Origin of the sequence: Sutcliffiella horikoshii, from assembly GCF_044809035.1 — a bacterium.
In the GTDB taxonomy this organism is placed as follows: domain Bacteria; phylum Bacillota; class Bacilli; order Bacillales; family Bacillaceae_I; genus Sutcliffiella_A; species Sutcliffiella_A horikoshii_G.
The window spans coordinates 1712294-1942979 of record NZ_CP085237.1; the positions used below are offsets into that span (position 1 = coordinate 1712294).

The 230686-nt window shown below is 40.8% G+C and carries 226 protein-coding genes and 1 other annotated feature (2 of these 227 cut by a window edge); of the genes, 213 read left to right on the top strand and 13 right to left on the bottom strand.

What is annotated here, in order from left to right:
• The 4 genes from glsA to LG307_RS08980 all read left to right on the top strand — a co-directional run.
• Positions 1-474: the 3' portion of a glutaminase A gene (gene glsA, locus LG307_RS08965; RefSeq protein WP_404449898.1), read on the top strand. Its footprint begins 456 nt before the window's first position; only the last 474 of its 930 coding nucleotides appear in the window; the start codon falls outside the window, past its left edge; it ends in the stop codon at positions 472-474.
• 104 nt (positions 475-578) lie between these two features.
• Complete coding sequence (locus tag LG307_RS08970) at positions 579-860, top strand: YlaN family protein (RefSeq protein WP_010192813.1); 282 nt, start codon at positions 579-581, stop codon at positions 858-860.
• 233 nt (positions 861-1093) lie between these two features.
• Entirely contained in the window at positions 1094-4537 is a 3444-nt protein-coding gene (pyc, locus tag LG307_RS08975) for a pyruvate carboxylase (RefSeq protein WP_404449900.1), read from the top strand.
• Between the two features lie 147 nt (positions 4538-4684).
• Positions 4685-6109 (top strand): cryptochrome/photolyase family protein, encoded by a 1425-nt coding sequence (locus tag LG307_RS08980; protein WP_404449902.1) that lies wholly within the window; start codon positions 4685-4687, stop codon positions 6107-6109.
• Between the two features lie 49 nt (positions 6110-6158).
• Here the strand turns inward: LG307_RS08980 and LG307_RS08985 are convergent, their stop codons facing one another.
• Positions 6159-7097, bottom strand: coding sequence for a heme A synthase (locus LG307_RS08985; RefSeq protein WP_404449904.1), 939 nt, complete (start codon positions 7095-7097; stop codon positions 6159-6161).
• 490 nt (positions 7098-7587) lie between these two features.
• On the opposite strand from LG307_RS08985, the gene cyoE reads away from it, so the two are divergent.
• From cyoE to LG307_RS09020, 7 genes are all read left to right on the top strand, one after another.
• The gene (gene cyoE, locus LG307_RS08990) at positions 7588-8529 is read left to right on the top strand and encodes a heme o synthase (protein WP_404449907.1); all 942 of its coding nucleotides are present in this window, start codon (positions 7588-7590) and stop codon (positions 8527-8529) included.
• A 295-nt stretch (positions 8530-8824) separates the two neighbouring features.
• Positions 8825-9886 (top strand): cytochrome c oxidase subunit II, encoded by a 1062-nt coding sequence (coxB, locus tag LG307_RS08995; RefSeq protein WP_404449909.1) that lies wholly within the window; start codon positions 8825-8827, stop codon positions 9884-9886.
• A gap of 25 nt (positions 9887-9911) precedes the next feature.
• A complete protein-coding gene (gene ctaD, locus LG307_RS09000; protein ID WP_404449910.1) occupies positions 9912-11786 on the top strand; it encodes a cytochrome c oxidase subunit I in 1875 nt (624 codons plus the stop codon).
• The gene (locus tag LG307_RS09005; RefSeq protein ID WP_404432780.1) at positions 11786-12409 is read left to right on the top strand and encodes a cytochrome (ubi)quinol oxidase subunit III; all 624 of its coding nucleotides are present in this window, start codon (positions 11786-11788) and stop codon (positions 12407-12409) included. Before ctaD ends, LG307_RS09005 begins: the two co-directional genes overlap by 1 nt.
• 6 nt (positions 12410-12415) lie before the next feature.
• Positions 12416-12748, top strand: coding sequence for a cytochrome c oxidase subunit IVB (gene ctaF / locus LG307_RS09010; protein ID WP_404449912.1), 333 nt, complete (start codon positions 12416-12418; stop codon positions 12746-12748).
• A gap of 635 nt (positions 12749-13383) precedes the next feature.
• Positions 13384-14292, top strand: a complete 909-nt coding sequence (ctaG, locus tag LG307_RS09015; protein ID WP_404449914.1) for a cytochrome c oxidase assembly factor CtaG — start codon at positions 13384-13386, stop codon at positions 14290-14292.
• Positions 14293-14373: 81 nt separating this feature from the next.
• Positions 14374-14841 (top strand): DUF420 domain-containing protein, encoded by a 468-nt coding sequence (locus tag LG307_RS09020; protein ID WP_404449916.1) that lies wholly within the window; start codon positions 14374-14376, stop codon positions 14839-14841.
• 45 nt (positions 14842-14886) lie between these two features.
• On the opposite strand, the gene ytvI is transcribed toward LG307_RS09020, so the two are convergent.
• Positions 14887-15945 carry a sporulation integral membrane protein YtvI gene (gene ytvI, locus LG307_RS09025; RefSeq protein ID WP_404449917.1) on the bottom strand — a complete coding sequence of 353 codons (1059 nt, stop codon included), beginning with the start codon at positions 15943-15945 and terminating at the stop codon, positions 14887-14889.
• Positions 15946-16155: 210 nt separating this feature from the next.
• Here ytvI and LG307_RS09030 point away from each other — a divergent pair, with 210 nt between their 5' ends.
• A complete protein-coding gene (locus LG307_RS09030; RefSeq protein ID WP_404449919.1) occupies positions 16156-16497 on the top strand; it encodes an Asp23/Gls24 family envelope stress response protein in 342 nt (113 codons plus the stop codon).
• Positions 16498-16562: 65 nt separating this feature from the next.
• On the opposite strand, the gene LG307_RS09035 is transcribed toward LG307_RS09030, so the two are convergent.
• Positions 16563-16919: a YugN family protein gene (locus tag LG307_RS09035; RefSeq protein ID WP_404449921.1), complete on the bottom strand. Its 357-nt coding sequence runs from the start codon at positions 16917-16919 to the stop codon at positions 16563-16565.
• A 239-nt stretch (positions 16920-17158) separates the two neighbouring features.
• Here LG307_RS09035 and LG307_RS09040 point away from each other — a divergent pair, with 239 nt between their 5' ends.
• On the top strand, positions 17159-17572 hold the full coding sequence (locus LG307_RS09040; RefSeq protein ID WP_404449923.1) for a CBS domain-containing protein: 414 nt from the start codon (positions 17159-17161) through the stop codon (positions 17570-17572).
• Between the two features lie 383 nt (positions 17573-17955).
• Positions 17956-19017 carry a CAP domain-containing protein gene (locus LG307_RS09045; protein ID WP_404449925.1) on the top strand — a complete coding sequence of 354 codons (1062 nt, stop codon included), beginning with the start codon at positions 17956-17958 and terminating at the stop codon, positions 19015-19017.
• A gap of 25 nt (positions 19018-19042) precedes the next feature.
• Here LG307_RS09045 and LG307_RS09050 read toward each other — a convergent pair whose 3' ends face one another.
• Together LG307_RS09050 and LG307_RS09055 are read right to left on the bottom strand one after the other, a co-directional pair.
• Complete coding sequence (locus LG307_RS09050) at positions 19043-19414, bottom strand: hypothetical protein (RefSeq protein ID WP_404449927.1); 372 nt, start codon at positions 19412-19414, stop codon at positions 19043-19045.
• A gap of 14 nt (positions 19415-19428) precedes the next feature.
• Complete coding sequence (locus LG307_RS09055) at positions 19429-19914, bottom strand: PaaI family thioesterase (protein WP_404449929.1); 486 nt, start codon at positions 19912-19914, stop codon at positions 19429-19431.
• A gap of 138 nt (positions 19915-20052) precedes the next feature.
• Here LG307_RS09055 and LG307_RS09060 point away from each other — a divergent pair, with 138 nt between their 5' ends.
• The 4 genes from LG307_RS09060 to LG307_RS09075 all read left to right on the top strand — a co-directional run bounded on the left by LG307_RS09060 (position 20053) and on the right by LG307_RS09075 (position 21749).
• Complete coding sequence (locus tag LG307_RS09060; protein ID WP_404449931.1) at positions 20053-20445, top strand: YlbD family protein; 393 nt, start codon at positions 20053-20055, stop codon at positions 20443-20445.
• A gap of 15 nt (positions 20446-20460) precedes the next feature.
• Positions 20461-20700, top strand: coding sequence for a YlbE-like family protein (locus tag LG307_RS09065; RefSeq protein WP_088018023.1), 240 nt, complete (start codon positions 20461-20463; stop codon positions 20698-20700).
• A gap of 110 nt (positions 20701-20810) precedes the next feature.
• Entirely contained in the window at positions 20811-21236 is a 426-nt protein-coding gene (locus LG307_RS09070; protein WP_404449933.1) for a hypothetical protein, read from the top strand.
• A 60-nt stretch (positions 21237-21296) separates the two neighbouring features.
• Positions 21297-21749: a YlbF family regulator gene (locus LG307_RS09075; protein ID WP_404449935.1), complete on the top strand. Its 453-nt coding sequence runs from the start codon at positions 21297-21299 to the stop codon at positions 21747-21749.
• A gap of 492 nt (positions 21750-22241) precedes the next feature.
• Here the strand turns inward: LG307_RS09075 and LG307_RS09080 are convergent, their stop codons facing one another.
• Entirely contained in the window at positions 22242-22574 is a 333-nt protein-coding gene (locus LG307_RS09080; RefSeq protein ID WP_404449937.1) for a hypothetical protein, read from the bottom strand.
• Between the two features lie 132 nt (positions 22575-22706).
• Between LG307_RS09080 and LG307_RS09085 the strand changes: the two genes are divergently transcribed.
• Positions 22707-22982, top strand: coding sequence for a YlbG family protein (locus LG307_RS09085; protein ID WP_404449939.1), 276 nt, complete (start codon positions 22707-22709; stop codon positions 22980-22982).
• An 85-nt stretch (positions 22983-23067) separates the two neighbouring features.
• On the opposite strand, the gene LG307_RS09090 is transcribed toward LG307_RS09085, so the two are convergent.
• Complete coding sequence (locus tag LG307_RS09090) at positions 23068-23457, bottom strand: methylthioribose kinase (RefSeq protein ID WP_404449940.1); 390 nt, start codon at positions 23455-23457, stop codon at positions 23068-23070.
• 96 nt (positions 23458-23553) lie between these two features.
• On the opposite strand from LG307_RS09090, the gene LG307_RS09095 reads away from it, so the two are divergent.
• The 3 genes from LG307_RS09095 to coaD all read left to right on the top strand — a co-directional run bounded on the left by LG307_RS09095 (position 23554) and on the right by coaD (position 25243).
• The gene (locus tag LG307_RS09095; protein WP_404449942.1) at positions 23554-23871 is read left to right on the top strand and encodes a hypothetical protein; all 318 of its coding nucleotides are present in this window, start codon (positions 23554-23556) and stop codon (positions 23869-23871) included.
• 309 nt (positions 23872-24180) lie between these two features.
• Positions 24181-24753, top strand: a complete 573-nt coding sequence (rsmD, locus tag LG307_RS09100) for a 16S rRNA (guanine(966)-N(2))-methyltransferase RsmD (protein WP_404450422.1) — start codon at positions 24181-24183, stop codon at positions 24751-24753.
• Between the two features lies 1 nt (position 24754).
• Positions 24755-25243: a pantetheine-phosphate adenylyltransferase gene (coaD, locus tag LG307_RS09105; RefSeq protein ID WP_404449944.1), complete on the top strand. Its 489-nt coding sequence runs from the start codon at positions 24755-24757 to the stop codon at positions 25241-25243.
• A gap of 54 nt (positions 25244-25297) precedes the next feature.
• Here the strand turns inward: coaD and ylbJ are convergent, their stop codons facing one another.
• Positions 25298-26554, bottom strand: coding sequence for a sporulation integral membrane protein YlbJ (gene ylbJ / locus LG307_RS09110; protein ID WP_404449945.1), 1257 nt, complete (start codon positions 26552-26554; stop codon positions 25298-25300).
• A 325-nt stretch (positions 26555-26879) separates the two neighbouring features.
• On the opposite strand from ylbJ, the gene LG307_RS09115 reads away from it, so the two are divergent.
• Positions 26880-27677, top strand: coding sequence for a patatin-like phospholipase family protein (locus tag LG307_RS09115; protein ID WP_404449947.1), 798 nt, complete (start codon positions 26880-26882; stop codon positions 27675-27677).
• Positions 27667-28689: a SepM family pheromone-processing serine protease gene (locus tag LG307_RS09120; RefSeq protein WP_404449949.1), complete on the top strand. Its 1023-nt coding sequence runs from the start codon at positions 27667-27669 to the stop codon at positions 28687-28689. Before LG307_RS09115 ends, LG307_RS09120 begins: the two co-directional genes overlap by 11 nt.
• A 40-nt stretch (positions 28690-28729) precedes the next feature.
• Here the strand turns inward: LG307_RS09120 and LG307_RS09125 are convergent, their stop codons facing one another.
• A complete protein-coding gene (locus LG307_RS09125) occupies positions 28730-29974 on the bottom strand; it encodes a nucleotidyltransferase (RefSeq protein WP_404449951.1) in 1245 nt (414 codons plus the stop codon).
• 159 nt (positions 29975-30133) lie between these two features.
• Between LG307_RS09125 and LG307_RS09130 the strand changes: the two genes are divergently transcribed.
• The 6 genes from LG307_RS09130 to LG307_RS09155 all read left to right on the top strand — a co-directional run bounded on the left by LG307_RS09130 (position 30134) and on the right by LG307_RS09155 (position 33975).
• On the top strand, positions 30134-30649 hold the full coding sequence (locus LG307_RS09130) for a YceD family protein (protein WP_404449952.1): 516 nt from the start codon (positions 30134-30136) through the stop codon (positions 30647-30649).
• 47 nt (positions 30650-30696) lie between these two features.
• The gene (rpmF, locus tag LG307_RS09135; RefSeq protein ID WP_047970756.1) at positions 30697-30870 is read left to right on the top strand and encodes a 50S ribosomal protein L32; all 174 of its coding nucleotides are present in this window, start codon (positions 30697-30699) and stop codon (positions 30868-30870) included.
• Between the two features lie 110 nt (positions 30871-30980).
• Positions 30981-31742: an enoyl-CoA hydratase/isomerase family protein gene (locus LG307_RS09140; RefSeq protein ID WP_404449955.1), complete on the top strand. Its 762-nt coding sequence runs from the start codon at positions 30981-30983 to the stop codon at positions 31740-31742.
• Between the two features lie 92 nt (positions 31743-31834).
• A complete protein-coding gene (locus LG307_RS09145) occupies positions 31835-32452 on the top strand; it encodes an RsfA family transcriptional regulator (RefSeq protein ID WP_404449957.1) in 618 nt (205 codons plus the stop codon).
• Positions 32453-32910: 458 nt separating this feature from the next.
• Positions 32911-33321, top strand: coding sequence for a thiol-disulfide oxidoreductase DCC family protein (locus LG307_RS09150; RefSeq protein WP_404449959.1), 411 nt, complete (start codon positions 32911-32913; stop codon positions 33319-33321).
• A 15-nt stretch (positions 33322-33336) separates the two neighbouring features.
• Entirely contained in the window at positions 33337-33975 is a 639-nt protein-coding gene (locus tag LG307_RS09155; protein WP_404449961.1) for a methanogen output domain 1-containing protein, read from the top strand.
• A 50-nt stretch (positions 33976-34025) separates the two neighbouring features.
• On the opposite strand, the gene LG307_RS09160 is transcribed toward LG307_RS09155, so the two are convergent.
• On the bottom strand, positions 34026-34520 hold the full coding sequence (locus LG307_RS09160) for an N-acetyltransferase (protein WP_404449963.1): 495 nt from the start codon (positions 34518-34520) through the stop codon (positions 34026-34028).
• Positions 34521-34738: 218 nt separating this feature from the next.
• Here LG307_RS09160 and LG307_RS09165 point away from each other — a divergent pair, with 218 nt between their 5' ends.
• The 46 genes from LG307_RS09165 to LG307_RS09390 all read left to right on the top strand — a co-directional run bounded on the left by LG307_RS09165 (position 34739) and on the right by LG307_RS09390 (position 86503).
• On the top strand, positions 34739-36082 hold the full coding sequence (locus tag LG307_RS09165; RefSeq protein WP_404449965.1) for an acetyl/propionyl/methylcrotonyl-CoA carboxylase subunit alpha: 1344 nt from the start codon (positions 34739-34741) through the stop codon (positions 36080-36082).
• 36 nt (positions 36083-36118) lie between these two features.
• A complete protein-coding gene (locus LG307_RS09170; RefSeq protein WP_010193042.1) occupies positions 36119-36331 on the top strand; it encodes an acetyl-CoA carboxylase biotin carboxyl carrier protein subunit in 213 nt (70 codons plus the stop codon).
• A gap of 36 nt (positions 36332-36367) precedes the next feature.
• On the top strand, positions 36368-37912 hold the full coding sequence (locus tag LG307_RS09175) for an acyl-CoA carboxylase subunit beta (protein WP_404449966.1): 1545 nt from the start codon (positions 36368-36370) through the stop codon (positions 37910-37912).
• Positions 37913-38055: 143 nt separating this feature from the next.
• The gene (locus LG307_RS09180) at positions 38056-38973 is read left to right on the top strand and encodes a 2-dehydropantoate 2-reductase (RefSeq protein WP_404449968.1); all 918 of its coding nucleotides are present in this window, start codon (positions 38056-38058) and stop codon (positions 38971-38973) included.
• Positions 38974-39046: 73 nt separating this feature from the next.
• Positions 39047-39436 (top strand): DUF3397 domain-containing protein, encoded by a 390-nt coding sequence (locus LG307_RS09185; protein WP_404449970.1) that lies wholly within the window; start codon positions 39047-39049, stop codon positions 39434-39436.
• Between the two features lie 57 nt (positions 39437-39493).
• Entirely contained in the window at positions 39494-41149 is a 1656-nt protein-coding gene (gene bshC / locus LG307_RS09190) for a bacillithiol biosynthesis cysteine-adding enzyme BshC (RefSeq protein WP_404449972.1), read from the top strand.
• A gap of 299 nt (positions 41150-41448) precedes the next feature.
• Positions 41449-41880 (top strand): division/cell wall cluster transcriptional repressor MraZ, encoded by a 432-nt coding sequence (gene mraZ, locus LG307_RS09195; RefSeq protein ID WP_223493248.1) that lies wholly within the window; start codon positions 41449-41451, stop codon positions 41878-41880.
• 131 nt (positions 41881-42011) lie between these two features.
• Positions 42012-42950, top strand: a complete 939-nt coding sequence (rsmH, locus tag LG307_RS09200; RefSeq protein ID WP_404449976.1) for a 16S rRNA (cytosine(1402)-N(4))-methyltransferase RsmH — start codon at positions 42012-42014, stop codon at positions 42948-42950.
• A 33-nt stretch (positions 42951-42983) separates the two neighbouring features.
• Positions 42984-43343, top strand: coding sequence for a cell division protein FtsL (ftsL, locus tag LG307_RS09205; protein ID WP_404449978.1), 360 nt, complete (start codon positions 42984-42986; stop codon positions 43341-43343).
• Complete coding sequence (locus LG307_RS09210; protein WP_404449980.1) at positions 43344-45581, top strand: penicillin-binding protein; 2238 nt, start codon at positions 43344-43346, stop codon at positions 45579-45581.
• 160 nt (positions 45582-45741) lie between these two features.
• A complete protein-coding gene (locus tag LG307_RS09215) occupies positions 45742-47679 on the top strand; it encodes a stage V sporulation protein D (RefSeq protein WP_404449982.1) in 1938 nt (645 codons plus the stop codon).
• A gap of 148 nt (positions 47680-47827) precedes the next feature.
• On the top strand, positions 47828-49297 hold the full coding sequence (locus tag LG307_RS09220; RefSeq protein ID WP_404449984.1) for a UDP-N-acetylmuramoyl-L-alanyl-D-glutamate--2,6-diaminopimelate ligase: 1470 nt from the start codon (positions 47828-47830) through the stop codon (positions 49295-49297).
• Positions 49298-49801: 504 nt separating this feature from the next.
• On the top strand, positions 49802-50776 hold the full coding sequence (mraY, locus tag LG307_RS09225) for a phospho-N-acetylmuramoyl-pentapeptide-transferase (protein ID WP_404449986.1): 975 nt from the start codon (positions 49802-49804) through the stop codon (positions 50774-50776).
• 1 nt (position 50777) lies between these two features.
• Positions 50778-52127 (top strand): UDP-N-acetylmuramoyl-L-alanine--D-glutamate ligase, encoded by a 1350-nt coding sequence (gene murD / locus LG307_RS09230; protein WP_404449987.1) that lies wholly within the window; start codon positions 50778-50780, stop codon positions 52125-52127.
• Positions 52128-52286: 159 nt separating this feature from the next.
• Positions 52287-53387: a stage V sporulation protein E gene (gene spoVE / locus LG307_RS09235; protein WP_404449988.1), complete on the top strand. Its 1101-nt coding sequence runs from the start codon at positions 52287-52289 to the stop codon at positions 53385-53387.
• Between the two features lie 455 nt (positions 53388-53842).
• Positions 53843-54751 carry a UDP-N-acetylmuramate dehydrogenase gene (murB, locus tag LG307_RS09240; protein ID WP_404449989.1) on the top strand — a complete coding sequence of 303 codons (909 nt, stop codon included), beginning with the start codon at positions 53843-53845 and terminating at the stop codon, positions 54749-54751.
• A 108-nt stretch (positions 54752-54859) separates the two neighbouring features.
• Positions 54860-55651 (top strand): cell division protein FtsQ/DivIB, encoded by a 792-nt coding sequence (locus tag LG307_RS09245; RefSeq protein WP_404449990.1) that lies wholly within the window; start codon positions 54860-54862, stop codon positions 55649-55651.
• On the top strand, positions 55635-56321 hold the full coding sequence (locus LG307_RS09250) for a DUF881 domain-containing protein (protein WP_404449991.1): 687 nt from the start codon (positions 55635-55637) through the stop codon (positions 56319-56321). The genes LG307_RS09245 and LG307_RS09250 overlap by 17 nt, the downstream gene beginning before the upstream one ends.
• Positions 56322-56360: 39 nt before the next feature.
• The gene (locus tag LG307_RS09255; RefSeq protein ID WP_404449992.1) at positions 56361-57077 is read left to right on the top strand and encodes a DUF881 domain-containing protein; all 717 of its coding nucleotides are present in this window, start codon (positions 56361-56363) and stop codon (positions 57075-57077) included.
• A 2-nt stretch (positions 57078-57079) separates the two neighbouring features.
• Positions 57080-57442, top strand: a complete 363-nt coding sequence (locus LG307_RS09260) for a small basic family protein (RefSeq protein WP_010193065.1) — start codon at positions 57080-57082, stop codon at positions 57440-57442.
• Between the two features lie 112 nt (positions 57443-57554).
• On the top strand, positions 57555-58847 hold the full coding sequence (ftsA, locus tag LG307_RS09265) for a cell division protein FtsA (RefSeq protein ID WP_404449993.1): 1293 nt from the start codon (positions 57555-57557) through the stop codon (positions 58845-58847).
• Positions 58848-58958: 111 nt separating this feature from the next.
• The gene (gene ftsZ, locus LG307_RS09270; protein ID WP_010193067.1) at positions 58959-60128 is read left to right on the top strand and encodes a cell division protein FtsZ; all 1170 of its coding nucleotides are present in this window, start codon (positions 58959-58961) and stop codon (positions 60126-60128) included.
• 614 nt (positions 60129-60742) lie between these two features.
• On the top strand, positions 60743-61672 hold the full coding sequence (gene spoIIGA, locus LG307_RS09275; RefSeq protein ID WP_404449994.1) for a sigma-E processing peptidase SpoIIGA: 930 nt from the start codon (positions 60743-60745) through the stop codon (positions 61670-61672).
• Positions 61673-61720: 48 nt separating this feature from the next.
• Positions 61721-62440: an RNA polymerase sporulation sigma factor SigE gene (gene sigE / locus LG307_RS09280; RefSeq protein ID WP_010193070.1), complete on the top strand. Its 720-nt coding sequence runs from the start codon at positions 61721-61723 to the stop codon at positions 62438-62440.
• Between the two features lie 140 nt (positions 62441-62580).
• Entirely contained in the window at positions 62581-63360 is a 780-nt protein-coding gene (sigG, locus tag LG307_RS09285) for an RNA polymerase sporulation sigma factor SigG (RefSeq protein WP_047970787.1), read from the top strand.
• 170 nt (positions 63361-63530) lie between these two features.
• Positions 63531-63791: a YlmC/YmxH family sporulation protein gene (locus tag LG307_RS09290; RefSeq protein ID WP_404449995.1), complete on the top strand. Its 261-nt coding sequence runs from the start codon at positions 63531-63533 to the stop codon at positions 63789-63791.
• Between the two features lie 104 nt (positions 63792-63895).
• Positions 63896-64729 (top strand): peptidoglycan editing factor PgeF, encoded by an 834-nt coding sequence (gene pgeF / locus LG307_RS09295; RefSeq protein ID WP_404449996.1) that lies wholly within the window; start codon positions 63896-63898, stop codon positions 64727-64729.
• Entirely contained in the window at positions 64726-65412 is a 687-nt protein-coding gene (locus LG307_RS09300) for a YggS family pyridoxal phosphate-dependent enzyme (RefSeq protein WP_404449997.1), read from the top strand. The genes pgeF and LG307_RS09300 overlap by 4 nt, the downstream gene beginning before the upstream one ends.
• Positions 65413-65428: 16 nt before the next feature.
• Entirely contained in the window at positions 65429-65893 is a 465-nt protein-coding gene (locus tag LG307_RS09305) for a cell division protein SepF (RefSeq protein ID WP_404449998.1), read from the top strand.
• A gap of 6 nt (positions 65894-65899) precedes the next feature.
• Positions 65900-66169 carry a YggT family protein gene (locus LG307_RS09310; protein ID WP_404449999.1) on the top strand — a complete coding sequence of 90 codons (270 nt, stop codon included), beginning with the start codon at positions 65900-65902 and terminating at the stop codon, positions 66167-66169.
• A gap of 68 nt (positions 66170-66237) precedes the next feature.
• Complete coding sequence (locus LG307_RS09315) at positions 66238-67011, top strand: RNA-binding protein (RefSeq protein ID WP_404450000.1); 774 nt, start codon at positions 66238-66240, stop codon at positions 67009-67011.
• Positions 67012-67090: 79 nt separating this feature from the next.
• Positions 67091-67591, top strand: coding sequence for a DivIVA domain-containing protein (locus LG307_RS09320; RefSeq protein ID WP_404450001.1), 501 nt, complete (start codon positions 67091-67093; stop codon positions 67589-67591).
• 93 nt (positions 67592-67684) lie between these two features.
• Positions 67685-67924: a binding site (T-box leader), on the top strand.
• Positions 67925-68212: 288 nt separating this feature from the next.
• Positions 68213-70981, top strand: coding sequence for an isoleucine--tRNA ligase (gene ileS / locus LG307_RS09325; protein ID WP_404450002.1), 2769 nt, complete (start codon positions 68213-68215; stop codon positions 70979-70981).
• A gap of 581 nt (positions 70982-71562) precedes the next feature.
• On the top strand, positions 71563-72030 hold the full coding sequence (lspA, locus tag LG307_RS09330; protein WP_404450003.1) for a signal peptidase II: 468 nt from the start codon (positions 71563-71565) through the stop codon (positions 72028-72030).
• On the top strand, positions 72027-72941 hold the full coding sequence (locus LG307_RS09335; RefSeq protein WP_404450004.1) for an RluA family pseudouridine synthase: 915 nt from the start codon (positions 72027-72029) through the stop codon (positions 72939-72941). The genes lspA and LG307_RS09335 overlap by 4 nt, the downstream gene beginning before the upstream one ends.
• Before the next feature lie 208 nt (positions 72942-73149).
• The gene (gene pyrR / locus LG307_RS09340) at positions 73150-73692 is read left to right on the top strand and encodes a bifunctional pyr operon transcriptional regulator/uracil phosphoribosyltransferase PyrR (protein ID WP_404450005.1); all 543 of its coding nucleotides are present in this window, start codon (positions 73150-73152) and stop codon (positions 73690-73692) included.
• A gap of 156 nt (positions 73693-73848) precedes the next feature.
• On the top strand, positions 73849-75168 hold the full coding sequence (locus tag LG307_RS09345; RefSeq protein WP_404450006.1) for a solute carrier family 23 protein: 1320 nt from the start codon (positions 73849-73851) through the stop codon (positions 75166-75168).
• Positions 75169-75330: 162 nt separating this feature from the next.
• The gene (locus LG307_RS09350; RefSeq protein WP_404450007.1) at positions 75331-76257 is read left to right on the top strand and encodes an aspartate carbamoyltransferase catalytic subunit; all 927 of its coding nucleotides are present in this window, start codon (positions 75331-75333) and stop codon (positions 76255-76257) included.
• On the top strand, positions 76223-77512 hold the full coding sequence (locus LG307_RS09355; protein WP_404450008.1) for a dihydroorotase: 1290 nt from the start codon (positions 76223-76225) through the stop codon (positions 77510-77512). Before LG307_RS09350 ends, LG307_RS09355 begins: the two co-directional genes overlap by 35 nt.
• On the top strand, positions 77509-78606 hold the full coding sequence (locus tag LG307_RS09360) for a carbamoyl phosphate synthase small subunit (protein WP_404450009.1): 1098 nt from the start codon (positions 77509-77511) through the stop codon (positions 78604-78606). The genes LG307_RS09355 and LG307_RS09360 overlap by 4 nt, the downstream gene beginning before the upstream one ends.
• On the top strand, positions 78591-81806 hold the full coding sequence (carB, locus tag LG307_RS09365; protein ID WP_404450010.1) for a carbamoyl-phosphate synthase large subunit: 3216 nt from the start codon (positions 78591-78593) through the stop codon (positions 81804-81806). Before LG307_RS09360 ends, carB begins: the two co-directional genes overlap by 16 nt.
• A complete protein-coding gene (locus LG307_RS09370; RefSeq protein WP_404450011.1) occupies positions 81806-82582 on the top strand; it encodes a dihydroorotate dehydrogenase electron transfer subunit in 777 nt (258 codons plus the stop codon). The genes carB and LG307_RS09370 overlap by 1 nt, the downstream gene beginning before the upstream one ends.
• The gene (locus LG307_RS09375; protein WP_404450012.1) at positions 82579-83520 is read left to right on the top strand and encodes a dihydroorotate dehydrogenase; all 942 of its coding nucleotides are present in this window, start codon (positions 82579-82581) and stop codon (positions 83518-83520) included. The genes LG307_RS09370 and LG307_RS09375 overlap by 4 nt, the downstream gene beginning before the upstream one ends.
• A complete protein-coding gene (gene pyrF, locus LG307_RS09380; protein ID WP_404450013.1) occupies positions 83492-84205 on the top strand; it encodes an orotidine-5'-phosphate decarboxylase in 714 nt (237 codons plus the stop codon). Before LG307_RS09375 ends, pyrF begins: the two co-directional genes overlap by 29 nt.
• A gap of 8 nt (positions 84206-84213) precedes the next feature.
• A complete protein-coding gene (gene pyrE / locus LG307_RS09385) occupies positions 84214-84846 on the top strand; it encodes an orotate phosphoribosyltransferase (protein ID WP_404450014.1) in 633 nt (210 codons plus the stop codon).
• A gap of 619 nt (positions 84847-85465) precedes the next feature.
• Positions 85466-86503, top strand: a complete 1038-nt coding sequence (locus LG307_RS09390; RefSeq protein WP_404450015.1) for an NERD domain-containing protein — start codon at positions 85466-85468, stop codon at positions 86501-86503.
• Here LG307_RS09390 and LG307_RS09395 read toward each other — a convergent pair.
• Both LG307_RS09395 and LG307_RS09400 read right to left on the bottom strand, forming a co-directional pair.
• Positions 86495-87253, bottom strand: coding sequence for a SurA N-terminal domain-containing protein (locus tag LG307_RS09395; RefSeq protein ID WP_404450016.1), 759 nt, complete (start codon positions 87251-87253; stop codon positions 86495-86497). The two genes, LG307_RS09390 and LG307_RS09395, sit on opposite strands and share 9 nt — an antisense overlap.
• A gap of 168 nt (positions 87254-87421) precedes the next feature.
• Positions 87422-89125, bottom strand: coding sequence for an NFACT family protein (locus LG307_RS09400; protein ID WP_404450017.1), 1704 nt, complete (start codon positions 89123-89125; stop codon positions 87422-87424).
• 158 nt (positions 89126-89283) lie between these two features.
• Between LG307_RS09400 and LG307_RS09405 the strand changes: the two genes are divergently transcribed.
• The 18 genes from LG307_RS09405 (at position 89284) to spoVM (ending at position 107676) form a co-directional block, all read left to right on the top strand.
• Complete coding sequence (locus LG307_RS09405; protein ID WP_404450018.1) at positions 89284-91971, top strand: calcium-translocating P-type ATPase, SERCA-type; 2688 nt, start codon at positions 89284-89286, stop codon at positions 91969-91971.
• Between the two features lie 193 nt (positions 91972-92164).
• On the top strand, positions 92165-93040 hold the full coding sequence (locus tag LG307_RS09410; RefSeq protein ID WP_404450019.1) for a YicC/YloC family endoribonuclease: 876 nt from the start codon (positions 92165-92167) through the stop codon (positions 93038-93040).
• Positions 93041-93100: 60 nt separating this feature from the next.
• Complete coding sequence (gene remA / locus LG307_RS09415; protein WP_010193107.1) at positions 93101-93364, top strand: extracellular matrix/biofilm regulator RemA; 264 nt, start codon at positions 93101-93103, stop codon at positions 93362-93364.
• A 15-nt stretch (positions 93365-93379) separates the two neighbouring features.
• On the top strand, positions 93380-93994 hold the full coding sequence (gene gmk, locus LG307_RS09420) for a guanylate kinase (RefSeq protein ID WP_404450020.1): 615 nt from the start codon (positions 93380-93382) through the stop codon (positions 93992-93994).
• A 1-nt stretch (position 93995) separates the two neighbouring features.
• Entirely contained in the window at positions 93996-94229 is a 234-nt protein-coding gene (rpoZ, locus tag LG307_RS09425; protein ID WP_010193109.1) for a DNA-directed RNA polymerase subunit omega, read from the top strand.
• A 543-nt stretch (positions 94230-94772) separates the two neighbouring features.
• Positions 94773-95978 carry a bifunctional phosphopantothenoylcysteine decarboxylase/phosphopantothenate--cysteine ligase CoaBC gene (coaBC, locus tag LG307_RS09430; protein WP_404450021.1) on the top strand — a complete coding sequence of 402 codons (1206 nt, stop codon included), beginning with the start codon at positions 94773-94775 and terminating at the stop codon, positions 95976-95978.
• Positions 95975-98386, top strand: a complete 2412-nt coding sequence (gene priA / locus LG307_RS09435) for a primosomal protein N' (protein ID WP_404450022.1) — start codon at positions 95975-95977, stop codon at positions 98384-98386. Before coaBC ends, priA begins: the two co-directional genes overlap by 4 nt.
• 18 nt (positions 98387-98404) lie before the next feature.
• Positions 98405-98884, top strand: coding sequence for a peptide deformylase (gene def, locus LG307_RS09440; RefSeq protein ID WP_404450023.1), 480 nt, complete (start codon positions 98405-98407; stop codon positions 98882-98884).
• Positions 98885-98889: 5 nt separating this feature from the next.
• Entirely contained in the window at positions 98890-99837 is a 948-nt protein-coding gene (gene fmt, locus LG307_RS09445) for a methionyl-tRNA formyltransferase (protein WP_404450024.1), read from the top strand.
• Between the two features lies 1 nt (position 99838).
• Complete coding sequence (rsmB, locus tag LG307_RS09450; protein WP_404450025.1) at positions 99839-101176, top strand: 16S rRNA (cytosine(967)-C(5))-methyltransferase RsmB; 1338 nt, start codon at positions 99839-99841, stop codon at positions 101174-101176.
• Between the two features lie 3 nt (positions 101177-101179).
• Positions 101180-102271, top strand: coding sequence for a 23S rRNA (adenine(2503)-C(2))-methyltransferase RlmN (rlmN, locus tag LG307_RS09455; RefSeq protein WP_404450027.1), 1092 nt, complete (start codon positions 101180-101182; stop codon positions 102269-102271).
• A 9-nt stretch (positions 102272-102280) separates the two neighbouring features.
• Positions 102281-103030 carry a Stp1/IreP family PP2C-type Ser/Thr phosphatase gene (locus LG307_RS09460; protein ID WP_404450028.1) on the top strand — a complete coding sequence of 250 codons (750 nt, stop codon included), beginning with the start codon at positions 102281-102283 and terminating at the stop codon, positions 103028-103030.
• Positions 103031-103035: 5 nt separating this feature from the next.
• Positions 103036-105009 (top strand): Stk1 family PASTA domain-containing Ser/Thr kinase, encoded by a 1974-nt coding sequence (gene pknB, locus LG307_RS09465; protein WP_404450029.1) that lies wholly within the window; start codon positions 103036-103038, stop codon positions 105007-105009.
• Positions 105010-105027: 18 nt separating this feature from the next.
• The gene (rsgA, locus tag LG307_RS09470) at positions 105028-105906 is read left to right on the top strand and encodes a ribosome small subunit-dependent GTPase A (RefSeq protein ID WP_404450030.1); all 879 of its coding nucleotides are present in this window, start codon (positions 105028-105030) and stop codon (positions 105904-105906) included.
• Between the two features lie 3 nt (positions 105907-105909).
• Positions 105910-106563 carry a ribulose-phosphate 3-epimerase gene (gene rpe, locus LG307_RS09475; protein ID WP_404450031.1) on the top strand — a complete coding sequence of 218 codons (654 nt, stop codon included), beginning with the start codon at positions 105910-105912 and terminating at the stop codon, positions 106561-106563.
• 53 nt (positions 106564-106616) lie between these two features.
• Positions 106617-106802 carry a hypothetical protein gene (locus LG307_RS09480; protein WP_404450032.1) on the top strand — a complete coding sequence of 62 codons (186 nt, stop codon included), beginning with the start codon at positions 106617-106619 and terminating at the stop codon, positions 106800-106802.
• A 32-nt stretch (positions 106803-106834) separates the two neighbouring features.
• A complete protein-coding gene (locus LG307_RS09485; RefSeq protein WP_404450033.1) occupies positions 106835-107524 on the top strand; it encodes a thiamine diphosphokinase in 690 nt (229 codons plus the stop codon).
• 71 nt (positions 107525-107595) lie between these two features.
• Positions 107596-107676 carry a stage V sporulation protein SpoVM gene (gene spoVM / locus LG307_RS09490; protein WP_060665857.1) on the top strand — a complete coding sequence of 27 codons (81 nt, stop codon included), beginning with the start codon at positions 107596-107598 and terminating at the stop codon, positions 107674-107676.
• 492 nt (positions 107677-108168) lie between these two features.
• On the opposite strand, the gene rpmB is transcribed toward spoVM, so the two are convergent.
• Positions 108169-108357 (bottom strand): 50S ribosomal protein L28, encoded by a 189-nt coding sequence (rpmB, locus tag LG307_RS09495; RefSeq protein ID WP_010193132.1) that lies wholly within the window; start codon positions 108355-108357, stop codon positions 108169-108171.
• 364 nt (positions 108358-108721) lie between these two features.
• Between rpmB and LG307_RS09500 the strand changes: the two genes are divergently transcribed.
• The 119 genes from LG307_RS09500 to LG307_RS10090 form a co-directional block, all read left to right on the top strand.
• Positions 108722-109084: an Asp23/Gls24 family envelope stress response protein gene (locus LG307_RS09500; protein ID WP_010193134.1), complete on the top strand. Its 363-nt coding sequence runs from the start codon at positions 108722-108724 to the stop codon at positions 109082-109084.
• 16 nt (positions 109085-109100) lie between these two features.
• Complete coding sequence (locus LG307_RS09505) at positions 109101-110777, top strand: DAK2 domain-containing protein (protein WP_404450034.1); 1677 nt, start codon at positions 109101-109103, stop codon at positions 110775-110777.
• A 116-nt stretch (positions 110778-110893) separates the two neighbouring features.
• Positions 110894-111556, top strand: a complete 663-nt coding sequence (sdaAB, locus tag LG307_RS09510) for an L-serine ammonia-lyase, iron-sulfur-dependent subunit beta (protein WP_404450035.1) — start codon at positions 110894-110896, stop codon at positions 111554-111556.
• A gap of 60 nt (positions 111557-111616) precedes the next feature.
• Positions 111617-112504: an L-serine ammonia-lyase, iron-sulfur-dependent, subunit alpha gene (sdaAA, locus tag LG307_RS09515; protein WP_404450036.1), complete on the top strand. Its 888-nt coding sequence runs from the start codon at positions 111617-111619 to the stop codon at positions 112502-112504.
• Positions 112497-114545 (top strand): ATP-dependent DNA helicase RecG, encoded by a 2049-nt coding sequence (recG, locus tag LG307_RS09520; RefSeq protein WP_404450037.1) that lies wholly within the window; start codon positions 112497-112499, stop codon positions 114543-114545. Before sdaAA ends, recG begins: the two co-directional genes overlap by 8 nt.
• A 140-nt stretch (positions 114546-114685) precedes the next feature.
• Positions 114686-115252, top strand: a complete 567-nt coding sequence (gene fapR / locus LG307_RS09525; RefSeq protein ID WP_404450038.1) for a transcription factor FapR — start codon at positions 114686-114688, stop codon at positions 115250-115252.
• Positions 115253-115271: 19 nt separating this feature from the next.
• Entirely contained in the window at positions 115272-116291 is a 1020-nt protein-coding gene (gene plsX, locus LG307_RS09530; RefSeq protein ID WP_404450423.1) for a phosphate acyltransferase PlsX, read from the top strand.
• Positions 116291-117247 carry an ACP S-malonyltransferase gene (fabD, locus tag LG307_RS09535; protein WP_404450039.1) on the top strand — a complete coding sequence of 319 codons (957 nt, stop codon included), beginning with the start codon at positions 116291-116293 and terminating at the stop codon, positions 117245-117247. Before plsX ends, fabD begins: the two co-directional genes overlap by 1 nt.
• The gene (gene fabG / locus LG307_RS09540; RefSeq protein ID WP_404450040.1) at positions 117240-117980 is read left to right on the top strand and encodes a 3-oxoacyl-[acyl-carrier-protein] reductase; all 741 of its coding nucleotides are present in this window, start codon (positions 117240-117242) and stop codon (positions 117978-117980) included. Before fabD ends, fabG begins: the two co-directional genes overlap by 8 nt.
• A gap of 102 nt (positions 117981-118082) precedes the next feature.
• A complete protein-coding gene (acpP, locus tag LG307_RS09545; RefSeq protein ID WP_064101140.1) occupies positions 118083-118316 on the top strand; it encodes an acyl carrier protein in 234 nt (77 codons plus the stop codon).
• A gap of 244 nt (positions 118317-118560) precedes the next feature.
• Complete coding sequence (gene rnc, locus LG307_RS09550) at positions 118561-119304, top strand: ribonuclease III (RefSeq protein ID WP_404450041.1); 744 nt, start codon at positions 118561-118563, stop codon at positions 119302-119304.
• A 114-nt stretch (positions 119305-119418) separates the two neighbouring features.
• Positions 119419-122985, top strand: coding sequence for a chromosome segregation protein SMC (gene smc, locus LG307_RS09555; protein WP_404450042.1), 3567 nt, complete (start codon positions 119419-119421; stop codon positions 122983-122985).
• Positions 122986-123004: 19 nt separating this feature from the next.
• The gene (gene ftsY, locus LG307_RS09560) at positions 123005-124003 is read left to right on the top strand and encodes a signal recognition particle-docking protein FtsY (RefSeq protein ID WP_404450043.1); all 999 of its coding nucleotides are present in this window, start codon (positions 123005-123007) and stop codon (positions 124001-124003) included.
• Positions 124004-124593: 590 nt separating this feature from the next.
• Entirely contained in the window at positions 124594-124932 is a 339-nt protein-coding gene (locus tag LG307_RS09565; RefSeq protein ID WP_404450044.1) for a putative DNA-binding protein, read from the top strand.
• A gap of 12 nt (positions 124933-124944) precedes the next feature.
• Positions 124945-126291, top strand: a complete 1347-nt coding sequence (gene ffh, locus LG307_RS09570) for a signal recognition particle protein (RefSeq protein WP_404450045.1) — start codon at positions 124945-124947, stop codon at positions 126289-126291.
• A gap of 118 nt (positions 126292-126409) precedes the next feature.
• Entirely contained in the window at positions 126410-126682 is a 273-nt protein-coding gene (gene rpsP / locus LG307_RS09575; RefSeq protein WP_010193419.1) for a 30S ribosomal protein S16, read from the top strand.
• An 8-nt stretch (positions 126683-126690) separates the two neighbouring features.
• Positions 126691-126921, top strand: coding sequence for a KH domain-containing protein (locus LG307_RS09580; protein WP_060665873.1), 231 nt, complete (start codon positions 126691-126693; stop codon positions 126919-126921).
• Between the two features lie 147 nt (positions 126922-127068).
• Positions 127069-127587 carry a ribosome maturation factor RimM gene (gene rimM, locus LG307_RS09585; protein WP_404450046.1) on the top strand — a complete coding sequence of 173 codons (519 nt, stop codon included), beginning with the start codon at positions 127069-127071 and terminating at the stop codon, positions 127585-127587.
• Position 127588: 1 nt separating this feature from the next.
• Complete coding sequence (gene trmD / locus LG307_RS09590) at positions 127589-128329, top strand: tRNA (guanosine(37)-N1)-methyltransferase TrmD (RefSeq protein WP_404450047.1); 741 nt, start codon at positions 127589-127591, stop codon at positions 128327-128329.
• 130 nt (positions 128330-128459) lie between these two features.
• Positions 128460-128804, top strand: coding sequence for a 50S ribosomal protein L19 (gene rplS / locus LG307_RS09595; protein ID WP_404450048.1), 345 nt, complete (start codon positions 128460-128462; stop codon positions 128802-128804).
• 164 nt (positions 128805-128968) lie between these two features.
• The gene (lepB, locus tag LG307_RS09600; RefSeq protein ID WP_404450049.1) at positions 128969-129520 is read left to right on the top strand and encodes a signal peptidase I; all 552 of its coding nucleotides are present in this window, start codon (positions 128969-128971) and stop codon (positions 129518-129520) included.
• 43 nt (positions 129521-129563) lie between these two features.
• The gene (ylqF, locus tag LG307_RS09605) at positions 129564-130421 is read left to right on the top strand and encodes a ribosome biogenesis GTPase YlqF (protein WP_404450050.1); all 858 of its coding nucleotides are present in this window, start codon (positions 129564-129566) and stop codon (positions 130419-130421) included.
• A gap of 54 nt (positions 130422-130475) precedes the next feature.
• Positions 130476-131246 (top strand): ribonuclease HII, encoded by a 771-nt coding sequence (locus LG307_RS09610; RefSeq protein WP_404450051.1) that lies wholly within the window; start codon positions 130476-130478, stop codon positions 131244-131246.
• 15 nt (positions 131247-131261) lie between these two features.
• Entirely contained in the window at positions 131262-132236 is a 975-nt protein-coding gene (locus LG307_RS09615; protein WP_404450052.1) for a hypothetical protein, read from the top strand.
• Positions 132233-132514 (top strand): EscU/YscU/HrcU family type III secretion system export apparatus switch protein, encoded by a 282-nt coding sequence (locus tag LG307_RS09620; protein ID WP_404450053.1) that lies wholly within the window; start codon positions 132233-132235, stop codon positions 132512-132514. The genes LG307_RS09615 and LG307_RS09620 overlap by 4 nt, the downstream gene beginning before the upstream one ends.
• A 241-nt stretch (positions 132515-132755) precedes the next feature.
• A complete protein-coding gene (gene sucC / locus LG307_RS09625; protein WP_404450054.1) occupies positions 132756-133916 on the top strand; it encodes an ADP-forming succinate--CoA ligase subunit beta in 1161 nt (386 codons plus the stop codon).
• An 18-nt stretch (positions 133917-133934) separates the two neighbouring features.
• Positions 133935-134837 (top strand): succinate--CoA ligase subunit alpha, encoded by a 903-nt coding sequence (gene sucD, locus LG307_RS09630; RefSeq protein WP_404450055.1) that lies wholly within the window; start codon positions 133935-133937, stop codon positions 134835-134837.
• A gap of 75 nt (positions 134838-134912) precedes the next feature.
• The gene (gene dprA, locus LG307_RS09635) at positions 134913-135803 is read left to right on the top strand and encodes a DNA-processing protein DprA (protein WP_404450056.1); all 891 of its coding nucleotides are present in this window, start codon (positions 134913-134915) and stop codon (positions 135801-135803) included.
• A gap of 431 nt (positions 135804-136234) precedes the next feature.
• Positions 136235-138313 (top strand): type I DNA topoisomerase, encoded by a 2079-nt coding sequence (gene topA / locus LG307_RS09640; RefSeq protein WP_404450057.1) that lies wholly within the window; start codon positions 136235-136237, stop codon positions 138311-138313.
• A gap of 118 nt (positions 138314-138431) precedes the next feature.
• Entirely contained in the window at positions 138432-139736 is a 1305-nt protein-coding gene (trmFO, locus tag LG307_RS09645; RefSeq protein WP_404450058.1) for an FADH(2)-oxidizing methylenetetrahydrofolate--tRNA-(uracil(54)-C(5))-methyltransferase TrmFO, read from the top strand.
• 64 nt (positions 139737-139800) lie between these two features.
• The gene (xerC, locus tag LG307_RS09650; RefSeq protein WP_404450059.1) at positions 139801-140709 is read left to right on the top strand and encodes a tyrosine recombinase XerC; all 909 of its coding nucleotides are present in this window, start codon (positions 139801-139803) and stop codon (positions 140707-140709) included.
• Between the two features lie 22 nt (positions 140710-140731).
• Positions 140732-141274, top strand: a complete 543-nt coding sequence (gene hslV, locus LG307_RS09655) for an ATP-dependent protease subunit HslV (protein WP_404450060.1) — start codon at positions 140732-140734, stop codon at positions 141272-141274.
• A 17-nt stretch (positions 141275-141291) separates the two neighbouring features.
• Positions 141292-142692 carry an HslU--HslV peptidase ATPase subunit gene (gene hslU, locus LG307_RS09660; RefSeq protein WP_404450061.1) on the top strand — a complete coding sequence of 467 codons (1401 nt, stop codon included), beginning with the start codon at positions 141292-141294 and terminating at the stop codon, positions 142690-142692.
• Between the two features lie 26 nt (positions 142693-142718).
• Complete coding sequence (gene codY, locus LG307_RS09665) at positions 142719-143498, top strand: GTP-sensing pleiotropic transcriptional regulator CodY (RefSeq protein ID WP_404450062.1); 780 nt, start codon at positions 142719-142721, stop codon at positions 143496-143498.
• Positions 143499-143759: 261 nt separating this feature from the next.
• The gene (flgB, locus tag LG307_RS09670) at positions 143760-144149 is read left to right on the top strand and encodes a flagellar basal body rod protein FlgB (protein WP_404450063.1); all 390 of its coding nucleotides are present in this window, start codon (positions 143760-143762) and stop codon (positions 144147-144149) included.
• On the top strand, positions 144149-144601 hold the full coding sequence (gene flgC / locus LG307_RS09675; protein ID WP_404450064.1) for a flagellar basal body rod protein FlgC: 453 nt from the start codon (positions 144149-144151) through the stop codon (positions 144599-144601). Before flgB ends, flgC begins: the two co-directional genes overlap by 1 nt.
• Before the next feature lie 15 nt (positions 144602-144616).
• The gene (gene fliE / locus LG307_RS09680) at positions 144617-144913 is read left to right on the top strand and encodes a flagellar hook-basal body complex protein FliE (RefSeq protein WP_404450065.1); all 297 of its coding nucleotides are present in this window, start codon (positions 144617-144619) and stop codon (positions 144911-144913) included.
• A gap of 160 nt (positions 144914-145073) precedes the next feature.
• Positions 145074-146663 carry a flagellar basal-body MS-ring/collar protein FliF gene (gene fliF, locus LG307_RS09685; protein WP_404450066.1) on the top strand — a complete coding sequence of 530 codons (1590 nt, stop codon included), beginning with the start codon at positions 145074-145076 and terminating at the stop codon, positions 146661-146663.
• A 19-nt stretch (positions 146664-146682) separates the two neighbouring features.
• Positions 146683-147702, top strand: coding sequence for a flagellar motor switch protein FliG (fliG, locus tag LG307_RS09690; RefSeq protein WP_404450067.1), 1020 nt, complete (start codon positions 146683-146685; stop codon positions 147700-147702).
• Complete coding sequence (gene fliH / locus LG307_RS09695; RefSeq protein WP_404450069.1) at positions 147695-148465, top strand: flagellar assembly protein FliH; 771 nt, start codon at positions 147695-147697, stop codon at positions 148463-148465. The genes fliG and fliH overlap by 8 nt, the downstream gene beginning before the upstream one ends.
• A 2-nt stretch (positions 148466-148467) precedes the next feature.
• Positions 148468-149781: a flagellar protein export ATPase FliI gene (fliI, locus tag LG307_RS09700; RefSeq protein WP_404450070.1), complete on the top strand. Its 1314-nt coding sequence runs from the start codon at positions 148468-148470 to the stop codon at positions 149779-149781.
• Between the two features lie 9 nt (positions 149782-149790).
• Positions 149791-150240 carry a flagellar export protein FliJ gene (gene fliJ, locus LG307_RS09705; RefSeq protein ID WP_404450071.1) on the top strand — a complete coding sequence of 150 codons (450 nt, stop codon included), beginning with the start codon at positions 149791-149793 and terminating at the stop codon, positions 150238-150240.
• A 6-nt stretch (positions 150241-150246) separates the two neighbouring features.
• The gene (locus LG307_RS09710; RefSeq protein WP_404450072.1) at positions 150247-150810 is read left to right on the top strand and encodes a MotE family protein; all 564 of its coding nucleotides are present in this window, start codon (positions 150247-150249) and stop codon (positions 150808-150810) included.
• 14 nt (positions 150811-150824) lie between these two features.
• The gene (locus LG307_RS09715; RefSeq protein ID WP_404450073.1) at positions 150825-152039 is read left to right on the top strand and encodes a flagellar hook-length control protein FliK; all 1215 of its coding nucleotides are present in this window, start codon (positions 150825-150827) and stop codon (positions 152037-152039) included.
• Positions 152036-152689, top strand: a complete 654-nt coding sequence (flgD, locus tag LG307_RS09720) for a flagellar hook assembly protein FlgD (RefSeq protein WP_404450074.1) — start codon at positions 152036-152038, stop codon at positions 152687-152689. The genes LG307_RS09715 and flgD overlap by 4 nt, the downstream gene beginning before the upstream one ends.
• A gap of 42 nt (positions 152690-152731) precedes the next feature.
• Positions 152732-154213: a flagellar hook-basal body complex protein gene (locus tag LG307_RS09725; RefSeq protein ID WP_404450075.1), complete on the top strand. Its 1482-nt coding sequence runs from the start codon at positions 152732-152734 to the stop codon at positions 154211-154213.
• A 36-nt stretch (positions 154214-154249) separates the two neighbouring features.
• A complete protein-coding gene (locus LG307_RS09730; RefSeq protein ID WP_404450076.1) occupies positions 154250-154468 on the top strand; it encodes a flagellar FlbD family protein in 219 nt (72 codons plus the stop codon).
• The gene (gene fliL, locus LG307_RS09735; RefSeq protein ID WP_404450077.1) at positions 154455-154886 is read left to right on the top strand and encodes a flagellar basal body-associated protein FliL; all 432 of its coding nucleotides are present in this window, start codon (positions 154455-154457) and stop codon (positions 154884-154886) included. Before LG307_RS09730 ends, fliL begins: the two co-directional genes overlap by 14 nt.
• Positions 154887-154923: 37 nt before the next feature.
• Complete coding sequence (fliM, locus tag LG307_RS09740) at positions 154924-155922, top strand: flagellar motor switch protein FliM (protein WP_404450078.1); 999 nt, start codon at positions 154924-154926, stop codon at positions 155920-155922.
• Positions 155912-157144, top strand: coding sequence for a flagellar motor switch phosphatase FliY (fliY, locus tag LG307_RS09745; RefSeq protein WP_404450079.1), 1233 nt, complete (start codon positions 155912-155914; stop codon positions 157142-157144). Before fliM ends, fliY begins: the two co-directional genes overlap by 11 nt.
• Positions 157145-157161: 17 nt before the next feature.
• Positions 157162-157524 carry a response regulator gene (locus LG307_RS09750; protein WP_010193369.1) on the top strand — a complete coding sequence of 121 codons (363 nt, stop codon included), beginning with the start codon at positions 157162-157164 and terminating at the stop codon, positions 157522-157524.
• Positions 157525-157535: 11 nt separating this feature from the next.
• Complete coding sequence (locus LG307_RS09755) at positions 157536-158207, top strand: flagellar biosynthetic protein FliO (protein ID WP_404450080.1); 672 nt, start codon at positions 157536-157538, stop codon at positions 158205-158207.
• Entirely contained in the window at positions 158204-158869 is a 666-nt protein-coding gene (gene fliP, locus LG307_RS09760) for a flagellar type III secretion system pore protein FliP (protein WP_404450081.1), read from the top strand. The genes LG307_RS09755 and fliP overlap by 4 nt, the downstream gene beginning before the upstream one ends.
• A gap of 13 nt (positions 158870-158882) precedes the next feature.
• Positions 158883-159152 (top strand): flagellar biosynthesis protein FliQ, encoded by a 270-nt coding sequence (gene fliQ, locus LG307_RS09765; protein ID WP_060665909.1) that lies wholly within the window; start codon positions 158883-158885, stop codon positions 159150-159152.
• Positions 159153-159156: 4 nt separating this feature from the next.
• Complete coding sequence (gene fliR / locus LG307_RS09770) at positions 159157-159933, top strand: flagellar biosynthetic protein FliR (protein WP_404450083.1); 777 nt, start codon at positions 159157-159159, stop codon at positions 159931-159933.
• Positions 159934-161022 carry a flagellar biosynthesis protein FlhB gene (flhB, locus tag LG307_RS09775; RefSeq protein WP_404450084.1) on the top strand — a complete coding sequence of 363 codons (1089 nt, stop codon included), beginning with the start codon at positions 159934-159936 and terminating at the stop codon, positions 161020-161022.
• Positions 161023-161052: 30 nt separating this feature from the next.
• Positions 161053-163092, top strand: a complete 2040-nt coding sequence (gene flhA, locus LG307_RS09780) for a flagellar biosynthesis protein FlhA (RefSeq protein WP_404450085.1) — start codon at positions 161053-161055, stop codon at positions 163090-163092.
• Complete coding sequence (gene flhF, locus LG307_RS09785) at positions 163089-164234, top strand: flagellar biosynthesis protein FlhF (RefSeq protein WP_404450086.1); 1146 nt, start codon at positions 163089-163091, stop codon at positions 164232-164234. Before flhA ends, flhF begins: the two co-directional genes overlap by 4 nt.
• Positions 164231-165118, top strand: coding sequence for a MinD/ParA family protein (locus LG307_RS09790; RefSeq protein WP_404450087.1), 888 nt, complete (start codon positions 164231-164233; stop codon positions 165116-165118). The genes flhF and LG307_RS09790 overlap by 4 nt, the downstream gene beginning before the upstream one ends.
• Positions 165119-165144: 26 nt before the next feature.
• Positions 165145-166227 (top strand): chemotaxis response regulator protein-glutamate methylesterase, encoded by a 1083-nt coding sequence (locus LG307_RS09795; RefSeq protein WP_404450088.1) that lies wholly within the window; start codon positions 165145-165147, stop codon positions 166225-166227.
• 11 nt (positions 166228-166238) lie between these two features.
• Positions 166239-168272 carry a chemotaxis protein CheW gene (locus LG307_RS09800; protein ID WP_404450089.1) on the top strand — a complete coding sequence of 678 codons (2034 nt, stop codon included), beginning with the start codon at positions 166239-166241 and terminating at the stop codon, positions 168270-168272.
• A 23-nt stretch (positions 168273-168295) separates the two neighbouring features.
• Positions 168296-168745 (top strand): chemotaxis protein CheW, encoded by a 450-nt coding sequence (locus tag LG307_RS09805; RefSeq protein ID WP_404450090.1) that lies wholly within the window; start codon positions 168296-168298, stop codon positions 168743-168745.
• Positions 168746-168758: 13 nt separating this feature from the next.
• The gene (locus tag LG307_RS09810) at positions 168759-169388 is read left to right on the top strand and encodes a chemotaxis protein CheC (RefSeq protein WP_404450091.1); all 630 of its coding nucleotides are present in this window, start codon (positions 168759-168761) and stop codon (positions 169386-169388) included.
• The gene (locus tag LG307_RS09815) at positions 169388-169888 is read left to right on the top strand and encodes a chemotaxis protein CheD (protein ID WP_404450092.1); all 501 of its coding nucleotides are present in this window, start codon (positions 169388-169390) and stop codon (positions 169886-169888) included. Before LG307_RS09810 ends, LG307_RS09815 begins: the two co-directional genes overlap by 1 nt.
• A 37-nt stretch (positions 169889-169925) precedes the next feature.
• Complete coding sequence (locus tag LG307_RS09820) at positions 169926-170696, top strand: FliA/WhiG family RNA polymerase sigma factor (protein ID WP_404450093.1); 771 nt, start codon at positions 169926-169928, stop codon at positions 170694-170696.
• 64 nt (positions 170697-170760) lie between these two features.
• A complete protein-coding gene (locus LG307_RS09825; protein WP_404450094.1) occupies positions 170761-171231 on the top strand; it encodes a hypothetical protein in 471 nt (156 codons plus the stop codon).
• Positions 171232-171389: 158 nt separating this feature from the next.
• Positions 171390-172097: a 30S ribosomal protein S2 gene (rpsB, locus tag LG307_RS09830; protein ID WP_060665922.1), complete on the top strand. Its 708-nt coding sequence runs from the start codon at positions 171390-171392 to the stop codon at positions 172095-172097.
• Positions 172098-172207: 110 nt separating this feature from the next.
• Positions 172208-173089 carry a translation elongation factor Ts gene (gene tsf / locus LG307_RS09835; protein ID WP_404450095.1) on the top strand — a complete coding sequence of 294 codons (882 nt, stop codon included), beginning with the start codon at positions 172208-172210 and terminating at the stop codon, positions 173087-173089.
• 75 nt (positions 173090-173164) lie between these two features.
• Entirely contained in the window at positions 173165-173887 is a 723-nt protein-coding gene (gene pyrH / locus LG307_RS09840) for a UMP kinase (RefSeq protein ID WP_063562439.1), read from the top strand.
• A gap of 2 nt (positions 173888-173889) precedes the next feature.
• On the top strand, positions 173890-174447 hold the full coding sequence (frr, locus tag LG307_RS09845) for a ribosome recycling factor (protein ID WP_404450096.1): 558 nt from the start codon (positions 173890-173892) through the stop codon (positions 174445-174447).
• A gap of 130 nt (positions 174448-174577) precedes the next feature.
• Entirely contained in the window at positions 174578-175351 is a 774-nt protein-coding gene (locus tag LG307_RS09850) for an isoprenyl transferase (RefSeq protein ID WP_404450097.1), read from the top strand.
• An 18-nt stretch (positions 175352-175369) separates the two neighbouring features.
• Positions 175370-176161 carry a phosphatidate cytidylyltransferase gene (locus LG307_RS09855; protein WP_404450098.1) on the top strand — a complete coding sequence of 264 codons (792 nt, stop codon included), beginning with the start codon at positions 175370-175372 and terminating at the stop codon, positions 176159-176161.
• A 41-nt stretch (positions 176162-176202) separates the two neighbouring features.
• The gene (gene dxr, locus LG307_RS09860; protein ID WP_404450099.1) at positions 176203-177354 is read left to right on the top strand and encodes a 1-deoxy-D-xylulose-5-phosphate reductoisomerase; all 1152 of its coding nucleotides are present in this window, start codon (positions 176203-176205) and stop codon (positions 177352-177354) included.
• A 13-nt stretch (positions 177355-177367) separates the two neighbouring features.
• Entirely contained in the window at positions 177368-178627 is a 1260-nt protein-coding gene (gene rseP, locus LG307_RS09865) for an RIP metalloprotease RseP (protein WP_404450100.1), read from the top strand.
• Between the two features lie 243 nt (positions 178628-178870).
• Positions 178871-180556: a proline--tRNA ligase gene (locus LG307_RS09870; protein WP_404450101.1), complete on the top strand. Its 1686-nt coding sequence runs from the start codon at positions 178871-178873 to the stop codon at positions 180554-180556.
• A gap of 128 nt (positions 180557-180684) precedes the next feature.
• Positions 180685-184986: a PolC-type DNA polymerase III gene (locus tag LG307_RS09875; protein WP_404450424.1), complete on the top strand. Its 4302-nt coding sequence runs from the start codon at positions 180685-180687 to the stop codon at positions 184984-184986.
• Between the two features lie 378 nt (positions 184987-185364).
• Positions 185365-185835, top strand: a complete 471-nt coding sequence (rimP, locus tag LG307_RS09880) for a ribosome maturation factor RimP (RefSeq protein ID WP_404450425.1) — start codon at positions 185365-185367, stop codon at positions 185833-185835.
• 94 nt (positions 185836-185929) lie between these two features.
• Positions 185930-187054, top strand: coding sequence for a transcription termination factor NusA (gene nusA, locus LG307_RS09885; RefSeq protein WP_404450102.1), 1125 nt, complete (start codon positions 185930-185932; stop codon positions 187052-187054).
• Positions 187055-187076: 22 nt separating this feature from the next.
• Positions 187077-187364 (top strand): RNase P modulator RnpM, encoded by a 288-nt coding sequence (gene rnpM, locus LG307_RS09890; protein ID WP_010193317.1) that lies wholly within the window; start codon positions 187077-187079, stop codon positions 187362-187364.
• Entirely contained in the window at positions 187357-187656 is a 300-nt protein-coding gene (locus LG307_RS09895) for a YlxQ family RNA-binding protein (RefSeq protein ID WP_404450103.1), read from the top strand. Before rnpM ends, LG307_RS09895 begins: the two co-directional genes overlap by 8 nt.
• A gap of 17 nt (positions 187657-187673) precedes the next feature.
• A complete protein-coding gene (gene infB, locus LG307_RS09900; protein ID WP_404450104.1) occupies positions 187674-189827 on the top strand; it encodes a translation initiation factor IF-2 in 2154 nt (717 codons plus the stop codon).
• Complete coding sequence (locus tag LG307_RS09905) at positions 189824-190102, top strand: DUF503 domain-containing protein (protein ID WP_404450105.1); 279 nt, start codon at positions 189824-189826, stop codon at positions 190100-190102. Before infB ends, LG307_RS09905 begins: the two co-directional genes overlap by 4 nt.
• 13 nt (positions 190103-190115) lie before the next feature.
• Positions 190116-190481: a 30S ribosome-binding factor RbfA gene (gene rbfA, locus LG307_RS09910; protein WP_063561081.1), complete on the top strand. Its 366-nt coding sequence runs from the start codon at positions 190116-190118 to the stop codon at positions 190479-190481.
• Positions 190482-190731: 250 nt separating this feature from the next.
• Positions 190732-191643, top strand: coding sequence for a tRNA pseudouridine(55) synthase TruB (gene truB, locus LG307_RS09915; protein ID WP_404450106.1), 912 nt, complete (start codon positions 190732-190734; stop codon positions 191641-191643).
• A 48-nt stretch (positions 191644-191691) separates the two neighbouring features.
• Positions 191692-192663, top strand: a complete 972-nt coding sequence (ribF, locus tag LG307_RS09920) for a bifunctional riboflavin kinase/FAD synthetase (protein ID WP_404450426.1) — start codon at positions 191692-191694, stop codon at positions 192661-192663.
• A gap of 102 nt (positions 192664-192765) precedes the next feature.
• Positions 192766-193035 (top strand): 30S ribosomal protein S15, encoded by a 270-nt coding sequence (rpsO, locus tag LG307_RS09925; protein WP_010193305.1) that lies wholly within the window; start codon positions 192766-192768, stop codon positions 193033-193035.
• Between the two features lie 277 nt (positions 193036-193312).
• Positions 193313-195430 carry a polyribonucleotide nucleotidyltransferase gene (gene pnp / locus LG307_RS09930; RefSeq protein WP_404450427.1) on the top strand — a complete coding sequence of 706 codons (2118 nt, stop codon included), beginning with the start codon at positions 193313-193315 and terminating at the stop codon, positions 195428-195430.
• A gap of 143 nt (positions 195431-195573) precedes the next feature.
• Complete coding sequence (locus LG307_RS09935; RefSeq protein WP_404450107.1) at positions 195574-196539, top strand: polysaccharide deacetylase family protein; 966 nt, start codon at positions 195574-195576, stop codon at positions 196537-196539.
• A gap of 30 nt (positions 196540-196569) precedes the next feature.
• Positions 196570-197814 (top strand): M16 family metallopeptidase, encoded by a 1245-nt coding sequence (locus tag LG307_RS09940; protein ID WP_404450108.1) that lies wholly within the window; start codon positions 196570-196572, stop codon positions 197812-197814.
• A gap of 80 nt (positions 197815-197894) precedes the next feature.
• Entirely contained in the window at positions 197895-198140 is a 246-nt protein-coding gene (locus LG307_RS09945) for a YlmC/YmxH family sporulation protein (protein ID WP_404450109.1), read from the top strand.
• Positions 198141-198328: 188 nt separating this feature from the next.
• Positions 198329-199225, top strand: a complete 897-nt coding sequence (gene dpaA / locus LG307_RS09950; RefSeq protein ID WP_404450110.1) for a dipicolinic acid synthetase subunit A — start codon at positions 198329-198331, stop codon at positions 199223-199225.
• Between the two features lie 2 nt (positions 199226-199227).
• A complete protein-coding gene (locus LG307_RS09955; RefSeq protein ID WP_404450111.1) occupies positions 199228-199827 on the top strand; it encodes a dipicolinate synthase subunit B in 600 nt (199 codons plus the stop codon).
• 161 nt (positions 199828-199988) lie between these two features.
• The gene (gene asd, locus LG307_RS09960; RefSeq protein WP_404450112.1) at positions 199989-201032 is read left to right on the top strand and encodes an aspartate-semialdehyde dehydrogenase; all 1044 of its coding nucleotides are present in this window, start codon (positions 199989-199991) and stop codon (positions 201030-201032) included.
• Between the two features lie 165 nt (positions 201033-201197).
• A complete protein-coding gene (gene dapG / locus LG307_RS09965; RefSeq protein ID WP_404450113.1) occupies positions 201198-202469 on the top strand; it encodes an aspartate kinase in 1272 nt (423 codons plus the stop codon).
• Positions 202462-203334 (top strand): 4-hydroxy-tetrahydrodipicolinate synthase, encoded by an 873-nt coding sequence (gene dapA, locus LG307_RS09970; RefSeq protein WP_404450114.1) that lies wholly within the window; start codon positions 202462-202464, stop codon positions 203332-203334. Before dapG ends, dapA begins: the two co-directional genes overlap by 8 nt.
• Before the next feature lie 243 nt (positions 203335-203577).
• Positions 203578-205242 carry a ribonuclease J gene (locus LG307_RS09975; protein ID WP_404450115.1) on the top strand — a complete coding sequence of 555 codons (1665 nt, stop codon included), beginning with the start codon at positions 203578-203580 and terminating at the stop codon, positions 205240-205242.
• A gap of 145 nt (positions 205243-205387) precedes the next feature.
• Positions 205388-206146 carry a ClpP family protease gene (locus LG307_RS09980; RefSeq protein WP_404450116.1) on the top strand — a complete coding sequence of 253 codons (759 nt, stop codon included), beginning with the start codon at positions 205388-205390 and terminating at the stop codon, positions 206144-206146.
• On the top strand, positions 206143-206355 hold the full coding sequence (locus tag LG307_RS09985; protein ID WP_404450117.1) for a YlzJ-like family protein: 213 nt from the start codon (positions 206143-206145) through the stop codon (positions 206353-206355). The genes LG307_RS09980 and LG307_RS09985 overlap by 4 nt, the downstream gene beginning before the upstream one ends.
• A gap of 110 nt (positions 206356-206465) precedes the next feature.
• Positions 206466-208814 (top strand): DNA translocase FtsK, encoded by a 2349-nt coding sequence (locus LG307_RS09990; protein ID WP_404450118.1) that lies wholly within the window; start codon positions 206466-206468, stop codon positions 208812-208814.
• Positions 208815-209368: 554 nt separating this feature from the next.
• Positions 209369-210094, top strand: coding sequence for a GntR family transcriptional regulator (locus LG307_RS09995; protein ID WP_404450119.1), 726 nt, complete (start codon positions 209369-209371; stop codon positions 210092-210094).
• Between the two features lie 207 nt (positions 210095-210301).
• A complete protein-coding gene (gene yfmF / locus LG307_RS10000) occupies positions 210302-211582 on the top strand; it encodes an EF-P 5-aminopentanol modification-associated protein YfmF (RefSeq protein WP_404450120.1) in 1281 nt (426 codons plus the stop codon).
• 3 nt (positions 211583-211585) lie between these two features.
• Positions 211586-212869 (top strand): EF-P 5-aminopentanol modification-associated protein YfmH, encoded by a 1284-nt coding sequence (yfmH, locus tag LG307_RS10005; RefSeq protein ID WP_404450121.1) that lies wholly within the window; start codon positions 211586-211588, stop codon positions 212867-212869.
• A gap of 63 nt (positions 212870-212932) precedes the next feature.
• On the top strand, positions 212933-213649 hold the full coding sequence (gene ymfI / locus LG307_RS10010; RefSeq protein ID WP_404450122.1) for an elongation factor P 5-aminopentanone reductase: 717 nt from the start codon (positions 212933-212935) through the stop codon (positions 213647-213649).
• A 70-nt stretch (positions 213650-213719) separates the two neighbouring features.
• Complete coding sequence (locus LG307_RS10015; protein WP_404450123.1) at positions 213720-213977, top strand: DUF3243 domain-containing protein; 258 nt, start codon at positions 213720-213722, stop codon at positions 213975-213977.
• A gap of 138 nt (positions 213978-214115) precedes the next feature.
• Positions 214116-214907 carry a DUF3388 domain-containing protein gene (locus LG307_RS10020; protein WP_010193276.1) on the top strand — a complete coding sequence of 264 codons (792 nt, stop codon included), beginning with the start codon at positions 214116-214118 and terminating at the stop codon, positions 214905-214907.
• Positions 214908-214928: 21 nt separating this feature from the next.
• A complete protein-coding gene (locus LG307_RS10025; RefSeq protein ID WP_404450124.1) occupies positions 214929-215822 on the top strand; it encodes a RodZ domain-containing protein in 894 nt (297 codons plus the stop codon).
• A 144-nt stretch (positions 215823-215966) separates the two neighbouring features.
• Positions 215967-216551: a CDP-diacylglycerol--glycerol-3-phosphate 3-phosphatidyltransferase gene (gene pgsA, locus LG307_RS10030; protein WP_223493376.1), complete on the top strand. Its 585-nt coding sequence runs from the start codon at positions 215967-215969 to the stop codon at positions 216549-216551.
• Positions 216552-216575: 24 nt separating this feature from the next.
• Complete coding sequence (locus LG307_RS10035) at positions 216576-217820, top strand: competence/damage-inducible protein A (protein WP_404450125.1); 1245 nt, start codon at positions 216576-216578, stop codon at positions 217818-217820.
• Between the two features lie 265 nt (positions 217821-218085).
• A complete protein-coding gene (gene recA / locus LG307_RS10040) occupies positions 218086-219123 on the top strand; it encodes a recombinase RecA (RefSeq protein WP_404450126.1) in 1038 nt (345 codons plus the stop codon).
• Between the two features lie 336 nt (positions 219124-219459).
• Positions 219460-221022 (top strand): ribonuclease Y, encoded by a 1563-nt coding sequence (rny, locus tag LG307_RS10045; RefSeq protein ID WP_404450428.1) that lies wholly within the window; start codon positions 219460-219462, stop codon positions 221020-221022.
• 102 nt (positions 221023-221124) lie between these two features.
• Positions 221125-221919 (top strand): TIGR00282 family metallophosphoesterase, encoded by a 795-nt coding sequence (locus tag LG307_RS10050; protein ID WP_404450429.1) that lies wholly within the window; start codon positions 221125-221127, stop codon positions 221917-221919.
• Between the two features lie 153 nt (positions 221920-222072).
• Positions 222073-222333, top strand: coding sequence for a stage V sporulation protein SpoVS (gene spoVS / locus LG307_RS10055; protein WP_010193268.1), 261 nt, complete (start codon positions 222073-222075; stop codon positions 222331-222333).
• A gap of 90 nt (positions 222334-222423) precedes the next feature.
• A complete protein-coding gene (locus LG307_RS10060) occupies positions 222424-223362 on the top strand; it encodes a dipeptidase (protein WP_404450430.1) in 939 nt (312 codons plus the stop codon).
• A gap of 252 nt (positions 223363-223614) precedes the next feature.
• The gene (locus LG307_RS10065; RefSeq protein ID WP_404450127.1) at positions 223615-225351 is read left to right on the top strand and encodes a 2-oxoacid:acceptor oxidoreductase subunit alpha; all 1737 of its coding nucleotides are present in this window, start codon (positions 223615-223617) and stop codon (positions 225349-225351) included.
• On the top strand, positions 225352-226218 hold the full coding sequence (locus tag LG307_RS10070) for a 2-oxoacid:ferredoxin oxidoreductase subunit beta (RefSeq protein WP_404450128.1): 867 nt from the start codon (positions 225352-225354) through the stop codon (positions 226216-226218).
• A gap of 211 nt (positions 226219-226429) precedes the next feature.
• Entirely contained in the window at positions 226430-227470 is a 1041-nt protein-coding gene (gene tdh / locus LG307_RS10075; protein WP_404450129.1) for an L-threonine 3-dehydrogenase, read from the top strand.
• A gap of 21 nt (positions 227471-227491) precedes the next feature.
• The gene (locus LG307_RS10080) at positions 227492-228670 is read left to right on the top strand and encodes a glycine C-acetyltransferase (RefSeq protein ID WP_404450130.1); all 1179 of its coding nucleotides are present in this window, start codon (positions 227492-227494) and stop codon (positions 228668-228670) included.
• Between the two features lie 191 nt (positions 228671-228861).
• On the top strand, positions 228862-230406 hold the full coding sequence (miaB, locus tag LG307_RS10085; RefSeq protein ID WP_404450131.1) for a tRNA (N6-isopentenyl adenosine(37)-C2)-methylthiotransferase MiaB: 1545 nt from the start codon (positions 228862-228864) through the stop codon (positions 230404-230406).
• A 3-nt stretch (positions 230407-230409) separates the two neighbouring features.
• Positions 230410-230686 carry the 5' portion of a RicAFT regulatory complex protein RicA family protein gene (locus tag LG307_RS10090; RefSeq protein WP_404450132.1) on the top strand. The gene runs 161 nt beyond the window's last position, so the window shows 277 of its 438 coding nt (coding positions 1-277); it begins with the start codon at positions 230410-230412; the stop codon falls past the right edge of the window.

Consider the following 230686-nt stretch of genomic DNA (forward strand, 5'->3'; position numbering starts at 1 on the left):
GATTTTTGCGAAGAAGTAGCCATCTCAGAATTCACTACTTCTTTTTTAAACAGGTCTCTTTGTTTTTATATGAAGGGTGACGGCGTAATTCATGGCAATGTAGAAGAAATCATGGAAGTATATACGAAACACTGTGCCATTAGACTGAATTGCCTCCAGCTGGCAAGGATGGGTGCTGTATTTGCAATGGATGGGCTTAATCCGTTAACGAATGAACGTGTGATGCCAAAGGAGGTAGCACGGATCTGTAAAACCTTTATGGTTACTTGTGGGATGTATAATGCTTCTGGAGAATTTGCCATTAAAATTGGTATTCCGGCTAAAAGTGGTGTATCAGGTGGAATTATGGGGTCTGTCCCCGGACGGATGGGGATTGGAATTTTTGGACCTCCCTTAAATGAAGTGGGGAACAGCCACACAGGGCTAAAATTATTACAATTACTACAGGATAAATATGATTTAAGCATGTTTTAATATTCAGTTATAGTAAATGCGCGAATCCTCCTTGCAATTTTTTAAAAATAACGATAAAATTTATAGATAAGATAGGTAATTGTACGTGAACGGAGGGATCGATATTGGCATCAGATATCGTGGTCGATCATCGTGATAAAGCTATTACGCTTTTAAAAGCTGATTCAGATAAAATTTTAAAGCTGATTCAAGTCCAAATGGACAATTTAACCATGCCCCAATGTCCATTGTATGAAGAAGTGTTGGACACGCAGATGTTCGGACTTTCTCGTGAAATGGATTTTGCGGTTCGATTAGGCTTGATATCCGAAAAAGAGGGGAAAGACATCCTTTCTAAATTGGAAAAAGAACTATCCGCACTTTATGAAGCATGGGAAAGAAATTAATACTAAATAACGCTCAATCAGATGATAGTTGCTGATTGAGCGTTTTTATTAAAGTTCTTTTAGTTTTGGGCTCAAAATCAACATTAATCTCATTTTTTCTACATAATTAGTAAGGATTGTATCGAAAAAGAGGAAAGTTATCGAAAAATAATGTATAATTGCTTTTATAATTGATAAAATATTCTAAACTTTTCCATGTGATATGTGAGAAGTAGCTACTAGGGGGAGACAATATGACGAGAAAAATAAATAAGGTTCTAGTTGCGAACCGCGGCGAGATTGCAATTCGTGTTTTTCGAGCTTGTACAGAACTAAATATTCGCACAGTTGCTATTTACTCAAATGAGGATATAGGCTCATTCCATCGCTATAAAGCGGATGAAGCATATCTAGTAGGGGAAGGTAAGAAGCCAATCGATGCATACCTTGATATCGATGGCATCATCGAAATAGCAAAGGCAAATGACGTTGATGCGATTCATCCTGGTTATGGTTTTCTATCGGAGAACATACACTTTGCCCGAAAATGTGAAGAAGAAGGCATTATTTTTATTGGGCCTACTTCCAAGCATTTGGATATGTTCGGGGACAAGGTAAAAGCAAGAATGCAAGCCCAGATTGCCAATATACCTGTCATTCCGGGTACAGACGGTCCTGTTCACTCATTAGATGAAGTAATGGACTTTGCTGCAACATACGGCTACCCATTGATGATTAAGGCTGCACTAGGGGGCGGCGGTCGTGGAATGCGAATAGTCCGCAGTAAATCTGAACTGCGTGAGTCATTTGACCGCGCAAAGTCAGAGGCAAAGGCAGCATTCGGCAATGATGATGTGTATGTGGAAAAGTTGATAGAAAATCCAAAACATATCGAAGTGCAGATACTTGGTGACCAACACGGAGAAATCATCCACTTGTTTGAGCGGGATTGTTCGATTCAGAGACGTCATCAGAAAGTCGTTGAAATTGCACCAAGTGTTTCCCTTTCAGATGACCTGCGTCAACGAATTTGCGACGCTGCAGTAGAGCTAATGGTAAATGTGGATTACATTAACGCAGGTACTGTGGAGTTCTTGGTTGCAGGAGACGAATTCTATTTTATAGAAGTTAACCCTCGTGTACAGGTAGAGCATACCATTACAGAGATGGTAACAGGTGTGGACATCGTTCAGTCACAAATCATGATTGCGGAAGGACATGCCTTACATAGTAGCAAGCTTGGTATTCCGAAACAAGAAGACATCCGTGTTCATGGATTTGCGATTCAGTCGCGAGTCACAACCGAAGATCCATTAAACGGATTCATGCCGGATACAGGCAAGATCATGGCGTACCGTTCAGGTGGAGGATTCGGTGTGCGTCTAGATGCTGGGAATGGGTATCAAGGAGCAGTTATCACCCCGTATTATGATTCGTTGCTTGTCAAACTCTCTACATGGGCGTTAACATTCGAACAGGCAGCTTCCAAAATGGAGCGGAATCTGAAAGAATTCCGTATTCGAGGAATTAAAACGAATATCCCGTTTCTAGAAAATGTAGTGAAGCATCCGAATTTCATGAATGGGGAATATGATACTTCCTTTATTGATACAACACCTGAATTATTCGTCTTTCCAAAACGAAAAGACCGTGGTACAAAAATGCTTACCTATATTGGTAATGTAACGGTAAATGGATTCCCAGGTGTAGAAAAAAGGAAGAAACCTATCTTTACGAATCCTAGAATGCCGGAAGTCAGTCATATTGAGAAAGTGCCAAGCGGAACCAAGCAAATTTTGGATGAGCGAGGAGCGGACGGATTGGTAAAATGGGTAACAGATCAAAAGGATGTCTTGTTGACAGATACAACCTTTCGAGATGCCCATCAGTCCTTATTGGCAACACGACTTCGTACAAATGATTTGAAACAGATTGCAGAACCTACAGCGAAATTATTGCCAAATCTATTTTCCATGGAGATGTGGGGAGGAGCAACATTCGATGTTGCATATAGATTCTTAAGTGAAAACCCTTGGGACCGTCTGCTCACACTGCGAGAAAAGGCACCGAATGTTCTTTTCCAAATGTTGCTTAGAGCTTCCAATGCAGTAGGTTATAAGAACTATCCTGACAATCTGATCAAGGAATTTGTCGAGAAATCTGCTTATGCAGGCATTGATGTTTTCCGGATTTTTGACAGCTTGAACTGGGTTAAAGGAATGACCTTGGCGATTGATGCAGTTCGCGACACTGGAAAATTGGCAGAGGCGGCAATCTGTTATACAGGAGATATCAATGATCCAAGCCGAACAAAATACGATCTTCAATACTATTGTGATATGGCTAAAGAATTGGAAAGAAGCGGTGCTCACATCCTTGCAATCAAGGACATGGCAGGACTGTTAAAGCCGCAATCAGCTTATCGCTTAATTTCCACTTTAAAAGAAACGGTGGATATTCCAATTCACCTTCATACACATGATACTAGTGGAAACGGCATCTACATGTATGCAAAAGCAATTGAGGCAGGCGTTGATATTGTGGACGTTGCCATCAGCTCCATGGCGGGACTGACTTCTCAACCTAGTGCGAATTCTTTATACTATGCCCTAGAGGAAACGGACCGCAAACCAGATGTATCTGTTCAAGCGCTCGAACAGCTTTCTCATTACTGGGAAGATGTCCGAAAATACTACAGTGATTTTGAAAGTGGAATGAACAGTCCTCACTCCGAGGTATACATGCACGAAATGCCTGGAGGTCAATATAGTAACCTTCAGCAGCAAGCAAAAGCTGTAGGGCTTGGAGCTCGCTGGGAAGAAGTGAAACAAATGTATCGTCGTGTGAACGACATGTTTGGAGACATTGTCAAAGTGACACCTTCATCTAAGGTAGTCGGCGATATGGCCTTGTTTATGGTTCAAAACAACCTATCGGAGCAAGATGTATTGGAAAAAGGAGAAGCAATCGACTTTCCGGATTCTGTTATTGAATTGTTTGAAGGGTATTTGGGACAACCGCATGGTGGATTCCCTGAAGAACTTCAACGAGTCATCTTGAAAGGGAAATCACCTATTACGGTTCGTCCAGGCGAGTTATTAGATGATGTTGACTTCGAGGAAATTCGTAAAAACCTGTTTGAAACATTGAACCGCCAAGTGACAAGCCACGAGATGATTGCTTACGCTTTGTATCCAAAAGTGTTCTTAGATTATCAAAAGAAATATGAACAGTATGGGAATGTATCTGTTCTAGATACACCGACATTCTTCTTCGGTATGAGACTTGGGGAAGAGATCCAAGTGGAAATCGAGCAAGGAAAAACATTGATGGTGAAACTCGTTTCCATCGGGGAACCGCAAAAGGATGGTACGAGAGTGGTATACTTTGAATTGAACGGGCAACCACGTGAAGTGAACATCAAAGATGAAAATGTTAAATCTGATGTGGTAACAAAACCTAAGATGGATGGAACGAATCCTACGCATATCGGCGCTACCATGCCTGGGACGGTTATTAAGGTATTGGTGGAAAAAGGGGAGAAAGTCTCCAAAGGGGATCATCTGATGATCACAGAAGCAATGAAAATGGAAACAACCGTACAAGCTCCATTCGGCGGTACAGTTAAAGAAATACACGTATTAGCTGGAGAAGGGATTGCAACCGGGGACTTGTTGATTGAAGTGGATAAAGTTTAATTGAAATTACTTACAATAGAACCTGAGAATGGTGTGCCATCATTCTTGGGTTCTATTTATTTTATCTATATTAATAAGGACCACAACCCATCCAAATTTCCCTTCTCAAATATCTGTTACTATAATGGTGGGTGAGGTGACTAACATATGACTTTAACAATAGTGTGGTTTCGCAGAGATTTCCGTTTGCAAGATAACACTGCCTTATACCACGCGGTAAAGGAAGCACAACATAGAAAAGAGCCTTTACTGTTCATGTACCATTTAGATTCGGCATTTACGAACAAGGATACACCTAATCATCGTTTCTTCTTTGCTGCGTTGGATCAGTTTATCAAACGGTGTGAAAAGATAGGGATATTTATTCATGTAGTGGAGGGGACCTGGCAAGAAGCGTTTTCTCAAATTTTAGACCGCTTTCCTGAAGTGTCGGCGATATACTATAACAAGGATGAAGTGGGAACAGGTCAGAAACGAGATGAGGAAGTGGACAAGCATTTCTACAAGAATGGAATCCGGGTTTCTTCCTATATGGATTACACCATCCATGGTGCCAATGATGTGAAAAAAGAGGACGGTTCGATTTACAAAGTATTCACACCCTATTATAAAAAATGGATGACTCAGCCTAAAGTAGATCCATTTATTTTAAAAGATGAAGACCTGTCTCTTGAAAGTATTAAAGATGACACATTGTATTCTAAAGGTCAATCCATTTTATCAAACGTAAATAAGTTTTCAGATGAAAAATCCATTCCACATGAAGAATCTGCAATGAACGTGCTAGATTCATTCTTGAAGAAGCGTATTGATCAATACGATCGTTTCAGGGACATCCCCTCAGCAGAAGCGACATCCAAATTATCCGTCCATCTAAGAACAGGGACTATCTCTGCCAGGACAGTTTTATACCACATACAAGAAAAGCAACAGTCCTCTTACAGTACGGGGATGGATACGTTCATAAAGGAACTGGCATGGAGGGACTTTTACAATATGATTTATCATCACTATGCAGATAGTAAAACAAGAGAAGTAGATGATAAATATCAGCAACTTGAATGGAATAACAATCCCGGTCTTTTAGAGATGTGGATAAAAGGGACAACAGGATTCCCGATTGTGGATGCAGGGATGAGGCAATTGGCTAAAGAAGGCTGGATGCACAACCGAGTCAGAATGATAACCGCTTCTTTTCTGACAAAAGATCTGCTGATGGACTGGAGGTTGGGAGAAAGATATTTTGAGAAGATGCTGCATGATTATGATGAGGCATCCAATATCGGAGGCTGGCAATGGGCGGCATCTGTAGGTACAGATGCCGTACCGTATTTTCGTGTTTTTAACCCAATAACGCAATCTAACAGGTATGATTCAAAAGGGGAGTACATTAAAAAATATATCCCGGAGCTTGCTGGAGTTCCTGAAAAATATATTCACGAGCCTTGGAAAATGGAGGAGCATGAACAAGAGGAAGCGGGATGTATCGTTGGGAAAGATTATCCTGAACCTGTGGTAGACCATGCAATCCAGAGAAAAAGAGCGATACAAATGTTCCAGGAATTAAAGTGAAATTCAATCAATAAAAAAACGAGTGGACTATAAGAGCCCACTCGTTTTTTTACATTGATTTAGTTGATTGATTGTTTAATTTAATTTGATTCGTTTTATTACGCGTCACAAGCATTAAGAAGTAGCTTAATACACCGAATAAACAAGAGATAATTAAAGCGTGTAAAAGGGCAACGAAGATATTTAAGTTGGTTACAACAATTAACGCTCCGGTGGTAGCTTGAGAAAGTACAAGGATGGAACATATAATCCATCCGGCTTTAATGACAGGTTGGTGTTTATACTTCTTGATGGCAAGGATGGTAACATACACAATCCACACAACAATTAGTCCGGCAGCAGCCCTGTGACCCATTTGAATCCATTCATGCATCTGGGTGGGAATGCCCAGTCCGTTCCGTGTACAGCTTGGCCAACTTGGGCATGCTAAGCTTGCGCCAACATGTCTTACTAAAGCGCCGCTATATACTACTAAATAGCAATAAACAATAATCCCAATGATATGAAATGACATCCGTCGGTCTACTATCAACGTTTCCGCATCAAACTTCTTATCTACTTCAAAAATAAGTAAAGTAAGAAGGAAGACGGAGGCAAACGAAATGAGGGATATTCCAAAGTGAAGTGCCAGCACTGCGGATGATTGCCCCCACATTACAGCAGCAGCTCCAATAAGAGCTTGTAAAATCAATACCAGAAAGGATAAGAGTGCCAAGAATTTTGTCTCTCGTTTATGTCCAATGGCTCTCCAAGCCCAAATTGCGAGAGTCAGAACCATAAGAGCGGCTAAACCTGAAACAATACGATGACTTAGCTCCACGATAAGAGCAAAGTCAATATTACTTGGAATAAGCTCGCCGTGGCAAAGAGGCCAAGATCTTCCGCATCCCATACCAGAACCGGTTTTTGTAACAAGTGCTCCCCCGATCAGAACAAAAAGCATGACAATAGACGCGCTAACGGCGAACCATTTTAACAGTTTATACACTCGATTCACCTTCTCAGAAAGAATTTGTATCTCCCTTATATAAAAAAAGAAACAGAAATGGTAAAATAATAAACGTCCTACCAATACTACACAATCTTACGGTAATTGACAATATCCTCAAGCAGTTCCGATCAAGGAAATTATTATCGTGAAAAAGGTTGAATAATGGTGTGGAGTTTGCTAGTAATATATAAGGGAAGTTTGAATGAAGCTTCTTCACACATGTGAAAAGCCTCGACAAAACCTATTATATACCGTTTTAAAACGCACGGGTGATATTCTCTCTAGGTGACACAAATTAGTCATATTTTCTTCAAATATAATTCACAAAGTATTTGGCAAATATGATTTAATATACAGAGAGAATGTTGCGAAGCATTTGATACTCATTATGTGCAAAAACACTGCATGATAGTGCAGTAGTGAAAACGCATTCACATGCACATTTGTTTTTCAAATGATTGCATGAAGGTTCAAAGGAGGAATTTAAATGGCAAATTTGAGGACTTTGGACCAAGCGCCTGCTTCATTATCAGATGAACGTCCTCAAGGTATGGAAGTTGCTCCTTCAAAATGGAAAGACTTCTTAGCGCTAATTAAAATTGGGATAGTGAATTCCAATTTCATCACTACGTTTACCGGCCTCTGGTTAGCTATATATTTTACCCAGACTGATGGTTTCATCGCTAATTTGGATATCGTCCTATTAACTATGGTAGGATCTTCATTGGTTGTTGCGGGTTCTTGTAGTTTAAATAACTATATTGACAGAGATATTGATCATCTTATGTCTAGGACCAAGAACCGTCCTACCGTAACCGGTAGAATGAATCCAATAGGAGCACTTTATCTCGGGTTGTTTCTAACAGTTGTTGGTACCGTCATCCTGGCTTTCACAACGATTACTGCTGCAGTAATCGGTCTGATCGGGGCTTTCACCTATGTGGTTTTATATACGATGTGGTCAAAAAGGAAAAATACGCTTAATACAGTAATCGGAAGTGTTTCTGGTGCAGTGCCGCCACTTATCGGTTGGGCTGCAGTTGACCCGAGTCTGTCATTGATTGCCTGGATCCTATTTTTCATCATGTTTGTATGGCAGATACCACATTTCCTTGCCATTGCCATCCGGAGATGCGAGGAATACAGAAATGCCGGCATTCCAATGCTTCCTGTTGTTCATGGCTTTGACATAACAAGAAGACAAATGCTTGTATGGGTTGCCTGTCTATTGCCGCTTCCATTCTGGTTGTTTGACCTTGGAGCGGGATTAATTGTACTAGCAACCGTGTTGAATTTAGGTTGGCTTGCACTTAGTATTGCCGGTTTTAGGATGAAGGATGGAATGAAATGGGCAACATTAATGTTCATTTACTCATTGAATTACCTGACTATCTTATTTGTTTCCATGATCATTGTTACCATCTTTTAAGTTCAGGAAATATACTTGTTCAACTAGAAGAGGGCACGACAGCTATTGCTTATAAAGGGTAGCTGTCTGTTTTCACGCGAAACACCTCAAATTTTAAGGGTGAAATTACATAACCTGTGGTATAGTAAACAATGGGTGCAAAATTTGTCCTTTTGAGGTAAATCGTGTATAGCTGATATGGTGAAAACCAGTTGGCTCCATAATTTGTGATTAGATTCTTTCTCTAAGCTTTGAAGGAATTTATCAATACATTCTACTTCACTCACTAAATATGAAAGAGGGGTTTGATTAGGCTATGAAGAAATGGCTACCTAATTGGCGTATAGTATCACTTTTCAGTGTAATGGCGCTATTCTTAGCAGGCTGTGGTAAACCGTTCTTATCTACACTTCAGCCGGTAGGTGAAGTGGCAGATATGCAAAAATCACTGATTTTGTTAAGCTCAGCAATTATGATTCTTGTAGTAGTTGTGGTTTCTATTATCTTCGTTTACGTTGTGGTAAAATTCCGCCAGCGTAAAGGCGATAAAGAAATTATTCCAAAGCAAGTGGAAGGAAGCCACAAGCTTGAAATCACCTGGACTGTTATTCCGATTTTATTACTTTTAATCTTAGCAGTTCCAACTGTATCTTACACTTTCGACCTTGCTGATGTCAGCGAAATGGATAAGGAAGAGTCAGATGCACTTGTAGTAAATGTTACTGCACACTTGTACTGGTGGGAGTTTGAATACCCAGAGTATGGAGTTGTAACAAGTCAAGACCTTTACGTCCCTACAGATGAGAATGTTTACTTTAACTTGGAAGCAAGTCAAGTGAAACACTCCTTCTGGATTCCTTCTGCTGGAGGAAAAATGGATACAAACACTGATAACATTAACCGTTTCTGGTTGAATTTCGACTCAGAACGTGTTGGTCAGGCAGAAAACCTATTCCATGGTAAATGTGCCGAGTTATGCGGACCTTCCCATGCATTGATGGATTTTAAAGTAAAAACAATGCCACGTGAGGAGTTTGACCAGTGGATTGAAAACATGCAAGGTAAAGAGCATGCTGCAGAAACTGATTTAGCTCAAGCTGGTGAAGAAATCTTCAATCAAAGCTGTATTACATGTCACGCTGTTGGAGCGGATGCACAAAGCGATGCTGGAGTTGCACCTAACCTAACTAACTTCGGGGACCGCACTAAAATTGCCGGTGTACTAGATCATACTCCAGAAGATCTGGAAAAATGGTTAAAAGACCCTGAAGAGTATAAACCAGCTAACTTGATGACAGGTACTTACGGTAACTTAGAACAAGAACAGGTTGACGCTCTTGTTGAATACTTAATGTCATTAAAAGTGGACGAAGAATAGATTTTACAGAAAGGGAGGTTACATTGTGAGTACGTTAGCACAGAAAAAAGGCTTTGGCGCAACGGTATGGGACTATCTGACAACAGTAGACCATAAAAAAATCGCCATCCTTTACCTTATTGCCGGCGGTTTCTTCTTTATCGTCGGTGGCTTGGAAGCGATGTTTATTCGTATCCAGCTTGCTGTACCAAATAATGATTTTTTAGCTGCAGGCCTTTATAACGAAATACTTACTATGCACGGAACAACAATGATTTTCCTGGCAGCTATGCCATTATTGTTTGCGTTTATGAACGCAGCTGTTCCTTTACAAATCGGGGCACGTGATGTTGCGTTCCCATTTATTAACGCACTAGGTTTTTGGTTGTTCTTCTTTGGTGGAGTCTTCCTTAACATGAGCTGGTTTTTAGGTGGAGCACCTGATGCCGGTTGGACGTCTTATGCTTCCTTGTCTTTAGCATCTGAAGGTCATGGAATTGACTTTTATGCATTAGGACTTCAAATTTCGGGTATTGGTACGTTAATTGGTGGTATTAACTTCCTTGTTACGATCATCAACATGCGTGCACCTGGTATGACTTACATGCGTATGCCATTATTTACTTGGTCTACGTTTGTAGCATCTGCCTTAATTCTTTTTGCTTTCCCTCCACTAACTGTAGGGTTAGCGTTGATGATGTTCGACCGTCTTTTCGGAACAGCTTTCTTTGATCCGAACCTCGGTGGTAACACGGTAATCTGGGAGCACTTGTTCTGGATTTTCGGACACCCTGAAGTTTACATCTTGATTTTGCCGGCATTCGGTGTCTTCTCTGATGTATTCTCTACTTTCTCTAAGAAACGCCTATTCGGATACTCTTCCATGGTATTCGCAACAGTATTAATCGGTTTCTTAGGATTCATGGTATGGGCTCACCATATGTTCACAACTGGTCTTGGGCCGATTGCGAACGCTATCTTTGCTGTAGCGACAATGGCAATTGCCGTACCAACGGGTATTAAAATCTTTAACTGGATGTTCACTATGTGGGGCGGACAGTTACAAATCAATACTGCAATGTTATGGTCAGTAGCATTCATTCCTACTTTCGTACTTGGTGGGGTAACAGGGGTAATGCTGGCTTCAGCTGCAGCTGACTACCAATATCATGACTCTTATTTCGTAGTAGCCCACTTCCACTATGTAATCGTTGGTGGAGTAGTGTTCGGTCTTTTCGCAGGACTTCACTACTGGTGGCCGAAGATGTTCGGTAAAATTTTAGATGAGACTTTAGGAAAAATAACTTTCTGGTTATTCTTCATTGGTTTCCATTTAACGTTCTTTATTCAACATTTCCTTGGACTTATGGGGATGCCACGTCGTGTATTCACATTCGGCGACGGTCTAGGTTGGAACCTTGGAAACTTAGTAAGTTCCATTGGTGCTATTTTCATGGCAATTGCAACTGTTGTATTATTCATCAACATCGTAAAGACTGCTTTAAGCAAGCAGACGGTAGCTGGCGATGCATGGGGTTATGGCCGTACATTAGAATGGTCCATTCCTTCACCACCACCAGAACACAATTTTACACAAACACCACTTGTTCGTGGACTTGATCCATTATGGGTTGAAAAGATGGAAGGTAAGAAAGGCATGACGCCTGCAGAACCTATCGGAGACATTCATATGCCTAACGGTTCGATTCTTCCATTTATCATTTCAGTTGGATTGTTCATTGCAGCATTTGGGGTTATGTACAGAAGTGATTTCGCATGGGGTCTTCCAGTAATGATCCTTGGATTATTAATTACATTTGGTGCCATGTTCTTCCGTTCTATAATTGACGATCATGGATATCATATTCATAAAGAAGATCTTCTTGCGGCAGAAGATGATGACAAGGGGGCGAAGCTATAATGCATACAGAAGAAAAATTCACAGCAGAAACGTTCCCAGCTTCGCCTGAAAAGGCTACCCTTGAAGGTAAAAATAAGTTCTTAGGTTTTTGGCTTTTCCTTGGTGGAGAGACGGTACTTTTTGCTTCACTATTTGCAACATATTTAGCTCTTAGCGGACCTGATTCCATTGTTTCCGGTCCTGACCAAAAAGAATTATTCGATCTTGGCCTGGTTTTTGCTGCAACGATGATTCTTTTAACAAGTTCACTAACAAGTGTGTACGCAATGTACCACATGAAAAACTTTAACTTTAAAAAAATGCAATTGTGGATGGGTATCACATGGCTTCTAGGATTATCATTCTTAATCTTGGAGATCTATGAGTTCAATCATTATATCCATTTGGGCCATACCATTACTAGTAGTGCATTTGGTTCTGCCTTCTATGTATTAGTTGGTACTCACGGTGCCCACGTATTCTTCGGTTTATTATGGATCGGAACTCTATTGATCCGTAACATGAGACGTGGTTTGGATCTATACAATGCTCCTAAGTTCTATGTAGCTTCACTATACTGGCACTTTATCGACGTTGTATGGTTATTCATCTTTACTGTTGTATATTTAATGGGATTGGTGTGATGACTGATGGCAAATACTCAATCAAATACAGGTAACCCAAAAGTAGACTTAGCATATCGCCGTAAAAAGAATAAGGAAGAAATGAAGTACCAAGTTGTATCCTTCGTACTAATGATCTTCCTTACACTACTGGCATTCCTTGCAGTAGGAGCAGAGATGTCCAAGTACTTTATCGTACCGTTCATCATCTTAATGGCAATCGTACAGTGTATTTTCCAACTATACTATTTCATGCATATGAACCATAAAGGGCATGAGACTCCAGCATTATTCTTATATTCTGGATTAGCAGTTGGATTAATTACAATCTTGGCATTTACGACTATTATCTGGTGGTAAAACCAAACAAAAAGGCAGCCCATAGAGGCTGTCTTTTTTGTTGGAAGTGTAATCCTGTTGATTTCCGTTCCAGGCGCTTCGCTTGCCTGCGGGCGGTCCGTGAGCCTCCTCAGGCTTCTCGCCTTCCGGGGTCTCACCTATCCCTTCCTCCTGCGGGCGTCTGCGCGCCTTCCACCTACAATCAACAAAGTGACTTCATTCAACTTAAGGTAAATAAAAGACTATCTAATCGATTTTTATGAAAAGCAACCATTACTTACCTTGATTTCTAGCTGTGGATTGGAGCAAATGGCGTAGACTCCAGCGGGGAAGTAACGGTAGGTTGAGACCCCTGAAGCGTTGTGAGGAGGCTCAAGCACCGTCCCGCGGAAAGCGAAGCCATTTGCGGAAAGGAACAGCGTCGATTAACCAAACAATTAGAGTTTCTAGCCTTTAATAGGACCAGGCGAATTCGCTCGGTTTTTCTTAATCCCATAGGAAGAGAAAAGGAACATTGTCTAATTCATGACACTTTCTGCTATTAGGGACTATCCTATTTGTATCACATTGAATGAGCTTGCTCATCTATAGTATAATGTTGTTATGCAAAGTGGAGGCACAAAAGAAAGCCTCTATAAAATTGAGGTGACAGCATAATGATCGGCAACTTGGATATGTTCGGATTTCAGGCTTTATGGAGTCCGGTTTTATTAATTTTCACTATTCTCACCATCGTAATGTATTTGTACATTACCGGAAAAGGAAGACACCGTTTCCAAGACTCAGAGGAGATATCGAATAAGCAACGAAGCCTATTTCTTATCAGTATGATACTGTTTTACCTTGTAAAAGGCTCACCAGTGGATTTATTATCTCATTTAATGTTGAGTGCGCATATGACGCAAATGGCCATATTATATTTGGTCATCCCGCCTATTTTACTGATGGGTATGCCTGCTTGGGTTCTCAGAAAAATAATTAATTTCCCAGTGGTAAAACCGGTATTCCGGTTCTTCTCCAAACCATTGATTGCATTATTCGTTTTTAACGTTTTGTTCTCTCTTTACCATATTCCAGTCGTATTTGATACGATAAAGGTTGATATGGTATACCATACAGCATATACATCCGCTATGTTTTTAGGAGCGTTTATCATGTGGTGGCCGCTTGTTAATCCACTACCTGAAGAGCAGCGGCTGTCAGGTATCAAGAAAATTGGGTATATCATGGCAGATGGTATGTTGTTGACACCAGCATGTGCACTGATAATTTTCGCAGATCAACCACTATATTCTACCTATTCAGAGATGACAGCATGGCTGGCTGCACTTGCTCTATGTGTACCGGCCGGAACCTTAAGCGGTCTTGACCTTGGAGGGCCAGAGCTGTTCAATGCTTTGCCATTGGTAGAAGATCAACAACTCGGCGGTGTTATCATGAAAATCATCCAAGAAATCATGTACGGCAGCATTTTAGCCTATGTATTCTTCGGCTGGGCGAAACGTGAACGAGAAAAAGACGAAATTGATCTTAACAAAGCGATGCACCCAAAAGTAGTGGAGTAAAGGGAAAACAGCAACACACTATGTTGCTGTTTTTCTATGCAGCATCATTTCAATATCATGAACATACGAGAGGAGAACAAGATGGATTACTCAATTCCAATGATGCCTACAATCAGTACTTTTTTTATCGTACTAAGCGCCATATTTGTCGCAATAGGCTGGTACTTAATAAGTAAACGCAAAATTGAAGCCCATAAAAAAGCCATGTTTTTTGCAGCAATCTTCGCCATTATTTTCTTTATCATTTATGCCTCTAGAACTATTTTTGTTGGCAATACCAGCTTCGGCGGACCTGATGATATAAAAGTGTATTATACAGTCTTCTTGCTGTTCCATATCACCCTTGCTACAGTCGGGGCTGTTATGGGTATCATCACATTATGGACCGGTTATAAGAATAAGCTGGATAAGCATAGAAAACTTGGCCCTATAACAAGTATCATTTGGTTTTCTACAGCGATTACAGGTGTTGCTGTCTATTTACTTTTATATGTGATTTACCAAGGCGGAGAAACGACTTCGGTTTTTAAGGCAATATTAGGATTATAATGAAGAAAGGTGGTTGGACTTTTGTCCAACCACCTTTTTTTCGTGTTATATTTTAAAGTTCATTTTAATAATACCTGCTTCACGTGCAGAGTTAAATGCAATCAAAAGTAATGGACCTACGATAAATCCAAGGATGCCAAGGAGCTTTAATCCAAGATACATGGCAATCAATGTCGCAAGTGGAGAAAGTCCGATATGACTTCCCATAACTTTCGGTTCAACGGTTCTTCTAATGATTAAAAGAACAACGGCTAAAATGGATAACTGCGTTCCAAGTCCAATATCACCTGTGATAAAGTGGAAAATAGCCCAAGGACCTAAGATGACAATGGAGCCGATTATAGGGATGAAGTCAATGACCCAAATGATGAAAGCCATGAGTAAAGCTACATCAGGTGCAATAAATAACAATCCAATTAAGCTTGCGAAAAATATAATCAGGCTGACCAGGAATTGTGCTTTAAAGAAACCAAAAATAACATAAGATAATCTTGAGCTCATGAATTTGACCTTGGCTGCCGTTTCTTCTTTTAGGTGGGAATACAGACCTGCTTTTAAGCGAGGCATATCAAGTAAAAACAAGAATAAGGCAATCAGATAGACAAGGAAACTGACCAAATAGTTTGGGATGTTGGTGAAAATATTCTTTACGTTTTGTATATTAAACAAATCTGTCAAATATATTCTCAAATCATACAGAAATTTGTCTACTTGCAGGCTGATTTCTGTTACAAACTCAGGTGGAAGATCTTCAGATGCATTATTCATATCAGATTGAAAGTCACGCCATACCCTGTTTACTTCATTTATGTAGGATGGTGCATTCTCCACCAAATTGATTCCTTCGGTAATCACCTTCGTCGTAAGAAAGTATCCAATAATTCCGATACAAGTCAAAAACAAAAGGAAAACGATGAAAACGGAAGGGTTTCTTTTTAATTTCCCTCTTGCTTGTAAAAGCCTCACAATCGGTTCAAGAAACAATGCAGTAATCAATGCAATGATGATCGGAATGGATACCGGCAATATAAAAAATGCAATTACTGCTATTACAGCAATAACGATTAGTATAAAAAGTGTGCGAATACTAAACAGCGTTGACAATGGATGTCTCCTTTCTAAAACCATACTCCTTCATTAATTATAGTATGGATTTTATTGAAATAACAGTATGTAAGAAAATAAATATGTGTCGTGTTCCTTTTTATACATGCTTTTAATTGAATAAGGGAAAAAGTAAACAACAATCATTTAAACACAACTTAAGCCATAACGCATACAATAATAAAATCCCAAGTGAAGGAGGTATACATTATGTTGGTGCTCAAGAAAGGACAGGAACAGATGAGTAATATGTTGCTGCAAACAGTTATATCCATTTGCGTTTCCGATATTGGTGATATTAAACTTCTTGCTCCAAGGTCTGTGGGAAAGTTATATTCCATTATAAATAGAGATCAAGACAACCGCGCGGTTATTAATTTTGATGCTGAAAATAAGCTGAATATCGATCTTTTCATTGCGATTGCGTACAACAAGTGTATTCCGGAAAAGTGTCAGGAACTCCAACAGTTAATAAAGAAGGAAATTGAAGTGATTACCGGACAGACCGTATCCTCTATTCATATTTATGTTGACGCGATATGGATAAAATAAACGCCTAAAGAAAAAGGTGAAGCAAGGCCCTTATGCCTGCGATTCACCTTCTGAAATCATTGAATTTATTTGAATGCATCCATACGCTCTTTGGCTTGTTTTAAAAGAGAGGTGGAAGTGGAAACAATATTGGATGGGAAAGTTTCTCCTTCACCATATTCCACACCATGTGGATAGTAATGCTTACCTAAAAGCGGTGTGAGCAGGTGAATAACAGCATGTGAACCACCAATGTCGCCTTCTGCAGCATAACCTTGTACACGAAGGTAGAAAGTGCCTTCTTTTGTTTCGAATTTACGGTCATAAGTTACTCGCTCATAATCCCACTGACCAGCAAGGTCAAAACCTAAATCCTCCATTATGTCCGTTAAACGGGATAATTCTACTCTTTCATTTTCAAAGCCTGTATTCTCAATTTTCATGTATGTACACTCCTTTTTCTATCACTGTGAAACCAAATAAAGTATGCTCCCTGTTTATAATAGTACGAAAGCGGACAACTTTCAATAAAAGGTTCGCATTCTCGGCATTGTCCAGATAAGTTTTTTGGAAAAATTCATGATTTTGTAGAAAATGGTGAACCTAAAGCTGTAGAAGAGGATACTTTTATCCTTTTCAAAATACTGGACTGCTATGTATGAAATATAACGGAGGTAGAAAAATGCAAACAGTACGAGATGTTATGACAACGAATGTAGATTTTTGCACGCCATTGGATAATGTTTTTGAAGTGGCAACTAAAATGAAGGATCTGGATGTAGGAGCCATTCCTATAGTGGAGAATGGAGAACTTTTGGGAATGATTACAGATCGTGACTTGGTCGTTAGAGGGATAGCAGAAAAACACCCGGGTTCTAATCCAGTTACAAATGTCATGAGTGACCACTTAATTACTATCGGTCCAGATACTTCGATAGCAGAGGCTTCCCATCTTATGGCAGAACATCAAATTCGCAGATTGCCCGTCGTAGAAAACGGGCAGCTTATTGGGATCGTATCCCTGGGTGACTTAGCGGTGAGAGATTATTCTGATGATCAAGCTGGCGATGCGCTAAGTGATATCTCAGAAAAATAATCTAATATTCTAAGTATTAGAAAGTATTTGACACGGTTGATTAAGCGTTAACGTATCGTTTACGTAGTATTTAGCTGTGGAATGGAGCAAATGGCGAAGACTCCAGCGGGGGAATAACGGTAGAGTGAGACCCCTGAAGCGTTGTGAGGAGGCTCAAGCACCGTCCCGCGGAAAGCAACAGCGGATACAAACCAATAACTGAAGTTTTTTTAACGATAGGACCGGGTGGTATACAACCGGTCTTTTTTTATGTGGAAGAAAAGTATTCATTATTGTTTAATAGGGTATAGATAGAATAACTATACCAAGGTCTATATACTCATAAATATATGAATGAAAGTGAATCTAGTAAATATAATGATAGAAAAGGGAGGGAAAAGGAATTGAGGGGTTTATTCTTTTTGCTATTCATTGCATTTTGCTTGTATTTATTTGTAAATGTTGAACCACATGAATTAGAACAGCTCATTAAAGAACAACCACTAACAGGGCAGATTGCACCAGAGAAAAAGCAGTCCGAAGAACAAGCATTTGTACAATCTGAGATACAAATGAATGATGACATAGATGGTCTAGGATCTTTTATGGGAGCGGACTCGCAAACTTTATTGGACAAGTTAGGAGAACCAGCCAGAAGGGATTTGTCATCCTATGATTACGAATGGTGGATTTATAATAAGAACCTGGAGAATTACATGCAATTTGGAGTGAGTGAAGGAAAGGTTGTCACTATTTTTAGTACGGGTAGTAAAAGTAAAAACGAGCTTTTTCAAATAGGGCAGACTTACCAACAATTGAATGATGTATATGATTTTTCTAATGAAATGACCGTTTCCCATGGAGATGGTTCCTATCGTTTTCAGTTAAAGCAGGAAGAATTGAAAACAAGACCTTTACTGAAAGTGGAAGACTTCTATGTGCAGTTATATTTCGATGATTTTGAAGAAACGCTTTCAAGTATCCGTTATATGGATAGCTCCACCCTTATTAAGCAGCGCCCCTATGAGCTTGTTTACAGAGGACCTTTAGTGGAACCGCAAGAACTAAGTGAGGAAGAATGGGCAAGGGTCGAAGAAGGGGATGCGAAGCAGATTATCGATTTTACAAATATCATCAGACATCGTTTTGATCTCTCACCAGTAGAATGGGATGAAGACACAGCAGGCGTAGCATACTTACATAGTAAAGACATGAGGGAGGGGGACTACTTTTCCCATACATCACCTACCAAGGGTACTTTGACAGATAGATTAACAGAAGGAGATGTCCCGTTTCGCTTAGCGGGTGAAAATATCGCAGCGAAATATGTGGACGGAGTTGCTGCGGTTGAAGGCTGGTTAAATAGCGAAGGCCACAGAAATACGTTATTAAATCCAAGGTTCACTCACCTTGGAGTAGGTGTGAAGGAGAAATATTATACCCAGAATTTTATCGAAACATGGTAAGAAACAACAAGAGACAGACATGTATTCATGGCTGTCTCTTGTTGTTCCATGAAATCATTTCCCCGGCCAGAAAGACTTCACCTTCCCAACTTCCAACTGCCTGTAACATATCCCCATTACTTAAATCAGGGGAGGCACTTGAAGGTGTGTATGGTTGTTTATACACTACTGTCACTATCCCATTGTGATTTTGTATACGACATGTAGTTTCGAGTGCATACAGTTGATGATAAAAACGTCTTTTCTCCGTATGTATGAACAAAATCTTTCCTTCCAACCTAGCTTCGGAAGGCACCTTGGTAAGGTTCTTCCAACGTTCTTTCTGTTTTTTTGCCTCTTTTTTGGTCACCCAATAAAAATAAACAATCAGAATAGGAACAACGATGGCAGTAACCATTTTTACCTTCCTTTCTAGCTCCTTTTAGGAATAACAAAAAAGCTGCCTGTTGCATGGGCAATCAAGGTGCCGTCACTTCGATAAACTTTACCTTCCATTACAAGTAACTTTGACCCTTTATGAATGACAGAAGCCACACAGGTGAAATGATCTCCTACCCCTTTAGCAACATAGTTTACTTTCATTTCCGTCGTAACTGCAGCCTTGTCCTCAGGAATTAATTTAAATGCAAGCGTCCCCATTGCAGAGTCAAGCAATGTCGCTGTTAGTCCACCGTGCAAAATATCTAAGGAGTTTTGTAGCAGTTCTGTATTTGGGATTGTCATCGTCAAGGTATCCGGCTCATGAAATTCACTGTTGATTTCCATAAGAGCACCTATATGCGTCCCATTTGCCCCATTTCTTTTACGTTCAAGGCTTTTTAAATATAAGGATGCTGCCTGTTTTTCCTCTTCGGAAGCATCTGATAAAAAGTCGTTCCATTGTTGCATGATATCCATTACTCTGTCCTTCTTTCTCAAAAAAGTCTACCTACATCTTAACAAGCGCTGGCAAGGAAGAAAAGAAAAATAGGCGAACGCTTTTACTTTTTCCAAATAAAATAAACTAGGCATATTAACGAGGAGAGGGGTGAGAGAATGGCAACTAATCAAAAACATCCTAGCATTGAAAAATTCAAAGACTTTGTAAAAAGACATCCAAAACTTTCTCAAGAAGTGAAAGCTAAGAAAAAGACCTGGCAAGAATTTTTTGAAGAATGGTATTTGCTAGGGGAAGAGGACGAGAGCTGGAAAAGCTTCCGTGATGATCAAACACAGGAGGACAAAACAGAAAAGAAAACCGATGTTATTCCTCAACTGCTGCAATCTTTGAAAAAAATGGACGTGAACCAGATGCAATATCATCTGACAAATGTCAATTCTGCTATTGGGAATATACAGCAGCTCATACAGCAGTTCATTCCAAGCTCAACTAAAGGCAGTTCCCCGACTCAGGGTGTAAAAAATCCTTTTTCGTTTCGAAAAGACTAGGAATGGATGAGACAAATGAGAAAAGACGTCTATGAATATATCCAAAAAAAGAAAACGTTAAAAAGTTATCTAAGAGAACAGCCAATATGGTATCGTACGCTGACTAGAAACCCTGAAAAGCTAAATGACTTTGAATTATCATCCATGCATTATTATAAACAGACCATTCCACACAAAGTAGAGAAGTTCCAAAACTCTGTTCAAATGGCTTCCATGATGGTTCATATGTTCCAAACGATGAAGAATATGGACTAAACTTAAATCCAAGCGCACCGCTTTTCTGCGGGCGTTTTTTTTTGTTTCGAATAGAATATAAACTCCTTTCTCAAACTATAGAAAAAGCAATGTTAGAAAGGGGCAAAATTATGAAGAAATCACTGTTGGTAATGACTTGTCTTTTAATGCTTACCCTTGGAGGCTGTAAAGAAGATCAACAAAAGCCAAAAAGTGAATCAGTATCAGGTGTGGAGGTTTTAGAGGTCCTGGCCACCAATTCAACGACAAATGAAAAAGACATTTCGATGACCTTACATCATGCAGTAAAAGGGCAGGATGTGTATCTTGAATGTATTATTACACCAAATTTTGAATTTAAAGAGAACAGAGGGGCGAAAAAACAAGGAGAAGGGCAAGTTGTTGTTTACCTGGATAATAAGAAGTGGGGAAGCTTCGCAAAAGGAGCCTTTATATTGAAAAACGTACCTAAAGGGAAACATGATCTGACGGTTAAATTGCTTCATAACGATTGGACTGAATACGGAATCGAGCGTTCCATTCAAATTGAAATCTAAACTACAGGCTATTATACATCTCTAGCAAAACATGGTATGATTGGCTTGGAGGTGTATTCGATGATAATTGCAACTTTTGAGCATGTTCAATTGGTCGAAAAAGCAGAAGAACTAGCGAAAATGGTTTGGCAGTCCGAACTTGCTGAAGACTATCATCGCTGTTTATATAATGTACAACATGACGAAGAAGCACAGAAACTTATCCGTGCATTCGATTCTATAAAAGAAAGATATGAGGAAGTACAACGATTCGGGAAATATCACCCTGACTATCGTAAAGTTACCCTTGAAACACGGGAGCTGAAACGTAAAGTGGATCTCCATGAAACCATCCACGCTTTTAAACAGGCGGAAGATGCCATTCAAAAAACACTTGATGAAATAAGTGTGATGATTGGGCATGCGGTATCACAAAACGTAAAGGTCCCAACCGGAAATCCTTTCTTCGACTCCCTATCGAGCTGCGGCGGCGGTTGTGGTTCAGGCGGCGGATGCGGATGTAAAGCAAGCTAAATACACGAAGAAGCTGCAGCCATTGCAGCTTCTTTTTTGAAAGATAAGAATGTATATAATGCAGTTGATTTCCGTTGCAGGCGCTTCGCTTGCCTGCGGGCGGTCCGTGAGCCTCCTCGGCTTGCAGCCTGTGGGGTCTCACCTGCCCTTCCTCCCGGGGGCGTCTACGCGCCTTCCACTCCAATCAAAAAGTTTGCTTCATTCATCGAGGGGATTATGAAGCAATCTAATTGAGTTAACTGAATAAGCATTAACGTATCGTTTACATAATTTTCAGCTGTGTATTGGAGCAAATGGCGTAGACTCCAGCGGGGGAGTAACGGTAGATTGAGACCCCTGAAGCGTTGTGAGGAGGCTCAAGCACCGTCCCGCGGAGAGCGCAGCCATTTGCGGAAAGGAACAGCGGTTATTATTCACTAACTACTGTTTACTAGAAAGGACTGGGCAGGTTTTGCTCGGTTTTTCTTATAGCTTGCTAAGGTTATTAGCAGTTTATTTACCTCTTAATCGAATACAATCATCGCAAAGGTTTCCACAACAGAACATTTTTTCCTGCGGAACATAGAAGCGGTGTCTGTATACAAACAAACAACCTTGCCTGCGTACATAATGCGTTTCCGCTGTCACTTTCTTCTTGTGCATCGCTTTTTTAGAGCAGACCCCTATAAATGATAACCCTTTTTCCTCCCATCCAGAGATATGCTTATGATCAATCTCCACATATAAAAAAGGAATACCCGTTACATGTTTCCTGAAGCAGCTTACAACTAAATCATTTTTATCCAGCTCTTCTAAAAATACATTCCAGATCTGCTCCAGTTCCATGAAAAACGCCCTTTCTTTCTATTTTATGAAGGAATATTCGCCAATTGGTTTGCTTTAAGTATGTCATAATATTTCCATTCATGCTAAACTATAATAAAAAAGCGGAACAATCTTCTTAAAGGGGTAAATTATATGCTATCACAAAGACAAGGCATCGTAGTATGGCTTCATTCATTAAAGCAAGCCAAGTTGCTCAGACGCTATGGCAATGTCATCTATATATCTAAAAAGTTGAAATATGTCCTGTTTTACTGCAACAGTGAAGATACCGATGTTCTGGTGGAAAAGCTTAACAGACAATCTTACGTTAAAAAGGTAGAGGTTTCGCATAAACCTTCAATAAAAACTCATTACGAGAATTCCAGGCCGGACAAAGCAAAAGAATATGACTATAAAATGGGCTTATAAAAAAAAGCAGTACAAACTTAAGGAATTAGGTTTGGTACTGCTTTTTTCATTATCCAAATTTGTCTTGCATTGATATGTTTCATGATTACCTTAAAGCGGGAATATAATGATTTAACCGCAATATTCCAATTAGATATTGGAAATAAAGTTGTTTCTCAGCAAACACTTCCGTAGGTTTTACTTCGAATTGAATGATCTCCTTATCCAATTCCATTGCAAGTTCTTGAAAAAGTTCAGCGCGTTTGTTCGGTTGAAACTGGTGGTTAGGAATTCCTTCCAAACTGATGTAAAGTGCTTGAAAATCCCCAGGGTCTGTAGGTTTCATGACAACAACATATGAAGATAATTTTCGTCCGTTCTTCACTGTATGGAGCATTATGAGATGTTGCAGTCTATTTTTATTACTTCTTGCCAGCTCCATAAGTTCATATATATCAGAATAGCCTTCTCCAAGTTCTATAAAGCGTTGTATCATTTATTTTTTCTCCTCTCAACGAGCTTTATTCACACATACTTTACCATGTTCCATTTGAAAATTGAAGAGAATATACTGCGTAAAGGAGGTATGCCGATGCTTTGGTTCACCTTAATTCTAATAACCTGTTTGATCTTTTTGTATATTCATGATCATTTTTTTCGAAAGAATGTTTCCCCGTCCAATAAGGGTCTTCCGATAAAAGGAATGCTAGTGACAGGTATTCTATACTATCTTGTTCAAAAAGGACTCCTGACTGAGGAGGAAGAAAAGCAATTAGAAGAAAGCAGTTTGGAAGAAATAGAAGGGTATGTTTCAGAGAAGGGCATTATGAACCAGGACGAATGGGGAGAACTATGTATATCCCAATGTGAGACAAATGAAAATGTGGTTGATTTCGACATGCCAACATAATACTTAACAAAAAAACCCTGCTCGGATGTCCGGGCAGGGTCCTTCCATCCCTTGAAACGAATCAAGGTTAAGAAGGCAAAGGGAGAGGAGAAACCGGAGGAAGAACTTATGGGGAAACGTAAGTCTTCTCCGCGGTTGGCAACAACATCACACGAAAGGATGTTGTTACCACTAAGTATGAACCAAAAGATGTAAAGCTATACACAATCCATAAAACTTATATGGCGGCTGAGAAATGCTTTTGAAATTCATGTCGAATATGATAGGATATTGTTGATTGGTAATTTAGATACAAAGTATGGTGAGAAGATGAGAGTAGTGTCAGGTAAATGGAAAGGTAGACAATTGAAAGCGGTTCCGGGAATGAATACGAGACCGACCACAGATAAAGTGAAAGAGTCCGTGTTTAATATTATCGGCCCTTATTTTGAAGGCGGTTTGGCACTTGATTTATTCGGAGGGAGCGGATCTCTCGGCATAGAGGCTTTAAGTCGCGGAGTGGACAAGGTAATTTTTGTTGACAAGGACGGAAAGGCCATCCAGACTATCAAACAGAACATTGAAGCCTTCGATTTGGGAGAACAGGTGGAAGTCTACCGCAATGACGCAGTCAGAGCATTGAATGCTTTAAACAAACGCGAAATCCAATTTGACTTAATCCTTTTAGATCCCCCGTATAAAAAACATCATTTAGAAGAATTGATACATAAAATAAGTGATTTTGAGTTGTTGGCGCCTAGCGGCCTCATCATGGCAGAACACAGCAACGAAGTGGACTTGCCCGAAATGTTAGGTGTATTTCAACGAACAAGGAAGGAAGTCTATGGGTTGACGGTCATCTCCGTTTACCACCATAGCAGTGGAGAAAAAGGGGGAGAATGACGTGGCAAGTGTAGCAGTTTGTCCGGGAAGCTTTGATCCGGTCACATTTGGGCATCTTGATATCATAAAGAGAGCTTCAAAAGTATTTGATAAGGTATATGTCTGTGTATTAAATAACTCCTCTAAGAAACCATTATTTACGGTCGATGAGCGGGTAGATATGATAAAGCAGGTAACAAAGGAATTCGGTAATGTGGAAGTGGAAGAATTCCATGGCCTGCTTATTGATTATGCACACAGCAAGAATGCTAGATCTATTGTAAGGGGATTGCGCGCAGTATCAGACTTTGAGTACGAAATGCAAATTACATCCATGAACAGAGTACTAGACGAAAGTATTGAGACATTGTTCATGATGACAAACAACCAGTATTCTTTCTTGAGCTCAAGCATTGTAAAAGAAGTGGCGAAATACAATGGATCCGTATCGGAGTTGGTTCCTCCAACAGTGGAACAAGCCCTGAAAAAGAAGTTTCATACTAATAACTAGCAGAAACGCCTTGGAAATCATCTTTGATTTTCAAGGCGTTTTTTAAAAAATCCTTCAAACCTGTTCATTTCTAACAACTCTTGTTAATAGAAGCAATAAGTAAATCCACAGCATTGCAATGGTAAATATCGGGCCATATGTCTGAAAAAGACCGAAAACCGATTCCCAATATCCTTGAGGTAGATATGGTAGAAATACAGGAAGGTCTCCATTATCTGTTTCAAATCCTTCAAGTTTCTGATCCAACGGCTTCCATAAAATAAAAGTAATAACTGCCGCAAAAACACCATGGAGAATTCGCGCTAGGAAAAAGGGTTTAAAGCGAATATCAGACTCTGCTAATATGCTTGCAACTTGTGCTTGCACGGAAAATCCGCTAAAAGCAAGGAAAAAGCTGGTCACGATGATTTGTTCCATCAGATTGACACCTTTTACTTCACTTGTCAGTTTTCCTCCTAGCGTAATTTCAAACAGCCCTGATATGAGGGGATAACTAAGATCCTTGGAAATATCGAATACGGCAAGGAACACACTGATGAGTGCAGCAAATATAGCGGTGACAGAAAATAAGGAGAGCATGCTGTTCAACACCGAAAAGAGTATCAAAAATCCTCCGACCATTAACAAAGTCTGTACGGAAGACAATACTGCGTCTCCAAGCAATTTCCCTATAGGCTTGTTGTTTTTAATGCGTGTTCTGTGCAACTCGGAAAAAGCCTTTCTTATCGAAATTTTTTGGAGAGTTCTGGATAGGTCATCTTGACGTTTGGACGCATAGTAAGGACCGTAAAACCGCATAATTAGTCCCACACAAATATTCCCTAAATAATGGGCTGCCGCAAGTATAATCCCGACTTTAGGGTTGTGAAAAAAACCAACTGCTATAGCGCCAAAAATGAAAAGTGGATTAGAAGAATTGGTGAAGGAGACAAGACGTTCTCCCTCAATTTGCGTAATCTGATTTTCTTGACGCAGTCTGACAGTCAATTTCGCTCCGGAAGGATAACCCGACGCCATCCCCATTGCCCATACAAAACCCCCGACTCCAGGCACTCTGAAAAGCGGCCGCATAAATGGTTCTAGGAGAACACCGATAAAAGCAACAACGCCAAAACCAATCAAAAGTTCGCTTATGATCAAAAATGGCAACAGAGAAGGGAATACTATATCCCACCACATATTAAGTCCCCTTACACTTGCTTGAAAAGATGCCTGAGGGTTAAGAATAAGTGATAGTGTCAGCAGGGAAATAATAATGGCAAAAAATATTGTCTTTACTTTCGAATAATCCAACCAATTAACCCCCTTCATAAGTGTAAGAACAAAAAAAACACCATATATGCAAACAATGAATTTGTTCCTCATTTCTTTTTTGTACAAGAATGATTGGGTTTTTGTTAGAATAATATTAATTACCCCTAAATGGGTAACCAGGTTGTCCTAATACCTTACCTTTCAATATACGTGTAAGGGATAGTGAATTAGAACCTAAAATGACCCAAGTCTTCACAGTTTGTTCACCAAGAAAAAGGAATAGCGTATGATAAATTAGAGGAGTCAAAGGATAATGGTATAGGACTTGATAATTTGGTTGCTGTAAAGCTTTAGGTGGCTGTACACAGCTTGAGGTGATAACTTGAAAGAACCTGTAATAGGAATCGCATTGGGATCAGGTGGCGCTCGCGGGTTTGCCCACCTTGGCGCATTAAAAGTATTACAAGAAGAGAATATACACGTTGATTTGATTGCCGGAAGCAGCATGGGTGCACTAGTAGGAAGCTTCTATGCAATGGGACATGATATGGACCGACTTTATAAAATTGCCACTGCATTCAAACGAAAGTATTACCTGGATTTTACGGTTCCAAAAATGGGGTTTGTAAGTGGTAACAGGGTGAAGGAACTTATCCGCATGTTCACCCAAAACAAGAATATCGAAGAACTGGATATCCCACTATCCATCGTTACGACAGATCTGGAAAGGGCGGAAAAAGTAGTATTGACTAGTGGACCTATCTCTGATGCTGTCAGAGCAAGTATTTCCATTCCTGGAATTTTTGTTCCCGAAAAGGTTAACGGCCGGTTGCTTGTTGACGGCGGCGTCGTAGACCGGGTACCTGCGAGCGTGGCTAAGGAGATGGGAGCGGATATTGTGATCGCAATAGACGTTTCACAAGTTAAAACGAACGAACCGGTGGATTCTATTTTTGATGTTATTTTACAAACCATTGATATTATGCAAAATGAGTTGGTTAAGCGCAGTGAAACGGAAGCAGATATAATGATAAGGCCTGCTGTGGCTCATTATAGTTCACGCGCATTTACCAACATTGAGGAAATTATCCGGATAGGTGAAGAAGCGACAAAGATACAGATCCCTTATATTAAGAAGACGATAGAGGAGTGGAAGGAGAAACAGCAACATGAAAAATAAATATTTTATGAGGTCCCTTCTAATCGGGGTAGTGCTAGCGGTGGTACTTAATTTTGTTACACTGCCCTATTATGTAACACGACCAGGTGATGCACAGGAATTAAGACCGCTTGTATCTGTTGAAGGTGGGGATGAAGATAAAGGCAGCTTTATGCTGACCACCGTTAAAATGGGGAAGGCCAACATATTCACCTATGCTTATGCAAAAGTAAGTGATTACCAAAACATTTTTCCCATTAATCAAATCCGTGCAGAAGATGAGACAGATGAGGAGTATAACTACAGACAGTTACATATGATGGAAAGTTCTAAAGAAACTGCTATTAAAATAGCCTATGAAAAAGCTGGCAAAGAGGTAGAACTAGTATCTAAGGGAGTATATGTGTTTAGCGTGAAAAAAGGGTTAGCTGCTGAAGGAAAGCTGGATATTGGTGACCGTATTACACATATCGATGGAAAAGCAACTGCGACCGCGGAAGAATTGATGGAAGTGGTTGGGGAAAAATCCATCGGAGACACGATAGAGCTAACCTTTGATCGTGAAAATGTAGAAAAAACAACTTCCATTACTTTAGGAGAGCATCCTGAAGACCCAAACCGTGCCGGTCTTGGCATAAGTTTATTAACTGATTACGAAATAACGATGAACCCTCCAATCACCATTAATACAGAACAAATAGGAGGACCTTCAGCAGGTTTGATGTTCTCCTTGGAAATTTATAACCAGCTTGTAGAGGATGATATTTCCAAAGGCTATGAAATTGCAGGAACGGGAGCCATCAATGAAAAAGGCGAGGTACAGCGAATTGGCGGTATCTCCCAAAAAATCGTTGCCGCCGATAACTCCGGCGTTGATATCTTCTTTGCACCTAATGAAAAAGGGGTGGAGGGCTCTAACTATCAAGAAGCACTTGTAGCCGCGAAAGATATCAACACATCCATGAAAATTGTGCCTGTAGATACATTTGAAGATGCCATTGAGTATCTGGAGAAATTGGAATCTAAAGAATAATAAAGAAAAACTCCTCAACCACCATGGCTGAGGAGTTTTTTTATATAAATCTCTGTTCTATTTCATCATAGCGTATCGGTGGTTTGGAGAACTCCTGCAACATCCAATCACTTCGGGCAGGCTCTTGAAACTTCATGGCATACGTGTTGGTAGCCCGTATATCCATATCAAGCATCGGACTGTCCACACCGGATATTTTTGAGAGAATAGGCATTTCCACCTCTTTTTTTATCTGTTTCAAATATGCCTGTCCACGCTTTGTCATCCCTAACAAACGAACATATTCACTTTGCTTGGATGAGGAAACATCCAGCATCATATTTTTTTTCGTATTGGTAAGTATGTGAGTACACATCCGTTGAAGTCTTGTCCACGTGTATCTTTTTGTTTTTAATTTGGTCATGAATTCATGAAAAGAAGAACTCTCTTTCATCGTGTGAATTAACCTGTGTTCAAGTCCTTCCTCCACTTCATAGATCTCTGAAAGCTCAGAGGGCGTGCTGCAAAGGATTCGATATTTAAGGAGAGAGAAATAATCCTCCCATTGATGAAAACTGCCTACATGCTCTTTATAGCGGCCTAACAGTTCATAGGTAGGCTTAGGTACAAAACGTTGGACTTTCTCGATATTGCCGCTATGATCGAACAGATGCTTTCTAATGCTTGTTGCGCTGGCAATTGGTGTATCGTTAAAATCAGGGTCATGATAGCCGGCCCCTGTCCGTTCAATGGTGCAAGGTTGTATAGAACTCTTTTGTTCTTGGATTGCTTTTACATAATGAAAGCCCAGAATGTTGTTCGGCTGTGTTAAATCCAAAACCTTTTCCTTGTTTTCAGTCAACTTTAAAAAGGCCAAGGAAGAAGCCTTCGGAAAGCTATAACCCTTTGATATGAATTCTTGAACAAACAAGTCATACTCATCACTATGCTCATTCATTAATTCAATCGTACGTTCAAAGTCTTGAATATTCCCCTGTTCGCTTCCAAAACACACACTATCACACTTTAACCCAGACAAAATAGAGATAGAACCACTAGCAAAAATTTCTGCTTTTTGAGTAGCAAATGCATACGGCAACTCCACTACAAGATCAATACCGTTAGCAAGCGCCATTTTTGTACGTGTCCATTTAGATACAAGTGCAGGTTCCCCGCGTTGAAGAAATTGTCCGCTCATGACAGCGATGACAACTTCCGCACCTGTTACTCTCTTTGATTCTGCGAAATGAAACAAATGCCCGTTATGAAAAGGGTTGTACTCCACAATTACACCTAAAGATTTCACCTTATATCCACTCCATTTATTTTTCATCCGTCATTTATTTGCGCTGATACTTGTTCAATTTGCGTTATTATGTCTATAATTATAGTGTAAAGAAAAAATATTGACAAATAAACTTGCGAAAGCTATAATTACTTTTGTTGCCTTGAGGTGAATATCTTGTTGAAATGGACATTATTCCAGTTAAATCAGTTACAACATAAAGGTTTAGAAATCGATGAAACAGTTGATGTAAGTGAAATTACGGCACATAGTGAAATTCGATCTGTCAAACCAGTTCACGTAACTGGAAGAGCTGATTTAAGTTCAAAAAAAGCTACGTTTCATCTAACTGTGGAAGGTAGTATGGTTTTACCATGTTCACGTACGTTGGTTGATGTGGACTATCCTTTTACGATAAAAACAACTGAAACATTCTTATTTCAGCCTGGCGAGTATGAAACGGATGAAGAAGAGTTGCATACGGTCGAAGGAGACGTTGTCGATTTAATACCAATTATTAAAGAAGCGATTATCCTGGAAGTGCCGATGCAGGTGTTCAGTGACTCTCCTGACAAGGAAGAGGCAGCTCCCCAATCCGGTAAAGACTGGGGCGTCATTTCAAATAAGGATACACAGGAAAAAGTGGATCCAAGACTTGCAGGACTGGCTAAGTTTTTTGAGAAAGACCAAGAGTAGACATTACATGATGTAGTAGATGCTCATTTTTTAAGGAGGTGGGAAGAATGGCTGTACCTTTCAGAAGAACGTCTAAAACTGTAAAAAGAAAGCGTCGTACACACTTTAAACTACAAGTTCCTGGTATGGTAGAATGCCCAAGCTGCGGTGAACAGAAATTATCACACCGTGTATGCCCGGCATGCGGTACTTACAAAGGGAAAGAAGTAGTAAGCAAATAAATGGTAAGAAAAGCATGAGGTTAATTGCCTTGTGCTTTTTTTATTTGTTCGGACCAACAAAAATAAGTTAAAATAAACACAATAATCAAGAAAAGGTGGTCCTCATAATAATGACAGAATCTAAAGTCCACACACACATAGACGATGAACAATTCTTCTGGTTTACTATCAACCGTCCTGACAAGCACAATGCCATCGATTATGATGTGATGAACGAATTAAGGTCTTCACTAAGCCAAGTAAGAGAGAATCATGCCATCCGAGCATTCATCATTACGGGCAGCGGTAATCAATCTTTCTGTTCGGGCGGAGACCTTTCCGTGTTTCACGCCTTACATACAAAAGAGGAAGCCTATAGCATGCTCTCCAAAATGGGGGAAATATTATATAACCTAATGACACTACCCGTGCCTACCGTTGCTTTAATAAACGGCACCGCCATAGGGGGAGGCTGTGAAATTGCCGCCGCCTGCGATCAGCGTTGGGCAGTAACTCATGCAAAGCTTGGATTTGTACAAGGGAAATTGGGTATTACTACTGGTTGGGGCGGAGCGAGTATGCTAATGGAAAAGGTAGTACATGCGAGTGCAATCAACATGCTATCATCAGCAAAAACATATACAGCCAGTGAAGCGGCGGAGATGGGTTTTATCCAAAAAGTGGTTCCATTCTTTGATTCTCAGTCATTACAAGAGGAAATCGCAGCATCTTCCGCAGTATTAAGGAGCTATAAAAAGAGTTTCATTTCTAAGTGGGAACAGACGGCTTTAAAAGAAAGAATGCTAGCTGAAATAGAGCAATGTTCCATACTATGGGAACAAGACGAACATCATGATGCTGTTAAAGCCTTTCTCGATAGTAAGAAAAAATAAGAGAATACAGGGCATTTTATGCTACACGTAGTCTATCTATTCTATTACACGCATATGTATAGGGTAAAAAAGTGTGTAAGGGGGATAGCAATATGTCTACTGTTCGTCAAGATGCTTGGACTCAAGATGAAGATCTATTGTTGGCGGAAGTGGTTTTACGATATATAAGAGAAGGTGGCACCCAATTGACAGCGTTTGAGGAAGTGGGAAAGAAGCTTTCTCGAACATCCGCTGCATGTGGATTTAGGTGGAATTCATATGTTAGAAAGCAGTATGCTACTGGAATAGAACTTGCGAAAAAACAGAGAAAAGAGCTCAAAAAAGAGCAAAGCATTCCACAACCACATGTTGTTGAAAGTAATTTCAGTTCCCTCAACAACAAACTGTATCAGGGAGATAGTCTTACCATTTCAGCTGTTATCAGTTATTTAAATCATTTGGAACAGCTGGAAAATGAATATACAATAATCAAAGAAGAGAACCATGGTTTGAAAAAGCAAGTAGAAAGGTTAGAAAGTGAACTGAAGCTTATGGCAGAGGCGAAACTTGAACTAGAATCTTCTATGAATCTTGTAGAAGAGGACTATCGAGCACTGATTGAAATTATGGAACGCGCAAGGAAAATGGTCGTGCTCCAAGATGATGAAAAAAACAAAAAAGTGAAATTCCAAATGGATCGTAACGGAAATTTGGAACGAGTGGAAAAATAGCTCATTAAAACGCGGCCATCCTTTTGAAGGGTGGTTTTTTCAGTTGAAAACTTAAAATTGGTTCTCTAAACGCCCGAATCCTAAAGAAATCCCCATGAAATGTCTAATAGAACGGTTCTAAACGGCCGAACCCCAAAGAAATCCCCGTGAAATGTCTAATAGAACGGTTCTAAACGCCCGAACCCCAAAGAAATCCCCGTGAAATGTCTAATAGAACGGTTCTAAACGCCCGAACCCCAAAGAAATCCCCGTGAAATGTCCAATAGAACGGTTCTAAACGCCCGAACCCCAAAGAAATCCCCATGAAATGTCTAATAGAACGGTTCTAAACGCCCTGAACCACAAACAAATCCAATAAAAGTCCAAAGAGCTAAGTTAAAAGAATACATTACAGGGAATTAGTTGTATAATGAAGAAGTAATGGAATGATCTGGATGGTACCTGAAAGGAGAGATTTAATGCCTGAAATTCATAATGAGCACCCTATTCTACTTTTTGATGGTGTATGTAATTTGTGTAATTCTATGGTGACCTTTGTGATAAATCGGGACCAACAAGCGACTTTTAAATTTGCTTCTCTTCAGTCTGAAGTGGGACAAAACATATTAAAGGAGCATTCTCTCCCATTGGACCAGTTTGATAGCTTTTATTATGTAGAAGGCAAGAAAATATTTACAAAGTCGACAGCGGCTTTAAAGGTGTCAAAAGGATTGGATGGTCCATGGAAGCTTTTCTATCCATTCATTTTTATTCCTAAGCCTGTAAGAGATGTCGTTTATACCTTCATTGCGAAAAATCGATATAGATGGTTCGGTAGAAAAGACCAATGTATGTTGCCAAATCCAGAAATGAAAAAAAGATTTCTATAGGAGTGGAAGAGAAAAATGAGCACTAAAACAGGATTGACCGGCTCGGTATTTCTTTCGAAACTAATAACGCAATATGCATTTATCCATGAAAAGACGGTGGGGAAAACAGCCGATGAATATATTCGCCAAATTGGATTGCGAACTGGGGAATGGATTGAAGATTTTTACGGCAACAGAGAAGATGACTGGTCTGTAAACAAATATGCAGACGTGATTGTAGATTTGAAAAATTCCATTGGTGGCGAATTCTTTATTTCATCAATTACTCCAGAATACGTGATAGTAAAAGCCGATCGTTGCCCTTTCGGTGAAATGGTAAAGGATGCCCCACATCTTTGTAATATGACATCAAGTGTTTTTGGGGGAATGGCATCAAGAAAATTTGGATACGGTAAAGTTGATTTGAAAAAACGTATCGCCTTAGGGGATTTGGGCTGTGAAGTAGTGATCTATTTTAAACCCAATGAAGGTGTAAATGGGGATGTGTATGAAAATCTATTGCGAACTCCTGAGAATGTAGACCCTTTTCAGTGGGAAAATGAAACGATTGTGCTTCTTAATGAGGAGCTGCGTAAAAGTGATGAACTTGTGATAAAGCTGCTGGACGAATTGGAAAGCTTAAAAAAACATGTGGACATGGAAGAAATGAAATGAAACAGAGAAAAAGGTAATTGCTTGTGGTTGAGCAATTACCTTTTTTATTACTAGTCTGTCGTTTCCTCTTTATTCGTAAGTCTTTCTTGAGCTTTGACTCCTGCTGGGTACCACACAAGCGGATTCTCGCCTAGGTCACGTTCCACATCATAATTTACGGAGGTGAACCCCATGCGATTCCAGAAGTCGGCTGATTTGACTCGAGGGTTCGTTTTGATTGGAAGCCCAAAGCTTTTCGCGAAATCAACAAGTTCTTTTCCAAAACCTTTTCGCTGATAGTTAGATAATACCTCCAATTTCCATAGCTCCAAATAATCCTGACGGGGTTCAAAATATTTATCAAGGTCTTTGGAAACACGGTAAAGGCTCATCCTTGCGACAAGTTTTTCCCCATAATAAATACCATAGAATGGTGATTCGCTGTCATTTTCGATAATATTATCTTGGAGATCTTCTAACATGGATAGTTCCTGTATGCCATATTCCCTGAACTGTTTGAACTCTTCCAGTGTTTTATAGTTAATTGATAGTTTTTTAACGGTCATACACTTTTCCCCCTTGAAAATCTCTAATAGAAGCGCTTACCACTATACATATTAAGCAGAATGGTTTATTTTAATATTAATTATATAACAAAAAAACAAAAAATTCTGCAATAATTTTAGAAAGCGCTTGCAATAAAAGGAGGAAATCAAGGAATTATGTAGAAATAGTAGTTTGTTAAGGATTTATATTGCAAGTTCTTTAGAAAGGGGATAACTCCATGCAAAAAATTCTGATTGCTAACCGAGGAGAAATTGCAGAACGTATCATACGGACATGTCAACGACTAGGGGTAGAAACAGTTGCTATATATTCTGACGCCGATAAAGATTTACCTTATGTTCAGCAAGCGACAGTGGCTCGACATGTAGGTGAGGCCCCTCCTCAAAAATCTTATTTAAACGTTGAAAGAATCTTGGAAATAGCCAAGCAAGAAAATGTGGATGGTGTCCACCCAGGATATGGATTTTTGTCGGAGAATGGAGAATTTGCCCAATCCCTCCAAGATGCAGGACTGACATTTATTGGTCCAACTGTAGACGTCATTAAACTGATGGGAGATAAATTATCTTCCCGCAGAGCGATGATTAAAGCAGGTGTCCCTGTTGTTCCTGGTTCCGAACAGCCAGTTGAAACATTAGAAGAAGCGTTGGTGCTTGCTGAGGAAATTGGCTTCCCTGTCATGTTAAAGGCTAGTGGAGGGGGCGGTGGAATTGGAATGCACCGATGTGAAAACAGTCAAGATATTGAGAATACCTATGAACAGACGAAAAAACGGGCAAAAGCCTATTTTAAAAATGAAGATATGTTTATCGAGAAATATGTAGGCAATGCCAAACATATTGAGGTGCAGATCTTCGGAGATGCTCATGGAAATGTAGTACATATGTTTGAAAGGAACTGTTCTGTCCAAAGGCGGAATCAGAAAGTAATTGAGGAAGCGCAAAGTCCTTCTATGAGTGAAGAGACTAGACAAAGAATCTGTAAGGCCGCGGTATTGGCTGCTAAAGAGGTTGGTTACAAGAATGCCGGTACAGTAGAGTTCATCATGGATGAAAAGGAAAATTTCTATTTCCTTGAAATGAATACTAGACTGCAAGTGGAACATCCGATAACGGAGAGTATCACTGGTCTGGATTTAGTTGAATGGCAAATAAAGGTGGCAGCTGGAGAAGTGCTTCCATTGCAACAAGAAGAGATTACAAGTACTGGACACGCGATAGAGTTTCGCCTGTATGCAGAAGATCCAGTAAAGTTCTTCCCATCACCGGGACTTATAACCAAGTGGTATCTTCCTAGTGAAGAAGGAGTAAGAGTAGACAGCGGCTATGGTCCCGATTTAAAAGTAACACCATTCTATGACCCTATGATTGCGAAAATCATTGTTTCAGGGGAAACGAGAGAAGCGGCAATAGAGAGGGCAAATAAGTATTTAACTGCGGCTTCAATAGAAGGAATAAAAACGAATCTTCCTTTTTTAATTCATGCAATTGAAACCGACGAGTTTATCTCAGGTCATTATCATACAGGTTTCATCCAATCGATGAACCCCATTACAACCTAAACAACTATTACAACTAGAGATCAGGAGGAAATTATGATGAAAAAAGTAGAAGCGGCAATGGCAGGGACAGTTTGGAAAGTGTTAGTGGAAGTGGGCGATGAAGTGACAGCCGGGCAGACTGTCATTATTTTAGAATCTATGAAAATGGAGATTCCAGTGGAAGTGATGATGGACGGTAAAGTAGCATCCATCTCTACTGCCGAAGGGGAATTTGTCAATGATGGAGATGTGTTGCTGGAATTAGAATAGTCTTTTACAACGTTGATGAGAAAGCGGGGGAATAAGATGATTAAAACAACAAATGAATTAGAACAAGAATTTCAACAAACGGTTGAGACGATAAAGAGCGGCGGAAGCGAAAAATATCATGAGAAATTGAAAGAACAAAATAAACTGTTTGTTCGTGATCGCCTTGCTTTATTATTTGACAATGGACAATATGAGGAGGATGGACTTTTTGCCAATAATAAAGCGAAAGGTCTGCCAGCCGATGGTGTTGTAACCGCAATTGGGAAAATAAATGGCCAAACAGTGTGTGTGATGGCCAATGATTCTACGGTGAAAGCAGGGTCATGGGGAGCAAGAACGGTAGAAAAGATTATTAGAATCCAAGAAACTGCGGAGAAATTAATGGTTCCTATCCTATATTTAGTTGATTCTGCCGGTGCTAGAATTACAGATCAACTAGATATGTTCCCTAACCGCCGCGGTGCTGGGAAAATCTTTTATAACCAAGTAAAGCTTTCTGGTATGGTTCCGCAAATATGTTTATTATTTGGTCCCTCTGCTGCGGGAGGCGCTTATATCCCGGCTTTCTGTGATATTGTAGTCATGGTAGACGGCAATGCATCGATGTACTTAGGTTCTCCGCGTATGGCCGAGAAGGTTATTGGGGAGAAGGTAACGCTTGAGGAAATGGGTGGAGCAAGAATGCATTGCTCGGTGAGTGGTTGTGGAGACGTTCTCGCCGCTACGGAAGAAGAAGCAATTCATCAAGCTCGCAAGTATTTAAGCTATTTTCCAGGAAGTTATCAAGAGAAGTCGAAAGAGGTGGATTCAGTCAGTCCTAAAGAAGGAAGAGAACTGACAGATATCATCCCTGTAAACCAAAATGCGCCATTTGATATGTATGAAGCGATAGATCAGTTAATTGATGCCAACAGTTTCTTTGAAGTGAAAAAATTGTTCGCTCCTGAGTTGATCACCGGTTTTGCACGTATGGATGGCAAGGTAGTCGGAATCATCGCAAATCAGCCAAAAGTAAAAGGTGGCGTCCTATTCGTAGACTCAGCGGATAAAGGAGCCAAATTCATTCAGCTTTGTGATGCCTACCACATTCCATTACTATTTCTTGCAGATGTTCCAGGATTCATGATTGGAACAAAAGTGGAACGTGCCGGTATTATTCGCCATGGAGCCAAACTCATTGCTGCGATGAGTTCAGCAACTGTACCGAAAATTTCCGTTGTAGTAAGGAAAGCGTACGGTGCAGGGCTATACGCAATGGCAGGACCTGCATTTGAACCGGATTGCTGCATCGCACTCCCGACTGCTCAAATAGCAGTAATGGGACCTGAAGCCGCTGTAAATGCAGTATATTCCAACAAAATCAATGAAATTGAAGATCCAAAAGAAAGACTTGCTTTTGTACAAGAAAAACACCAAGAATATAAAGAACATATTGATATATATAAATTAGCTTCTGAGATGATTGTAGATGATATTGTACCCGCAAAAGATTTACGAAGTGTATTGATCAGCCGTTTCCATTACTATTCAAGTAAACAAATGACATTTAGTCATCGTAAACACCCGGTGTATCCAGTGTAATTAATAAACATGTCCAGTGTCCATTTGGCGCTGGATATTTTTTTTGCATGGAAAAACAGGGATGTTATTGGAGTAAATGATAGTACAACGAAAACGGATAAATTGGTACAATAAGAAAAAATAGGAACAAAGAAGGAGAAAAGATGAAAATAGGGATTATTGGCGGAGGGGCAGTCGGGCTTCTATTTGCCTCTCAGCTATCTAAGCAATTCGCTGTCACTCTGTATGTTAAACGGGAAGAACAACTTCACCTACTAAAAAAACAAGGTATAACTGTCCAGCTTACTGATAATAGCAAAGAAATAAGAAGGGTTGATGTGTTGAAGTGGAGGGAGCATGTACCTCTAGAGGATGACTTGATCATTGTTGCAACAAAGCAATATGGTCTGCCGGCTATTTTACCTGTACTAACCATGTGCTCCGAAAACCAAGCCATCCTTTTTCTCCAAAATGGCATGTCACATATAGATATGCTTGAAAAAATCTCAAATTCATCGATTCTATTGGGGATAGTAGAGCATGGTGTGAAGAAGAATAATGATGCCACCGTAATATGGACAGGAAAAGGAAAAACGAAAATAGCAGGTTTCCCTTCCAACAAGAAAGAACGACTCACATCCTCCTTCATGAATAAGTGGACCGATTTCATCGGCATGGATTTCCCGCTTGAAGTTTGTCCGGACTATTACGCTATGATGATAGAAAAGTTACTGGTAAATGCCATCATCAACCCATTGACGGCTATTTTTAACGTGCGTAATGGGGAGCTGTTGACAAACCCATATTATCTTAACTGCATGAAGCGGCTGTATAAAGAAATGAGTTTTTTAGTATCAAATGAAAAAAGGGAACAGATGTGGAGCCATATCTTCTTAATTTGTAAAAAAACCGCGGATAACTCCTCTTCCATGAAGCGTGATATAAATGAAGGGAGAGAAACCGAAATAGATGCAATATTGGGATATGTGATGAACTTGGCTGAAAAACAAGGAATATCAGTCCCTTTAACAGAATTTATTTATGAGGCTGTAAAAGGGCTTCAAAGCGATGCAAGCTGCTAATACCTCTTATGCTAGTACTTCATGCTTGTAACATTCAAAAATAATCAAGTATGTGAAAAGAGGTATGAAGAAGATGTCCGAATTTTTAGCAGGAACCCTCGCTACCATCGTTACGCTTCCCATCTTTGCATTAATTGTGTTTTATTATATTGCTAAGCTGGCAACAAGAAACAATAAAAAGTCCTTTCATTTAGCCATTGATGCTTCCACCCTGCTCTTTATTTTAGCCGTGCACTTTATCATTATCATTATTTGGGAAACGTCGCTTCTTTCGGTTATTTTAACTGTTTTATTGCTTATAGCGACAGTCATGGTTTTGATTCACTATAAAATGAAAGAAGAAATCCACTTTAGAAGAGTGTTTAAAGGGTTCTGGCGCATGAATTTTCTTTTGTTTTTTGTGGCATATTTTTGTCTTTTGACCTTTGGGATTATTAAACGGGTAGTTGATACATTCGCTTAAGCAATATTTTTTGAAACAATGGAAATCAATGCTATACTCATGGAGACATCAACACATATGAACGATTCAGAAAGGACGTACTTTATGAATGTAGTAGAATTAATGCTCCCTACTATTAATAAGTTTTCCTCTGCTTATTTATCTCAAAAGGAGAGCATTCTTCCCTTTTTTACATACAATCCGTTTTCTGTAGACACATATACAAAGAGAACTGATTATCTGAAAAATAGAAGCTTCAGAAGAAGAGAGCTTGTAGCCCATCTTCTAGAATTCAATCAAAGGTATCATGCAGACGCACAAACCTTACATAGCATTGAAAAGTTAAATGACAGCCAGTCAGTAGTTGTTATTAGTGGACAACAAGCAGGTTTGTTGACAGGCCCCATCTATACTATCTCCAAAATAATTAGTACAATCAAACTGGCCCAAGAACAGGAACAGAAGCTTGGTTTACCCGTTGTTCCGGTTTTTTGGATAGCAGGAGAGGATCATGACTTTCAGGAAATAAATCATGTGAACCTGCCCAAAAACAACCATATAGAAAAACATGCGTTTCATATGAAAGAGGCAGGCAAAAAAATGGTTTCCGAGCTTCAATATGACAAGGAAAAGTTGCAGGCTTGGGTGCTTGAAATTGTTAACTCATTAGGAGAAAGTCCGTTTACAAAGAACTTAAAAAAAGATTTAGAACACGCAATTGAAGTTTCCTCTACTTTTGTGGATATTTTTGCGCACTTAATTTCAAAACTGTTTAAAGAGACTGGGCTTGTATTGGTTAATGCGTCCGATCCTTCTTTGCGTAAGCTTGAAACTCCTTATTTACAGCAGATATTAATGAAGCACAGTGAAATCCGTAACGGAATGCTGAAGTCACAAAGCGAACTCGAAGAGCAAGGATTCGAGCCGATGTTGGAGATTGACTCAGAATCGATCAATATTTTTTTCCACCAAGACGGTCAGCGGGAGCTCTTATGTTGGGATGAATCAAAGCAGATTGCTTATTTTAAGGATTCAAACCTTCAATTTTCCGTTGAACAGTTGACTAAACTGATAGAGGAACAACCTGAAAACTTTTCCAATAATGTTGTGACCAGACCGCTTATGCAGGAGTTTCTGTTTCCGACCCTTGCTTTTATCGGAGGACCGGGAGAAATTAGTTATTGGGCTGAGCTGGGACGATGTTTTCGTTCGGTGGAACTGGAAATGCCCCCAGTCGTGCCAAGAATTTCACTGACTTTTTTGGAAAGGCACATTGATCGCACTATTCTTGAATTGGATGAAAACATTGCAGATGTGGTGGAAAACGGTCTGGAAGAAAAGCGGAAAGCTTGGTTGTATAAAGAAGAATTAGAAACAATAGAAGCGACCTTGGCCACTTACCGTGAACAATATGCAACCGTTCATGAACAATTCCGACAACTGGGTAATGCTACATTGCCTCATCATGAGAAAACATTTGAAAAGAATTGGAACCTCATTGATTTACAGTTTTCCTATATTCATCGTTTGATTGAACGTTCTGCATATGAAAAGCATGAAAATATCATGAACAAATATGAACGAGTAGAACTTGCAGTGTTGCCAAAAGGCATGCCGCAAGAAAGAGTGTGGAATATATACTATTTCCTTAATAAGTATGGTCTTGATTTCGTCCAAAGACTTTGTGAGTTGCCGTTAGAACATAATGGGAAGCACAAAATAATAAAGCTTTAAAAAAACAGTGGGAAAATCCCGCTGTTTTTTTATATTCTTTTTCTGACAATCATTATGAAAGAAGGACGTCGTAAACAAACATATACTGAGGAATGGTAGCTATTTGTGTTTGAATGAAGTCAAAAAAAGCCAAGTTTGACCTAAATTCGTCCTTTTGTCAAAAAATGTTGTAAAAAGATGAAAAACGAAAAAAAAGTAGGCTTAAAGGATTTTCTTTTAGGGAAGAGAATAGTACAATAAAGTAAGTGGAGAGAAGTGGGGGATTGTGGGGAAAAGTAGAAGAAAGGTGGTAGAGCCAAATGTTCATGGGGGAATATAATCATACAATTGATGCAAAAGGGCGTATGATTGTGCCTGCGAAATTCCGTGATCATTTAGGTGAAACCTTTGTTCTGACCAGAGGCCTCGATAAATGCCTATTCGGCTATCCTCTCTCTGAATGGAAAACAGTCGAAGATAAACTGAAACAACTGCCACTTACTAAAAAGGATGCCCGTGCATTTACACGTTTCTTTTTCTCAGGTGCTTCTGAGTGTGAATTGGACAAGCAAGGCCGAGTGAATATTGCCACCCCGCTTGTTCAGTATGCGCAGCTTGAAAAAGAATGTGTGGTCATTGGAGTGTCTAATCGAATAGAAATCTGGAGCAAGGACAACTGGAACTCGTTTGTGGAAGATTCGGAAGATTCCTTCGCAGAGATTGCAGAAAACCTCGTAGATTTTGACTTATAAAAGGGTTCTATTACAACGAATACTAGCAACAGCCTGGATAAAACATATTAGACGGTGAGAAAATACCGAAAGAAAAGAATTACTCAAGCATCCGAGATGATAACAGCTCAGAGCTAGAAAGGCGGTGGAAAATGTTTCACCACGTAACTGTACTACTCAATGAAGCAGTAGAAGGTCTTAACATTAAAGAGGATGGAACGTATGTTGATTGCACACTTGGAGGTGCAGGACATAGTTCCGAAATTGTAAAACAGTTATCAGAAAAAGGAAGATTGATCGCATTTGACCAAGATGACCATGCTCTAGAACATGCAAAAAGCGTGTTACATAATTATCTGGATCGGGTCATTTTCATCAAAAGTAATTTCAAACACTTGAAAGAAAAATTGTACGAACTAGGAATTACCAAAGTGGATGGAGTATTGTTTGACCTTGGGGTTTCATCACCTCAGTTGGACACACCTGAAAGAGGTTTCAGCTACCATCACGAGGCACCGCTGGATATGCGAATGGACACAGACAGTCCCCTTAGTGCTTTTGAGGTTGTCAATGAGTGGCCTTATGAGAAATTGGTAAGAATATTCTTTCAATATGGAGAAGAGAAATTTTCCAAACAAATAGCTAGAAAAATTGAAGAATACCGAAAATCAAAGTCGATTGAAACGACGCTCGAATTGGTAGAAATCATTAAAGATGCCATACCAGCCCCGGCAAGAAGAACGGGCGGGCATCCTGCGAAAAGGGTTTTCCAAGCAATTAGGATTGCCGTAAATGATGAGTTGGGAGTTTTTGAAGATGCTATCCATCAGGCCATTGATGTTCTCAGACCAGGTGGAAGAGTTAGTGTCATTACCTTCCATTCACTAGAAGACAGAATGTGCAAGGTAGCCTTTAAAGAAAAAAGTCAGCTTCCTCAACTGCCTCCTGGACTACCGATAATTCCAGAGGAGTATCAACCGACACTTAAACTTATTACAAGAAAGCCGATAGTACCTAGTGAAGAAGAATTAGAAGCAAATAACCGTGCAAGATCGGCAAAGCTAAGAATTGCAGAAAAAGCGAAAGATTAAATATAAATTAAATGTAGACTAGGGGGAAAGGGAATGAGTAACTTAGCTCACAAAATACAGCGGCAACATGAGGAACGTACACAGCAGGCACCAAAAAGACAATTAGTGGTAAAGAAACGTTCAAAAATTACGCTGGGGGAAAAGATACTTGGCGGCATGTTTATCGGTTTGCTTGCATTCAGTTCCATCCATGTTGTTGCTAACCATGTGAATATTTACCATGTGAACAGCGAAATTCAATCGCTTGAAGGATCCATTGAATCACAATTGAAGGAAAATCGTGAACTTGAACTTCGGGTAGCGGAAGAAAGCAGCTATGAAGTCATTCTTGAAAAAGCGAAAAACCTTGGTCTGACATTAAACGAAAATAATGTGAAGAACGTAGGGAACTAAATGAGTACCCACAACATCGTTCATAAAAAAAGAATTCACTTAGGAGCAGCAATTCTACTCGGATTTTTTGCGTTGCTCTTTTTTCTATTGATTGGACGATTTTTCTACCTTCAAGCAACAGGAGAGGCACATGGACATAATTTAACTGCAGAGGCAAGTCAGAGATATAATGAAAACAAAACAATCGATGCGACAAGAGGTGCTATTTTTGACAGAAGCGGAGACCCTATTGCAGAGGACACGCCTTCTTTCAACCTAGTAGCAGTGTTGGACGAGTCATTGTCAACCGATGAAAAGAAACCCCGTCATGTAGTGGATCCAGAAGAAACGGCATCAAAATTGGCAGATGTCTTGGAAGTGGATCAAAATGAGATTTTGGAAAAATTACTGATGGATCGAAAACAAGTAGAATTTGGGGCACTGGGAAGAGATCTCCCATTATCGGTAAAAAAAGAAATTGAAGACATGAAATTGCCTGGAATAGGGTTTGTTGAAGGGTCTAAACGTTATTATTTCAACGGAAAGTTTTCCAGTCACGTGGTCGGGTTTGCAAGACCAAATGATGATGGAGTCGTAACTGGCGTTTCAGGTATCGAAAAGATGCTAGAAAATGAACTGAAAGAACAAAACGGTTCATTGTCGGTCAAAACAGACAATAAAGGCATCAAACTCTCCAAGGGATCAGATGTATCCTATGTTCCTGCAATCAACGGGAAAAATGTACATCTGACATTAGACAAGACTATTCAGACATTCTTAGAAGAAGCAATGAACAATGTCGTAGAAGAGTATGAACCAGAACGCATCATTGCTATCGTGGCAGACCCGAAAACGGGGCAGATACTTGCAATGGGATCGCGTCCAACCTTTGATCTTAATACCCGAGAAGGTCTGACGGACAATTGGAATAACGATGCCATTTCTTACCGATACGAGCCGGGTTCCACGATGAAGATCTTCTCTTTGGCAGCTGCCATTGAAGAAGGAGTCTATAATGGATCTGAACTTTATCAGTCAGGCTCTTATAGTCTCCCAAAGGATCCTGTTCCTGTTTACGATCATAATAGGTCAGGGTGGGGAACGATATCCTTTGATGAGGGAGTTCAACGTTCATCCAACGTAGCTTTTGCCTTGCTTGCGGATAAGATGGGCACCGATACGTTATTGGAATATATTAATGCTTTTGGTATGAATGAATCGACAGGTATTGACCTACCGGACGAAACGACAAGTAATATTAACTACAATTATTACAGGGACCGAATTTCAACAGCTTTCGGTCAAGGCTCGGCATTTACACCGATTCAGCAGATACAGGCTGCAACTGCCATTGCTAATAATGGGAAAATGATGCAACCATATGTGATTGATAAGATCGTCGATCCCAATACTGATGAAGTTGTATTAGAAAACAAGCCCAAGCAAAAAGGCACCCCTATATCTGAGAAAACAGCTGATAAAGTACTAGAAGTATTAGAAACAGTGGTAAGTTCTGAAAATGGTACAGGTCGCCCATATAGCATTGAAGGCTATAATGTGGCAGCGAAAACTGGAACGGCACAAATACCTGGGCCAGGGGGGTATTTATCTGGGCATGGGGAATACATTTATTCCATTACAGGAATGGCTCCTGCTGATGATCCGGAATTGTTGATGTATGTGGCCGTTGAAAAACCAAAAATTGCTCAACATGAAAACGGAGCAGGTCCTGTATCGGGAGTATTCAATTCAGTGATGCGTCGCAGCTTGCAATATTTAAGCATCCAGCCAGATGAAACACAACAAAACACTCCCAAAAAGAAAAGTGTTGGAGTTAAGGTACCAGATCTTGTAGGGAAGAACATTCAGGAAATCGCAAACGAAACACAAGATCCGGAATATGTGGTTGTGGGGGAAGGTTCCAAAATCTTAAAACAAACTCCACAAGCAGGAAGAGAAGTAATAAAAGGGGAGAAGATAATTCTGTTAACAGAAGATTCCCCGGCCATACCAGATATGAGCGGATGGAGCCTGCGTGATGTCCGGAAAATTTCGAACTTGCTTAAGCTTGAAACGGAAATAAACGGCAATGGTTATGTGCAAGAACAAAATATTATTCCTGGAACCCCGGTAGAAAAGGGGAACAACTTGGTGGTTGAACTAGGATCAAACAGGTCGTTACCGCAAACGGACGAACAGGAAGAAGAAGTAGAAGAGACAGATGAAACGGAATCTGAGGAAGATTCAGAGAATAACTGATAGTAACTTCCACTGTTAAAGGGACCTCCCTTTAACAGTTTTTTTTTTCGCTTAATAGTTTCTAATATAGTGTTTCTCCGTGTTCCTTACCTAATACCATGTTCTATCCTGATTCGTACAAGCATATATTACTACGAATATTAAAGGGGGTTCATAGGATATGCGGGTATCTCATGTGACGGTTCGGAGAAGGTTGACCATTGTGCTTCTTGTAGGGATTCTACTTTTCAGTATTATTGATTTACGCCTAGGATATGTTCAATTCGCATTGGGGAATATGCTAACAGACCGTGCCAAAGATTCTTGGAGTCGGAATATCCCCTTTGAACCTGAGCGGGGAGAGATCCTTGATCGAAACGGGGTTCCATTGGCAACGAATATGAGTGCACCGACTGTTTTGGTTGTACCAAGGCAAATTAAAGATCCTAATGACACGGCTGAAAAACTTGCAGCTGTCTTAAATATGTCCAAAGAAAAGGTGTACAAGCTGGTGACCAAAAGCTCCTCCATGGAAAGGATCAACCCTGAAGGCAGAAAAATCTCCCATGAAAAAGCAAAAGAAATACGGGCCCTTGGGTTAAAGGGTGTTTACATTGCAGAAGATTCAAAACGTCATTATCCCTTCGGCAGTTATCTTTCACATGTACTGGGATTTGCGGGAATTGATAACCAGGGATTAATGGGACTTGAATTATATTACGATGAGCAATTAAAAGGGGAAAAAGGTTACGTTCAATTTTATTCTGATGCAAAGGGGAGAAGGATGCCAGATATACCAGATGATTATGAAGCTCCTCAGGACGGGCTGGATTTAAAACTCACCATTGATTCCAAGGTACAGACGATCATGGAAAGAGAATTGGATCTTGCACAGGAATTGTATAACCCAGATGGAATCATTGCCATAGCGATGGATCCTAATACGGGTGAAATCTTAGCGATGTCAAGCAGACCGGATTTTGATCCAGCTGAGTTTCAAAATGTTGCACCTGAAATATATAACAGGAACCTTCCTGTATGGAGTACGTATGAGCCCGGATCGACGTTTAAAATCATCACCCTGGCAGCGGCCCTGGAAGAAAATAAAGTCAACTTGAAAAATGATACGTTTAATGACGGCGGGGCAGCAATGGTGGATGGTGCACGTCTCCGTTGTTGGAAAAAAGGGGGGCATGGTCACCAGACGTTCCTCGAAGTGGTTCAAAATTCATGTAACCCTGGTTTTGTTGAGCTTGGCCAACGTTTAGGAACGGAAACTTTATTTAATTATATCAAGTCATTCGGCTTTGGGGAAAAGACAGGAATTGATTTAGCCGGAGAAGGAAAAGGTATCCTTTTCAAACCTGAAAGGGTAGGTCCTGTTGAGCTTGCCACCACTGCCTTTGGGCAAGGTGTATCTGTTACGCCAATTCAACAGGTTGCGGCCGTTTCGGCGGCAGTCAATGGAGGGATCCTTTACACTCCTTTTATTGCCAAAGAATTTGTAGACCCCATTTCCGGAGAGATAGTATCAAGAAAGACACCAGTTGAGAAGAGAAGGGTCATTTCAGAGGAAACCTCTTCTCAGGTGCGGTACGCGCTCGAAAGTGTAGTAGCCCAAGGGACTGGACGGAATGCCTTTGTCGAGGGTTACCGAGTGGGAGGGAAAACGGGTACTGCCCAAAAAGTAAAAGACGGAAGATATATGGAAAACAACCATATCGTTTCTTTTATTGGTGTTGCTCCCGCAGATGATCCTCAACTAGTGGTGTACCTCGCCGTGGATAATCCAAAAGGGACCGTACAGTTTGGTGGGGTAGTAGCAGCTCCGATAGTCAGGAATATAATGGAGGATAGCCTAAATGCTTTGGGAGTGGAAAAAAGAAAAGGGCAAATTGAAAAAGAATTGCAATGGCCGGACGTGCCTCTAGTGGAGGTTCCAGATCTAAAAGGGATGACAAGAAAAGAACTCCTCCAACAACTGGTTACGCTTAAACTTGATATTAGCGGGGATGGGGATACAGTCGTTCAGCAGGCTCCTGCTCCTGGTACAAAAGTGGAAGAAGGGTCGACCGTTAGGGTGTACATGTCCGGTAAAAGTAAATCAGATGAAGAATAAATCTAGAGGATTGGTTTAATTTCCCTAAATAGGATAGAATGGTGATAAAGGTAATTTAGTAGGAAACTGATGTATCTTTCACCATCTATCCTGTAATCTTCATTCCGCACATTTAGGTCTTCAAGTAAGCCAAAGGGGTTTGATTCATATGAAACTTCAGCAATTAATTCAATATCTTCACAGATATGAAGTATCCTCTAAATATAATCCTGAGATATCTTCCATTGTCATGGATTCCCGTAAAGTCAATGAAGGGAGTTTATTTTTTTGTATCAAAGGGTACACGGTAGATGGACATCAATTTGCAGCGGATGCCGTTAATAAAGGCGCTGTCGCCATCATATCAGAAAGACCGTTGGATGTTCCTGTCCCGGTCATCGTCGTTCCCGACACGATGAGGGCAATGGCTATCTTAGCGGATGTATTCTTCCAACAGCCTACACATAATCTTCATTTGATAGGTGTCACCGGTACCAATGGAAAAACAACGACAACACATATTATTGAATCCATTTTCCAACATCATCATCGAAAAACAGGAATGATTGGCACCATATATATGAAAATTGGAAATAAGACATACCCTGTGAAAAACACCACTCCAGATGCCTTAACGCTCCAGGAATCCTTTCACCAAATGGTTGAAAGTAAAGTAGACACAGTTGTGATGGAGGTCTCTTCCCATGCTCTCCATATGGGAAGGGTATATGGATGTGACTTTGATGTGGCGGTGTTTACCAATCTTACTCAAGATCATCTTGATTACCATAAAACGATGGAAGAGTATCAATACGCCAAGTCTTTATTATTCTCTTCATTAGGAAACTCCTATAATCTTGGAAAGCCCAAATATGCGGTGTTAAATGCCGATGATCCTGCAAGTGAGGTTTATAAACGAGCAACTGCCGCACAAGTCATCACCTATGGAATAAATGAGATCAGCGATATCAGAGCAAAAAATGTAAAAATATCTGCAAAAGGAACTTCTTTTGATCTGGTGTATGATAATAAAACCGTTCCTATCAATTTAAAATTGGTCGGAAAATTCAGTGTGTACAATGTTCTAGCTGCCATTTGTGCCAGTTATGTGTCCAATATCCCAATGGAAACCATCATTCCGGTTGTCGAAAAGATGAAAGGGGTACCTGGACGTTTTGAAGCAATCGAAGCCGGACAGGATTTTACGGTCATTGTAGATTATGCTCATACTCCGGACAGTTTAGAAAATGTGCTCAAAACGACCAAACAGCTTTCTCAAAACAATATATACTGCATTGTTGGTTGTGGAGGAGACAGAGATCGCTCTAAGCGCCCTTTGATGGCGGCGGTTGCCGTTAATTATGCGAGCAGGGCCATTTTTACGTCTGATAATCCTCGCTCAGAAAGTCCACTGCAAATCTTTAAAGATATGGAAGCTGGGGTCCAAAATCGTCAGTATGAAATAGTGGAAGACAGAAGGGCAGCCATATTTAAAGCAATAGAACAGGCGAAATCTGGAGATGTGGTACTGATTGCGGGCAAAGGTCACGAAACCTATCAGGTCATCGGGGAAAAAGTGCTTGAATTTGACGATAGAAAAATAGCATTGGAAGCCATACAGGCAAAACAAAGCTCATAGACTGTTAAGGTGTGCATGAATTATCATCACAACACATGTATCAAATAGACCATTGCCTAAGACTTACAATCTCCCAGAATTTGAACAGAGCATAATGAAAAAGTGTTGTTTTAATAAGAAATATTAAAAAGATGAAAAAAAGTATTTTCATCTGAACCAAAAACCGATAAAATTTACTTTTGGTATATCATTCAACTTTTTGGAATTCCCTAGCTGTTGATTGGAGCACGGGGCGAAGACTCCTCGAAAATGCTACGCATTTTCTTCGTGCGATGTATCGCTGCCGAAGCCTTCCTTGTCCTGAGGGAGATAGCGCTAGGTGGAGACCCCGCAGGCTTGCCGAGGAGGCTCTCGTCAGCCCCTAGGAAAGCGAAGCCCAGTGCGGAAATCAACAGCGGTGGTTAACCAGAAAAAATTCTAAACGAAAAAAACGGGTATTATCTGCCGGTTGTCTTAGGTGGATGATACCTCTAATCATGAGGTTCAAGAGAGGAGGGAATAACGATGGAACAACAGGTTATCTTATTTGCTATCGTTATGTCTTTTTTAATTACTGTATTAGTATCACCAATATTTATTCCCTTCTTGCGCAGACTGAAATTCGGTCAAAGTATAAGAGAAGAAGGGCCGCAATCCCACCTAAAGAAAACAGGCACCCCGACAATGGGCGGAATAATGATCCTCTTTTCCGTTGCTGTAACAACACTAGTTATCACAGGTCAATATGCAGAAGCTTCGGTTGAAACTTACTTGTTGCTATTTGTTATGGTAGGCTATGGACTTTTAGGTTTTCTTGATGATTTCATCAAGGTTGTCCTTAAAAGAAACTTAGGTTTGACTTCCTTACAGAAATTGATCGGACAGATTTTAATTGCAGTAGTCTTCTATTTTGTCTTCGTGCAATTTGAATTTTCCACTGCGGTCAGTGTGCCGGGAACAAGCATTTCTATTGAGTTAGGATTCTTTTATGTACTCTTTTTAATATTTTGGCTCGTAGGTTTCTCTAACGCAGTCAATTTGACGGATGGATTGGATGGTCTTGTGTCCGGAACTGCTGCAGTAGCTTTCGGTGCGTTTGCTATTCTTGCTTGGTATCAGTCACAATTTGAAGTATCCATATTCGCTGTTGCGGTTGTTGGTGCGTTACTTGGATTCCTAGTATTCAATGCACATCCTGCAAAAGTTTTTATGGGAGATACAGGTTCGTTGGCGCTTGGAGGTGCCATTGCAACGGTAGCGGTACTATTAAAATTAGAAATTCTTCTAATTATTATCGGTGGAGTTTTCGTCATGGAAACACTCTCCGTTATCATTCAAGTCATTTCTTTTAAAGCGACAGGGAGAAGGGTGTTTAAAATGAGTCCCCTTCATCATCACTACGAACTTGTCGGTTGGTCAGAATGGCGAGTGGTTGTGACTTTCTGGACAGTCGGATTATTGTGTGCCTTGCTTGGAATCTATTTAGAGGTGTGGATCTAATATGAAGAAAATCAACCTATACGAAGGAAAAAGAGTTCTTGTACTAGGCTTGGCAAAGAGCGGAACTGCAACAGCAGAATTGTTACATAAGTTAGGTGCAAAGGTAATTGTCAATGACAGAAGTCCGTTAGAGGGGAACGAACAAGCGGAGTACCTACTATCTAAAGGAATTGAAGTTGTTTGTGGAGGACATCCAACAAGTATCTTTGACCAGAATGTTGATGTTGTATTCAAAAATCCCGGCATTCCATATCACAACCCTTTGGTGCAACTTGCTACTGAAAAAGGCGTTCCTGTTCTAACGGAAGTGGAACTGGCCTATCAGATTAGTGATGCACCTATTATCGGAATTACGGGTTCTAATGGAAAAACCACCACGACTACGCTGATTGATAAAATGCTTGCGGCGGATAGTAAATCTCCCCTGATTGCAGGTAATATCGGAAATGTATCGGTGGAAGTGGCGCAAGAAGCAGGTGAGGACAATGTCATGGTTACAGAATTGTCATCTTTTCAACTAATGGGTACGGAATCCTTCAGGCCGAAGATTTCCGTTTTTCTAAATCTGTTTGAAGCTCATTTAGATTATCATGGAACCGTTGAAGATTATGGAATAGCTAAAGCACAAATCTTTAAGAACCAAACAAGCGATGATTATGCAGTAATTAATGCTGATGATGCCCAAGTTGTAAAACTTGCTGAAGGAATAAATTCAACCATCATTCCGTTCTCTGTTAGTAAAATAGTGGATGGTGCGTATTTGGATAATGGTTTTGTATACTTTAAAGAAGAAAAGGTATTATCCATAGAACAAATTGTGTTGCCAGGAAAACATAATCTAGAGAACATTTTGGCAGCTGTGGCAGCGGTGAAGCTTCTTGAGGTAAGCAACGAAGCAATCACAGAAGTACTAACAAGCTTTTCAGGTGTAAAACATCGCTTGCAATTCATTGGAGAGCATAATGGTAGAAGATTTTATAATGACTCTAAAGCCACCAATATATTGGCTACTCAAAAGGCTCTTTCTGCATTCGAAAACAATATAGTCCTGCTCGCAGGAGGGCTTGACCGAGGAAATGAGTTTGATGATCTCCTCCCTTACTTGAAAAATGTTAAATTGCTAGTAACTTTTGGTGAAACAGCCGAAAAATTGATTCGTACAGCTAATGAAGCTGGAATAAAACAAATAAAACATGTCGATAATGTGGAAAAAGCCGTACCGGTGGCATACGAAATGTCTGATAGCGGAGATGTCATTCTATTGTCCCCTGCTTGTGCAAGTTGGGATCAATATAAAACATTTGAGCAACGAGGAGACATTTTTATAGACGCCGTGCATAAGCTTAAATAAGGGCTTGGCCACATGTTCAAGAGGCTTTGTTCTGATAGCTTCTCAAGCTTTGCTGAGTGGGAAGCATACGGACAGAGCCTTTTTCTGGCTATTGGCATAAACGTTTAGTTGACGTTAAGCTTCTATCTGCCCTAATTTTTGTAGTAGAGGTGTTTCACGTTGGCAAACAAGCGATCAACTCCGGACATTATATTAATTCTAACCACCCTTACACTTCTTGCAGTGGGCCTTATCATGGTTTACAGTGCAAGTGCAGTATGGGCTGATTACAAATTTCAGGATACATTCTTCTTCGCCAAAAGGCAGTTGCTATTTGCTGGCTTGGGTGTAGTAGCGATGTTCTTTATCATGAATATCGACTATTGGACTTGGAGGACATGGGGAAAATTAATTATTCTGGTGTGTTTCTTCCTGCTTGTCATCGTATTGATTCCTGGTGTTGGGATGGAGCGGAATGGATCAAGAAGCTGGATCGGCGTTGGAGCGTTTTCGGTTCAACCTTCAGAGTTTATGAAAATAGCCATGATAACATTTTTAGCAAAATACTTAAGTGAAAATCAAAAGAAGATTACTTCTTTTAAGAAGGGACTTATTCCAAGTCTCTCTCTCGTATTTTTGGCGTTCGGAATGATAATGCTGCAGCCCGATCTTGGTACAGGGACTGTAATGGTTGGTACTTGTATTGTCATGATCTATGTTGCCGGCGCTAGGATCAGTCACTTTGTGGGATTAGGGCTGGTAGGTGTAGCAGGTTTTGTTGTTTTAATCTTATCTGCACCTTACCGGATAAAACGGATCACATCCTTTTTAAATCCATGGGAAGATCCGCTGGGAAGCGGCTTCCAAATCATTCAGTCTTTATATGCAATAGGACCTGGAGGGTTGCTGGGACTTGGGCTCGGACAAAGCAGGCAAAAATTCTTTTACTTGCCAGAACCGCAGACCGATTTCATTTTTGCCATTTTAGCAGAAGAACTCGGGTTTATTGGAGGCTCGTTTGTTGTTCTCTTGTTCGCCTTGCTTTTATGGAGGGGAATAAGAATAGCACTTGGTGCGCCGGATTTGTACGGCAGCTTCTTAGCAGTAGGTATCATTGCCATGATTGCTATTCAGGTTATAATAAATGTAGGAGTGGTAACAGGGCTGATGCCAGTAACCGGAATCACCCTCCCGTTTCTAAGTTATGGAGGCTCCTCCTTGACCCTGATGTTACTAGCTGTTGGGATTCTACTGAACATAAGCAGATACGCGAAATATTAAACAAAGCCGAAACCAGCAACCAATGGTTTCGGCTTTTGTGTTACATATCCGGACATAATATGACAAAAAATAAAAATTTGATTACAATAACTAATATTCGTTGCACATCTTTAACAAGGGATATACTATTAAAGTATTGTGCAAACAATGATTGCACAACGAAATTTCATAACAAAAGCTTTTACAAAAGAAAATATGTTAATGACAAAAAACAGGTTTAATATCCAAACCATTTAGGGTATGTAAACATAGTCCATTTTTAAATGAATTACATAATTGTCATGAGCCGAACTTCGAACCTTCGATGTGATGGGCCGGTGTACCGTTAATATACTACATGCATAGTATATTAATAATTATTGATGGGCCTACATCACGACTTGAACGAAGGATTATTTTTCTACTTAATAAGTTATGAAAATTGTTATATGAACGTGGATTTAGGAGGATTTTATATGGAAGCGTTAGTCAAGGAATTGCAAGAAAAAGAAGTGGGCAAGGTATTACCCAATGAGCCACTCTCAAATCATACGACAATGAAAATTGGCGGACCGGCGGATGTGCTGGTGGAGCCAAAGAGTTTGGAAAAACTTCAAGAAACGATGGAAACGATCAATCAATACCAAGTGAAATGGACGGCAATCGGCCGCGGATCCAATTTACTGGTGTCAGACCTCGGAATTGAAGGAGTAGTAATAAAACTTGGAAACGGAATGGACCATATGGAAATAGAGGGTAATGAAGTGCATGTCGGAGGAGGATACTCCTTAATCAAGCTTGTTACCATCATCAGTAAAAAAGGATTGACAGGTCTTGAGTTTGCCGGAGGGATCCCCGGATCTGTAGGTGGAGCTGTGTACATGAATGCTGGCGCACACGGTTCTGACATATCTAAAGTGTTAAAAAAGGCACATATCCTGTTTGAAGATGGCAAAATGGAATGGTTAACGGCTGATGAGTTGGAATTTTCCTACCGAACATCGATCCTTCAAAAAGAGCGCCCGGGAATTTGTTTAGAAGCCATTTTGAATGTGGAACAGGGAAATCGGGAAGAAGTGGTAGCTCAGCTTCAAAAAAATAAAGATTATCGTCGTGATACTCAGCCGTTTTCCTATCCATGTGCAGGTAGTATTTTCCGGAATCCACTTCCGGATTATGCTGGACAGTTAATTGAAAAAGCTGGACTCAAAGGGTATAAAATTGGCGGTGCAAAAGTTTCTGACATGCACGCGAACTTTATCGTAAACGACGATGGTGCCAAAGCTCAGGATGTATTGGACCTGATTGCATACATCAAGAAAACAATCTTAGAGAAATATGACGTTCAATTAGAAACGGAAGTTGAAATTATAGGAAGAAAATAGTAGTTTTTTTCCGTTTTTTTCACCCCACATATGATATAATTATGCTAGAAAATTATTGTATAATTCATGCGTAGCTTCATGGCGCGCGGTGGGGTGAAATTGTTTTTAATGGAAAAAGGGAAAGTAGTGACGCTAGAAGACCGTGTACCTAAAATCAAACAGCACAGAAAGCAAAAGGCTAACAGAAGATTAGTCATCTATCTTTCATTATTCTTTATTTTGTTGTTTTTGATCATTTACTCGCAATCTCCACTTAGCAAGGTTTCTGGCTTAACTGTAAGCGGTAATTTACACATCAAAGATGAGGAAGTCATAAGCTTAAGTGGTGTGACGAAAGAGACAAGCATCTGGCGTGTGAACGAAGAAAAAGTAGCTGAACTGATTCAGCAGCATAAAGAAATAGCATCAGTAGAAGTTCAAAGGGTCTTTCCAAACCGTGTGGAGATCACTATCGATGAATTTAAGCGGATAGCATATATATATGAAAGTGGAAACTATTACCCTGTCATGGAAAATGGCAAAATGCTCTCAGTTTTGAATGAAGAGGATGCATTGCCTGATGATGCGCCACTCATGCTGAATTGGAAGAATGGTGAAATGGTGGAGAATTTTATTGTTGAATTGATAAAATTACCTGAATCCATCATCTATTCCATTTCTGAAATACATCATACACCAACAGATATCGACCCTTACCATATAACCATGTTCATGAATGACGGTTTTGAAGTAAGTGCAACGATCAGAGATTTCTCGGAAAAGATGGCCGCATACCCTTCCATTGTGGAACAGTTGGATCCAGAGGTTAAAGGTGTCATTAACTTGGAAGTAGGTACATTCTTCAAACCGTACGAAACAGGTGGAGAGGAAGAGGAAGAAACAGATGAAAGTGACAGGTAAACATGTTGTCTTGTCCTTTGTTTGTCTAGTCCTTGGTTTTATCGTCTCATACTCGTTTCAACTTACAAACGAGGAAGAAGTCGTAGGTACAGACAGACAGTGGCAGCGTGATAGAGCAATCAGGGAAACCTTAATCAGGACAGAAGAACGAAACCTTGAATTGCAAAATGAACTACAAGAAAAACAAGAGGCGATCCAGACCATAGAAGAGGAGCTTGCAGAAGGAGAACAGCTTTTATTCAACTTGGTGGAAGATGTGGACAAGCTCCGTATGTTCAACGGGAATGTTAAAGTCCAAGGAGAAGGCGTGGAAGTGACGTTAGCAGACGCTTCCTATGTTCCTTCTGAGGAGAATATCAATAATTATATTGTTCACGAAAGTCATGTGTTCAAGGTAATGAATGAGCTGTTTATATCGGGGGCTGCTGCAATAGCCATAAACGGACAAAGAATTACTAAAGACTCCTATATTATTTGCAATGGCCCTGTGATAACCATTGATGGAAATCAATATCCTGCTCCATTTGTCATAACTGCCATAGGTGATTCCGACGTGCTCATTCCTGCACTAAGTATCCTTGGCGGAGTGAGAGATCAATTGGTTGCAGATAATATTACAGTGAAGATGCAAAAAAAAGATCAAGTAGTTCTTGACCCTGTTATTCGATAAGGCTGAATGCATGCTTTGTGGTGAGGTAAGGTGTTCAAGATGGACAAGCGTAAATTTAGTTTTACCATTGTTACGGTTATTGTAGGACTGATGATTGCTATACAGTTTCAAACCGTCCAGCAGCCGATTATTCGTGATACGCGTGATACCTGGCAACTCAGGAGCGATTTGAATCGTGAGCAAGAAATACAATCTCAAATTATCCAAGAAATAAGAAAGTATGACAAAATACTCCAAGATTATTCCAAAGAACGTGATGAATCTAAGGGTGCTATCGTTCGGGAAACACTGGAAGAACTAAAAGTCGAAGCAGGGTTAACAGAGATGAAGGGACCAGGCATAAAAATGACAATCAAACCATTGTTTGATGAAGATGTCCTAGGAAACATTCAGGAAAACATATCTGCAGATCTTCTTAGAAGGTTTGTAAACGAATTGAATTCCTATGGTGTAGAAGAAATAAGTATTGCTAATCAACGCATTGTTAGCAATACGATCATAAGAGAAATAAACGGCAGGACAAAAGTAAACAATGCATGGATTCCTAATGCGAACTTTGAAATCATTGTTATCACCAGTGACCCTACGAAGCTTTACAACCGACTACAAGTATCCAGGGCAATGGACGAATTTGCGATAGAAAATCTTTTGCTAGAAGTCTCCACGCCCATTAACGAAGTAACCGTTCCTGCCTATGACGAGCAAATTCGTGTGAAGCATATGGAAGCGGTGAAAACCGGGAAGGAGGGGAACTGACAATGTGGCTTCCTCTTCTGGGCTTGATTGTAGGAATTGTTTTGGGGCTGTATTCCGAGATTCGGGTACCTGATGAATATTCCAATTATTTATCGATTGCAGTTCTTGCTGCACTTGATACATTGTTCGGTGGAATTCGTGCCCACCTACAAAACAATTATGATGATAAAGTATTTGTATCCGGTTTTTTCTTTAATATCCTGCTTGCAGCAAGTTTAGCTTTTCTAGGCGTACATCTTGGTGTAGACTTATATTTAGCTGCAGTATTTGCTTTTGGAGTAAGGCTATTTCAGAACATAGCAGTGATAAGAAGAATATTATTGTCAAAATGGTCGCTTTCTAAAGAAAAAAACGAAAAAAAATGATTTTAAAAAAGGGAAAACATCATATTTGTGGAATACTTTCTAATATAATATGTTTTTCAAGAGTTGTTCTTAAATAATTGGTTTTTTTAGGAGTAGAAGGAGGTGCCATAGAATGAACAGCAATGAAATATACGTCAGTTTGGACATCGGTACATCCAGTGTTAAAGTAATCATTGGAGAAATGGTGAATGATACTTTAAATATTATTGGAGTCGGTAATGTAAAATCAACAGGATTAAGAAAAGGATCAATAGTAGACATAGATGAAACTGTTCATTCCATTAATAAGGCAATTGAACAAGCTGAGAGAATGGTAGGGATGCCAATTAATAGAGTGGTCGTTGGCGTCACCGGAAACCATGTACAGCTTCAGGATTGTCATGGAGTGGTAGCTGTTTCAAGTGATAACAGGGAGATAGGGGACGAAGACATCGCTAGGGTAATAGATGCGGCGCAGGTCTTTTCCATTCCTCCTGAAAGAGAGATTATTGACTGTATTCCAAAACAGTTCATCGTAGACGGATTGGATGAAATCAATGATCCACGTGGAATGCTGGGTGTTCGCCTTGAGATGGAAGGTACACTTATCACCGGGTCAAAAACAGTCTTACATAACTTACTGCGTTGTGTAGAGAAAGCTGGATTGGAAATTACGGATATCTGCTTGCAGCCACTTGCATCTGGATCGATAGCATTGTCTAAGGACGAGCGCAATTTGGGTGTGGCACTTGTGGATATTGGCGGAGGTTCTACTACCATAGCCGTTTTTGAGGATGGATTCCTAAAGGCAACGAGCGTATTGCCTGTTGGCGGAGAGTACATCACTAAAGACATTTCCATAGGTTTACGTACTTCCACTGAAGACGCAGAAAAAATCAAACAAAAGCATGGACATGCCTTTTATGACCATGCATCCGATGAAGAAGTATTCAGCGTACCGATTATCGGAAGCGATCAGCATCAACAATTCAGTCAACTTGAAATCTCTGACATTATAGAAGCACGGATGGAAGAGATCTTTGAGCTAGTACAACACGAGATTAAGAGATTGGGTGTTCGGGAGATTCCTGGAGGCTACGTGTTAACTGGCGGTGTAGTAGCAATGCCGGGAGTCCTGGAATTGGCACAGTTGATACTGAACAATAATGTAAGGAAAGCTGTTCCGGATTATATCGGCGTAAGAGAGCCTCAATATACTACAGGAGTAGGGCTTATCCAATTTGCATATAAAAATGCAAAACTGCAAGGAAGAAAAATTGAAACTACATCAGCACCAAGTGAATACCCTGAAAAACGTAGTGGAAAACAAACTCAACAAAAAGTAAAGCAAGCAAAGCAACCAGTAAACGAAGAAGAAAAAGTTGGCAACAAAGTCAAAAAATTCTTCGGACTATTCTTTGAATAAGAAAAAGGATAACATAGCTGTTGATTGGAGCACAGGGCGGAAATCAACAGCGGTGTTCAACAGTTACTAGCTTTAGCTTGCAAGTACTTTCGAGAAATAGGAGGAACAGTCATGTTAGATTTTGATAACAGTATCGATCAATTAGCTACCATAAAAGTAATCGGAGTTGGTGGAGGCGGAAACAACGCTGTAAACCGTATGATAGAGCATGGTGTTCAAGGAGTAGAGTTTATTGCAGTTAACACGGATGCACAAGCTCTTAACCTATCAAAAGCAGAAGTGAAAATGCAAATCGGCGGTAAACTTACTCGCGGACTTGGAGCAGGTGCAAATCCAGAAGTAGGTAAAAAAGCGGCTGAAGAGAGTAAAGAACAGTTAGAAGAAGTATTAAAAGGTGCCGACATGGTATTCGTTACAGCTGGTATGGGCGGAGGAACCGGTACTGGTGCAGCGCCTGTAATCGCACAAATTGCACGTGATCTTGGCGCGTTAACTGTGGGTGTTGTAACAAGACCTTTCACATTTGAAGGCCGTAAGCGTGCTACTCAAGCAGCAGGCGGTATCGCTTCCATGAAAGAAGGAGTAGATACACTAATCGTCATTCCTAATGATCGTCTTCTTGAAATCGTTGATAAAAACACACCTATGCTAGAAGCGTTCCGTGAAGCAGATAACGTTCTTCGTCAAGGTGTACAAGGTATCTCTGACCTGATTGCTACTCCAGGACTTATCAACCTTGACTTTGCAGACGTGAAAACAATCATGTCCAACAAAGGTTCCGCATTAATGGGGATTGGTGTTGCCACAGGTGAAAACCGTGCAGCAGAAGCAGCGAAAAAAGCTGTATCTTCTCCATTACTTGAAACTTCTATTGACGGAGCTCAAGGTGTATTAATGAATATTACAGGTGGTACTAACCTGAGCTTGTATGAAGTACAAGAAGCTGCAGACATCGTGGCATCTGCTTCTGATCAAGAAGTAAACATGATTTTCGGTTCTGTAATCAATGAAAACCTTAAAGACGAAATCGTTGTGACGGTTATCGCTACAGGCTTCAGCGAAGCAGAAATCAACCATACAAAACAAGGTGCACGCCCAGTGTTCGGCGCTCAAAAAGCTCCAGCACAAAAGCCTCAACAACCGCAACGTGAAGTAAGACGTGAAGAGCCTGTTCATCAGCAACAAGAACAACAAGAGCCTCGTCGTCAGCAACAACCACAGCAACAAGAAGAAACGTTGGATATTCCAACATTCTTACGCAATAGAAATCGCCGCCGCTAATCTCATTAGCTCCCGGCTTAAACAAAAAACACCAAACCATTTTATTTGTAAATGGTTTGGTGTTTTTTGTTTATATAAATTTAGAAGGCATATAAAACAGTTGATTTCCGTTTCAGGCGCTTCGCTTGCCTGCGGGCGGTCCGTGAGCCTCCTCAGGCGTCGCCTTCCGGGGTCTCACCTGTCCCTTCCTCCTGCGGGCGTCTGCGCGCCTTCCACTCCAATCAACAAGGTGACTTCATTTACTAAAGGTTAAAGAAAAGGCATTTAAAAGAGTTAAATGTAGACGTTTCGTTATTCTTATTTCTAGCTGTGGATTGGAGTGAATGGCGTAGACTCCAGCGGGGGAGTAACGGTGGTTTGAGACCCCTGAAGCGTTGTGAGAAGGCTCAAGCGCCGTCCCGCGGAAAGCGAAGCCATTTGCGGAAAGGAACAGCGTCGATAAGTCAATCAACTATAATTATTTCCATCTTCCGTCCTCTAAGTTTCCCCTCCGACAAATAAGCAAAAAAACCTTCAAAAATTGTATTCTACCATCGGCAGGAACTGACAGACTTCCTAATAGTAGTGATTTATACTAGTTTCAAACATAAAAAGGTATAAATGAGGGACTAAACTTGACCGTATATTTAGATGCGATCTGGCTCTTGAATTTCGGGTTTGATTTTCTGCTCCTTAAGATTACCGGAATCATACTCAAACGCACAATGGTGACCTGGAGGCTTTTGCTTGGGGCATTCTTGGGATCATTACTAGTAGTACTAATGTTTACCCCCCTACAGATGATTGTTGCTAATCCACTGATTAAAATGCTCTTATCACTTACGATTATTCTCGCTGCCTTCGGGTTCCATAGGCTAAGGGTTTTCCTTGAAAACTTGATTGTTTTCTATGTTACCACTTTTTCGGTAGGAGGAGGGATGCTTGCCGTTCATTACGGCTTGCAAGTGGATCAACGTTTTGCCAATGACACGATTCAGAGTTTGACTAGTGGACTTGGAGATCCTGTCTCATGGATGTTTGTCCTCATCGGTTTCCCAGTACTCTTATACCTGTCAAAGAAACAATTCCATGCAGTGGAAACAAGGAAATTTAAATACGATCAACTTGCCACCATCACTATTACCATCGAAAAGGAAGTGATTTCGTTACCAGGTCTCTTGGACAGCGGAAACCAACTATTAGACCCGATTACCAAAACCCCTGTCATGATTTTAGAAGTGGATTATCTAAATGCGTTCATCCCTCAAGAAATAATACAAGCTATGGACTCCATCGAACAAACTCAAGGGTGGCCGACTTTTTCAGAGGAAACTAAGTGGGTGGAGAGAATTAGAATCATTCCATATAGGGCTGTTGGAAAAAGTACCAGTTTGATGCTTGCAATAAAGCCTGACAAAGCGGTCATTCATCACGATGGTAAACAATATGAAACAAAGAAATTCCTTTTGGGGCTGACAAAAACAAAGCTCTCTTCAGAAGGAGATTATGTATGCATCCTTCATCCGAAAATGTTGCAAGGAGAAGTGGTGGAGCAGGTATCATAATACTTTATTCAGTACCTACAAAAGAATGATGAAAGAGGAGGAAATACTTTGGGGAAGCTCAAGATAAAAGTCACTTATTTATGGTATAAATTATTAATCAAACTAGGATTAAAGACAGATGAAATTTATTATATTGGGGGAAGTGAAGCTCTCCCGCCTCCATTATCAAAAGAAGAAGAGGCACACCTTCTCATCAAATTGCCAAATGGAGATCAAGCTGCAAGGTCCATATTGATTGAGCGGAACTTGAGACTTGTTGTGTACATCGCTAGAAAGTTCGAAAATACGGGAATCAATATTGAAGATTTAATCAGTATAGGAACTATTGGACTTATTAAAGCTGTAAATACATTCAATCCTGAAAAGAAAATTAAATTAGCAACCTATGCTTCCCGCTGCATCGAAAATGAAATATTAATGTACCTCCGAAGAAACAATAAGGTTCGTTCAGAAGTATCTTTTGATGAACCATTAAATATTGATTGGGATGGCAATGAATTGTTGCTTTCAGATGTGTTGGGGACGGAAGAAGACATTATTACAAAAGATTTAGAAGCGAATGTAGATCGAAAACTTCTATTGAAAGCCTTAGAGCAACTAAATGATAGGGAAAAACAAATCATGGAACTGCGCTTCGGCCTGATTGGCGGTGAAGAAAAGACCCAAAAAGATGTGGCAGATATGCTTGGAATATCGCAATCATACATTTCCCGATTGGAAAAACGCATTATTAAAAGACTAAGAAAAGAATTCAACAAAATGGTGTAAAAAATTTTTTAAGGTATAACATTAGCAATGGTAAGGGTTGTAATTATTTGTCAGAATAGATAGATTTCTGGATATGCATATTTTTCCCTCCTGAGGAGATACTTAACTCTGAACAGCAACTCCTGTTAGGAGGGGAAAGAATGACACGTAATAAGGTAGAGATTTGTGGAGTAGACACCTCAAAGCTTCCCGTTCTAAAAAATGAAGAAATGCGGAAGTTGTTTCGAGAAATGCAAAGTGGTGAACTTTCTGCTCGAGAAAAGCTTGTGAATGGTAATTTAAGGCTTGTATTAAGTGTTATTCAACGGTTTAACAACCGTGGAGAATTTGTTGATGACTTATTTCAAGTAGGATGTATAGGATTGATGAAATCCATTGATAACTTTGATTTAGGTCAAAACGTTAAATTTTCTACATATGCAGTACCGATGATTATCGGGGAAATCAGACGTTATCTTCGTGACAATAATCCTATAAGGGTATCAAGATCGTTACGGGATATCGCCTACAAAGCACTGCAAGTGAGAGAAAGATTGATGAGTGAAACATCCAGGGAACCAACAGCTGAAGAGATTGCAAAGGTTTTGGAAGTGCCACACGAAGAAATTGTTTTCGCTTTAGATGCTATCCAGGATCCTGTTTCATTGTTTGAGCCAATCTACAATGATGGAGGAGATCCCATTTATGTATTGGATCAGATAAGTGATGAAAAGAACAAGGACATCCAATGGATAGAAGAGATTGCTCTAAAAGAAGGAATGAGAAGGCTCAATGACAGAGAAAAACTCATTCTGAGAAAACGATTCTTTCAAGGAAAAACACAGATGGAAGTTGCTGATGAAATCGGTATATCGCAAGCTCAAGTATCTCGCCTCGAAAAGGCGGCAATTAAGCAGATGAATAAAAATATTCAAAGCTAATGCGGGAAAATATAAAAATAAAAGTTCCAGGGTCCAATTGTTAAAGGGGATCTCTGGTTCTTTTTTTTGGACAAGGTTTCAGTGAACTATAACTTTTTTCTTTTTCTCCTCATGAAGACCGATGCAAGCATCATATAGTTAACTATGATAGAAAAATTGGGGGAATGGAAATGGTGAAAATATCGGATTTTCAGATGAAAGACGTTGTAAGTGTTTCAGATGGCAAAAAACTTGGTAACATAGGAGACATAGATATCAATCTGACAAATGGAAAAATTGAGGCTATCATTATTACCGGTGGTGGAAAAGTGTTGGGTTTCTTTGGCAAGGATGAGGAGGTCGTCATCCCATGGCGCAACATCGTCAAAATCGGCGCAGATGTTATTCTTGTACGTTATCAAACAAAAGTAGAGGCTTCTTATGAGGAATAAGACGCGAAAATTACTGTCGAATGGGACAATATAATTCAATGTTAGTAGAAAAATGTGGTACAATATGAAAGAATATTAGTGTAACAATAAAGTAGGTGTCATAAATGACAGAGCCATTTGTTCTGGAAAAAGAACAAACACTGCATCTTCCTGGTTGGAAAGAGAAAGATTCCAATTTAATCGTCGGATTTACGACGAAAAACGGAGGAGTCAGTGAAGGACAATTTAGTACATTAAATATGGGGTTGCATGTCCATGATTCCGTTAACGCAGTTTGCCAAAATAAAGAAATTTTGGCAAGTCTCTTGAATATGCCTACAGAAAATTGGATAGGATGCGACCAAACACATGAAGATAAGATCATAAAAGTAAGCAGCGGTGATAGAGGTAAAGGTGTCTACTCTTATGGGACTGGATTGCCAGGAACCGATGGCATTTATACAGATACCAAAGGAGTTTTATTGACACTTTGTTTTGCTGATTGTGTGCCACTGTACTTTTATTCTGAGGAGCATTCCTTAATAGGAATCGCCCATGCAGGCTGGAAAGGTACAGTGAAAAATATTGCCGGCAACATGATTAACCGCTGGGTGGAGGATGGAGTGAGTATTGATACTATCCATGTAGCAATTGGTCCCGCCATTTCTGCAGAAGCCTATGTGGTAGATGATTATGTTGTAAATAGAGTAAACGATGTGCTCCCTCATGTAGACAAGAAAAACTACATGAAAGAAGTTTCTAAAGGACAATATGCACTGGATCTCAAAAAAATTAATCATGAACTTGTTTTACAAGCAGGTGTAAAAGAGTCAAACATCCTTTGCAGCTCTTTTTGTACAAGCTCTCATGACTCCTTATTTTTTTCCCATCGACGTGATCAGGGGAAAACAGGAAGAATGATGAGTTTTATCGGTTTGAAAGGAGCGGAGTTTGCATGAGTCAACAATCAGTCGAGTTAAATCTTTCTGAAATCCAACAAAACATCCAGGATGCATGTAACAGTGTCAATCGTTCAATAGAAGAAGTGAAAATTATTGCTGTTACCAAATATGTGTCAACAGAGCGTGCTCAAGAAGCAATCACAGCGGGTATAACACATCTTGGAGAAAACCGTGATGATGGGCTTTTAAAGAAACGAGATGCGATACCGAAAGGGGCAACGTGGCATTTCATCGGCACCTTGCAATCCAAAAAGGTGAAAAACATCATCGATAAAGTGGATTACATTCATTCTTTGGACCGCAAGTCCCTGGCAGAAGAAATACATAAGAGGGCAAATAAGGTTGTTAAATGCTTTATTCAAATAAATGTGTCTGGAGAAGATTCCAAACACGGGCTTACACCGGAGGAAGTTCCAGCGTTTATAAAAACGCTTGGCGACCTCCAAAATATTCAGATTGTCGGATTAATGACAATGGCCCCTCATACCGAAGAAGAAAAAACGTTACGCAATTGTTTTCGAGGGTTGAAATCCCTGCAACAAGAAATTCAATCAATGAACCTTCCGTATGCACCATGTACAGAGTTATCCATGGGGATGTCCAATGACTACAAGATTGCCATTGAAGAAGGTGCAACATTCGTCCGAATCGGAAGTGCACTTGTAGGAAACGAACAATAATTTGGAGGTGTAAGATATGACAATTAAATCAAAATTCAAAAGTTTTTTCGCCTTAGATGATGAAGAATATGAGTACAAAGAGACGGATGCGTACGAGGAAGAAGAAGTGGTGGAGGAGCCGAGAAGAACTAGATCTGGCACCACACAACCAGCTGCTAGGCAAAATGTTGTAAGTTTACAAAGTGTACAAAAAACATCCAAGGTGGTTCTATATGAACCGAGGTCCTATTCAGAAGCACAGGATGTAGCGGACCATTTAAAGAATAGACGTGCAATCATCGTCAACTTACAGCGAATCGATATGGATCAGGCAAAAAGGATTGTAGATTTCTTAAGTGGCACCGTTTACGCCATAGGTGGAGATATCCAGCGCATCGGACAGAATATTTTCCTATGCACTCCAGATAATGTGGATGTATCTGGGTCTATTTCTGAGATTATGCAGCAAGAACAGGAAGAATATACAGACAAGAGGTGGTAGACGAACATGGATGTGTTTTTTAGTTTATTGAACGATTTAGTTTTCATTTATACGATAGCTTTAATCATCTATATTTTTATGTCTTGGTTTCCAGGAGCCAGGGAATCATCCTTTGGCCGGATGTTAGGAAGAATATGTGAGCCTTACCTCGACATGTTCCGCAGAATTATCCCGCCGCTTGGCATGATAGATATTTCTCCAATCGTAGCTATTTTTGTTTTACGATATGCCGTTTTAGGGCTAGCAGCATTATTTAGAATGCTGGGCTTATATTAATACTACAGTAGGGAATCTCGACGTTACCGGGTTTCCCTTCTTATCTTTTGTTAGAGTAGAGTGATATTATGAGTATTTATCAACACTTTCGTCAAGAAGAACATGAATTCATCGATCAAGTACTGGAATGGAAAGAAACCGTTATAGAGCAGTATACGTCAAAACTTACGGATTTCCTTGATCCTCGTGAACAGGAAATAGTGAAAAGTGTTGTTGGTCTTAATGAGGATGTTAAGCTTGCTTTCCACGGGGGAACTGACGGTGCTGAAAGAAAACGCGCTCTCTTGTATCCTCCTTATCTAGAACCCACTGCAGAAGATTTTCATTTGAAGGCTTTTGATCTTTCCTATCCTGAAAAATTCGTGAAAATCGAACACCGCCAAGTGCTTGGATCTTTAATGGGAATTGGTCTTAAAAGAAGCAAATTTGGTGATATTTATTTTCATGATTCAACTATTCAAGTTGTATTAAGTGCAGAGGTAAGTGCTTTTGTGGAGATGCAATTACAAGAAGTTGGGAAAGTGAAAGTATCTCTGAGGGAAATCCCACTAGAAGAGTTAAAATCAACAGAAACCAGCTGGGAGGAGGCATCTACCACTGCTGCATCCTTAAGGCTGGATGTGATGATTGCGTCGATCTACAATCTTTCCAGGCAGAAAGCGCAATTATTAATTAGTGCCAAAAAGGTGAAAATCAACTGGAAACTTGTAGAGCAGACAGCTTTTGAATGCCAAGAAGGAGACATACTTTCTGTAAGGGGATTTGGAAGAAGTAAATTAATTACTGTAGACGGAAAAACGAAGAAAGACAAATGGAGAATTATTGTAGGAAAACAAAAATAATTTTCTATCTGGCAGGAAAATAAGAGCGCATGTCGAATAATGTTAAGTAACAGTAGAGATCTTAATGGAGGTGGCATCAATGCCCTTAACACCACTTGATATTCACAATAAAGAGTTTAATAAGGCTTTTCGCGGCTACGATGAAGACGAAGTAAATGAATTTCTTGATCAAGTAATCAAGGACTATGAGATGATCTTGCGTGAAAAGAAAGAGCATGAAGAAAAGGTCAAAGAATTAAATGATCGTTTATCTCACTTCAACACGATTGAGGAAACGTTAAATAAGTCCATTCTAGTGGCACAGGAATCAGCGGAAGATGTTAGAAGAAATGCACAAAAAGAAGCAAAGCTAATTATCAAGGAAGCTGAAAAGAATGCAGACCGCATCATCAATGAGTCCTTATTAAAGTCAAGAAAACTTCAAGTGGAGATAGATGAATTAAAGAAGCAATCTAAGATTTTCCGCAACCGTTTCAAGATGCTTGTGGAAGCACAATTGGAGCTTATCGACAATGATGATTGGGAACACTTAATGGAATATGAAGAAAAAGATAAAGAATTAGAAGAAAGTCGAGTATAACCTTGACGATATAAGGTTATATTCAGTATAATAACGAAACAAATCAAAGTTTTTTCATAGAATAATTATATGCACTTATTTTTTATAAAATATAAAAAAGCGTTGATAGGGACAGTAGTTTCTCATACCACTTATATTAGCGAATCGGGGATGGTGAAAGCCCGGTATAAGATGAGAAAACGAAGATCACCCTAGAGCACGGGACTGAAAGCAGATTGCCTCTAAGTCTTGTCGTCACATTCACGTTACGAATGCTAAAGCGGACCATTACTGCCAATATTAGCAGTACGGTCAATTTAGGGTGGTACCACGGGAGATCCTCTCGTCCCTTTTCTGGGATGAGGGGATCTTTTTGTTTTTCGTTTTTAGGATATTATAGCTGTTGATTGGAGCACAGGGCGAAGACTCCTCGAAAATGCTACGCATTTTCTTCGTGCGATGTATCGCTGTCGGAGCCTTCCTTGTCCTGAGGGAGATGGCGCTAGGTGGAGACCCCGCAGGCTTGCCGAGGAGGCTCTCGTCAGCCCCTAGGAAAGCGAAGCCCAGTGCGGAAATCAACAGCGGAGTATTATCAGAACTTACCTATGAAAAATTCAAAATGTGAAAGTTGGAGGAAAGACCATGGAATATAAAGATACCTTACTAATGCCAAAAACCGAATTCCCAATGCGCGGAAACCTACCAAACCGCGAACCGCAACAACAACAAAAATGGGACGAAATGGACATCTACAAAAAAGTGCAAGAACGCACAAAAGACCGCCCGATGTATGTATTACATGACGGACCTCCATATGCAAACGGAGACATCCATATGGGTCACGCACTTAACAAAGTGCTAAAAGACTTTATCGTCCGCTACAAATCCATGAGCGGCTATCATGCGCCATATGTACCTGGCTGGGATACACACGGTTTACCAATCGAAACAGCACTAACAAAGAATAAAAAAGTAAAACGCAAAGAGATGTCCGTAGCTGACTTCCGTAAATTATGTGAAGAGTATGCTTATGACCAGGTGGACCGCCAACGTGAACAGTTTATGCGCCTTGGTGTCCGTGGTGACTGGTTCAACCCATATATCACACTAAAGCCTGAATATGAGGCACAACAGATCAAAGTGTTCGGAGACATGGCGAAAAACGGGCTAATCTATAAAGGGTTAAAACCTGTTTATTGGTCTCCTTCTAGTGAGTCTGCCCTTGCAGAAGCAGAAATCGAATACCAAGATAAGCGCTCTCCATCCATCTATGTAGCTTTTAAGGTAGAAGACGGAAAAGGAGTACTTGATGGTACCGAAAGCTTCATCATCTGGACGACTACTCCTTGGACGATTCCAGCAAACCTTGGAATTGCTGTACATGCGGATCTAGACTACAATGTTGTTGAAGTTAACGGCAGTAAATTCATCATCGCTGCAGAACTTTTAGAAACAGTATCAATCACACTTGAGTGGGAAGATGCAAAGGTCGTTAAAACACTTAAGGGTGCAGAACTAGAGCATGTAGTTGCTAAACACCCGTTATATGACCGTACTTCATTGGTCATGCTTGGTGATCATGTAACAACAGACGCTGGAACAGGTTGTGTACACACAGCACCGGGCCACGGGGAAGACGATTTTATCATCGGGAAACAATACGGCCTTGACGTATTATGTCCGGTTGATGCAAAAGGAAATATGACAGAAGAAGCACCAGGCTTTGAAGGGCTGTTCTATGACGAAGCTAACAAGCCGATCACAGAAAAGCTTCAAGAAGCAGGAGCACTGCTAAAGTTGAACTTTATCACGCACTCCTATCCACATGACTGGCGTACGAAGAAGCCGACCATTTTCCGTGCAACCGCACAGTGGTTCGCTTCCATCGACAAAATCAGGGACCAACTGCTTGAAGCAGTCGCAGAAACTAAATGGGTACCTGCATGGGGAGAAACTCGTCTTTACAATATGGTCCGTGATCGCGGAGACTGGTGTATTTCCCGTCAACGTGCATGGGGTGTTCCGATTCCTGTATTCTATGCAGAAAACGGCCAGGAAATTATCACAGACGAAACAATCGATCATGTATCTGCCTTGTTCAGAGAACATGGCTCTAATATCTGGTTTGAAAAAGAAGCGAAAGACCTGCTTCCAGAAGGCTTTACACATGAAGGCAGTCCAAATGGCACTTTCTTTAAAGAGATGGATATCATGGACGTATGGTTTGATTCCGGTTCGTCCCATCAATCCGTATTAGAGGAAAGAGATGACTTGCAACGTCCGGCTGATCTTTATCTTGAAGGTTCCGACCAATACCGCGGCTGGTTCAACTCTTCTCTAACAACAAGTGTAGCAGTAACAGGAAAGGCTCCTTATAAAGGGATCTTGAGTCACGGTTTTGCACTTGATGGAGATGGACGCAAGATGAGTAAATCCCTAGGTAACGTGGTTCTACCATCTAAAGTAATGAATCAACTTGGGGCTGACATCCTTCGTCTATGGGTTGCATCAGTGGACTATCAATCGGATGTTCGTGTATCTGATAACATCTTAAAGCAAGTAGCTGAAGTGTATCGTAAAATCCGTAATACTTTCCGTTTCCTTCTTGGGAATCTTTCCGACTTTGATCCGACAGTGAATGCGGTAGAAGTAAAGGATCTTCGTGAAGTGGATCGTTATATGATGGTGAAACTGAACAACTTGATCACAAAAGTGAAAAAGTCCTATGAAGAATATGAGTTTGCTGGTATTTATCATGCGGTTCATAACTTCTGTACGATTGAATTGAGTTCATTCTATCTTGACTTTGCTAAAGACATCCTTTATATCGAAGGAAAAGATCAGCATGACCGCAGAGCAATCCAGACTGTGTTATATGAAACATTGCTTGCTCTTACTAAACTTGTGACACCAATTCTTCCTCATACAGCTGACGAAGTATGGTCACACATTGAGTTCGTAAAAGAGGAAAGTGTACAACTGGTGGATATGCCAGACGTATTGTCTGTTGAAGGTGCAGATGCCATTGAAGAAAAATGGGATAAATTCATGGCACTGCGTGACGATGTGTTAAAAGCGCTGGAGGTTGCCCGTAACGAAAAAGTTATTGGTAAATCCCTTGCTGCAAAAATCACTTTATATCCGAATGCGGAGACTAAGGCGCTGCTTGATTCCATCGAAGAAAACGTTCAACAATTGTTCATTGTTTCCGGTTTGGAAGTTGCTGGTGTGAAAGAAGGAGCTCCACAAAATGCTCACGTATTCGAAGGAGTAGCTATCTCCGTAACACCTGCTGAAGGGGAAACATGTGACCGTTGCTGGGTTGTCACACCGACAGTTGGAGAAGATAAAGATCACCCAACACTATGCGTTCGCTGTGCATCTGTAGTTAAAGAAAATTACACGGCATAATATACGCTTGAAGAACGCAAAACCGTCGACTTTTTGTCGGCGGTTTTTTATTGAGATAAGAAAGTATAAAATCCTGTTGATTTCCGTTACAGGCGCTTCGCTTGCCTGCGGGCGGTCCGTGAGCCTCCTCGGCTTGCAGCCTGTGGGGTTTCACCTGTCCCTTCCTCCCGCAGGGTTTCTGCGCGCCTTCCACTCCAATCAACAAGGTGGTTTCATTTAAATGAAGGGTTACAAAAAGTAATCTAACAGTGTTAACTGAATAAGCATTAACGTATGGGTTATGTGATTACTAGCAGTGGATTGGAGCAAATGGCAAAGACTCCAGCGGGGGAGTAACGGTAGGTTGAGACCCCTTAAGCGTTGTGAGGAGGCTCAAGGCACCGTCCCGCGGAAAGCGAAGCCATTTGCGGAAAGTAACAGCGTCGTTTAACCAGCAACAACTGCTTTATAGTAAAAAGTATCAGAGAATATTTCTCTGTTTTCCATATTGGAACCAATCTGTCAATACTTCAGCTTTATTTACCACCCTCTATTTGCTATAATTCTAAAGTACATATAAAAACCTGGGGGTACGTGTTAAGATGTATTATCTTATTGCACTTGTCATTATCATTGTCGACCAACTAACAAAATGGTTGGTAGTAAGATATATGGAAATTGGAGAGAACATTCCGATCATACATAACTTTTTGTATTTATCTTCCCACCGCAACAGAGGTGCTGCATGGGGAATACTTGAAGGCCAGATGTACTTTTTTTACATTATTACAGTTGGTGTTGTCATCGGACTTATTGTATACCTGCAAAAGCTGCCGAAAGATCAACCTTGGATGAAGCTTGCATTAAGTTTGATGCTTGGTGGCGCTATAGGGAATTTCATTGATCGTGTCTTGCATCAAGAAGTAATTGACTTTATCAACACATTTATCTTCACCTACGATTTCCCTATTTTTAATGTAGCTGATTCTGCATTAGTAATAGGCGTTGGGATCATATTAGTCTTAACGATAATAGAAGGCAAGAAAGAGAAGGAGTTATCAAAAAAATGACAGAAACAATGACGATTCATATTGATGAATCACAAAAAAATGACCGTATCGACAAGGTACTTTCCACTCAAAATGAAGAGTGGTCCCGTTCACAAGTCCAACAATGGATCAAAGACGGACAAATTCTTGTTAACGGTGAGAAAACGAAGCCGAATTACAAGTGCAGTGTTGGTGACGATATTACGGTTACCATTCCGGAACCAGAAGCATTAGATGTGTTGCCAGAAGAAATGGATCTTGATATTTATTATGAAGACTCGGACGTAATTGTAGTAAACAAGCCTCGCGGGATGGTTGTTCACCCTGCAGTTGGCCATGCGTCAGGTACACTTGTCAACGGCTTGATGGCACATTGCAAAGATCTATCAGGTATTAATGGTGTATTAAGACCTGGAATCGTCCACCGAATTGACAAAGACACATCCGGTTTATTGATGGTCGCAAAAAATGATTTTGCACATGAAAAGCTAGTAAACCAACTTGTGGCTAAAACCGTTACAAGGAAATACCAAGCAGTCGTACACGGTGTCATTTCCCATGATGTAGGGACGGTAGATGCTCCAATCGGACGTGACAAAAAAGATCGCCAAGCGATGACTGTGACAAATGAAAACAGCAGAAACGCTGTGACTCATTTCCGTGTAATCGAACGGTATAAAGACTACACACATATTGAGTGTCAGCTTGAAACAGGTCGGACCCACCAAATCCGTGTTCATATGAAATATATCGGCTATCCGTTGGCAGGGGACCCGAAATATGGGCCGAAAAAATCACTAGATATCGAAGGACAGGCTCTTCATGCCGGTATCCTCGGTTTTATCCACCCGCGTACAGAGGAATATATGGAATTTGAGGCGCCTAATCCGCCAGAATTCGAGCGTGTATTGAAACATTTAAAAAATCATTGACAGATTAAAGTTATTTTGAGATAATCATCTCAGTTGAATAAGACCTTTAAACGACAGTCCCGTGAGGCTGAGAAGGTAACGGCATATGCGAATGGAGTAGCTATAACTATAGCCATCCCTCTATATTCGTGTACAAAAACCTCTCATCATACGGTGAGAGGTTTTTTGTTTCTCGTTACAAGCAAGGGGCAAGGAAGGGTGAAGAAAAATGGCGGAAAAAGCTTTGATTTTAGATGAGCAGGCAATTAGAAGAGCGTTGACACGCATCGCTCATGAAATTATCGAACGCAATAAAGGTGTGGAGGATTCCGTACTAGTAGGAATTAAAACAAGAGGAATTCACTTGGCTAAAAGGTTGGCCGAACGCATCAATCAAATAGAAGAAAAAGATATTCCAGTAGGAGAATTAGACATCACCCTTTACAGAGACGACTTGACTACCAAAACTTCTGATAATGAACCACTTGTAAAAGGTTCTGATATTCCGGTGGACATAAACAATAAGAAAGTCATCCTTGTAGATGATGTATTGTTCACAGGAAGAACGGTTAGAGCTGGAATGGACGCACTGATGGATTTCGGCAGACCTTCACAAATTCAGCTTGCTGTCCTTGTCGACAGAGGACATAGGGAGCTCCCGATCAGAGCGGATTTTGTAGGAAAAAATATTCCCACGGCAAGCACCGAAAAAATTATCGTAGAATTATCCGAAATAGATAATAACGATCAAGTAAGCATACACGAAAAATAAATAGACCCTTTTAAATGCAGTCCCGTGAGGCTGGCAAAGGGGGGAATTGGTTTTAGAATCCGCTGCTGGCGGATCTTTCTAAGAACCTCTCTACCTCTTTGTGCCCTCAGGCTGCACAAAGAGTTTTTTATGCGGAGATTACGGGAGGTAAACTTTATGAGAGAGAAACCAGTTTTAGACATACACGAAGTACCAAGTAAACCGAAGTGGGTTATTTTGAGCCTGCAGCATCTGTTCGCCATGTTCGGCGCAACCATCTTGGTTCCGCTTTTGGTGGGATTAAGCCCTGCAGTTGCATTAGTATCAAGCGGACTTGGGACACTGGCATACCTGCTTATAACGAAAGGTCAAATACCTGCCTACCTTGGTTCTTCTTTTGCCTTTATCGTACCAATCGTATTGGCAAGTGAAATAGGTGGACCTGGTGCTGCAATGATCGGAAGTTTTATGGCAGGACTTGCGTACGGGATTGTCGCATTGTTGATCAAACAACTTGGACATCAATGGATCATGAAGCTTTTACCGCCAGTTGTGGTAGGGCCCATCATCATCGTTATCGGTTTAGGATTAGCTGGGGTGGCGGTCGATATGGCAATGTATGAAAACCCGGGAGCACCGGAAGAGGAACTAATATACAGCGTGAAACACTTAATGGTGGCAATGGCAACTCTATCCATCACTATCGGGGCAATCATCTTCCTAAAAGGAGTCTTCAGCCTGGTACCAATCCTGATCGGAATAGTTTCCGGGTACTTGATTGCCTATTTTACAGGATTAGTAGACTTAACACCTGTCAAAGAAGCAAGCTGGATTCAAGCACCAGATTTCTTACTCCCATTCGTCAGCTACACACCAAGCTTCAACGCATCCATCTTCTTCATTATGGTGCCGGTAGCGATCGTAACACTGTCAGAACATATCGGACATCAGATGGTACTAAGTAAAGTAGTAGGAAGACCTTTTATCCAAAAACCGGGACTTCACCGTTCCATCCTTGGAGACGGAGTAGCAACGATGCTTGCATCACTTATCGGTGGACCGCCTAATACAACATACGGTGAAAATATCGGCGTCCTTGCCATCACCAGGGTGTTCAGTGTGTTTGTAATCGGAGGAGCGGCAGTGATAGCCATCACATTCGGATTCATCGGAAAAATCGCAGCATTGATTAGCACAGTACCAAGTGCAGTGATGGGTGGAGTAAGCATACTGCTTTTCGGAATCATTGCATCAAGCGGATTAAGAATGCTGATTGATAATAAAGTAGACTTCAATATTAAACGAAACCTGATCATCGCAGCCGTCATTACCGTTATCGGAATTGGCGGAGCGTTCATCAAAGTGGACAATTTCCAGATCCCTGCAATGGCAATGGCCGCTATTATCGGAGTCGTCTTAAACCTTGTCCTGCCGCAGGATGAACAAGAAAAAACAGAACAAAGAAAATACGAAGAAAAACAAAATACAGTAGCTTAACCTTTTAAGAGTAGTCCAGAGAGACTGAGAAGGGTGCACAGCGAACACTTAGTAAACAAGGAAGATTCTGCAAAACGTATCCTCTTGTTTACCTGAGTATGAGCAAAACACCCTTCCGGCACTATGGATAGGGTGTTTTTTTATGAATCGGGAGGGATGAAAATGAGGCACTTACGGACGATGAATGATTTGGCAAATGAAGAGATTATGGCACTGATTGAAGAGGCGATGGAATTTCAACAAGGAAAACAATGGACACCAGAAAAACAGACCTTTGTTGCAAACCTCTTCTACGAATCAAGTACAAGAACAAAATGCAGCTTTGAAGTTGCAGAAAGAAAACTGGGTCTACAAGTGCTCCCATTTGAAGTCAGTACATCTAGTGTCAACAAAGGTGAAAGCTTATACGATACGGCCAAAACTCTAGAGTCCCTAGGCGTAAGCGCACTTGTTATCCGCCATCCTGAAGAGGAATATTTCAACCAGTTACATAATATCCAAGCAGCTATCATCAACGGAGGAGATGGGTGTGGGAATCATCCGACTCAGTCGTTATTGGATTTGATGACCATCTACCAGGAGTTTGAGGAATTTGAAGGCTTGAAGATAACCATTGTCGGCGATATTCGTCATAGTCGGGTGGCACGGTCTAACGCAGAGGTGCTAGAGCGACTTGGAGCAGTGGTAAGATTTGTCGCACCTGAAGGATGGAAGGATGAAAGCTATCATCAAGGAGCCTACATCACGATGGATGAGGCGGTACAAAAAAGCGATGTGGTGATGCTTCTAAGAATTCAACATGAAAGGCATCACAGCGGCAAGACGGGATTGGATGACTACCACCAAGAGTATGGTATGACAATCCAACGAGAAAAAGAAATGAAGCCGAACAGCATCATCATGCACCCTGCACCAATCAACCGCGGGGTGGAAATCGATTCAGAGCTTGTGGAATGCGAGCGCTCAAGAATTTTCAAACAGATGGAGAATGGCTTATACATGAGAATGGCGGTACTAAAAAGAGCACTAACAAACAATGAAGGAGGAAAAGAGCATGACAACATTATTAAAGAATGGGAAATGGCTTAATTCTGAAGGTGAAATGGAAAAGGTGGATATCCTGATTGAGGATAAAACTATCAAAAGCATCGCCTCCAACATTGATGATAAAGGCATAGAAGAAGTAATCGATCTTGAAGGAAATCTTATATCCGCAGGGTTCATCGATGTACATGTACACCTAAGGGAACCAGGCGGTGAAAAGAAAGAAACGATCGAAACAGGAACGATGGCTGCAGCTAAGGGGGGCTTCACCACCATTTGTGCAATGCCAAATACAAGACCGACACCTGATACGAAAGAACAGCTAGATTGGCTGACTAATAGAATTGAAGAAACGGCAAGTGTTCGTGTCCTTCCGTATGCATGCATCACTACAAGACAACTTGGACAGGAACTTACCAATTTTGCCGAATTAAAAGAAGCTGGTGCATTCGCTTTTACAGACGACGGGGTTGGTGTGCAGGATGCCTCCAAAATGCTAGAAGCAATGAAACAAGCCGCGGCTCTTGATATGGCGATCGTTGCTCACTGTGAAGAAAATACACTGATAAACAAAGGAGCTGTCCATGAAGGGAAGTTCTCTAAAGAAAATGGTTTAAATGGAATTCCATCCGTATGTGAATCCGTTCATATAGCACGTGACATTTTGCTGGCTGAGGCTGCTGAATGCCACTATCATGTGTGCCATATCAGTACAAAAGAATCCGTCAGAGTGGTAAGGGACGCAAAGCGAGCTGGCATTAAAGTCACAGCTGAAGTCAGCCCACATCATCTATTATTATGTGAAGATGATATCCCGGGACTTGATGCGAATTTCAAAATGAATCCTCCGTTAAGAGGAAGAGCAGACCAAGAAGCATTAATAGAGGGTTTGCTTGACGGAACCATTGATTTCATTGCAACCGATCATGCTCCGCATACAGCCGAGGAAAAATCAGAAGGCATGGAAAAAGCACCATTTGGAATTGTGGGACTAGAAACTGCCTTTCCATTACTTTATACAAACTTTGTGGAAACAGGAAAATTCACGCTAAAACAACTAGTAGATTGGCTGACGGTTAAACCTGCAGAAGTGTTCAAACTTAATAGTGGAAAACTAGAAGAAGGAGCTCCTGCAGATCTTACAATAATCGATTTGATGATCTTAGCAGCGGTTGATCCGGAAAATTTCTTATCTAAAGGGAAAAATACACCTTTCTCTGGATGGAAATGCAAAGGATGGCCAGTAATGACAATGGTAGATGGAAAACTAGTATGGCAGAAAGGTAGTGTTCAAGTATGAATCGACAACTAATTTTAGAAGACGGCACTTTCTTTGTAGGAAAGGCGTTTGGCAGCTTAAAGGACTCTATTGGGGAAGTAGTTTTTAATACAGGAATGACAGGTTATCAAGAAATATTATCTGATCCGTCTTACTGCGGTCAGCTTGTTACCCTCACATACCCGTTAGTTGGAAATTACGGAGTGAACAGAGATGACTTTGAATCCATTCATCCTGCCATCCACGGTTTCATTGTAAAAGAAGTAAGTGACTATCCTTCCAACTTCCGTAATCAATGGACCTTGGACGAGTTTTTCAAAGCAAAGGACATTCCTGGGATTGCAGGAATTGATACAAGAAAACTGACACGGATCATACGTCAGCATGGGACGTTGAAAGGGGCTTTATGCGGGCTTGATGTAGACCGCGAAGAAGTCGTTCAACAATTAAGAACAACAACACTTGCAACCAACCAAGTTCAACAAGTATCTACGAAAACGGCCTATCCCAGCCCGGGTCGCGGTTACCGAGTAGTTCTTGTGGATTTCGGCATGAAACATGGTATTTTACGAGAATTGAACAAACGCGGATGCGACGTGGTAGTTGTTCCTTACAACATCACTGCAGAAGAAATTATGCAGCTTAGCCCGGACGGTGTGATGCTGTCCAATGGACCTGGAGATCCAAAAGACGTTCCGGAAGCCATTACGATGATTCAAGGGCTACTCGGTAAAATCCCAGTATTCGGAATTTGCCTGGGACATCAGCTTTTTGCTCTTGCATGTGGAGCTGATACAGAAAAGATGAAGTTCGGCCATAGAGGATCAAATCACCCTGTAAAAGATTTGAAAACAGGAAAAGTGGCACTGACCTCTCAAAATCACGGCTACACCGTAACGGAAGAATCATTAGGAAATACAAGACTAGAAGTGACGCATATCGCCTTGAACGACGGGACGGTAGAAGGAGTCAAACATAAAGATTACCCGGTATTCACGGTTCAATATCACCCAGAAGCAAGTCCAGGACCGGAAGATGCAAACTACTTATTTGATCAATTCATGGAACTTATCAAGGAAGCGAAAAAGGAGGAACTTGTATGCCAAAACGTTTAGATATCCAATCCATCTTAGTAATCGGGTCCGGTCCCATTGTGATCGGCCAGGCAGCAGAATTTGATTATGCAGGAACTCAAGCGTGTATTGCACTTCGCGAAGAAGGATACCGAGTCATCTTAGTAAACTCCAATCCTGCAACCATCATGACAGATCAGGAAATGGCCGACAAAGTATACATGGAACCTTTAACAGTTGAATTTGTTAGCAGAATCATCCGTAAGGAACGACCTGATGCCATTCTTCCTACCCTTGGCGGCCAGACAGGTTTGAACCTTGCAGTGGAATTAGCAGAAGCGGGAGTTTTGGAAGAATGTAACGTTGAAATACTGGGTACAAAGTTATCTGCTATCCAAAAAGCAGAGGATCGCGACCTGTTCCGTACCTTGATGAATGAGCTGGGTGAACCGGTACCAGATAGTGATATCATTACAAACCTCGAAGAAGCATACCGATTTGTGGATCGAGTTGGTTATCCAGTAATTGTAAGACCTGCCTATACGCTTGGCGGTACAGGCGGAGGAATTTGTTCAGACGAAGAAGAATTAATCGAAATCGTGACAAGCGGACTGAAAAATAGCCCGGTAACACAATGTCTGCTGGAAAAAAGCATCGCCGGATTTAAAGAAATTGAATACGAAGTGATGCGTGACAGCAATGACAATGCCATTGTGGTCTGTAATATGGAAAACATTGACCCGGTAGGCGTTCATACAGGAGACTCCATCGTGGTAGCACCAAGCCAAACGCTTAGTGACAGGGAATACCAGCTGTTGCGGAATGTATCACTGAAAATCATCCGTGCCCTGGAAATCGAGGGCGGATGTAACGTACAGCTTGCGCTTGATCCACACAGTTTCAACTACTACATCATTGAAGTTAACCCAAGGGTAAGCCGTTCATCTGCACTTGCGTCCAAGGCAACAGGTTATCCAATTGCTAAATTGGCAGCAAAAATCGCGGTAGGCCTCACACTAGATGAAATGATGAACCCTGTTACAGGAAAAACGTATGCATGCTTCGAACCTGCACTAGATTACATTGTGACCAAAATCCCAAGGTTCCCTTTTGATAAGTTCGAATCCGCGAACCGACGTCTTGGCACGCAAATGAAAGCAACCGGAGAAGTAATGGCAATCGGGAGAACGTTTGAAGAGTCACTCCTTAAAGCGGTCCGTTCATTAGAATCAAATATAGCCTACCTAGAGCTAGAGGGCAGTGAAGGATTTTCAGATGAACTAGTGGAAAAACGTATCAGAAAAGCTGGAGATGAAAGGTTGTTCTATATTGCGGAAGCGATGAGAAGGGGCGTCACCATTCAGACCATCCATGACTGGTGTGAGATTGACCTGTTTTTCCTGCAAAAACTGCATAAAATTTTGGCAATGGAAGAGTTCATCACAAGCAACAATGGATGCCTCTCCACTTTGATAGAAGCAAAACAAATGGGCTTCAGTGACGAGACAATAGCCAGGCTATGGTCAACAACAGAAAGAGATATCTATGAACTCCGACTTCAAAAAACAATAGCACCGGTCTATAAAATGGTCGACACTTGTGCAGCCGAATTCGAATCTAGTACACCTTATTACTATGGAACGTATGAAGATGAGAATGAATCAGAAGTTACCGAAAAAGAAAGCATTGTCGTGCTTGGGTCTGGTCCTATCCGAATCGGGCAAGGCGTGGAATTCGACTATGCAACCGTCCATAGTGTATGGGCCATCAAAGAAGCAGGTTATGAAGCAATCATCATCAATAACAACCCAGAAACCGTATCAACGGACTTCAGTATATCCGACAAGCTGTACTTTGAGCCGCTGACAATCGAGGACGTTATGAATATCATCAATCTGGAAAAGCCTAAAGGAGTCGTCGTGCAATTTGGCGGACAAACAGCAATCAACCTGGCTGCAGAACTAGAAGCAAGAGGAGTTAAAATCCTTGGTACAACATTAGAAGACCTGGATCGTGCGGAAAACCGCGATAAATTCGAGCAGACGCTGAACGCTCTTGATATCCCGCAGCCTAAAGGGAAAACTGCCATCTCCATTCCTGAGGCCATCCAAATTGCGGAAGGAATAGGCTACCCGGTGCTTGTCCGTCCATCTTATGTCCTTGGCGGGCGTGCAATGGAAATTGTCTATAAATCTGAAGAACTATTACACTACATGAAAAATGCAGTAAAAATTAACCCGGAACACCCAGTACTGATAGACAAATACATGATAGGAAAAGAAATAGAAGTTGATGCGATTTCTGATGGAAAAGATGTATTCATTCCAGGCATAATGGAGCATATAGAGCGCGCCGGAGTCCATTCAGGAGACTCAATCGCGGTATATCCACCGCAAACATTGAGTGCTGCCATCAAAGAACAGATCATCGATTACACAACAAGATTGGCGCAAGGCTTGAACATTATTGGGCTACTAAACATCCAATTTGTCATCTACAAAGAAGATGTCTATGTAATAGAAGTAAACCCAAGATCAAGCCGTACCGTACCATTCTTAAGCAAAATAACCCATGTGCCAATGGCCAAAGTAGCAACCAAGATCATCCTAGGTGAAACACTTGCATCACAAGGATATGGATCTGGACTGCAACCGGAGACCAAAGGTGTGTTTGTGAAGGTACCGGTATTCTCTTTTGCGAAACTGCGAAATGTAGACATCACGCTTGGACCAGAGATGAAATCAACCGGAGAAGTAATGGGAAAAGATATCACTCTTGAAAAAGCGTTATATAAAGGACTCGTTGCTTCCGGGATTTCCATTAAAACATACGGCTCTGTACTATTCACCATTGCAGACAAGGACAAAGAGGAAGCACTACAACTTGCGAAGAGATTCCACCGTATCGGCTACAAGCTCTTGGCGACAGCCGGAACAGCGGAGTTCTTCGGTGAGTCAGATATTCCTGTAACGGTCGTGAACAAAATTGGGGGAGAGTCACCAAATCTTATTGATGTCATCAGAAAAGGGCAGGCACAGTTTGTCATCAACACCCTTACTAAAGGAAAACAACCAGCACGTGACGGCTTCAGAATCCGCCGCGAATCAGTGGAAAATGGAATACCTTGCTTAACATCACTTGATACTGCAAAAGCAATTTTGAGAGTATTAGAATCCATGACATTCTCCATTGAATCTATTGAAACTTTAGAAAGCAAAGAGCAAGAGGCGGTGTACAGTTAATGAAAAAAGCCTGGATGACCATCATTTCTCAAACCAACATTGCACGTAATATCTATGAAATGACCTTAGAAGGAGAACTCGTCGACTTGATGAGTTCCCCTGGTCAGTTCGTTCATATCCGAGCGACAGAAGGGTTCGACACCCTTTTAAGGCGTCCAATCAGTATTTCTTGTATAGATAAAGAAAATAGACAATGTAAAATCACATACAGAGCTGAGGGAAAAGGAACAATGCTTTTAGCTTTGAAACAGCCAGGTGACAAGCTGGACGTTTTAGGCCCGCTCGGGAACGGTTTTACCGTAGATGAATTACAACGCGGCGATCATGCATTGATTGTAGGAGGAGGAATAGGTGTCCCGCCACTGCTCGAGTTAACGAAGCAATTGCATCGAAACGGCATCAGCACTACGCATGTTCTTGGGTTTCACTCGAAGGAAGATGTCTTTTACAAAAATGAATTTGCCTATTTTGGTGACACTTATGTGGCGACGGTTGACGGAACATATGGTAGGGAAGGGTTTGTCACAAATGTCCTGGATGAGATTCAACCAACGTTTAACACCCTCTTTGCCTGTGGTCCAACACCTATGCTTGCTGCACTTGAAAACCTATTCCCACACGAGAACGTCTATTTATCTCTAGAAGAGCGAATGGGATGTGGAATCGGAGCGTGTTTCGCCTGCGTTTGTCATCTTCAAAACGATCCAGAAGGATATTCCTACAAAAAAGTTTGTACAGATGGACCGGTATTCCGAGCAGGGGAGGTTGTACTATGAGTTGCTTATCGATAAAGTTGCCAGGCCTTGATTTAAAAAATCCTATCATGCCAGCTTCCGGATGCTTTGGATTTGGACGGGAATTTGCCAATCTTTACGATTTAAATGTTTTAGGAGCTATCATGATAAAAGCTACCACTGCAGAGCCGAGATTCGGCAATCCGACTCCTCGAGTGGCCGAAACCAACGCAGGAATGCTTAATGCCATTGGACTGCAAAATCCAGGCTTGGATAAAGTCCTTTCTGAAGAGCTGCCTTTCTTAGCAAATTACGATGTTCCCATCATTGCCAATGTTGCAGGTTCCTTGATTGAAGACTATGTAAAAGTTGCAAAAGAAATCTCCGCTGCACCGAATGTTCATGCTTTGGAATTAAATATATCTTGTCCAAACGTGAAGACTGGTGGAATAGCTTTCGGAACAGACCCTGCAGTTGCTTTTGAAGTAACAAAGGCGGTCAAGGAAGTATCAGAGGTACCAGTTTACGTTAAATTATCTCCAAACGTAGCAAACATTTCAGACATTGCTGTGGCAATTGAAAAGGCTGGAGCAGATGGATTGACGATGATCAATACACTGCTTGGAATGAGAATAGATTTGAAAACAGGACGACCGGTATTGGCGAATGGTACTGGTGGATTATCCGGGCCGGCCATTAAGCCGGTAGCCATACGTATGATCCATGAAGTCAGCCAAAAGGTTTCCATCCCAATAATTGGCATGGGCGGGGTGCAATCTGCTGAAGACGTCTTGGAATACCTGTTTGCAGGGGCAAGTGCCGTAGCAGTCGGAACCGCAAACTTTGTAGATCCTTTTGTCTGTCCGACCATCATCGAAGAACTTCCTTATAAAATGCACGAATTAGGGTTTGAGCATATTTCAGAGTGTATCGGAAGGAGCTGGAAGCAGCATGCAAAAATCGCTTATAGTCGCGCTTGATTTTCCTGGCAGAGAAGAAGTTTCTAAGTTTCTTACCCATTTCGGTGAGGAAAAATTATATGTGAAAGTCGGAATGGAGCTGTATTACCAGGAAGGGCCAAGGATTGTGGAATATTTGATTGCCGAGGGACACGATGTATTTCTCGATTTAAAGCTTCATGATATTCCACATACCGTTTACCAAGCGATGAAAGGTCTTGGTAAGTTAGGTGTCACGATGACAAACCTGCATGCTGCCGGTGGGAAAGAGATGATGAAAGCCGGTTTGGAGGGTTTGATGGAAGGGGCAGGTGGACGACGCCCAAACTTGATTGCTGTCACACAGCTGACTAGTATGACAGAAAGACGTATGCAAGAGGATCTGATGATTCGTGCACAGCTTAATGAAGTAGTTTTGCACTATGCACAAAATGCATTTGAGAGCGGCTTGGATGGTGTGGTGTGTTCCTCACTAGAGGCAACTATGCTGCGGAATGCGCTTGGAGCGGAATTCAAAAAAGTGACTCCTGGAATCCGTTTGAAAGAGGATAGTGTGGATGACCAGAAACGGGTGGTATCTCCATTGGAGGCGCGTGAGTTTGGCGCAACAGACATCGTAGTAGGAAGAAGTATTACCCGCGCTGTAAACCCTTGTAAAGCATATGAAACGATATTACAACAATGGCAGGGAGTGGAGATAGGATGAACGAGCTTATGAACAGAACAGTTGCAGAAGATTTACTAGAAATCAAAGCAGTATTTTTTCAACCAAACGATCCTTTTACTTGGTCATCAGGAATTAAATCACCAATTTATTGCGACAACCGTTTGACCATTTCTTATCCTCGCGTGAGGAAGAACATCTCTGAATCTTTGTCCCGATTAATTGTTTCAAAATTTCCTAATGTGCAGGTTGTGGCGGGGACTGCGACAGCCGGCATCCCGCACGCCGCATTGGTGAGCAATGAGCTGAACCTACCGATGTGCTATGTTCGAAGCAAGGCAAAAGCCCATGGAAAAGGTAATCAGATTGAAGGGAAGGTAGAAACAGGACAGAAGGTAGTTGTGGTAGAAGATCTGATTTCCACTGGCGGCAGCGCCATCGCAGCCGTTGATGCTCTTAGGGAAGCGGGATGTGAAGTGCTTGGAGTGGTCGCAATTTTTACATACGGCCTGGAAGTTGCAGATGATAACTTGGCCAATTACGAGATTGAAGCGTACGCACTTTGTGATTATCAGACTTTGATGGATGTGGCAATCGAGAAGGACTATATCGGAGAAGGTGACCGCAAGAAGCTTTCGAAATGGGTGGAAAATCCGACAAGCGAGACTTGGATGGAGTTTTAAATTTTTTTGAGGGGAATCCCTTGGACTGCGGTGGTCCGGGGGATTTTTTGTTTGTTTTTAAAAATAGGTAGCTGAAAAAGAGCGAAAGTGTAGAATATGAGAGTTTAGTGGTAGAAGTACGGCTGGGAAATGTACAAGCGGATCCGGGAAATGTAGAAGGTCACAAGGAAAGTGGTAGAAGGTGGCGATTTAACGGTAGAAGGTGGATGGTAGAGCGAGGTTTGACTTGGTAACCATGGAAATCTTAGTTGTTCCTTATCGTGAGTTCTCACTTTGGTACAAGAAGCTGATCGGAGTCCCCAATGAGATAAAAAAATTCCTACTTTCAAAATGAGGTAGCCGAAAAAAACAAAATTGTAGAATATGAGAGATTAGTGGTAGAAGTACGGCTGGGAAATGTACAAGCGGATCCGGGAAATGTAGAGGGTCCCACTAAAAGTGGTAGAAGGTTGCGATTTAACGGTAGAACCTCAAATAAAACCCCGGTCTAAACAGAGAATCCATATGATTAAAATACACCCCCTACAAAAAATATAACAAAATTCCCCATTAAAGAAGGAACCTAATCAATAAATGTCGAAATATGTTACCGAACTTAAAAATAGAAAGGTGTGGGAAATTGGTTAAACAAGGATATCGTCGTTCAATAATGCAGTGTAAGCTTGATGCCTTACATAGAAGGCTGTCACCTCAACATGAAAAATACCTACAGATTGAGAGTGAATTAGGTAAAAGACGATCTGGGGATGTTGGAGAAAATTCCATAGATTATTATTTGTCGCAATTAAGTGGAATTCAAGATTGTATAGTATTAAAAGGCGCAAGACTACTTCTCAATAAGCATCACTTCCAAATGGATACTCTTCTACTGTTCCCTTCATTTTTTATCCTCCTAGAAACCAAACACTTAACTGGAACACTTCTTTTTGATCCTGATTATCAACAACTCATTCAGATTAAGAAAGAAGATATAAACCATGAAATTTCCAGGCAAGATCCCATACTTCAAGTGAAAATGCAATTTAATCAATTCAAGCGGTGGTTAGACAACTGCGGGATAGAAGGGTACCCAGGTTATTGTTTTGTAGGTGTGACAAACCAAAACGCTATTGTAAAAGCTCTTTCCAATCCAACTCTAGTACAAGAATTTGTAGTGAGAAGTCCTGCCCTGACATTTAAAATCAACGACATTCTAGCCAAACAGCAAGAAATTCGCTCAACCATTCAATCCCCAAAAGAAATATCCTTACTGATATCTAACCACCATTCTCCCAAAAACATAAATATCCTTAAAAATTACAATCTAGAGGCGTCACAGATATTGTCAGGAGTTGCTTGCCCTAATTGCAACAAACTTGCTATGGAAAAGCAATCAAGAAAATGGAGCTGCGATTTTTGCAAACACCAATCAAAGGATGCTCACATTCAAGCCTTGATTGATTATTCCTTTATATTTGGCACATCCATTTCAATCAGAGAGGTGTGCAGGCTATTACACATAAAAAATGTACGTAGTGCGAGGAGAATTATAAAAGAGTTATCTCTCAAGCGAATCGGAAATACTTACAACTCTAGATACTGCTTAAAAAGCCTTCAAATTAAACAAAACGCACCCAGAACAAAGGGTGCGTTTGTGAACTTCATCATATTAGATTAATTTCTCGATTTTGCTGTCTTTTTTCAGGTCTTCCACTAGAGTTTGTAGTTTCTTTTGTACTTGTTCTTGCTCTAGTTGGCCGCGGATTTGGTCTTCTACTTCAGCAAGTTCTGGGAATTGGTTTTCAGGAGCTTCTTCCCCTTCTGGAGCTTCCGCTTGCTGTGCTTCATTTTGCTCTTTTGCTTGGTTGTAGTATTCTTGGATCTGCTCATCCGTTACTTTAGTTTCAGGGAATTCTTTTTCCATATATTTTTGAAGAGCTAATTCCTCAGAAATTTGTGCTTTCAAAGTATCCATTGTCAGTGGGCTTGCTTCAAGTGCCTCTTCGAATTTTTCTTCGCTTTCGTAATTGGCTTTAATATCTTTGATGTAATCTTCAATTTCTTTTTCGCTTGTTTTATAGCCTTTGCTTTCCACTTCTTGAGATAAAACTTTTTGATCGATTAATGCATTAAGAGTTTGGTCTTTCATTGCTTTAGCGTCTCCGCCTTGACCGAATTGCATCATCATCATTTGAGTTTGTTGTAGCATCTCGTTATATTCTTGTCCTTTAATTTCCTGTCCGTTGACTTTTGCAACAACTTTTTCAGGATCTACTTCTTCGACTTCAGGAGTTTGCTGTTCTTGTCCTTCTTTCGCTTCTTTGTTTTCATTGCCTTCTTTAGAAGCGCTGTTTCCATCAGAACCACATGCAGCTAATAGAACAGCTGTTAACATTGCTACTAGAAAAACCGTCAATTTCTTTTTCATGTTGTTACCCTCCATTTGAAAAAACATTTAAAACTATTTTTCCATTTAAACATGGTTTTTATAAGGAAGCAAATAATTACCCTTCTTTTTGTAAAAATAAACCTAAATTGCGTATATATTTAAACAATTCCATAGAAAGGCACCTGCAAAGGAAGCAGGCGCTCTCGATTATTTTCTTAACCCAATAATTAGTTCTTCGTCAGGTGTTACATAAACCGTCTGTTGTTGTTCATAAATGACGAAGCCCGGTTTGGAGCCTGTCGGTTTTTTCACATGCCTTACTTTGGTGAAGTCAACCGGAACGGAACCAGAATGACGCGCTTTGCTGAAGTAGGCAGCTATGGTGGCAGCTTCTTTAATCGTATCATCTGTCGGTTCAGAACTTCTGATGACAACATGGGAGCCCGGTATATCCTTTGTATGGAGCCATACGTCATCGCGCCGTGCAACGCGGTTGGTCAAATGGTCATTTTGTTTGTTGTTTTTCCCGACTAGGATTTCTGTACCGTCGCTAGCTAAGTAGGTTTCTAGCACAGGCTTTTGCGGTTTGACTTTTTTGCGTTTCTGTTTCATCCGCAAATAGCCTTCCTCCATCAGTTCCTCCCGGATTTCCTGGATATCTTTTGGGGAAGCCGTTTCCACCTGTTGGTTCAGCATTTCGAAATATTGAATTTCCGACTTGGCCTTTTCAATTTGTTCCTGCACAATTGCTAATGAGTTTTTTGCTTTTTGATATCTATTAAAGTAACGCTGTGCATTGCTTGAAGGCGAACGCTGAGGATCAAGTTCGATTGTGATGGTTCCTGCGTCTTCATCGTAATAATTCACCACAGTTACTTTTGAATCTCCTCTGGTAATCTGATAAAGGTTGGCGGTCAGCAGTTCACCGTATAATTGGAATTTTTCTGCATCCCTTGCGTCGACCAAGGTTTTTTCTAGCTTTATAATTTTCTTTTCATTTTTTTGAATTTCATTTGCGATAAATCGCTCCAGGTCGTTTGCTTGCTGTTTGACTCTGTCTCTTGAAGCTTTCCCGAAGTAAAAGCGATCAAGGGTTTCGCTTAGTGTGGAGAAAGGTTTGCTTTCCCCCTTAAGGTGTTGCAGATCAAGTAGATAGAATACTTCTTTGTTTTCTGAAGATATGATTTGAGGGGAAAGATCCCCAGCCTTGATTTTTTCCACTAATGCCATGAAGCTTTTCGGTAAAGTGTCCCTATTGGCAAGTCCGGCTCTATGAACAGCTTCTTTAGCGAATACTGGGGAAATACCGGCAAAAGTATTTACTAACTGCTTATCTAGCTTTCCGCCGATATAATCGAGTTTCCTTTGTACCGTTTCTTCTGTAGCTTCTAGCGGATTAAGCTTATCCTGTGCAGGCGGCAGGACATAGGTCTGGCCTGGTGTTAGGCTTCTATGTCTGTTTTGTGCCATCGGGACATGCTTGATGCTATCTAAAATCATTTGTTTTTCTTTATCCACAAAGATGATATTGGAGTGGCGCCCCATAATCTCTACTATAATCTGTTTGTAGGAAACATCTCCGATTTCATTCCGTGCTTTCACATCGAAAACGATGATGCGGTCCATCTCAATTTGGTGGATCTGTGTAATGATACTGCCTTCTAAATGCTTTCTTAGAAGCATGCAAAACATCGGCGGTTCAGATGGATTTTCATAAGATTCTTCTGTCAGGTGCATCCTTGCATAGCTTGGATGCGCGCTGATCAGCAGTTTATGATTGGTCCTTCCTGAGCGTATTGTTAAAATAAGCTCATTTTTATAGGGTTGATAGATCTTCGTAATTCTCCCGCTTTCAAGCTTATCTTTCAACTCGGCAGTCATCGCGTATGTAAAAATACCGTCAAAACTCATATATATAAACTTCCCTTCTTGTTCAAAAACTCAAAATGTCTCTGTCATCATTATATCTTAACAATCCTGATAACACTCAAAAAGTATATCATTTTTTTGGACGAGTCCGAATAGACTTTCTTAGATAGATTTTCTGCAAAGGTTGTGAGGTGGAACAGATGAAATGGCATGAAATGAGAGCAGAAGAAGTCGAAGAACAGATCAATTCCGATTTAAAAGCCGGTTTGAGTGAATCAGAAGCAAAAAATCGTCTGTTGCAGTACGGGACGAATGAACTTCAAGAGGCGGAGAGACCGAACGCCTTTTTAGTGTTTTTAGAGCAGTTCAAAGATTTTATGGTAGTGGTTTTGCTTGCTGCCACGTTGATATCCGGTTTGCTTGGGGAATATATTGACGCGGTTGCTATTATTGCCATTGTTATCATCAATGCATTTTTAGGCTTTTTCCAGGAGCGTAAAGCAGAAAAATCTTTGCAGGCTTTGAAAGAACTCTCGGCACCACAGGTAACAGTGCTTAGAGAAAAAGAATGGCGGAAAGTGGCCTCTAGAGAAATAGTGGTAGGGGATATTATCAAATTTGGAAGCGGAGACAGGATTGGGGCGGATCTCCGGATTGTACAGGCTAGTTCATTGGAGATTGAAGAGTCTGCTCTTACAGGGGAATCCGTTCCCGCTGTAAAAAGTGAAAAACCTGTACAAGGATCAGATATTTCCATTGGGGATCAGGAGAATATGGCCTTCATGGGGACACTCGTCACTCGCGGTACAGGTGTTGGTGTTGTTGTTGCCACCGGAATGAATACGGCAATGGGCCAGATTGCAGACCTCTTGCAGACAGCCGAAACAACGATTACCCCATTGCAGCGGAAATTGGAGCAACTGGGCAAGATCCTGATTACCGTAGCATTAATTCTGACTTTCCTTGTAGTCGTGGTAGGGGTACTTCAGGGGCATAGTCTGTATGAAATGTTTCTAGCAGGAGTCTCATTGGCGGTTGCAGCCATTCCAGAAGGATTGCCGGCTATCGTGACTGTCGCATTGTCACTTGGGGTCCAGCGAATGATCAAAAAGAAATCAATAGTAAGAAAGCTTCCGGCAGTAGAAACGCTAGGTTGTGCTTCTGTTATTTGCTCTGACAAGACGGGGACGCTGACTCAGAATAAAATGACCGTTACGCATGTTTGGTCAGGTGGAACCACTTGGAATGTAAGCGGTAATGGCTATGAACCAAAAGGGGAATTCATTACAGACGGCCCTGAAAGCAACAGTAAAAACAAATCCTTGCATCAACTGCTGACATTTGGTCTGTTATGTAATCACGCCAATATTGTTCAGAAGAAAAACCAATACATCCTTGATGGAGATCCTACAGAAGGTGCGCTGGCTGTAGCAGCAATGAAGGCGGGGTTTACACGTGAAGGTCTTTTAAATGAGTTCCAAATTGTAAAAGAGTACCCGTTTGACTCAGAAAGAAAGATGATGAGTGTGGTGGTCAAAGATAAACAAGGAAAGCTGTTTGTCATCACAAAGGGTGCCCCGGATGTTATAACCAATGTCAGTGACTCGTTATTATGGGAAGGAAAACGGGAACTGTTTTCATCCAAATATGAAACAGTTGTAAAAGACATGGTTCATAAATTGGCTTCACAGGCTTTACGGAATATAGCTGTTGCCTTCAAACCAATTTCCAATTTTTATGAGGGGATGCAGGAGAAAGAGATAGAGAAGGATCTTGTCTTTATTGGAATTCAAGGGATGATCGATCCGCCGCGGCCGGAAGTGAAACAGGCGGTCCGTGAATGCAAGGAAGCAGGAATCAGGACAGTGATGATCACCGGTGACCATATCGTTACGGCTAAAGCGATTGCGGCTGAAATCGGCATCCTTCCAATGGGTGGTAAGGTATTGGAAGGTAAAATACTTCAAACGATGAGTCAGGAAGAGCTAGAAGATATAGTGGATGACGTATATGTATTTGCCAGAGTGTCACCGCAACACAAACTTTCCATCGTAAAGGCCTTGCAGAAAAAAGGCCATATTGTTGCCATGACTGGGGATGGGGTGAACGACGCTCCTGCAATAAAAGCTTCTGACATTGGAATAGCCATGGGAATTACCGGAACGGATGTGGCAAAGGAAGCAAGTTCTCTGGTTCTATTGGATGACAATTTTGCGACCATTAAATCTGCCATTAAAGAAGGCCGGAATATTTATGAGAACATAAGGAAGTTCATTCGATATTTGTTGGCGTCAAATGTCGGGGAGATTCTTGTGATGCTGTTTGCGATGTTATTGGCGTTGCCGCTGCCCCTTGTTCCTATTCAGATTTTATGGGTGAATCTTGTCACAGATGGGTTGCCGGCAATGGCACTTGGTCTTGATCAAGCCGAAGGGGACGTAATGAAGCGCAAGCCAAGGCATCCAAGGGAAGGTGTGTTTGCAAGAGGACTTTGGTGGAAAATTGTATCGCGCGGTTTCCTGATTGGACTTGCCACCTTGCTTGCGTTCATCATTGTGTACAAACAACATCCAGATAACCTCATTTATGCACAAACAGTGGCTTTTGCAACACTTGTCATGGCGCAGCTTATACATGTATTCGACTGCAGAAGTGAACGGTCCATCTTCCATCGTAACCCGTTCCAGAACATGTATCTTGTCGGAGCAGTCATCTCAAGTATCATCTTGATGCTGATCGTTATCTATTATCCACCTTTACAAGGGATCTTCCATACAGTAGCACTGGCACCTAAAGAGTGGTTATTGATTATGGGAATGGCATCCTTACCGACCTTTTTGTTAGTGGGTACTCTTTTCACAGGAAAAGCAAAAAAGAATATGGTATAATTCTCACAAGGTAGTAGAGGGGTACTCTATTGCCTTTTCTTCTTTTCTGGCCATCCATGAAGTTACCTCTTAAATTTCTATAAAAATAGCTTTCAAATTAGGGGAAACAATGCTAATATAGTGGTTGCTTAGCATCAAGAATAGCCAGTTTTCCGGCTCTTTTTCTATACTTAAAAACGGACGTGAGTATACTATGGTGAAAAGTATGACAGGCTTTGGAAGGGCAGAAGCCAAACAAGGGGCATATCAGATCCTTGTCGAGATGAAATCTGTTAACCATCGCTTTTGTGAGATTAATATCCGGATGCCTAAGCAGTTCCTAGCAATCGAAGAGAAGATGAAAAAAATCGTAAGCTCTTATTTGCACAGAGGAAGAATAGAAATGTTCATAACGATTGAGGGCCAAGACATACAGGATAAACATTTGAATGTGGATTGGGAGCTTCTCTCGGCATACATAGATTCTATACATAAGGTAAAAGATAGATACCAAATTTCCGGTTCCATCGAGATTAATGATATACTTAAATTAGAAAATGTGTTTTCGATTATGGAAACTCAAACAGGAATGGAAGCAATAGAAGAATCATTGCTGCAACAAATCCATTCAGCGTCCAAGCAATTGGTTGCCATGCGTACGGCTGAGGGCGATCAGTTGAAAAAGGATATTATCACCCATCTAAACTTTATCGGAACTATGTCGGAGCAGCTTTTAGAACTAGGCCCGACAGTTGTGGAAGCGTATCGGTTGCGATTGGAGAAAAAACTGAAGGACTATTTAGGTTCCCAGATTGATGAACAACGTATACTGGCAGAAGCCGCTATTTTTGCTGATAAGGCTGACATCAATGAAGAATTGAAAAGAATCAACAGCCACCTAGGTCAATTCACACAATCCTTGGATACTTCAGGTCCTGTAGGCAGGAAGCTTGATTTTCTTGTCCAGGAATTGAACAGGGAAGTGAATACCATCGGTTCCAAGGCAAACAACGCAAATATTGCGAATCTGGTAGTCGAAATGAAAGCTTGCCTGGAAAAAATTAAAGAACAGGTGCAAAACATTGAATGATCGTTGATTACTAACCTGAGAACACGGTTAGAATAGAGTTTGTAACTAGAGGTGGGAACCATGAGCATAAAGTTGATAAATATTGGCTTTGGTAATATCGTATCAGCAAATCGTATCATATCTATTGTTAGTCCTGAATCTGCGCCGATCAAACGGATTATCCAAGATGCAAGAGATCAGGGTATGTTAATAGATGCAACCTATGGAAGGCGCACAAGAGCAGTACTAATAATGGATAGCGATCATGTTATCTTATCGGCCGTGCAACCTGAAACAGTGGCACAACGCCTGGTAAATAAAGATGATATGTCTGATGAAGGGTAGGTATTTGTAAATATAATGAGAGATAGAGGATTATTAATTGTCCTTTCCGGACCATCTGGTGTAGGAAAAGGTACAGTAAGAAAAGCGTTATTTTCAAAAGAAGATGTCAGTTTGCACTATTCCATTTCCATGACAACACGTAAACCGCGTGAGGGAGAAGTGGACGGAACGGATTACTTCTTCAAGTCCAGAGAAATATTTGAACAGTTAATAGAAGAAGATAAATTCATCGAATGGGCAGAGTATGTCGGGAACTACTACGGCACTCCTGTTGATTATGTGGAACAATGTTTAGCAGCAGGAAAGGATGTTTTCCTTGAGATTGAAGTTCAAGGTGCCATTCAAGTAAAGCGCAAATTCCCTGAAGGTGTTTTCATCTTCTTGATGCCGCCGAGCCTTTCTGAACTTAAGAACCGGATCACAACAAGAGGTACAGAGACTGAAGATCTAATCAACAACCGCATGACTGTTGCCAAAGAAGAAATCGAAATGATGGACGCTTATGACTATGTGGTGGAAAATGACCAAGTGGACCTTGCTTGTGACAGAATTAAAGCAATTGTTCAAGCGGAACATTATAAACGCACAAGATTGCGTGAAAAATATAAGCAAATGCTGGAGGCGGAATAATATGTTATATCCATCTATCGATTCACTAATGCAAAAATTAGATTCTAAATACACGCTCGTTACGGTATCGGCACGACGCGCTCGTGAACTGCAGCAAGTAAACGACCAAATGATCGAAAAAACGGTTTCCTACAAATTTGTAGGAAAAGCCCTTGAAGAGATTGATGCAGGTTTACTTTCTGCCAAAACTATCAAAACTGCTGAAAGAAGCGAAGGCATCCTAAATCACAAGTAAAGATAACAACCTAGAAATAGGTTGTTATTTTTTTAAAAAGAAAGAAAGATTATAGTACGGTTGATTTCCGTTCCAGGCGCTTCGCTTGCCTGAGGACGGTCCGTGAGCCTCCTCACTCCGCTTCAGGGGTCTCACCTGTCCCTTTATCCCGCGGGCGTCTGCGCGCCTTCCACTCCAATCAACAAGATGCCTTTATTCACCTAAGGGTCTATGAAGAGGTATTTAACTGAGGTAACTGTAAATGTAATAACGTATCGTTATAGTAATCTAAAGCTGTGGATTGGAGCAAAAGGCGAAGACTCCTGAGGGGGATAGCGCTAGGTGGAGACCCCGCAGGCGTAGCCGAGGAGGCTCTCGTCAGCCCCTAGGAAAGCGAAGCCATTTGCGGAAAGGAACAGCGGCGATTAACCAAACCGCAAAATTTTTAAAAATAAAAGGACCGGGCGGATTATGCACGGTTTTTCTTAGTGAGGCAATAGCATTAAGGCTATTGAGAACAAACGGGGTTAAATGGATTTTCTAGTACATGACGGGGGTTGTGAAATGAAAAATAAAAAAGTCCTATTATGTGTCACAGGCGGAATAGCTGTCTATAAAGCGGTCGCTTTAACAAGTAAGCTGGTCCAGCAAGGTGCCGAAGTGAAGGTAATCATGAGCCAGTCTGCCTGCAAATTTGTTACACCATTGTCTTTTCAAGCATTATCAAGAAACGAAGTATTTACTGATACATTCGAGGAAAAGAATCCGGCCGTTATTTCTCATATAGATCTTGCAGACTGGGCCGATGTCGTACTGGTTGCACCTGCAACAGCCAATGTAATCGGGAAGCTTGCCAACGGATTGGCAGATGACATGATTACGACAACCTTATTGGCAAGTACTGCCCCTGTTTGGATTGCACCAGCAATGAATGTACATATGTATGACCATCCTGCAGTTAAACAGAATATGGAGAGGCTTGTCTCTTTCGGGTATCGATTCATTGAACCTGGCGAAGGCTTTTTGGCATGTGGGTATGTTGGAAAGGGTAGATTGGAAGAACCTGAAACCATCGTCGAAGGACTCAAGTTATATTTTCAAAAGCAAGATGAGTTCATTTTAACAGGCAAAAAGATACTTGTTACGGCAGGGCCGACGGTTGAAAAAGTAGATCCCGTTCGTTTTTTCACAAACCGCTCGACAGGGAAAATGGGATATGCCATTGCGGAGGTGGCTGCTAGTTTAGGTGCGGAAGTAATCTTGGTTTCAGGCCCGACAAATCTTCCAGATCCATTTAATGTACAAACAATTAGAGTGGAATCTGCCGAAGAAATGTACAACGCGGTGATGGATCATTATGAACAAACAGATGTTGTCATTAAATCAGCCGCGGTTGCCGACTACCGTCCAAAATTTGTGTCAGATATCAAAATGAAAAAGCAGGCCGGGGACAGTGTTTTAGAGTTAGAACGGACAATAGATATTCTTAAAACATTAGGAGACAGAAAAGTGCATCAGGTGCTTGTAGGATTTGCGGCCGAAACGAATAATGTGGAGGAATATGCTAAAGGCAAGATAGCAAAGAAAAACCTAGATTACGTGGTGGCTAACAATGTGACAGTATCAGGTGCTGGATTTGGGACGGACACGAACCTGGTAACCATCTATAAAAAAGATGGTACAAGCATTTCACTGCCGATGATGTCCAAGCGGGATGTGGCTAGTGCATTGCTTGAGGAAGTTGCAGCAGCCCTTGAGGAAAAACGATGACCTATTATGCTAGTGTGATTGTTGACGTTCCCGCCAAACAAACGGACAGAGCCTTTGATTATGAAATTCCTGCAAAATGGAATGGATTCATTCAACCCGGAATGAGGGTGAACGTGCCTTTTGGTCCACGGCAGATCCAAGGCTTTGTAGTGGATGTAAAAGACAGTACAACCGTACCCAAAACACGTCCCATTACTTCGTTGATCGATATTCAGCCCATACTGACACCAGAACTCATGCAACTGGCAAGCTGGCTGCGAGATCATACACTATGTTTTACCATCTCCGCTTACCAGGCCATGTTACCTGCTGCATTAAAGGCGAAATACGAAAAATGGCTTATCGCCAGCAACATGGAGGGTATTCCTTCAGAGCTTCAACCTTTTTTTCACACATACAACCGCGTCAAATTTGAAGAGATGGCAGGTACAAGTCACTTCAAAACGATCAAGCGCCTGATCGAAGAAGATGTATTAGAAGTTTATTATGAAGTCAAAGATAAACTTTCCAAGAAAACGAGAAAAGTGATCCGGCTGCAGGCGTCGAAGGAAGATTTGATCGAAGCAAAAGGAAAAATCGGCGCCCGCGCTGCATCTCAACATAAACTGTTAGATTATTTTATGGAAACAAACCATGAAATGATGGAGAAAAAAGCATTGTTAGAAGACCTGCAGATTGGAACAAGTGCTATTGGGGCTTTGGTCAAACTTGGTATTCTCTCAGAAAGTGATGAAGAAATATACAGAGATCCCTATGAAAATAGAGAATTTAAAAAATCTCAAGCCCTCGCATTAACTTATCAGCAACAAGAAGCGATCACCCCCATCCTAAATTCCATTGAACAACATACGCATGAGGCGTTTGTCATGTTCGGTGTAACAGGGAGCGGTAAAACAGAAGTCTATATGCAAGCTGTCGATGCCGTTTTAAAGCAAGGGAAAGAAGCAATTGTGCTTGTTCCTGAGATTGCCTTGACTCCGCAAATGGTTAACCGATTCAAATCTAGGTTCGGCTCTGACGTGGCTGTTATGCACAGCGGTCTTGGAATGGGAGAGAAGTACGATGAATGGAGAAAAATCCATCGAAAGGAAGTAAAGGTTGTTGTCGGCGCAAGGTCCGCTATCTTTGCACCTTTTGAAAATGTAGGTATCATCATCATAGATGAGGAACATGAAACAAGCTATAAACAAGAGGACACCCCTCGTTATCATGCCCGCGATATTGCTTTAGAAAGGGGCAGATATCATCAATGCCCTGTTGTTCTTGGCAGTGCCACCCCCACACTTGAAACCTTCGCACGTGCATCCAAAGGGGTGTATAAGCTACTGACGATGGACAAAAGAATGAATGAACAAGGAATGCCGGCAGTGGAAATTGTCGACATGAGAGAGGAATTGCGGGAAGGGAACAGATCGATGTTTTCCAGAAGCCTTCTTGAAAAACTCCAATCAAGATTGGAAAGAGGCGAACAATCCGTTTTATTTTTAAATAAAAGAGGTTATTCTTCTTTTGTAATGTGTCGAGACTGTGGATATGTGGTGGAATGTCCCCATTGTGACATCTCCTTGACCTATCACCGGAGCAGCAACCAAATGAAATGTCATTATTGCGGTTACGAGGAACCTGTCCGCTCTACCTGTCCTTCCTGTGACAGTGACCATTTTCGTTTCTTTGGGACAGGTACCCAAAAGGTGGAGGAAGAATTAACTAAGCTGCTTCCACAAGCAAGGGTCGTTAGGATGGACGTGGATACGACGAGCAGGAAGGGATCTCACGAGAAGCTTCTGCAGCGGTTCGGGGACAGGAAAGCGGATATTTTACTTGGTACCCAGATGATTGCCAAGGGGCTTGATTTTCCGTTTGTTACGCTTGTAGGAGTATTGACGGCGGATACCATGCTGAATATTCCTGACTTCCGTTCTTCAGAAAAGACCTTTCAACTGCTAACGCAGGTAAGCGGAAGAGCCGGCAGGCATGAACTGGCCGGCGAAGTGGTGGTCCAGACATACAGTCCGGAACATTACAGCGTAGAACTTGCAGGTACACATAACTACCTGGAATTCTACCAACAAGAAATGCAGATTAGAAAACTGCATCAATATCCGCCATTTTACTATTTGGCGCTTGTTACGGTGACACATGAGGAATTGACTAAAGTCGTGACCGTAACAGAAAAAATTACCCATTTCTTAAACATGCAATTATCCAAAGAGGCTGTTATACTTGGACCGGTTGCTTCTCCCATAGCGAGAATAAAAGACCGTTACAGGTATCAATGCATCATTAAGTATAAACGAGAACCAAAACTTCAAGAAGCATTGAAAACAGTAATGGAAAAATACCAAACACAAATGGATCAAGATAAGTTAGCGGTTCATATTGATCTAAATCCTTATATGCTTATGTAACTGATGGAGGAATCAAGATTGACTATATTAAATATCGTGAAATACCCGGCTCCTGTGCTGGAACAAAACTGTGAGACGGTAACCCTTTTTGATAAAAGATTAATCCGACTCCTGGCCAATATGTATGATACCATGCTCGAGGCAGACGGGGTGGGCCTCGCAGCACCGCAGGTTGGAATCGCAAAAAGAATCGCCATTGTAGATATTGACGATAAACATGGCAAATTAGAATTAATCAATCCTGAGATAGTGGAAGAACAAGGAGAACAGGTGGGACCTGAAGGCTGTTTAAGCTTTCCTGATTTGTACGGAGAAGTAAAGCGCTCCGATTATGTTAAAGTCCGTGCTCAAAACAGAAAAGGGAAATGGTACGAGCTGGAGGCGCGAGGTTTTCTTGCCCGCGCGATCCAACATGAGATAGATCACTTGAACGGTGTATTGTTCACATCTAAAGTGTTAAGATATTTTGAACCAGATGAGTTGGAAGTAGAAGGGTGATACAGATGAAGAAAAAAATTGTATTTATGGGGACACCGGATTTTGCGGTACCTGTTTTGCAGCAGATTATCCAAGATGGATACGAAGTAATTGCCGTGGTAACACAGCCTGACCGTCCAAAGGGAAGAAAAAAAATTATGACACCACCTCCTGTAAAAGTAGAGGCGGAAAAGCACCAAATACCTGTTTACCAACCGGAAAAGATTAAAGATGCAGCAGAATATGAAAAAATCACTTCATTAGAACCTGATTTGATTGTAACTGCCGCATTCGGGCAAATTTTACCCAAGCCCTTGCTTGATGCACCGAAATATGGCTGTATCAATGTCCATGCTTCGTTGCTTCCAAAGTTGCGAGGCGGCGCACCAATTCACTACTCCATCATACAGGGTCATGAGAAGACTGGTGTAACCATTATGTATATGGTAGAAAAATTAGATGCGGGTGATATGTTAACACAGGTGGAAGTGAAAATTGAAGAGCGTGACCATGTCGGTACCTTACATGATAAATTAAGTATTGCCGGATCTAAGTTGCTCTCCGAAACCCTTCCGCGACTTTTTGATGAACAGCTACAAGCAACAGCACAAAATCATGAAGAAGCAACGTTTGCATCCAACATTAAGCGCGAACAGGAAAAGATTGACTGGGCGAAAGATGGAGAGCAGATCTATAACCATATTCGTGGGCTGCATCCATGGCCGGTTGCTTATACAACCATGGATGGTCAAGTTATGAAAGTTTGGTGGGGAGAGAAAACCCAAACTGCTAATGGTGCTGTACCTGGGACCATCATCGGGTTGGAGGATGACGGATTCATCGTTAAAACAGGCAATTCAACAGGGATTAAAATAACAGATTTGCAGCTGGCTGGTAAGAAGAGAATGACTGGAACGCAATACTTGAACGGCGCAGGAGCTTCTTTATCAGAAGGCACAAAGCTAGGAGACTAAAATGAAAAATGTAAGAGAACTTGCTTTAGAAGCATTACTGAATGTAGAAAAAAAGCAAGCCTACAGTAACTTATTGTTAAACAACTACCTGGATTCAGGGAAATTATCAAAAAAGGATGCCGGGCTTTTTACCGAGATGGTCTATGGAACCATTCAACGCACCATCACCTTGGACTATTACTTGGCTTCTTATATAGAAAAACAAAAAAAACTGCAGGATTGGGTAAAAGTCTTGTTAAAGATGACTTTGTATCAAATGTTGTACCTCGACAAGGTTCCAGCACGAGCAGCCATTTATGAAGCGGTGGAAATTGCCAAAAAAAGAGGGCACAAAGGTGTTGCATCCGTAGTCAATGGTGTGTTAAGGTCCATACAGCGTAACGGTGTCCCAGATTTAGAGAAAATAGAAAACGATGTGGAACGCATTTCCATCGCGACAAGCCATCCTAAATGGTTGGTGGAAAAATGGATCGAACAATACGGCGTCCATGATACAGAAAGAATGTGTGAGATGAACCTCGTTCCTCCTCACCAGTCCGCAAGGGCGAATACGGCTAAAGGATCAGTGGATGAAGTGCTTCAAATGCTCACTACACAAGGATTTAATGTGGAAAAAGGGGAGCTTGCAGAAGAAAGCATTGTCTCGTTGAAGGGAAATATGGCCTATTCCAATGCATTTAAAAATGGCTATATGACCATTCAAGACGAGAGTTCCATGCTTGTAGCAAAAGCGCTTGGTGTAGAAAAAGATGATTTTGTATATGATTGCTGTGCAGCTCCTGGAGGGAAAACCACACATATTGCCGAATTATTAAAGGATAGTGGTAGAGTCATTTCAACAGACCTTCACGAGCACAAGGTAAAACTTATTAAAGATCAAGCAGAGCGCCTTCAGCTTTCCAACATTGAAGTACAGGCACTAGACAGCAGAAAGGCTCAAGAAATTTTCAAGCCGGAACAGTTCGATAAAATCTTGGTAGATGCCCCATGCTCAGGTTTTGGTGTTATCCGCAGGAAGCCAGATTTGAAATACACAAAGTCCATGCAGGACATCAAGCAACTAGCTTCCATTCAATTGGCTATACTAAAGGAAGTGGCACCTCTTGTAAAAAAAGGTGGAACTTTGGTCTATAGTACATGTACAATTGATAATGAAGAAAATGCTGATGTTGTACAAGCATTTCTAGAAGCAAACAAAGAATTTGAAATAGATTTCAACATTAAAGAATTACTGCCAGAAAAGGTAAACAGCTATGTTAAAGAAGGTATGCTCCAACTATTGCCTCACTATTTTGGTACGGATGGATTTTTTATTGTTAGACTAAAAAGGCAGGTGTAAAAGATGGAACATAATACAAAAGAACAAATCAAACAAGAAGAAGCAACGCGTAAACCGTCCATCTATTCTTTACAATTGCATGAATTGGAAGAATGGTTAGTAAGTATCGGAGAAAAAAAATTCAGAACAACGCAGATTTTTGAATGGCTCTATCAAAAGCGTGTAACATCATTTGAAGAAATGTCCAATCTCTCAAAAAGCTTGAGAGATAAGTTAGAAGAGACGTATGCCCTGACTACATTGAAAACAATCGTTCAACAAACCTCTTCTGATGGAACAATGAAATTCCTCTTTGAACTGCATGATGGATACTCCATCGAAACGGTTCTGATGAAGCATGAATACGGAAACTCTGTATGTGTAACGACCCAGGTAGGTTGCCGTATCGGCTGTACATTCTGTGCTTCTACTCTTGGCGGGTTAAAACGCAACCTTGAAGCAGGAGAAATTGTTGCACAAGTAGTGAAGGTTCAACAGGCCCTTGATGAAATGGAGGAGCGTGTCAGTCACGTGGTAATCATGGGTATCGGGGAACCGTTTGATAATTTTGATGAAATGCTTGACTTTTTGAAAATTATCAACCATGACAAAGCCCTAAATATCGGTGCACGTCATATTACCGTTTCTACTAGTGGGATCATCCCGAAAATCTATAAATTTGCGGATGAAAATCTGCAAATTAACTTTGCAGTTTCCCTGCATGCGCCAAATACTGAAATACGTTCAAGATTAATGCCTATAAACAGAGCTTACAAACTACCTGAACTAATGGAGTCCATCCGTTATTACATCAAAAAAACAGGTCGTCGAGTTAGTTTTGAATATGGCTTATTCGGAGGCGTAAACGATCAAGTTGAGCATGCCGAAGAATTGGCGCAGCTCCTAAAAGGCATGAAATGTCATGTGAATTTAATTCCCGTGAATTACGTTCCAGAGCGTGACTATGTTAGAACGCCAAAAGAACAAATTAACTTATTTGAAAAAACGTTGAAAAATCTTGGTGTCAATGTAACAGTTCGTCGTGAGCAAGGCCACGACATCGATGCTGCATGCGGACAACTGCGTGCGAAGGAGCGGAAAGAAGAGACGAGGTGACAATGGTTAATGGTCTTTTTAACAGATAGAGGGAGAGTTCGTTCACATAATGAAGACAATGGGGGAATTTTTGTTAACAAAGACGGCACAAAGCTGGCAGTGGTTTGTGACGGCATGGGGGGCCATCAAGCAGGTGAAGTGGCAAGCGAAAGAGCAGTAAGTCACATCAAAGAAATGTGGGAAGAGACAACCAATATCTCTTCCCCTGAACCTGCTGAAATCTGGTTGAAGACGTTCATTCTTCAGACCAATCAAACACTGTTTGAATATGCAAATTCTCATGAGGAATGTCATGGGATGGGAACTACGGTAGTTGCTGCCATCATTGGTGATGCTTTTGTAACGCTTGCACATGTCGGTGACAGCAGAATATATCTCGTTTCAGAAGAAGGTGCCAAGCAATTAACAGAGGATCATACATTTGTTAATGAGCTTGTGAAAACCGGGGAAATATCAAAAGAAGATGCAGAGCATCATCCTAGAAAAAATGTTATACTACAGGCTTTAGGGACAGAAAAAACAGTGAAAATAGATATAAAAACCATTACATATGATGATCCAGGATATATTCTCCTTTGTTCAGACGGGTTAAGTGATAAAGTTAAAGACCGCGAGATTGTGGAGGTTTTAAACAATGGGAACCATGCTTTGTCTGATAGGGCAGAGGAATTAATAAGACGCGCCAACCATTACGGTGGGGAAGATAATATCACGGTTGCCATCTTGGAATTATCTGTCTCCGAAGCTGGGAGTGGGTGAATTAGGTGTTAATAGGTAAAAGATTAAATGATCGCTACAAAATTATGGAAGTCATCGGTGGCGGTGGTATGGCGAATGTTTACCTTGCCCATGACATGATTTTGGATCGTGATGTTGCAGTTAAAGTATTACGGTTAGATTTTGCAAATGATGAAGAATTTATTCGCCGCTTTAGAAGAGAGGCACAATCTGCAACAAGCTTAGATCATCCGAATATAGTCAGTATTTATGATATCGGGGAAGAAGACGACATTTATTATATCGTAATGGAGCATGTCAAGGGAAAAACATTAAAGCAATACATTCAACAATATGCGCCTGTGGAACAATATAATGCAGTGGAGATCATGAACCAGCTTACTTCAGCTATCTCACATGCCCATGAAAACGGGATAATCCACCGGGATATTAAACCGCAGAATATATTGGTTGATGATTATGGCACAGTGAAAGTAACAGACTTTGGCATTGCCATGGCCTTGAGCTCAACTACGATTACGCAGACAAATTCGCTTTTAGGTTCGGTTCATTATTTATCTCCTGAACAGGCAAGAGGAAGTTTAGCAACTAAAAAGTCTGATGTTTATGCACTAGGGATCGTGATGTTTGAATTGTTAACAGGAAGATTGCCGTTTTCTGGGGAATCAGCTGTTTCCATTGCTTTAAAGCACTTACAATCACAGACGCCATCTCCAAAGCGTTGGAACCCTACTTTACCTCAAAGTATGGAAAATGTCGTATTAAAAGCGATGGCAAAAGATCCGCTTCACCGCTATGCTTCAGTAGATGAAATGCAGACGGATGTCATGACGGCGCTTGAACCGGGCCGTATGAATGAACCTAAGTTTCATATCCCAGATGATGATGAAGAGGCTACAAAGGCTATCCCGATTATTAAGGGCAGCTTAAACAATCTCACCAACGAAGATGAGACTAGAATACGACCGCCAGAAAATAAGCCTGTGAGTGAAAAGGCAGAAGAACCACCTCCACCTAATAAGAAGAAAAAGAAAAAATGGATCATTGCTTTGCTCATTCTACTTTTCTTGCTTGTCGGGGGCGGGATTGCTGCGTTTACCATTCTGCCATCTATGCTTCTTCCTAAGGATGTTACGGTTCCGGATGTAACCAACCAAGAGTACGATGATGCGGTGAAACAACTGATCGATTTAGGTTTTGTCTTGGAAGAACCCAAAGAAGAACCTAGTGATGAAATTCAAGAAGGCAGAGTAACGAGAACGTTTCCTGAAGCTGGGGAAGTAGTAAAAGAGGGTAAAGCGATTACCATCTTTCAGAGTTTAGGGAAAGAAAAGGTCGAAATGGCTGATTACTCGGGACTTCCTGTCGATGAAGCAATTAATAGAATCGATACAGCTAAATTTGATGGATATGAAATCGACGAAGTGCATTCTGATGATGTACCAGAAGGAGAAGTCATTCGTCAAGAACCAGAAGCCGGAGAAAGCGTAGTGCCGGAAGAAACAATGGTCAAGCTTATAGTTTCAATGGGTACAAGCCCAATTGAATTGGATAATTACCAAGGTTCGTCCATTGAGTTTGCTCAGCGACATCTTGCGAGCTTAGAGTTAGTTCCAGAAGTTAGCCGTGAGTATAATGATTCTGTTTCAGAGGGGAATATTATTAAACAAGAACCTGCACCTGAATCCCAAGTTAAAAAAGGGGATACGATAAAACTTATTGTTTCTGATGGGCCACAACCTGGAGATAAAACTGTGGATATTCCACTTGAAGTAAAATATGACCCGGAAGAAGAAGGCGCAGAGCAGACAGTTGAATTATATTTGGAGGACCTTAATAACACCATGGATGGTGAACCAAAAGAAACTTTCATTATTACGGAAGATTTGATTACCAGTTTCACCGTGACAGTTGCCTATAAGCAACAGGCTAAATACAAAATTGTCGTAGATGGAAAAGAAGTTGAAAATAAAACCATTAATTATGACGATATCGAGTAGATACTAAGGAGTGAGTGTATGCCAGAAGGCAAGATTGTCAAAGCATTGAGCGGATTTTACTATGTTTTGACTACGAATGGCAAAATTACCCAATGTAGAGGGAGAGGGGTTTTCCGTAAAAATAAGATAACCCCTCTTGTTGGGGACTCCGTTGTATTTCAAGCGGAAAACGACCTAGAAGGATACATTATGGATGTATTGCCTCGCAAAAATGAGTTGGTAAGGCCGCCTATCGCAAACATTGATCAGGCGATACTTGTATTTTCTGCTATGGAGCCTGAATTCAGTACCGTTTTATTGGATAGGTTTCTTGTACTGATCGAATCCAAAGATGTTAGTCCTTTAATATGCATCTCCAAGATGGATCTTCTCGATGAAGATGCTAACTTGTTGGCGTTTGCGGATTATTATCGTTCAATTGGTTACGAAGTGCTGTTAACTTCTACGAAGGAACCTGAGCAGCTAAAGGAAATATTACCATACATGAAAAATAAGACATCGGTTATTGCGGGACAATCAGGAGTTGGTAAATCCTCTCTTTTGAATGTGTTACGACCTGAACTTGAATTGAAGACGGATAATATCTCCTCCCATTTAGGACGAGGAAAACACACAACACGGCATGTGGAGCTAATTGAAATTAATCACGGTTTTGTTGCGGACACGCCAGGCTTCAGTTCATTAGAGTTCCTTGAAATGGAAGCGGAAAACGTGAAAGATTGTTTTCCTGAATTTGTAGAAAAAAGCCATGATTGCAAATTCCGTGGCTGTACTCACTTGAAAGAACCAAAATGTGCGGTCAAAGAAGCGGTGGAAAACGAAGAAATTGCTTCCTACCGATACAAACATTACGTTTCTTTTGTAGAAGAAATAAAAGACAGAAAGCCGAGGTACTAAAATATGATAAAAATCGCCCCTTCCATTCTAAGTGCCGATTTTGCCAACTTAGGAAAAGACATCCTTGATGTGGAACAAGGAGGAGCAGACTATATTCATATTGATGTGATGGATGGACATTTTGTGCCCAATATCACCATTGGCCCATTAATTGTAGAGGCAGTTCGCCCCATCACAAACTTGCCTTTAGATGTGCACCTGATGATTGAAAACCCTGATACCTATATTGCTGATTTTGCCAAAGCTGGTGCAGATATCATTTCCGTACACGTAGAGGCATGCCGTCATCTTCACCGGACCATTCAGCATATTAAAGCTCAAGGCGTGAAAGCAGGGGTAGTCATCAATCCAGCTACACCTGTAGAAAGCATCCTCCCTATTTTGAATGATGTGGATTTGGTGCTCTTGATGACAGTCAACCCTGGATTCGGCGGTCAGGCTTTCATTCACGATGTGTTGCCTAAAATTAAACAGGTAGCTTCCTTGGTGGAAGAAAGAGGATTGTCTATTGATATAGAGGTGGATGGTGGCGTGAATCCAGAAACAGCTAAGCTATGTGTTGAAGCTGGAGCAAATGTTCTGGTTGCAGGCTCAGCTATCTACAACAAAGAAGATCGCAAACAGGCAATCTCCTCCATCAGAAGTAACTTGTCATAACTTTGCTTTTGTGCGGAAAGCTAATGGTAAATGATGAGGGAGGAATTCTTTAGATGAATATCTCGAAGGATGACCAGGCAATACTTGAACAAGCGTTGCATTCAGCATTGTCCAATAGCACCGACTATAGCGAAATTGATATGTATGAACAGTTGCTCAAAAAGTTTTCTGCGGTTGCAGTGGAAAATAAACAACTGGACGGATTCCGTTATGATTATGACGATTCCTCCAGCACGTAAAAAGTCTTCGTACAGAAGGCTTTTTTACGTTAATGATTTTTAAAGAAGGAAAGGGAGAGAGACAGTTGATTATACATATTGTTGCGGGGGGACCGCCAGACCTTATCCCCGACTTGCATGCTTTGGAAGCAGAGAATGTGGTGTGGGTTGGTGTAGATAGAGGCGTAACTTACCTGCTAGAACATAATATTCAACCATTTAAAGCTTTCGGTGATTTTGACTCTATTACAGCCGAAGAGCTTCATGACATAAAAGCACAACTCCCTGAAGCAGAAGTCCATCCAAGCGAAAAAGACGAAACAGATACTGAAATAGCAGTCAATTGGGCGTTGGAACAAGATCCAGAAATTATCAGGATTTTTGGCGGGACCGGGGGAAGGCTAGATCACTTTCTCGGAAACATTCAACTGCTGTTAAAAGGGCTTGATAGAGGAGCGCTGATCGAAATACATGATGTTCAAAATAAACTATATGCTCTTAGGGAAGGGACATACACGATTGCTAAAGATTGCTTCTTACCTTTTGTCTCATTTATGCCCATCACCCCTGATGTAAAAGGCATCACGTTAAAGGGATTTAAATATCCTCTAGAAAAAAAGCATATTCGCTTCGGGGACACACTATGTATTAGTAATGAACTTGAAGTGGAAAGTGGTACTTTTTCATTTGATGAAGGCATATTAATGGTGATAAGGAGCCGTGATTATCATCCATTATCCTAACACGGTCCCAACGATCCGCTAATCTGCAACCTGATTTAATAAAAAGGTAAAAGTTCGGAGGAGGGAATGTAATGAAATTTTATACAATCAAACTACCTAGGTTCTTGGGGGGAATAATCCGAGCTATGCTTGGGTCGTTTAAAAAGGAGTAAGGCACCTCAAAAGGGTGCTTTTTTTATAAATGAATGGTGTTTTGATTGAAAGGTAGAGCTGATTGCGGGGCGGCAAAGTGTGTAAGTTGGGCAAATGTCCGAAGATTTGTTGAATTTGACCGAAGTTTTTCGAAAGTTGGCCGAAGATTTTGCAAAATTGGCCGAAGATTTCGGATAAATGACCGAACCAATTTTTCAATTGTCCAAACAACACTATGAAATTGACCAAACATTCAAATGAATTGTCCGAACCCCCATGAAAATATTAGAGAGAATGACCGAACCTGCAAAAAAATTGGTCGAACCAATTTTTCCATGCTTAAAAAGCACCTATTATATAAAAATTCCACTCATTCTTATCTATTTTCTTTGATGTATACGGTAAGATAGTTATGTAAACCACACAGATCAACCTGCACAAATAATCACCCAAAAAAGTAAAAAGCGACAGGGATTATCTCCCTGTCGCTTTCGTATGTGCGCAGCTGTTAATTAAACGCGCTCAACTTTACCTGATTTTAAAGCTCTTGCAGAAACGTATACACGCTTTGGTTTACCGTCTACTAAGATGCGAACTTTTTGAAGGTTTGCACCCCAAGTACGACGAGTAGAGTTCATTGCGTGAGAACGTGCGTTTCCAGAACCAGTCTTTTTGCCTGTAATTACACATTTACGTGCCATGTTCAATTCCCTCCTAACTACAAAGAAACATCATTAAATATTTTCATTAGTAATAAGAAAGTACCTTCTTATTATTGCGAGAAGAACCATACATAAGGTCTACGTCCAAAGAAGTACCCTTCTGCACCGTTTTTCTTTACCAAAATAATCTCTTGAAAATACTTATATAATTTAACATACTACCCCACACATTGCAATAGTTCTAAGGAAAGCTTTCAAGAAAAAAACCTTGACATACATGTTTTTACCATTCAGTATAATAATAGTATTATTAGAATAGTACCCGCCTGCTTTTAAATTGAACGTTTTTATAGTAAAATAGCGTGTAGACAAGGTGAAAAATCCAATTGAAGGGGGAACCTTTATGTCCATCGAACTAAAAACATCCTATGGTCAAATAGATATTTCTAACGATGTAGTTGCTACTATTGCTGGTGGAGCTGCAGTTGATTGTTATGGAATAGTAGGCATGGCCTCTAAAAGCCAATTGAAAGATGGGTTATCCGAAATACTTAGAAAAGAGAATTTCACTAAAGGCGTGATCGTGCGTCAAGAAGAAGATCAGCTACATATTGATATGTACATCATCGTTAGCTATGGAACGAAGATTTCGGAAGTGGCTCACAATGTACAGACCAAAGTTAAATATACCTTAAATCAAATGCTCGGTCTTTCCGTTGATTCTTTAAATATTTATGTACAGGGAGTTCGAGTTACGAACCCGTAATAAGGAGGAAAATTTAGTGTCAGTAAAAGTTCTAAATGGGAAACGTTTTGCACAAATGGTTATCCAAGGTGCAAATCATCTATCTAACAACGCCAAAACAGTTGATGCGTTGAACGTTTTTCCGGTTCCAGATGGAGATACGGGAACAAATATGAATCTTTCCATCACTTCAGGAGCTAAAGAAGTGAAGGGCAATGTTTCTGAGCATATTGGAAAGGTTGGTTCCGCGCTGGCTAAAGGCCTACTTATGGGTGCAAGAGGTAACTCTGGAGTTATTCTTTCTCAACTATTCCGTGGATTTTCCAAGCATATTGAAGCGAAGGAAACCATTACAAGTAAAGATTTTGCACAAGCACTTGAAGCAGGAGTACAAACAGCATATAAGGCTGTTATGAAGCCTGTGGAGGGAACTATCCTGACTGTAGCGAAAGATGCTGCAAAGAGAGCTGTCGCAGTTGCGAAAAACGAAGAAGACATCATTGTATTGATGGAAGAAACGTTAAAAGAAGCAAATGCGTCCCTAAAACGCACACCGGACCTTCTTCCTGTGTTAAAAGAAGTAGGAGTAGTGGACAGTGGCGGGCAAGGTTTAGTATATATTTATGAAGGATTCCTTGCAGAGCTGAAAGGGCAAAGAATTGAAGATATCGTTCCTACAACTACTATGAACGAGCTTGTTAATGCAGAACACCATAAAAGTGTTCATTCTGCAATCAATACAGAAGACATCGAGTTTGGCTACTGTACAGAGTTCATGGTCAAGTTTGAAGAAGAAAAAGTGAAAGCTAATCCTTTTACTGAAGATAACTTCCGTAACGACCTGTCTGAATACGGGGATTCTCTTTTGGTTATTGCTGATGAGGAACTCGTTAAAGTTCATATTCATGCCGAGCAACCTGGTGATGTGTTGACTTATGCTCAAAAATACGGAAGCTTGATCAACATGAAGATTGAAAATATGAGAGAACAGCACAGCAACCTTCTTTTTGAAGAAGATGCTTATCCTGCTCCAAAACCTGAAGTGAATAAAAAGCGCGAGAAATTCGGAATCATCACTGTTGCAATGGGTGAAGGGATTGCCGAGCTGTTCAAGAGCATCGGAGCAAAAGCTGTCATTGAAGGCGGGCAAACAATGAACCCTAGCACTGAAGATATCTTGAAAGCAATTGAAGAAGTGAATGCGGATAACGTGATTATCCTTCCGAATAACAGCAACATTATCATGGCGGCCAAACAAGCTGCAGAAGTTGCAGAGCAAAATGTTGCGGTCGTTGAAAGTAAAACAGTACCACAAGGGATGGCAGCTATTCTTGCATTCAACCCGACAGGTGAGCTTGCTGACAATGAAGCAACGATGAAAGATGCTCTAGGTTCTGTTAAAACGGGACAAATCACTTTTGCAGTCCGTGATACAAACATCGATGGAGTTGAAATCCAAAAAGATGATTTCATGGGAATTGCTGACGGTAAAATTGTCCTAACTAATAAAGACAAAAAATCCGCTGCAAAAGAGCTCCTTACGTCTATGATGGATGAAGATTCAGAAATTCTTACTGTCATCTACGGCGAAGATGTTTCACAAGAAGATGTGGAAGATCTGGTGAGCGATTTAGAAGAATCCTATCCGGATGTGGAAGTAGAAGTTCATAACGGAAAGCAACCGTTATATTCCTTTATCTTTTCTATCGAGTAGGCTAATATAATATTTGAAAACAAAAGAAGGGGTAACACCCTTCTTTTGTATGTGAACAAATAAGAAAAATATTCTGGGGTATGTAACAGTAAACCGACATAGGGGAGTGGGCAGGCATGAAATATAGAAGTGTATTTGATATTATTGGCCCCATAATGATAGGACCATCAAGTTCCCATACAGCAGGAGCTGCTAGAATCGGGCGTGTGGCAAGAAGTCTGTTCGGCAGGGAGCCAAAGTGGGCGAACATTTCATTTTACGGTTCTTTTGCCAAAACATATAAAGGGCATGGTACAGATGTAGCAATTGTTGGAGGATTGCTTGATTTTGATACGTTTGATGAAAGAATCAAAACCTCTCTTCAAATTGCAGATTCTTTAGGAATTTCCATCACATTTCATGAGGAAGATGCCATAACAGATCATCCGAATACGGCTAAAGTGGTAATCGGTGATGAAAATGGTGAATTGGAGCTTGTCGGCATTTCGATAGGCGGAGGGAAGATTGAGATTACAGAGCTTAATGGGTTTGCTTTAAAACTTTCAGGAAATCACCCGGCATTGCTTGTTGTGCATGATGACCGTTATGGGGCAATAGCAGGAGTTGCGAATGTGTTAGCGAAATTCGCCATTAATATTGGCCATATGGAAGTTTCCCGTAAAGAAAAAGGGAAAAAAGCCTTAATGACCATAGAAGTAGATCAAAATATAGATGATGCGGTGATTCAAGAATTATCAACACTGCCAAACATCACGCAAGTTACAAAAATTGTGGACTAGCTTTTGAAATAATAATGATAGCGCTTTCATCTGATGTATAGCTCTTAAGGGGGAAAATTCATGTTTCGTAATGTTGCAGAACTGATTGAACTGGCACAAAGCAGTAATAAGAAAATTTCAGAGATTATGATAGAACAGGAAATGGAGTTTACAGGGAGAAGCCGTGAGGAGATTTTTGCCCAAATGGACAAGAACCTTACCATCATGGAGCAGGCCGTAGAGAGAGGGCTTGAAGGAGTAAGATCTGTGTCCGGTTTAACAGGCGGGGATGCAGTGCTTCTTCAAAGGTATATCGAAAAGGGTAATTTCTTGACCGGGAAGAATATATTAGATGCAGTAAGTAAAGCTGTCGCGACAAATGAAGTGAATGCTGCCATGGGTACCATTTGCGCCACGCCAACAGCAGGCTCTGCAGGTGTAGTTCCTGGAACGTTATTTGCGGTAAAAAATGTGCTAAACCCTACAAGAGAAGAAATGATCAACTTCTTATTCACGTCAGGAGCTTTTGGATTTGTTGTTGCTAATAATGCATCCATATCCGGTGCAGCTGGAGGGTGTCAGGCAGAAGTAGGTTCTGCTTCAGGTATGGCAGCGGCGGCTATCGTGGAAATGGCTGGAGGAACTCCTGATCAATGTGCCCAAGCAATGGCCATTACACTTAAAAACATGTTAGGATTAGTTTGTGACCCTGTTGCAGGGCTTGTAGAAGTGCCGTGTGTGAAGCGGAATGCAATGGGTGCAGCAAATGCAATGGTAGCAGCAGACATGGCGCTTGCCGGGATCACAAGCACGATTCCTTGTGATGAAGTGATCGACGCGATGTACAAAATCGGACTGACGATGCCTACTGCTCTTAAAGAAACTGCACAAGGAGGGTTGGCGGCAACACCAACAGGTCGTGAATTAGAAGCGAAAATATTTGGTGTTCCCTTACAAAAAGGTGACTAATTTATCCGAAATGACAGTAACATCCTTAAAAGGCATTGGGGAAGAAACCGCAAACTCTTTGCATACAATGGGAATTTTCTCAGTAGAGGACCTGCTTATGCATTTCCCATATAGATACGAAGACTATCGGCTAAGAGATATATCAGAAGTAAAACATGAAGAAAAAATAACGGTAGAAGGGAAGGTTCATGGAGAACCTTCTCTTATGTATTTTGGTAAAAAGAAATCAAGGCTTACCTTCCGCTTCTTTGTCGGCCGCTTCCTAGTTAAAGCAGTGTGCTTTAACCGGCCCTATTATAAAAACAAACTTTCCATCAATGATACCATTACCATTACCGGAAAATGGGATCAACATCGTCAAACAATCACTGTAATGGAGATCCATTTTGGTCCATTCATGAAAGAAAGTGAAGTAGAACCTGTATACTCGGTTAAAGGGAATATTACTGTAAAGCAAATGCGTAAGTTTATCGGGAATGCCCTGCATACATATGGAAACGAGATAGAGAGTGCGCTTCCCGTTTCCCTTTTACAAAAATACAAACTTCCTTCAAAATGGGATTCAGTAAGAGCGCTGCATAATCCAGTTAATCAGGAGACATTGAAACATGCAAGACGTTATTTTGTCTATGAAGAATTCTTGCTTTTTCAACTTAAAATCCAGGCATTAAGAAAATATAAACGTGAGCAGACAGTAGGGCTGGTTCATCAATACTCTAAAAACGGCCTGGAGCGATTCATCAGCACACTTCCTTTCCCGCTGACAGGTGCACAACATAGGGTATTGGATGAAATCTTAGGTGATATGACTTCTCCGTTCCGGATGAATCGTTTATTACAGGGTGATGTTGGGTCAGGTAAAACGGTGGTGGCGGCCATTTCTCTTTATGCTGCCCACCTCTCTGGTTATCAAGGTGCGTTAATGGTGCCTACGGAAATACTCGCAGAACAACATGCCCAGTCATTAACAAATCTGTTTAGTGAAACGCCGGTCACCATAGAATTGTTAACAAGCTCGGTAAAAGGGAAACGACGCAGGGAGCTCTTGGGAAGGTTGGCTGATGGTGAGATCGATATTCTGGTTGGAACACATGCACTGATCCAAGATGAAGTGAATTTCAAACAGCTTGGTCTTGTCATCACAGACGAGCAGCATCGCTTCGGGGTCGAACAGCGAAGGGTACTTCGTGAAAAAGGATCAAATCCGGATGTGCTGTTTATGACTGCCACTCCCATTCCAAGAACGCTTGCCATTACTGCCTTTGGTGAAATGGATGTCTCCATCATTGATGAGATGCCGGCTGGCCGGAAAGCAATTGAAACCTATTGGGCAAAACATCAGATGATTGACAGGGTGTTGGGTTTTGTGGAAAAGGAACTTCAAAAAGGGCGACAAGCATATGTTATCTGCCCGCTTATAGAAGAATCGGAAAAACTGGATGTGCAAAATGCGATAGATGTGCATGATATGCTGACACATTACTATCGTGGAAATTACAAAATCGGGTTAATGCATGGCAGGCTGACTTCGGATGAAAAAGAGAAGGTTATGGAAGCGTTCAGTGAAAACGAAGTACAACTTCTTGTTTCAACTACTGTTGTTGAGGTCGGGGTGAATGTTCCTAATGCGACCATGATGGTGATCTATGACGCAGAGCGATTTGGATTGTCTCAATTGCATCAGCTTCGTGGACGTGTCGGTCGTGGCAGTGAACAATCTTATTGCATACTGCTTGCAGATCCCAAATCGGAAGTCGGAAAAGAACGGATGAAAATCATGACCGAAACAAACGACGGATTTGTTCTTTCAGAGAAGGATCTTGAATTGCGGGGACCTGGTGATTTTTTTGGAAGAAAGCAAAGTGGTGTCCCAGAATTCAAGGTTGCGGATATGGTACATGATTACAGGGCGCTTGAAGTAGCGAGGCAGGATGCGCATGAGCTTCTTTATTCAGATAGTTTTTGGGTAAACGAAGAATATAAAGGGTTAAGAGAAATGATAGAACTATCAGGGATCTTAGATGGTGACAAGTTAGACTAAAATAGGCAGTGGGAAGCTTATTACACGGCTTGCCCTGCCTTTTTGTAAATCAGTCAGGAAATTTTGTCTTGCAATATGCTTTTTAAGTATATATACTACTATTAGTACCTAGTCATAATAGTTCGGATGGTGTGTATTTTATGAGACGAAACAAAAAGGAGCGCCAGCTATCCTTAAAGGATAAGATACAGGAGAACCCTTTTATTACAGATGAAGAACTTGCAGATTTTTTTCAGGTCAGCATCCAAACGGTTCGATTAGATCGTTTAGAATTAAATATCCCGGAACTAAGGGAGAGAATTAAGAACGTGGCTGCTCGGACTCTGGAAAAAGAAGTGAAATCTTTGCCTCTTGATGAAGTAATCGGTGAGATTATAGATCTTCAATTAGACGAGAGTGCGATTTCTATTTTTGATGTACAAAGTGAGCACGTTTTTAAGCGAAATCAAATTACACGAGGGCATCACTTGTTTGCACAGGCTAACTCTTTGGCGGTTGCTGTCATCAATGATGAACTGGCGTTAACTGCGAAAGCTAATATTCGCTTTACAAGACCTGTTAAGTTGGGTGAAAGAATCGTTGCGAAAGCCTTCGTAAGTAAGGTAGATAAAGAAAAAGGTAGAACGACTGTAGAAGTGAAAAGCTCAGTAGGAAGCGAAAAAGTATTTCATGGTGAGTTTGAAATGTTCCGATCTACAAGTTCTTGATTAAAGGCAGGTTATAATGATGAGAATTGCCATTGATGCAATGGGCGGCGATCATGCTCCTAAGACGATTGTGGAAGGTGTTATGAAAGCTGTTGAGAAATATAATGATGTTACATTTACCCTTGTCGGGGATGAAAATAAGATTCGTCCTTACTTAACGAATGAAAAACAAATAACTATTTTACATACTGAAGAGGTTATCTCAGGAGATGAGGAACCGGTCAGAGCCGTGCGACGCAAGAAAAACTCCTCCATGGTTTTGATGGCAAAAGAAGTGAAAGAAGGACGAGCTGATGCATGTATTTCAGCAGGGAACACAGGAGCCTTAATGACGGCAGGGTTATTGATTGTCGGCAGAATCAAGGGGATTGAACGCCCTGCGCTGTCACCAACTTTACCGACCGTTGACGGCAGTGGGTTCGTCATGTTGGATGTAGGTGCAAATGCAGATGCGAAACCAGAACATTTATTCCAGTACGCACTGATGGCATCCATCTATGCGGAGAAGGTTCGCGGTGTAAAAGCTCCCCGTGTAGGTTTATTGAATGTAGGGACAGAAGATAAAAAAGGAAATGAATTGACCAAAGCTGCTTTTGAATTCATCAAAGAATCCAATGCGGTCCATTTTATCGGAAATGTAGAAGCAAGGGATCTGTTGAATGGCGTAGCGGATGTGGTTGTAACGGATGGATTTACCGGAAACATTACGTTAAAAGCCATTGAAGGAACAGCACTTTCCGTTTTTGATATGTTAAAAGAAGTTCTAACAAGTGACCTGAAAAGCAAGCTTGCAGCGGCTGTGTTAAAGCCGAAACTTAAAACAATCAAAACAAAAATGGACTATTCCGAATACGGTGGGGCGGCTCTGTTCGGCCTAAAAGCACCAGTCGTCAAGGCCCATGGCTCTTCTGATGACAATGCGGTCTTTAATGCCATCCGTCAAACACGTGAAATGCTAGAAAAAGATATGGTTGATACCATTGCGAGTACTATCGAGAAAATGGAGTTTGTGACTACACAAGAGAACGGAGGAGAATAATGGGGAAGGTTGCATTTGTTTTTCCAGGACAAGGTTCACAGATAGTTGGCATGGCTCAAGAATTAGCCATTGAATATAAAGAAGTTCAAGCGGTAATTGATCAAGCAGACGAGAAATTAGGCTACAAACTATCATCCTTAATGTTTGAAGGGCCACAAGAAGAACTCACGCTGACTTACAATGCCCAACCTGCTCTCCTTACGTCAAGTGTTGCAATTTTGGAATTGCTCAAACAAGCAGGGATCAAAGCAGATTACACGGCAGGACATAGCCTTGGTGAATATTCTGCACTAGTAGCGGCGGATTCAATCAGCTTTGAAGATGCTGTTTACACGGTTCATATGCGCGGTAAATATATGGAGGAAGCAGTTCCGGCAGGTGTTGGTTCCATGGCGGCGGTACTTGCTCTTGAAGAACATCTGTTAAAAGAAGCTTGTGAAGAGGCAACCGCTGAAGCTGGACCTGTACAACTTGCAAACTTGAATTGCCCAGGTCAGATCGTCATATCAGGTACAGCAAAAGGTGTGGAGCTCGCATCTGTCAAGGCGAAGGAAAAAGGTGCAAAAAAGGTGATTCCTCTAGTTGTAAGCGGTCCTTTTCATTCCAGCCTGATGAAACCGGCAGCATCCAAGCTTGAAGATACACTGTCCTCTATTTCTATAAAAGACGCAAAAGTTCCTGTCATTGCGAATGTGGATGCGAATGAAATGACAAGCGCTTCTGAAATTCCAGTAAGGCTTGTGGAGCAGCTGTACTCTCCTGTTCGTTGGGAGCAATCTGTTGAGAAGCTGATAGAACTTGGTGTAAATACATTTATCGAAGTAGGTCCAGGTAAAGTTTTATCAGGACTGATTAAAAAAGTGAATCGCAGAGCAACGACGATTCCAGTATACGATAAAGAAACATTACAAAAAGCGATTGATCACTTTAAAGGGGAGGACTCTACAAATGCTTAAAGGAAAAACAGCCGTTGTAACGGGGGCATCCCGTGGAATAGGACGTGCCGTTGCACTCGAACTGGCAGAACATGGTGCAAAAGTAGTGGTTAACTATTCTGGAAGCGAAGCCAAGGCTTACGAAGTAGTGGAAACCATCAAAGAAATGGGTGGGGAAGCTATCGCAGTACGTTGTAATGTCGGAGACATTGAAGATGTACAAGCGATGATGAAAGAAGCGATCACTCAGTTCGGGACGATAGACATTCTTGTAAATAACGCGGGAATCACCCGCGATAACCTTTTAATGCGAATGAAGGAAGACGAGTGGGATGATGTGATAAACATTAATCTTAAAGGTGTATTCAATGCGACAAAAGCAGTTACTCGTCAGATGATGAAGCAACGATCTGGCAGAATCATTAACATCGCGTCCATCGTTGGGGTGATGGGAAATGCCGGACAAGCCAACTATGTAGCGGCAAAAGCAGGTGTGATTGGACTTACCAAATCAACGGCACGCGAATTAGCTTCCCGTCATATCACCGTTAACGCAATCGCACCAGGATTCATCACAACGGATATGACGGATAAACTAACAGAGGAAGTAAAGGCGGAAATGCTCAAACAAATCCCGCTTGCTAGATTCGGAGAAGCAAAAGACATTGCCTCTGTAGTATCTTTCCTTGCATCCGAAAAAAGTGCCTATATCACCGGCCAAACCCTCCACGTAGACGGCGGAATGGTGATGTAAGGTTAAAGTGATTTACCCTGGAACGGAATTTATCAGGGAGTCCAACTAACACTAGTTTTTTAAAGTTAAATTCACTATAATACTTGAGGGGAGGTGAAAGTTATGGCAGATGTATTAGAGCGTGTAACGAAGATCATTGTTGATCGTTTAGGTGTAGACGAATCCGAGGTGAAACTTGACTCCAAATTCAAAGACGATTTGGGTGCCGATTCTCTTGATGTAGTTGAACTAGTAATGGAGCTTGAAGACGAGTTTGATATGGAAATCTCAGACGACGAAGCAGAAAACATTACTACAGTTGCCGATGCGGTAAACTACATAAAAGCAAACGCATAATTTTTCTTGATTGTCCCACTAAGGTGGGACTTTTTGTTTTTATGGACATCATATACAAGGTCGCTTTAGGATAAAAAGGGCTTTTTATCCATAAAAGTTAAAGGAATATCCATAATTCGAGCAAGTTGCTATTTGTATCCTCTAAATAATTTGTTAAAATAGTAATGTTATACAACTTTCATCATCAAATAGAAGAACGTTGCCATCTTAGTGAAAGAAGATTGTATGTTGGAGGCTCCTTTACATGACCAGAAACAGAAGTAGAATAAATGAAATGAAAAACGAAGCAACAAAAAAGAATTTTGTTATGCTTCAAGAAAAATTAGGAGTTACATTTCATAATGAGAAACTTTTATATCAAGCTTTCACCCATTCATCCTATGTGAATGAGCATCGCAGAAAACCTTACGAGGACAATGAGCGTTTGGAATTTTTGGGTGACGCTGTTTTAGAGTTGACCATTTCTCAATTTTTATATAAAAAATACCCGATGATGAGTGAAGGTCAATTAACTAAACTAAGAGCGTCTATTGTATGTGAACCTTCTTTGGTTTCATTCGCCAATGATCTTTCGTTCGGACAATATGTACTGCTTGGTAAAGGAGAAGAGATTACTGGCGGAAGAGCGAGACCAGCACTGCTTGCCGATGTGTTTGAGGCATTTATCGGTGCGCTATATTTGGATCTTGGTTTGGAGACCGTTTTCGAATTCCTTGAAAAGTATGTGTATCCAAAGATTAATGAAGGTGCTTTTTCTCATGTGATGGATTTCAAAAGTCAACTGCAAGAGATGATACAACGCAATGCACTTGGTGTAATTGAGTATGAAGTGCTGGAAGAAAAAGGCCCGGCCCACAACCGGGAGTTTGTGTCAAAGGTCTCACTGAATAAAGAAGAGATGGGTATTGGAGTAGGCCGTTCTAAAAAAGAAGCCGAACAACATGCAGCCCAGTTTGCTCTGGAGAAACTAAAAAAAGTCAGAAAATGAAGGTAGGCGATCCTCCGGTGTCTCAATATACCTCAAGGATCGCTTTCTTTTCTGTTCATAGGTTCCGCAGAGCCATTACATAAAGAGGTTAAGAAACTAAACGAGGTGAGGAATATGTACCTCAAACGATTAGAAGTAGTAGGATTTAAGTCGTTTGCTGAAAAAATATCCGTGGATTTCGTACCAGGTGTCACAGCCGTCGTAGGTCCGAACGGAAGCGGAAAAAGTAATATTATCGATGCCATCAGATGGGTGCTGGGAGAACAGTCGGCCAAATCCCTTCGTGGTTCCAAAATGGAAGACATCATTTTTGCCGGCAGTGACAGCAGAAAAGCATTAAATATGGCAGAGGTTACACTGACCCTCGATAACAGTAATCGTATCCTGCCAATTGATTATATGGAAGTCAGCGTTACAAGAAGGGCGCTGCGTTCTGGAGACAGTGAGTTTTTAATCAATAAACAAACTTGCAGGTTAAAAGACATTGTAGATCTTTTCATGGATTCCGGTCTTGGAAAAGAAGCTTTTTCCATCATCAGTCAGGGTAAAGTGGAAGAAATACTGAGCAGTAAATCAGAAGAACGCCGGAGTATATTTGAAGAAGCGGCTGGTGTACTGAAATACAAGTCCAGAAAAAAGAAAGCAGAAAGCAAGTTAATGGATACCCAAGAGAATCTTAACCGGGTTTCAGATATTTTACATGAGTTGGAAGGGCAAGTGGAACCTCTTAAAATACAGGCCTCCATTGCCAAGGACTATCTGGAGAAGAAAGATGAACTGGAACAAATTGAAGTTGGCGTAACGGTGCATGAGATAGAAGAACTTCATCAAAAATGGGAACAAAACTCCATTGAAGTTAAAAACAGTACCGAAAAAGAGCTTATTCTATCTTCTGAATTGAGCCAAAAAGAAGCGGCGCTTGAGAAATATAAGGACCAAGTCGCTGCTTTGGATGAGTCCATTGATTCCCTGCAGCAAGCCCTTTTAGTGGCAAGTTCGGAATTGGAAAAGCTTGAAGGCAGAAAAGAAGTTCTTAAGGAACGTAAAAAGAACGCAACGACAAATCGTGCCCAATTAGAAAGCTCATCTGTAGAGCTTGCCGAGTTTATAAAAGTGCAAAAGGACAGATTGGCAAACGAAAAACAACTTTTGTCCACCCTTCGTCAAGAATTGGTGCTAACGGAGCAACAGCTTAAAGAAAAACAGGTGATGAACGAACAGTTTGACCAAAATATCGAAGGGAAAATCGATGCTTTAAAAAGTGACTATATCGAACTTTTAAATAAACAAGCTTCGATTCGTAACGAAATTTCCTATCTGGAGCAACAAGAAAAGCAGGAAGGCATGAAAGTGACCCGCCTTGATGAGGGGAACAGGAAATATGTCGATCTTCGTGCTAATACGCAACAAAAGAAGGAAAAGGTTCTCACTGACCATAAAGAGGTGCAGGAAGAACTAAACAAGACAGTAGACCTTTACAGAACTGAGCAAGCTAATCTTGAACAATTTAAGCATTCCTACCAGAAAAAAGAAACAACTTTGTATCAAGCCTATCAATTTCTCCAGCAAACCCGTGCTAGAAAAGAGATGCTTGAAACCATGCAGGGGGATTTCACAGGATTCTTCCAGGGTGTTAAAGAAATTCTGAAAGCAAGAGATGAAAATAGGCTTACTGGAATTAAAGGGGCTGTTGCAGAACTTATCCAGGTGAATCAAGATGTTGAGACGGCGATTGAAATTGCTCTTGGCAGCGCGACACAGCATATTGTTGTCGATAATGAGTCAAATGCGAGAACATCTATCCAGTACCTTAAAAAGAACGGCTTTGGCCGTGCGACGTTCCTGCCAATGACTGTCATGAAGCCTAGGACATTATCAGACTACCAAGTAAATCAAATAAGTGGGCATGAATCTTTTGTAGGAATCGCTGCATCTTTAGTGCAGTTTGACCCAGCTTACGAAAACATCGTCCAAAATCTTTTGGGCACTATTGTCATTGCGAAGGATTTAAAAGGAGCCAATGAGTTGGCAAGCATCCTTTTGCACCGTACCCGTATCGTGACATTAGAAGGAGATGTAGTAAACCCTGGTGGATCTATGACAGGCGGAGCTGTTAAACAAAAATCTAATTCTCTCTTAAGTCGAGGGCGTGAACTTGATTCCATTTCTGCAAAGCTAGAAGAGATGGAAAATAAAACAGCCCTGCTTGAAGATCAGGTAAAGACACTTAAGAGAAAAATAGAAGAGAAAGAATCGCAAGTAATAGATTTAAAAGGAATCGGCGAGGAACTAAGGTATAAAGAGCAGCAAGTTTCAAGTCTTCTTCGGGAAGTGGAGCTGGAAGAGAAAAATGTCAATGAACATTTAAGTTTATATGACTATGAAAAACAACAGCTAACTATTTCGATCAAGGATGCGCTCAACAGGAAAGAAACGCTAGACGTCGAATTGAAGACAGTGGGCATTCAGATAGCCGCATTAGACAAAGAGATTGCTGAGCTTAACGCCTTAAAGTTGGAGCAACATGCGAACAAAGAGACCGTTCAAAATGAACTAACACAACTTAAGGTTGATTATGCGAGCAAAAAAGAAAAGCTGACTAACCAATCAGAAAAAGTGGCTACTATTGAAACGGATCTAAATCAAGCAACAGAAAGATTGACCGATATTCAAGAAGACCTTGCCCTTTTGCAAAGCGAAATGAATGACAACTCTTCAGGTGAACAAAAGCTGGAAGTGGCTGCAGCTGAAAAACTGCAAGATAAAAACACGACCATGAAGCTCATAGCGGAACGTCGAGCTGAAAGGCTTTCTTATTTCGAGAAGGTAGAACAAGAGGAGCTCGAGCTGAAAGATTTAAAAAGGCAGTACAAACAACTTACGGAAGTATTAAAGGCTGAAGAAGTGAAAATGAACCGCCTAGATGTGGAATTGGATAATAGACTTCACCATTTAAGGGAAGAGTATATGCTGTCCTTTGAAGCGGCCAAAGCTGACTATCCACTTGAAATAGAAATTGAAGAGGCCCGAAAAAAAGTGAAACTGATCAAGCTTTCCATTGAAGAGCTTGGCACAGTCAATATAGCGGCAATAGAGGAATATGAACGAGTAAGTGAAAGATATACATTTCTTAAGGAACAAAAGGACGACCTTCAAGAAGCCAAAGACACCTTGTTCCAGGTAATTGGTGAGATGGATGAGGAAATGAAAAAACGCTTTGAAACAACCTTCACTAATATACGTGCCCATTTTCACGACGTGTTCCGTTCCCTTTTCGGAGGTGGAAGAGCAGATCTTGTTCTGACCAATCCGTCCGATATGTTGAATACAGGTGTAGATATTGTGGCGCAGCCTCCGGGTAAAAAGTTGCAAAACCTTGGTCTCTTGTCAGGTGGAGAAAGAGCGTTAACGGCAATTGCCCTGCTATTCTCTATTCTAAAAGTAAGACCTGTTCCGTTTTGTATCCTGGATGAAGTAGAAGCAGCGCTTGATGAAGCCAATGTTCATCGTTTTGCACAATACTTAAAACAGTTCAGTGAAGAAACCCAGTTCATCGTGATCACCCACCGAAAAGGAACAATGGAGTTCAGTGACGTCCTATACGGGGTGACGATGCAGGAATCGGGTGTCTCCAAATTGGTCTCAGTCCGTTTGGAAGAATCAAAAGAACTTGTTAAATAGAGAGGAAGAGAAAAAGAAAATGAGTTTCTTTAAAAAGTTGAAAGAAAAGCTTACCACCCAGACAGATTCTGTTACGGAAAAATTTAAAGAAGGATTAACCAAAACTCGTGATTCCTTTTCAGGTAAAGTAAATGATCTTGTTGCCCGCTACCGCAAAGTGGATGAGGATTTCTTTGAAGAGTTGGAGGAAATCCTGATCGGAGCAGATGTTGGCGTAAACACGGTGATGGAATTGATTGACGAGCTTCGAATGGAAGTGAAGCGTCGCAACATACAAGACCCCCGGGAGGTTCAAAGCGTCATATCCGAAAAGTTGGTGGAGATCTACCAAGCTGGAGATGATGTGTCCCCGACCATCAACTTCCAACAGAACGGCTTAACAGTAGTTCTCGTTGTAGGCGTTAATGGTGTAGGGAAAACTACTTCTATTGGTAAAATAGCTAAGAAATTGAAGCAAGAGGGCAAGAGTGTCCTTCTTGCTGCTGGAGACACATTCCGCGCAGGTGCCATCGAGCAGCTTGAAGTATGGGGAGAGCGTGTAGGAGTGGATGTTATCAAGCAATCAGCAGGTTCAGACCCGGCTGCTGTTATGTATGATGCACTACAGGCAGCGAAAGCGCGCAAAGTGGATGTTCTCCTTTGTGATACAGCTGGAAGATTGCAAAATAAGGTCAATCTTATGAAGGAACTTGAAAAGGTCAACCGTGTTATTGAACGTGAAGTACCTGGTGCACCTCATGAAGTGCTGCTTGTATTAGATGCTACCACAGGTCAGAACGCCCTCAGTCAGGCAAAAATTTTCTCTGGGGCTACCAAGGTTTCAGGTATTGTGTTGACCAAGTTGGATGGTACGGCAAAAGGTGGAATCGTTCTGGCTATCCGTAATGAGATGAACATTCCCGTTAAGTTTGTCGGCTTGGGTGAAAAAGCAGATGACCTACAAGAGTTCAATGCAGAGCAGTATGTCTACGGATTATTTGCAGATATGATGGAAAAAGAAGAAGCACAAGAAAGCTAATAAAACCATATTAACACCCACCGCCCTTCGCTTTTGACGGGCGGTTTATTTAATAGGAAAGCATGCGCGAAACTGTTGATTTCCGTTCCAGGCGCTTCGCTTATCCGAAGGGCGCCGTGAGCCTCCTCGGCTTGCAGCCTGCGGGGTCTCACCTGTCCCTTCCTCCCGCGGGCGTCTGCGCGCCTTCCACTTCAATCAACAAGGTGGTTTCATTTATTGAGGGGGTATAAAAAGCAAACTACCTGTGTTAACTGAATAAGCATTACGCATTGATTATTTAGTTTCTAGCTGTGGATTGGAGCAAATGGCGTAGACTCCAGCGGGGGAGTAACGGTAGATTGAGCCCCCTGAAGCGTTGTGAGGAGGCTCAAGCACCGTCCCGCGGAAAGCGAAGCCATTTGCGGAAAGGAACAGCGGCAATTAACCAACCAACTAATATTTTTTTCGTATAAAAGGTCCTATGGTGGTTGTATATTTTCTCTTTTTCTCGCAATTTCCCCAAGTCAAGAAAAAAACTTGACATTCGATATTTCAACCTGTAAACTAAGCTATTGTAAAGGCATTTCACTTAACAAGGGAGAGTGAAGAAGATGCTTGAAAAAACAACGAGAATGAACTATCTATATGATTTTTATCAGTCGTTGTTAACACCAAAGCAACGAAGCTATATGTCTTTGTACTACTTAGATGATCACTCCCTTGGTGAGATAGCAGAGGAATATAACATAAGTCGTCAAGCAGTGTATGATAACATAAAACGTACAGAACTGATGCTTGAGCAATATGAAGAAAAGCTTTTGTTATTTCAAAAGTTTCAAGAGCGGCAGTCGCTTTTGCAGCAGATGAAGGACGAAGTCGATAAGGCGGAACCTCCGTTGAACGGCCAATCCCTTTCAGCTCTGATCGAGTCGCTTGAGAAATTAGATTAGGGGGCGGCATGCATGGCATTTGAAGGTTTAGCCGACCGTTTGCAAAATACGATACAGAAGATTCGCGGAAAAGGTAAGGTGAACGAACAAGACGTTAAAGAAATGATGCGTGAAGTTCGACTGGCTTTACTTGAAGCGGATGTAAACTTCAAAGTAGTGAAAGACTTTGTGAAACGCGTAAATGAGCGTGCAGTTGGACAAGAAGTCATGAAAAGTCTTACACCCGGTCAGCAAGTTATCAAAGTGGTTAAAGAAGAACTCACCGCGCTTATGGGCGGAGAACAAAGTAAAATCGCTGTAAGCAGTAGACCGCCGACCGTCATCATGATGGTAGGTCTTCAAGGTGCAGGTAAAACAACGACAACCGGAAAGCTTGCAAACCTATTGCGCAAAAAGCACAATAGAAAGCCGCTTCTTGTTGCAGCCGATATTTACCGACCGGCAGCTATTAAACAGCTTGAAACACTTGGAAAACAACTTAGTATGCCTGTTTTTTCATTAGGAGATCAGGTAAGTCCAGTTGAAATTGCCAAGCAGGCCATCCAAAAGGCAAAAGATGAGCACCATGATTATGTGTTGATCGATACGGCAGGACGTCTGCATGTGGATGAAACGTTAATGGACGAATTAAAGCAGGTTAAAGAACTTTCCAACCCGGATGAGATCTTCTTAGTTGTCGATGCAATGACAGGACAAGATGCTGTAAATGTGGCGCAAAGCTTCAATGAACAGCTTGGCTTGACTGGAGTTGTCTTAACAAAGCTTGATGGAGATACGCGAGGTGGAGCTGCACTATCCGTTAAGGCAGTAACCAATACCCCAATCAAGTATATTGGTATGGGTGAAAAATTGGATGCCATCGAGCCTTTTCACCCTGAACGTATGGCCTCTCGTATTTTAGGTATGGGAGATGTGCTGACTCTTATCGAGAAAGCACAATCGAATGTAGATGAAGAAAAAGCCAAGGAGCTTGAACAGAAACTGCGTACGATGAACTTTACGTTTGATGATTTCCTGGAACAGCTTGGCCAAGTAAGGAACATGGGTCCTCTTGATGAAATCCTTGGAATGATTCCTGGAGCCAACAAGATGAAGGGCTTAAAAAATGTCCAGGTGGATGAAAAGCAGATTGGTCATGTGGAGGCAATTATTCAATCCATGACCAAAGCGGAGAAAGACAATCCAGACCTAATCAACGCTAGCCGCAAAAAGCGGATAGCAAAAGGTAGCGGACGACCTATTCAGGAAGTTAACCGTCTACTTAAACAATTTGAAGAGATGAAGAAAATGATGAAACAGATGACAAGCATGCAAAAAGGAAAAGGCAAAAAAGGCGGCTTCAAATTTCCTTTCATGTAAGCATCCACAGCATTTTTTCTCTTAATAAATAAAGTGACAAGAAAAAACACTTTACAAACAAGTAACTACTTGTTATCATACTATCTTGTGTGAAATATTTTCGGAGGTGCTATATTAAATGGCAGTTAAAATTCGTTTAAAACGTATGGGTTCTAAAAAATCCCCATTCTATCGTATTGTAGTAGCAGATTCTCGTTCTCCTCGTGACGGACGTTTCATTGAAACAGTTGGAACTTACAACCCAGTATTACAACCAGCTGAAGTTAAAATCAATGAAGAACTAGCTCTTAAATGGTTACAAGATGGCGCGAAGCCTTCTGACACAGTTCGTAACCTTTTCTCTAACGAAGGTATTATGGAAAAATTCCACAATGCTAAATTAGGCAAGTAAGAGGCAAAATGACAGAATTAATCCAAACAATTGTGACGTCGTTGGTAGATCATCCAGAAAATGTAGTGGTTACGGAAAAGGAAACAGGTAATGTCCTCACGTATCAACTTACTGTACATCAAGATGATTTAGGGAAAGTGATTGGCAAGCAGGGTAGAATTGCAAAAGCAATCCGGACAGTTTTGTTCGCTGCCGCCTCTCACGAGAATAAACGAGTGCAATTAGAGATTATGGAGTAGGGGGAGGCTTTTGGGCTTCCCCTTTTCTTATGGTTGCAGAAGCAGAATGTTAATATACAGAGAAGCAAAAGAGATTAAAGTGTTCCCCTAAAGGGGTACGCTAAGGATACATAGAACAGTTAAATGCTGCGCATGGAGGTGCATGAAATGTCAAAGTGGTTCAACGTAGGAAAGCTTGTAAATACGCACGGAATAAAAGGTGAAGTACGTGTTGTTTCCAGAACGGACTTTCCTGATGAACGGTACAAAAAGGGTAATCTTCTATATTTATTTTTACCAAATGAAAAGGAACCGGTAGAAGTAAAAGTGGCAACTAGAAGGGTGCATAAATCTTTTGATCTTCTTACGTTTGAAGGATTCCATAATGTAAATGAGGTGGAGAAATTTAAAGGTGCCATTGTCAGGGTTCCAGAAGATCAGCTTGGGGATCTTGAAGAAGGGGAATATTATTTCCATGAAATCGTCGGCTGCAAAGTCATCCTTCAGGAAACGATGGAGGAAATAGGAACGGTTAAGGAAGTACTGACTCCGGGAGCGAATGATGTCTGGGTCGTTCAAGCGAAAAAAGGGAAGGACATATTAATCCCTTATATTGATCAAGTGGTAAAGAAAGTGGATGTGCAAGAAAAAACAATCATCATTGAGCCGTTAGAAGGTCTATTCTAAGATGAAGATTGATATTCTATCCATTTTCCCAGAAATGTTTACTGGTGTCCTTGAGTCTTCTATTTTGAAAAAAGCAGCGGAGAAAGGTGCCGTTCAATACAGGGTGACCGATTTTCGTGAATTTGCGGACAACAAGCATAAAACAGTCGATGACTACCCGTATGGAGGCGGTGCTGGAATGGTGCTCAAGGCTCAGCCGATCTTTGATGCCGTATCAGCCCTCACAGAATCGAAACAGTCTGCCAAAAAGCCTAAAGTGATCCTTATGTGTCCGCAGGGCGAGCGTTACACGCAAAAAAAAGCAGAAGAACTTGCGCAAGAAGAACACCTGATTTTCATATGCGGTCATTATGAAGGCTATGATGAACGGATCAGAGAACATGTGGTGACAGATGAGATATCCATTGGTGACTATGTCCTGACTGGAGGAGAACTCGCTTCTATGGTCATTGTAGACAGTGTGGTTCGTTTACTTCCGGATGTACTTGGAAAAGCGGCATCCCATGAACAGGACAGCTTCAGTACGGGCCTTTTAGAACATCCGCATTACACAAGGCCGGCTGACTTCCGGGGCATGAAAGTGCCGGATGTTCTACTCTCGGGAAATCATGCACATATTGATGAATGGCGGACAAAAGAGTCGATAAGAAGGACTTGGAGCAGAAGACCCGACTTATTTGAAGATTATCCGCTAACAGATCAACAGCGAGCATGGCTCGAAGATATAAAAAAAGAAGGCTAGGCATATTGATTTTATTTTTCTAATATGCTATTATACTCTTTGTGACTTAGCTATTGCTATGTCTAAAAACGATGTTCCGCTGCATCAAATAAGTATGGTATGAGCATCTGTGGAAAAGGAGCAGAAAACTATGCAAAAATTAATTCAAGATATTACTCAAGAGCAGTTGAAAACTGATCTTCCTTCTTTCCGTCCTGGTGACACTGTACGTGTTAACGTTAAGGTTGTAGAGGGAACGCGTGAGCGTATTCAGGTTTATGAAGGAGTAGTAATCAAACGTCGTGGCGGCGGAATCAGCGAAACTTTCACAGTTCGTAAGATCTCTTACGGAGTTGGAGTTGAGCGTGCATTCCCACTTCATTCCCCTAAAGTTGAGGGAATTGATGTAATTCGTCGTGGTAAAGTACGTCGTGCGAAACTTTATTACCTACGTGCATTACGTGGTAAAAAAGCGCGTATCAAAGAGATTCGATAATTCAAAGGGGGAGCTTGGAGACAAGCTCTCTTTTTTTACTAAAAAAACGGCTGCGCAATATCTAGCGTTTTGTATAAACAAAAACAAGGTATATAATTGTAGTAGAATTACATATAAATTCTCGGTATAAGAAGAGGACATAATGAAACGGCGGAGGAACAGATATGGCACGTTCTAAAAATGAGCTTTGGGAATGGGTAAAGGCCTTAGCTATCGCGGTAATTCTTGCAGCAGCAATACGCTATTTCTTTTTTGCACCGATTGTGGTAGATGGAGACTCCATGATGCCCACTCTCCATGATCAGGATAGAATGATTGTGAACAAGATCGGATATAAAGTCGGGGAACCCGAAAGATTTGACATCGTTGTGTTCCATGCCACAGAAGACAAAGACTATATAAAGCGTGTCATCGGATTGCCGGGCGACGAAGTGGAATATAGAGATGATGTCTTGTACATTAACGGACAAGCCTATGATGAGCCATATTTGGACAGCTATAAGGCACAGTATCCCGACGGACCATTAACAGAAAATTTCACATTGGAAGAAAAGACTGGACTTAAAGAAGTACCAGATGGTCATCTATTTGTAATGGGAGACAACCGCAGATTCAGCAAGGACGGCCGACATATCGGAACAGTTCCGCAAGAAGAAGTATTGGGCAAAACCAATATCGTCTACTGGCCGATATCAGACTTAAGAATGGTAAAATAAACCTAGCAGTTGATTGGAGCAAGGACTTCAGGAGGCAATTCTCATGACAATACAGTGGTTTCCAGGGCATATGGCGAAAGCCCGCAGACAAGTAACAGAAAAACTAAAATTGATTGATATCGTCTATGAATTGGTAGATGCGCGAATTCCCGTATCATCCCGTAACCCGATGATCGATGAAATCATATCCAATAAACCAAGAATCATCCTGCTAAACAAAGCAGATATGGCAGACTCCAAAGTGACGCGGGAATGGCTGGACTATTTCAATCTTCCAGGATCATCGACAAAAGCAATTGCCATCGATTCGCAAACAGGTAAAGGAATTCAGCAGATAGCAACATTATCAAAAGAACTTCTAAAAGAAAAATTTGATAAAATGCAATCCCGCGGAATCAGACCAAGAGCAATCAGAGCTTTGATTGTAGGTATCCCGAATGTGGGGAAATCGACACTAATTAACAGGCTGGCAAAGAAAAATATTGCCCAAACTGGAGATAGACCAGGTGTCACAAAGGCTCAACAATGGGTCAAAGTCGGGAAAGAATTGGAGCTGCTTGATACGCCGGGAATTCTCTGGCCGAAATTTGAGGATCAGGAAGTAGGCTACCGTTTAGCTACTACTGGCGCCATCAAAGATACGATTATCAATCTTCAAGATATTGCAGTATTTGCTTTAAGATTCCTGACGGACGCCTATCCGGAAAGATTGAAAGAACGATACGGACTTGAGGATATTCCAGAAGATATAGTGGACCTGTTTGACGCAATCGGCTCGAAACGCGGTTGTAAAATGAGTGGTGGACTGATCGATTACGATAAGACTGCTGAACTTGTAATACGGGAGATCCGTTCTGAAAAGCTTGGCAAGCTTAGTTTGGAAAGGCCGGAAAAACTTTAGAAAAAGGCTGTCATCTGTACAGCCTTTTTCTTTTGGGGAAATGGAGTTAAAAAGATGGAAAAGAAGTCGATAAAAGACATAGAAAGATTGCTAGTTGGAATTGAGAGGGAAAATGACCCATTTCTATTATCTATCAGAGCTGACGAGCGAAAAGGTGTTCAGACGCTTTTGAAAAGGTGGGAAAAGAAGAGGTTGGAAACTCAGCAGCTTCTCGAACAGTTTGAAGAGATGAAAAAACATGAGCGTCCTCTTTGGAATAGAGGGTGCCGGTATATTGCGGGCATCGATGAAGTGGGACGTGGACCTCTTGCAGGTCCTGTGGTAGCGGCTGCTGTCATTCTCCCCGAGGATTTCCTTCTGCCTGGACTGACTGACTCCAAGAAGCTCAGTGCGCAGAAACGGGAACACTTTTTCCGTTATGTTAAAGAGCATGCCATCAGTTACGGAATAGGGATAATTGATTCAAGGGAAATAGATCAAGTCAATATCTACGAAGCGACAAAGCTTGCGATGATGCAAGCGGTGAAGAACCTCCAGCATACACCTGAGCATCTGTTGATTGATGCGATGAAGTTGGATCTAGACATAGAGCAAACATCCATCATTAAAGGAGATGCAACAAGCATATCCATTGCTGCCGCGTCTGTATTGGCCAAGGAGACAAGGGATGCATATATGAAGAACCTTGCCCGGGAATTTCCGTATTATGGGTTTGATAAAAATATGGGGTACGGCACGCAAGAGCACCTTCTTGCTTTGCAGGAAAAAGGGATAACCCGAGAACATCGTCAATCATTCTCTCCGGTAAAGGAAATGGTTGACTGATTAAAGGAGATAGCAATGAATATCTGGCAAATAATCCAGCATAAAGTTCCTGCTTTAACTCAGTATATGACTTCTCCCGACAAGACACGCATATCAGTCGAAAAAAACAGTAATGATGGTGTGCCCCCTGTAGCCCAACCAAGGGCGATGTCTGCACCCGCTCAAACGACACAGGAGCACATCCATCATGAAAAGCTGCAAATGATGATTGCAGGTTTATCGGACAAGGAAACAACTTTACAGACACTTGTAAAAGTGGAAGAGAGTCTTAAAAAGATAGTACAACCAACTCCAGACCAGGTAAAGCTCCTGGAAGTTATCCAAAAAATGCAAGAACCAACAACACTTCATACAAAAGTGGAGGCACTGCAATTTATCAGGCAGGCCGTGTCCTTGTTAGGTCTAGATTTTGAAAAAGGGTTGAGTGACTTGTTTCGCCATGGGCAGCCTCTTTCTGAGGGGAAATTGGAACAGGTGAAGCCTTTATTGATGAGCTATTTGCAACAGGCGGAATCTATGGAAGAGAAAGCCGTCATTTCACAGCTCATTTCTAAATTAACAGGCTTTCAGTTACTTACAAGAGAAGAAGGAAATCTGCATCATGTTTTTTTACCGCTACCGATCAACTTGGAGAATGAAAGTAAAGAATGGTATGTACATATAAGTTCGAAGAAAAAGAATGAATCTCTTGACCCCGAATATTGCCGCATTGTCCTATTGCTTGATCTTCCGATATTTTCATCGGTCATGGTAGATGTTCTTGTTCAAGGGAAAGTGGTCAATATATCTTTTCATCACACCTATCCGGCTCTTGAGGGACTCGTGCAAAAAAGCGCTCCTCTACTCAAGGACAAACTTTCCGATAAAGGCTACACGTTAAGTAAGTTGAAAACGGATTGGAAAAAAGCTGATAAAGCCTCCGACATGGCAACGGACTTTCTAAGGACGATTTTATCCCCGTCACAAGAAGGGATGGACATCCGAATATGAAAAAAGACATCATCAATCGAAAAAAAGCAGTTGCGATTAAGTATGAACAGAATAAAAGTGTGGCACCTGTCGTGCAGGCAAAGGGAGCGGGGATAATTGCGGAAAACATTCTCGAGGAAGCCAAAAAACATAATATTCCCATACAGGAAGATCAGGCATTACTAGAAATTTTAATGGAATTAGAATTGAATGAAACCATCCCAGAAGAACTATATGAGGTGGTGGCGGAGGTCTTGGCGTATGTATACAATCTTCATAAAGAAGAAAAAAGAATGTGAAAAACACCACGTGAAGGTTTTTTAACATAATGAAAATAGATTGAATAATCTGTAAAATTAAGTATCAATTTGCGAAATGGCTTCTTTTTTTCGACATAATAGGATGTCAATCTATTAATTTTTTGAAAATAGTATAATATTTTTGCAGAAAGGTAGACATTTGATGCCTCATTTAATAAAATGAAAGCGCAGTCTATTTTTTAAATAATGTTCTGTTATACATAAGATTGGAGGATGGGAAATGAATATCCATGAATATCAAGGAAAAGAGATCCTCAGAAAATACGGGGTAGCTGTTCCAAACGGCCGTGTAGCATTCACTGTTGAAGAAGCAGTAGAAGCTGCGAAAGAATTAGGAACAGACGTTTGTGTTGTGAAAGCGCAGATCCATGCTGGTGGGCGTGGTAAAGCGGGTGGAGTTAAAGTTGCTAAAAACCTGGATGAAGTTCGTGAGTATGCGGGTGAAATCTTAGGGAAAACATTAATTACACACCAAACGGGTCCAGAAGGTAAAGAAGTTAAACGCTTACTTATCGAAGAAGGTTGCGACATTAAAAAAGAATACTATATCGGTCTTGTATTAGATCGTGCTACTTCCCGTGTCGTATTAATGGCATCTGAAGAAGGCGGGACTGAAATTGAAGAAGTGGCAGAACAAACGCCAGAGAAAATCTTCAAAGAAGTGGTAGATCCTGTTGTCGGTTTAACAGGCTTCCAAGCTCGTCGTATTGCATTTAACATCAACATCCCGAAAGAATTGGTAGGACAAGCGGTTAAATTCATGATGAGCCTTTACACTGCTTTTGTGGAAAAGGACTGCTCTATTGCAGAAATCAATCCATTAGTCGTAACAGGTGATGCGAAGGTAATGGCGCTGGATGCAAAGCTTAACTTTGATCCCAATGCTTTGTACCGTCATAAGGACATTGTCGAATACCGTGACCTGGAAGAAGAAGATGCAAAAGAAATCGAAGCTTCCAAATATGATCTAAGCTACATTTCACTTGATGGAAACATCGGATGTATGGTAAATGGTGCCGGACTAGCGATGGCAACGATGGATATTATCAAACATTATGGTGGAGACCCTGCTAACTTCCTGGACGTTGGGGGCGGAGCAACTGCTGAGAAAGTAACAGAAGCTTTCAAAATTATCCTTTCTGATGATAATGTAAAAGGTATTTTCGTTAACATTTTCGGTGGAATCATGAAGTGTGACATCATTGCTACAGGTGTTGTGGAAGCTGCGAAACAAGTAGGATTGGAAGTTCCTCTAGTAGTACGTTTGGAAGGTACGAACGTAGACTTAGGAAAGCAAATCTTACGTGAGTCAGGCTTAAATATCGTTGCAGCAGAATCCATGGCTGATGGTGCACAAAAAATCGTAGCGCAAGTAGGATAAGAAAGGCAGGGGACATTCATGAGTGTATTCATTAATAAAGATACAAAAGTAATCGTACAAGGTATTACTGGTTCCACGGCGTTGTTCCATACAAAGCAAATGCTTGAGTATGGCACACAAATCGTTGGTGGTGTTACACCAGGTAAAGGCGGCACTGAGGTTGAAGGCGTACCTGTATTCCATACAGTAGAAGAAGCTGTCAAAGCTACTGGTGCAAATGCTTCTGTCATTTATGTACCAGCTCCTTTTGCTGCAGATGCAATCATGGAAGCGGTAGATGCAGAGCTTGACTTGGCTATTTGTATTACAGAGCATATTCCTGTACTTGATATGGTAAAAGTGAAGCGTTATATGGAAGGGAAAAAGACTCGTCTTGTTGGTCCTAACTGCCCTGGCGTTATCACTCCAGATGAGTGCAAAATCGGTATCATGCCTGGATATATTCACACTAAAGGCCATGTAGGGGTTGTCTCCCGTTCTGGTACATTAACGTACGAAGCGGTTCACCAATTATCTCAAGAGGGTATCGGTCAATCTACAGCAGTAGGTATCGGCGGAGACCCGGTTAACGGTACAGATTTCATTGATGTATTAAAGGCATTCAATGAAGATGAAGATACTTATGCGGTTATCATGATCGGTGAGATCGGCGGAACAGCGGAAGAAGAAGCTGCTCTTTGGGTAAAAGAGAACATGACTAAACCTGTTGTGGGCTTCATCGGCGGCCGTACTGCACCTCCTGGTAAGCGTATGGGTCATGCTGGCGCAATCATCTCTGGCGGTAAAGGTACAGCTGATGAGAAGATCCGTGTAATGAACGAGTGTGGAATTGAAGTAGCGGATACTCCATCCGTTATGGGTGAAACACTTATTAAAGTGATCAAGGAACAAGGCATTTACGATAAATGTAAAACTCACTAATAAATCTTCGGAAAAGGGATAGTCTTGTTGGGCTATCCCCATTTCCGATTCTAATGAAAGAGGTGTATTGCTTATATGCAAATAATGAAAAGTAGATTGATAACACTGCATCATTGTCCATCTCTTACCTTGAAGTCACTATGGGGCATTTTAAGGAAAGATCCCACCCTAGAACACCTTTACGCCATGAACGCTTCTGAAATCGCTTCGTTTTTCAACACTCCACAAAAGCAAGCCTACTCCATCTACCACTACATCAGGAACAATAACATCTCACAGCTACTTTCTATTTATAAAGAACAAAGCATTCACCCTATAACCGTCTTCGACAATGACTATCCTGCCTTGTTAAAGGAAATTTATGACCCGCCGGTGGTACTTTATACAAAAGGCAATAAGCAACTTCTAAAAACCAGGATGCTTGGAATAGTCGGGGCTAGATCAATGTCGCCTTACGGAAGTCACTCCCTGACCAAGTTAATTCCCCCGCTACTGAAAGAAGGCTTAACCATTGTAAGCGGGTTAGCAAAAGGAGTGGATATCTATGCACATCAATTAACAATGGAAAGGGGAGGGAACACCATTGCTGTCTTAGGAAGCGGATTATTTCAAATTTACCCGAAAGAACACCAGTCTATAGCAGAGAATATTGCCTCCCATCATCTACTCCTCTCAGAATATCCTCCGTATACGCCTCCAACAAGATGGTATTTTCCGCAAAGAAATCGTATTATCAGCGGTTTAAGTGAAGGAGTAGTTATTATAGAAGCGAAAGAGAAAAGCGGGTCCCTCATTACTGCAGATCAAGCAATGGAACAAGGAAGAGAGGTGTTTGCCGTTCCAGGTTCCATCCTCTCAGAAACATCCAAAGGCACAAATGTGCTTATCCAACAAGGTGCGAAGCTAGTCATAAGTCATGATGATATTTTAGAAGAATTGATGAGCCCAGAGTGGATAAAAGTGTAGAAATAGTGAAAGAGATTACAATTAAGTGACAAAAAATTAACGGTTTTTGAGAGAATTTTCGTTTTTCACTTTACAAATCAATATATGTCTATATTATTATAGGGTACAATGGTATTGAAAATTGTACCCTTTTCTCTATGCAGGAAAGTCTGTTTCTATAAGAAAAGTTTGCAAGAGCAAGTATATAAAGAAGATTCTGTGTCTACATATAATACATAAGGTAAACTTGCGTGTTTAACGGGGATAATACTAGGAAAATACATAAAATACGAAAATCCTCTGTTTGACAAACGGTTACATAATATTTGATAATGGTGAAGATTTATATTAATAGATAATACAAAAATTAAAAATAGAAGCTAAAAACTTTGAGAAAACTCATCATCTTATTGTTTTTTCTAAGAATTTACCCTCTTGAGGAGGATTATTGAATGTCAGATTACTTAGTAATAGTGGAATCACCAGCGAAAGCAAAAACAATCGAACGATATTTAGGAAAAAAATATAAAGTGAAAGCTTCCATGGGACATGTCAGAGATCTGCCTAAAAGTCAGATGGGTGTAAATGTTGATCATGAGTTTGAGCCGAAATATATAACCATCAGAGGGAAAGGTCCCGTCTTGAAGGAATTGAAAACCGCTGCAAAGAAAGCAAAAAAAATCTTTCTCGCGGCTGACCCGGATCGTGAAGGGGAAGCGATCGCATGGCATCTTGCACATAGCCTTGATATTGATGTTACGTCTGATTGTCGGGTTGTTTTTAATGAAATAACAAAAGATGCAATTAAAGAATCATTTAAACATCCAAGGCCAATCAATCTTGATGTTGTCGATGCACAACAGGCAAGAAGAATCTTGGACCGACTTGTAGGCTATAATATCAGCCCTTTATTATGGAAGAAAGTGAAAAAGGGATTGAGTGCAGGACGCGTACAATCTGTCGCTGTTCGATTGGTCATTGAACGTGAACAAGAGATAAATGCATTTGAACCGGAAGAGTACTGGTCCATAAAAAGCAGCTTCCTTACAGGAAAATCAAAAGAATTTGAAGCAAGCTTTTATGGCGTCGACGGAAAGAAGACAGAGCTGAAGTCTGAAGAGGATGTGAATGAGGTCCTCGGCAGGCTTGAGGGTAACTCTTTTGAAATTAAAAGTGTGACTAAAAAGGAACGTAAACGGAATCCGGCGCTTCCTTTCATCACCTCTTCTTTGCAACAAGAAGCTGCGCGTAAACTTAATTTCCGTGCAAAGAAAACAATGATGATGGCACAGCAGCTTTACGAAGGGATCGAACTTGGTAAAGAGGGAACGGTCGGTCTTATCACATATATGCGTACGGATTCGACGCGTATTTCAGAAACAGCTAAAAAAGAAGCTGTGGAATACATCGAAAACACATACGGTAAACAATTTGTTTCTAATGAAGAAAGAAAAGAACCAAAAAAGAGCAATGCACAGGATGCCCATGAAGCAATTCGTCCAACTTCAACCATAAAGGATCCGCAATCCATCAAAGAGTACTTATCTAGAGATCAGTTCCGTTTGTACAAATTGATATGGGAGCGTTTTGTAGCAAGTCAAATGGCTCCGGCAATTTTGGATACTGTCAGTGTGGATTTATCGCAAAATGATGTCCAATTCCGCGCAACTGGATCCACGGTCAAGTTCGCCGGGTTCATGAAAGTGTATGTGGAAGGCAATGATGACCAGCCGGAAGAGAAAGAAAACCTGCTGCCCCCTTTAGAGAAAGGCGACACCGTATTCTCCAAGGATATCGAGCAAAAACAACATTTCACACAGCCTCCTCCAAGGTATACAGAGGCAAGGCTGGTACGTACTTTAGAAGAGTTGGGAATAGGCAGACCGTCCACATACGCACCTACATTGGATACTATCCAGAAAAGGGGCTATGTAGCACTTGATAATAAACGATTTGTTCCTACTGAACTTGGTCAGATTGTCATCCAATTGATCTTGGAATTCTTTCCGGAAATTATCAATGTCGAGTTCACAGCGGACCTGGAAACAAATCTGGATAATGTGGAAGACGGTAAAGTGAATTGGGTTAACATCATTGATGGCTTTTATCATGAATTTGCCAAACGTCTGGAAAAAGCGGAAGCAGAAATGCAGGAAATTGAAATAAAAGATGAGCCTGCAGGTGAGGATTGCGAACTCTGCGGACACGAAATGGTCTTTAAAATGGGAAGGTACGGAAAATTCATGGCTTGCTCCAATTTTCCTGAGTGCCGCAATACTAAACCTATCGTCAAAGATATCGGCGTGCCTTGTCCTAAATGTGAGAAAGGAAACATCGTAGAAAGAAAAAGTAAAAAGAAAAGAATTTTCTATGGCTGTGATCAATACCCAACCTGTGAATTCCTGTCTTGGGATAAGCCTATTGCTAGGAAATGTCCAAAGTGTGAATCCTTACTTGTCGAGAAGAAACTTAAAAAGGGTGTACAGGTACAGTGCGTAGAGTGTGATTATAAAGAAGAACCGCAAGGATAAGCTTTATGATAACGGATAGGGGACTGACACTTAAGTGGTTGGGTCAGGCCTTTTTCCTTTGTATTAAAATAGTCAGTTCATTAGCAATGATTTTACAATGTTTTTGGAGGTATCAGTTATGACAAACACAGTAGTTAACGTTATCGGGGCGGGTCTTGCCGGCAGTGAAGCGGCATGGCAGCTTGCAAATAGAGGAATTCAGGTTCATTTATATGAAATGCGTCCAGTCAAACAAACCCCTGCACACCACACAGATAAATTTGCAGAGCTTGTTTGCTCCAACTCTCTGCGTGCCAACAACTTGACCAATGCAGTCGGAGTGCTTAAAGAGGAGATGAGGATGCTTGACTCGGTCATTATCCGTTCAGCAGATGACTGTGCTGTTCCTGCAGGCGGTGCCCTTGCAGTGGACAGGCATGAATTTGCTGCTAAGGTGACGGAAAGAGTTAAAGAACATCCTAATGTTACTGTATTTAATGAAGAAATGGAACAGATCCCAGACGGTCCGACCATCATTGCTACAGGCCCATTGACATCCAAAGCTCTTTCAGACCAACTTCGTTCCTTAACTGGGGAAGAATATCTATATTTCTATGATGCTGCAGCTCCCATCATTGAAAAAGACAGCATCAATATGGATATTGTGTATCTTAAATCACGCTATGATAAAGGGGAAGCTGCCTACTTGAATTGTCCGATGACAGAAGAGCAGTTCGATCGTTTCTATGACGCTTTGGTGGAAGCGGAAACCGTTCCATTGAAGGAATTTGAAAAGGAAATCTTCTTTGAAGGTTGCATGCCAATAGAAGTGATGGCAAACCGCGGAAAGAAAACAATGCTGTTTGGTCCTTTAAAACCTGTTGGGTTGGAAGATCCTAAAACGGATAAACGTCCATATGCTGTCGTGCAACTGCGTCAAGACGATGCAGCTGGTACTTTGTATAACATTGTTGGTTTTCAGACACATTTAAAATGGGGACCACAGAAAGATGTGATTCGTCTGATCCCTGGTTTAGAGAACGCGGAGATCGTCCGTTACGGTGTCATGCACCGCAACACGTTCATCAATTCTCCTAACCTTTTGAAACCAACCTATCAATTTAAAGCAAGAGAAGATCTATTCTTTGCAGGTCAAATGACCGGAGTGGAAGGATATGTGGAGTCTGCAGCTTCAGGGCTGATTGCAGGGATGAATGCAGCCCGACTGGTACTTGGAGAGGAACCACTGGTCTTCCCTAAAGAAACGGCAATTGGAAGTATGGCGCATTACATCACATCTACTAATGCAAAGAACTTCCAACCGATGAACGCAAACTTTGGGCTTTTCCCTGAGCTTCCGAAAAAGATCAAAAACAAACAAGAGCGTAATGAAGCACATGCTAGGAGAGCGTTGGAAACAATTCAGAATTTTGTAAAAAATTAATCAAATTAATTGCAAGGGCTACTAAATTGTGATAATATTTAGTAGCCCTTGTGAGGTGATAAGTATGCAAAATGTTAACGTTCCGTTAATTTCTTTTCTAGAATATTTACAAATTGAAAAAAATTACTCAAAATATACTATTGTATTTTATCAGAAGGATATTGAAGATTTTTTTGATTTTATGAAAGAGGAAGCCATTTCAAGCATCAATGAAGTCACTCATACAGAAGCACGTATGTATTTAACCAGGCTGCACCAGAAGAAATATGCACGAAAATCGGTTGCAAGAAAAACATCAAGTTTGCGTAGCTTCTATAAGTTTCTTCTCAGAGAGGAAAAGGTAGAGCGAAATCCTTTTACTAGCGTTTCCCTGCCAAAACAGGAAAAACGGCTGCCGCAGTTTCTCTATAGTGAAGAGCTTGATAAGCTGTTTGCTGTATCAAATCTTGCTACACCGCTTGGGCAAAGGAATCAAGCGCTGCTTGAATTGCTATATGCCACCGGTATACGAATCAGTGAATGTTGCCATATACAACTTCAGGATATCGATTTTCAAGTTGGTACCATCCTTGTCACCGGAAAAGGGAATAAACAGCGTTATATCCCCTTCGGAAGTTTCGCACAAGATGCAATGAAGACCTATTTGGAGGACGGCCGCAAATCACTTCTTGAAAAACAGAAATCACCAAACCCTACCAAGCATCTTTTTCTTAATTTCCGTGGCGGTTCCCTTACCCCGCGCGGTGTAAGACTAATCCTTAATGACATGGTACAACAGGCATGTTCCACCTTACATATTAGTCCGCATATGCTCAGGCACACTTTTGCAACGCATATGTTAAATGAAGGAGCAGACCTTCGTGTTGTACAAGAATTGCTCGGTCATGCCAGTTTATCATCCACTCAGATCTATACACATGTGTCGAAAGAACATTTACAAAAGACGTATAATCAATTTCATCCTCGTGCATGAGGAACGAATGGAGGATCTTTTCATGTCAACATTTCATGCTACCACGATATTTGCAGTCCAGCATAATGGACAATGCGCAATGTCTGGTGACGGTCAGGTTACATTTGGAAACGCGGTTGTCATGAAGCATACAGCACGAAAGGTGCGTAAGCTTTTCAACGGACGGATCCTTGCAGGGTTTGCAGGGTCTGTGGCAGATGCTTTTACCTTGTTCGAAATGTTCGAGGCGAAGCTTGAGGAATATAACGGCAATATCCAGCGCTCGGCAGTTGAGCTTGCCAAAGAATGGCGAAGTGATAAGGTGTTGAGAAAGTTGGAAGCGATGTTGATTGTAATGGATGAGTCTAGCATGTTGTTAGTTTCCGGGACGGGGGAAGTCATTGAACCTGATGACGGTATTCTTGCAATAGGTTCAGGCGGCAACTATGCACTTTCTGCAGGGCGTGCCTTAAAAAGATATGCAGGAGAGCATATGACAGCACGTGAGATAGCAAAAGCCTCCTTGGAAACAGCAGGAGAAATTTGTGTGTATACAAACGACAATATCATTGTAGAAGAACTATAGAAAAGGCGGTTGTGGACATGAGTACAAAATTGACCCCTAGGCAAATAGTAGAGATGCTCGATCAATATATTGTAGGCCAAACGAATGCCAAAAAAGCGGTTGCGGTTGCTCTTAGGAACAGATACAGAAGAAGTCTGCTCAAAGGCAGCCTTCGTGATGAAGTGGTACCAAAGAACATATTGATGATCGGACCGACTGGTGTCGGAAAGACAGAAATAGCCCGCAGAATTGCCAAACTTGTTGGTGCACCGTTTATTAAAGTGGAAGCAACAAAGTTCACAGAAGTCGGCTATGTGGGCCGTGATGTAGAATCGATGGTACGCGATCTGGTGGAAACATCCGTCCGTCTTGTGAAAGAAGAGAAGATGGCGAGTGTTAAAGAGAAAGCCTTGGAAAATGCAAACAAACGATTGGTAGAACTCCTTGTTCCCGGCAAACAAAAAAACGCGGCATATAAAAATCCGCTTGAAATGTTCTTTGGAGGCAATGCTAACTCCAATGACACAGATGAGCAAGAGAAACAAGAAGAAGTCTCCATCAAAGAACAACGAAGAAGAATGGCCCATCAACTTTCTCTAGGAGAACTAGAAGACCGTTATGTGACGGTGGAAGTGGAAGAACAGCAAGGCTCTATGTTTGACATGCTGCAAGGCTCGGGTATGGAACAGATGGGCATGAATATGCAAGATGCCCTAAGTAATCTTATGCCGAAGAAAAAGAAGAAAAGAAAGCTTACTGTCCGTGAAGCAAGACCGGTTCTTACACATGAAGAAGCGCAAAAGCTTATTGATATGGATGAAGTGACTCAAGAAGCCGTTAATCGAGCAGAGCAGAGTGGAATCATTTTCATTGATGAAATAGATAAAATTGCCAAAAAGAACAGTGGTTCTTCGGCAGACGTATCCCGAGAAGGAGTACAGCGTGATATCCTTCCTATCGTGGAAGGGTCTACGGTCGTAACCAAATACGGACAAGTAAAGACAGATCACGTACTTTTCATTTCTGCAGGTGCTTTTCATATTGCCAAGCCATCTGATCTCATTCCCGAATTGCAAGGTCGCTTTCCAATCCGTGTGGAATTGACCAAACTTTCCATTGAGGACTTTGTGAGAATCTTAGTGGAGCCTGATAACGCATTACTTAAACAATATACGGCATTATTGGAAACAGAAGGTATAAAAGTCGAATTTTCTGACGATGCTATTCGTAAACTAGCTGAAGTGGCGTTTCAAGTGAATCAGGATACCGATAATATCGGTGCCCGTCGCCTGCACACCATCCTTGAGAAACTGTTAGAGGATCTGTCATTTGAAGCTCCTGACATCAATCTCGAGAAAATCATTATCACACCGAAATATGTGGATGAAAAATTAGGAAATATAGTAAAAAATAAAGATTTAAGCCAATTTATCTTATAGAAGTAGATTTTAGGAGGAAATAAAAAATGCCATTATTACAAAAAACAAGAACCATCAATGCTATGCTGCAAAGAGCAGCAGGCAAGCCAGTTAACTTTAAAGAAATGTCGGAAACGCTTTGCAACGTTATCGAAGCAAATGTTTTCGTATTATCCCGTCGTGGAAAGCTATTAGGCTATTCCATTAACCAACAGATTGAAAACGAGCGTATGATCAAGATGCTCGAAGACCGTCAATTCCCTGAAGAGTATACAAAGAACCTGTTCAATATCTCTGAAACATCTTCTAACCTAGATGTGGACAGTGAATATACTGCGTTCCCTGTAGAGAATAAGGAATTATTCAAATCAGGTTTAACTACTATCGTACCAATCATTGGTGGAGGGGAGCGTTTAGGTACTCTTATTCTTGCTCGTCTTCAAGCGCCATTTTCTGACGATGATTTGATCTTGGCTGAATACGGTGCGACAGTTGTAGGCATGGAGATTCTTCGTGAGAAAGCAGAAGAGATTGAAGAAGAAGCTAGAAGCAAAGCTGTTGTGCAAATGGCAATCAGCTCCCTTTCTTACAGTGAGCTTGAAGCAATAGAGCATATCTTTGAAGAGCTTGATGGAAAAGAAGGTCTATTAGTAGCAAGTAAAATTGCGGACAGAGTGGGAATTACTCGTTCTGTCATCGTAAATGCGCTTAGAAAATTAGAAAGTGCCGGTGTTATCGAATCTCGTTCATTGGGAATGAAAGGTACTTATATTAAAGTACTGAATGATAAGTTTTTAATGGAGCTTGCTAAACTAAAATCACATTAATCGTAATTATATAAAAGGGTCTGACTCTTATCTGCAATACGCAGAAGAGTCAGACCCTTTTTATTATAAATAACTATGGTTTTCCTATCGTGAAATAGTAATGGGTCTAAATACCTAAAAGTGAAAAATAAGCCAAATTAACGATTTATTTTAACAATTGACACATAGACATATCGGTTACCTTAATTTACAATATACTTAAATACATATTTCGACAAAAATATATAATTCGTTACAAAAGATTTGTATATGGGGGTACTAATGAAGATTTTTTCGACATCAATCCAAGCATTGGAAAAAGGTATTCAGTATTCAGGTGCGAAGCATAAAGCTATTTCGCATAATATTGCAAACGTAGATACACCAAATTTCAAACGCAAAGAGATAAGGGCTAACTTTGGAGAAACCTTCCAAAAGGCGCTTGAAGCAAATAAGACAGATAGCAGACATAGAGAATTTACAAGCAGTTCCAATATAGCCTTTAAGATGGATTCTACATCATATTCTTACTCACATAACGGCAACAATGTCGACATAGATAAAGAAATGTCAGACTTGGCTGAAAATCAAATATATTATTACACTTTAATCGACCAAATGAGTGGGAAATTCCAATCGATTCAAAATGTGATTAAAGGAGGGAGAGCATAATGTCTATGTTTAAAAGCATGAACATCTCTGCCTCCGCCCTTACCGCCCAGAGGCTAAGAATGGATGTAATCTCCTCAAATATGGCAAATGTCGACTCAACCCGAGGAGAGTACCGAAACGGACAATGGGAGCCCTACAGAAGGAAACTTGTAGAGACTGCTCCAAAGGAAAGCAGTTTCCAATCCTATTTACAAAAAGCAACTGGAACAGGTAATGGATTCGGAAGCGGAGTAAAAATAACAAGAATTAAAGAGGATGATGCACCCTTCCGTATTTTGTACGACCCTGAGCATCCGGATGCAAACGAAGAAGGGTATGTTCAGCTGCCGAACGTGGATCCTTTAAAAGAGATGGTTGACCTTATGAGCGCATCGAGGTCATATGAAGCCAATGTAACGGTATTTAATGCGTCTAAAGGAATCATGATGAAAACGTTGGAACTAGGTAAATAAGTGGAGGTTTTATAGTTGATTAATAAAGTAGCAAATTCTAATCAGATGTTTCAGAATCTAAACAGTGTTCAGAAAACCAGTGGCGATGTGCATCAACAATTTTCTACCTATCTAAAGGATGCATTGAATGAAGTGAACAACTCTCAGGTTGCTTCTAATCAAATTACGACAAAACTTGTTAATAATGAGGGAGTAGAACTTCACGATGTACTGATTGCTCAGCAAAAGGCAAGCGTGGCTATGTCCCTGACGATGGAAGTAAGGAACAAAGGCGTAGAAGCATATCAGGAAATCATGAGAATGCAAGTGTAAGATAGTAAAAAGTTGGTTAAAAAATTTTACTCCATAAAACAAAAATGTACATAAAAAAATTTTGTCACCGAATGTGATTTTGATCTTACAGATAGAAAAATAAATGCGGTTATTCACTGCATAACTTTGCTGCAAGATAATAACCGGGGGAATTGACGTAATGAAAGAGAGATTACAAGAGATAAAGAATAAAACATTTTCCTTTTGGACCAATAGAACAAAAGCGCAAAAGACAGCAATAATCAGTACGGTTATCGTTTCCTTTTTTGCGATAATTGCGATGGTATATTTCCTGAATAAGACAGATATGGCACCTCTTTATAAAGATTTGACAGTTGCGGAAACAGGTCAAATTAAAGAAGTGTTAGATGGAAGAGGGATCCAATCACAAATAACCAATAATGGTACCGCTATCTTGGTACCTCAACCGGCTGTAGATTCACTTAAAGTGGAATTGGCAGCAGAAGGCCTTCCTAAGAGTGGAAGTATCGATTATGGGTTTTTTGGAGAAAGATCAGGATTTGGAATGACAGATAATGAATTTCGGATTATGAAGCTAGATGCGATGCAAACAGAATTAGCAAATTTGGTTAAAAGCATCGAAGGAGTTAAAGATGCACAAGTCATGCTCAGTCTTCCGGAAGAAGGCGTTTTTGTCAGGGAAGCGACACAAGAGGCATCTGCCTCCATTGTCATAGAAAATGAACCAGGATATCAGTTTGATCAAAGTAATGTTAATGCACTATATCATCTAGTGTCCAAAAGTATTCCTAACTTATCTCCTGATAACATTGTCATCATGAACCAAAACTTTGAGTATTTCGATTTAAATAATAATCAAAGTTCTGGGAGTACCTTAAATGCATCCACACAATTGGAGTTAAAGAAGGAAATAGAAAGAGATATACAGAGACAAGTCCAGCAAATGCTAGGAATGATGATGGGATATAACAAAGTAGTAGTTTCTGTGACAACTGACATAGATTTCACTCAGGAAGCAAGAGAAGAAAACCGGGTAACCCCAGTTGATCCTGAAAACATGGAAGGAATTGCGGTAAGCGTTGAACGTATAACGGAAAGCTATACGGGCAGTGAAGAGGGTGCAGGTGGAACACCGGGTACTGGCGAAGCAGATATTCCTGCCTATGTTGCCGGCGGTGGAGCCGGTAGTGGTGATTACGAAAAAATGGAAGAAAGAATTAATAATGAAGTGAATAGAATTCGATCTGAAATTGTAGAAAGTCCTTATAAAGTAAGAGATTTGGGAATACAAGTGATGGTCGAACCTCCGGTAGCTGATGATCCGTTATCGATGCAAGAAAATACGATTGATGATATTAGGCAAATATTAAGCACCATCGTCCGTACGACCATCGATAAAAATATGTTAGGAGAAGATCCAGAACTGGCTAACATTGATGAGAAAATCGTTGTATCTGTTCAGCGATTCAATGGGAAAGTGGAAATGGAAGAATCCGCAGAATCCGTCATCCCAACTTGGATATTTATTGTTGCAGGTATACTCTTGGCTGTCATTCTCTTGTTGTTGTTCCTGTTGTTCAAACGTAATAGATCAGAGGAAGAGGAAGAAGAGATGGTATTGGAAGAGGAAACTGTCCAATTCCAAGTACCGGATATAAATAATGAAAAAGAGTCTGAAAGCTCAGCCCGCAGAAAGCAACTAGAAAAAATGGCAAGAGAAAAACCGGACGAATTTGCAAAACTTTTACGTTCATGGTTGTCGGAATAGAAGGAAAGGGAGACGAATAATGGCAAAAGCAAACCAAGTAAAACCGTATACAAATAAGCAAAAGGCAGCCATCTTATTGATCTCGCTTGGTCCGGATGTTTCGGCTTCTGTATACAAGCATCTAACAGAAGAAGAGATTGAGAAATTAACGCTTGAAATTAGCGGAGTCCGGACTGTTGATTCTCACATCAAAGAGGATGTTCTTGAAGAGTTTCACCAAATTGCCCTTGCTCAAGACTATATTTCTCAAGGTGGAATTGGTTACGCCAAAACCGTCCTAGAGAAAGCTCTGGGTAAAGATCAGGCAACAGCAATCATCACAAGGCTTACCTCATCCTTGCAAGTGAAGCCCTTTGACTTTGCAAGAAAAGCGGATGCTTCTCAAATTTTAAATTTTATTCAAAACGAACATCCGCAAACAATCGCACTTGTATTATCTTACTTGGAACCGACTAAGTCCGGTCAAATATTGTCGGAGTTACCACAAGAATTACAAGCTGATATTGCAAAAAGAATCGCGGTCATGGACAGTACCTCACCTGAGATCATTAATGAGGTGGAGCAGATCCTCGAACGCAAACTATCTACTACCGTTACTCGTGATTATACAAACACAGGCGGAATTGATTCGGTTGTGGAAGTCTTAAATCAGGTTGACAGAAGTACAGAGAGAACTATCCTGGATTCTTTAGAAATTCAAGACCCGGAACTGGCAGAAGAAATCAAGAAACGTATGTTTGTATTCGAAGATATCGTCACCCTTGATAATATGGCCATTCAGCGAGTAATTCGTGATGTAGAAAATGAAGACATGATGCTTGCGCTGAAGGTTGCCAGCGAAGAGGTAAAAGAAATTGTATTCAAAAATATGTCTAAACGTATGGTAGAGACCATGAAAGATGACATGGAATACATGGGCCCTGTTCGATTGAAGGATGTAGAAGAATCCCAATCTAGAATTGTAGGAATCATTAGAAAGCTTGAAGAAGCAGGGGAAATTGTCATTGCTCGCGGCGGAGGAGATGACATCATTGTCTAAGTTGATCAAATCCTTTTCTTTAAAAGAAGGTAATACAGAAAGTGTTTCGATAAAAGTGGCTCCCATATTAGGGAAAAAGCATTCAGAAGCAAAAGCGGATACAGTTCTCGGCCACAGTATAGAATCGATCAATCAGGCGATAGATAAAGCAAACCGAGAGGCAGCCAATATATTGAAACAGGCTTCTCTTAAAATACAAGAAGCGGAAAAGGCGATTGAGGATAATAAAAAGGCATGGGAACTTGAGAAAGAGTCATGGATGCAAAAAGCATATGATGATGGCCTTGAACAAGGATATCAAGCAGGTATTAAACAGGCGCAATCATTATATGAAGAGCGGCTTCATGAGGCAGACCAAATTATAGAGCTTGCTAAGATGGAATATCACGAAAAACTTGATAGTTCAATGGAATCCATCGTCATGCTCAGTATAAAAGTGGCAGAAAAGATTATTGGATCTTCCTTGGATGCAGACCCTTCTACTTTCACAAAGTTGGTTCAGAACGCAATTAAAGAGGTTAAAGAAAAAGAGGAAATAAAGATTTATGTAAGTCCTAACCAATACCCTTCTCTTTTGATGAATAAACAACAATTGCAAAATATTATTAATGCTCAATACGAACTTATCATCTATCCTGAAGCGGAATTGCCAGACGATGGGTGCTGGATAGATTCAACTGCAGGGCGAATGGAAGTCTCCGTTGAAACGCAACTGAGTGAAATAAAAAACCATTTGTTGCAATTAGTAAGAGTGGAGTCGTAATAATGGTGACAATCGAGGATCTGCTTCATGAAATAGATGTGATGAACCCATACAGACGCTACGGAAAAGTAAAAAGAGTAATCGGTCTCATGATTGAGTCAAAAGGGCCTGAGAGCTCCATTGGGGATGTATGCAATATCATCATCCATAAAAAGAAAAAAAGGATTGTCCAGGCAGAGGTTGTCGGTTTCAGGGATGACCACGTCATATTAATGCCTTTCACAGATATTCAGGATATTGGACCAGGATGCATGGTGGAGGCAACAAATAACCCTTTAGAAATAAGAATCGGTGAAGAGTTGAGGGGCAAGGTGCTCGATGCTATGGGAAAACCGCTAAACCCAAATGAGGAATTACCGGTTGGTCTAGGTAAATATCCTACAGACCAAGCTCCACCGAATCCTATGACGAGACCGTCGATAACAGAAGAGTTGGAAGTGGGAGTCAAAGTCATTGACGGGTTGCTGACAGTCGGGAAGGGTCAAAGGGTGGGGATTTTTGCAGGTAGTGGTGTAGGGAAAAGTACATTGCTTGGCATGATTGCGAAAAATACTCATGCAGATATTAATGTAATTGCCCTTATCGGGGAACGTGGCAGAGAAGTTCGCGACTTCTTGGAACGGGACCTTGGTCCTGAAGGGTTAAAGAGATCCATCGTCATAGTTGCTACATCCGATCAACCAGCTCTTATGCGCATAAAAGGAGCATACACAGCAACCGCTATTTCCGAATACTTCCGTGATATGGGGTATAACGTCATGTTGATGATGGACTCTGTCACAAGGGTGGCGATGGCGCAGCGGGAAGTTGGCTTGGCTGTTGGAGAACCGCCGACCACTAAAGGCTATACTCCTAGTGTATTCTCCATGCTACCGAAGTTATTGGAAAGAACCGGCACGAACCAATTTGGGTCTATCACTGCATTCTACACAGTTCTTGTAGATGGAGATGATATGAATGAACCAATCGCTGATACTGTCCGGGGGATATTGGATGGACATTTTGTGCTAGACAGGGAGCTAGCCAACAAAGGGCAATACCCAGCAATTAACGTCCTTAAAAGTGTAAGCCGTGTAATGAATCATATTGTGGATAAGGACCATAAAAGAGCAGCAGAATCCATGCGAGAAAAACTTTCAAAATATTACCAAGCTGAAGATCTTATCAACATAGGGGCATATAAGCGAGGAAGCTCCAGAGAAATTGATGAAGCGATTCAAGCCTACCCGGCGATAATAAACTACTTGAAACAAGAAGTTGACGACGGCTGGAAGTTTACTGATACAAAAAGAGAACTAACGAACCTAATGAAGTAGGTGGAATGCATGACCGTAAGAAGAGGTCGTCTGGAGAAACTGTTGGTGGTGAAAAAAGCCGAAAAGGATCAAGCGAGTTCAGAGTATCAAAGTGCAATGTCTCAGTTTGAGACGGAAGGCCAAGCGTTATACGAGTTGTTAAAGAAAAAAGAGCAATTAGATGAAACGTTGCAAGTTAAACTGGAAAAGGGAATTCCTATTGAAGCACTGAAACAGCAACAATTTTTCATGGGAAACTTGGAAAAAAACTTGCTTTACCAACAGAAAAAAGTAAGCCATGCCAGAGCGTTCATGAATTTGAAAGAAGAAAAGCTTAAAGAACAATCTGTAGAATGTAAAAAATATGAAGTGTTGGATGACAAAGAAAAACTTTATTGGAAGCAAAATGATCTTAAAGTGGAGGCAACATTTATAGACGAACTCTCCATTCTTCAATATTCGCAACACACGAATAGGTGAAAAAATATGAAAAAAGAAAAACAAACAGAAGAAGTAGAAGAAAAATATACGTTCTTGCAAAAGCTTTTGTACTTGTTTATCATTCCACTTCTTTTTACGCTAGTCATCGTGCTTGGCTATCTTACATATGAGGGAAGAAATATATTTGAAGTTGCCCAATCCTTCCTTCCCTCTAACAAGGAAGTGGCTGTAACAGAAGAAAAGAAAGAGGAAGAGGAAGACACATCTTCTCCATCAAGTTCTTCTCAAGATGTCATTCTTTTAGAAAGGCAGATTAGTGATAAGGAAAGAGAAATTACAAAGCTGGTTGCAAAACTCGACGAAGCTAACAGCAGAATAGAAGACTTAGAGAAACAGCAACAAGAGGTAAGGGCATCAACGAAAGAATTAGCGAAACTGTATGAAGGAATGTCTACGAAAAAGGCTGCTCAAATCATCATGGAATTGGAGCAAGAGATGGCACTACTCCTCTTAAATGAATTAAGCACCTCCAAAACTTCCTCTATTTTAGGACAAATGGAACCGGAACAGGCAGCAAGGTTCACGGAACTACTAGCCGATGATGAATAGGTTTAAAGAAAGGAATGAAAAAAGTGAACTTTTTTGTTACAGGTGAAGGTTCTGCTACGGTAGGTTCAGTAAAGAGAATAAACGTAGACGGAGCGAAAAAGCCCGAGGCTCTGACCCAAAAGGGACCTGATAGTTTCCATTCTGTTTTGTCTGAAAGCCTGCTTTCCGCCTTGATTTCCTTTACCAATCCTACTGCTCCTACTAGCGAAATAGAGGATGGTCATATTCCCGATATGGAGAAAGTTTTAGAGGGAATGGATGAAATACTGACGTTGCAACTTGCCATGCTTAATGAACTTCAAGAGTGGAATAATATGCAGGCCAATCCTGCTGCCCCAGAAGAGCTTCCTGAGGAATACTTCCGATTATTAGAGGATGTAATGGCAATGATGTCACTTATATCAAATCTTGAAGAAAATATACCGGGAAAACTAGATAAACAAGATTTACAATCATTCACTCAACTATCAGAAAGAGTAATGAAGTTTATGAAAAGTTATGTCCCAACAGTAGAAGAAAAGGCAGAAACACAAATAGCGAATAAACAACAGTCAAACATACAGGATCTATTAAGAGCTGTAGACTTCAAGATGGGCAAGGTAGAACAGATGGTAAGGACAGCTAACCCAACCTTATATTCACCCACATCTGATTCGCCTTCAACAAAAACAGTTTTTATGCCTAATAATGAAGCATTTCTACAAAATGGTCCTGTTACGATGAATTTGTTGCAGCAACCAAAACAGACGACCATCCAATGGGTCGTGGATACCACTTCAAATGAAGTTGCACGTGAACAGTTAATGCAAAAGCTAGAAGGCATCTTGTCTAAAACTACGACAAAACTTGTAAACGGAAACCAGTCTATGACCATCAGGCTGGCTCCTGAGCATCTTGGAACATTACACATCAAATTGCAAGAAACACAGAACGGTTTAGTGACAAAGCTAATTGTTCATTCCAAGTCTGCTGCACAGCTCCTTGAAGGCGGGCTTACTAATTTAAAACAGGCCCTTTCACTGACAAATGTGAATATGGATAAAATTGAAGTGGTGTTTTTAGATCAAGAACAAAAATTCACACAACAGCATAAAGGAACAAATGAAGAAAATGCCCATCCTAAACAGTCTTCAAAGCAGGACAAACAACCAGAGGATCCAAATCAATCATTTGAAGATCTCCTGATAGAAGAGTTGGAAATAATAAACCCTGAAGGTGAGAGAGCATGACAAATACCATTTCATCGGATCTTTACATTCAGAACCGCCAGGTGGAAACAGCCAAACAAAACAATGTAATGGGTAAGGATGACTTTTTGCGTCTCCTTATAGCCCAATTGCAAAATCAGGATCCATTAAATCCGATGGAAGACAGAGAGTTCATTGCTCAGATGGCAAACTTCTCCTCTTTGGAACAAATGGCGAACTTGAACAAAAGCATGGAAGGTTTTATAGACACCCAGAGTAAAATGAACGTCCTCTCCCTGCAACAGTATTTAGGATCAGATCTTACATGGCAGCACACGTATTTTGTGGAAGACGAACCTTTTGTCGAAATGAAGAGCGGTATCGTCACAAGTATCTCGATGCAAGGTGGAAAGGCCAGACTTATTATGGATGATGGAAGTGACATCACCGTAGAGCAAATTACAAAAGTAAATCAATCCGGAGATGTCTCTCAAGCTGGAAGTACCTCATTGTTGTCAGCAAGTCACCTTATTGGAAAGAAAGTTTCCGTAACATTAGGGGAGGATTCCTATGAAAACGTTCTGGTCAATTCCGTGTTTACCAAGGATGGAAAGGTCCATCTCACGGTCACAGATGAGCGCTTGACAGATAAAAAGATACCGCTTGAAGCCATCCACCAAATTACACAATAAAGAATATTGGTTCAAAAGTAAGTTAATCGAGGGGGAAAGAGTATGTTACGTTCCATGTATTCAAGTATCGGAGCACTAAGAAACTTTCAAACTAAATTAGATGTGATTGGTAACAATATTGCAAATGTCAATACGTATGGTTTTAAAAAAGGAAGAGCCACTTTTCAAGAGATGATGGTCCAACAATTGTCAGGTGCAAGCGGCCCGGCTGCAGGTAAAGGTGGAGTTAATGCGAAGCAAATCGGCCTAGGATCTATGATTAGTACGATAGATACCATCCAGACTCAAGGGTCACTGCAAACTACTGCAAGGCCGCTTGATTTAGCTTTATCCGGTGATGGTTTTTTTGTAGTAGCCTCTATTGCTGACGTGACAAGAGTGAATGTGGATACAGACACGACTTATGGTGACAACAAAATTTTGGGCGGAGCCATAAATAATGCGGTTGCGATGAATTACACTCGTTCAGGAAATTTTTATCTTGATAATAACGGCTATATTGTGAACTCAAACGGTATGTACATGATAGGGGAAACAGGAGAAAAGAAAATTCCGAATGACCAGATCATGGCAGCTTCTAACACTGCGTTGAATGCTGGAGAAATTTTCTTTGATGAATACAAGGAGTTTAGAAACGATACAAATAAGTTCCTGGATCTTTCAATGAAATTCCTTGAGGCTCAACTTACCTTTGAAGATGCTTCTAAAGCCAATGAAGAAGCAGGAGGAACGGATCCTCAACTGCAAGCTGCAGCTGATGCTGCTGAAACGGCTCGTGATAACGCTGCAAACCAGTTTAATAATTTCTACACAAATGTGTATGAAGTCCAAAGAGCGGCGTTTACCACATCTGCAGAGTTTTTAAACGGTGATATTGATAGATTTATAGATGAGACGGGAGAAGTTGTATATAGACTGTTAGATCCTGTGGTACAAGCATATGGTCAAACACCTCCTGATGCTGCCACAGCGAATAAAAAAGCGCTTTCGGATCTTGTCAATCATGCTCAATCCGTAAAAAACAGTTTGGATACATCATACAAAACGTTTGAGAACTTCATCGCCAAAGCTGAAATGATCCAACAACCTACATGGACAGATTCTTTAAGCGGCAGTGCAGGACTTATCCAGATTCCACCTAACGCAAGAAGCTTCAGCATTTCTGGTGATGGAAAAGTGAATTTCATCGATCAGTTTGGCGATCTTAAAGTGGCCGGCCAGCTGATGTTGGCGAAGTTCCCAAATGATGCTGGTTTGGAAAGGATCGGAGAAAATCTATTCCAACAATCCAACAACTCCGGAACGATGGATAAAAACGGGGATGGCATTCAGCTTGAAGAAATGTTTAAACCAGGAGATGCGGGGGCCGCAGCTATAATAGCAGGTACACTTGAGATGTCCAATGTGGATTTATCTGAAGAGTTCACCGAGATGATTACCGCACAAAGAGGATTCCAAGCGAACACGAGAATCATCACTACATCAGACGAGATACTGCAAGAGCTTGTAAATCTTAAGCGATAAAGGGGGAAGGGCTAAGGAGGACTTAGCCCGACTGATATGATAAAGCTTACAAAGCTAAATGGTCGTCCTTTTGCAGTCAATGTTTGGTTGGTGGAACAGGTAGAGGAGACACCTGATACGATAATTACCTTGAATAATGGGAAAAAAGTGATAGTGAGAGAGAGAATGGAAGACGTGATCTTGCTTTGCAAAGAATTCTTTGCTCACATGCATCATGGAATACATTTGGAGGGCAAAAAAGATGTTTCGCAATAAATTACTCAATACAATGATCATCATCCTTCTTGGAATCTCCCTTTTAGGGGTGATTGCTTTAGTTACTGTGGATAAGTTTTATGCGGATGAGTCAGCTGAAGAGCCCACCATTGATGACATCATTAAATACTCTGTTGATTTTGAAGAAATAACAACGAACCTACAAAGTGGCGGCTATATTCGTTTGAAGATGAAAGTGCAAACGGATAGCAAAAAGGGGACAGAGGAATTGTTGAAGAGAGACTTCCAAGTGCAAAACATCGTCATCCACGAAATAGCCAACAAGTCAGCTTCTGATTTTGAAGGTGGACAAGGACTGACGCAACTTGAAGAGGAAATTCAACTAAAAATCAATGAAGTGATGCAGGACGGAGAAATCGTGAAAGTCTATACAACCTCCTTTCTCCTTCAAAATTAATCACCGAGAGATTCATGTAAATTAGGAGGTGGTGGATATGTCGACGGAAGTGATGTCACAAAGTGAAATCGATGCGCTTCTTTCCGCCTTATCGACAGGTGAGATGAACGCCGAGGAGCTTAAAAAGGAAAATCAGGAGAAGAAAGTAAAAGTTTATGATTTTAAACGAGCTCTTCGATTTTCCAAGGATCAAATTAGAAATTTAACCAGAATACATGAGAATTTTGCTCGATTATTAACAACCTATTTTTCTGCACAACTTCGGACTTACATACAAATCAGTGTGGCATCTGTTGATCAGCTGCCATATGAGGAATTCATTCGTTCGATTCCTAAAATGACTATCCTCAATGTGTTTGAAGTGGCGCCGCTTGAAGGCAGGGTAATACTTGAAATCAATCCCACCATAGCCTATGCCATGCTTGACAGACAGCTTGGCGGCAAGGGGACAGGCGTTAATAAAGTGGACAGTCTAACAGAAATTGAGACAAAACTTATGACAACGCTTTTTGAAGGGGCCATCGAAAATTTCGGGGAGGCATGGGATACAGTAGCCGAAATCCAACCATTTCTATCAGACTTAGAAGTTAATCCTCAGTTCCTTCAATTAGTTTCACCCAATGAAACCGTAATCGTTATATCTATGAATATTACGATAGGTGAAGTGACAGGGATGATCAATATATGTATTCCGCATGTAGTGCTCGAACCCATTATTCCTAAATTGTCTGCTCACTATTGGATGGAAGAAAGAAACAAGGTGAGGCAGGATCATGAGATAGCAACGTTAGAAAAGGCGATTCGGGCAACGCCGTTAACAATAACGGCTGAGTTGGGGAATTCGGAGATAACATTCTCCGACCTATTGAACATAACGATTGGAGATGTACTTCCATTACAGCAGAAAATAGATGAACCTATCATTGTTAAAGTGGATGATAAACCTAGTTTTTATGGTCAAGTCGGTCAAGTAAAGAAAAACATGGCAGTACAGATTTTAGAAAAAATCAAGGAGGGATACGAGGATGATGAGTGATGGAATGTTATCTCAAGATGAGATAGACGCGTTGCTTCGAGGAACAAATAACAACAATGAAGAACCCCTCTTTGTTGATCTTAATATTGAAGAATATCTATCTTCTATGGAACAAGATGCACTGGGTGAAATAGGAAACATATCATTTGGCAGTTCGGCAACCGCTTTATCCACTTTGTTAAATCAAAAAGTCCAAATTACTACCCCAAAGGTCTCTTTGGTAGAAAAAAGCAGGTTGGAAAGTGAATTTCCAGATCCATATGTAGCAATAAGAGTGAGTTATACAGAAGGATTTACAGGCTCTAATATACTTGTAGTGGAACAAAAGGATGCTGCAATCATCGCAGATTTGATGCTTGGAGGAACGGGAGAAAGTCCTCAAAATGAATTCGATGAAATTCACCTGAGTGCCGTTCACGAAGCAATGAATCAGATGATGGGATCTGCAGCTACATCGATGTCGACGGTGTTTGCGAAGAAGATTGATATTTCTCCGCCTTCGGTCATGTTAATTGATTTTAAAGCAGGAGATGGAACGGAGGAAATGCCGGAGGATGAACTATTAATAAAAGTGGCATTTTCCATTAAGATTGGCAAATTAATTGATTCATCCATCATGCAAATACTTCCTTATCCTTTCGCTAAGAAATTAGTGGAAGAGTTGTTGCACCGTGACGATGAATCTAGTTCATCATCGCAAGTAGCACAAGAAACAGAAATGCAAACCAATACCGTTGCTGCATCTGCTTATGAGGAACGTCAGCAACCTCCTACCTCTCACGATGCCAATTATTATCAAGTAGAGGAAGAGCGTTACGGTGTGGAAACACCAGTAAGAGAACACGCATATGCAGGGCAGCATGCAAGAACCAGCAATCCAACACCTAGAATACAACCTGCAGTGAATGTGCAACCAGCAGTCTTCACGAACTTTGAGACAACAGCTGTGGAGGAATCCGAACCTAATAATTTAAATATGCTCTTGGATATACCTCTTCAGGTTACGGTGGAACTTGGAAGAACAAAACGTTCTGTTAAAGACATTCTTGAATTGTCGACGGGTTCTATTATTGAACTGGATAAGCTCGCAGGGGAACCGGTAGATATCCTTGTTAATAATAAACTTATCGCACAAGGTGAAGTTGTCGTAATAGATGAGAGTTTCGGAGTAAGAGTAACAGATATTGTAAGTCAAACAGATAGAATAAGAAAACTTCGATAGTCCTAGGAGGAAATAACATGAGTAAAAGAATATTAATAGTGGATGATGCGGCATTTATGAGAATGATGATTAAGGATATTTTAACAAAGAACGGCTATGACGTTGTCGGTGAAGCGGCGGATGGTGTGCAGGCTGTTGAAAAATACAAAGAACATCACCCAGACTTGGTTACTATGGATATAACCATGCCGGAAATGGACGGAATTACTGCTTTAAAAGAAATCAAAGCGATTAATCCCAACGCAAAAGTTATCATGTGTTCTGCCATGGGGCAACAAGCTATGGTGATTGATGCAATTCAGGCTGGTGCGAAAGACTTCATCGTAAAACCTTTCCAGGCGGATCGTGTGATTGAAGCTATCCACAAAACTCTTTCATAGAGGTGTCTGTTTTGTATGCCAACAAGATTTTACGTAGTTTACTAGTTGTGGCTTTTCTGTTTTTACAGCCTATGACAGGCTTGGCAAATGGAGAAGAGGGTCTGAAAGACAGTGTTTACAACCAACTTCAAGATGAAGAGCCACAAACGGATCAACCTGAAGGAGACACTAAGGCTCCTTCCCAAGTAGAACAGGAAATATTGGAGCAAAAACCTCCATCCGTTTCTTTTTTTGATTTTATTAAAATGATTTTCGCTCTTGTTTTTGTACTCGCCTTGCTATATGGAGCATTGAAACTTATCAATAGCAGAAATAAGCTGGATAGCGGACGTTCCGTTGAAAATATCGGTGGAACAAATCTCGGAAACAATAAATCTCTTCAACTTGTAAAAGTAGGAAACAGTGTGCTAGTCGTTGGGGTGGGAGACTCCATAAATCTTCTCAAAGAGATAACAGATGAAAAAGAGCGGGATCAGTTGATTCAATCCTATCAAGATCGAACGGAGAATCTCACCATCCATTCAGACATGCTTTCAAGCTTGGTGGAAAAGGTCAAAGGAATCAAGAATACCAAAAGTCAGTCAAGCTTTTCGTCCCTTTTTCAAGACCAAATAGGGCAATTATCTAGTGAACGGAAAAAGAAGTTAACTGAAATGGATGATAAAAAGGGGCATGGACAATGACAGAATTCATGGAACTGTTTAGTGGGAATGAAGCGTCAACCGTCTCCACATCTGTGCAGCTATTATTGTTACTGACTGTTTTCTCTTTGGCCCCTGCTATCCTTATTTTAATGACAAGTTTTACGAGGATTATCATTGTTTTGTCGTTTGTCCGAACATCCCTTGCAACCCAATCCATGCCGCCAAACCAAGTACTGATCGGGTTGGCATTGTTTTTGACGTTTTTTATCATGGCACCGACATTTTCACAAGTGAATGATCTGGCACTTCAGCCTCTTTTCAACGAAGAAATCACGCTTGATGAGGCATATGAACGAGCAAGCATCCCATTAAAGGAATTCATGAGCAAACATACGAGACAAAAGGACCTGGCATTATTTATCGATTATGCAGGAATGGAAAGACCTGAAAGCATCGAAGATATACCGCTAACCGTACTTGTCCCGGCCTTTGCCATCAGTGAGTTAAAGACAGCCTTCCAAATTGGCTTTATGATCTTTGTCCCGTTTCTCGTTATTGACATGGTTGTTGCGAGTGTCTTGATGAGTATGGGGATGATGATGTTGCCGCCAGTTATGATTTCTTTACCGTTCAAGATATTATTATTCGTACTTGTGGATGGCTGGTATTTAATTGTTAAATCTTTATTGCAAACATTTTGAATGAGGTGTAAAAATGAGCCCGGAATTTGTAATATCAATGGCAGAACGAGGAGTATTTACTATTCTTTTAATTAGCGCACCTCTTCTGATACTGGCTTTAGTTGTGGGCTTAATTGTCAGTATTTTTCAAGCTACCACCCAAATCCAAGAGCAGACGCTTGCTTTTATTCCGAAAATAGTAGCGGTATTAGTGGGGCTTGTTGTATTTGGTCCGTGGATGCTTTCAAACATGCTTTCCTATGCACTGGAAATTTTCAATAATATCCATCGGTATGTGAGTTAGGCCCATGCTTGAATGGATAAATTATTTTCCGGCATTTTTATTAGTATTAACAAGGGTCACAGCATTTTTTGTTACGCTTCCTCTCTTTTCTTATCGGAATGTTCCTTCTACTTTTAAAGTGGGTCTTGGATTTTTCTTTGCTCTTGTCATGTCTTTTTCATTGGACCTTCCGATCATCGGAATTGACGGTGCGTATATCTTGTTGGTTTTAAAGGAGTTAATGGTAGGTCTATTGATAGGACTTGTAGCATATATGGTGCTGGCTGCGATTCAAATCGCAGGAGGTTTTATCGACTTTCAAATGGGCTTTGCCATTGCCAATGTCATTGACCCTCAAACAGGTGCTCAAAGTCCCATCATCGGACAGTTTTTCTATATATTCGCTTTGCTGCTTCTTTTATCTGTTAACGGACATCACTTAATGATGGATGGTATTTTTTACAGCTATGAACTGATAGCCATCACTCAAGCTTGGATACCACTTGGGGAAGCGCAAGTATTTGAATTTGTGTTAAAAACAATCAACACCATGTTTGTCATAGCGCTGCAACTTGCCATCCCGATTGTCGGTGTCCTCTTTTTAGTGGATGTGGCCCTAGGAATTGTTGCTAGGACAGTTCCTCAACTTAATGTTTTTGTGGTAGGTCTACCTTTGAAAATAGGGGTGAGTTTCATCACCATTATATTTTCGCTTACCATACTTTTCACACTATTTTATAAGCTGTTTGAACTCATGCTACACACCATGAGGGGCTTAATGGAATTGCTTGGAGGTTTCTAGATGACAAAATGGTTGAAATTGGACCTGCAATATTTCAGTGGTGAAAAGACAGAAAAAGCGACACCAAAAAAGAGACAGGATACAAGGAAAAAAGGGCAGGTTGCCAAAAGTGCGGACGTGAATACCTCCTTTGTGTTAATTGCGGTATTTCTTTGTTTGTTTGCCATTGGACCATGGATGAAGGAAGAAATGATTCGACTCTTAAAACATTCCTTCCAAGTATATCTGCTTGAGGAAGTGACAGTCCAAAAAGTACATATGATTTTTATCGAGTTGATGATGCAGCTTGTTTGGGTCATGGGACCGATTATGCTTGCTGCCATCCTTGGAGCCGTCATCGCAAATTACTTGCAAGTAGGCCCATTATTCTCCACTGAAGCGATACATATGAAACTTAATAAATTAGACCCCATACAAGGATTCAAAAGAATTTACTCGGTACGGGCCATTGTTGAATTTGTTAAATCTATGTTGAAAATCGTTTTTGTAGGAATCATCACCTTTTCCATACTATGGATGAGCTTAGAAGAAGTGTTGATCCTTTCTCAAAAGAATTTACACGAGGCGTTTGCTTTCATAGGTACCTTGACGGTGAGAATGGGGTTGTTTGCAGGAGGAGCTTTACTTTTCTTATCCATTTTTGATTATCTTTATCAAAAGTTTGATTACGAAAAGAATATCCGAATGTCAAAGCATGATGTTAAGGATGAGTACAAAAAAGCAGAAGGAGATCCACTGATCAAATCAAAAATCAAGCAAAAACAACGGGAAATGGCGATGCAAAGGATGATGCAGGATGTTCCTGGGGCAGATGTCATTATTACCAATCCAACACATTATGCGATTGCATTGAAATATGATGAATCAAAAGAGGATGCACCGATCGTGCTTGCCAAAGGCGTCGATTTTGTTGCCCGAAAGATCAAAGAAAAAGCAAAAGAACATAACATCGTCACAGTAGAAAATAAACCGTTGGCCAGGTCCCTCTATAGTCAGGCGGAAATAGGGGATGCCATCCCTGAAGAGTTTTTCCAGGCAGTTGCGGAGATTCTAGCGTATGTTTATCGGTTACAAAATCAAGTGAAATGATGGGTGAAAGAAAAGGAGAGATAGAACTCTATGTCATTTAAAGATTTATCTGTATTACTTAGTGTCATCCTGATTATTGCCATGTTAATTATTCCTTTTTATCCTTGGATGCTAAGTATTTTTATTATTATCAATATCTCCCTTGCGCTGATTGTTCTATTGACAACGATGAATATACAGGAACCATTGCAATTCTCCATATTTCCTTCCTTGCTTTTATTACTAACACTGTACAGGTTAGGTCTAAACGTTTCTACGACAAGATCCATTCTGAGTGAAGGTACTGCGGGTACTGTTGTAGAAACGTTTGGAACATTCGTTGTAGGTGGAAATGTTGTCGTTGGACTTGTTGTTTTTATCATTCTGGTTGTTATACAGTTTGTCGTCATAACAAAAGGGGCAGAACGTGTCTCAGAAGTCGCTGCCCGATTTACATTGGACGCGATGCCTGGTAAGCAGATGAGTATCGATGCTGATCTGAACGCAGGGATGATTTCGGAACAAGTAGCAAAGGAAAGACGCGAAAAGATTGCTAAAGAAGCAGACTTCTACGGAGCAATGGACGGAGCCAGTAAATTCGTTAAAGGAGATGCCATTGCAGGAATCATCATCGTTTTCATCAACGTCATCTTCGGTATTGTCATCGGGATGGCACAGATGGGATTAAGTTTTGCAGAATCAGCGCAGAAGTTTACGCTATTGACGGTAGGTGACGGTATAGTATCTCAGATTCCCGCCCTATTAATAGCAACCGCTACAGGTATCGTTGTGACAAGAGCAGCATCTGAAGGCAATCTTGGTGGAGATATCACCAAGCAGTTGTTCGCCTATCCGCAAATGCTTTATGTTGCTGGAACCACCATTCTCCTTCTAGGAATTGCCACTCCAATTGGTCCTTTGTTAACGGCACCAATTGCTTCTCTTATCATCGTAGGTGGGTACATGATAAGCAAAAAGCAGAAAGAAGATATTGTGTTGGAAGAGGAAACAGAAGAAGAAGTGGTAACAGATGAATTGAGAAGTCCAGACAGTGTGGTCAATCTTTTATCTGTGGATCCTGTTGAATTTGAGTTTGGTTACGGACTGATTCCATTGGCAGATTCCAAGCAGGGAGGAGACTTGTTGGACAGAATCGTCATGATAAGGCGCCAACTTGCCCTTGAACTCGGACTAGTCATACCAGTTGTACGCATCCGCGATAACATTCAATTGCAACCTAATGAGTACCGCTTAAAAATAAAAGGAAACGAAGTCGCAAAGGGCGAGCTTTTACTTGATCACTATCTTGCAATGAGCCCTGGAATGGAAGAAGACAGTATTGAAGGTATTGACACGATAGAGCCTTCCTTTGGTCTTCCCGCAAAGTGGATCAGTGAGGATGTGAAGGATGAGGCGGAAATGTATGGTTATACAGTGGTAGATCCCCCTTCTGTGGTATCAACCCATATTACAGAAAAGATGAAACAACATGCATATGAGCTTCTTGGAAGACAGGAGACAAAACAGCTTGTCGATCATTTAAGGGAAAGCACCCCTATATTGGTGGAAGAGGTAACACCATCACCATTATCCATTGGGGATGTACAGAAAGTTCTAGCCAAACTTCTTAAAGAAAACGTGTCAATCCGGAACCTGCCTATTATATTTGAAACACTGGCGGACTATGGAAAAATGTCAGCAGACACCGATCTTTTGACAGAATATGTTAGGCAAGCACTCAGCAAACAGATTACCAATCAATATGTGGTCGGGAATGAAACATTTAAAGTGGTTACATTGTCAGGCAGAGTGGAAAAGTTGATTGCTGATCACATTCAGCAAACAGAACATGGAAATTTCCTGTCACTTGACCCGAATTTATCCATGGAAATTGTCCAAAAAGTGGGCGAGCAAATGGAACAGTTCTCTGTTTATGAGCAAACACCAATTCTCTTATGCTCCCCAGCTGTAAGAATGTATGTGAAACAAATGTTGGATAGATATTTGCCGCAAGTACCCGTTCTTTCTTATAACGAATTGGAAGCAAGCATTGAAGTACAAAGCATAGGGGTGGTGAATGTGGAAGGATGAAAGTAAAAAAATATAAGGCCGAGAATATGCAACAGGCTATGCAACTGGTCCGCCTTGAATTGGGAGATGACGCGGTCATCCTTAATTCCAAAGCAGTTAAGACATCTAAATTCTTCGGGCTTCTCTCTAAAAAGGGAGTGGAAGTGATCGCTGCCGTGGATGAAGAACCATTCAACCAAACGGTGAAAATTAAAAATGCACACATCCCCCCTCTAAAGGACCTTCAGCACTCTAAAGAGAAAAGCGTAATTCCAAAAGCACTGGAAGAGCAGGATAGTCTTTTAAACAGCATTCATGAGATGAAGAAAATGATGAAAAGTTTAACACAAGACAAGCAGAGGGACCCCCTGCTGCCTGATTTTTTTACTAGGCTGGAAGAGAAAATGATTCAAAGTGATATTAGCTCTGACCGGGTGGAAGAAATCATGGAGACGCTCTATGAAACATGGCTTCAAAATAAAACTCTGACAAATACGTCCTTATTAGAACTGCTAGAAGTGGAATTGCTGCAGCTACTTGAAGGGGTATCCTTTGATCAGAATCCTTACGAAAAGAAATACATCTGTCTAGTAGGCCCAACAGGTGTGGGGAAAACAACGACATTGGCAAAACTGGCTGCCGACGCTTCTCTTAAAAATGGGAAATCTATCGGTTTCATTACCACAGATACTTACCGTATTGCAGCAATCGAACAATTAAAAACGTATGCGAATATATTAGATGCTCCTATTGAAGTTTGTTACTCTGCGGAGGACTTTCATGCTGCTAAAACTAAACTATCCCATTTGGATGTCGTTTTCATAGATACTGCAGGTAGGAATTTTCTAAATAAAAACTTTGTCGATGAATTAAAAGGAGTTCTGAATTTTAAAGAAGAAATGAATACATTTTTGGTATTATCTTTAACCTCTAAAATGTCGGATATGAAAAAAATTACCGATCAGTTTTGGAGTGTAGGCATACATCAATTTATCTTTACCAAAAAAGATGAAACGACTTCCGTTTGTGCAATGCTAGAAATCTCAAGGTTATATCAAATAGGGGCTTCATTTGTAACGGATGGCCAAGATGTTCCGGAAAACCTTATTCCGTTCACAAAAGAGCTGATGGTTCGCTCGATCATGGAGGAAATGGAAGAATGAATGATCAGGCTAGTGCGCTAAGGGAACAAGTGAAACAATTAAAGGGGCTGCCACTAGAAGAACCTACTTTAAATCAAGAAGCAAGGGCCATTGCAGTGATGAGCGGAAAAGGCGGAGTCGGAAAGTCAAATTTCTCTTTGAATTTCTCATTGAGTTTGCAAAAGAGAGGCTATAAGGTTTTGCTTTTTGATATGGATATCGGAATGGCAAATATTGATATTTTACTTGGGATGACCCAACGATATAGCATCCTGCACCTGTTTGAACAAAATCTCTCATTAGAAGATATTATTCAACAAGGTCCACAAGGTTTGTCTTATATTGCAGGAGGTTCGGGGTTAAGGGATGTTTTTCAATTTGATGAGCAAAAAAGAATTCATTTTCTTAACCAGGTGCAACAACTGTCCATTCAATATGATTACATTATTTTTGATATGGGAGCAGGCATTACGAGTGAAAGTTTACAATTGATTTTATCTTGTAATGAAATAATTCTAATCTCAACCTGCGAACCTACCGCTATGACCGATGCCTATTCTGCGTTGAAATTTATCCACAACCATGATCAGGAAATACCTTTTCAATTGGTTATCAATCGTGCAATAAGTCCTAAACATGCGATACATACAGCTGCGAGGCTGCAATCTGTCACTCAACGATTCTTAAATAAAAACCTTTCCCACATGGGATCGTTGCCTGACGACAAGCATGTGACGTTAGCTGTAATGGAACAAACTCCATTTTTATTAAGATTCCCGAACAGTCATGTTAGTCGTGCTGTCCAAGAAATCTCCTCCAAATATTTACACGGATCTGGGAGGAACACTGCTGCCACCAAGAAAACGCACACATTTATACATAAGCTTCGACGACTGTTCGTTTAGCTTTATGGGAGAGGAATGCTTGAAACATGAACAAAGTCAAAGTGCTGATTACAGATGACTCTATTTTTATGCGAAAACTGTTATCCGACCTGTTAGAAAAACATCCCAGGATAGAGGTGATCGGTACTGCTAGAAACGGAATAGAGGCTATTGAAAAGATAAAAGAATTAGCCCCCGATGTCGTCACTTTGGATGTAGAGATGCCTCAGATGAATGGTTTGCAGGCATTAGAAATCATTATGAGGGAACACCCGATTCCTACTATCATGCTCTCCAGTACAACATCTATTGGGTCTATGAATACAATCATCGCGATGGAACAAGGCGCAGTGGATTTTGTTGCAAAACCCTCGGGTCCCATTTCACTGGATATCCACAAAGTGAAAGAGGAACTGATCAACAAGATCCTACTCGCATCCGAATCAAATATCTCCCTTTTCAAACATTTTGATAAAAGAGGAAGAGAAATACTCTCCTCCCCGAAGAACTATAGTAAAATAGACCTATTGAAAAAGCCAAGAAAGCATGTGGAAGCATTGGTTTGTATCGGTACATCCACTGGTGGACCCCGGGCGCTGCAAACCCTACTTACAACACTTCCTAAATCTTTTCCTGCACCACTTTTTATCGTTCAGCATATGCCAAAGCAATTTACCAAGTCACTTGCAGATAGACTTAACTCAATATGCAATATAACGGTATTAGAGGCAATACATAATCAGAGAGTGGAAATGGGGACGGCGTATATTGCACCGGGAGATTATCATATGGAAGTGATAAAACGCGCAGGAAGCCTCTATATACATCTTCATGAAGCTCCGCCTGTAAGAGGACATCGTCCTTCCGTAGACACATTATTCCATTCTTTAAGCAATCTTGGAAACTACCAAAAAGTTGCAGTGATTCTGACTGGGATGGGCAATGATGGAACGAATGGATTAAAGCGGTTAAAGGAAAAAGGAGAAAAGGAGACTTTAGCGCTGGCTGAATCAGAAGAATCTTGCATCGTATACGGTATGCCTAGAGCGGCCTTGCAAACGGGTATGGTGGATGAAGTACATCATTTAAAAGATATGTCAAATAGAATAAACCAATATATATTGTCATAGGGGTGCAATGAATGGATTTAAACCAATATTTAGATATTTTTCTAGAAGAGAGCAAAGAACATTTGCAAAATATCAATAATCAGCTGTTAGAGTTGGAGAAACACCCTGCCAACATAGAAATTGTTAACGAAATTTTCAGGTCTGCCCACACCCTTAAAGGAATGTCTGCCACGATGGGTTATGAGGATTTGGCAAGCTTGACTCATCGAATGGAAAACGTACTAGATCTTATTCGCAATGAAAAATTGAACGTTACCACCAACCTTTTAGATATTGTATTTCGATCGGTTGAGTATCTAGAGGAAATGGTGCTTTCTATCTCAGAAGGCGGGGATGGAAAAAAAGATGTCAAAGAAGTGGTTTCTCTTCTTGTTAAAATTGAGAAGGGGGAGGAATGTTCTTTGCCCACTCAGTCTGTTGAACAAAAAACTTCGGAACATTCCTATGATTCCTATGAAGTGACAATCCTGCAACAATCAGAGGAACAGGGGTACTCGCCATATGAAGTCACGGTAACTCTTAGACAGGATTGTCTGTTAAAAGCTGCAAGGGTGTTTATGGTATTTGAAGTAATAGAAGGGTTGGGAGAAGTTATCAAATCAACCCCATCTGTCGATCTTTTAGAAGAAGAGAAGTTTGATCATAGTTTTCAAATTACGATGGTATCAAAAGAAGAAGTTAGCAGTTTTAAAGAGAAAATTATGAAAGTCTCTGAAGTTGAGAAAGTGAACATAGAAAAACTCAACACTCAGCAACTTTCTTCTTTTGAGAAGGAAAGCACTTTAGAGGTAGGCTTAGAGGAAGTAACTTCTGCACAAGAAGAAGTAGCCCCTTCTGCCGCTGTTTTGGAGAAAAAAGAAGCAAAAACAACCTCTTCTAAAGGCACTCCTGTTTCAAATAAAACGATTCGGGTCAGTATCGACCGATTAGACGGATTAATGAATTTATTTGAGGAACTAGTAATAGACAGAGGTAGGTTAGAGCAAATCTCTAAAGATTTAAATGAACCGGAATTAATAGAAACAGTGGAAAGAATGTCCCGTATTTCCAATGATCTGCAAAATATTATACTGAATATGCGTATGGTTCCTATTGAAACGGTCTTTAACCGCTTCCCAAGAATGGTAAGGCAACTGGCAAGAGATCTAGGGAAAAAGGTGGACATTGATATTGTAGGGGCAGAAACTGAGCTGGATCGAACAGTGATGGATGAAATTGGTGACCCGCTTGTTCATTTACTGCGCAACGCAATAGATCATGGTGTGGAGACCCCTGACGTCAGAAGACGCCAAGGAAAAACAGAAGAAGGAAAAATAACGCTGAAAGCCTTTCACAGTGGAAATCACGTCTTTATTGAAATAATGGACAATGGTGCCGGAATCTCTAAAGAGAAGGTGCTTAATAAAGCCATCAGCAAAGGGATCATTTCTCAACAAGAGGGGGAAAGGCTAAGTGAACAGCAAGTATACCAACTTATCCTTTCTTCCGGATTCTCTACTGCAGAAGTGATATCTGATATTTCCGGTCGTGGAGTGGGACTTGATGTAGTAAAAAACACCATAGAGTCATTAGGCGGGAAAATTACGATTGATTCTATGGAAGGGGCAGGGACCACGTTTTCCATCCAGCTTCCGTTAACTCTCTCCATCATCTCCGTATTACTAACGGAGATAGAGAATGAAAAATATGCAATTCCTTTATCTTCTATTATAGAGACGGCCATCATTAAGAAAGAGGAAATTCTGACTGCACATAACCAGGAAGTCATCGATTTCAGGGGTAAAATTGTCCCTGTAGTCTACTTAGAGAAAGTATTCGGTGTGCAAAAACAGGAAGTAGAACCGCCAGATTTCTATTCTCTTGTCTTAGTGAAAAAAGGCGAAAAAATCGCGGCGCTAGTGGTAGATTCCTTCATAGGTCAACAAGAGGTAGTACTTAAAGGACTCGGACAATACCTGAACACCACCTTTGCCATCAGCGGAGCAACCATCCTCGGAGACGGCCAAGTCGCCCTAATCGTAGACTGCAACGCCTTGATTAAATAAAAGAAGAATAGGAGGTAACATTTATGGAGGCAACCGAAAAGAAATTAAAGCTAATAGTATTTGAACTCCAAAAAGAAGAATACGCCATACCTGTCCAACAGGTACGATCCATTGAAAAACTTTTACCAATAACACGTGTTCCCAATGTGCCTCCCCATATAAAAGGAGTCATCAACCTAAGGGGGGTCATCACCCCCATCGTGGACTTGCGTACAAGGTTCGACCTAAAGGAAAAAATACACACAGACGCTTCCCGAATCATCATCACCTTAGTGGATGAACAGGAAGTAGGATTTATTGTGGATGCTGCCAATGACGTAATCGATATAACAGAAGAGACAATCGAACCTGCTCCGGAAGTTGTAGGCTCTGTTGAAAATAAATATGTTCAAGGTGTAGTGAAAATCGACAAAAGACTTTTCGTATGTCTAGATCTAAATGAAATCCTGCAACTAGATCAATCCAAGGATTGAGGACTGGTAAAAAATGATTAATCAAGGGAAATTCAATGAGTTGGATCTACTAAAAGAATTAGGCAATATAGGAGCGGGCAATGCAGCAACAGCGCTGTCACAGCTTCTTAATAAAGAGATTAATATGAATGTCCCGTTAGCTAGAATCGTTTCTTTCAATGAAATGATGGAATTGATGGGAGGGTCAGACAGGCCGGTTGCCGCAGTTTTTCTTAGAATGGAAGGCGAATTGTCAGGAAGTTTGTTTTTTGTTCTTTCCATGGAAGATGCGACAAAGCTGATTAACCAATTGATTCTTTTTGAGGAGAAAGTAAGCGTAGAAGAGCTTCCTACGCATGAACTGGGACTCTCAGCTCTGCAAGAGGTAGGGAATATCATATCTGCGCATTATTTGACGGCGCTGTCGGAGTGTATAGGACTATCGGTCACACCTTCTGTACCGCAAGTCACCATTGATATGGTAGGAGCAATTGTGGTAACCGGTCTCCTGGAAATCTCCCAGGTCAGTGATCACTCCATTTTCATCGACACAGAATTGACTGAAACAACAGAGTCCCAGGTAGAGAAAACGAAAGGCCATTTTTTCCTTATCCCCTATCCGGATTCTTTCGAAAAAATATTGGCAGCTTTGGGTGAGGGATAATGACGAAGGCAGAATCAGTCGTTAAAGTCGGTATTGCGGAGATGGGTATAGTAAAAGCCCCTCAACTAATTCGAACGGCCGGCCTCGGTTCATGTGTAGGGGTTGTTATATATGACACATCTACCAAGGTTGCAGGGATGGTCCATGTTATGCTTCCTGATTCCAATTTAACCAGACAAGCTCCTATAAATGCAGACAAATATGCAGATACAGGAATCATGCATCTTGTGGACAATCTTCTTATCAAAGGAATCAAGTCATACAGTCTGAAAGCGAAAATTGCAGGTGGAGCTCAAATGTTCCAGTTTAGCAGTGCAAGCACTGACATGATGAGGATTGGACCAAGAAATGTGGAAGCGGTGAAGGAAAAACTTGCCGCCTTACAAATTCCCTTGATCAGTGAAGACTGTGGAGGAAACAACGGAAGAACCATCGAATTTAATCCTGAAAACGGGAAGTTAATGATAAAAACCGTTAATAAAGGAGTATGTTACATTTAACCGCTTTCGGTCTTTGGAGTATATAAGGAGGAAAGCCATGACTACTTCAACTTCAACTTCAACCGCAGATTCCATCTATTGGAACCTGTGGAAAACAAAAAAAGATCCTGATGCAGGGGATTTTTTAGTGAAAAAATATATGCCTCTTGTACATTACCATGTTCAGCGGATTTCCACTGGCCTTCCTAAAAGTGTTAAAAGGGAAGAGTTAAAAAGTCTGGCGTTTGTAGGACTATTTGATGCAATTGAAAAATTTGATCCATCAAGGGATTTGAAGTTTGATACATATGCTTCTTTCAGAATTAGAGGATCTATTATAGATGGGTTACGAAAAGAGGACTGGCTCCCAAGAAGTGTAAGAGAAAAAGCGAAAAGGATTGAGTCCACGCTGGAAAGACTGGAACAGAAACTGATGCGAAATGCCACATTGGAAGAAGTGGCTGCACAGCTTGACATGCCGGAAGAAGAAGTGTCAACTGTTTTGCACGAAGTATTTTATTCAAACATACTCTCGATGGACGAGATGCCAAAAGAAAACGACGATCAATCCCATGGCGCATATGTTCTAAAGGATGAAAAGGTTATTTCTCCGGAAGAAGAATTAATCAAATCCGAACTCATTCATCTACTAGGTGAACAAATTGAGCACCTTACCGAAAACGAACAAATTGTGATCAGCTTGTTTTATAAAGAAGAGCTGACATTGACAGAGATTGGACAAGTACTGGGACTCACAACATCCCGTATCTCCCAAATCCATTCTAAAGCTATTTTCAAATTAAGAAAACAATTGAACCCCATGTTGTAATATGCTTTTATGGCCTGCTGTCCATTTTTGGGTAGCAGGCAAATGATTAAAGGGTTGTGAAGTCATGCTAATATTGTTTACTATTATAAATTTCGCACTCATTCTTCTTGCGATACTTTTTATTATTATACTTTTTATCAAGATCTCTAAAGTTCAACAACTAGAACAAGAATATCGTACCCTCATACAAGAAGCCGAGGATACCATTACAAGCTATGTTTTGGAACTGAAAGAAGAGAATAACGCGTTTCTGCAAAAACTGTCCAACCATGGCGGCGGCACACCAAGCAAACAGGAAAACTTTGATACTAGAGAAGCTGCCCTTACTGAATCAGATTTGAAGGACTTACTGACGCAGGAAAACATCGAAAAAGAAGAGAAGAATCCTTTGGTTGAACAAAAACCATTTGAAGAATGGAGTCTGAAAGACCAAGTAAAGGACCTTCATGAAAAGGGACTAACGTCCTCTGATATTGCAAAGAAACTTAATAAAGGTAAAACAGAAATAGAATTATTATTGAAATTTCGACAGTGAAACCCATTTAGAACTTGATTGTCAAAAGTGATTATGATATATTTATTTTCGGTGTTATAAATTCACACGTTTGCCGATCTGAGCATTGGTGCTGACTTGTCAGTTTTGCTCGGAGATGACGTGGACGGAGGAAAAAAAACCATTAGGAGGAATATAACATGTCAGTAATTTCTATGAAACAATTATTAGAAGCTGGTGTACACTTCGGTCACCAAACTCGTCGCTGGAACCCAAAAATGAAGAGATACATCTTCACTGAGCGTAACGGCATCTACATCATCGACCTTCAAAAGACTGTTAAAAAGGTTGAAGAAGCTTATAACTTCGTTAAAGAACTTGCAGGTAACGGCGGAACAGTATTATTCGTTGGAACTAAAAAGCAAGCTCAAGATTCTGTTAAGGAAGAAGCAGAACGTTCTGGAATGTACTATGTTAACCAACGTTGGTTAGGTGGAACATTAACTAACTTTGAAACAATCCAAAAGCGTATCTCTCGTCTAAAAGCAATTGAAAAAATGCAAGAAGACGGTACTTTCGAAGTACTTCCTAAGAAAGAAGTTGTAATGTTGAAGAAAGAGCTTGAGCGTCTAGAGAAATTCTTAGGCGGAATCAAGGACATGAAAGGTCTTCCTGATGCATTGTTCATCATCGACCCACGCAAAGAGCGTATCGCTGTTGCCGAAGCAAGAAAATTAAACATCCCTATCGTTGGTATCGTGGACACTAACTGTGATCCAGACGAAATCGATGTTGTAATTCCTGCGAACGACGATGCTATTCGCGCGGTTAAACTATTAACTGGTAAAATGGCAGACGCTATCTTGGAAGCTAAACAAGGCGAAGAGACAGCTACTACTACTGCATAATTTGATTGAAGAAAAAGGTGATAAGAGGGGAAAGCCTTTTATCACTTTTTTTTGGAAAATATGACTTTCATAATAAAAAATATTTACATATCCTAAGGAGGAAATGAACAATGGCTGTTACTGCTCAAATGGTAAAAGAATTACGTGAAAAAACTGGCGCTGGCATGATGGATTGCAAAAAAGCGTTAACGGAAACAAACGGAGACATGGACAAAGCAATCGATTTCTTACGTGAAAAAGGTATTGCAAAAGCTGCTAAGAAAACAGACCGTATCGCTGCGGAAGGTCTAACTGCTATCGTAGTAAAAGGAAACGAAGCGGTTATCCTAGAAGTGAACTCTGAAACTGACTTTGTTGCGAAAAACGAAGGTTTCAAAACACTTGTAAACGAGTTAGGAGAATTCCTAATCGCTAACAAACCTGAGTCTGTAGAAGTAGCTCTTGAAACGAAAATGGATAATGGTGTTGCAGTTTCTGAGCACATCAACTCTGCTATCGCTAAAATCGGTGAAAAACTGACTCTTCGTCGCTACACAATCGTTACAAAAACAGACGCAGACGCTTTCGGTGCATACTTGCACATGGGCGGACGTATCGGAGTACTAACTCTTCTTGAAGGTACTACTGATGAAGCTACTGCTAAAGATGTTGCAATGCACATCGCTGCAATCAACCCTAAATACATCACTCGTGACGAAGTTTCCCAAGAGGAAGCAGACCGTGAGCGCAAAGTATTAACAGAACAAGCTCTAAACGAAGGCAAGCCAGAAAACATCGTAGCTAAAATGGTAGAAGGACGTCTTGGAAAGTACTTCGAAGATATTTGCCTACTTGACCAAACTTTCGTTAAAAACCCTGATATGAAAGTACGCCAATTTGTAGAAAGCAAAGGCGCTACTGTAAAATCCTTCATCCGTTACGAAGTTGGAGAAGGTATCGAAAAACGTCAAGACAACTTTGCTGAAGAAGTAATGAGCCAAGTTAAAAAATAAGAGAACAACATATATAAGAGGGGAACACAAATTGTGTTCCTCTTTTTAGGAAAATTATTTTTATTGGAGGTCACTATGGCTCAAGCTAAATTTCAACGTATCGTACTAAAACTAAGCGGAGAAGCACTTGCAGGTGAACAAGGCTTCGGCATCAACCCAACTGTCATCAAATCTGTCTCTAAACAAGTAAAAGAACTAACCGAATTAGGTGTAGAAGTAGCAGTCGTCGTAGGCGGCGGAAATATCTGGAGAGGGAAAGTCGGCAGCGAAATGGGTATGGACCGGGCATCAGCGGATTACATGGGCATGCTTGCAACAGTCATGAACTCCTTAGCTCTTCAAGATAGCCTAGAGAATTCCGGTGTGCAAACACGTGTTCAAACATCCATTGAAATGCGTCAAGTTGCTGAACCTTACATCAGAAGAAAAGCAATCCGTCATTTAGAGAAAAAACGCGTGGTCATCTTTGCAGCTGGAACAGGAAACCCGTATTTCTCCACTGATACAACTGCAGCGTTGCGTGCAGCAGAAATTGAAGCGGATGTTATCTTGATGGCTAAGAACAATGTTGATGGAGTTTACAGTGCAGATCCTACTATCGACGCTACTGCAACTAAGTATGATACTTTATCCTACCTAGATGTATTACGTGAAGGACTGGCAGTAATGGACTCCACTGCTTCTTCATTATGTATGGACAATGATATTCCAATTATCGTTTTCTCCATCATGGAAGAAGGGAACATAAAGCGAGTAGTATTAGGTGAAAATATCGGAACGATTGTGAGGGGGAAATAATTATGGCAAATCAAGTTATTACTCAGACAAAAGACAGAATGGAAAAAGCGGTACAAGCTTACTCCCGTGAATTGGCAACAATTCGTGCAGGACGCGCAAGTGCAGCTTTACTAGATAAAGTGACAGTTGACTATTATGGTGCGCCAACTCCAGTTAATCAATTGGCTTCTTTAAATGTACCTGAAGCAAGACTTCTTGTGGTACAACCTTATGATAAAACGTCATTAGGTGATATTGAGAAAGCGATCATCAAAGCAGACCTTGGATTAAATCCTTCCAATGATGGTACGGTAATCCGTATTTCTATCCCTGCATTGACGGAAGAAAGACGTAAAGATCTAGTGAAACAAGTCAAGAAAATTTCTGAAGAAGCGAAAGTGGGCATCCGCAATATTCGCCGTGATGGAAATGATGATTTGAAGAAATTAGAAAAGAACGGCGAGATCACGGAAGACGAGTTACGCGGCTATACGGATGACATTCAAAAGCAAACGGACGCGTATATCGCTAAAGTTGATTCCGTTACAAAAGAAAAAGAAAAAGAAATCATGGAAGTATAAGCGATTTACATGTAAAATAGAAAGATGGAAAGACCCTCTAATGTTTACAGGGGGTTTTTTTGTTAATACTGTTACTATAAATGGATAGAACCCTGTAGGTACGTCTGTTTATTTTTAATGGAGGATTTTTATGCTGAAGAAAATACAAGAGTGGAGAGGCAAAGAAACCTCTAAATCGCTTAGCTTAAAAGAAGAATTAATGAAACACCCCATCCCAGAGCATATCGCCATCATCATGGACGGCAACGGACGATGGGCTAAAAAGCGCGCAATGCCGCGAATAGCGGGACACCATGAGGGAATGAAAACGGTAAGGAAAATTACCAAGGCTGCCAATAGCCTGGGTGTAAAAGTTCTGACCATGTATGCATTCTCAACCGAAAACTGGAAACGTCCGAAACTCGAAGTTGATTTTCTGATGAAATTGCCAGAAGAGTTCCTCGGAACATTCCTTCCAGAATTAATGGAAGAAAATGTACAAGTCCGGCTTATGGGGAATAAGTCTGATCTTCCGGAACATACACTTCGAGCCGTCAACAATGCAATGGAGAAGACCAAGGATAACACTGGACTTATTCTTAATTTTGCATTAAATTACGGGGGACGAGATGAAATTCTTCGAGCAGTAAAGGATGTAGCTGCCGATATCAAAGATAACGGACTTACAACCGATCAATTAACAGAAGAGGTGTTCTCTGAATATCTTTTCAGCAATTTATTACCAGATCCAGATCTTTTAATACGTACAAGCGGTGAAATACGATTAAGCAATTTTATGCTGTGGCAATTGGCATATGCTGAATTTTATTTTACAGACGTACTATGGCCTGACTTTGAAGAAAACGATTTATTCGAGGCGATTAACAGTTTTCAGATGCGCGGGAGAAGATTTGGTGGTATATAAGAAGGTGTTGGACATACAATGAAACAAAGAATTATAACAGCTGTTATCGCAGCAGCCGTTTTTTTACCAATCGTTATATACGGAAAGCTTCCATTTGTTGTTTTTATCTACATTCTGGCAACAATCGGACTATTTGAAGCATTGAGAATGAAGCGTATGTCTATCGCAAGCATTCCTGGGGTATTGTCACTGTTACTTTTATGGTTTCTAATGATACCTTCGAACTTGTACCAGGCAGAGTCGGTAATACTTTCAAAAATGGATTTCCTATTACTTATCGTCCTTTTGCTATTATCGTACACCGTTCTTTCTAAAAATAAATTTACCTTCGACGACGTCGGCTTCTTATTGATTTCGACCATCTATGTCGGGTTAGGTTTTTATTATTTCATTGAAATTAGGGAATTAGCACTGGCGTATGTGTTTTTTGCTTTATTCGTTATTTGGACAACAGATTCAGGAGCATATTTTATTGGGAAATCAATGGGGAAAAACAAATTATGGCCTGAGATCAGTCCAAATAAAACAGTAGAAGGATCTCTAGGTGGAGTTATTTGTGCGATTGTTGTGGCATTAATTTTTCACTTCGTTGTGGATTTCGACCACTCGCTCTTCATCACCATTATTATTGCTAGCCTTTTATCCATTTTTGGACAAATTGGCGATTTGGTGGAATCTGCTTTAAAAAGACATTACAAAATTAAAGATTCAGGTTCTATTTTACCTGGTCATGGCGGGATATTAGATCGTTTTGACAGCCTTCTTTTCGTATTACCGCTATTGCATTTTATACATATCTTTCTTTTCTGACACATGTAAGCAGGAGAAGGTTTTTGGAGAGGTGAGTGTTGGTGAGAAAAATAAGTTTATTGGGCGCATCAGGCTCAATAGGAATTCAAACGATAGAAGTAATTAGACAGCATAAGGACCAATTTCAGTTACTGGCTTTTAGTGTGGGCGGAAACGTCAAGGTCGCACAAGAGTTGATTCAAGAATTTTCACCGCTTGTCGTTTCTGTGCAAACGAAAGTGGATTGTGAAACCTTAAAGAGTCAATTCGCTTCTACTGAAACCCGATTTGTTTATGGCGAAGAAGGTTTGATTGAAGTGGCAACCCTTCACGAAGCAGATGTTTTGGTGAATGCAGTCATGGGAAGCGTGGGACTTGTCCCTACCTTGCATGCTATCAAAAAGAAAAAGGTGATTGCACTAGCGAACAAGGAAACCCTTGTAACTGCTGGTCATATTGTGATGGAGGCAGCTAGAATGCACCAAGTTCCCATCCTACCTGTAGACAGCGAGCACTCTGCTATTTACCAGTGCCTTCAAGGCGAAAAGGAAAAAAACATTGAAACCATTATTCTTACAGCTTCTGGAGGTAGCTTTCGCGACCTTACAAGGGAGCAGCTGGAAGGGGTAACAAGGGAAGATGCACTTAATCACCCAAACTGGTCGATGGGAGCAAAAATAACCATTGATTCTGCTACCATGATGAACAAGGGATTAGAAGTAATTGAAGCTCATTGGCTTTTCGATGTTCCTTATGAGGATATACAAGTGGTATTGCACAGGGAGAGTGTCATTCATTCCATGGTGGAATTTCATGATACCAGTATCATTGCCCAGCTAGGAACGCCAGATATGAGGGTACCTATCCAGTACTCGTTAACATATCCGGACCGATTGCCACATCCGACAGGCAAAAGATTGAACTTTACGGATATTGGTAAACTTCATTTTGAAAAAATGGATTTTGATCGTTTCCGTTGTTTACAGTATGCCTTTGATGCAGGAAAAGCAGGAGGAACGATGCCGACTGTATTAAATGCAGCAAATGAGGTGGCAGTGGATGCTTTCCTTAACGGGAGAATTGATTTTCTTGCCATAGAAACATTAATTGAAAAAGCCATGTCCAAACATTCCATTCAGTTAAATCCCGATTTAGAAACCATTAAAGAAGTGGACTTGGAAACTAGGCAATATGTTCGTTCACTAATAGATTAGAGGTGGATATCTAGTGAATACTGTTATCGCGTTTATTATCATTTTTGGAGTACTTGTTTTTGTCCATGAACTAGGACATCTTGTATTTGCCAAAAGAGCCGGAATACTTTGTAGGGAATTTGCAATAGGTTTTGGTCCGAAAGTGTTTTCTTTCAAAAAAAATGAAACAGTCTATACGATAAGACTTCTTCCTATCGGTGGATTTGTCCGTATGGCCGGGGAAGATCCCGAAACCATCGAAATCAAACCAGGTTATCATATTGGCCTCCTTTTCAATGCAAAAGGAGAAGTCAACAAAGTGGTAGTCAATAATAAAGATAAACATCCTGATGCGAAAGTAATTGAAGTTGAGTACGCGGACTTAGAGAAGGAACTAGTCATCAGAGGATATGAAATGAATGAAGAGGAAGTTTTGAAAGAGTTTAAGGTGAGCGAAGAGTCATACTTTGTTATGGACGGGCAGGAGATCCAAAATGCCCCTTATAACAGACAGTTTGGTTCTAAAACATTAGGACAACGTACGATGGCAATATTCGCAGGACCGATGATGAACTTTGTATTGGCTTTTCTCATTTTTACCTTCCTTGGGATGGTACAAGGTTATCCTATCAATGAATCAGTGATCGGTGAGTTGACTCCGGATGGTGCTGCACAGGCTGCAGGGTTGCAACAAGGAGACAAAGTGGTCGCAATTGACGATACAGAAGTTTCGACTTGGGAAGAAGTAGTGAAGATTATCCAAGTCAATCCTGGCGAAGAGCTGGAGTTCTTGATAGAAAGAGACGGTCAATCGGAAAATATTGCGATTACACCAAAAGCAGAGACCATTGAAGGTGAAACTCGCGGAATCATCGGAGTTTACATGCCTATGGAACAGTCTTTCTGGGGTTCATTCCCTAAAGCTGCTTCAGAGACATATAACTGGTCTAAAGAGATAGTAGTAGGATTAGGAAAATTGATCACAGGTCAATTCTCCCTAGACATGTTATCTGGTCCTGTTGGAATCTATAAATCGACGGAAGTTGTAGCGGAATCTGGGGTATTCCTGTTGATGAGATGGGCTGCAGTACTTAGCATTAACTTAGGAATCATCAATCTTCTGCCTATTCCGGCATTGGACGGGGGAAGACTGATGTTCTTCGCAGCAGAAGCAGTCAGAGGAAAACCTGTTGACCGCCATAAAGAAGGTCTTGTCCACTTTATCGGATTTGCGCTGTTAATGCTATTGATGCTTGTCGTAACATGGAATGACATTCAGAAATTCTTCCTGTAAAATAGAAATATAAGCACATGGACTTGCATCATGAAATGTGATGCAAGTTTTCTTTTTCAACTCCCTGTTTCCTTTCGTTCCAGGTGTCCGCTTTCCGCGGGACGGTGCTTGAGCCTCCTCACTTCGTTGCGGGGTCTCAACCTACCGTTACTCCCCCGCTGGAGTCGAACACCTTGCACTTCAGTCAACAGGGGAATATTGCAAATTACATAAATACTATAGAAATGGTTATGGGGTGCAGAAATGAAACAAAGTAACATGCTAATTCCGACACTAAGAGAAGTGCCGTCAGACGCTGAAGTCAAAAGTCACCAACTGCTGCTAAGAGCAGGATATATCCGCCAAAACACAAGTGGCATTTACAGCTTTCTTCCACTAGGAAAAAAAGTGTTAAAGAAAGTAGAAGACGTAGTCAGAGAAGAAATGGAGAACGCAGGTGCAGTAGAATTACTTATGCCTGCGATGCAAGCCGCTGAACTTTGGCAAGAATCCGGAAGATGGTACTCCTACGGTCCTGAACTAATGAGACTACACGACCGTCATAACCGTGAATTCGCATTAGGTGCGACACATGAGGAAGTAATCACTACGCTAGTAAGAGACGAAGTGAAGTCTTATAAGAAGCTACCATTATCTCTATATCAAATCCAAACAAAATTCCGAGATGAAAAACGTCCGCGGTTCGGCCTTTTAAGAGGACGCGAATTCCTTATGAAGGATGCCTATTCTTTTCATGCAAATGCAGAATCACTTGATGAGACTTACAATAAAATGTTCACAGCCTATTCCAACATTTTCACAAGACTTGGCCTTAACTTCCGTGCAGTAATTGCAGACTCGGGAGCAATGGGTGGTAAGGATACACATGAGTTCATGGTTCTTTCTGAAATCGGTGAAGACACTATTGCTTATTCTACTGAATCTTCTTTTGCAGCGAATATTGAAATGGCTCCTGTCGTTGCAAATTATGAAAAAAAATCAGAAACTGCAGGTGAAATGGAAAAGGTTAGTACACCTGATCAAAAAACAATTGAAGAAGTGGCAAGCTTCTTACAAGTTGAAAAGTCTGACTTAATTAAATCTATCGTCTTTAAAGTAGACGAGAAATTTGTTCTTGTACTTGCAAGAGGGGACCACGAAATAAATGACGTAAAAGTTAAAAACTTCTATCAGGCTTCTGTCGTGGAGACAGCAACTGCGGAAGAGGTTCAAAAAGTGATGGGATGCTCTGTCGGGTCAATAGGTCCAATCGAAGTTCCTGAAACTGTTGAAATCATTGCAGATACAGCTGTGGAGTACTTGGTTAATGCTGTAACTGGTGCAAATGAGGAAGGCGTCCATATTATCAACGTCAATCCATCAAGAGACATTAATGCGCAATACACTGACCTGCGTTTCATTGAGGAAGGAGATCTTTCTCCTGATGGGCAAGGAGTCATTAAGTTTGCAAAAGGCATCGAGGTTGGACATATTTTCAAACTTGGTACACGCTATAGTGAAGCAATGGGCGCAAACTTCCTTGATGAAAATGGAAGAAACCAACCGATGATCATGGGTTGTTATGGTATCGGAGTATCCCGTGTGCTGGCAGCTATCGTTGAGCAATATCATGACGAAAACGGAATCGTTTGGCCAGAAGCGGTAACCCCTTATGATGCTCACGTTATCCCTGTAAATATGAAAAACGAAGCACAAGCATCCTTGGCAGAAGAAATCTACACGGAATTGAAAAATTCAGGGCTTGCTGTCCTGTTTGATGATAGACAAGAGCGTCCCGGTGTAAAATTCGCTGACGCTGATTTGATTGGACTTCCAGTTCGAATCACGGTTGGTAAAAAAGCCGAAGAAAAAGTAGTAGAAGTCAAATGGAGAAAAACAGGGGACATGGAAGAAATATCTGTGGAAGAATTATTACAAAAACTCCGTTAAAATATAGTACAATAGAGATGCTTATAAAAAGAAGGTACCCCATTATGGCGGTACCTTCCATTATGTCGAAATGGAAAAATAGATGAACCATTATGCAAGGGAAAGGGGACCGAACTTTGCTTGACCAGATGTCTCAAGAGAAAAAAGATAGACTGCGATTATTACTCCAGCAACTAGAATTGACAAGTGATGATATTTTTCCTTACTTTGCAGAAGCTGGAATTGAAAAACTTACTGTAGAAAAAACAACAAAACGCTGGCATTTTCATTTTGTTTTGGAAAAAATACTCCCAGCAAAAGTGTACATGCTTTTTTATGAAAAATTGACAAAGAGCTTTGCACATATCGCAAATGTATCCTTTACGGTAACGGTTCAGAACCGTTCCTTTGAAGATTCCTATATAGCCGACTATTGGCCGATTTGTTTAAAAGAGCTACAAGGTGGTTCTCCACCGCTGATGATGCTCCTAAATGGGCAAACACCAACTCTTCAAGGCAACAAACTTATGCTCAAAGCTAGAAATGAAGCGGAAGCAATTGCTGTTAAAAGAAAGTTGAGTACAACCATAGGCGCTGTCTATGAGGGGTTTGGATTCCCTACTTTTATCTTAGACACCACTCTTTCTCACTCTGAGGAAGAGTACCAACAGTTTGTGGAACAAAAAGAACAAGAAGATAAACAGAAAGCGTTGGCCGCTGTAACAGAAATGCAGAAGAAAGAATCATCTAAAGATGAAGGTTCTGTTAGTGGACCGGTTATGATCGGTTACACCATTAAAGATGAAGCAGAAATTAAAACATTGGCAGAAATCGTGGAAGAGGAAAGACGTGTTGCGGTTCAAGGATATGTCTTCGATGCAGAAACGAAAGAGCTTCGCAGTGGAAGAACCCTTCTTACTTTTAAAATAACAGACTACACAAATTCCATCATGGTTAAGATGTTCTCCCGCGATAAAGAAGATGTTCCTCTTTTACAAGCAGTCAAGAAAGGGATGTGGCTGAAAGTACGAGGAAGCATCCAAAACGATACATTTGTACGTGACCTTGTCATGATGGCAAATGATATTAATGAGTTCCATGGGAAAGAAGTGCTGGATACTGCACCCGAGGGAGAGAAAAGGGTAGAATTACATCTTCATACCCCGATGAGTACCATGGATGCCGTGAGCTCCATTTCCTCTTTGGTTGGACAAGCAAAAAAATGGGGACATGAAGCCATAGCGGTTACAGACCATGCCGTTGCACAAGCATATCCAGAAGCATATGCAGCAGGGAAGAAAAATGGCGTGAAAATATTGTACGGTCTGGAAGTAAATCTTGTGGATGATGGTGTACCAATCGCCTATAACCCTGCACACCGGAATCTGGCAGAGGAAACATATGTAGTCTTTGACGTGGAGACGACGGGCTTATCAGCGATGTACGATACGATTATAGAACTTGCTGCAGTGAAGGTGAGGGGCGGCGAAATTATTGACAGATTCGAATCATTTGCCAACCCGCACCATGCCCTTTCGGCGACAACGATTAATTTAACCGGTATAACAGACGACATGGTACAAAACGCACCTGAAGTTGGAGATGTATTAAAGCGATTTTCCGATTGGATGCAAGATGATACTCTAGTAGCGCATAATGCAAGTTTTGACATGGGCTTTTTAAATATCGGTTTTCAGCGTATAGGGTTAGGAAAAGCAAAAAATCCTGTTATTGATACATTGGAATTAGGGCGACTCCTGTTTCCGTCTTTAAAAAATCACCGATTAAACACTTTATGTAAAAAATTCGATATCGAATTAACCCAGCATCACCGAGCAATCTATGATGCAGAGGCAACAGGTTATTTGTTGGTAAAGATGCTAAAAGATGCGTTGGAAAAAGGGATAACATACCATGACGAATTGAATGAGCATTCCGGCACGACGGATGCATACAAACGCGCAAGGCCTTCCCATGTCACATTGCTTGCTGTAAACGAAATAGGCTTAAAGAACATATTTAAAATTGTTTCCATATCCCACATGAATTACTTTTTCCGAGTTCCAAGGATTCCAAGATCACAACTACAAAAACTGCGTGAAGGAATTATCGTCGGGACAGCTTGCGATAAGGGCGAAGTGTTTGAAGGGATGATGCAAAAATCACCAGATGAAGTGGAAGGCATTGCGGAATTCTACGACTATATCGAGGTTCAGCCTCCAAGCAACTATGCACATTTATTAGAGCTAGAGTTGGTACGTGATGAAAAAGCACTAAAAGAGATTATCACTAACATTGTAAAGCTTGGGGAAAAACTTGAAAAACCAGTTGTGGCAACCGGTAATGTTCATTACCTAAAAGAAACCGATAAAATTCATCGGGAAATTTTGGTTCGATCTCAATCAGGTGCCAATCCGTTAAACAGGCATCAATTGCCAGATGTTCATTTCAAGACAACCGATGAGATGCTTGCGGCTTTTTCCTTCCTTGGGGAAGAAAAAGCGAAAGAGATCGTGGTAACCAATACCCAAAAGGTTGCAGGGATGATAGAGGAAATAAAACCAATCAAAGATGATCTCTACACTCCTAAAATTGAGGGTGCTGATGAAGAAATCAGGGAGATGAGTTACTCCAGGGCAAGAAGCATCTACGGGGAGGATCTTCCTGAGATTGTCGAGAAGCGAATTGAAAAGGAATTAAAAAGTATTATCGGTCATGGATTCGCTGTTATCTACTTGATTTCCCATAAGCTTGTTAAAAAGTCCCTTGATGATGGTTATCTGGTAGGTTCACGTGGTTCTGTCGGCTCGTCCTTTGTCGCCACCATGACAGAGATTACAGAGGTTAACCCATTGCCTCCACATTATGTGTGCCCATCATGTAAAAAATCAGAGTTCTTTGATGATGGATCAGTAGGTTCTGGATTCGATCTCCCGAACAAGGATTGCCCAAATTGCGGAGAACCTTATACAAAAGACGGTCATGATATCCCATTCGAAACTTTCCTTGGCTTTAAAGGGGATAAAGTGCCTGATATCGATTTGAATTTCTCTGGTGAATATCAGCCGAGAGCCCATAACTATACAAAGGTGCTTTTTGGAGAAGAGTATGTATTCAGGGCGGGAACGATCGGGACAGTAGCCGACAAGACAGCTTATGGCTATGTAAAAGGATATGCCAATGATCGCAATTTAATTTTGCGTGGAGCGGAAGTGGACAGACTTTCCGCAGGTTGTACAGGCGTAAGAAGATCGACTGGACAGCATCCGGGGGGTATTATCGTTGTTCCGGATTATATGGATATTTTTGATTTCTCTCCAATCCAATATCCAGCAGATGATCAGTCATCAGAATGGAAAACAACGCATTTTGATTTCCATTCTATCCATGATAACCTGCTAAAACTTGATATACTTGGACACGATGACCCTACCGTAATAAGAATGTTACAAGACCTTAGCGGTATTGATCCAAAAACCATTCCAACAGATGATCCGTATGTAATGAAAATCTTCAGCGGAACGGAATCACTTGGCGTGACAGAAGAACAGATTATGTGTAAAACAGGGACGCTCGGAATACCGGAGTTTGGTACTAGGTTTGTTCGACAGATGCTTGAAGATACCAAGCCGTCAACATTTTCTGAATTAGTCCAGATATCAGGATTATCCCATGGTACCGACGTTTGGCTAGGAAATGCTCAAGAGCTTATTCACAATAAGACTTGTACGTTAAGCGAAGTTATCGGTTGCCGTGATGACATCATGGTTTACCTGATCTACAAAGGACTTGATCCTTCCATAGCCTTTAAAATAATGGAATCAGTGCGTAAAGGGAAAGGGCTGTCTGACGAATTTAAAGAGGAAATGATCAAAAATGATGTGCCTGCATGGTATATCGACTCTTGCTTAAAAATAAAGTACATGTTCCCCAAAGCCCACGCCGCGGCGTATGTGCTTATGGCCGTTCGTATCGCATATTTCAAAGTGCATTTTCCATTAATGTATTATGCTGCGTATTTTACAGTACGTGCAGATGATTTTGATGTCGATACAATGGTAAAAGGTTCAGCTGCAATCCGTAAGGTAGTTGAAGAAATCAATGCAAAAGGTTTAGAAGCCTCGCCGAAAGAAAAGTCCTTACTCACCGTAATGGAACTGGCGTTGGAAATGAGTGAAAGAGGATTTTCGTTCAAGAAGGTGGACTTATATAAATCCAGCGCTACTGACTTCTTAATTGAGGGTGATTCCCTGATCCCGCCTTTCAACTCAATACCGGGACTTGGCACAAACGCAGCAATCAACATCGTGAATTCTAGAGCTGATGGAGAATTCTTATCCAAAGAAGACCTGCAACAAAGAGGAAGAATCTCTAAAACAATCCTAGAGTACCTAGACAACCACGGCTGCCTAACAGGCCTACCTGACCAAAACCAACTTTCTTTATTCTAATGGTTATGCGAAATGTCTGGTTCGTTTAATCCACCCTGTTGACTGAAGTGTAAGATGTGAGACTCCGGCGGGAGGTAGAGGTAGGTCGAGACCCCTGAAAACACTAGAAAGATTTGCATATTTCATACGGATATGATATATTTACATTGGAAATGCTATATACAGGTAATAAGCTGAGAGTGGGGAAACCCACTCTTTCGTATTGTATTCCCGTTTTTTCTGGCAACCTTGTTTTTTCATAACAATGAGAAAAAAGGGAATGTTAGATTTTCGTATCAGCTTTACATAAGCTTGCTTGTTTATGATTCCCTGCTTATCGGCAGGGTCTTTTGTTCAGATTTTAAACACATCGTCTCGCGCTTGCGAAGGAGGAAAATGATGAGCAAAAATGTGACAGAAACGGTGGAAGAATTATTACTTCCAATCGTTAAAGAAATGAATGTAGAATTAGTGGATATTGAGTATGTAAAAGAAGGGTCCTCTTGGTTTTTACGTGTATTCGTCGATAAAGAAGGCGGAATCGACATCGAGGATTGCGGGACAGTAAGTGAAAAGTTAAGTGAAAAGCTTGATGAACTAGATCCGATTCCTCATAACTATTTCCTGGAAGTTTCCTCTCCTGGTGCTGAGCGCCCTCTAAAGAAGAAGGAAGACATCGAGAAATCGGTCGGTAAATATGTCAATATCAAAACGTATGAACCAATCGATGGCTTGAAGTCCTTTGAAGGTGATCTTCTGGATTTCGATGGAGAAACAATCAAACTCTCCATGACTATAAAAACACGTAAAAAGGAAGTTTCCATTCCATATCCAAAAGTAGCGAAAGCACGTTTGGCAGTCAGGTTCTAAAACGAACCTGATAAACCAATTACACCGTAACCGTAACAGGGTAATTGGTTACAAAAATAATGAATGATAGGTATTTTAAGGGGGACATGGTTGTATGAGCAGCGAGTTATTTGATGCTTTAACCCTGATGGAAAAGGAAAAGGGCATTAGCAAAGATGTAATTATTGAAGCGATTGAGGCTGCACTTATATCTGCTTACAAAAGGAATTTCAATCAAGCACAAAATGTACGAGTAGATATGAACCTGGACACAGGTACAATGCGCGTATTTGCAAGAAAAGACGTGGTGGATGAAGTATTTGATTCCCGTCTGGAGATCTCAGTTCAAGAAGCACGTCAAATTGATCCAAACTACCAAGAAAATGATGTAGTGGAAATTGAAGTGACACCTAAAGACTTTGGTCGTATCGCAGCGCAAACTGCAAAGCAAGTAGTAACTCAGCGAGTCAGAGAAGCAGAACGTGGTGTCATCTACTCTGAATATATCGAACGCGAAGAAGACATCATGACAGGTATTGTTCAACGTCTTGATTCTAAATTCATTTATGTGAGTCTTGGTAAAATTGAGGCTTTGTTGCCGGTTAATGAGCAAATGCCTAATGAACATTACAAGCCTCATGATAGAATTAAAGTGTTCCTTACGAAAGTGGAAAAAACCACGAAAGGTCCACAGATTTTCGTTTCCCGTTCTCATCCAGGACTTTTAAAGCGTCTTTTTGAACTTGAAGTTCCAGAAATTTATGATGGCACCGTAGAAATCAAGTCCGTTGCTCGAGAAGCTGGGGACCGTTCAAAGATTTCCGTCCACTGTGATAATCCGGAAGTCGATCCGGTAGGAGCTTGTGTTGGACCAAAAGGACAAAGGGTGCAAGCAATCGTTAACGAGTTAAAAGGGGAGAAAATTGACATCGTCAAATGGTCAAAAGATCCTGTAGAATTCGTTGCAAATGCATTGAGTCCTTCTAAAGTACTGGAAGTTCAAGTTAATGAAGAAGAAAAGGCAACCACTGTGATTGTACCTGATTACCAACTATCTCTAGCAATTGGTAAACGTGGTCAAAACGCGAGACTTGCTGCTAAATTAACAGGATGGAAAATTGATATTAAGAGTGAGTCAGAAGCAGAAGAGTTAGGAATTTATCCAAGCCTTTCCTTATCTAAAAATGATACAGAAGAGATGGATGATGATTTCTACGACGATGACAATTTTGAAGATTGATTTTTAAAAGAAGGTGAACCAGGTGAACAATCGCAAAAAGGTCCCCATGCGTAAATGTGTGGCAAGTCAAGAACTTAAGCCTAAAAAGGAATTGATACGTATCGTCCGTTCTAAAGAAGGCGAAGTTTCGATTGACCCAACAGGGAAAAAGTCAGGCCGAGGGGCATATCTTGCAAGAAACAAAGAAAGCATCCTCCTTGCAAAAAAGAAAAACATCCTAGCCCGTCACCTAGAAGTAGCGATTGATGATTCATTGTATGATGAATTGCTTCAGCTGGTAGAAACGGAGAACAACTCAACGCATGAATAATCAATGGCTATCCATCGTCGGCCTTGCTACAAGAGCAAGAAAGACCATAACAGGGGAAGAACTTGTCATTAAAGAAGTGAGGGCAGGCAAGGCGAAGTTGGTGTTATTAGCCAATGATGCTTCAGCCAACACCGCGAAAAAATTACAAGACAAATGTACGTACTATAATGTACCGATCAGAACGGTAGACGACCGGTACGAGTTAGGTCGAGCGATAGGAAAAGATGCGAGAGTTTCGGTCGCCATTCTTGATGAAGGCTTTGCCAAAAAACTACTCACCATGCTCGATTAATCTTTGGGGGTGACTGTATGACGAAATTACGCGTGTACGAATACGCAAAACAAAAGAACGTTTCAAGTAAAGATGTCATTACAAAACTAAAAGAAATGAATATTGAGGTATCAAACCATATGGCAACATTAGACGACGACACGATCCAAAAACTGAACGGCACAAATAAAGCGGAAGCACCAAAGAAAGCAGCTCCACAAAACAGTGCTCCTGCACCTAAGAAACCAAATAATAATCAAACACAAGGCGGCAGCCAAGGTGGAAAAGGGAAAAACACCTCTTCTCCTAAAAAGCCTTTTAATAACAACAACAACAATAACCATTCCTCTAAAGGGAAAAAGAAACAAAACAATAAACCAAATCAAAATCGCGGGCAACAACAAGCTCCTCCAGCACCTGTGAAGAAAAAAGAAACACCTTCCAAAATTACATTCACTGGTTCCCTAACAGTTGGAGAATTGGCAAACAAGCTGAACAAAGAGCCTTCTGAAATTATCAAAAAGCTTTTGATGCTTGGTGTAATGGCAACCATCAACCAGGATTTAGATAAAGACTCCATCGAGTTGATCGCTGGCGAGTACAATGTGGAAGTGGAAGAAGAAATCATCTTTGAAGTTACTGACTTTGAGGGTTATGACTCTGAAGATACGGAAGAAGTAATGGAAGAGCGTCCACCAGTTGTTACAATCATGGGGCACGTTGACCACGGTAAAACAACACTTCTTGACTCTATCCGTAATACCAAGGTTACCGCAGGTGAAGCTGGTGGTATCACTCAGCACATCGGTGCTTACCAAGTAGAAGTGGATCAAGGCAAGAAAATCACTTTCCTTGATACTCCAGGACATGCTGCCTTTACAACGATGCGTTCCCGCGGAGCACAAGTTACAGACATTACCATCCTAGTTGTCGCAGCAGATGACGGTGTTATGCCTCAAACAGTGGAAGCAATCAACCATGCCAAAGCTGCAGAGGTTCCTATCATTGTTGCGGTAAACAAAATGGATAAAGAAGGTGCCAATCCTGACCGTGTTATGCAAGAATTAACAGAACACGGATTAGTGTCAGAAGCTTGGGGTGGAGATACTATCTTTGTACCAATTTCTGCAATCAATGGGGAAGGCATCGATACTCTTCTAGAAATGATCCTACTTGTATCTGAAGTGGAAGAATATAAAGCGAACTCTAAACGTGCTGCGTCTGGTACAGTTATTGAGGCACAGCTTGATAAAGGCAGAGGTTCTGTAGCAACCCTTCTTGTACAAAAAGGGACACTGCGTGTTGGAGACCCAATCGTAGTTGGTAACACATTCGGTCGTGTTCGAGCAATGGTCAACGATCTTGGACGACGCGTTAAAGAAGCTGGCCCGTCGACACCAGTAGAAATCACTGGTCTTAATGAAGTGCCACAAGCTGGCGACAACTTTATGGTATTCTCTGATGAGAAAACGGCCCGTAATGTTGGGGAAGCACGTGCTCAAAAGCAACTTCAAGAACAACGCAGTGAAAAAACACGTGTGACACTTGATGACTTGTTCGAACAAATCAAGCAGGGTGAAATGAAAGAAATCAACCTTATTGTGAAAGCAGACGTTCAAGGTTCTGTAGAAGCAATGGCTGCTTCCCTGCAGAAAATTGATGTAGAAGGCGCGAAAGTAAAAATCATTCATACTGGCGTTGGAGCTATCACAGAATCTGATATTATCCTTGCTTCTGCATCCAATGCGATTGTCATTGGTTTCAACGTTCGTCCTGACGCAGGTGCGAAACGTACTGCAGATGTTGAAAATGTCGATATTCGTCTTCACCGTATCATCTATAAAGCGATTGAAGAGATTGAAGCTGCAATGAAAGGTATGCTTGACCCTGAATTTGAAGAAAAAGTAATCGGTCAAGTAGAAGTTCGCCAGACATTCAAAGTATCCAAAGTCGGTACAATCGCAGGTGCCTATGTAACAGAAGGTAAAATCACTCGTGATTCCAGCATTCGTCTGATCCGTGATGGAATTGTTATTTTTGAAGGAGAACTTGATACTCTCAAGCGCTTCAAAGATGATGTGAAAGAAGTTGCGACAAACTACGAATGTGGTGTAACAATCAAGAACTTTAACGATATTAAAGAAGGCGACATCATCGAAGCGTACGTAATGCAAGAAATCGAAAGAAAATGATCGGATATATAGAGTGTGACTGTATGATCTATGATGCTCAATCCCTAAAGGAAAAAAGGGCCGTTCTAAAGCGTGTTATGACACGTTTGAAGCAAAGGTTCAATATCTCCATTTCAGAGATTGATCATCAAGACGTATGGCAACGGACGAAGATTGGAATCGTATCCGTATCTTCATCTAAATCCATCACCGAAAAAGAATTGCAAAAAGTGCTCGACTACTTGGATTCATTTCCTGAGATAGAGCGGGCAGAAACTTCGCTTGATTGGCTTTAAAGGGGTGAAAGGTATGACACTCAGATCAAACCGAGTTGGAGAGCAAATGAAAAAAGAGCTTTCCGATATCATTGGTCGTAAAATTAAAGATCCTCGTGTAGGTTTTGTTACTGTAACAGATGTACAGGTTACAGGAGATCTTCAACAAGCCAAGGTTTTCATCTCTGTGCTTGGAGACGATGAGAAAAGACAAGACACTTTGATCGGCTTGGCAAAAGCTAAAGGCTTCATCCGCAGTGAGATTGGACGCAGAATTCGCCTGAGAAAAACTCCAGAGCTTTTCTTCGAATTTGACGAATCCATCGCATACGGTAATCACATCAATAGCCTGATACACGAATTGAATAGAAAAGACTCTGACTCTGATGAGGAAGAGTAAAAGAAAAGGATAGGCAATAGTTGTCTATCCTTTTTGTTGAACCTAAAATGAATGGGACACATGCATAATATATGTTTCCTCTGTAGATTGGAGTGCAGGGTGTGAGACTCCAGCGGGGGAATAACGGTAGATTGAGACCCCTGAAGCGTTGTGAGGAGGCTCAAGCAGCGTCCCGCGGAAAGCGAACACCTGGAACGGAAACCTACAGAGAGTTAGACAGAACATAATTTTTAAGAAAGGGGTGGCCTAAATGGATGGTATTCTAATTTTAAACAAACCAAAAGGCTTCACTTCACATGACTGCGTATTTAAAGTAAGAAAAATACTAAAAACCAAAAAGGTCGGACACACCGGGACACTAGATCCAGAAGTGACAGGAGTCCTTCCCATCTGCATCGGCAGAGCAACCAAAGTAGTGGAATTCCTGACAGCTGAACAAAAAACGTATGTTGCCGAAGTCACAATTGGCACCGCAACTACCACAGAAGATCAAACTGGGGAAGTAGTAGAAGAAAAGCGAGTGGACAACCCTATATCCAAGGAACAAATTCTATCCGTACTACAACAGCTAAAAGGAGAGATTGAGCAAACACCTCCAATGTACTCCGCTGTTAAAATCAAAGGAAAAAAGCTTTATGAATATGCAAGAGAAGGAAAAGTTATCGACAGACCTTCAAGAAAAGTGACCATCCATGATATTTTCCTAACAAGCGATATTACCTATGAAGAAGAAAAGAGGCAGGTTCGTTTTTCTTTTCAAGTAAATTGCAGTAAAGGTACATATGTAAGGACCTTGGCGGTACAAATAGGAGAACTGCTCGGTTATCCTGCTCACATGTCTTATTTGACTAGAGTATCTTCTGGAGACTTTACCATCGATCAAGCAATCACATTAGAACAACTAAGTGAACTTGCAGAAAACGGGCTGGTGGATGACTATTTATTGCCGATGGAAAAAGCACTAAGTTCATTGCCTAAGTTGGAGATTAGTGATAAAGTAGCAGAGAAAGTGTATAATGGTGCGGTTTTGCCGTATCCGGAGAATATTAGTGAGTCAAAGGAATACTTCAGTGTTTTTCATGATAATAAATGTTTGGCCATCTATATGAAGCATCCCTCAAAGCCAGGGCTGATGAAACCCAAGAAAGTATTCCATGGCTGATTGGGATGTAAGATCTTGCATGATTAATTAAGATTTAGGTGATAAATGATGAAAGTTGTGTATTTGGAGCACCCGCATACCCTTACAAAAGAAGAGTGTATCCCCGCTGCAGTAGCTCTGGGTTTTTTTGATGGCATTCATTTGGGGCATCAAAAAGTAATCAATAGTGCACTGAATAAAGCAAAAGAGCTCGGTATTGCAAGTGCAGTGATGACATTAGATCCTCATCCTTCCGTCGTTTTGAGAAGAACCGTCCAGCATGTTCGGTACATAACTCCTTTAAGCGAAAAGATAAGGTTACTTGAATCTTTAGGAGTGGACATTCTTTATGTGGTGAAATTTGACATGTCTTTTGCATCTCTAGTACCGCAGGATTTCGTGGATCAATATATCATTGGGTTGAATATCAAACACGTCGTAGCTGGATTTGACTATTCTTATGGCAGTCTCGGTAAAGGGACGATGGAAACATTGCCGTTTCATTCCAGAAATCAATTTGATCAGACTGTTGTGGAGAAATATACAACGAATGATTTGAAAGTAAGTTCAACCTTTATCAGAGAGCAGCTGAAGGAAGGAAAAGTTATCGACCTTCCCGATACGTTGGGCCGTTATTATCAAGTGCGCGGGAAAGTTGGGCATGGTGAAAAGAGGGGCAGGACAATCGGGTTCCCTACTGCCAATGTCGTGCTTTGTGATGACTATGTAATTCCTAAGACCGGTGTCTACACGGTGAGAATGCGCGTGAATGACAGGTGGGTGAACGGAGTATGCAATGTCGGTTATAAACCGACTTTTCATGAGCAGGAAGAGGAAAATCTCCCGTCCATAGAAGTACACCTTTTCGATTTTGATCAGCAAATCTATGGAGCAGAGGTAACCATAGAATGGCATAGTTGTATTAGGGAAGAAAAGAAGTTTTCGGGAGTAGAGGCGCTTGTTGCTCAGATAACGAAAGACAAGAGAATCGCTGAAGAGTATTTTCAAAAAAACCTGCACGATACTTGCTTTTTGACTTAAAAAGAGGTATGCTATTAAACGTACTAAAACCATTGCTTGGCAAGTCGAATCACCAACGCTTGCTCGGTAATAGGGGTTTTTACTATTAAGGAGGTGAATAGGATGGCTATTACACAAGAGCGTAAACAAGAACTTATCAACGAGTTCAGAACTCACGAATCTGACACTGGATCTCCAGAAGTTCAGATCGCTGTCCTAACAGAACAGATCAACAACCTGAACGAGCATTTACGTACTCACAAGAAAGATCACCACTCACGTCGTGGTCTATTGAAAATGGTTGGTAAGCGTCGTAACTTACTTACTTACCTACGTAACAAAGATGTAACTCGTTACCGTGAACTAATCAACAAATTAGGTTTACGTCGATAAGTTTGTCAGAAAAAGCGGGAGAATTCCCGCTTTTTTATTAGTATTTTAGAAGTTATTTTCAAAAATTGCTTATAGACCTTAAAAAAAGCAATTTTTTTCCTATACATGCTGGAATTCTATTGATATGTAGTAGTTATTTCGTTCATACTATACATAATACTAAAACTTATTTTAACATAGACTATTCGACTGAAAGCTTTGATCCGTCCGATGCATGGATTCAAGTATGAGAAGAAGGTCAATACATATGAAAGCTAGAGAGGGGTTAAACGAACTCATGGGACAAGATAAACAAGTCTTTTCTATCGACTGGGCTGGAAGAAACCTGACGGTAGAAGTAGGACAATTAGCAAAGCAAGCAAACGGAGCTGTGATGGTCCGATACGGAGATACGGCTGTGCTTAGTACTGCAACCGCTTCAAAGGAACCGAAAAAATTAGATTTCTTTCCATTAACCGTTAATTATGAAGAAAGATTATATGCAGTAGGTAAAATTCCGGGTGGATTCATTAAAAGAGAGGGACGTCCAAGTGAGAAGGCTGTATTGGCAAGCCGCTTAATCGACCGCCCAATCCGCCCGTTGTTTGCTGATGGATTCCGTAACGAAGTACAAGTTATCAGCATCGTGATGAGTGTGGATCAGAACTGCTCTTCCGAAATGGCGGCAATGTTCGGTTCTTCATTAGCACTTTCTGTTTCCGATATTCCTTTCCAAGGTCCAATAGCAGGCGTAACTGTAGGAAGAATCAACGACGAGTTCGTAATCAATCCGAATGTCGAGCAACTTGAAAAGAGCGATATCAACCTGGTTGTAGCAGGAACCAAAGATGCGATTAACATGGTGGAAGCTGGAGCTGATGAAGTACCAGAAGAAATTATGCTTGAAGCGATCATGTTTGGTCATGAAGAAATTAAACGCTTAATCGCTTTCCAAGAAGAGATTGTACAAGCTGTAGGTAAAGAAAAGACAGAAGTCACTCTTTATGAAGTGGATAAAAACCTTGAGCATGAGATTCGTGCTCTTGCAGAAGAGAAAATGACACAAGCTGTCCAAGTCTTCGAAAAGCATGCTCGTGAAGCTGCAATCAAAGAAGTGAAGACAGAGGTTCTTGCACGCTATGAAGAGCAAGAAGTAGAAGCTGATGTAATGAAGCAAGTTAATGAAATCCTTGGCATGCTTGTAAAAGAAGAAGTAAGACGCCTTATAACAGAAGATAAAGTACGCCCAGATGGACGTAAGAGCGACGAGATCCGTCCGCTTGCTTCTGAAGTCGGCCTATTGCCTCGTACTCACGGTTCCGGCTTGTTCACGCGTGGGCAAACTCAGGCATTGAGTATCTGTACACTTGGTGCACTTGGAGACGTTCAGATTCTTGATGGCTTAGGCATTGAAGAAGAGAAACGCTTTATGCATCATTATAACTTCCCATTATTCAGTGTAGGGGAAACAGGACCAATGAGAGGTCCAGGAAGACGTGAAATCGGTCACGGAGCTCTTGGGGAGCGCGCGCTTGATCCAGTCATTCCATCTGAAAAGGACTTTCCTTATACTGTTCGTCTAGTGTCGGAAGTACTTGAATCAAACGGTTCCACTTCTCAAGCAAGTATCTGTGCAAGTACACTTGCCATGATGGATGCCGGTGTACCTATTAAAGCTCCTGTAGCAGGTATTGCAATGGGATTAATTAAAAAAGGTGAGCACTATACTGTCCTTTCCGACATTCAGGGAATGGAAGATCATCTTGGAGATATGGACTTTAAAGTAGCCGGTACAGCTAAAGGTGTTACGGCACTGCAAATGGATATCAAAATTGAGGGGCTTTCCCGTGCCATTCTTGAAGAAGCACTTCAACAAGCGAAAATTGGGCGTATGCACATTCTAGAATCTATGCTTGCTACAATTGATGAGTCTCGTAAAGAGCTTTCTCCTTATGCACCGAAGATCTTGATGATGAGCATTAATCCTGATAAGATCCGTGATGTAATCGGACCTAGCGGGAAGCAAATCAATAAGATTATCGAAGAAACCGGAGTTAAGATTGACATCGAACAAGATGGAACGGTATTTATCTCTTCTATTAATATGGAGATGAACGACAAAGCGAAGAAAATCATCGAAGATATCGTACGTGAAGTCCAAGTGGGCGAAATTTACATGGGTAAAGTAAAACGTATTGAAAAGTTCGGTGCCTTTGTTGAGCTATTCAGTGGAAAAGATGGACTTGTCCACATTTCCGAACTTGCAGAAGAACGCGTTAAACAAGTGGAGGACGTAGTGAAGCTTGGAGAAGAAGTTCTTGTAAAAGTAATGGAGATTGACAAGCAGGGAAGAGTGAATCTTTCTAGAAAAGTCCTTCTGAAAGAGAAAAAAGAAAAAAACGAACAAATGTCCTAATATAGGAGCCTGGTTTGACCGCCGGGCTTTTTGTAGTACCTCCCCTATGTAAGTTAAATTACGGGGGATGGTTTCTAACAAGCTTTATTTGTTCTACCTTGTCCACTTCCTACATAAATTTTAAGTAGGAAGGAGTGGGTGGAATGAAAAGAAGTACGTTTCAACTGTTGGCATTTGTCATTATTGCATTTTTTACATATAACACGGTGAGTCAACCATTTCAGGGTGATATAGCTGCTATCCTTTCAAACGATATTACAGAAGTTGCCAAGAAAAAGGATGCACTCTATGTGGAAATTGAGCAGAAAGCGTCTACCTATGAAGTTGCCCCGCAAGACGCTAAGATAGATACAGTCTGGAAGGCTCAGCCAGGACTTAACGGATTAAAAGTGGACATTGAAGCTTCTTATAAAAATATGAAAAAGAGTGGGGAGTTTGACGAGAAAAAGCTTGTTATGAAGCAAATACCTCCTCAGATCCACCTCTCAGATTTACCACCTTCGCCTATTTATCGGGGACATCCTGAAAAGCCCATGGTGTCGTTTTTGATAAATGTAGCCTGGGGAAATGACCATATCCCGGGGATGCTTGAAACATTGAAAAAACACGGGGTGCAAGCCACCTTTTTTCTTGAAGGAAGATGGGTTAAAGAAAACCCTTCGATGGCTAAAATGATAATAGATGCAGGGCATGAAGTGGGAAATCATTCATATACTCACCCTAATATGAAAACTTTAGGCAGTACAGCCGTCAGGGAACAGCTGTTAAAAACAAATGAAGTAATTGAAGCGATCTCTGGAAGCAAAGTCACATGGTTTGCACCACCAAGTGGAAGTTACCGGGACGAGGTGGTAAATATCGCCCATGAAATGAAGTTAGGAACCATCATGTGGAGTGTTGACACCATTGATTGGCAAAAGCCAGAGCCAGCTGTCCTCATCAATCGCGTGATGGGCAAGGTCCATCCTGGGGCAATGGTTCTTATGCATCCTACACCTTCCACAGCAAACAGCTTAGAAACTCTTATTACATCCATTAAAGATAAAGGGCTTGAACTAGGAACGGTCTCTTCTCTGCTAAGTGAAGAAAGAATCGTTCATCACAACTAGATTTTGCAAACTTGAATAGGAGGATTATCGTTGCTTACTAAACATACTTGTTCAAACGGGGTAAGAATCGTATTAGAAAATATTCCACACGTCCGCTCGGTAGCGATAGGAGTGTGGATTGGTACAGGTTCAAGAAATGAAGATAATATCAACAACGGAGTATCTCATTTCCTTGAGCATATGTTCTTTAAAGGAACAGAAACAAAAAATGCACGTGATATCGCCGAAGCTTTTGATTCTATCGGTGGCCAGGTAAATGCATTCACTTCTAAGGAATACACATGTTATTATGCAAAAGTGATGGATGAACATTCCTCCTACGCACTTGGTGTATTAGCTGATATGTTTTTCCATTCCATCTTTGATGAAGAAGAATTGAAAAAAGAAAAAAATGTTGTGTACGAGGAAATCAAAATGTATGAAGATGCACCAGATGACATCGTTCATGACGTGTTGGCAAGAGCATCCTATGGAAACCATCCTCTAGGTTATCCGATATTGGGAACGGAAGAAACACTTTCCGCCTTTAACGGAGATACATTGCGTGAATATATGAAGGAAACATATACTCCTGACAATGTCGTCATTTCAGTAGCCGGGAATATTGATGAGTCATTTGTCAAAGAAATCGAAGACCTGTTTGGTACATATGAAACTGGTCACTCGAAGCGTGAGTATGTTCAGCCATCCTTTGAAACAGGAAGAATCGCAAAAAAGAAAACGACTGAACAGGCCCATCTCTGCATTGGGTATGACGGTCTTCCAATCGGTGATAAAGATATTTACAATTTGATTGTATTGAACAATGTGCTTGGAGGCAGCATGAGCAGCCGTCTGTTCCAGGATGTCAGAGAGGAACGCGGACTGGCGTATTCAGTCTATTCCTATCACTCCACTTTCCAAGACAATGGTATGCTTACCATTTATGGCGGAACTGGCAGCAACCAATTAGATCTTTTGTTTGAAACCATCCAACAGACCCTCAATACGCTTAAACGCGACGGGATCACTAAAAAAGAGTTGGTCAACAGTAAGGAGCAAATTAAGGGTAGTCTTATGTTAAGTCTGGAGAGTACGAACAGCCGTATGAGCAGAAATGGCAAGAACGAACTTCTACTCGGAAGACACCGCTCCCTTGATGATATATTAGAAAGAATTAATAGTATCACAGAGGAATCTGTAAATAGCTTGGCAACCAAGATTTTTACGGATGACTATTCGGTTGCTTTGATCAGTCCCAGCGGCGAAATGCCTAAATCGATTCAAGAAAAATAATAGGAGACCTGCCATTTTTCATTGGCAGGTTTTTTTTTGTGCGCCTTCTAATATAGATAGTATAGGGGAGGTGTTTTTTTATGAGGTTAAGTGAAATGAGCGGAAAGGAAATAGTCGATGTAAAGCGTGCAGAACGATTAGGCATACTTGGTCATACGGATCTTGAGATCAATGAGAATACTGGTGAGATCCGTTCGCTTATCATCCCATCGTTGAAATGGTTCGGATTAAAGAAGGAAGGCAGTGACATCAGGGTACCGTGGAATCATATTAAGAAGATTGGAACGGATATGATCATTATTGATATACCTGGAGAGGAAGAGTAATCGACTTGGCGCAAGCCAGGTCTTTTTTGTTTATAAAATTGCTGATCTCCAATTCACCATACTTGCAAACTCTTCCTTTCTCTTAGGATTCAAGCACAGATTTTCTATAGGTTACATAAGATGTGTAAGTAAGAAAAACTTGAGCCAGATTTACAAACTTTCACGAAGTAGAAGAAGGTGAACGATATATGCTGACCGGTTTGCACATAGCTGTCATTGGCGGTGATGCAAGGCAGCTGGAAGTGATACGTAAGCTTATTGAGCTAGACGCAAAGCTTTCGCTTGTAGGATTTGACCAGTTAGATCACGGCTTTACAGGTGCTTCAAAAGAACAGATGAATGAAGTTGATTTCACGACTGTTAATGCGATAATCCTTCCTGTTCCCGGCACAAATTTAGAGGGCCAGGTTGATACAATATTTTCTAATGAAAAAATTGTGTTAACGGAGGAGATAGTCAAGAACACACCTGAGCACTGTACCATTTATTCAGGTATTACGAATCCCTATTTGAATCAATTGGTGGCAAGTACAAACAGGAAGTTGGTCCAATTGTTCGAACGTGATGATGTTGCCATCTATAACGCCATTCCCACAGTAGAAGGTACCATTATGATGGTGATTCAACATACAGATATTACAATCCATAACTCCAAAGTAGCAGTCCTTGGTTTAGGGAGAGTCGGCATGAGCGTAGCACGTACGTTTGCTGCACTCGGTGCCAATGTACGTGTTGGTGCTAGAAAGTCCGAACATATTGCTCGTATCTTTGAGATGGGCGTTACGCCATTTCATCTCAACGAATTGGCTGCGAATGTAGCAGATGTTGATGTCTGTATTAATACGATTCCACACTTAATCGTCACATCGGATGTAATCTCCAAAATGCCTGCTCATACCCTTATTATCGACCTGGCATCTAAACCAGGAGGAACTGATTTCCGGTATGCTGAAAAAAGAGGGATTAAAGCATTATTAGCTCCAGGTCTTCCAGGAATTGTTGCTCCGAAAACGGCGGGGCAGATCGTGGCGAATGTCTTGTCACAATTACTTAAAGAAGATATGGAAGGGAGAAAGGGGAATTAACCATGCAATTAAAAGGTAAACGGCTAGGTTTTGGTTTAACGGGATCACATTGTACGTATGATGCGGTCGTTCCTGAGATTCAGAAGCTGCTTGATGCGGGTGCAGAAGTGAGGCCTGTAGTTACTTCGACGGTTCAACATACAAATACGAGATTCGGTCAAGGGGAAGATTGGATTAAACTGATTGAAGATATGACAGGGTTTAAAGTGATAGATTCCATTGTAAAAGCAGAGCCGCTTGGCCCGAAAATTCCATTGGATTGTATGATCATTGCCCCTTTAACCGGGAACTCAATGAGTAAATTAGCCAATGCCCTTACAGACTCACCTGTGTTAATGGCGGCAAAGGCTACACTCCGCAATCATAACCCAGTAGTCTTAGGCATATCTACCAATGATGCCCTTGGATTAAACGGGCTAAATTTAATGAGATTAATGGCAACTAAAAATATATACTTTATTCCTTATGGGCAAGATGCACCGGATAAAAAACCAAATTCGATGGTGGCGAGAATGAGCATGCTCATGCCGACAGTAGAGCTTGCATTACAACATAAGCAAATACAACCAGTTATCGTAGAGAGATACAAAGACGATTTATAATAAAAATTTGCTCAGAAGAGAAGAAAAGTAAGAATTTCTTCTCTTCTTTATTTCAGTAATATGATAAAATAAAAAACTATATATGAATATTTATTCTGAAAGCTCAGTTAAAATCCAAAGTGACAACAGAGCTATCATTAAAATGGAGAGGTGCTTAATAGATGAGTGGTTTACATGTAGCAGTAGTAGGCGCAACAGGAGCAGTAGGACAGCAGATGCTTCATACTTTAGAAGAAAGAAATTTCCCTATCAAGAAACTTACGCTATTATCTTCGGAGCGCTCTGCAGGTAAGAAAGTACTGTTTAAAGGGGAAGAAGTTACAATTGAAGTGGCAACACCTGATAAATTTGAAGGTGTCGATATAGCATTATTCAGTGCGGGTGGTAGTGTTTCCAAGGAACTTGCGCCTGAAGCGGCAAAACGAGGTGCAATTGTAGTGGATAACACCAGTTACTTCCGTATGGATCCTAATGTGCCATTAGTAGTACCTGAAGTTAATGAGCAAGACATCAAATCCCATAACGGCATCATTGCCAATCCGAATTGCTCTACCATACAAATGGTCGTTGCTTTAGAGCCAATCCGAAAGTCATATGGCCTTACTAAGGTCATTGTCAGCACGTATCAAGCAGTTTCAGGAGCAGGAGCGGCGGCAATTGATGAACTGGAATCCCAATCACAGGCAATCTTGAACAAAGAAGCCTTCACACCAAGCATTCTTCCTGTTAAAGGGGATAAAAAGCACTATCAAATTGCATTTAATGCCATTCCGCAGATTGATAAATTCGAAGAGAATGGCTTTACTTTTGAAGAATTAAAAATGATTAATGAAACGAAAAAAATCATGCACGACCAACAACTGCAGGTTGCTGCGACATGTGTACGCCTTCCGGTTGTAACAGGACATTCCGAGTCTGTATATATTGAAGTAGAAGACGAAAATGTGACTGTTCAGGATATGAAAGCGTTGCTTGAAAGTGCGCCTGGTGTCGTACTGCAAGACAATCCGGAAGAACAACTTTATCCAATGCCTGCTAATTGTGTAGGATCCAACGATGTATTTGTCGGCAGGATCAGGAAGGACTTAGATAACAAAAAAGGCTTCCATCTATGGATCGTATCTGACAACCTGTTAAAAGGTGCAGCTTGGAACTCCGTCCAGATTGCAGAAAGCTTGGTGAAACTCGGCGTCATCAACCGATAAAAGTTGGAGTAAAGGTCTTTCTAAGACCTTTTCTTTTCGGAAGAAAGCCAGGTTTCAGACAAACGCCATTCTTGAACAGTATGTGCCTTTTTGGAAAGGTACTATTTTCATCACATCTTTCGTATGTATTAAGGATGTTTCTAAACCGCGATGAGGTGTAATTATATGAAAATAATAGTTCAAAAGTTTGGTGGAACGTCAGTAAGAGATGAAAACAGCAGAAATGCTGCAGTGAATCATATAAAAAAGGCTGTAAAAGAAGGATACAAGGTAGTGGTCGTCGTATCCGCCATGGGAAGAAAAGGGGAGCCGTATGCAACGGATACCCTTCTGAACCTGGTTGAGCCTGTGAAGAACAACGTTTCAAAACGTGAAATAGATATGCTATTATCCTGTGGTGAAATTATCTCTTCCATTGTTTTCAGTAACCTGTTGCAAAAGGAAGGAATATCTGCCACGGCCCTAAATGGTCCGCAGGCTGGATTTAGAACCAATAATGACCACACAAATGCGCGCATCATTGAAATGAAATGCGAAAGACTTTTAGAAATGCTAGAATTGCACCAAGTGGTCGTGGTTGCAGGGTTTCAAGGGGAAGCCAAAAATGGGGACATTTCTACTATTGGACGTGGAGGAAGTGACACTTCAGCTTCCGCTCTTGGTGCAGCCCTTCATGCAGAATGGATTGATATTTTCACAGATGTGGAAGGAGTCATGACAGCAGACCCCCGCATTGTAAAGGATGCTTCTCCATTGCCAGTTGTCACCTATAATGAAATTTGTAACATGGCATATCAAGGAGCTAAAGTCATCCATCCACGTGCTGTGGAAATTGCGATGCAAGCAAAAATCCCCATCCGTATCAGGTCGACTTACTCAAACTCCACTGGGACATTAGTGACCTCTCTTGATAGAATGGGGAAGGGTGCTGATGTAAAAGATCGCCTAATCACGGGAATAGCACATGTACCCAACGTCACACAGATAAAGGTTTTTGCAAAAGAAGGAAATTATGGTATTCAAACAGAAGTCTTTCGGGCAATGGCCAATGAACAGATTAGCGTAGACTTTTTCAACATTTCACCTACTAGTGTGATTTATACGGTCACAGACGAGATGAGCGAAAAAGCAATAAATGTCCTGCAGAAATTAGGATATGAACCAAAAGTCAACCGCCACTGTGCAAAAGTAGCAACAGTTGGAGCAGGGATGACAGGTGTACCCGGAGTAACTTCCAAAATAGTGACTGCATTGTCTGAACTAGGGATACAAATTCTTCAATCCGCAGACAGTCACACTACAATCTGGGTGCTTGTAAAACAAGAAGATATGATTAAAGCGGTGAATGCTTTACACAAGGCTTTCAATCTTGCAAGAAAACAAATAACGATCTTACATCCAACCGCAGAAGAAGGAGAGAAAAAAGTCCATGATTAACTTTGGTAAAGTATCTACAGCTATGGTGACCCCTTTTGATAATAAAGGAAACATAGACTTTGAGAAAACAACACAATTGATCAATTATCTCATTAAAAACGGGACGGATTCCGTCGTCGTTGCAGGAACAACAGGAGAATCCCCTACACTATCGACAGAAGAAAAGCTTGCTCTATTTTCTCATGTAGTGAAGGTTGTCGATGGTAGAATTCCTGTAATCGCTGGGACCGGGAGCAATAATACCCGCGCATCCATCGACCTGACGAAAAAAGCGGAGGCAGTAGGTGTGGATGCCATCATGTTAGTGGCTCCTTACTATAGTAAGCCTAGTCAAGAAGGGCTTTATCAGCACTTTAGCACAATCGCATCTGAAACTTCCTTGCCTGTAATGTTATATAACATACCAGGTAGATCTGTTGTTAATATGTCGGTGGAAACGATTGTTCGCCTGTCTGCTATTGATAATGTCGTTGCAGTTAAAGAAGCAAGCGGGAATCTAGATGCCATGACAGAAATTATTGCAAACACACCGGATGAATTTGTCCTATACAGTGGGGATGACGGTCTTACTCTACCGGTCTTATCCATCGGTGGGAATGGTGTGGTATCTGTCGCTTCACATGTGTTGGGAAATCAAATGCAAGAAATGATTCGTTCTTTTGAGTCAGGGGAGCTTGCAAGTGCTGCCAAACAACACCAATCATTGTTGCCTGTTATGAAGGGATTATTCAGCGCTCCTAGCCCTTCTCCTGTTAAGACCGCCCTTCAACTAAAAGGAATGGATGTAGGCGGTGTCAGACTTCCTTTAGTCCGTTTGACAGAAGAAGAAAGAAATACGTTAACCAACCTACTTAAGACAGTATAATAGGTGTAAAAGACCAAGGCTGAAAATTTTGAGCTTTGGTCTTTTTTTCGCTCAAATAATACCATTAAATTCCAGTTGTTATAATATTTCTTGTATTCCAATTCTTTCATACGTTATAATAATTTCAAATGACATGGAGCGGATATTGATTTGGCACTAGGTAGCTGAAAATTTAATAGATCTCTTGATGCAAAGCGTGCATTGTCGTCATAATTCGTTTTACATATATTAGGAGGTAAAGAAGTGAATACACCACAGATAGAGAAACTTAAAGTTTTTGCCCTCGGGGGGATCGGGGAAATCGGTAAAAATATGTACGTTTTAGAAATGGAAGATTCCATTTATATCATGGATACAGGTGTCATGATTCCTGAAGACGGGATGTTCGGAATCGATATGGTTATCCCGGACACTACCTATTTAGAAGAGAACAAGGACAAGATTCAGGGGATATTCCTTACGCACGGACATGAAGAACATATGGGAGGACTTGCATATATCCTTAGGAAGTTTAAAGCTCCTGTATATGGGACCAAGTTCACGTTGGCACTTGCAAAAGAACTTGTAAACGGACTAGGAACTAAGGGTCAAGTGGAGTTTAATGAGGTAAATGACAGTACTGTCTTAGAACTGCCGCACACAACAGTAACCTTCTTTCGAACAAACCACAGCATTCCGGATTCCGTCGGGATTTGTTTTCATACTTCACAAGGTGCCATTGTTCATACTGGTGATTTCAAATTTGATCAATCCCAGTTATCTCAAAATGCAGACTTGGGCAAAATTGCGGAAATAGGGAACAAAGGTGTTTTATGTGTCCTTTCAGATAGCACCAATGCAGAAAAACCAGGCTATACCATTTCAGAATCAGTGGTAAGGCAAGAGATTGCAGATGTAACTTACAATGCAAAGGGCCGTGTATTTGCAGCGTGCTTATCTACAAACGTCGGACGAATCCAACAAATCGTCCAGGCTGCCGTAGACAGCAACAGAAAGCTTGTGGTCGTTTCTCACCCGACAGATCGCAATTTCACGATTGCAACAGAACTAGAGTACTTACACATACCGGATGACTTGCTTGTCCCTGTCAATGAACTTGGAAACCTAAAAGATAATAATGTAGTCGTCCTTACCATTGGAACTCATTCTCAACTTATGTCATCCTTATTGAAAATGGCCAAAGGTACGCATAAACATGCTCAAATCAAACAACAGGACATTGTGATGATTGCAGCGTCCCCGTCACCTGGAACGGAAATTACCGTAGCTAAAGTGATAGACAAGTTATATCGTGCCGGTGCTGTCGTCATATACGGCCAGAAAAAAATTCATTCTTCAGGACATGGTTGTCAGGAAGAACTTAAATTAATGTTGAACCTGCTTAAGCCTAAATTTGTTATTCCGATTCAAGGGGAATTCAAAATGCAAAGAGCGCTGTCCAAAGTGGCAGAGAGTGTTGGTATCGTTAAGGAAAACATCTTCTTGTTGAATAAGGGAGAAGTAGTTGAGTTCAACAGGGGTGCTGGCAAATATGCAGGCAAAGTATATGCAGGAAATGTGTTAATCGATGGTCTTGGAGTCGGTGATATCGGAAATATCGTTTTAAGAGATCGCAGGTTATTGTCTCAGGATGGAATCATGGTGGTGGTAGTTTCTATCAGCAAGAGCCAGAAGAAGATAATTGCGGGTCCTGAAATTCTTTCAAGAGGTTTTGTTTATGTACGCGAGTCAGAAGAACTTCTAGACAGAGCAAATGATATTGTGACAGAAATTCTCGACAATGCTGTAAAGGAGCAAATTCTTGAGTGGTCAAGCCTTAAGCTTAAAATCAGAGAATCCCTCAATCAGCACTTATACGAAAAGACCAGACGACGTCCGATGATACTTCCTATCATCATGGAAGTATAATATCATATCGTTTATAACCCGCAATGTGGCAGTTATCTGTCATGTTGCGGGTTTTGTTTTTCTAGTGATGGCGAATGAAAAAATGCATCACGTCAATACTATAATGGAATGAATTTATTTTTAAGGGACGGAAGGAGATTATCACATGTCTGATTTTACATACCAGTCATCAGAACAACCACAACAGGAGCCAAACAAGCAAGATGCGGGTAAGGATTCGTTGGTGAATAAAATTCAACAGCTTGGTCAAACGAATGTCGCCCAAATGCCATCCGACTCCAAGATACATTGTCTGACCATAGTGGGTCAAATTGAGGGACACGTCCAATTACCTCCCCAAAATAAAACAACCAAATACGAACATGTCATTCCTCAAATTGTTGCGATTGAGCAGAACCCAAATATCGAAGGGTTGCTCATCATCTTAAATACTGTTGGTGGAGATGTGGAGGCTGGCTTGGCCATTTCCGAAATGCTGGCGTCCTTGTCAAAACCGACCGTTTCTCTTGTACTTGGAGGCGGACATTCTATAGGTGTTCCCATTGCGGTCTCTTGTGACTATTCTTTTATCGCAGAAACTGCCACAATGACCATTCATCCTGTTCGATTGACAGGATTGGTGATCGGTGTTCCCCAAACTTTTGAATATTTGGATAAAATGCAAGACAGGGTTATTAACTTTGTAACAAAAAACTCAGGTATTCCTGAGGAAAAATTTAAGGAATTGATGCTCTCAAAGGGAAATCTTACTCGTGATATCGGTACCAATGTTGTTGGAGCAGATGCGGTAGAGTATGGATTGATAGATCAAGTAGGGGGAGTAGGAGAAGCAATCAGAAAGCTGAACGAGATGGTGGAAGCAAAAAATCAAGATAAAACACAAGAAGGGAAGATGCTGCAATGATTCTCTATACGACTATGCCGCAGGAGTTGATTTTTCCAGTGGAAAGTGGAGAATACGAAAAGCAACGGGTTATAGATTATAACGGCGTTTCCTTGGTTGTTCAGCAAACAGAGATGAACGCCTATCAGATTGTCCGAAACTTGAGCACAGATCCGGCTCACTATCTTAGTAGCGAGTATTCACCTGGACAAACGATTAATTTTCTTTAACACCGTTTCAACAGTCAGGGCTTATGTTATAATACAAGCATCAGAGGAAAAAGCAGCCAGTATTTGTTGGCTGCTTTCGTCTTCTCATTATGGTCAGATAGGTGAGAATAATGTCAAAACGAAAAAAAAGACAAAGAAAAACCAAAAACCGAGATGAGTGGAAACGGACAGTCACCTTTGAAGTAATGGGGCTGTTATTGTTGGCCATTACCTGTATAGCGATTGCCAAACTTGGTATGGTAGGACAAACCTTTGTTCTATTATTTCGTTTTTTTAGTGGAGAATGGTATATGCTCATGCTTCTTGGGCTATTGATATTGTCAGGGTATATCATCTGGAAAAGAGAGTTGCCAACCTTCTTTTCAAGGCAGCTGGTTGGCGTTTATGTTATTATGATGTCTGTTTTATTGCTTAGCCATGTCACCCTGTTTAGGATGTTGTCACGCGGCGGGTCATTTGCAGATCCTTCTGTTATCGGCAATACGTGGGAGCTATTCTGGCTGGAAGTGAACGGTGAAACAAGTACGACAGACCTTGGCGGCGGGATGATGGGAGCGATATTATTTGCGCTGTTTCATCTTCTATTTGATGCAAGAGGTGCACAGTGGATTGCGATGATATTTATCGTGATTGGTATCATTTTAGTCACCGGAAAATCCCTTAATGACACAGTGATCAAAGTTGCAGCAGGCATTTTCACCTTTGCAAAAAATCAATGGCTGGCATTTATGGATGATATGAAAGGTTGGAAAGAGGACAGCAACAAACGTAAAAAAGAGAAACAAGCTGAAGAGGTAAAGCAAAAAGTCGAGAAAAAAGACAAACCGGAAGAGGTCCTTGTTGTCGAGGATCCGTCAGTCGAAGAAATCATTTCTCCGCCTATCATTTCTTCCTTCAATGACAGAGAGTCAGAACTAAGCAAGGGCGAAGCAGCGCCGCAAGCTTCAACAAGTAATGATAAAGAATCAGGACAAGAAGAAGCGGGAGAACTCATAGCAGGTCCTATGGCCTTCACAGAAGTGGAGAATAAGGAGTATGTACTACCTTCACTTGATCTATTGAACAAGCCAATAGTGAATCATCAGACAACCGAGCACGAGAACATTTACCAGAACGCCAGAAAATTAGAAAAGACGTTTGCTAGCTTTGGTGTTAAAGCTAAAGTAACCAAGGTTCATCTCGGTCCGGCTGTTACAAAATATGAAGTATACCCGGATGTTGGCGTAAAAGTCAGCAAGATTGTAAATCTAAGTGATGACTTAGCACTTGCTCTTGCTGCCAAAGATATTCGAATTGAAGCCCCGATACCGGGTAAGTCGGCTATTGGAATTGAAGTGCCTAATAATGAAGTAGCAATGGTATCCCTAAGAGAAGTGTTAGACACCAAGCAGGCCGAAAAGCCGGATGCGAAGTTATTGATAGGCTTAGGTCGTGATATCTCTGGAGATTCCGTCGTAGCAGAGCTGAATAAAATGCCCCATCTTCTTGTTGCTGGTGCAACAGGAAGCGGGAAAAGTGTTTGTATAAACGGGATTATCACTAGTATTCTGGTCCGGGCTAAACCACACGAAGTAAAAATGATGATGATTGACCCGAAAATGGTAGAGTTGAACATGTACAACGGGGTACCTCATCTTTTAGCACCGGTAGTAACCGATCCTAAGAAAGCTTCGCAGGCACTGAAAAAGGTTGTTAATGAAATGGAACGCAGATATGAGTTGTTCTCTCATACTGGGACCAGAAATATCGAAGGTTATAATGATTACATAAAAAGACACAACCAGGATGAAGAGGCGAAACAGCCATCCCTTCCATACATTGTAGTCATTGTAGATGAACTTGCAGATTTAATGATGGTGGCATCCTCCGATGTGGAAGATTGTATTACAAGGCTTGCCCAAATGGCACGTGCAGCTGGAATTCATCTAATCATCGCTACACAAAGACCTTCTGTTGACGTTATTACAGGGGTCATAAAAGCGAATATTCCATCCCGTATCGCATTCAGTGTTTCTTCACAAACAGACTCTAGAACCATACTAGATATGGGAGGAGCGGAAAAACTACTAGGTCGGGGGGACATGTTGTTTCTTCCTGTCGGTGCCTCTAAGCCTATAAGAGTACAAGGTGCATTCTTGTCGGATGAAGAGGTGGAACGGATCGTTGACTTTGTCATTGAGCAGCAGAAAGCTCAATATCAAGAAGAAATGATACCTCAAGACATCAATGAAGAAATGGAAGAGGTAAATGATGATCTCTATGATGATGCAGTGCAACTTGTCCTAGAGATGCAGACTGCATCTGTGTCCATGCTGCAGCGCCGTTTCCGTATTGGCTACACTAGGGCTGCAAGGCTTATCGATGCCATGGAAGTCAGGGGAGTAGTCGGTCCTTATGAGGGCAGCAAACCACGTACTGTCTTAGTATCAGGTAAGCAAAGTGAAGATGTAGGGTCATAAAAAGCAAAAGTAAAAGGCAGCTAACATGGCCGCCTTTTACTTTTTTAACGGTAAGGAAGTATATAGTACAGTTGATTTCCGTTCCAGGCGCTTCGCTTGCCTGCGGGCGTCTACGCGCCTTCCACTCCAATCAACGAGGTGACTTCATTCACCTAGGGGGGGGGTGAAAAGGAATTTAACTGAGTTAACTGTAAAAGCACTAACATTTCGTTAAAATAATTTATAGCTGTGGATTGGAGCAAATGGTGAAGACTCCAGCGGGGTAGTAACGGTATGTTGAGACCCCTGAAGCGTTGTGAGGAGGCTCAAGCACCGTCCCGCGGAAAGCGAAGCCATTTGCGTAAAGGAACAGCGGCGAGTTTCCAATTAGCTAAATATTAGAGCTGGATATTTATGCTCGTTTTAATTTTTCACAAGAAAAACCTTTAAACCGCTTACTTTTTCGACAAAAAACTATAATATCTATTTATTTTACCCCTAAAAAGTGTTATATTATTTTGGATTAATAGGAAAACATGAAAAGTGTTTTGTAAACGGTTAATGGGGGATCAGTTATGACGATTCGGTCAGACAGCAGGCATTTGTATTTACTGGTTGTAGACAAATTAAAGCAAGATATTGAGAACAAGGTGTATAAAGAAAAAGAGAAACTACCTTCCGAATTCGAATTGTCTCGACGTCTAGGAGTAAGCAGAGCGACACTAAGAGAAGCATTGCGTGTATTAGAAGAAGAAAACATTGTGGTTAGAAGGCACGGTGTAGGAACCTTCGTTAACTCCAAGCCGGTGTTCTCATCCGGAATAGAACAACTAAATTCGGTAACAGAAATGATCTCACAAGCAGGAATGAAACCTGGGACGGTCTTTTTGACTTCTACCATTGAAACTCCAAGCGAGGAAGAATTATTAAAATTCAATAACAAGGAAATCAAAGAAGTTCTTCATTTTGAACGAGTTCGAACAGCCAATGATCTTCCGGTTGTCTATTGTATTGATAAGATTCCTACCACGATTGTGGAAGACTATCATTCCTATAAGAATGAATCTCTCTTGAAACTCCTTGAAAATGAAGCAGGAAGATATATTTCTTATGCCGTGACACATATTGAACCACTTGGTTATCATGATAAAATTTCGCCGATTCTCGAATGTGAACCCGAAACGGCATTGCTTGTATTAAAACAAATGCACTACGATCAAAATGATGAACCTATCCTCTATTCGCTCAATTACTTTAGAGCAGATAAATTCAGCTTCCATGTTTTAAGAAAGCGTCCATAGAGATTTCGGAACACCACGACTGAGTGGTGTTTTTATTTTGAGCGTTCTCTGGGTTATCTGACTTGAAAATCTTTCTATTTTAACGTTATATTGGGTTTAGGACTATTTTTTAAACGTTATAGAAAGAATAGTACTGTCTATATTTTTATACGATTAACTAATTGATGAAATCTGTTGTTCTTTAAACAGAGTAAAGGAGGAGATTTCTTGAAACTAGTCGATGAAAGAACGTACACCCTCAATGGAATTAATGTTCATACTATTCCAACCGATAAATTTAAAACGAATACGATTGTTTTGAAAATTAAAGCTCCATTATCAGAGGAAGATGTAACGCTTCGTGCCTTAATGCCGTATGTTCTACAAAATGCTGTGAAGTCCCACCCTCAACCCTCCCAATTCCGGGCATATCTTGATGAATTATATGGGGCTAGCCTTGCTGTAGACCTTAGCAAAAAAGGGGAAGACCATATTATTTCCATGCGTTTAGAGATTGCCAACGAAAAATTTCTGAAAGATTCGACACCACTTTTAGAAAAAGGGCTGGAACTTTTAAGTGAAGTATTATTGCAGCCCGTAACGGAAGGTAATGGATTTAAAACATCCACTGTGGAGAAGGAAAAGAGAGCATTAAAGCAGAGGATTCAATCTGTATACGATGATAAAATGCGTTATGCAAGCCAGCGTTTAATCGAGGAGATGTGTGCTGGCGAACCTTATCGCCTAAGTGTAAACGGTGAAAAGGAAAAAGTAGATGCCATAACACCAGAATCTCTTTATGACTATTATCAGCATATGTTGAAAACCAATGACATCCACCTGTATTTGGTTGGGGATATTAAAGAAGAAGAAGTGGACGAATATGTTAAAAAGTACTTCATTTTGCCAAATCAAGAGAACAAAGTAACTTCTTCTATCACTCAGCCTAACAAAGATAATAAAGAACCGAATGAAGTCATAGAACCGCAGGATATAAAACAAGGTAAATTAAATATCGGGTACAGAACAAATGTAACGTTCAAAGATGATCTTTATTATGCCTTGCAAGTGTTCAATGGAATATTTGGCGGCTTTTCACATTCAAAACTCTTTATCAATGTGAGGGAAAAGGAGAGCTTAGCCTATTACGCTGCCTCAAGAGTGGAGAGCCATAAAGGGTTGCTGCTAGTTATGTCTGGAATTGACTTTTCCAATTACGAAAAAGCTGTCACCATCATCAATCAACAGATTGAAGCAATGAAGCAAGGTGAATATACTGACGCGGAAATGTCACAGACGAAAGCGGTCATTAAAAACCAGATTCTCGAAACAATTGACACAGCAAGAGGATTAATTGAGGTCCTTTACAATAATGAAGTTTCAGAAGCTGACAAACCAATAGAAGCATTCCTAGAAGGTGTGGAGAATGTTACAAAAGAGGAAATCCAGGAAGTTGCAAAGCTAATTGAACTGGATACTACTTATTTTTTAACAGGGAAGGAGGCGTAAAGAATGGAAAAGATTGAATTTAATCAACTGGCAGAAACCTTGTATCATGAAACTCTAGACAATGGGTTAGAGGTATACCTGTTGCCGAAAGCTGGATTTCATAAGACATATGCGACATTTACGACAAAATATGGATCTATTGATAATAAATTTGTTCCAATCGGAAAGGACGATTTTGTAACAGTTCCGGATGGAATCGCTCATTTTCTAGAGCATAAATTGTTTGAAAAAGAGCATGGGGACGTTTTTCAAGATTTTAGCAAGCAAGGTGCTTCCGCTAACGCCTTTACATCTTTTACCAGAACAGCTTACCTCTTCTCCAGTACATCAAATGTGGAAAAAAATCTTGAAACCTTGATGGATTTTGTGCAAGCACCATATTTTACGGAAAAGACCGTGGAAAAAGAGAAAGGTATTATCGGGCAAGAGATCACGATGTATGAGGATAATGCCGATTGGCGTGCTTATTTTGGATTAATTGAAAGCATGTTCCATAATCACCCAGTAAAAATTGATATTGCAGGTACGATTAGTTCCATTTCCAATATAACAAAAGATCTATTATACACTTGCTATGAAACATTTTATCATCCGAGCAATATGCTCTTATTCATTGTTGGCCCCATGGACACCAACGAGATGATGCAATTTATCAAAGATAATCAAGGAAAGAAAACATTCAAAGAGGAAGAAGAAATTAAACGTCAATTTGATGAGGAACCAACTTCCGTTAATGAAAAGAAGAAAGTTCTCAAAATGAATGTCCATACGTCAAAATGTATGGTTGGAATAAAAGAATCTAATCCAACTAAACAAGGAACGGAACTTCTCAAGCATGAACTGACAGTGAACATAATGCTTGACCTTCTGTTCGGCAAAAGTTCTGATCATTACCAAAAGCTTTATGACGACGGTCTAATTGACGAGACATTTGCTTACGATTATACAGGAGAAAACGGCTTTGGATTTGCCATGCTGGGCGGAGATACATCCGAACCGGATAAATTGGCAGAAAGATTACAAACTATTTTGCTTCAGTTTGATCCAACTTCCATTGAAGAAGAAGAACTTGAAAGAATAAAGAAGAAAAAAATCGGGTCATTCCTGCGCGCACTCAACTCACCAGAGTTTATCGCAAACCAGTTTACCCGCTATGCATTTAATAACATGGATCTTTTTGAGGTCACTCCTCAACTCGAGAAAATTACACTCGAAGACTTAAAAACGGTGGCTCAAGACTTTATCAAAGAAGAAGCATTTACAACATGCCAAGTTGTGCCGAAATAAAGAAATAACGAAGTCCGGTTCGAAACTATACGAACCGGCTTCTTTTTATAAAGGATGATATACATGAATAAAACAGCACTTGTAATTGGAGCGAGTGGGGATATTGGAAGAGAAATCGCCAAATCATTATTGAACGAAGGTTACACGACCTATCTCCACTATAATAGCGATAATCAATCGATACATAATCTACAGCGAGAATTTGGCGACGAAAAAGTTGTTCCTATACAAGCTGACCTGAACACCGGTGCTGGCGTGCAGAAACTCAAAACCGGCGCCTATACATCTGTTGATACGATAGTCTTTAATGCGGGAACGACCTATTATGGCTTAATGACAGATATTGATGAAAAGACAAAGCAACAAATGATACAACTTAACATAACATCATTATATTCAACCATTCAAGCATTCCTACCCGACATGCTGAGGAAAAGGAACGGGAATATTGTAGTCATATCTTCCATATGGGGGGAAATAGGGGCTTCATGTGAAGTGCTGTATTCCATGACAAAAGGTGCCCAGATTGCCTTTGTGAAAGCATTGGCTAAAGAAGTAGCCCTGAATGGGATTAGAGTAAACGCCATAGCACCTGGAGCAGTATTTACAAAAATGCTAAACAATCTTAGCGATGATGAAAAACAGGAAATAAGTGATGATATACCAATGGGCAGACTGGCTCATCCATATGAAATTGCCGATGCTGTCTGCTTTCTCCTTTCAGATAAATCCTCTTATATTACGGGACAGGTCCTTGGAGTAAACGGCGGATGGAATTAACAAGGCATGAATAAATACAGCAAGACCATCACATACTAACTCTTGAACAAATGTGGAAGGAGGAGTTAATATGTCAGTACTTGATAATTGGGATCAGTGGAAAGGTTTTTTAGGTGACCGTCTAAATCATGCAGAGCATGAAGGGATGGACAATGGTGCGATTTCTCAACTTGCTTATGAAATCGGAGACTATCTTGCTAAAGAAGTGGAAGCGAAAAACCCTCAAGAAAGAGTTTTAGCAGACCTTTGGAAAGTGGCTAGTCCAGAAGAGCAACATGCAATTGCCAATATGATGGTAAAATTGGTTCAAAACGACGGAACGCATTAAGAGAGGCATCTACCTCTCTTTTTTTGTTGTCAAAATTCGAGATTATTCTTGTGTAATTACTTTCTTATTAAAGAAATATTGGATATGATAGAAGTAACATACAATAGAACGATTGGTTTGAGAGGGTGAAGGGGTTTGATGGAGAAAAAAGAGTGGTATTTAGAATATGAAATACATATCAATAGGCCAGGACTGCTTGGGGACATTGCATCCCTTTTGGGTATGCTTTCCATCAATATTGTCACAATCAACGGGGTGGATGATGCAAGAAGGGGAATGCTGCTGCTCAGCGACTCAAATGAGCAAATAGTCCGTCTTGAATCTATCTTAAATACAATGGATAATATAACTGTTACAAAGCTGCGCGAACCTAAATTGCGTGATCGTTTGGCTGTGCGACATGGAAGATACATACAGCGGGATGCAGACGATAAAAAAACGTTTCGCTTCGTACGCGATGAATTAGGTTTATTGGTTGATTTCCTAGCAGAACTATTTAAACAGGATGGCCATAAACTAATTGGAATTAGGGGGATGCCGCGCGTTGGCAAAACAGAGTCGATCGTTGCCTCCAGTGTCTGTGCAAACAAAAGATGGTTATTTGTATCAAGTACTTTGCTAAAACAAACCATCCGAAGTCAATTAATTGAAGATGAATACAATGTGGACAACCTATTTATCATAGATGGTATTGTTTCGACCAAAAGGGCAAATGAAAAGCACTGGCAACTAATTCGTGAAATAATGCGAATATCTGCTGTAAAAGTGGTTGAACATCCTGATATTTTCGTGCAAAATACAGAATATAAACTAGATGATTTCGATTATATTATTGAACTTAGGAATAATGAAGATGAAGAAATCACCTACGATGTGGTGCAACCAAATAATATGTTTGATGAGAATCCTTTCGGGGGTTTTGATTTCTAAAAATGTTGGAAGGTGTAATTGTTGACAGAACTAGGTAATAGATTGAAACAGGCAAGAGAAGAAAAAGGCTTATCATTAGAGGATTTACAATCCGTCACTAAAATACAGAAAAGATATTTGATCGGAATAGAGGAAGGTAATTATTCCATTATGCCTGGTCAATTTTATGCCCGTGCCTTTATCAGACAATATTCGGAAGCTGTGGGGTTAGATCCGGAAGTGATCTTTGAAGAACACAAAAACGATATACCTGCAAATGACAAAGATGAAATTCCACAGCTATCGAGAGTGAAAACTCGTAAACAGGTACCAACGTCATCCAAAAACACGAAGGTATTTAATTTTATCCCTAAAGTGTTAATGTTTTTAGCATTTGTTGCAGTGGTTGCCATCCTTTACGTGCTTTTTCAGAACTGGGGTGTAGGGAGCTCATCTGACACACAGCAGGATAACAAAAATGTAGTAATTGATCCTGCAACAACTGAAAACCAAGAAGCAGCTGAAAACGAAAAAGAAGATGCTGAAGAAGAACAGCCCGAACAGACTGAGGAAGAAGAACCTGTTGAAGAAAAAACGACAACAGGTACCTTGACCAAGGTTTCTTCTAGCAGTCCTAATGCGACTTTTGAACTAAAAGACACTAACAAATTTGAAGTGGAACTGTCTGCACAAGACGGGAACACGTGGGTCGGCATCACTAATGCAGCAGGTGAATCCTTCCTTAGCAAGGAACTGAAAGATGGAGAAACGGAAACGTTCGACCTGTCAAAAGAGGCAGAAGTGCTCTTAAATGTAGGTTGGGTTCCCGCTACAAAAATTAAAATTAACGGAGAAGAATTTGAATTTCCTTTTCCGGTAAACGATGTAACAACGCAGAAAGTCACTATTAAATTTGTACAAAATGGTCAACAATAAAGTCATCGGGATGATGGCTTTTTTTGTACAGACCTTTTGATAAGGCTCCATCAAAGCAATCCACTGATTGAACACCTTAAGCAAACATTAGACAAACCTGTATATTTTATGTATAGTGGAAAAGCAATATTGAATGCTGGAGGAATGAACGTGAATTTACCTAACAAAATTACTGTTTCAAGAATCTTTATGATTCCGATTTTTATGATTCTAATGCTTGCACCATTAAATTGGGGAGAACTTGCCATTGGAGATGAGTCCATTCCGTACACACATCTTCTTGCAGCACTTATATTTATCATTGCATCCATCACCGACTGGGTAGATGGTTATTATGCGAGAAAACTAAATCTTGTGACCAATCTAGGGAAATTCCTTGATCCGCTTGCAGATAAACTATTAGTATCTGCAGCATTAATTGCACTAGTTGAGCTTCAATTGGCTCCAGCATGGATTGTCATTGTCATTATCAGCAGAGAGTTCGCTGTCACCGGCCTTCGTTTAGTACTTGCAGGTGAAGGGGAAGTAGTGGCTGCAAACATGCTTGGCAAAATTAAAACATGGGCCCAAATCATTGCGGTATCCGCACTACTATTACATAACTTGCCATTTGAATTAATTGGTTTCCCATTTGCTACTATTGCTTTATGGATAGCGATGATCTTTACCATTTACTCTGGTTGGGATTACTTTTATAAAAACAGACAAGCATTTGTTAATTCTAAATAACACGTTTTAAAAGGGGAGAGTGCCATGATCAGAAATGCAGAGATTATTGCCGTAGGCTCTGAATTACTGTTGGGACAAATCTGTAACACAAATGCCCAGTATCTTTCAAAGCAACTTGCTGAGTTAGGCATAAACGTCTTTTACCATACAGTAGTCGGAGATAATCCTTCCAGGCTTGAAGAAGTCATCACAACAGCAAAACAACGCTCTAATCTTCTGATATTCACAGGAGGACTTGGGCCGACAAAAGATGATCTGACAAAGGAAACCATTGCAAGAGTGCTTGGTAAGCAGCTGGTCATGGATGAACAAGCGCTGATCAACATCCAAGATTATTTCAAAAAATCACACCGTGTGATGAGTGAAAACAACAAAAAGCAGGCACTTGTTTTGGAAGGTTCCTCTATCTTGGCAAACGATTATGGCATGGCTCCAGGAATGGCGCTTACTGAAGATTCTCATACATATATGCTTTTACCTGGGCCGCCAAAAGAACTTCAGCCAATGTTTTCCCTCCACGGCAGAGAATTCCTGTTAGATAAGCTAGGAGTCAGAGAACAGATTGTATCCAAAGTTCTCCGCTTCTTTGGCATTGGGGAATCACAATTGGAAACGGATATTGAAGATATCATTGACCAACAGACAAATCCCACCATTGCCCCATTAGCAGGAGACAATGAAGTTACGCTTAGGTTAACTGCAAAACATCAATCTATCGATGAAGCAAACCGTTTGATTGCCCTTTGTGAAAAAGAAATTTTAGAAAGAGTCGGTGATTACTTCTTCGGATACGACGAAGACACAATCTACTCCGTTCTTTTTGAAAAGGTCCAAAACTCTCATTACACGCTGAGCAGTGCTGAAAGTCTTACCGGAGGATTGTTCTCGGAGAAAATGACTAGCTTCACAGGAGCTTCTGAAGTGATAGAAGGAGCTATTGTCAGCTATACCAATAGTGTTAAGGAACATGTTCTTGGCGTAAAAAAACAAACACTAGAAACAGATGGAGCAGTTAGTGCGCAGACGGCAAAAGAAATGGCAATCGGTGTAAAAAAACTACTTCAAACAGATATCGGAATCAGTTTCACAGGAGTTGCAGGTCCAGGAACCATGGACAATCAACCTGTTGGCACAGTGTTTATCGGATTGGCTCTACCAAATGGAGAAACTGCCGTCCATAAAATTCATTTGGCAGGAACAAGAGATGGCATAAGACATAGATCAGCAAAATACGGTTGTCACTATTTATTGAAAGAATTATTCAAGTAGTTGAGGGGAACTTCAACTACTTTTTTTTTTTTATGTTCGATGATTTTGCATTTTTTTTAAAAGTAATTTTATATTTTCAATTAAATATTATCCGCAAAACCAGATTTCCCCCTAAAGACAAATTCATATTTTGTGGCCCATTTGCGCTGCAAAAAAACCGAATGGATGTTCGTTTTTTAGTTGCCAAACGAATTGAAAAAGGGTATAGTAAGAGTAGTTAATAGATACTATTCATTTAGTTTAATAGATAAGAGGAGGAAATTGTGTGAGTGATCGTAAAGCTGCATTAGATATGGCGTTAAAACAAATAGAAAAGCAATTCGGTAAAGGTTCCATTATGAAATTGGGTGAACAGGCAGAACGTAAGATCTCCACTATGCCGAGTGGTTCGTTGGCATTGGACGTTGCATTAGGTGCTGGAGGATACCCACGAGGTAGAGTGGTAGAAATATATGGTCCGGAATCTTCCGGTAAAACAACGGTTGCCCTTCATGCGATCGCTGAAGTACAGCAACAAGGCGGACAAGCTGCATTTATCGATGCCGAGCACGCGCTGGATCCTGTGTATGCACAAAAACTTGGCGTAAACATAGACGAGCTTCTTCTATCCCAGCCAGATACCGGTGAGCAGGCATTGGAAATCGCAGAAGCCCTAGTAAGAAGTGGAGCGGTTGACATCATCGTTGTCGATTCTGTAGCGGCTCTAGTACCAAAAGCGGAAATCGAAGGGGAAATGGGGGACTCCCATGTGGGTCTTCAAGCCCGTTTAATGTCCCAAGCTCTTCGTAAGCTTTCAGGTGCCATCAATAAATCAAAAACCATCGCTATCTTCATCAACCAGATTCGTGAAAAAGTCGGGGTAATGTTTGGTAATCCTGAAACGACTCCTGGTGGCCGCGCCCTGAAATTCTACTCTTCCGTACGTTTAGAAGTTCGTCGTGCGGAGCAGTTGAAACAGGGTCATGATATTGTCGGGAACAAAACAAAGATTAAAGTTGTCAAAAACAAAATAGCTCCTCCTTTCAAAGTAGCTGAAGTTGATATCATGTACGGTGAGGGTATCTCTGGAGAGGGCGAAGTTATTGATATGGGCTCCGATTTGGATATCGTCCAAAAAAGTGGTTCATGGTATTCCTATAATGAAGAAAGATTAGGACAAGGACGCGAAAATGCGAAACAATTCCTTAAAGAAAACAAGGATATTCTTAAAGAAATTCACCAGAAAATTCGTGACCACCACGGATTGGATAAAGAAGTAAATGCGCCAGCAGAAGAAATGGATCAAGAAGAATTAGATTTTTAATACCTTAATACCTCATTACCTAGGCCCTGTACAACCATACAGGGCCTAAAATTTATGGATGACCAAGTGAATTACAGGTAAACAGGACAATTTTATTAAAAAAAATCATTAAAAAGAGGATTAGTTTACCAAAAAGGCCATATCCTTACCGGGACAGGCTTGACAATAATTTTTCACAGATTTACAATTAGTATGTATAATTTACATTTTGTTAGAATTTTAGAGCTATAAAAAAGCAAAAGCCCTTGAGCTGTATATTGACAAACATTGTTACAATGTACATGCCGACAATGAAATCTAGCAAGAAAAAAGTTCATAGCAAGAGGAGGTGTAATGATGGATTATATGCCAATTATTATCTCCGCTTTGCTTGCCCTAATCGTCGGTGTAGTTGTTGGCTTTTATGTTCGTAAATCCATTGCAGAACAGAAGATTGCTGGCGCAAGAAGTGTCGCGGATCAAATCGTAGAAGATTCCAGACGTGAAGCTGAATCGCTTAAAAAAGAAGCGCTTTTGGAAGCAAAGGACGAAATTCACAAACTTCGAACTGAAGCTGAACGTGAAATTCGAGACCGTAGAAGCGAACTGCAAAAACAAGAAAATCGTTTAATGCAAAAAGAAGAGAATCTAGATCGAAAAGATGAATCGCTTGATAAGCGAGAAGTTGCATTAGAAAGGCGTGAAGATTCTTTAAACGATAGACAACAGCATATTGAAGAATTAGAAAGCAAAGTGGATGATATAGTGCGTAAACAGCAAGAAGAGCTAGAACGCATTTCAGCATTAACGCGAGAAGAAGCCAAACATATCATTTTGGATCGTGTTGAGAACGAATTATCCCACGACATTGCTCTTATGGTGAAAGAAAGTGAAAACAGAGCAAAAGAAGATGCGGATAAAAAGGCAAGAGAGATTCTTTCTTTAGCCGTTCAACGTTGCGCCGCAGATCATGTGGCTGAAACAACAGTATCCGTCGTTAACTTACCAAATGATGAAATGAAAGGCCGAATCATTGGTCGTGAAGGACGAAATATCCGTACACTTGAAACACTTACTGGTATTGATCTTATTATTGATGATACGCCAGAGGCAGTTATTTTATCTGGTTTTGATCCAATCAGACGTGAAACTGCACGCATTGCTTTAGATAAGTTAGTCCAGGATGGACGTATTCACCCTGCACGTATTGAGGAAATGGTTGAAAAATCAAGACGTGAAGTAGATGAATATATCCGTGAGATGGGCGAACAAACAACATTTGAAGTAGGCGTACATGGGTTACATCCTGATTTAATCAAAATTCTAGGACGTCTGAAGTTCCGTACAAGCTACGGTCAAAATGTTCTGAAGCACTCCACGGAAGTAGCATTCCTTTCAGGCCTTATGGCTGCTGAGCTTGGTGAGGATGAAACACTTGCCCGCCGTGCAGGACTGTTACATGATATAGGAAAAGCTGTCGATCATGAAGTAGAAGGAAGCCATGTGGAAATCGGAGTGGAATTGGCAACGAAGTATAAAGAACACCCAGTTGTCATTAACAGTATCGCATCCCACCATGGTGATACAGAGCCAACTTCCATCATTGCAGTCTTGGTTGCTGCAGCAGATGCACTATCTGCGGCAAGACCGGGAGCACGTAGTGAGACGTTGGAAAACTATATCCGCAGACTTGAAAAGCTGGAAGAGATTTCCGAAAGCTATGAAGGTGTAGAAAAATCCTTTGCTATTCAAGCGGGACGCGAGGTTCGTATTATGGTGAAACCTGATACCATCGATGACCTAGAGGCACACCGATTGGCTCGGGATATCCGAAAACGGATTGAAGAAGAACTGGATTATCCAGGACATATTAAAGTTACGGTCATTCGTGAAACAAGAGCCGTAGAATATGCAAAATAAAGTGGTGCTCGCACCGCTTTATTTTTTTTCGTTCATTTGCATACAGAGCCTACATATGTAAAACTAAAAAGAGAAATTGATAGTTAGAAGGGATTAGTGATTGTGAGAATTTTATTTATCGGAGATGTAGTTGGTTCACCAGGAAGAAAAATGGTAAGCGAATACCTGCCAAAATTAAAAAGTAAATATAGACCGGCTGTAACCATAGTAAATGGTGAAAATGCAGCTGGAGGAAAAGGAATTACCGAAAAAATTTATCAAGGATTTTTGAAAGCCGGTGCGAACCTTGTAACACTAGGAAATCACACGTGGGACAACAGAGAGATTTTTGAATTTATTGAAGGCGCTAAGCATATGATCAGACCTGCAAATTTTCCAAGTTCAAACCCTGGAAAAGGAATTGCCTATCTTCCTTTTGAAGGAAAGGAACTTGCGGTCATTAATCTTCAAGGTCGGACTTTTTTACCGCCAATAGATTGCCCTTTTAACAAAGTGGACGAGCTTGTGGAAGAAGCGAAAAAAAGAACACCGTTTATTTTTGTGGACTTCCATGCGGAAGCGACCAGTGAAAAGCAAGCAATAGGATGGTACCTTGATGGTAGAGTCACAGGGGTAGTTGGAACGCATACGCATGTGCAAACCAATGATTATCGTATTCTCCCAGAGGGCACGGCATATATTACGGACGTAGGTATGACTGGGCCTTATGATGGCATTCTTGGAGTGGAAAAAGAAGCTGTGCTCAAGCGTTTCACGACTGCACTGCCTGTAAGGTTTGAAGTAACAGAAGGCAGGGCCCAATTGAACGGAGTGTTAATAGACGTAGACATGAAGACTGGTAAAGCAAAGAAAATTCAGACGCTTATGATTAATGAGGATCATCCTTTTTTTGATTAAGACGATGAAGGAAGTAAGAACATTTTGACGATTATGTGACAAGTTGAGGCATACACTTAGCTCTTCTCGAATATAGTAGGAATGAAATTATTAACAATTCATTCATCTATGGATCTTTCACCATATACTGTAAATGTTAAGGAGGAGCTAGAAATGGAAATATTAAAGGTTTCAGCTAAGTCTAACCCAAATTCGGTAGCAGGGGCTTTAGCAGGGGTTTTACGAGAGCGTGGAGGTGCCGAAATTCAAGCGATTGGGGCAGGTGCACTTAATCAGGCAGTAAAGGCGGTTGCCATCGCTCGGGGGTTTGTTGCACCAAGTGGAGTGGATTTAATTTGCATCCCGGCGTTTACAGACATATTGATTGACGGAGAAGAAAGAACGGCCATCAAGTTGATAGTGGAGCCAAGATAAAATAGTCCTTTACTGAACCTGTTTGCTTGTTTTTGCAAACAGGTTTGTTTTATTCTAATTCAATGACACAGGTTGCATGTGATAAAAATAATGGAGGGGCTGTTCTTGAAAATTTTTGATGCGCATTGCGATGTGCTTTGGAGAATGTGGGAAGATAGAGGTATTTCCTTTAAAGATAGTGAAGTGTTGCATGTAACATGGGACGGGTTAAAGAAGTCAACTGCAAAGGTCCAATGCTTTGCCGTTTATATCCCAGAGAAAGTGAGGCAGGAATCTGCTTTTGACGTAGCTCTGGAAATGATTGACCTCTTTTATGAAGAGATCTTGCAGAGGTTTCCCAACATGAAACTTATTAGAACCAAAAGGGATATTGCCGAATTAAAGGAAGAGCAGATAGGGGCCATATTGACTTTAGAAGGCTGTGACGCTATAGGCGCAGATATAGAAAAACTGAGAACATTGTATCGATTGGGAATTTCATCCGTCGGGTTAACTTGGAACCATGCCAATGCAGTTGCAGATGGTATCTTAGAAGAAAGAGGAGCAGGGCTCAGTTCTTTTGGGAAAAAAGTTGTCAAACTGAACAATGATCATTTTATTTGGACAGATGTTTCTCACCTGTCTGTTAAAGGCTTCTGGGATGTGATGGAATTGGGTGATTATGTGATTGCTTCCCATTCAAACTGCAATAAGATTTGTAATAACCGGAGAAACTTGTCCGACGAACAAGTTCAAGCGCTGATCCAGAAGGATGGGGCCATAGGAGTCACTTTTGTTCCTCAATTTTTATCAAGCGGCACACAGGCGAATATTACGGATGTCCTTCGACATGTTGAACACTTCTGTTCACTAGGGGCTGTAAAGCATATAGGATTTGGGTCGGACTTTGACGGGATTGAACAGACTGTCAAGAGCTTGGGGAGAATTGAAGATTATACTAATTTAGTGAATAGCTTATTAAAATACTATTCTGAAACAGAAGTAAAAGGCTTTTTGTTTGATAATTTTTATACAAGGTTCCCGAGATGACAGGAAAATAGAGAGGTTTCAAGCTTTCCGACTATACTGTTAAAATATCCAAATTTTTCGAAAGAAATTAATTCAAAGACTTGTATTTTTAAAAAAATAGGTCTACAATGAAAGCGTTTAGTACATATTTAGCGGTTTTTTAAGTCTGATTTATATTTAATAGGTAACTTCTAGTTATATAATGGGAATAATGCTACAATTAATATTGTACAAAATTCTGACAACGAACGTAATTAAAGGGGTGTAAGGCACATGATCAATCAACTTTCATGGAAAGTTGGAGGGCAACAAGGGGAAGGTATCGAAAGTACTGGTGAGATTTTCTCCATTGCATTAAATCGTTTAGGCTATTACTTATATGGTTATCGCCATTTTTCTTCTCGTATTAAAGGTGGACATACGAACAACAAAATTCGTGTGAGTACGACTCAGGTCCGTTCCATTTCGGACGACCTTGATATATTAGTAGCGTTTGACCAAGAGACAATCGACGTTAACTATCATGAGCTTCGTGAAGGCGGAGTGGTCATCGCGGATGCAAAGTTTAAACCAAGTATCCCTGAAGATGGCAAAGCAACGTTGTACGCTGTTCCATTTACTGAAATCGCGACGGAACTTGGAACTTCATTAATGAAGAACATGGTTGCAGTAGGAGCATCGAGCGCTATCCTTGATTTAGATGCGGAATCTTTCCGTGAAGTAGTGCAAGAGATTTTCGGTCGTAAAGGGGAATCTATTGTTGAAAAAAACATGGAAGCGATCCGAGCAGGTGTTCAGTTTATTAAAGATCAAGCTGAAAACGTCGAAACGATGCAACTTGAGAAAGCTGACGGAAACAAACGTCTATTCATGATTGGAAATGATGCAATTGCATTGGGTGCTGTAGCGGCAGGATCTCGTTTTATGCCGGCATACCCGATTACTCCAGCTTCTGAAATCATGGAATACTTAATCAAAAAACTTCCGAAATTCGGCGGTACGGTTATTCAAACGGAAGATGAGATTGCTGCTTGTACGATGGCGATTGGTGCCAACTATGCAGGTGTCCGTACATTGACTGCTTCAGCAGGTCCTGGACTATCTTTAATGATGGAAGCAATCGGCCTTTCCGGTATGACGGAAACTCCCCTTGTTGTCGTGGATACGCAACGTGGAGGACCAAGTACAGGATTACCAACGAAAATTGAGCAGTCCGACCTTATGGCGATGATTTATGGCACACATGGAGAAATTCCAAAAGTGGTAATGGCTCCAAGTACAGTACAAGAGGCTTTCTATGATACAATCGAAGCATTTAACATTGCAGAAGAGTATCAAGTACCAGTTATTCTTTTGACTGACCTGCAATTGTCCTTAGGTAAGCAATCTGTAGAAGCTTTAGATTATAAAAACATTGAAATCAGACGAGGCAAGCTCGATATTAACCAAGAGATTCCTGCTTCTGATGATAAAGCATATTTCAAGCGTTATGAAGTAACAGAAGATGGCGTTTCTCCTCGTGTCATTCCTGGAATGAAAAACGGCATCCATCACGTTACAGGTGTAGAGCACGAAGAAACAGGAAAACCTTCAGAGGTTGCAGCAAACCGACAAGCTCAAATGGACAAGCGTCTTCGTAAATTGAATAATCTTAAATTCAATACACCGGTACACGTAAATGCAAAATATGAAGAGGCTGATGTACTTCTTGTTGGATTCAACTCAACGCGAGGAACTATTGAAGAGGCAATGGAAAGATTGGAGATGGATGGAGTTAAAGCTAATCATGCTCAAGTCCGCCTGATCCACCCGTTCCCGACAGAGGAAATCGCGCCACTTGTAAAAGCTGCTAAAAAAGTTATTGTTGTGGAGTACAATGCTACCGGACAACTTGCTAACATCTTGAAAATGAATGTAGGCGAGCATGAAAAAATCCGTAGTCTCTTAAAGTATGATGGGGATCCATTCTTACCGAAAGAAATCCACTCAAAATGCAAGGAGTTGTTATAAATGGCAACGTTTAAAGATTTTCGAAATAATGTAAAACCTAACTGGTGCCCTGGTTGTGGTGACTTTTCGGTACAAGCTGCCATCCAACGTGCTGCCGCAAATGTCGGACTGGAGCCTGAAAACCTGGCAGTAGTATCAGGTATCGGATGTTCCGGACGTATTTCCGGTTATATCAACTCTTACGGTTTTCATGGTATTCATGGACGCTCACTTCCTATCGCACAAGGTGTGAAAATGGCGAATAAAGATCTTACGGTTATCGCTTCAGGTGGGGATGGCGATGGGTTTGCCATTGGTTTAGGACATACCATCCATGCTATTCGTCGAAATATTGATGTTACATACATCGTAATGGATAACCAGATTTATGGACTGACAAAAGGACAAACGTCTCCTCGTAGTGAAGTTGGTTTTAAAACGAAGTCAACTCCACAAGGATCTATCGAGTCCTCTCTGTCAGTAATGGAAATGGCTTTAACAGCAGGTGCGACATTTGTAGCACAGAGCTTCTCTACTGATTTAAAAGACCTTACTTCCTTGATAGAACAAGGAATCAAGCATAAAGGATTCTCTTTGATCAACGTGTTCAGCCCGTGTGTTACCTATAATAAAGTAAACACATACGACTGGTTCAAAGAAAATCTTACAAAGCTAGCTGATATTGAGGGATATGACGCACATAATAAAGTTTCTGCGATGCAGACTTTAATGGAGCATAACGGACTTGTCACTGGGTTGATTTATCAAAACAAGGATCAGAAATCCTATCAAGATTTGGTTCCAAACTATAGTGAAGAACCTCTTGCAAAAGCAGATCTCCAATTAGATGAAGAGCAATTCAACTCTTTAGTGAAAGAATTTATGTAACAACATGGAAGTCCCAGCTTAATTGCTGGGCCTTTTTTAATCCTATACATGTAAACGCTTACTTACTGACGAAAAAAATATAAATATTTTATCTGACATACTCAGTTGTCCGTATCCAGTGGACAACTCGGTTTACACACATCCTTATAGATGATACACTCTTACTAGTATTTAAGATTATTAGTTTTATTTTTATAAGGGAGTGTTCTCTGTGAATGGAAAAATGAAGGCGATTGTGAAGCATCATCGCGGGTATGGTGCGGAACTTCAAATGATAGATATACCTAAAATAAAAGAAGATGAAGTGTTAATAAAAGTGAAAGCAACATCCATTTGTGGTACGGATGTTCATATTTATACATGGGATGAGTGGTCCCAAAGCAGAGTGAACCCTCCATATGCATTCGGACATGAATTTGCAGGAGAGATTGTTGAAGTTGGAAGCAAGGTTAACAATGTTCAGTTAGGTGACCAAGTTTCTGCTGAAACGCATATCGTTTGCTACAAATGCCCACAATGTTTGAAGGGTGATTACCATATTTGTAAAGATACCAAAATTATTGGGGTAGACACGCAAGGCTGTTTTGCTGAGTATGTCGCTCTTCCTGCAGTGAATGTTTGGAAAAACCCTAAAGATATGCCTTATGATGTTGCTTCTGTGCAGGAGCCTATGGGAAATGCAGTTCATACAGTACTTGCAGGGGATGTAACCGGAAAATCTGTGGCAGTTATCGGTTGTGGTCCAATCGGAATCATGGCTGTTGGGGTTGCTAAAGCAGCAGGTGCTTCACAAGTTATTGCCATTGACTTGAATGAATATCGTTTAGATCTTGCTACAAAAATGGGAGCTACTACGGTTATCAATGCAAAAGAAGCCAACCCGGTGGAAGAAGTCATGAAATTGACAGACGGACACGGTGTGGAAGTGGTATGTGAGATGTCTGGCCATCCAATTGCGATGAATCAAGGATTTAAAATGATTACAAATGGCGGAAGAGTATCTATCTTGAGCCTACCTGTCCGTCCTGTTGAGCTTGATATCACCAACGATATTGTCTTCAAAGGTGTTACGGTTCAAGGAATCACAGGACGAAAGATGTATTCTACATGGCAGCAAGTTTCAAGTCTTTTAAAATCAGGTCAAGTTGATGTTAAACCGATGATCACTCATCACTTTCCACTTGAGGAGTTCGAAAAAGGCTTTGATTTAATGATTTCCGGTCAATGTGGTAAAGTTGTACTACAACCATAATAGAAAACAGGAGGGGTTAAGATGAAAGGTTTTGAATACTTACAAGAAGAGTTAGATCAAATGAAAGAACAAGGTACATTCCGTAAATTGATACCTTTAGAGTCCGATCAGGGATCCAAAGTGGTTATAAACGGAAAAGAAGTGATACAGCTTTCTTCCAATAACTATTTAGGTTTGACTACTCATCCTCGCTTAGTAAAAGCTGCACTAGAAGCGGTTGAAAAATACGGTGCCGGAACAGGATCAGTCCGTACAATTGCCGGTACATTCACTATGCATGAGCAATTAGAAGAAAAATTAGCAAAGTTTAAACATACAGAAGCAAGTCTTGTGTTCCAATCCGGCTTTACAACAAACCAAGGAGTTTTATCTGCAATTCTTTCCCCAGAAGATGTTGTAATCTCAGATGCGTTAAATCATGCGTCCATTATTGATGGAATCAGATTGACAAAGGCTGCACGTAAAGTGTACAAGCATGTGGATATGGAAGATTTAGAACGTGCGTTAAGAGAATCTACTGAGTACCGCAAACGTCTAATTGTTACAGACGGCGTATTCTCTATGGATGGAAATATTGCACCACTTGATAAAATTGTGGAGCTGGCTGAAAAGTATGACGCGCTAGTAATGGTAGACGATGCGCATGCTTCAGGCGTACTTGGCGAAAACGGCCGTGGTACTGTAAATCACTTTGGATTAGATGGACGCGTTCATATTCAAGTTGGTACATTAAGTAAAGCTGTCGGCGTTCTAGGTGGATATGTAGCGAGCTCCCGTTCATTAATTGATTACCTTATTCATAAAGGCCGTCCGTTCTTATTCAGTACTTCCCATCCACCAGCAGTAACAGCTGCATGTGATGAAGCAATCCAAGTTTTACTTGAAGAGCCTGAACTTATTGAAAAACTATGGGATAATGCCAAATTCTTTAAAGATGGACTTCTGAAACTTGGTTTTAATACCGGGGAAAGCCAAACACCGGTTACACCAGTTATTGTAGGTGACGAAGCACTGTCTCATAAATTTTCTGATAAGCTGTTAGAGTACGGTGTTTTTGCACAAGGTATCGCATTCCCGACCGTTGCAAAAGGACTTGCTCGTGTAAGAACAATCGTAACTGCCCAGCATTCAAAAGAAGAGCTTCAAGAAGCATTGGACATCTTCGAAAAAGCGGGCAAAGAATTAGGAATCATATCGTAATAATGCAAAGAGAGACACCTTATATGTGTCTCTCTTGTTGTGTATTTGCTCTTTAGGAGCTTACCTATCTCTTAAATATGTAGATTTATGTAAACTTCTCCATTTTTATTGTTTAAGAAGCCATAAAATTATATACTATGTTAATGTGTAGGGTTTTATGCGCTCTACTTTTCTGGAAAGGAGTTATCACAATGAATGAGAAACAAAGAGTGGAAGCAGGACAAGTATTGACTGGAAATTCTTCGGACAAAAAATCCGAAAAGGATTTCAGTAAATACTTTGAGTCTGTTTATGTACCACCTTCCCTAAAAGATGCAAAAAAACGCGGAAAAGAAGAAGTTGCTTATCAAGATTTTTCAATTTCCGATGAATTTAAAAACCTTGGGGTTGGCAAGAAATTTTATATTCGTACGTATGGTTGTCAGATGAATGAACATGACACGGAAGTAATGGCAGGGATCTTTCTTGCTTTAGGTTACGAGCCGACCTATACAGTAAATGATGCGGATGTTATCCTTTTAAATACCTGTGCAATCCGGGAAAATGCAGAGAACAAAGTTTTTGGAGAGCTAGGCCACTTAAAGACATTGAAAAAATCAAGACCAGGTCTATTAATTGGTGTTTGCGGTTGTATGTCCCAGGAAGAGTCAGTCGTAAACAAGATTCTAAAAACCTATCAGCAAGTGGACATGATCTTTGGAACTCATAATATTCATCGACTTCCCAACATTTTAAAGGACGCTTATATGTCCAAAGAAATGGTCATTGAAGTTTGGTCTAAAGAAGGGGATGTCATTGAGAACCTTCCGAAGAACCGTAAAGGTGAAATCAAAGCATGGGTAAACATCATGTACGGCTGTGATAAGTTCTGCACGTACTGTATCGTGCCGTATACCCGAGGGAAAGAGCGCAGTAGACGTCCAGAAGATATCATCCAAGAAGTGCGCCATTTGGCAGCGCAAGGGTATAAAGAAATTACACTGCTTGGACAGAATGTGAATGCTTATGGAAAAGATTTCGAGGATATGAGCTATGGACTAGGCGATTTAATGGATGAAATCCGTAAAATAGACATTCCGCGAATTCGCTTTACAACAAGTCACCCAAGAGACTTTGATGATCGCTTGGTGGAAGTACTTGCTAAGGGCGGCAATTTGCTTGATCATATTCACTTACCAGTGCAATCTGGTAGCTCCGAAATTTTGAAATTGATGGCACGTAAATATGATAGAGAACGTTACCTTGAGTTGGTTGGGAAAATCAAGACGGCAATGCCGAATGTATCCTTAACAACCGATATCATTGTTGGGTTCCCTAACGAAACAGAAGAACAGTTTGAGGAAACGATGTCTCTGTATCGTGAAGTGGAATTTGATACAGCATATACGTTCATTTATTCTCCACGGGAAGGTACTCCTGCTGCGAAAATGGAGGATAATGTTCCGCTTGAAGTTAAGAAAGAGCGTCTTCAAAGACTTAACGCACTTGTAAATGAGATTTCTGCCAAGAAGTTAAAAGAATACGAAGGACAGATTGTAGAAGTGTTAGTTGAAGGGGAAAGTAAGAAAAATCCGGATGTCCTTGCAGGATACACAAGTAAAAGTAAATTAGTAAACTTTAAAGCACCAAAATCTGTCATCGGTAAAATGGTCAAAGTGAAAGTTGTAAAAGCTAAAACTTGGACATTAGATGGAGAATTAGTGGAAGAAGTAGCAGAACAAGCACTGGAGGTATAAAAAATGGCAAAGTATACAAGAGCAGAAATAGTGGAAAGAGCAAAAGAATTGGCACAAATGATAGCGGACACAGAAGAAGTGGAATACTTCCAACGTGCTGAAGCACAAATCAATGAAAATCAAAAGATTAAAGAAATGGTTGCAAGTGTGAAGAGCTTGCAAAAGCAGGCTGTTAATTTCCAACACTATGGAAAGACGGAAGCTTTAAAGAAAACAGAAGCGAAATTGGATGCTATTCTGGCAGAATTGGACGAGATTCCAATTGTTCAAGAATTCAAAA

Coding starts and splice junctions, on each gene's coding strand:
- pyc (WP_404449900.1), top strand. CDS start 1,094: ATGACGAGAAAAATAAATAAGGTTCTAGTTGCGAACCGCGGCGAGATT.
- LG307_RS08980 (WP_404449902.1), top strand. CDS start 4,685: ATGACTTTAACAATAGTGTGGTTTCGCAGAGATTTCCGTTTGCAAGAT.
- cyoE (WP_404449907.1), top strand. CDS start 7,588: ATGGCAAATTTGAGGACTTTGGACCAAGCGCCTGCTTCATTATCAGAT.
- coxB (WP_404449909.1), top strand. CDS start 8,825: ATGAAGAAATGGCTACCTAATTGGCGTATAGTATCACTTTTCAGTGTA.
- LG307_RS09005 (WP_404432780.1), top strand. CDS start 11,786: ATGCATACAGAAGAAAAATTCACAGCAGAAACGTTCCCAGCTTCGCCT.
- ctaF (WP_404449912.1), top strand. CDS start 12,416: ATGGCAAATACTCAATCAAATACAGGTAACCCAAAAGTAGACTTAGCA.
- ctaG (WP_404449914.1), top strand. CDS start 13,384: ATGATCGGCAACTTGGATATGTTCGGATTTCAGGCTTTATGGAGTCCG.
- LG307_RS09020 (WP_404449916.1), top strand. CDS start 14,374: ATGGATTACTCAATTCCAATGATGCCTACAATCAGTACTTTTTTTATC.
- LG307_RS09030 (WP_404449919.1), top strand. CDS start 16,156: ATGTTGGTGCTCAAGAAAGGACAGGAACAGATGAGTAATATGTTGCTG.
- LG307_RS09035 (WP_404449921.1), bottom strand. CDS start 16,919: ATGAAAATTGAGAATACAGGCTTTGAAAATGAAAGAGTAGAATTATCC.
- LG307_RS09040 (WP_404449923.1), top strand. CDS start 17,159: ATGCAAACAGTACGAGATGTTATGACAACGAATGTAGATTTTTGCACG.
- LG307_RS09050 (WP_404449927.1), bottom strand. CDS start 19,414: ATGGTTACTGCCATCGTTGTTCCTATTCTGATTGTTTATTTTTATTGG.
- LG307_RS09055 (WP_404449929.1), bottom strand. CDS start 19,914: ATGGATATCATGCAACAATGGAACGACTTTTTATCAGATGCTTCCGAA.
- LG307_RS09060 (WP_404449931.1), top strand. CDS start 20,053: ATGGCAACTAATCAAAAACATCCTAGCATTGAAAAATTCAAAGACTTT.
- LG307_RS09065 (WP_088018023.1), top strand. CDS start 20,461: ATGAGAAAAGACGTCTATGAATATATCCAAAAAAAGAAAACGTTAAAA.
- LG307_RS09070 (WP_404449933.1), top strand. CDS start 20,811: ATGAAGAAATCACTGTTGGTAATGACTTGTCTTTTAATGCTTACCCTT.
- LG307_RS09075 (WP_404449935.1), top strand. CDS start 21,297: ATGATAATTGCAACTTTTGAGCATGTTCAATTGGTCGAAAAAGCAGAA.
- LG307_RS09080 (WP_404449937.1), bottom strand. CDS start 22,574: ATGGAACTGGAGCAGATCTGGAATGTATTTTTAGAAGAGCTGGATAAA.
- LG307_RS09085 (WP_404449939.1), top strand. CDS start 22,707: ATGCTATCACAAAGACAAGGCATCGTAGTATGGCTTCATTCATTAAAG.
- LG307_RS09090 (WP_404449940.1), bottom strand. CDS start 23,457: ATGATACAACGCTTTATAGAACTTGGAGAAGGCTATTCTGATATATAT.
- LG307_RS09095 (WP_404449942.1), top strand. CDS start 23,554: ATGCTTTGGTTCACCTTAATTCTAATAACCTGTTTGATCTTTTTGTAT.
- rsmD (WP_404450422.1), top strand. CDS start 24,181: ATGAGAGTAGTGTCAGGTAAATGGAAAGGTAGACAATTGAAAGCGGTT.
- ylbJ (WP_404449945.1), bottom strand. CDS start 26,554: ATGAAGGGGGTTAATTGGTTGGATTATTCGAAAGTAAAGACAATATTT.
- LG307_RS09120 (WP_404449949.1), top strand. CDS start 27,667: ATGAAAAATAAATATTTTATGAGGTCCCTTCTAATCGGGGTAGTGCTA.
- rpmF (WP_047970756.1), top strand. CDS start 30,697: ATGGCTGTACCTTTCAGAAGAACGTCTAAAACTGTAAAAAGAAAGCGT.
- LG307_RS09140 (WP_404449955.1), top strand. CDS start 30,981: ATGACAGAATCTAAAGTCCACACACACATAGACGATGAACAATTCTTC.
- LG307_RS09145 (WP_404449957.1), top strand. CDS start 31,835: ATGTCTACTGTTCGTCAAGATGCTTGGACTCAAGATGAAGATCTATTG.
- LG307_RS09150 (WP_404449959.1), top strand. CDS start 32,911: ATGCCTGAAATTCATAATGAGCACCCTATTCTACTTTTTGATGGTGTA.
- LG307_RS09155 (WP_404449961.1), top strand. CDS start 33,337: ATGAGCACTAAAACAGGATTGACCGGCTCGGTATTTCTTTCGAAACTA.
- LG307_RS09160 (WP_404449963.1), bottom strand. CDS start 34,520: ATGACCGTTAAAAAACTATCAATTAACTATAAAACACTGGAAGAGTTC.
- LG307_RS09165 (WP_404449965.1), top strand. CDS start 34,739: ATGCAAAAAATTCTGATTGCTAACCGAGGAGAAATTGCAGAACGTATC.
- LG307_RS09170 (WP_010193042.1), top strand. CDS start 36,119: ATGAAAAAAGTAGAAGCGGCAATGGCAGGGACAGTTTGGAAAGTGTTA.
- LG307_RS09175 (WP_404449966.1), top strand. CDS start 36,368: ATGATTAAAACAACAAATGAATTAGAACAAGAATTTCAACAAACGGTT.
- LG307_RS09180 (WP_404449968.1), top strand. CDS start 38,056: ATGAAAATAGGGATTATTGGCGGAGGGGCAGTCGGGCTTCTATTTGCC.
- LG307_RS09185 (WP_404449970.1), top strand. CDS start 39,047: ATGTCCGAATTTTTAGCAGGAACCCTCGCTACCATCGTTACGCTTCCC.
- bshC (WP_404449972.1), top strand. CDS start 39,494: ATGAACGATTCAGAAAGGACGTACTTTATGAATGTAGTAGAATTAATG.
- mraZ (WP_223493248.1), top strand. CDS start 41,449: ATGTTCATGGGGGAATATAATCATACAATTGATGCAAAAGGGCGTATG.
- rsmH (WP_404449976.1), top strand. CDS start 42,012: ATGTTTCACCACGTAACTGTACTACTCAATGAAGCAGTAGAAGGTCTT.
- ftsL (WP_404449978.1), top strand. CDS start 42,984: ATGAGTAACTTAGCTCACAAAATACAGCGGCAACATGAGGAACGTACA.
- LG307_RS09210 (WP_404449980.1), top strand. CDS start 43,344: ATGAGTACCCACAACATCGTTCATAAAAAAAGAATTCACTTAGGAGCA.
- LG307_RS09215 (WP_404449982.1), top strand. CDS start 45,742: ATGCGGGTATCTCATGTGACGGTTCGGAGAAGGTTGACCATTGTGCTT.
- LG307_RS09220 (WP_404449984.1), top strand. CDS start 47,828: ATGAAACTTCAGCAATTAATTCAATATCTTCACAGATATGAAGTATCC.
- mraY (WP_404449986.1), top strand. CDS start 49,802: ATGGAACAACAGGTTATCTTATTTGCTATCGTTATGTCTTTTTTAATT.
- murD (WP_404449987.1), top strand. CDS start 50,778: ATGAAGAAAATCAACCTATACGAAGGAAAAAGAGTTCTTGTACTAGGC.
- murB (WP_404449989.1), top strand. CDS start 53,843: ATGGAAGCGTTAGTCAAGGAATTGCAAGAAAAAGAAGTGGGCAAGGTA.
- LG307_RS09245 (WP_404449990.1), top strand. CDS start 54,860: ATGGAAAAAGGGAAAGTAGTGACGCTAGAAGACCGTGTACCTAAAATC.
- LG307_RS09250 (WP_404449991.1), top strand. CDS start 55,635: ATGAAAGTGACAGGTAAACATGTTGTCTTGTCCTTTGTTTGTCTAGTC.
- LG307_RS09255 (WP_404449992.1), top strand. CDS start 56,361: ATGGACAAGCGTAAATTTAGTTTTACCATTGTTACGGTTATTGTAGGA.
- LG307_RS09260 (WP_010193065.1), top strand. CDS start 57,080: ATGTGGCTTCCTCTTCTGGGCTTGATTGTAGGAATTGTTTTGGGGCTG.
- ftsA (WP_404449993.1), top strand. CDS start 57,555: ATGAACAGCAATGAAATATACGTCAGTTTGGACATCGGTACATCCAGT.
- ftsZ (WP_010193067.1), top strand. CDS start 58,959: ATGTTAGATTTTGATAACAGTATCGATCAATTAGCTACCATAAAAGTA.
- sigG (WP_047970787.1), top strand. CDS start 62,581: ATGACACGTAATAAGGTAGAGATTTGTGGAGTAGACACCTCAAAGCTT.
- LG307_RS09290 (WP_404449995.1), top strand. CDS start 63,531: ATGGTGAAAATATCGGATTTTCAGATGAAAGACGTTGTAAGTGTTTCA.
- pgeF (WP_404449996.1), top strand. CDS start 63,896: ATGACAGAGCCATTTGTTCTGGAAAAAGAACAAACACTGCATCTTCCT.
- LG307_RS09300 (WP_404449997.1), top strand. CDS start 64,726: ATGAGTCAACAATCAGTCGAGTTAAATCTTTCTGAAATCCAACAAAAC.
- LG307_RS09305 (WP_404449998.1), top strand. CDS start 65,429: ATGACAATTAAATCAAAATTCAAAAGTTTTTTCGCCTTAGATGATGAA.
- LG307_RS09310 (WP_404449999.1), top strand. CDS start 65,900: ATGGATGTGTTTTTTAGTTTATTGAACGATTTAGTTTTCATTTATACG.
- LG307_RS09315 (WP_404450000.1), top strand. CDS start 66,238: ATGAGTATTTATCAACACTTTCGTCAAGAAGAACATGAATTCATCGAT.
- LG307_RS09320 (WP_404450001.1), top strand. CDS start 67,091: ATGCCCTTAACACCACTTGATATTCACAATAAAGAGTTTAATAAGGCT.
- ileS (WP_404450002.1), top strand. CDS start 68,213: ATGGAATATAAAGATACCTTACTAATGCCAAAAACCGAATTCCCAATG.
- lspA (WP_404450003.1), top strand. CDS start 71,563: ATGTATTATCTTATTGCACTTGTCATTATCATTGTCGACCAACTAACA.
- LG307_RS09335 (WP_404450004.1), top strand. CDS start 72,027: ATGACAGAAACAATGACGATTCATATTGATGAATCACAAAAAAATGAC.
- pyrR (WP_404450005.1), top strand. CDS start 73,150: ATGGCGGAAAAAGCTTTGATTTTAGATGAGCAGGCAATTAGAAGAGCG.
- LG307_RS09345 (WP_404450006.1), top strand. CDS start 73,849: ATGAGAGAGAAACCAGTTTTAGACATACACGAAGTACCAAGTAAACCG.
- LG307_RS09350 (WP_404450007.1), top strand. CDS start 75,331: ATGAGGCACTTACGGACGATGAATGATTTGGCAAATGAAGAGATTATG.
- LG307_RS09355 (WP_404450008.1), top strand. CDS start 76,223: ATGACAACATTATTAAAGAATGGGAAATGGCTTAATTCTGAAGGTGAA.
- LG307_RS09360 (WP_404450009.1), top strand. CDS start 77,509: ATGAATCGACAACTAATTTTAGAAGACGGCACTTTCTTTGTAGGAAAG.
- carB (WP_404450010.1), top strand. CDS start 78,591: ATGCCAAAACGTTTAGATATCCAATCCATCTTAGTAATCGGGTCCGGT.
- LG307_RS09370 (WP_404450011.1), top strand. CDS start 81,806: ATGAAAAAAGCCTGGATGACCATCATTTCTCAAACCAACATTGCACGT.
- LG307_RS09375 (WP_404450012.1), top strand. CDS start 82,579: ATGAGTTGCTTATCGATAAAGTTGCCAGGCCTTGATTTAAAAAATCCT.
- pyrF (WP_404450013.1), top strand. CDS start 83,492: ATGCAAAAATCGCTTATAGTCGCGCTTGATTTTCCTGGCAGAGAAGAA.
- pyrE (WP_404450014.1), top strand. CDS start 84,214: ATGAACAGAACAGTTGCAGAAGATTTACTAGAAATCAAAGCAGTATTT.
- LG307_RS09395 (WP_404450016.1), bottom strand. CDS start 87,253: ATGAAAAAGAAATTGACGGTTTTTCTAGTAGCAATGTTAACAGCTGTT.
- LG307_RS09400 (WP_404450017.1), bottom strand. CDS start 89,125: ATGAGTTTTGACGGTATTTTTACATACGCGATGACTGCCGAGTTGAAA.
- LG307_RS09405 (WP_404450018.1), top strand. CDS start 89,284: ATGAAATGGCATGAAATGAGAGCAGAAGAAGTCGAAGAACAGATCAAT.
- LG307_RS09410 (WP_404450019.1), top strand. CDS start 92,165: ATGGTGAAAAGTATGACAGGCTTTGGAAGGGCAGAAGCCAAACAAGGG.
- remA (WP_010193107.1), top strand. CDS start 93,101: ATGAGCATAAAGTTGATAAATATTGGCTTTGGTAATATCGTATCAGCA.
- gmk (WP_404450020.1), top strand. CDS start 93,380: ATGAGAGATAGAGGATTATTAATTGTCCTTTCCGGACCATCTGGTGTA.
- rpoZ (WP_010193109.1), top strand. CDS start 93,996: ATGTTATATCCATCTATCGATTCACTAATGCAAAAATTAGATTCTAAA.
- coaBC (WP_404450021.1), top strand. CDS start 94,773: ATGAAAAATAAAAAAGTCCTATTATGTGTCACAGGCGGAATAGCTGTC.
- priA (WP_404450022.1), top strand. CDS start 95,975: ATGACCTATTATGCTAGTGTGATTGTTGACGTTCCCGCCAAACAAACG.
- fmt (WP_404450024.1), top strand. CDS start 98,890: ATGAAGAAAAAAATTGTATTTATGGGGACACCGGATTTTGCGGTACCT.
- rsmB (WP_404450025.1), top strand. CDS start 99,839: ATGAAAAATGTAAGAGAACTTGCTTTAGAAGCATTACTGAATGTAGAA.
- rlmN (WP_404450027.1), top strand. CDS start 101,180: ATGGAACATAATACAAAAGAACAAATCAAACAAGAAGAAGCAACGCGT.
- LG307_RS09460 (WP_404450028.1), top strand. CDS start 102,281: ATGGTCTTTTTAACAGATAGAGGGAGAGTTCGTTCACATAATGAAGAC.
- rsgA (WP_404450030.1), top strand. CDS start 105,028: ATGCCAGAAGGCAAGATTGTCAAAGCATTGAGCGGATTTTACTATGTT.
- rpe (WP_404450031.1), top strand. CDS start 105,910: ATGATAAAAATCGCCCCTTCCATTCTAAGTGCCGATTTTGCCAACTTA.
- LG307_RS09480 (WP_404450032.1), top strand. CDS start 106,617: ATGAATATCTCGAAGGATGACCAGGCAATACTTGAACAAGCGTTGCAT.
- LG307_RS09485 (WP_404450033.1), top strand. CDS start 106,835: ATGATTTTTAAAGAAGGAAAGGGAGAGAGACAGTTGATTATACATATT.
- spoVM (WP_060665857.1), top strand. CDS start 107,596: ATGAAATTTTATACAATCAAACTACCTAGGTTCTTGGGGGGAATAATC.
- rpmB (WP_010193132.1), bottom strand. CDS start 108,357: ATGGCACGTAAATGTGTAATTACAGGCAAAAAGACTGGTTCTGGAAAC.
- LG307_RS09500 (WP_010193134.1), top strand. CDS start 108,722: ATGTCCATCGAACTAAAAACATCCTATGGTCAAATAGATATTTCTAAC.
- sdaAB (WP_404450035.1), top strand. CDS start 110,894: ATGAAATATAGAAGTGTATTTGATATTATTGGCCCCATAATGATAGGA.
- sdaAA (WP_404450036.1), top strand. CDS start 111,617: ATGTTTCGTAATGTTGCAGAACTGATTGAACTGGCACAAAGCAGTAAT.
- fapR (WP_404450038.1), top strand. CDS start 114,686: ATGAGACGAAACAAAAAGGAGCGCCAGCTATCCTTAAAGGATAAGATA.
- plsX (WP_404450423.1), top strand. CDS start 115,272: ATGAGAATTGCCATTGATGCAATGGGCGGCGATCATGCTCCTAAGACG.
- fabD (WP_404450039.1), top strand. CDS start 116,291: ATGGGGAAGGTTGCATTTGTTTTTCCAGGACAAGGTTCACAGATAGTT.
- fabG (WP_404450040.1), top strand. CDS start 117,240: ATGCTTAAAGGAAAAACAGCCGTTGTAACGGGGGCATCCCGTGGAATA.
- acpP (WP_064101140.1), top strand. CDS start 118,083: ATGGCAGATGTATTAGAGCGTGTAACGAAGATCATTGTTGATCGTTTA.
- rnc (WP_404450041.1), top strand. CDS start 118,561: ATGACCAGAAACAGAAGTAGAATAAATGAAATGAAAAACGAAGCAACA.
- smc (WP_404450042.1), top strand. CDS start 119,419: ATGTACCTCAAACGATTAGAAGTAGTAGGATTTAAGTCGTTTGCTGAA.
- ftsY (WP_404450043.1), top strand. CDS start 123,005: ATGAGTTTCTTTAAAAAGTTGAAAGAAAAGCTTACCACCCAGACAGAT.
- LG307_RS09565 (WP_404450044.1), top strand. CDS start 124,594: ATGCTTGAAAAAACAACGAGAATGAACTATCTATATGATTTTTATCAG.
- ffh (WP_404450045.1), top strand. CDS start 124,945: ATGGCATTTGAAGGTTTAGCCGACCGTTTGCAAAATACGATACAGAAG.
- rpsP (WP_010193419.1), top strand. CDS start 126,410: ATGGCAGTTAAAATTCGTTTAAAACGTATGGGTTCTAAAAAATCCCCA.
- LG307_RS09580 (WP_060665873.1), top strand. CDS start 126,691: ATGACAGAATTAATCCAAACAATTGTGACGTCGTTGGTAGATCATCCA.
- rimM (WP_404450046.1), top strand. CDS start 127,069: ATGTCAAAGTGGTTCAACGTAGGAAAGCTTGTAAATACGCACGGAATA.
- trmD (WP_404450047.1), top strand. CDS start 127,589: ATGAAGATTGATATTCTATCCATTTTCCCAGAAATGTTTACTGGTGTC.
- rplS (WP_404450048.1), top strand. CDS start 128,460: ATGCAAAAATTAATTCAAGATATTACTCAAGAGCAGTTGAAAACTGAT.
- lepB (WP_404450049.1), top strand. CDS start 128,969: ATGGCACGTTCTAAAAATGAGCTTTGGGAATGGGTAAAGGCCTTAGCT.
- ylqF (WP_404450050.1), top strand. CDS start 129,564: ATGACAATACAGTGGTTTCCAGGGCATATGGCGAAAGCCCGCAGACAA.
- LG307_RS09610 (WP_404450051.1), top strand. CDS start 130,476: ATGGAAAAGAAGTCGATAAAAGACATAGAAAGATTGCTAGTTGGAATT.
- LG307_RS09615 (WP_404450052.1), top strand. CDS start 131,262: ATGAATATCTGGCAAATAATCCAGCATAAAGTTCCTGCTTTAACTCAG.
- LG307_RS09620 (WP_404450053.1), top strand. CDS start 132,233: ATGAAAAAAGACATCATCAATCGAAAAAAAGCAGTTGCGATTAAGTAT.
- sucC (WP_404450054.1), top strand. CDS start 132,756: ATGAATATCCATGAATATCAAGGAAAAGAGATCCTCAGAAAATACGGG.
- sucD (WP_404450055.1), top strand. CDS start 133,935: ATGAGTGTATTCATTAATAAAGATACAAAAGTAATCGTACAAGGTATT.
- dprA (WP_404450056.1), top strand. CDS start 134,913: ATGCAAATAATGAAAAGTAGATTGATAACACTGCATCATTGTCCATCT.
- topA (WP_404450057.1), top strand. CDS start 136,235: ATGTCAGATTACTTAGTAATAGTGGAATCACCAGCGAAAGCAAAAACA.
- trmFO (WP_404450058.1), top strand. CDS start 138,432: ATGACAAACACAGTAGTTAACGTTATCGGGGCGGGTCTTGCCGGCAGT.
- xerC (WP_404450059.1), top strand. CDS start 139,801: ATGCAAAATGTTAACGTTCCGTTAATTTCTTTTCTAGAATATTTACAA.
- hslV (WP_404450060.1), top strand. CDS start 140,732: ATGTCAACATTTCATGCTACCACGATATTTGCAGTCCAGCATAATGGA.
- hslU (WP_404450061.1), top strand. CDS start 141,292: ATGAGTACAAAATTGACCCCTAGGCAAATAGTAGAGATGCTCGATCAA.
- codY (WP_404450062.1), top strand. CDS start 142,719: ATGCCATTATTACAAAAAACAAGAACCATCAATGCTATGCTGCAAAGA.
- flgB (WP_404450063.1), top strand. CDS start 143,760: ATGAAGATTTTTTCGACATCAATCCAAGCATTGGAAAAAGGTATTCAG.
- flgC (WP_404450064.1), top strand. CDS start 144,149: ATGTCTATGTTTAAAAGCATGAACATCTCTGCCTCCGCCCTTACCGCC.
- fliF (WP_404450066.1), top strand. CDS start 145,074: ATGAAAGAGAGATTACAAGAGATAAAGAATAAAACATTTTCCTTTTGG.
- fliG (WP_404450067.1), top strand. CDS start 146,683: ATGGCAAAAGCAAACCAAGTAAAACCGTATACAAATAAGCAAAAGGCA.
- fliI (WP_404450070.1), top strand. CDS start 148,468: ATGGTGACAATCGAGGATCTGCTTCATGAAATAGATGTGATGAACCCA.
- fliJ (WP_404450071.1), top strand. CDS start 149,791: ATGACCGTAAGAAGAGGTCGTCTGGAGAAACTGTTGGTGGTGAAAAAA.
- LG307_RS09710 (WP_404450072.1), top strand. CDS start 150,247: ATGAAAAAAGAAAAACAAACAGAAGAAGTAGAAGAAAAATATACGTTC.
- LG307_RS09715 (WP_404450073.1), top strand. CDS start 150,825: ATGAAAAAAGTGAACTTTTTTGTTACAGGTGAAGGTTCTGCTACGGTA.
- flgD (WP_404450074.1), top strand. CDS start 152,036: ATGACAAATACCATTTCATCGGATCTTTACATTCAGAACCGCCAGGTG.
- LG307_RS09725 (WP_404450075.1), top strand. CDS start 152,732: ATGTTACGTTCCATGTATTCAAGTATCGGAGCACTAAGAAACTTTCAA.
- LG307_RS09730 (WP_404450076.1), top strand. CDS start 154,250: ATGATAAAGCTTACAAAGCTAAATGGTCGTCCTTTTGCAGTCAATGTT.
- fliL (WP_404450077.1), top strand. CDS start 154,455: ATGTTTCGCAATAAATTACTCAATACAATGATCATCATCCTTCTTGGA.
- fliM (WP_404450078.1), top strand. CDS start 154,924: ATGTCGACGGAAGTGATGTCACAAAGTGAAATCGATGCGCTTCTTTCC.
- fliY (WP_404450079.1), top strand. CDS start 155,912: ATGATGAGTGATGGAATGTTATCTCAAGATGAGATAGACGCGTTGCTT.
- LG307_RS09750 (WP_010193369.1), top strand. CDS start 157,162: ATGAGTAAAAGAATATTAATAGTGGATGATGCGGCATTTATGAGAATG.
- fliP (WP_404450081.1), top strand. CDS start 158,204: ATGACAGAATTCATGGAACTGTTTAGTGGGAATGAAGCGTCAACCGTC.
- fliQ (WP_060665909.1), top strand. CDS start 158,883: ATGAGCCCGGAATTTGTAATATCAATGGCAGAACGAGGAGTATTTACT.
- fliR (WP_404450083.1), top strand. CDS start 159,157: ATGCTTGAATGGATAAATTATTTTCCGGCATTTTTATTAGTATTAACA.
- flhB (WP_404450084.1), top strand. CDS start 159,934: ATGACAAAATGGTTGAAATTGGACCTGCAATATTTCAGTGGTGAAAAG.
- flhA (WP_404450085.1), top strand. CDS start 161,053: ATGTCATTTAAAGATTTATCTGTATTACTTAGTGTCATCCTGATTATT.
- flhF (WP_404450086.1), top strand. CDS start 163,089: ATGAAAGTAAAAAAATATAAGGCCGAGAATATGCAACAGGCTATGCAA.
- LG307_RS09790 (WP_404450087.1), top strand. CDS start 164,231: ATGAATGATCAGGCTAGTGCGCTAAGGGAACAAGTGAAACAATTAAAG.
- LG307_RS09795 (WP_404450088.1), top strand. CDS start 165,145: ATGAACAAAGTCAAAGTGCTGATTACAGATGACTCTATTTTTATGCGA.
- LG307_RS09800 (WP_404450089.1), top strand. CDS start 166,239: ATGGATTTAAACCAATATTTAGATATTTTTCTAGAAGAGAGCAAAGAA.
- LG307_RS09805 (WP_404450090.1), top strand. CDS start 168,296: ATGGAGGCAACCGAAAAGAAATTAAAGCTAATAGTATTTGAACTCCAA.
- LG307_RS09810 (WP_404450091.1), top strand. CDS start 168,759: ATGATTAATCAAGGGAAATTCAATGAGTTGGATCTACTAAAAGAATTA.
- LG307_RS09815 (WP_404450092.1), top strand. CDS start 169,388: ATGACGAAGGCAGAATCAGTCGTTAAAGTCGGTATTGCGGAGATGGGT.
- LG307_RS09820 (WP_404450093.1), top strand. CDS start 169,926: ATGACTACTTCAACTTCAACTTCAACCGCAGATTCCATCTATTGGAAC.
- LG307_RS09825 (WP_404450094.1), top strand. CDS start 170,761: ATGCTAATATTGTTTACTATTATAAATTTCGCACTCATTCTTCTTGCG.
- rpsB (WP_060665922.1), top strand. CDS start 171,390: ATGTCAGTAATTTCTATGAAACAATTATTAGAAGCTGGTGTACACTTC.
- tsf (WP_404450095.1), top strand. CDS start 172,208: ATGGCTGTTACTGCTCAAATGGTAAAAGAATTACGTGAAAAAACTGGC.
- pyrH (WP_063562439.1), top strand. CDS start 173,165: ATGGCTCAAGCTAAATTTCAACGTATCGTACTAAAACTAAGCGGAGAA.
- frr (WP_404450096.1), top strand. CDS start 173,890: ATGGCAAATCAAGTTATTACTCAGACAAAAGACAGAATGGAAAAAGCG.
- LG307_RS09850 (WP_404450097.1), top strand. CDS start 174,578: ATGCTGAAGAAAATACAAGAGTGGAGAGGCAAAGAAACCTCTAAATCG.
- LG307_RS09855 (WP_404450098.1), top strand. CDS start 175,370: ATGAAACAAAGAATTATAACAGCTGTTATCGCAGCAGCCGTTTTTTTA.
- LG307_RS09870 (WP_404450101.1), top strand. CDS start 178,871: ATGAAACAAAGTAACATGCTAATTCCGACACTAAGAGAAGTGCCGTCA.
- LG307_RS09875 (WP_404450424.1), top strand. CDS start 180,685: ATGTCTCAAGAGAAAAAAGATAGACTGCGATTATTACTCCAGCAACTA.
- rimP (WP_404450425.1), top strand. CDS start 185,365: ATGAGCAAAAATGTGACAGAAACGGTGGAAGAATTATTACTTCCAATC.
- nusA (WP_404450102.1), top strand. CDS start 185,930: ATGAGCAGCGAGTTATTTGATGCTTTAACCCTGATGGAAAAGGAAAAG.
- LG307_RS09895 (WP_404450103.1), top strand. CDS start 187,357: ATGAATAATCAATGGCTATCCATCGTCGGCCTTGCTACAAGAGCAAGA.
- infB (WP_404450104.1), top strand. CDS start 187,674: ATGACGAAATTACGCGTGTACGAATACGCAAAACAAAAGAACGTTTCA.
- LG307_RS09905 (WP_404450105.1), top strand. CDS start 189,824: ATGATCGGATATATAGAGTGTGACTGTATGATCTATGATGCTCAATCC.
- rbfA (WP_063561081.1), top strand. CDS start 190,116: ATGACACTCAGATCAAACCGAGTTGGAGAGCAAATGAAAAAAGAGCTT.
- truB (WP_404450106.1), top strand. CDS start 190,732: ATGGATGGTATTCTAATTTTAAACAAACCAAAAGGCTTCACTTCACAT.
- ribF (WP_404450426.1), top strand. CDS start 191,692: ATGAAAGTTGTGTATTTGGAGCACCCGCATACCCTTACAAAAGAAGAG.
- rpsO (WP_010193305.1), top strand. CDS start 192,766: ATGGCTATTACACAAGAGCGTAAACAAGAACTTATCAACGAGTTCAGA.
- pnp (WP_404450427.1), top strand. CDS start 193,313: ATGGGACAAGATAAACAAGTCTTTTCTATCGACTGGGCTGGAAGAAAC.
- LG307_RS09935 (WP_404450107.1), top strand. CDS start 195,574: ATGAAAAGAAGTACGTTTCAACTGTTGGCATTTGTCATTATTGCATTT.
- LG307_RS09945 (WP_404450109.1), top strand. CDS start 197,895: ATGAGGTTAAGTGAAATGAGCGGAAAGGAAATAGTCGATGTAAAGCGT.
- dpaA (WP_404450110.1), top strand. CDS start 198,329: ATGCTGACCGGTTTGCACATAGCTGTCATTGGCGGTGATGCAAGGCAG.
- LG307_RS09955 (WP_404450111.1), top strand. CDS start 199,228: ATGCAATTAAAAGGTAAACGGCTAGGTTTTGGTTTAACGGGATCACAT.
- asd (WP_404450112.1), top strand. CDS start 199,989: ATGAGTGGTTTACATGTAGCAGTAGTAGGCGCAACAGGAGCAGTAGGA.
- dapG (WP_404450113.1), top strand. CDS start 201,198: ATGAAAATAATAGTTCAAAAGTTTGGTGGAACGTCAGTAAGAGATGAA.
- dapA (WP_404450114.1), top strand. CDS start 202,462: ATGATTAACTTTGGTAAAGTATCTACAGCTATGGTGACCCCTTTTGAT.
- LG307_RS09980 (WP_404450116.1), top strand. CDS start 205,388: ATGTCTGATTTTACATACCAGTCATCAGAACAACCACAACAGGAGCCA.
- LG307_RS09985 (WP_404450117.1), top strand. CDS start 206,143: ATGATTCTCTATACGACTATGCCGCAGGAGTTGATTTTTCCAGTGGAA.
- LG307_RS09990 (WP_404450118.1), top strand. CDS start 206,466: ATGTCAAAACGAAAAAAAAGACAAAGAAAAACCAAAAACCGAGATGAG.
- LG307_RS09995 (WP_404450119.1), top strand. CDS start 209,369: ATGACGATTCGGTCAGACAGCAGGCATTTGTATTTACTGGTTGTAGAC.
- yfmH (WP_404450121.1), top strand. CDS start 211,586: ATGGAAAAGATTGAATTTAATCAACTGGCAGAAACCTTGTATCATGAA.
- ymfI (WP_404450122.1), top strand. CDS start 212,933: ATGAATAAAACAGCACTTGTAATTGGAGCGAGTGGGGATATTGGAAGA.
- LG307_RS10015 (WP_404450123.1), top strand. CDS start 213,720: ATGTCAGTACTTGATAATTGGGATCAGTGGAAAGGTTTTTTAGGTGAC.
- LG307_RS10020 (WP_010193276.1), top strand. CDS start 214,116: ATGGAGAAAAAAGAGTGGTATTTAGAATATGAAATACATATCAATAGG.
- pgsA (WP_223493376.1), top strand. CDS start 215,967: ATGAACGTGAATTTACCTAACAAAATTACTGTTTCAAGAATCTTTATG.
- LG307_RS10035 (WP_404450125.1), top strand. CDS start 216,576: ATGATCAGAAATGCAGAGATTATTGCCGTAGGCTCTGAATTACTGTTG.
- rny (WP_404450428.1), top strand. CDS start 219,460: ATGGATTATATGCCAATTATTATCTCCGCTTTGCTTGCCCTAATCGTC.
- spoVS (WP_010193268.1), top strand. CDS start 222,073: ATGGAAATATTAAAGGTTTCAGCTAAGTCTAACCCAAATTCGGTAGCA.
- LG307_RS10060 (WP_404450430.1), top strand. CDS start 222,424: ATGGAGGGGCTGTTCTTGAAAATTTTTGATGCGCATTGCGATGTGCTT.
- LG307_RS10065 (WP_404450127.1), top strand. CDS start 223,615: ATGATCAATCAACTTTCATGGAAAGTTGGAGGGCAACAAGGGGAAGGT.
- LG307_RS10070 (WP_404450128.1), top strand. CDS start 225,352: ATGGCAACGTTTAAAGATTTTCGAAATAATGTAAAACCTAACTGGTGC.
- LG307_RS10080 (WP_404450130.1), top strand. CDS start 227,492: ATGAAAGGTTTTGAATACTTACAAGAAGAGTTAGATCAAATGAAAGAA.
- miaB (WP_404450131.1), top strand. CDS start 228,862: ATGAATGAGAAACAAAGAGTGGAAGCAGGACAAGTATTGACTGGAAAT.